Origin of the sequence: Blautia wexlerae DSM 19850 (assembly GCF_025148125.1) — a bacterium.
Classification (GTDB): domain Bacteria; phylum Bacillota; class Clostridia; order Lachnospirales; family Lachnospiraceae; genus Blautia_A; species Blautia_A wexlerae.
In genome coordinates this window covers 1,427,844-1,658,529 of the sequence record NZ_CP102267.1, presented here as the reverse complement: position 1 = coordinate 1,658,529, position 230,686 = coordinate 1,427,844, and the positions used below count along the sequence as shown (strand labels likewise).

General features: G+C 41.8%; 214 protein-coding genes, 1 tRNA gene, 5 pseudogenes, 1 riboswitch and 1 other annotated feature (2 of these 222 only partly in view). Of the genes and pseudogenes, 42 read left to right on the top strand and 178 right to left on the bottom strand.

The features are described from left to right. The 5 genes in view from NQ550_RS07670 to NQ550_RS07650 are tightly spaced (at most 14 nt apart) and all read right to left on the bottom strand, a layout consistent with a single transcriptional unit that may run on beyond the window. Positions 1–355 carry the 5' portion of an ABC transporter ATP-binding protein gene (locus NQ550_RS07670; RefSeq protein WP_025576908.1) on the bottom strand. Its footprint begins 1,382 nt before the window's first position, so the window shows 355 of its 1,737 coding nt (coding positions 1–355); it begins with the start codon at positions 353–355; the stop codon falls past the left edge of the window. 14 nt (positions 356–369) lie between these two features. Next, positions 370–2,115, bottom strand: a complete 1,746-nt coding sequence (locus NQ550_RS07665; protein ID WP_025576909.1) for an ABC transporter ATP-binding protein — start codon at positions 2,113–2,115, stop codon at positions 370–372. Continuing rightward, positions 2,112–3,584, bottom strand: coding sequence for an ABC transporter ATP-binding protein (locus tag NQ550_RS07660; RefSeq protein WP_025576910.1), 1,473 nt, complete (start codon positions 3,582–3,584; stop codon positions 2,112–2,114). Before NQ550_RS07660 ends, NQ550_RS07665 begins: the two co-directional genes overlap by 4 nt. Positions 3,585–3,598: 14 nt before the next feature. Further along, on the bottom strand, positions 3,599–4,339 hold the full coding sequence (locus NQ550_RS07655; protein WP_025576911.1) for an energy-coupling factor transporter transmembrane component T: 741 nt from the start codon (positions 4,337–4,339) through the stop codon (positions 3,599–3,601). After that, entirely contained in the window at positions 4,339–4,923 is a 585-nt protein-coding gene (locus tag NQ550_RS07650) for an MptD family putative ECF transporter S component (RefSeq protein ID WP_022379910.1), read from the bottom strand. Before NQ550_RS07650 ends, NQ550_RS07655 begins: the two co-directional genes overlap by 1 nt. A 202-nt stretch (positions 4,924–5,125) precedes the next feature. Here NQ550_RS07650 and NQ550_RS07645 point away from each other — a divergent pair, with 202 nt between their 5' ends. After that, positions 5,126–6,115 (top strand): helix-turn-helix domain-containing protein, encoded by a 990-nt coding sequence (locus NQ550_RS07645; protein WP_025576912.1) that lies wholly within the window; start codon positions 5,126–5,128, stop codon positions 6,113–6,115. Between the two features lie 105 nt (positions 6,116–6,220). Here the strand turns inward: NQ550_RS07645 and NQ550_RS07640 are convergent, their stop codons facing one another. From NQ550_RS07640 to NQ550_RS07590, 11 genes are all read right to left on the bottom strand, one after another. Next, positions 6,221–6,820 carry a HEPN domain-containing protein gene (locus NQ550_RS07640; protein ID WP_025576913.1) on the bottom strand — a complete coding sequence of 200 codons (600 nt, stop codon included), beginning with the start codon at positions 6,818–6,820 and terminating at the stop codon, positions 6,221–6,223. Between the two features lie 207 nt (positions 6,821–7,027). Beyond that, a complete protein-coding gene (locus NQ550_RS07635; RefSeq protein WP_330366222.1) occupies positions 7,028–7,549 on the bottom strand; it encodes a HEPN domain-containing protein in 522 nt (173 codons plus the stop codon). After that, on the bottom strand, positions 7,539–7,880 hold the full coding sequence (locus tag NQ550_RS07630; protein ID WP_025576915.1) for a nucleotidyltransferase domain-containing protein: 342 nt from the start codon (positions 7,878–7,880) through the stop codon (positions 7,539–7,541). The genes NQ550_RS07635 and NQ550_RS07630 overlap by 11 nt, the downstream gene beginning before the upstream one ends. 567 nt (positions 7,881–8,447) lie before the next feature. Next, positions 8,448–9,659 carry a threonine ammonia-lyase gene (gene ilvA / locus NQ550_RS07625; protein WP_008704690.1) on the bottom strand — a complete coding sequence of 404 codons (1,212 nt, stop codon included), beginning with the start codon at positions 9,657–9,659 and terminating at the stop codon, positions 8,448–8,450. Between the two features lie 74 nt (positions 9,660–9,733). Next, positions 9,734–10,690, bottom strand: a complete 957-nt coding sequence (gene ftsY / locus NQ550_RS07620; RefSeq protein WP_025576916.1) for a signal recognition particle-docking protein FtsY — start codon at positions 10,688–10,690, stop codon at positions 9,734–9,736. Between the two features lie 15 nt (positions 10,691–10,705). Beyond that, the gene (gene smc / locus NQ550_RS07615; protein WP_025576917.1) at positions 10,706–14,266 is read right to left on the bottom strand and encodes a chromosome segregation protein SMC; all 3,561 of its coding nucleotides are present in this window, start codon (positions 14,264–14,266) and stop codon (positions 10,706–10,708) included. 11 nt (positions 14,267–14,277) lie between these two features. Next, complete coding sequence (gene rnc / locus NQ550_RS07610; protein ID WP_008704699.1) at positions 14,278–14,961, bottom strand: ribonuclease III; 684 nt, start codon at positions 14,959–14,961, stop codon at positions 14,278–14,280. 124 nt (positions 14,962–15,085) lie between these two features. Next, the gene (gene acpP / locus NQ550_RS07605; RefSeq protein ID WP_020993747.1) at positions 15,086–15,313 is read right to left on the bottom strand and encodes an acyl carrier protein; all 228 of its coding nucleotides are present in this window, start codon (positions 15,311–15,313) and stop codon (positions 15,086–15,088) included. A gap of 31 nt (positions 15,314–15,344) precedes the next feature. Next, a complete protein-coding gene (plsX, locus tag NQ550_RS07600; protein WP_020993746.1) occupies positions 15,345–16,382 on the bottom strand; it encodes a phosphate acyltransferase PlsX in 1,038 nt (345 codons plus the stop codon). 175 nt (positions 16,383–16,557) lie between these two features. Then, positions 16,558–18,375, bottom strand: coding sequence for an ABC-F family ATP-binding cassette domain-containing protein (locus NQ550_RS07595; RefSeq protein ID WP_025576918.1), 1,818 nt, complete (start codon positions 18,373–18,375; stop codon positions 16,558–16,560). Positions 18,376–18,585: 210 nt separating this feature from the next. Continuing rightward, positions 18,586–19,398, bottom strand: coding sequence for a hypothetical protein (locus NQ550_RS07590; protein ID WP_025576919.1), 813 nt, complete (start codon positions 19,396–19,398; stop codon positions 18,586–18,588). A 248-nt stretch (positions 19,399–19,646) separates the two neighbouring features. On the opposite strand from NQ550_RS07590, the gene NQ550_RS07585 reads away from it, so the two are divergent. Beyond that, positions 19,647–20,369 (top strand): LytR/AlgR family response regulator transcription factor, encoded by a 723-nt coding sequence (locus NQ550_RS07585; protein WP_008704705.1) that lies wholly within the window; start codon positions 19,647–19,649, stop codon positions 20,367–20,369. 44 nt (positions 20,370–20,413) lie between these two features. On the opposite strand, the gene NQ550_RS07580 is transcribed toward NQ550_RS07585, so the two are convergent. The 7 genes from NQ550_RS07580 to pta all read right to left on the bottom strand — a co-directional run bounded on the left by NQ550_RS07580 (position 20,414) and on the right by pta (position 29,731). Beyond that, a complete protein-coding gene (locus NQ550_RS07580; RefSeq protein ID WP_025576920.1) occupies positions 20,414–22,318 on the bottom strand; it encodes a sensor histidine kinase in 1,905 nt (634 codons plus the stop codon). Positions 22,319–22,370: 52 nt separating this feature from the next. Beyond that, a complete protein-coding gene (locus NQ550_RS07575; RefSeq protein ID WP_025576921.1) occupies positions 22,371–24,587 on the bottom strand; it encodes a hypothetical protein in 2,217 nt (738 codons plus the stop codon). A 152-nt stretch (positions 24,588–24,739) separates the two neighbouring features. Continuing rightward, complete coding sequence (locus tag NQ550_RS07570; protein WP_025576922.1) at positions 24,740–26,092, bottom strand: MATE family efflux transporter; 1,353 nt, start codon at positions 26,090–26,092, stop codon at positions 24,740–24,742. A 217-nt stretch (positions 26,093–26,309) separates the two neighbouring features. Beyond that, a complete protein-coding gene (gene rpmF / locus NQ550_RS07565) occupies positions 26,310–26,492 on the bottom strand; it encodes a 50S ribosomal protein L32 (protein WP_008704709.1) in 183 nt (60 codons plus the stop codon). Positions 26,493–26,496: 4 nt separating this feature from the next. Beyond that, complete coding sequence (locus NQ550_RS07560) at positions 26,497–27,024, bottom strand: YceD family protein (protein WP_008704711.1); 528 nt, start codon at positions 27,022–27,024, stop codon at positions 26,497–26,499. 274 nt (positions 27,025–27,298) lie between these two features. Continuing rightward, positions 27,299–28,489 carry an acetate/propionate family kinase gene (locus tag NQ550_RS07555; protein ID WP_025576923.1) on the bottom strand — a complete coding sequence of 397 codons (1,191 nt, stop codon included), beginning with the start codon at positions 28,487–28,489 and terminating at the stop codon, positions 27,299–27,301. A 231-nt stretch (positions 28,490–28,720) separates the two neighbouring features. After that, entirely contained in the window at positions 28,721–29,731 is a 1,011-nt protein-coding gene (gene pta / locus NQ550_RS07550; protein ID WP_025576924.1) for a phosphate acetyltransferase, read from the bottom strand. 251 nt (positions 29,732–29,982) lie between these two features. Here pta and NQ550_RS07545 point away from each other — a divergent pair, with 251 nt between their 5' ends. Beyond that, on the top strand, positions 29,983–31,350 hold the full coding sequence (locus NQ550_RS07545; RefSeq protein WP_025576925.1) for a tRNA(Met) cytidine acetate ligase: 1,368 nt from the start codon (positions 29,983–29,985) through the stop codon (positions 31,348–31,350). A gap of 80 nt (positions 31,351–31,430) precedes the next feature. Then, a complete protein-coding gene (locus tag NQ550_RS07540; RefSeq protein WP_025576926.1) occupies positions 31,431–32,219 on the top strand; it encodes a DUF2238 domain-containing protein in 789 nt (262 codons plus the stop codon). 9 nt (positions 32,220–32,228) lie between these two features. On the opposite strand, the gene NQ550_RS07535 is transcribed toward NQ550_RS07540, so the two are convergent. After that, positions 32,229–32,642 (bottom strand): potassium channel family protein, encoded by a 414-nt coding sequence (locus NQ550_RS07535; protein WP_008704717.1) that lies wholly within the window; start codon positions 32,640–32,642, stop codon positions 32,229–32,231. Between the two features lie 94 nt (positions 32,643–32,736). Here NQ550_RS07535 and NQ550_RS07530 point away from each other — a divergent pair, with 94 nt between their 5' ends. Next, positions 32,737–33,273 carry an HdeD family acid-resistance protein gene (locus NQ550_RS07530; protein ID WP_025576927.1) on the top strand — a complete coding sequence of 179 codons (537 nt, stop codon included), beginning with the start codon at positions 32,737–32,739 and terminating at the stop codon, positions 33,271–33,273. Positions 33,274–33,291: 18 nt separating this feature from the next. Then, entirely contained in the window at positions 33,292–34,566 is a 1,275-nt protein-coding gene (locus NQ550_RS07525; RefSeq protein ID WP_025576928.1) for a chloride channel protein, read from the top strand. A gap of 119 nt (positions 34,567–34,685) precedes the next feature. On the opposite strand, the gene NQ550_RS07520 is transcribed toward NQ550_RS07525, so the two are convergent. The 3 genes from NQ550_RS07520 to NQ550_RS07510 form a co-directional block, all read right to left on the bottom strand. Continuing rightward, on the bottom strand, positions 34,686–35,480 hold the full coding sequence (locus NQ550_RS07520) for an ABC transporter ATP-binding protein (RefSeq protein ID WP_022380585.1): 795 nt from the start codon (positions 35,478–35,480) through the stop codon (positions 34,686–34,688). Between the two features lie 3 nt (positions 35,481–35,483). Continuing rightward, complete coding sequence (locus NQ550_RS07515) at positions 35,484–36,410, bottom strand: ABC transporter permease (protein WP_008704724.1); 927 nt, start codon at positions 36,408–36,410, stop codon at positions 35,484–35,486. Positions 36,411–36,582: 172 nt separating this feature from the next. Then, positions 36,583–37,605 carry an ABC transporter substrate-binding protein gene (locus NQ550_RS07510; protein ID WP_008704725.1) on the bottom strand — a complete coding sequence of 341 codons (1,023 nt, stop codon included), beginning with the start codon at positions 37,603–37,605 and terminating at the stop codon, positions 36,583–36,585. 244 nt (positions 37,606–37,849) lie between these two features. Beyond that, positions 37,850–38,101: a binding site (T-box leader), on the bottom strand. 767 nt (positions 38,102–38,868) lie between these two features. Between NQ550_RS07510 and NQ550_RS07505 the strand changes: the two genes are divergently transcribed. Then, a complete protein-coding gene (locus NQ550_RS07505; RefSeq protein ID WP_025576930.1) occupies positions 38,869–39,960 on the top strand; it encodes a pyridoxal phosphate-dependent aminotransferase in 1,092 nt (363 codons plus the stop codon). A gap of 291 nt (positions 39,961–40,251) precedes the next feature. Here NQ550_RS07505 and NQ550_RS07500 read toward each other — a convergent pair whose 3' ends face one another. From NQ550_RS07500 to NQ550_RS23040, 15 genes are all read right to left on the bottom strand, one after another. Next, a complete protein-coding gene (locus tag NQ550_RS07500) occupies positions 40,252–41,616 on the bottom strand; it encodes a PFL family protein (protein WP_025576931.1) in 1,365 nt (454 codons plus the stop codon). Positions 41,617–41,705: 89 nt separating this feature from the next. Beyond that, positions 41,706–41,978 carry an ACT domain-containing protein gene (locus NQ550_RS07495; RefSeq protein ID WP_008704728.1) on the bottom strand — a complete coding sequence of 91 codons (273 nt, stop codon included), beginning with the start codon at positions 41,976–41,978 and terminating at the stop codon, positions 41,706–41,708. Positions 41,979–41,994: 16 nt separating this feature from the next. After that, positions 41,995–42,789: an MBL fold metallo-hydrolase gene (locus NQ550_RS07490; RefSeq protein WP_008704729.1), complete on the bottom strand. Its 795-nt coding sequence runs from the start codon at positions 42,787–42,789 to the stop codon at positions 41,995–41,997. After that, complete coding sequence (gene coaE / locus NQ550_RS07485; protein ID WP_306797798.1) at positions 42,776–43,378, bottom strand: dephospho-CoA kinase; 603 nt, start codon at positions 43,376–43,378, stop codon at positions 42,776–42,778. The genes NQ550_RS07490 and coaE overlap by 14 nt, the downstream gene beginning before the upstream one ends. Then, positions 43,378–46,131 carry a DNA polymerase I gene (polA, locus tag NQ550_RS07480; protein ID WP_025576933.1) on the bottom strand — a complete coding sequence of 918 codons (2,754 nt, stop codon included), beginning with the start codon at positions 46,129–46,131 and terminating at the stop codon, positions 43,378–43,380. Before polA ends, coaE begins: the two co-directional genes overlap by 1 nt. A 17-nt stretch (positions 46,132–46,148) precedes the next feature. Further along, on the bottom strand, positions 46,149–46,496 hold the full coding sequence (locus tag NQ550_RS07475; RefSeq protein WP_029676784.1) for a zf-HC2 domain-containing protein: 348 nt from the start codon (positions 46,494–46,496) through the stop codon (positions 46,149–46,151). 213 nt (positions 46,497–46,709) lie between these two features. Next, a complete protein-coding gene (gene ftsH / locus NQ550_RS07470; protein ID WP_025576935.1) occupies positions 46,710–48,665 on the bottom strand; it encodes an ATP-dependent zinc metalloprotease FtsH in 1,956 nt (651 codons plus the stop codon). A gap of 171 nt (positions 48,666–48,836) precedes the next feature. Further along, positions 48,837–48,919: transfer RNA gene (locus tag NQ550_RS07465), tRNA-Leu, on the bottom strand. 64 nt (positions 48,920–48,983) lie between these two features. Then, positions 48,984–50,048 (bottom strand): leucine-rich repeat domain-containing protein, encoded by a 1,065-nt coding sequence (locus NQ550_RS07460; RefSeq protein ID WP_025576936.1) that lies wholly within the window; start codon positions 50,046–50,048, stop codon positions 48,984–48,986. A 296-nt stretch (positions 50,049–50,344) separates the two neighbouring features. Then, positions 50,345–51,874 carry a glycerophosphodiester phosphodiesterase family protein gene (locus NQ550_RS07455; RefSeq protein ID WP_081703152.1) on the bottom strand — a complete coding sequence of 510 codons (1,530 nt, stop codon included), beginning with the start codon at positions 51,872–51,874 and terminating at the stop codon, positions 50,345–50,347. Then, on the bottom strand, positions 51,864–52,079 hold the full coding sequence (locus NQ550_RS07450; RefSeq protein ID WP_020993737.1) for a hypothetical protein: 216 nt from the start codon (positions 52,077–52,079) through the stop codon (positions 51,864–51,866). The genes NQ550_RS07455 and NQ550_RS07450 overlap by 11 nt, the downstream gene beginning before the upstream one ends. Before the next feature lie 187 nt (positions 52,080–52,266). Beyond that, a complete protein-coding gene (locus NQ550_RS07445; RefSeq protein ID WP_008704744.1) occupies positions 52,267–53,547 on the bottom strand; it encodes a diaminopimelate decarboxylase in 1,281 nt (426 codons plus the stop codon). A 17-nt stretch (positions 53,548–53,564) separates the two neighbouring features. Then, on the bottom strand, positions 53,565–54,443 hold the full coding sequence (locus NQ550_RS07440; protein ID WP_025576938.1) for an acyltransferase family protein: 879 nt from the start codon (positions 54,441–54,443) through the stop codon (positions 53,565–53,567). Between the two features lie 114 nt (positions 54,444–54,557). Further along, positions 54,558–55,499, bottom strand: a complete 942-nt coding sequence (locus NQ550_RS07435) for a magnesium transporter CorA family protein (protein ID WP_025576939.1) — start codon at positions 55,497–55,499, stop codon at positions 54,558–54,560. 239 nt (positions 55,500–55,738) lie between these two features. After that, the gene (locus NQ550_RS23040) at positions 55,739–55,915 is read right to left on the bottom strand and encodes a DUF6783 domain-containing protein (protein ID WP_465221265.1); all 177 of its coding nucleotides are present in this window, start codon (positions 55,913–55,915) and stop codon (positions 55,739–55,741) included. On the opposite strand from NQ550_RS23040, the gene aroC reads away from it, so the two are divergent. Then, positions 55,859–57,010: a chorismate synthase gene (gene aroC, locus NQ550_RS07430; protein WP_416386859.1), complete on the top strand. Its 1,152-nt coding sequence runs from the start codon at positions 55,859–55,861 to the stop codon at positions 57,008–57,010. The genes NQ550_RS23040 and aroC overlap by 57 nt on opposite strands. Positions 57,011–57,121: 111 nt before the next feature. Here aroC and NQ550_RS07425 read toward each other — a convergent pair whose 3' ends face one another. From NQ550_RS07425 to NQ550_RS07390, 8 genes are all read right to left on the bottom strand, one after another. Next, the gene (locus NQ550_RS07425; RefSeq protein WP_008704751.1) at positions 57,122–58,189 is read right to left on the bottom strand and encodes a lactonase family protein; all 1,068 of its coding nucleotides are present in this window, start codon (positions 58,187–58,189) and stop codon (positions 57,122–57,124) included. Between the two features lie 294 nt (positions 58,190–58,483). Continuing rightward, positions 58,484–59,761 (bottom strand): glutamate-1-semialdehyde 2,1-aminomutase, encoded by a 1,278-nt coding sequence (hemL, locus tag NQ550_RS07420; RefSeq protein ID WP_008704752.1) that lies wholly within the window; start codon positions 59,759–59,761, stop codon positions 58,484–58,486. Next, on the bottom strand, positions 59,761–60,744 hold the full coding sequence (hemB, locus tag NQ550_RS07415) for a porphobilinogen synthase (RefSeq protein WP_008704753.1): 984 nt from the start codon (positions 60,742–60,744) through the stop codon (positions 59,761–59,763). Before hemB ends, hemL begins: the two co-directional genes overlap by 1 nt. Positions 60,745–60,804: 60 nt before the next feature. Continuing rightward, positions 60,805–62,310: a uroporphyrinogen-III C-methyltransferase gene (gene cobA, locus NQ550_RS07410; RefSeq protein ID WP_008704754.1), complete on the bottom strand. Its 1,506-nt coding sequence runs from the start codon at positions 62,308–62,310 to the stop codon at positions 60,805–60,807. 48 nt (positions 62,311–62,358) lie between these two features. Next, positions 62,359–63,279: a hydroxymethylbilane synthase gene (hemC, locus tag NQ550_RS07405; protein WP_330366253.1), complete on the bottom strand. Its 921-nt coding sequence runs from the start codon at positions 63,277–63,279 to the stop codon at positions 62,359–62,361. Further along, positions 63,257–63,754, bottom strand: a complete 498-nt coding sequence (locus tag NQ550_RS07400; RefSeq protein WP_022381476.1) for a precorrin-2 dehydrogenase/sirohydrochlorin ferrochelatase family protein — start codon at positions 63,752–63,754, stop codon at positions 63,257–63,259. The genes hemC and NQ550_RS07400 overlap by 23 nt, the downstream gene beginning before the upstream one ends. Beyond that, a complete protein-coding gene (gene hemA / locus NQ550_RS07395) occupies positions 63,744–64,973 on the bottom strand; it encodes a glutamyl-tRNA reductase (RefSeq protein WP_025576942.1) in 1,230 nt (409 codons plus the stop codon). Before hemA ends, NQ550_RS07400 begins: the two co-directional genes overlap by 11 nt. Before the next feature lie 373 nt (positions 64,974–65,346). Continuing rightward, complete coding sequence (locus tag NQ550_RS07390) at positions 65,347–67,047, bottom strand: AAA family ATPase (RefSeq protein WP_025576943.1); 1,701 nt, start codon at positions 67,045–67,047, stop codon at positions 65,347–65,349. Between the two features lie 207 nt (positions 67,048–67,254). Here NQ550_RS07390 and NQ550_RS07385 point away from each other — a divergent pair, with 207 nt between their 5' ends. Further along, positions 67,255–68,070, top strand: a complete 816-nt coding sequence (locus NQ550_RS07385; RefSeq protein ID WP_025576944.1) for a hypothetical protein — start codon at positions 67,255–67,257, stop codon at positions 68,068–68,070. A 64-nt stretch (positions 68,071–68,134) separates the two neighbouring features. Here NQ550_RS07385 and NQ550_RS07380 read toward each other — a convergent pair whose 3' ends face one another. From NQ550_RS07380 to NQ550_RS07340, 9 genes are all read right to left on the bottom strand, one after another. Further along, the gene (locus tag NQ550_RS07380) at positions 68,135–68,839 is read right to left on the bottom strand and encodes a response regulator (protein WP_025576945.1); all 705 of its coding nucleotides are present in this window, start codon (positions 68,837–68,839) and stop codon (positions 68,135–68,137) included. Continuing rightward, positions 68,832–70,397, bottom strand: coding sequence for an ATP-binding protein (locus tag NQ550_RS07375; RefSeq protein ID WP_025576946.1), 1,566 nt, complete (start codon positions 70,395–70,397; stop codon positions 68,832–68,834). Before NQ550_RS07375 ends, NQ550_RS07380 begins: the two co-directional genes overlap by 8 nt. Before the next feature lie 72 nt (positions 70,398–70,469). Then, on the bottom strand, positions 70,470–71,117 hold the full coding sequence (locus NQ550_RS07370) for a potassium channel family protein (protein WP_022381472.1): 648 nt from the start codon (positions 71,115–71,117) through the stop codon (positions 70,470–70,472). 19 nt (positions 71,118–71,136) lie between these two features. Continuing rightward, positions 71,137–72,474: a TrkH family potassium uptake protein gene (locus NQ550_RS07365; RefSeq protein WP_025576947.1), complete on the bottom strand. Its 1,338-nt coding sequence runs from the start codon at positions 72,472–72,474 to the stop codon at positions 71,137–71,139. A gap of 312 nt (positions 72,475–72,786) precedes the next feature. After that, positions 72,787–73,815 (bottom strand): SdpI family protein, encoded by a 1,029-nt coding sequence (locus tag NQ550_RS07360; RefSeq protein WP_025576948.1) that lies wholly within the window; start codon positions 73,813–73,815, stop codon positions 72,787–72,789. Continuing rightward, on the bottom strand, positions 73,799–74,104 hold the full coding sequence (locus NQ550_RS07355) for an autorepressor SdpR family transcription factor (protein WP_196801867.1): 306 nt from the start codon (positions 74,102–74,104) through the stop codon (positions 73,799–73,801). The genes NQ550_RS07360 and NQ550_RS07355 overlap by 17 nt, the downstream gene beginning before the upstream one ends. A 272-nt stretch (positions 74,105–74,376) precedes the next feature. Continuing rightward, entirely contained in the window at positions 74,377–74,982 is a 606-nt protein-coding gene (locus NQ550_RS07350; RefSeq protein ID WP_008704792.1) for a TIGR04100 family radical SAM protein, read from the bottom strand. A gap of 44 nt (positions 74,983–75,026) precedes the next feature. Then, a complete protein-coding gene (locus NQ550_RS07345; RefSeq protein WP_025576949.1) occupies positions 75,027–75,563 on the bottom strand; it encodes a TIGR04002 family protein in 537 nt (178 codons plus the stop codon). Between the two features lie 66 nt (positions 75,564–75,629). Beyond that, entirely contained in the window at positions 75,630–76,499 is an 870-nt protein-coding gene (locus NQ550_RS07340; protein ID WP_025576950.1) for a pyridoxamine kinase, read from the bottom strand. Positions 76,500–76,662: 163 nt separating this feature from the next. Between NQ550_RS07340 and pdxR the strand changes: the two genes are divergently transcribed. Then, positions 76,663–77,988, top strand: a complete 1,326-nt coding sequence (pdxR, locus tag NQ550_RS07335; RefSeq protein ID WP_029676788.1) for a MocR-like pyridoxine biosynthesis transcription factor PdxR — start codon at positions 76,663–76,665, stop codon at positions 77,986–77,988. Here pdxR and NQ550_RS07330 read toward each other — a convergent pair whose 3' ends face one another. The 11 genes from NQ550_RS07330 to NQ550_RS07280 all read right to left on the bottom strand — a co-directional run bounded on the left by NQ550_RS07330 (position 77,989) and on the right by NQ550_RS07280 (position 91,689). Then, positions 77,989–78,633, bottom strand: a complete 645-nt coding sequence (locus NQ550_RS07330; RefSeq protein WP_008704797.1) for a precorrin-8X methylmutase — start codon at positions 78,631–78,633, stop codon at positions 77,989–77,991. 93 nt (positions 78,634–78,726) lie between these two features. Further along, positions 78,727–80,235 carry a cobyric acid synthase gene (locus tag NQ550_RS07325; RefSeq protein WP_025576952.1) on the bottom strand — a complete coding sequence of 503 codons (1,509 nt, stop codon included), beginning with the start codon at positions 80,233–80,235 and terminating at the stop codon, positions 78,727–78,729. 32 nt (positions 80,236–80,267) lie between these two features. Next, a complete protein-coding gene (locus tag NQ550_RS07320) occupies positions 80,268–81,311 on the bottom strand; it encodes a pyridoxal phosphate-dependent aminotransferase (RefSeq protein WP_025576953.1) in 1,044 nt (347 codons plus the stop codon). Positions 81,312–81,378: 67 nt separating this feature from the next. After that, entirely contained in the window at positions 81,379–82,356 is a 978-nt protein-coding gene (gene cbiB / locus NQ550_RS07315) for an adenosylcobinamide-phosphate synthase CbiB (RefSeq protein WP_025576954.1), read from the bottom strand. A gap of 100 nt (positions 82,357–82,456) precedes the next feature. Next, positions 82,457–83,851: a cobyrinate a,c-diamide synthase gene (locus NQ550_RS07310; protein WP_025576955.1), complete on the bottom strand. Its 1,395-nt coding sequence runs from the start codon at positions 83,849–83,851 to the stop codon at positions 82,457–82,459. Positions 83,852–84,025: 174 nt separating this feature from the next. Then, positions 84,026–86,077 (bottom strand): precorrin-6A reductase, encoded by a 2,052-nt coding sequence (gene cobK, locus NQ550_RS07305; protein WP_025576956.1) that lies wholly within the window; start codon positions 86,075–86,077, stop codon positions 84,026–84,028. Continuing rightward, the gene (gene cobJ / locus NQ550_RS07300) at positions 86,070–86,801 is read right to left on the bottom strand and encodes a precorrin-3B C(17)-methyltransferase (protein WP_022381463.1); all 732 of its coding nucleotides are present in this window, start codon (positions 86,799–86,801) and stop codon (positions 86,070–86,072) included. The genes cobK and cobJ overlap by 8 nt, the downstream gene beginning before the upstream one ends. After that, positions 86,794–87,915, bottom strand: a complete 1,122-nt coding sequence (locus NQ550_RS07295) for a cobalt-precorrin 5A hydrolase (protein WP_025576957.1) — start codon at positions 87,913–87,915, stop codon at positions 86,794–86,796. Before NQ550_RS07295 ends, cobJ begins: the two co-directional genes overlap by 8 nt. A 73-nt stretch (positions 87,916–87,988) precedes the next feature. Next, positions 87,989–88,765, bottom strand: coding sequence for a precorrin-4 C(11)-methyltransferase (gene cobM, locus NQ550_RS07290; protein ID WP_019161254.1), 777 nt, complete (start codon positions 88,763–88,765; stop codon positions 87,989–87,991). 98 nt (positions 88,766–88,863) lie between these two features. Further along, the gene (cbiD, locus tag NQ550_RS07285; RefSeq protein ID WP_025576958.1) at positions 88,864–90,024 is read right to left on the bottom strand and encodes a cobalt-precorrin-5B (C(1))-methyltransferase CbiD; all 1,161 of its coding nucleotides are present in this window, start codon (positions 90,022–90,024) and stop codon (positions 88,864–88,866) included. Between the two features lie 321 nt (positions 90,025–90,345). Then, positions 90,346–91,689, bottom strand: a complete 1,344-nt coding sequence (locus NQ550_RS07280) for an MATE family efflux transporter (RefSeq protein ID WP_025576959.1) — start codon at positions 91,687–91,689, stop codon at positions 90,346–90,348. A gap of 219 nt (positions 91,690–91,908) precedes the next feature. Between NQ550_RS07280 and NQ550_RS07275 the strand changes: the two genes are divergently transcribed. After that, positions 91,909–92,808 carry an RluA family pseudouridine synthase gene (locus tag NQ550_RS07275; RefSeq protein ID WP_025576960.1) on the top strand — a complete coding sequence of 300 codons (900 nt, stop codon included), beginning with the start codon at positions 91,909–91,911 and terminating at the stop codon, positions 92,806–92,808. Positions 92,809–92,901: 93 nt separating this feature from the next. On the opposite strand, the gene NQ550_RS07270 is transcribed toward NQ550_RS07275, so the two are convergent. Further along, complete coding sequence (locus tag NQ550_RS07270) at positions 92,902–93,666, bottom strand: type III pantothenate kinase (RefSeq protein ID WP_025576961.1); 765 nt, start codon at positions 93,664–93,666, stop codon at positions 92,902–92,904. A 37-nt stretch (positions 93,667–93,703) separates the two neighbouring features. Next, positions 93,704–94,912 carry a bifunctional phosphopantothenoylcysteine decarboxylase/phosphopantothenate--cysteine ligase CoaBC gene (gene coaBC, locus NQ550_RS07265; RefSeq protein ID WP_025576962.1) on the bottom strand — a complete coding sequence of 403 codons (1,209 nt, stop codon included), beginning with the start codon at positions 94,910–94,912 and terminating at the stop codon, positions 93,704–93,706. A gap of 467 nt (positions 94,913–95,379) precedes the next feature. On the opposite strand from coaBC, the gene mnmM reads away from it, so the two are divergent. After that, positions 95,380–95,943 carry a tRNA 5-(aminomethyl)-2-thiouridylate-methyltransferase MnmM gene (mnmM, locus tag NQ550_RS07260; RefSeq protein ID WP_025576963.1) on the top strand — a complete coding sequence of 188 codons (564 nt, stop codon included), beginning with the start codon at positions 95,380–95,382 and terminating at the stop codon, positions 95,941–95,943. A 130-nt stretch (positions 95,944–96,073) separates the two neighbouring features. Here mnmM and NQ550_RS07255 read toward each other — a convergent pair whose 3' ends face one another. Then, on the bottom strand, positions 96,074–96,892 hold the full coding sequence (locus NQ550_RS07255; protein WP_022381454.1) for a peptidylprolyl isomerase: 819 nt from the start codon (positions 96,890–96,892) through the stop codon (positions 96,074–96,076). Between the two features lie 246 nt (positions 96,893–97,138). On the opposite strand from NQ550_RS07255, the gene NQ550_RS07250 reads away from it, so the two are divergent. Beyond that, a complete protein-coding gene (locus NQ550_RS07250; RefSeq protein ID WP_008704822.1) occupies positions 97,139–97,618 on the top strand; it encodes an S-ribosylhomocysteine lyase in 480 nt (159 codons plus the stop codon). Between the two features lie 218 nt (positions 97,619–97,836). On the opposite strand, the gene NQ550_RS07245 is transcribed toward NQ550_RS07250, so the two are convergent. Then, positions 97,837–98,319, bottom strand: coding sequence for an SH3 domain-containing protein (locus NQ550_RS07245; RefSeq protein WP_025576964.1), 483 nt, complete (start codon positions 98,317–98,319; stop codon positions 97,837–97,839). A gap of 200 nt (positions 98,320–98,519) precedes the next feature. After that, complete coding sequence (locus NQ550_RS07240; protein ID WP_025576965.1) at positions 98,520–99,515, bottom strand: XdhC family protein; 996 nt, start codon at positions 99,513–99,515, stop codon at positions 98,520–98,522. Positions 99,516–99,597: 82 nt separating this feature from the next. On the opposite strand from NQ550_RS07240, the gene NQ550_RS07235 reads away from it, so the two are divergent. After that, positions 99,598–100,809 carry a dicarboxylate/amino acid:cation symporter gene (locus tag NQ550_RS07235; protein WP_025576966.1) on the top strand — a complete coding sequence of 404 codons (1,212 nt, stop codon included), beginning with the start codon at positions 99,598–99,600 and terminating at the stop codon, positions 100,807–100,809. A gap of 57 nt (positions 100,810–100,866) precedes the next feature. Here NQ550_RS07235 and yedF read toward each other — a convergent pair whose 3' ends face one another. Both yedF and hydA read right to left on the bottom strand, forming a co-directional pair. Beyond that, positions 100,867–101,481 carry a sulfurtransferase-like selenium metabolism protein YedF gene (gene yedF, locus NQ550_RS07230; RefSeq protein WP_022381449.1) on the bottom strand — a complete coding sequence of 205 codons (615 nt, stop codon included), beginning with the start codon at positions 101,479–101,481 and terminating at the stop codon, positions 100,867–100,869. A 29-nt stretch (positions 101,482–101,510) separates the two neighbouring features. Beyond that, positions 101,511–102,881 carry a dihydropyrimidinase gene (gene hydA / locus NQ550_RS07225; protein WP_025576967.1) on the bottom strand — a complete coding sequence of 457 codons (1,371 nt, stop codon included), beginning with the start codon at positions 102,879–102,881 and terminating at the stop codon, positions 101,511–101,513. A 365-nt stretch (positions 102,882–103,246) separates the two neighbouring features. Here hydA and NQ550_RS07220 point away from each other — a divergent pair, with 365 nt between their 5' ends. From NQ550_RS07220 to NQ550_RS07210, 3 genes are all read left to right on the top strand, one after another. Beyond that, positions 103,247–103,879, top strand: coding sequence for a helix-turn-helix transcriptional regulator (locus NQ550_RS07220; protein WP_025576968.1), 633 nt, complete (start codon positions 103,247–103,249; stop codon positions 103,877–103,879). Between the two features lie 330 nt (positions 103,880–104,209). Further along, positions 104,210–105,478: a sensor histidine kinase gene (locus NQ550_RS07215; RefSeq protein ID WP_025576969.1), complete on the top strand. Its 1,269-nt coding sequence runs from the start codon at positions 104,210–104,212 to the stop codon at positions 105,476–105,478. Positions 105,479–105,547: 69 nt separating this feature from the next. Then, a complete protein-coding gene (locus NQ550_RS07210; RefSeq protein WP_025576970.1) occupies positions 105,548–106,264 on the top strand; it encodes a LytR/AlgR family response regulator transcription factor in 717 nt (238 codons plus the stop codon). Between the two features lie 92 nt (positions 106,265–106,356). Here NQ550_RS07210 and NQ550_RS07205 read toward each other — a convergent pair whose 3' ends face one another. Continuing rightward, positions 106,357–106,542 carry a hypothetical protein gene (locus NQ550_RS07205; protein WP_008704840.1) on the bottom strand — a complete coding sequence of 62 codons (186 nt, stop codon included), beginning with the start codon at positions 106,540–106,542 and terminating at the stop codon, positions 106,357–106,359. Positions 106,543–106,904: 362 nt separating this feature from the next. Between NQ550_RS07205 and NQ550_RS07200 the strand changes: the two genes are divergently transcribed. Next, positions 106,905–107,432, top strand: coding sequence for a hypothetical protein (locus NQ550_RS07200; RefSeq protein ID WP_173681139.1), 528 nt, complete (start codon positions 106,905–106,907; stop codon positions 107,430–107,432). A gap of 281 nt (positions 107,433–107,713) precedes the next feature. Here the strand turns inward: NQ550_RS07200 and ilvC are convergent, their stop codons facing one another. The 3 genes from ilvC to NQ550_RS07185 form a co-directional block, all read right to left on the bottom strand. Then, positions 107,714–108,733: a ketol-acid reductoisomerase gene (gene ilvC / locus NQ550_RS07195; protein WP_008704844.1), complete on the bottom strand. Its 1,020-nt coding sequence runs from the start codon at positions 108,731–108,733 to the stop codon at positions 107,714–107,716. A 128-nt stretch (positions 108,734–108,861) separates the two neighbouring features. Further along, a complete protein-coding gene (ilvN, locus tag NQ550_RS07190; protein WP_008704845.1) occupies positions 108,862–109,359 on the bottom strand; it encodes an acetolactate synthase small subunit in 498 nt (165 codons plus the stop codon). A 228-nt stretch (positions 109,360–109,587) separates the two neighbouring features. Then, on the bottom strand, positions 109,588–110,640 hold the full coding sequence (locus NQ550_RS07185; RefSeq protein WP_020993720.1) for a tyrosine-protein phosphatase: 1,053 nt from the start codon (positions 110,638–110,640) through the stop codon (positions 109,588–109,590). Between the two features lie 396 nt (positions 110,641–111,036). On the opposite strand from NQ550_RS07185, the gene NQ550_RS07180 reads away from it, so the two are divergent. Beyond that, on the top strand, positions 111,037–111,981 hold the full coding sequence (locus tag NQ550_RS07180; protein WP_025580981.1) for an AEC family transporter: 945 nt from the start codon (positions 111,037–111,039) through the stop codon (positions 111,979–111,981). Positions 111,982–111,998: 17 nt separating this feature from the next. Here NQ550_RS07180 and NQ550_RS07175 read toward each other — a convergent pair whose 3' ends face one another. The 23 genes from NQ550_RS07175 to NQ550_RS07065 form a co-directional block, all read right to left on the bottom strand. Next, a complete protein-coding gene (locus NQ550_RS07175) occupies positions 111,999–112,808 on the bottom strand; it encodes an HAD family hydrolase (protein ID WP_025580980.1) in 810 nt (269 codons plus the stop codon). A 53-nt stretch (positions 112,809–112,861) separates the two neighbouring features. Then, positions 112,862–114,130, bottom strand: a complete 1,269-nt coding sequence (locus NQ550_RS07170) for a M18 family aminopeptidase (RefSeq protein ID WP_025580979.1) — start codon at positions 114,128–114,130, stop codon at positions 112,862–112,864. 290 nt (positions 114,131–114,420) lie between these two features. Then, positions 114,421–114,747, bottom strand: coding sequence for a cupin domain-containing protein (locus NQ550_RS07165; protein ID WP_008704853.1), 327 nt, complete (start codon positions 114,745–114,747; stop codon positions 114,421–114,423). A gap of 136 nt (positions 114,748–114,883) precedes the next feature. Beyond that, positions 114,884–115,774, bottom strand: a complete 891-nt coding sequence (gene folK, locus NQ550_RS07160; protein ID WP_330671127.1) for a 2-amino-4-hydroxy-6-hydroxymethyldihydropteridine diphosphokinase — start codon at positions 115,772–115,774, stop codon at positions 114,884–114,886. A gap of 18 nt (positions 115,775–115,792) precedes the next feature. Continuing rightward, positions 115,793–116,602, bottom strand: coding sequence for a dihydropteroate synthase (gene folP, locus NQ550_RS07155; protein ID WP_025580976.1), 810 nt, complete (start codon positions 116,600–116,602; stop codon positions 115,793–115,795). 39 nt (positions 116,603–116,641) lie between these two features. Beyond that, the gene (locus tag NQ550_RS07150) at positions 116,642–117,139 is read right to left on the bottom strand and encodes an HD domain-containing protein (protein WP_242833693.1); all 498 of its coding nucleotides are present in this window, start codon (positions 117,137–117,139) and stop codon (positions 116,642–116,644) included. After that, on the bottom strand, positions 117,136–117,693 hold the full coding sequence (gene folE, locus NQ550_RS07145; RefSeq protein WP_022381439.1) for a GTP cyclohydrolase I FolE: 558 nt from the start codon (positions 117,691–117,693) through the stop codon (positions 117,136–117,138). Before folE ends, NQ550_RS07150 begins: the two co-directional genes overlap by 4 nt. Before the next feature lie 293 nt (positions 117,694–117,986). Continuing rightward, a riboswitch (THF riboswitch) is annotated at positions 117,987–118,083 on the bottom strand. Between the two features lie 116 nt (positions 118,084–118,199). After that, the gene (locus NQ550_RS07140) at positions 118,200–118,613 is read right to left on the bottom strand and encodes a hypothetical protein (RefSeq protein WP_025580974.1); all 414 of its coding nucleotides are present in this window, start codon (positions 118,611–118,613) and stop codon (positions 118,200–118,202) included. Positions 118,614–118,628: 15 nt separating this feature from the next. Further along, complete coding sequence (locus NQ550_RS07135; RefSeq protein WP_025580973.1) at positions 118,629–120,158, bottom strand: Y-family DNA polymerase; 1,530 nt, start codon at positions 120,156–120,158, stop codon at positions 118,629–118,631. A 36-nt stretch (positions 120,159–120,194) separates the two neighbouring features. Next, positions 120,195–120,650 carry a YaiI/YqxD family protein gene (locus NQ550_RS07130; RefSeq protein ID WP_025580972.1) on the bottom strand — a complete coding sequence of 152 codons (456 nt, stop codon included), beginning with the start codon at positions 120,648–120,650 and terminating at the stop codon, positions 120,195–120,197. Between the two features lie 13 nt (positions 120,651–120,663). Beyond that, positions 120,664–121,032, bottom strand: coding sequence for a VOC family protein (locus NQ550_RS07125; RefSeq protein ID WP_025580971.1), 369 nt, complete (start codon positions 121,030–121,032; stop codon positions 120,664–120,666). Positions 121,033–121,058: 26 nt separating this feature from the next. Continuing rightward, positions 121,059–121,469: a peptide deformylase gene (locus NQ550_RS07120; protein WP_025580970.1), complete on the bottom strand. Its 411-nt coding sequence runs from the start codon at positions 121,467–121,469 to the stop codon at positions 121,059–121,061. Positions 121,470–121,850: 381 nt separating this feature from the next. Then, a complete protein-coding gene (locus tag NQ550_RS07115; protein ID WP_259839632.1) occupies positions 121,851–123,179 on the bottom strand; it encodes an IS200/IS605 family accessory protein TnpB-related protein in 1,329 nt (442 codons plus the stop codon). Between the two features lie 49 nt (positions 123,180–123,228). Further along, a complete protein-coding gene (locus NQ550_RS07110) occupies positions 123,229–123,483 on the bottom strand; it encodes a hypothetical protein (RefSeq protein ID WP_025581070.1) in 255 nt (84 codons plus the stop codon). A gap of 22 nt (positions 123,484–123,505) precedes the next feature. Beyond that, positions 123,506–123,856, bottom strand: coding sequence for an HIRAN domain-containing protein (locus NQ550_RS07105; RefSeq protein WP_025581069.1), 351 nt, complete (start codon positions 123,854–123,856; stop codon positions 123,506–123,508). 301 nt (positions 123,857–124,157) lie between these two features. Beyond that, entirely contained in the window at positions 124,158–124,373 is a 216-nt protein-coding gene (locus NQ550_RS07100; RefSeq protein WP_025581068.1) for a hypothetical protein, read from the bottom strand. A gap of 29 nt (positions 124,374–124,402) precedes the next feature. Continuing rightward, positions 124,403–124,807: a (deoxy)nucleoside triphosphate pyrophosphohydrolase gene (locus NQ550_RS07095; RefSeq protein WP_025581067.1), complete on the bottom strand. Its 405-nt coding sequence runs from the start codon at positions 124,805–124,807 to the stop codon at positions 124,403–124,405. A 21-nt stretch (positions 124,808–124,828) separates the two neighbouring features. Continuing rightward, positions 124,829–126,787: a DUF3427 domain-containing protein gene (locus NQ550_RS07090; protein ID WP_259839630.1), complete on the bottom strand. Its 1,959-nt coding sequence runs from the start codon at positions 126,785–126,787 to the stop codon at positions 124,829–124,831. A gap of 155 nt (positions 126,788–126,942) precedes the next feature. After that, entirely contained in the window at positions 126,943–128,658 is a 1,716-nt protein-coding gene (locus NQ550_RS07085; RefSeq protein WP_025581065.1) for a DEAD/DEAH box helicase family protein, read from the bottom strand. A gap of 12 nt (positions 128,659–128,670) precedes the next feature. Beyond that, positions 128,671–128,877, bottom strand: coding sequence for a hypothetical protein (locus NQ550_RS07080; protein ID WP_029677280.1), 207 nt, complete (start codon positions 128,875–128,877; stop codon positions 128,671–128,673). Next, a complete protein-coding gene (locus NQ550_RS07075) occupies positions 128,867–129,883 on the bottom strand; it encodes a hypothetical protein (protein ID WP_025581063.1) in 1,017 nt (338 codons plus the stop codon). Before NQ550_RS07075 ends, NQ550_RS07080 begins: the two co-directional genes overlap by 11 nt. A 55-nt stretch (positions 129,884–129,938) precedes the next feature. Then, complete coding sequence (locus tag NQ550_RS07070; RefSeq protein WP_025581062.1) at positions 129,939–130,151, bottom strand: helix-turn-helix domain-containing protein; 213 nt, start codon at positions 130,149–130,151, stop codon at positions 129,939–129,941. Positions 130,152–130,272: 121 nt separating this feature from the next. Continuing rightward, positions 130,273–130,872, bottom strand: a complete 600-nt coding sequence (locus NQ550_RS07065) for a DUF4368 domain-containing protein (RefSeq protein WP_025581061.1) — start codon at positions 130,870–130,872, stop codon at positions 130,273–130,275. A gap of 205 nt (positions 130,873–131,077) precedes the next feature. Between NQ550_RS07065 and NQ550_RS07060 the strand changes: the two genes are divergently transcribed. Together NQ550_RS07060 and NQ550_RS07055 are read left to right on the top strand one after the other, a co-directional pair. After that, positions 131,078–132,649, top strand: coding sequence for a Mu transposase domain-containing protein (locus tag NQ550_RS07060; protein WP_259839624.1), 1,572 nt, complete (start codon positions 131,078–131,080; stop codon positions 132,647–132,649). Continuing rightward, a complete protein-coding gene (locus NQ550_RS07055) occupies positions 132,646–133,410 on the top strand; it encodes an ATP-binding protein (protein ID WP_055057942.1) in 765 nt (254 codons plus the stop codon). The genes NQ550_RS07060 and NQ550_RS07055 overlap by 4 nt, the downstream gene beginning before the upstream one ends. A gap of 111 nt (positions 133,411–133,521) precedes the next feature. Here NQ550_RS07055 and NQ550_RS07050 read toward each other — a convergent pair whose 3' ends face one another. The 21 genes and pseudogenes from NQ550_RS07050 to NQ550_RS06950 form a co-directional block, all read right to left on the bottom strand. After that, the gene (locus tag NQ550_RS07050; RefSeq protein ID WP_044996828.1) at positions 133,522–134,370 is read right to left on the bottom strand and encodes an abortive infection family protein; all 849 of its coding nucleotides are present in this window, start codon (positions 134,368–134,370) and stop codon (positions 133,522–133,524) included. Positions 134,371–134,395: 25 nt separating this feature from the next. Further along, the gene (locus tag NQ550_RS07045; protein WP_259839620.1) at positions 134,396–135,859 is read right to left on the bottom strand and encodes a toll/interleukin-1 receptor domain-containing protein; all 1,464 of its coding nucleotides are present in this window, start codon (positions 135,857–135,859) and stop codon (positions 134,396–134,398) included. 5 nt (positions 135,860–135,864) lie between these two features. Next, positions 135,865–136,308, bottom strand: a complete 444-nt coding sequence (locus NQ550_RS07040; RefSeq protein ID WP_025580757.1) for a very short patch repair endonuclease — start codon at positions 136,306–136,308, stop codon at positions 135,865–135,867. Between the two features lie 63 nt (positions 136,309–136,371). Then, positions 136,372–137,598 carry an LlaJI family restriction endonuclease gene (locus NQ550_RS07035; protein WP_025580759.1) on the bottom strand — a complete coding sequence of 409 codons (1,227 nt, stop codon included), beginning with the start codon at positions 137,596–137,598 and terminating at the stop codon, positions 136,372–136,374. After that, positions 137,588–139,072: an AAA family ATPase gene (locus tag NQ550_RS07030; RefSeq protein WP_025580760.1), complete on the bottom strand. Its 1,485-nt coding sequence runs from the start codon at positions 139,070–139,072 to the stop codon at positions 137,588–137,590. Before NQ550_RS07030 ends, NQ550_RS07035 begins: the two co-directional genes overlap by 11 nt. Further along, positions 139,072–140,322 (bottom strand): DNA cytosine methyltransferase, encoded by a 1,251-nt coding sequence (locus tag NQ550_RS07025; RefSeq protein ID WP_025580761.1) that lies wholly within the window; start codon positions 140,320–140,322, stop codon positions 139,072–139,074. Before NQ550_RS07025 ends, NQ550_RS07030 begins: the two co-directional genes overlap by 1 nt. Continuing rightward, entirely contained in the window at positions 140,312–141,394 is a 1,083-nt protein-coding gene (locus tag NQ550_RS07020; protein WP_025580762.1) for a DNA cytosine methyltransferase, read from the bottom strand. The genes NQ550_RS07025 and NQ550_RS07020 overlap by 11 nt, the downstream gene beginning before the upstream one ends. A 23-nt stretch (positions 141,395–141,417) precedes the next feature. After that, positions 141,418–141,573 carry a helix-turn-helix domain-containing protein gene (locus tag NQ550_RS07015; RefSeq protein ID WP_326929082.1) on the bottom strand — a complete coding sequence of 52 codons (156 nt, stop codon included), beginning with the start codon at positions 141,571–141,573 and terminating at the stop codon, positions 141,418–141,420. A gap of 432 nt (positions 141,574–142,005) precedes the next feature. Next, the gene (locus NQ550_RS07010) at positions 142,006–142,278 is read right to left on the bottom strand and encodes a hypothetical protein (RefSeq protein ID WP_025580764.1); all 273 of its coding nucleotides are present in this window, start codon (positions 142,276–142,278) and stop codon (positions 142,006–142,008) included. Next, the gene (locus tag NQ550_RS07005; protein ID WP_025580766.1) at positions 142,271–143,179 is read right to left on the bottom strand and encodes a ParB/RepB/Spo0J family partition protein; all 909 of its coding nucleotides are present in this window, start codon (positions 143,177–143,179) and stop codon (positions 142,271–142,273) included. Before NQ550_RS07005 ends, NQ550_RS07010 begins: the two co-directional genes overlap by 8 nt. After that, a complete protein-coding gene (locus tag NQ550_RS07000) occupies positions 143,169–143,867 on the bottom strand; it encodes a ParA family protein (protein ID WP_242833674.1) in 699 nt (232 codons plus the stop codon). The genes NQ550_RS07005 and NQ550_RS07000 overlap by 11 nt, the downstream gene beginning before the upstream one ends. Then, positions 143,842–143,952 (bottom strand): ParA family protein, encoded by a 111-nt coding sequence (locus NQ550_RS22490; protein WP_259840235.1) that lies wholly within the window; start codon positions 143,950–143,952, stop codon positions 143,842–143,844. The genes NQ550_RS07000 and NQ550_RS22490 overlap by 26 nt, the downstream gene beginning before the upstream one ends. A 29-nt stretch (positions 143,953–143,981) precedes the next feature. Then, on the bottom strand, positions 143,982–144,302 hold the full coding sequence (locus NQ550_RS06990) for a SymE family type I addiction module toxin (protein WP_025580767.1): 321 nt from the start codon (positions 144,300–144,302) through the stop codon (positions 143,982–143,984). Positions 144,303–144,550: 248 nt separating this feature from the next. Beyond that, positions 144,551–145,696: pseudogene (locus tag NQ550_RS06985) on the bottom strand (phospholipase D-like domain-containing protein); the annotation flags it as partial. A 463-nt stretch (positions 145,697–146,159) separates the two neighbouring features. Continuing rightward, a complete protein-coding gene (locus NQ550_RS06980) occupies positions 146,160–146,522 on the bottom strand; it encodes a YccF domain-containing protein (protein ID WP_008704887.1) in 363 nt (120 codons plus the stop codon). A 69-nt stretch (positions 146,523–146,591) separates the two neighbouring features. Continuing rightward, positions 146,592–146,948: a VOC family protein gene (locus tag NQ550_RS06975; RefSeq protein WP_020993711.1), complete on the bottom strand. Its 357-nt coding sequence runs from the start codon at positions 146,946–146,948 to the stop codon at positions 146,592–146,594. Between the two features lie 42 nt (positions 146,949–146,990). Next, positions 146,991–147,128, bottom strand: a complete 138-nt coding sequence (locus tag NQ550_RS06970) for an SDR family oxidoreductase (protein ID WP_330366528.1) — start codon at positions 147,126–147,128, stop codon at positions 146,991–146,993. 24 nt (positions 147,129–147,152) lie between these two features. Next, a pseudogene (locus NQ550_RS06965) lies at positions 147,153–147,374 on the bottom strand (GNAT family N-acetyltransferase); the annotation flags it as partial. Positions 147,375–147,547: 173 nt separating this feature from the next. Beyond that, positions 147,548–148,876: an IS200/IS605 family accessory protein TnpB-related protein gene (locus NQ550_RS06960; protein ID WP_259839604.1), complete on the bottom strand. Its 1,329-nt coding sequence runs from the start codon at positions 148,874–148,876 to the stop codon at positions 147,548–147,550. Between the two features lie 30 nt (positions 148,877–148,906). Then, a complete protein-coding gene (gene tnpA / locus NQ550_RS06955; RefSeq protein WP_118611099.1) occupies positions 148,907–149,350 on the bottom strand; it encodes an IS200/IS605 family transposase in 444 nt (147 codons plus the stop codon). Positions 149,351–149,573: 223 nt separating this feature from the next. Further along, positions 149,574–149,933: a helix-turn-helix domain-containing protein gene (locus NQ550_RS06950; protein ID WP_025581321.1), complete on the bottom strand. Its 360-nt coding sequence runs from the start codon at positions 149,931–149,933 to the stop codon at positions 149,574–149,576. 140 nt (positions 149,934–150,073) lie between these two features. On the opposite strand from NQ550_RS06950, the gene NQ550_RS06945 reads away from it, so the two are divergent. After that, positions 150,074–151,270 carry an ATP-binding protein gene (locus NQ550_RS06945; RefSeq protein ID WP_025581322.1) on the top strand — a complete coding sequence of 399 codons (1,197 nt, stop codon included), beginning with the start codon at positions 150,074–150,076 and terminating at the stop codon, positions 151,268–151,270. Between the two features lie 173 nt (positions 151,271–151,443). Further along, positions 151,444–151,617 (top strand): hypothetical protein, encoded by a 174-nt coding sequence (locus NQ550_RS06935; protein ID WP_008704896.1) that lies wholly within the window; start codon positions 151,444–151,446, stop codon positions 151,615–151,617. Positions 151,618–152,006: 389 nt separating this feature from the next. On the opposite strand, the gene NQ550_RS06930 is transcribed toward NQ550_RS06935, so the two are convergent. From NQ550_RS06930 to NQ550_RS06865, 14 genes and pseudogenes are all read right to left on the bottom strand, one after another. Further along, positions 152,007–153,221 (bottom strand): LL-diaminopimelate aminotransferase, encoded by a 1,215-nt coding sequence (locus tag NQ550_RS06930; protein WP_025579469.1) that lies wholly within the window; start codon positions 153,219–153,221, stop codon positions 152,007–152,009. Positions 153,222–153,470: 249 nt separating this feature from the next. Then, the gene (gene gatB / locus NQ550_RS06925) at positions 153,471–154,913 is read right to left on the bottom strand and encodes an Asp-tRNA(Asn)/Glu-tRNA(Gln) amidotransferase subunit GatB (protein ID WP_025579467.1); all 1,443 of its coding nucleotides are present in this window, start codon (positions 154,911–154,913) and stop codon (positions 153,471–153,473) included. Next, positions 154,910–156,379, bottom strand: coding sequence for an Asp-tRNA(Asn)/Glu-tRNA(Gln) amidotransferase subunit GatA (gatA, locus tag NQ550_RS06920; protein ID WP_008704899.1), 1,470 nt, complete (start codon positions 156,377–156,379; stop codon positions 154,910–154,912). Before gatA ends, gatB begins: the two co-directional genes overlap by 4 nt. An 11-nt stretch (positions 156,380–156,390) precedes the next feature. Beyond that, positions 156,391–156,684, bottom strand: coding sequence for an Asp-tRNA(Asn)/Glu-tRNA(Gln) amidotransferase subunit GatC (gene gatC, locus NQ550_RS06915; protein ID WP_008704901.1), 294 nt, complete (start codon positions 156,682–156,684; stop codon positions 156,391–156,393). Between the two features lie 59 nt (positions 156,685–156,743). Next, positions 156,744–158,075, bottom strand: coding sequence for an aspartate--tRNA(Asn) ligase (gene aspS, locus NQ550_RS06910; protein ID WP_022380269.1), 1,332 nt, complete (start codon positions 158,073–158,075; stop codon positions 156,744–156,746). A 397-nt stretch (positions 158,076–158,472) separates the two neighbouring features. Then, on the bottom strand, positions 158,473–159,027 hold the full coding sequence (locus NQ550_RS06905; RefSeq protein ID WP_025579464.1) for an ANTAR domain-containing response regulator: 555 nt from the start codon (positions 159,025–159,027) through the stop codon (positions 158,473–158,475). A gap of 248 nt (positions 159,028–159,275) precedes the next feature. Continuing rightward, positions 159,276–160,598: a glutamine synthetase family protein gene (locus NQ550_RS06900; RefSeq protein WP_008704905.1), complete on the bottom strand. Its 1,323-nt coding sequence runs from the start codon at positions 160,596–160,598 to the stop codon at positions 159,276–159,278. Between the two features lie 293 nt (positions 160,599–160,891). Beyond that, the gene (locus tag NQ550_RS06895) at positions 160,892–161,254 is read right to left on the bottom strand and encodes a type II toxin-antitoxin system HicB family antitoxin (RefSeq protein WP_008704906.1); all 363 of its coding nucleotides are present in this window, start codon (positions 161,252–161,254) and stop codon (positions 160,892–160,894) included. Further along, complete coding sequence (locus NQ550_RS06890) at positions 161,238–161,495, bottom strand: type II toxin-antitoxin system HicA family toxin (RefSeq protein ID WP_025579462.1); 258 nt, start codon at positions 161,493–161,495, stop codon at positions 161,238–161,240. The genes NQ550_RS06895 and NQ550_RS06890 overlap by 17 nt, the downstream gene beginning before the upstream one ends. A gap of 314 nt (positions 161,496–161,809) precedes the next feature. Next, positions 161,810–162,982 carry a hypothetical protein gene (locus tag NQ550_RS06885; protein WP_025579460.1) on the bottom strand — a complete coding sequence of 391 codons (1,173 nt, stop codon included), beginning with the start codon at positions 162,980–162,982 and terminating at the stop codon, positions 161,810–161,812. 3 nt (positions 162,983–162,985) lie between these two features. Then, the gene (locus NQ550_RS06880; RefSeq protein WP_025579458.1) at positions 162,986–163,681 is read right to left on the bottom strand and encodes an ATP-binding cassette domain-containing protein; all 696 of its coding nucleotides are present in this window, start codon (positions 163,679–163,681) and stop codon (positions 162,986–162,988) included. Beyond that, positions 163,678–164,523 carry a MerR family transcriptional regulator gene (locus NQ550_RS06875; RefSeq protein ID WP_025579456.1) on the bottom strand — a complete coding sequence of 282 codons (846 nt, stop codon included), beginning with the start codon at positions 164,521–164,523 and terminating at the stop codon, positions 163,678–163,680. The genes NQ550_RS06880 and NQ550_RS06875 overlap by 4 nt, the downstream gene beginning before the upstream one ends. Before the next feature lie 93 nt (positions 164,524–164,616). Then, positions 164,617–164,796, bottom strand: coding sequence for a TnpV protein (locus NQ550_RS06870; protein WP_330366480.1), 180 nt, complete (start codon positions 164,794–164,796; stop codon positions 164,617–164,619). A 53-nt stretch (positions 164,797–164,849) separates the two neighbouring features. Continuing rightward, positions 164,850–165,131, bottom strand: a pseudogene (locus tag NQ550_RS06865) (site-specific integrase); the annotation flags it as partial. Between NQ550_RS06865 and NQ550_RS06860 the strand changes: the two are divergent. Next, a pseudogene (locus NQ550_RS06860) lies at positions 165,124–165,570 on the top strand (helix-turn-helix domain-containing protein); the annotation flags it as partial. The pseudogenes NQ550_RS06865 and NQ550_RS06860 overlap by 8 nt on opposite strands. 261 nt (positions 165,571–165,831) lie before the next feature. On the opposite strand, the gene NQ550_RS06855 reads toward NQ550_RS06860, so the two are convergent. The 5 genes from NQ550_RS06855 to purF all read right to left on the bottom strand — a co-directional run bounded on the left by NQ550_RS06855 (position 165,832) and on the right by purF (position 175,925). Then, positions 165,832–167,316 carry a glutamate synthase subunit beta gene (locus NQ550_RS06855; protein WP_025579452.1) on the bottom strand — a complete coding sequence of 495 codons (1,485 nt, stop codon included), beginning with the start codon at positions 167,314–167,316 and terminating at the stop codon, positions 165,832–165,834. A 121-nt stretch (positions 167,317–167,437) separates the two neighbouring features. Further along, the gene (gltB, locus tag NQ550_RS06850; RefSeq protein ID WP_025579451.1) at positions 167,438–171,991 is read right to left on the bottom strand and encodes a glutamate synthase large subunit; all 4,554 of its coding nucleotides are present in this window, start codon (positions 171,989–171,991) and stop codon (positions 167,438–167,440) included. A 16-nt stretch (positions 171,992–172,007) separates the two neighbouring features. Next, positions 172,008–173,633, bottom strand: coding sequence for a CTP synthase (locus tag NQ550_RS06845; RefSeq protein ID WP_025579449.1), 1,626 nt, complete (start codon positions 173,631–173,633; stop codon positions 172,008–172,010). A 373-nt stretch (positions 173,634–174,006) separates the two neighbouring features. Continuing rightward, positions 174,007–174,234 (bottom strand): HPr family phosphocarrier protein, encoded by a 228-nt coding sequence (locus tag NQ550_RS06840; RefSeq protein WP_020993699.1) that lies wholly within the window; start codon positions 174,232–174,234, stop codon positions 174,007–174,009. A gap of 269 nt (positions 174,235–174,503) precedes the next feature. Further along, positions 174,504–175,925: an amidophosphoribosyltransferase gene (gene purF / locus NQ550_RS06835; protein ID WP_025579447.1), complete on the bottom strand. Its 1,422-nt coding sequence runs from the start codon at positions 175,923–175,925 to the stop codon at positions 174,504–174,506. 416 nt (positions 175,926–176,341) lie between these two features. On the opposite strand from purF, the gene NQ550_RS06830 reads away from it, so the two are divergent. Further along, positions 176,342–178,441: a glutamine synthetase III family protein gene (locus NQ550_RS06830; protein ID WP_025579446.1), complete on the top strand. Its 2,100-nt coding sequence runs from the start codon at positions 176,342–176,344 to the stop codon at positions 178,439–178,441. Between the two features lie 298 nt (positions 178,442–178,739). Then, entirely contained in the window at positions 178,740–180,452 is a 1,713-nt protein-coding gene (locus NQ550_RS06825) for an ammonium transporter (RefSeq protein WP_025579445.1), read from the top strand. 182 nt (positions 180,453–180,634) lie between these two features. Here the strand turns inward: NQ550_RS06825 and NQ550_RS06820 are convergent, their stop codons facing one another. From NQ550_RS06820 to NQ550_RS06795, 6 genes are all read right to left on the bottom strand, one after another. Continuing rightward, positions 180,635–180,781 carry a hypothetical protein gene (locus NQ550_RS06820; RefSeq protein WP_155513483.1) on the bottom strand — a complete coding sequence of 49 codons (147 nt, stop codon included), beginning with the start codon at positions 180,779–180,781 and terminating at the stop codon, positions 180,635–180,637. A 9-nt stretch (positions 180,782–180,790) separates the two neighbouring features. Then, on the bottom strand, positions 180,791–180,997 hold the full coding sequence (locus tag NQ550_RS06815) for a hypothetical protein (RefSeq protein ID WP_025579443.1): 207 nt from the start codon (positions 180,995–180,997) through the stop codon (positions 180,791–180,793). Positions 180,998–181,202: 205 nt separating this feature from the next. Then, on the bottom strand, positions 181,203–181,526 hold the full coding sequence (locus NQ550_RS06810; RefSeq protein ID WP_025579441.1) for an SH3 domain-containing protein: 324 nt from the start codon (positions 181,524–181,526) through the stop codon (positions 181,203–181,205). Positions 181,527–181,562: 36 nt separating this feature from the next. Further along, a complete protein-coding gene (locus NQ550_RS06805; protein ID WP_008704932.1) occupies positions 181,563–181,946 on the bottom strand; it encodes a hypothetical protein in 384 nt (127 codons plus the stop codon). A 214-nt stretch (positions 181,947–182,160) separates the two neighbouring features. Next, positions 182,161–182,745 (bottom strand): accessory gene regulator ArgB-like protein, encoded by a 585-nt coding sequence (locus tag NQ550_RS06800; protein ID WP_022381202.1) that lies wholly within the window; start codon positions 182,743–182,745, stop codon positions 182,161–182,163. Further along, a complete protein-coding gene (locus tag NQ550_RS06795; RefSeq protein ID WP_008704934.1) occupies positions 182,745–182,894 on the bottom strand; it encodes a cyclic lactone autoinducer peptide in 150 nt (49 codons plus the stop codon). The genes NQ550_RS06800 and NQ550_RS06795 overlap by 1 nt, the downstream gene beginning before the upstream one ends. Before the next feature lie 295 nt (positions 182,895–183,189). Here NQ550_RS06795 and NQ550_RS06790 point away from each other — a divergent pair, with 295 nt between their 5' ends. The 5 genes from NQ550_RS06790 to NQ550_RS06770 all read left to right on the top strand — a co-directional run bounded on the left by NQ550_RS06790 (position 183,190) and on the right by NQ550_RS06770 (position 186,626). After that, positions 183,190–183,519 (top strand): helix-turn-helix domain-containing protein, encoded by a 330-nt coding sequence (locus NQ550_RS06790; protein ID WP_029677046.1) that lies wholly within the window; start codon positions 183,190–183,192, stop codon positions 183,517–183,519. Positions 183,520–183,610: 91 nt separating this feature from the next. Then, the gene (locus NQ550_RS06785) at positions 183,611–184,318 is read left to right on the top strand and encodes a LytR/AlgR family response regulator transcription factor (protein WP_022381201.1); all 708 of its coding nucleotides are present in this window, start codon (positions 183,611–183,613) and stop codon (positions 184,316–184,318) included. A 6-nt stretch (positions 184,319–184,324) separates the two neighbouring features. Continuing rightward, complete coding sequence (locus tag NQ550_RS06780) at positions 184,325–185,623, top strand: sensor histidine kinase (RefSeq protein WP_022381200.1); 1,299 nt, start codon at positions 184,325–184,327, stop codon at positions 185,621–185,623. Between the two features lie 135 nt (positions 185,624–185,758). Further along, positions 185,759–186,034, top strand: coding sequence for a hypothetical protein (locus NQ550_RS06775; protein WP_044996557.1), 276 nt, complete (start codon positions 185,759–185,761; stop codon positions 186,032–186,034). A gap of 79 nt (positions 186,035–186,113) precedes the next feature. After that, positions 186,114–186,626: a flavin reductase family protein gene (locus NQ550_RS06770; protein WP_055057567.1), complete on the top strand. Its 513-nt coding sequence runs from the start codon at positions 186,114–186,116 to the stop codon at positions 186,624–186,626. Here NQ550_RS06770 and NQ550_RS06765 read toward each other — a convergent pair. The 4 genes from NQ550_RS06765 to tnpA (NQ550_RS06750) all read right to left on the bottom strand — a co-directional run bounded on the left by NQ550_RS06765 (position 186,535) and on the right by tnpA (NQ550_RS06750) (position 189,321). Next, on the bottom strand, positions 186,535–187,188 hold the full coding sequence (locus NQ550_RS06765; RefSeq protein ID WP_008704940.1) for a trimeric intracellular cation channel family protein: 654 nt from the start codon (positions 187,186–187,188) through the stop codon (positions 186,535–186,537). The two genes, NQ550_RS06770 and NQ550_RS06765, sit on opposite strands and share 92 nt — an antisense overlap. Next, positions 187,167–187,364 (bottom strand): hypothetical protein, encoded by a 198-nt coding sequence (locus NQ550_RS06760; RefSeq protein WP_044952002.1) that lies wholly within the window; start codon positions 187,362–187,364, stop codon positions 187,167–187,169. The genes NQ550_RS06765 and NQ550_RS06760 overlap by 22 nt, the downstream gene beginning before the upstream one ends. A 271-nt stretch (positions 187,365–187,635) precedes the next feature. Beyond that, positions 187,636–188,892, bottom strand: a complete 1,257-nt coding sequence (locus NQ550_RS06755; RefSeq protein ID WP_226852892.1) for an RNA-guided endonuclease InsQ/TnpB family protein — start codon at positions 188,890–188,892, stop codon at positions 187,636–187,638. A gap of 18 nt (positions 188,893–188,910) precedes the next feature. Then, a complete protein-coding gene (gene tnpA / locus NQ550_RS06750; protein ID WP_008704942.1) occupies positions 188,911–189,321 on the bottom strand; it encodes an IS200/IS605 family transposase in 411 nt (136 codons plus the stop codon). A 454-nt stretch (positions 189,322–189,775) separates the two neighbouring features. Here tnpA (NQ550_RS06750) and NQ550_RS06745 point away from each other — a divergent pair, with 454 nt between their 5' ends. After that, positions 189,776–190,981 (top strand): IS110 family RNA-guided transposase, encoded by a 1,206-nt coding sequence (locus NQ550_RS06745; protein WP_172678354.1) that lies wholly within the window; start codon positions 189,776–189,778, stop codon positions 190,979–190,981. Positions 190,982–191,169: 188 nt separating this feature from the next. On the opposite strand, the gene NQ550_RS06740 is transcribed toward NQ550_RS06745, so the two are convergent. After that, positions 191,170–192,675, bottom strand: coding sequence for a hypothetical protein (locus NQ550_RS06740; RefSeq protein ID WP_118248146.1), 1,506 nt, complete (start codon positions 192,673–192,675; stop codon positions 191,170–191,172). A 363-nt stretch (positions 192,676–193,038) separates the two neighbouring features. Between NQ550_RS06740 and NQ550_RS23035 the strand changes: the two are divergent. Then, positions 193,039–193,292: pseudogene (locus tag NQ550_RS23035) on the top strand (IS110 family RNA-guided transposase); the annotation flags it as partial. A gap of 278 nt (positions 193,293–193,570) precedes the next feature. Here NQ550_RS23035 and NQ550_RS06735 read toward each other — a convergent pair. The 5 genes from NQ550_RS06735 to NQ550_RS06715 form a co-directional block, all read right to left on the bottom strand. Next, positions 193,571–195,079, bottom strand: coding sequence for a hypothetical protein (locus NQ550_RS06735; RefSeq protein ID WP_020993692.1), 1,509 nt, complete (start codon positions 195,077–195,079; stop codon positions 193,571–193,573). Between the two features lie 190 nt (positions 195,080–195,269). Next, complete coding sequence (locus NQ550_RS06730) at positions 195,270–197,060, bottom strand: hypothetical protein (RefSeq protein ID WP_025577261.1); 1,791 nt, start codon at positions 197,058–197,060, stop codon at positions 195,270–195,272. 110 nt (positions 197,061–197,170) lie between these two features. Further along, positions 197,171–197,371 (bottom strand): BhlA/UviB family holin-like peptide, encoded by a 201-nt coding sequence (locus tag NQ550_RS22480; protein ID WP_242833523.1) that lies wholly within the window; start codon positions 197,369–197,371, stop codon positions 197,171–197,173. A 480-nt stretch (positions 197,372–197,851) separates the two neighbouring features. Next, a complete protein-coding gene (locus tag NQ550_RS06720) occupies positions 197,852–198,862 on the bottom strand; it encodes a GGGtGRT protein (protein ID WP_008707497.1) in 1,011 nt (336 codons plus the stop codon). Positions 198,863–198,880: 18 nt separating this feature from the next. Continuing rightward, positions 198,881–199,573 (bottom strand): iron-sulfur cluster assembly scaffold protein, encoded by a 693-nt coding sequence (locus tag NQ550_RS06715; protein ID WP_008707498.1) that lies wholly within the window; start codon positions 199,571–199,573, stop codon positions 198,881–198,883. Positions 199,574–199,825: 252 nt separating this feature from the next. On the opposite strand from NQ550_RS06715, the gene NQ550_RS06710 reads away from it, so the two are divergent. Continuing rightward, positions 199,826–200,566, top strand: coding sequence for a TraX family protein (locus tag NQ550_RS06710; RefSeq protein WP_025577254.1), 741 nt, complete (start codon positions 199,826–199,828; stop codon positions 200,564–200,566). A 176-nt stretch (positions 200,567–200,742) separates the two neighbouring features. Here the strand turns inward: NQ550_RS06710 and NQ550_RS06705 are convergent, their stop codons facing one another. The 11 genes from NQ550_RS06705 to NQ550_RS06655 all read right to left on the bottom strand — a co-directional run bounded on the left by NQ550_RS06705 (position 200,743) and on the right by NQ550_RS06655 (position 212,354). Continuing rightward, entirely contained in the window at positions 200,743–201,411 is a 669-nt protein-coding gene (locus tag NQ550_RS06705) for an LbetaH domain-containing protein (protein WP_025577253.1), read from the bottom strand. A 62-nt stretch (positions 201,412–201,473) separates the two neighbouring features. After that, positions 201,474–203,654, bottom strand: a complete 2,181-nt coding sequence (locus NQ550_RS06700) for a DNA topoisomerase (protein ID WP_025577250.1) — start codon at positions 203,652–203,654, stop codon at positions 201,474–201,476. A gap of 1 nt (position 203,655) precedes the next feature. Then, positions 203,656–204,411, bottom strand: a complete 756-nt coding sequence (locus tag NQ550_RS06695) for a formate/nitrite transporter family protein (RefSeq protein WP_008707502.1) — start codon at positions 204,409–204,411, stop codon at positions 203,656–203,658. A 249-nt stretch (positions 204,412–204,660) separates the two neighbouring features. Continuing rightward, a complete protein-coding gene (selD, locus tag NQ550_RS06690; protein ID WP_008707503.1) occupies positions 204,661–205,698 on the bottom strand; it encodes a selenide, water dikinase SelD in 1,038 nt (345 codons plus the stop codon). 246 nt (positions 205,699–205,944) lie between these two features. After that, positions 205,945–206,181, bottom strand: a complete 237-nt coding sequence (locus tag NQ550_RS06685; RefSeq protein WP_008707504.1) for a putative Se/S carrier protein — start codon at positions 206,179–206,181, stop codon at positions 205,945–205,947. A 64-nt stretch (positions 206,182–206,245) separates the two neighbouring features. Then, positions 206,246–207,331 (bottom strand): aspartate-semialdehyde dehydrogenase, encoded by a 1,086-nt coding sequence (asd, locus tag NQ550_RS06680; RefSeq protein WP_008707510.1) that lies wholly within the window; start codon positions 207,329–207,331, stop codon positions 206,246–206,248. Positions 207,332–207,468: 137 nt separating this feature from the next. Beyond that, a complete protein-coding gene (gene argH, locus NQ550_RS06675; protein WP_008707514.1) occupies positions 207,469–208,848 on the bottom strand; it encodes an argininosuccinate lyase in 1,380 nt (459 codons plus the stop codon). Positions 208,849–209,008: 160 nt separating this feature from the next. Then, positions 209,009–209,623, bottom strand: a complete 615-nt coding sequence (locus NQ550_RS06670) for an epoxyqueuosine reductase QueH (protein ID WP_044996139.1) — start codon at positions 209,621–209,623, stop codon at positions 209,009–209,011. Positions 209,624–209,692: 69 nt separating this feature from the next. Then, complete coding sequence (locus NQ550_RS06665) at positions 209,693–210,607, bottom strand: phosphatidylserine decarboxylase (RefSeq protein WP_025577244.1); 915 nt, start codon at positions 210,605–210,607, stop codon at positions 209,693–209,695. 83 nt (positions 210,608–210,690) lie between these two features. Further along, positions 210,691–211,311: a CDP-alcohol phosphatidyltransferase family protein gene (locus NQ550_RS06660; RefSeq protein WP_025577243.1), complete on the bottom strand. Its 621-nt coding sequence runs from the start codon at positions 211,309–211,311 to the stop codon at positions 210,691–210,693. Between the two features lie 11 nt (positions 211,312–211,322). Next, entirely contained in the window at positions 211,323–212,354 is a 1,032-nt protein-coding gene (locus NQ550_RS06655; protein ID WP_025577240.1) for a lysylphosphatidylglycerol synthase transmembrane domain-containing protein, read from the bottom strand. 263 nt (positions 212,355–212,617) lie between these two features. Between NQ550_RS06655 and NQ550_RS06650 the strand changes: the two genes are divergently transcribed. Together NQ550_RS06650 and NQ550_RS06645 are read left to right on the top strand one after the other, a co-directional pair. After that, the gene (locus NQ550_RS06650) at positions 212,618–213,385 is read left to right on the top strand and encodes an ABC transporter ATP-binding protein (RefSeq protein WP_025577238.1); all 768 of its coding nucleotides are present in this window, start codon (positions 212,618–212,620) and stop codon (positions 213,383–213,385) included. Beyond that, the gene (locus NQ550_RS06645; RefSeq protein WP_020993690.1) at positions 213,378–214,169 is read left to right on the top strand and encodes an ABC transporter permease; all 792 of its coding nucleotides are present in this window, start codon (positions 213,378–213,380) and stop codon (positions 214,167–214,169) included. Before NQ550_RS06650 ends, NQ550_RS06645 begins: the two co-directional genes overlap by 8 nt. Before the next feature lie 245 nt (positions 214,170–214,414). Here the strand turns inward: NQ550_RS06645 and NQ550_RS06640 are convergent, their stop codons facing one another. Then, entirely contained in the window at positions 214,415–215,650 is a 1,236-nt protein-coding gene (locus NQ550_RS06640) for an O-acetylhomoserine aminocarboxypropyltransferase/cysteine synthase family protein (protein ID WP_025577236.1), read from the bottom strand. 459 nt (positions 215,651–216,109) lie between these two features. Here NQ550_RS06640 and NQ550_RS06635 point away from each other — a divergent pair, with 459 nt between their 5' ends. Continuing rightward, positions 216,110–217,810, top strand: coding sequence for a hypothetical protein (locus tag NQ550_RS06635; protein WP_025577234.1), 1,701 nt, complete (start codon positions 216,110–216,112; stop codon positions 217,808–217,810). Between the two features lie 23 nt (positions 217,811–217,833). Here the strand turns inward: NQ550_RS06635 and NQ550_RS06630 are convergent, their stop codons facing one another. The 4 genes from NQ550_RS06630 to NQ550_RS06615 form a co-directional block, all read right to left on the bottom strand. Continuing rightward, positions 217,834–219,171 (bottom strand): MATE family efflux transporter, encoded by a 1,338-nt coding sequence (locus NQ550_RS06630; protein ID WP_025577232.1) that lies wholly within the window; start codon positions 219,169–219,171, stop codon positions 217,834–217,836. 150 nt (positions 219,172–219,321) lie between these two features. Beyond that, positions 219,322–220,062, bottom strand: a complete 741-nt coding sequence (locus NQ550_RS06625; RefSeq protein WP_008707524.1) for a hypothetical protein — start codon at positions 220,060–220,062, stop codon at positions 219,322–219,324. A gap of 231 nt (positions 220,063–220,293) precedes the next feature. Further along, the gene (locus tag NQ550_RS06620) at positions 220,294–221,316 is read right to left on the bottom strand and encodes an acyltransferase (RefSeq protein WP_025577229.1); all 1,023 of its coding nucleotides are present in this window, start codon (positions 221,314–221,316) and stop codon (positions 220,294–220,296) included. A 149-nt stretch (positions 221,317–221,465) separates the two neighbouring features. Further along, positions 221,466–222,221, bottom strand: a complete 756-nt coding sequence (locus tag NQ550_RS06615; RefSeq protein WP_020993689.1) for a DUF3825 domain-containing protein — start codon at positions 222,219–222,221, stop codon at positions 221,466–221,468. A gap of 413 nt (positions 222,222–222,634) precedes the next feature. Here NQ550_RS06615 and NQ550_RS06610 point away from each other — a divergent pair, with 413 nt between their 5' ends. From NQ550_RS06610 to rfbD, 4 genes are all read left to right on the top strand, one after another. Continuing rightward, positions 222,635–223,816 carry a MerR family transcriptional regulator gene (locus NQ550_RS06610; RefSeq protein WP_008707529.1) on the top strand — a complete coding sequence of 394 codons (1,182 nt, stop codon included), beginning with the start codon at positions 222,635–222,637 and terminating at the stop codon, positions 223,814–223,816. A gap of 218 nt (positions 223,817–224,034) precedes the next feature. Continuing rightward, positions 224,035–224,931 (top strand): glucose-1-phosphate thymidylyltransferase RfbA, encoded by an 897-nt coding sequence (gene rfbA, locus NQ550_RS06605; protein WP_022380581.1) that lies wholly within the window; start codon positions 224,035–224,037, stop codon positions 224,929–224,931. A 176-nt stretch (positions 224,932–225,107) separates the two neighbouring features. Then, positions 225,108–226,136, top strand: coding sequence for a dTDP-glucose 4,6-dehydratase (gene rfbB / locus NQ550_RS06600; protein ID WP_025577226.1), 1,029 nt, complete (start codon positions 225,108–225,110; stop codon positions 226,134–226,136). A 3-nt stretch (positions 226,137–226,139) separates the two neighbouring features. Beyond that, on the top strand, positions 226,140–227,081 hold the full coding sequence (rfbD, locus tag NQ550_RS06595; protein WP_025577224.1) for a dTDP-4-dehydrorhamnose reductase: 942 nt from the start codon (positions 226,140–226,142) through the stop codon (positions 227,079–227,081). A gap of 60 nt (positions 227,082–227,141) precedes the next feature. Here rfbD and NQ550_RS06590 read toward each other — a convergent pair whose 3' ends face one another. Further along, positions 227,142–229,109: a TRAP transporter permease gene (locus NQ550_RS06590; RefSeq protein WP_025577222.1), complete on the bottom strand. Its 1,968-nt coding sequence runs from the start codon at positions 229,107–229,109 to the stop codon at positions 227,142–227,144. A 5-nt stretch (positions 229,110–229,114) separates the two neighbouring features. Further along, a complete protein-coding gene (locus NQ550_RS06585; RefSeq protein ID WP_025577220.1) occupies positions 229,115–230,116 on the bottom strand; it encodes a TAXI family TRAP transporter solute-binding subunit in 1,002 nt (333 codons plus the stop codon). Positions 230,117–230,267: 151 nt separating this feature from the next. Here NQ550_RS06585 and NQ550_RS06580 point away from each other — a divergent pair, with 151 nt between their 5' ends. Beyond that, on the top strand, positions 230,268–230,686 hold the 5' portion of the coding sequence (locus NQ550_RS06580; RefSeq protein ID WP_008707544.1) for a cytidylate kinase-like family protein. It continues 208 nt past the right edge of the window; 419 of the gene's 627 nt are visible here — the first part of the coding sequence; it begins with the start codon at positions 230,268–230,270; its stop codon lies beyond the right edge, outside the window.

The following is a 230,686-nucleotide window of genomic DNA, read 5'->3' as shown; positions in this document are numbered from 1 at the left end:
CGGTAATATTCCCGATACTATTCTTGTTGAAGTAGCCCATCGGGATGTAGCGCAGCCGATCTCCGATGTGGATACGCTTTTCCGCCACCATGCAATAGCCGGTTTCCGTCTGCTCCATCGTGGAAAAATAGGTCGTGATGATACGCCCAATGAGGGAAACGGCCATAATTCCCAGCGAAATGCAGATAAACTTTCCGTCCCGGTTGTCAGATACTACCGCGCCGATCACTACAAAGAGGGCGGCAAACTGCATGGCTGAAAACAGCCCGGACAGGAATGAGAATAACAGGGATTTTTTTAGAAGCCCCTTTTTGCTGCCTGCAAAAGCAAAGATTTTTTTCAATGTTCCATACATCTGACAACACCCCCTTACATCTGGTCTTTCGCGCCGATGTGCGCCTGCCACATATCCCGGTAGAGGGGGCAGGTTTCCAGCAGCTTCTCATGCGTACCCTGTGCGTGGATGGTTCCATCCTTCACCACAACGATGTTATCTGCGCCAACAATGGTAGACAGCCGGTGTGCGATCACAATCAGGGTCTTGCCGACAGTTAAAGTGGAAATGGCTTTCTGCACCAGCGCCTCATTCTCTGGGTCGATATAGGCAGTTGCCTCATCCAAAATGACAACCGGCGCATTTTTCAGCATGGCGCGGGCGATGGCAATCCGCTGGCGTTCACCGCCGGAAAGATGGGAACCGGCGCTGCCGACAACCGTATCATAGCCATTATCCAGCTTGCGGATAAAGGCGTCGCAGCCGCTTTGTTTGGCTGCTTGCTCCACCTCTGCGTCCGTGGCACTGGGGCTTCCCATGCGGATATTCTCCCGGATACTGCGGTTAAACAGGTAGTTATCCTGAGATACATAGGAAATCTGGTCTGCAATTTCAGACAGCGGCATATCCTTCAGCTCATGGCCGCCGAGGGTAATGCTGCCGGATGTAACATCCCAATACCCGGCAATCAGCTTCGCCACCGTAGATTTGCCGGAGCCGGACGGCCCTACAAGGGCGGTCATGGTTCCGGGGTGGATGGCGAGATTCACATCATGCAAAACCTCTGTTGTCCCGTCATAGGAAAACGACACAGACCTAAGAGAAATGCCGGTATCTTCCAGCTTGATCGGCGTTTCTTTATGGTTCAGTTCTTCGGCGTTCAGAAGCTGGCTGATTTCTTCCACATTTGTCCCCAGTACGGCCAAATCGTCCGTAAAGGTAAAGGCCGCAATAATCGGCCCGATCAGCCCCAGCGAGAAAATCACAATGGACAGGAAGGTGGAAAGCTCCAGACTGCCGGAGAGCCAGAACGCGAAGCCGCAGGGCAGCACGCAGATCAGCACTGAGGGCAGGATGGCGTTGTAGGCGCTCATGATTTTCTGGTTTTCACGCATCCAGTCCACATAATAGTTGGCGTTATAATTCACCGCGTCAGAATATTTTTTGTAGGAACCGGCGGATTGGCTGAACGCCTTTACCACCTCAATCCCGCCGATGTATTCTACAATGGCGTTTGCCATCTGCTTTCCCGCTTTAACCGCGCCCTCCCATTTGACGGGATAATTCTTCATACCGGCGGACATGACAGCAAGGCCCACCACCAACGTAACAAGGGACAGGAGCGCCATGCGCCAGTCCATAACGAACAGATATACGACAATCACCAAAGGCACCAGCACATTTGCGGTCATTTCCGGGAGCAGGTGTGCGAAGGTCGATTCCATGCCTTCAACCCGGTCAACAATCGTCGTTTTGTACTGGCCGGACGGAGTGTCTAAAATCGTCCCCATCGGGACGCGGGCCAGCTTTGCGGTGATATTCTCTCGCAGATCGCGCAGCGTGTAATAGGTCGCCGTGTGGGAAATCGTTGTAGAAAGACTGGAAAACAGCACTTTCCCAAAGTAGCCGCACAATGCAATAATGCCAGCGGTCACATAGCGGGAAAAATTCTGTTCCCCAGACAACATCATTGTGACAATATGCGCCACGCAGAAATAGGGCACCATCTGGCAGGCCACGCCTAATACTGCAAGGATAATACTGCCGATGAATTTTCCATGATAAAGTTTGCCCCATCCCCATAAGACGCCTATGGGCGACTCTTTCTTTTCTTCTTTCACTTTACAGATACCCCCTTTATGAAATAGTTTCTAATTTTTTCAAGTCCATCCGCATCCATTGGAAATTGGTCGATGATAGAACCATCTTCAAAATGGACAATATCCGTACAACAGTCTAATATCAACTCAAGGTCATGAGTAATGACATACACGGTAATACCCGTGTCCCTGACTTGTCGCAGGACATTTGCAACCTCTTTCATGTGCTTATAATCAAGGCCGCTGGTCGGTTCATCAAAAAATAAAATAGAGCGTTTAGACGCGATTGCTGAGGCAATCGCTACCCGCTGTTTCTGACCGCCGGAGAGGGACATAGGGTGTCTGTCTTTGAAATCTGTCAAATCTAACTCGGCAAGGATTTTTTCTGCCTGCTCCTCGCTTTCGTCCTCCATGCTGATTAAAACCTCATCTAACACCGTTTCCGTAAAAAGCTGATGATTGACTTCCTGCATTACCATATAGCAGGTATTCAACCTGTCTTTGGGACGGTAGGCTTTTCCATTCCATATAACTTCGCCGCACCGCTTTTCCAAACCGCAAAAGCACCGGGAGAAAGTCGATTTTCCAGCTCCATTATTTCCAATAATCGCTACAATACGGTTCGCCGGAATTTTGCTTTCATGAATGTGAAGCGTTTCCGGCTCGTTTCTGTAGGCAAAACAGAAATTGCGAAGCTGCATTTGTTCTCCGATTTGCGGTGATATTTCGGGCGGTAGCAAATCTTCAAGAATAAAGGTGCGAAGTCCCATATCGGCTCTTTGCTGCTCTGTAAGTTGCTCAAACTCTGCCGCAGAGTAATCCCTTTCCACTTGTCCGGCAGTAATATAAATAAAGCGATCCGCAAGGCCTCGCAGGTAGTAAAGCCGATGTTCTGACACGATAATTGTTTTTCCCTGCGACTTCCAAAATGCAAGTATGGATCTCAAATCGAGAATAGAAGAAGCATCGAGGTTAGATGATGGTTCATCCATAACAAGTACATCAGGCTCCATAATCGACACCCCGGCACAGGCGATTTTCTGTTTTTCTCCCCCGGAGAGGTGAAAAATATTGCGCCCCATCAGTTTCTCCAAATGAAAATCCTGGACGGTTTTTTCTAATCGTTCTCGAATACTTCGCTCTGGCTGGCCGAGATTTTCACATCCGAATGTAATTTCACTGGTCGTGTCCACATTAAAAAATTGAGAGCGTGGATTTTGAAATACGCTACCAACTGTTTTTGCAGTATCATAAAGGGGCTGCTCCGAAATCTTTGCCTTATTCACCCAAACATTTCCGCTCATTTTGCCCTCATAGTAGTGAGGGATCAGGCCGTTAATCAGGCGGGTAATTGTTGTTTTCCCACAGCCGCTTTCGCCGCAAAGTACAATAAATTGTCCATCCTCTATGTTCAGGTTTATATCCTGAACACCACCGGCACTCTCGCTTTCTTCTCCATAAGAGAAGGTCACATGGTCAATCCGTATCACAGGCTCACCCCCTTTCAAAAGACAAGTTGTTTCTGAAGCAGAAATACAATAAAACAGAGGATACAGAATAGGGCGGCAACTACATCTTGAAAATGAAAACCAATTTGGCATACATTTGTGCGTCTAACAGGGGCACCCAGCCCCCGTGTCAACGCAGCAGCAGAAAGTTCGTCACCAATCTTTACAACGGATACCATCAAAGGAACCAGCCTGTATTCCACCATCAGCAAAGGATGTCTCCCACCGAAGCGGATACCCCGCATTTTCATGGCATCCCGGATTGCCTGATATTCTTCGCTGATTGTAGGGAAAAAGCGAAAAATCACAGACATGGGGATGACGATTTTTTCTGTGATGTGCATACGCTCCATAGCGCCGATAAACTCGCTGACGGAAGTCGAGGAGATCAGCCATGCACCAGTCATGATGCCAGGCGCAAACCGTGTCATAATGGATGTAACTGCCATCACAATGAAAGAAAGCAAGCCGCTTAAATATACAAGGGCAATCCGTTCCAATGCAAAGCAGGCTACATAGAGCAGTAAATATTTTCCGGCTGTTTTAAAGCGATGTTCTGATAAAATCAGTACAAAAGGGACAAGACTTAAACAGGGCTTGACAATGTTCATAATCCCCTCATTGCTGGTGCTGAACATCAGAGTTGTAATCGTCAACAACAACAGAAGCTTTGTACGAGGGTCAAGCAATATCCCTTTTCTATTTTCAGTCGTCGCAGAGAATGATACCCCGTCCATTACACAATTCCCGCTTTAACAAAATGTTTTTTCAGAAGCGCCTTACCTAACAGGCCGCCAAAAATTGCAAAGACAAAAATTCCGGCAATTACCAGAACAATGCTCCACATGGGCATGACAGCCATCACCTGGTCAGCGTATTCCTCACCGAAGCTGGCCGCAAAACTGGTCCAGGAGTCCTCTACCATAAAATACATCGGAATGTATGTACCAACCATCCAAAGACTGAATACCGCATAACCAATCAGGCTCTTTTTAGCACTTTTATAACCGCCGGATTTCAAAATCAAATCTCCCAGAACGCCAAAGATCAGACCCATTGGTACACCCCAGAAACCCATGCCGGTCAGGCCCATCAGTAAACCGCTCAAAATCCCCATAATCGTAACCATGCCGAATTTTTTTACTCTTGTCAGGAACAGCATGAAGGGGATACCTGTAATCAAAGACCACAAGGCACCGAGGATTGGCAAAAAGATAGGCACAAACCCAATAGGAATGGCGACACAACAACCAATCACAAAGTAGAGAACGGTGAACAGACCCAGGTTAATCAGATCCTTTGCTTGTAACTTGTTGTTCATAACGAATACCTCCATTCATTTGTTGGTTAGCAAACTCTAACCTCTTTCTAAGATAACACAGTTAGTCATGCCTCTCTACAACCAATTAGCTTTTTAGCTCCAAACAGCAACGAGTTTTTCTGTTGACTGACTCCTTTTCCAAACCTATAATATAATTAAAAACAAATGTAAGAAGTGCGATAATTGAGTGATAGGAGCTAAAATGAAGATTGATGATATTATAAGAAAATGTATTGAAATTCCTGGTATTTCAATAAAACGCAGTGATTTCAGCGCAGAACTACTTATGAAAACCAAAGATGGAAAAGGATCGATGACTTTTTTCCCGCTTTTCTCCGGGCTTACTATTGCTTATATCTTCGTAAATTCTCCTACATGGGTAGCACCCAATTTCTGTGAAGATAGCTCCATTGAAAAAGGTCCATTACTTCTAAACTATTGTGTAACCGGGCGTTGTGAGATTGTCTTGAATAACGAAAACTTTGTGTATGTGAAAGATAGAGAAATTTCTCTCACAGAGCGTTTCGCACAAAAACAATATGTCTATCCTCGCCGTATCTATGAAGGAATGGAACTTTTCGTTGATACTGATACGCTGACATCAGAAAGTGCATGGATAAAAAAAGAGTTCGGCATTGACTTTCACAAAATCATTGAACTTTTTTGCCCTGATGGTAATACCTATATTTCGACGGTTGCTCCTGAAGTCGAGGAAATATTGACGAAACTTTGGGGACTTTTGGATATTGCACCCCCATTTTCAATTTCTCAAATGAAGGTCTATGCTCTGGCATTATTTTCGCTGATGCAAAACCTTAACGATATTCCCCCATCACAAGCCTGCACATTCTTTACTGAAACGCAGGTAGATATCGCAAAACGTGTTGAAAAAATTATTACTTCTGATTTACGTCAACATCATCCAGCATGGGAATTAGCAGCGCAATTTTCTGTTAGTGAAACTAGCTTAAAAAATTATTTTCGAGGAGTTTTTGGTCAGAACATATCTTTTTATCTGCGTGAATGTAGAATGAAACGAGCTGCGGAATTACTTGTATCTACTACACTCTCTGTTGCAGAAATAGCAGAACAGGTCGGTTACATGAATCAAAGTAAATTTGCATTGGTTTTTAAAAAACGATTTTCTATGTCACCGTTAGAATATAGGCGATATAGAAATTTAAATTCATAAATGCCGATATAATTTCATAATAATATGATGAGTTGCTCGACAAATGGGTAACTCATCATATTAGAATATTACTTATTTATGTGTTGGCAATTAGCCGTAAATTCTTTACTTATATAATAATTTATCCATTTCTAATACACAAGCTTTTATAGTATCGACATATTCTAATAACTTACCTTTCCTTAAATATTTTTCACTATATATATTGTGCGCAACATCTCCCCTCGTAGAAATAATATCACCCAAAGATTTAAATGGAAATGCCGTATCATCAATCTCATTTTCACTAATTCCAAAATAATTTTTAAATAACTGTTGTATATTCTGTACTTTTGGTGTATTTAATTTCTTAATATCATAATATATTAATTTTCTATAATATTCTTTCCAATCATCGTAAAATAAAATTGGCGAAATATCATTTTTTTCTTTTTTCACAGCATCTGAAATAGTTTTCTTTGCTTCCATGGGCAATTTTTTAGGCTGATATATTTTTCTTGTTATGAAATTCCCCGTTTCGTAAGTAACAGATTCTACATATACTTCAAAAGATGAACATAAAAAAATCAATCCAGCCCTAGTCAAATGATCAAGGCTCTTTTTTCCTCTTCCTGAGTTTCTTTCCAATTCATGATTATATGTTTCAATTAATTTATTCACCTGATTAAGATTTTTTTGGAATGTTTTATACGCTTTTGATGGCATACTATCCTCCTCACTACATTTTCTTTATCATAATTTTTTAAATCTAACTTTCTTTATATTCAGCAACACGTTTCTACCGCAAAAAGACCAGAACCATATTATTATGATCCCAGTCCTTTTTCTAATTAATCTTCATAATGGCCTCTACAGGTGATGGTCCAAAGAAATCCATTCCCATTTATGTTGTAAGACAACCAACTTACATCATCAGTCTGTCTCGTTCAGCTCATGTTCCTGCCCATTGCCTGCTGATAACTGAGCAATTCCTCTGTCTATCATATCCAGGTATTCCGCATTTCGAACAGTTTTTTCAGACTCTTTCTTCCATCTTGCCTGTACATATTCTTCTACACGTGATACCAACTCTTTTGCTGTCTGGATCTGTTCCTCAGCCTCTTCTCTTGTCGCTATATAGAAATCATCATAATCACTGGCATGACGGATTTCTTCTGATTCAACAATTTTCTTTCCAAGCTTTCTCGGAAAAATCTCCGTTTTTACATAATTCTTATTGAAATTCGCCAGAGCATCTTTATGTCTTTTATACGCATTGCCATCCAACGCATGCACAGCTGATATTGCATGGTAAATCCCATAATATGCCCGGTTATTTGCTCCACGGAATTCTTTAGCTGCCAAAAGGATTTCAGCTGCTTTGATGTCACTTTTAGAGGTTTCAATACGATACAATACCAAATCTTTCTGCGTTCCCTTTTCATTAGGCTGCATCAAACAGTTTCACCCCTTCTTTCTTTACATTCGCATAAAATGGGTATACATCAACCCAGTTCTGGAAATGCTGTTGGCTTTTTGCTATCGGTTTAATATCAAGGTCATGATCCATATTGAAATCAAAAGTTTCTCCTGACAATTCATGGCGATACTGTTTAATATCTATGTCTGACAAGTCCAGGAGAATCATTATATCTATATCAGAATCTGCCTTATAATCTCCCCTTGCATAGGATCCATATAAAATTACTGTCTTTAAATGACTTCCATATATCTTCCGTAATATTTCGGTATACTGATCCAACAATATTTTTATTGTTACCGGCATAATGTTTTCTCCTTTCCTGCTTCGATACTTTTTTCTTTATTATAACCGAACCACCATATCTTTTCTACTGCTTTCTCACACTGTAAATTCATATTTTTCCCGCATTTGTCACAAGATTGTCACAGACTCCTGCCAATATGCCCGGAAAAGCGCGTATTTACGGCATTCTTTCAAAATTAATATCAAGCATCTTCTCTTGACAAAGTTAATTTATAGCAATTCCATAAATTACCGCTAAATATCCAGCGAAGAAAAACAGTTTGTTTCGTGTGCATTTGCAGGGATCTTAGATATTCTTAGCTGGCAGAAATCTGCGTTATGAGCCGGCTGCATCACTGTCTGAGCGAAGTTTGCAACGGAGCGAGTTTGATAAGACGGCTCATGCTTTTAGCAGATTTATGGCAGCTTAGAATATCTTAGATCCCGAAACCGCACACGAAACAAACTGTTTTTCTGCGCGTCCCTTTGAGACCTCTAATATAAGTTACAAAAAGCCCTGATATCCATATACTGAACACCAGGGCTCCCATTTCATTTATTTACATGGCAGATGCTACTCTGAGACAATCACAGACTTGGGCGGATCACCTTTGGTCTGCATCCTGCATCTTCGAGAGCTTTAACAATCTCATTCTTATGATCTGTACCAAAAGCCTCCAATGTGATCTTAAGTTCCACTGCCGCATTTCTGTTCGTGCTTACAAACTGGTTATGATCCAGCTTGATAACATTGCCCTGTGCTCTGGCGATCACGCTTGCCACACGTACCAGTTCGCCCGGCTTATCCGGAATGAGCACAGATACTGTGAAGATTCTGTCTCTCTGGATCAGACCATGCTGAACAACAGAAGACATGGTAATAACATCCATGTTTCCACCGCTTAAGATAGAAACAATCTTCTTTCCCTTCACATCCAGATGACGAAGCGCTGCCACTGTCAGAAGACCGGAATTCTCTACGATCATCTTATGGTTCTCAACCATGTCAAGGAAAGCAACAATCAGTTCATCATCCTCGATAGTGATGATATCGTCCAGATTCTTCTGGATATACGGGAAGATTTTCTTTCCGGGTGTCTGTACGGCAGTACCGTCAGCAATCGTATTTACGTGCGGAAGAGTCACAACCTCACCCTTCTTCAGAGAAGCCTTCATGCAGGCAGCCCCTGCCGGTTCCACACCAATGACTTTGATATGTGGATTTAACAGCTTCGCAAGTGTGGAAACACCTGTTGCAAGTCCGCCTCCACCGATTGGAACCAGAATATAATCAACAAGCGGAAGCTCCTGAACGATCTCCATTGCAATGGTACCCTGCCCTGTGGCAACTGCCGGATCATCGAAAGGATGGATAAAGGTATATCCCTCTTTCTCAGCAAGTTCCAGTGCATGTGCACATGCCTCATCATATACATCACCATGCAGGATAACCTCTGCACCGTAACTCTTTGTTCTCTCAACCTTGATCAGCGGAGTTGTGGTAGGCATAACGATCACTGCCTTCACACCATATTTATGCGCAGCATAGGCAACACCCTGTGCATGATTTCCGGCGGATGCTGTGATCAGACCTTTATTTCTCTCTTCATCGGAAAGAGTGCTGATCTTATAATAGGCACCACGAACCTTATATGCACCTGTACGCTGCATATTTTCCGGTTTTAAATAAACCTTATTTCCTGTAAGTTCACTGAAATAGCTGCTCTTGATCAGCTTTGTTTCCTGTGTGACCTGTTTTACGATCTCTGATGCCTGTTCAAAACTCTCTAAAGTAAGCATTGTTTTTTCCTCCATTTTGTCCTAAATGTACTCCCAGAATCTTTTTGTACTTGATTTGACTCCGAAAGTACATCCTAATCTTGAGCGTCCGGGTTTTCTTTATGGTCTACATCAAACAACGCATTTACAAATGCATCTGCATCGAATTTCTGAAGATCGTCAATACTTTCTCCTACGCCAATGTACTTCACCGGAATATCCAGTTCAGACTGGATGGCAACTGCAATACCTCCCTTGGCAGTTCCGTCCAGCTTGGTAAGGATAATACCGCTGACATTTGCGACCTCCGCAAATTGTCTCGCCTGTGCAAGGGCATTCTGTCCGGTGGTACCATCCAGCACTACCAGTGTCTCCAGATATGCATCCGGATACTCCCTCTCCAGGATCCTGTAAATCTTGCGGAGTTCTTCCATAAGGTTCTTTTTATTATGAAGACGTCCTGCTGTATCGCAGAGAAGTACGTCTGCATTTCTTGCTTTGGCTGCTGCCACCGCATCATAGATAACAGATGCAGGATCTGCTCCTGCCTGTCCGCCGATGATCTCCACACCTGCGCGGTTCGCCCACTCAGTAAGCTGCTCTCCTGCTGCTGCGCGGAAAGTATCGGCTGCTGCAAGGATAACCTTCTTGCCCTGGTCTTTTAATTTTCCTGCAAGCTTTCCTACTGAAGTGGTTTTTCCGACACCATTGACACCGATCACCAAAACTACGGATCTGCGGTTCTCAAATTCATACTCTGTGCTGTCCACACGCATCTGATCCTTGATCTCATTGATCAGAAGCTGTTTACATTCCATCGGTTCCTTAATATGACGTTCGGAAACCTCTTTCTTTAAATTCTCAATAATAGAAGTGGTCGCATTGATCCCGATATCACCCATGATCAGAATCTCTTCCAGCTCTTCATAAAAATCTTCATCAATACTGGAAAAACCACTGAAAATACTGTCAAATCCGGCCACGATATTGTCTCTGGTCTTTGCCAGTCCACTGACTAATCGTTTAAAAAAACCTTTCTTTTCTTCTGCCATGTGAAACTCCTCCTGTTACTGGGTAAGCTGATTCTCCACCAGATCGACGGAAACCAGTGTGGATACCCCTTTTTCCTGCATGGTAATACCATAAAGCCGGTCTGCGGCATTCATAGTTCCACGTCTATGGGTTATTATAATAAATTGTGTGTTTTTCGTCAACTTCTGTAAATATCCGGCAAATCGCCCAACATTGGAATCGTCCAGCGCTGCCTCGATCTCATCCAGCAGACAGAACGGTGACGGCTTCAGATTCTGGATCGCGAAAAGAAGTGCGATAGCTGTCAGAGCTTTTTCCCCACCGGAAAGCTGCATCATATTCTGCAGTTTCTTTCCCGGCGGCTGGGAAATGATCTTAATTCCTGCCTCCAGGATATCTGCCTCTTCATCCAGCTCCAGAGTTCCTTTTCCGCCTCCGAACAATTCCTTAAATGCCTTGTCAAATTCCTTCTGGATCTCGCCGAATTTCTCAGAAAACTGTTTCCGCATTCCCTCATCCAGCTCCTGAATGATCTGTTCCAGAGTTTTCTCCGCTGTGACCAAATCCTCATACTGGCCGGACAGAAAGGTGTGTCTTTCCAGAAGTTCCTTATAATCCTCAATAGCATTTACATTTACAGGTCCCAGCTTTCTGATATCATCTTTAATCTGAGCTGCCTGTCGCTTCATCTGCGAAAGATCAGTAAGTTCCTCTTTTCTGTAGGAAACAGCATTATTGGGAGTAATCTCATACTCGGACCACATATAGGCAATCCGCTCTTCCCTGTTCTCCTCCAGCTTGTCCATCTGTCCCTGCAGACGGTAACATTCCTTATCCAGAAGTCCGATCTGACCGGACAGATAATCTCTTTTCTCAAAAAAATCTTTATGCTGAGAAGTTCTGCTCTCTTTCTCCTTCTGCAGATTTTTCAGCTGCATCTGTGCCTGTTCTTCATGAAGGACAGACTCTTCCGACTCTTTTTTTAGCTGGGTGATCATCTCCTGCTTCTTTTCCATCTCTTCACTGCTGTGAGCAAGAGACTGATAAATATCCTCTTTCTCAGTCATAAAAGCTGTGATTTCTGCTTTCAGACGGCTCAGGTTTTCCTGGTCAAATTTCTCTTTCTGTTCAAGAGCGGATGACTGAAGACGGATTTCTTCTAACTCCCGGGTGATTTTCTTCTCTTCTTCTTTCCATTCATCCAGTTCTGACTGCTTTGCCTCAATAAAACTCTCCAGTTCTTTCTCATCCTGCTTTGAATTCTCCAGTTCCCTGGAAATCCGGTCATGATCCTGCCGGATTTCCATGACCTGGCGTTTGATCTCTGCCTGATCTCTGTTGATCTGCGCATATCCGCTTCGGATCTCCTCAGCTTTCTTTTCCTGCTGTTTGATATTCATTCTGGCAGTATTCTGTTCTATATATTTCTGACGGAGTCTTTCCTGAAATCCTGCAATGGCATCACGAAGCCTGTTTCTCTGATTTTTATTTTCCTCAACAGCATTCTGCATTTCGGTCAGATTCTGCTTCAGCTGATTTACTTTTGTTTCCAGTTCCTCTATTTCACGCCGTCTTCCAAGCAGATTGCTGTTGTTTCTGAAGGCACCGCCGGTCATGGAACCTCCCGGGCTTAAGGATTCACCCTCTGTTGTGACCATTCTCAGACTGTGTCTGTATTTTTTTCCTATTGCAATGGCATGATCAATGTTATCAACTACCAGCACTCTTCCAAGAAGGAATTTCGTGATCTGCTGATACTGAGAAGCTACGGACACCAGTTCGCTGGCAATCCCCACAACGCCCGGCTCTTTCAGTGCTTCTTTCGGTGTAAACTCACCTCTGGGACTTATGCTGCTCATGGGAAGAAAGGTCGCACGTCCATAACGATTCTTTTTCAGAAATTCGATCATGGTTTTGGCAGTCTGCTCATTATCTGTAACAATATTCTGAATGCTCCCACCAAGAGCTGTCTCGATAGCGATCTCATAATCTTTGTTTACCTGGATCAGATCTGCGACAACACCCTGGATTCCCGGAACACGTTCTTTTTGTTCCATAACTCTCCGGATACTGTTTCCGTATCCATCATAGCGCTCCGCGATATTTCTGAGAGAATCCAGCCGGGATGCCTCTCTGTGATAGGCTGTCTGTTCTGCTTCCAGCTTTGTGTTCTGTTCCTTCAGCTTTTCCTGAATCTTCATCACACTCAGATTCAGATGTTCACATTCCTCATTGGCATTTTCAATCTGGGATGTAATCTCATCATACTGTTTCCGGGCTGTAGTCAGAATGGTCTGCTGCTCTTCCTCTTCACTCTTCAGTCTGAGAATACGCTGGCTGATCTCTGCCTTACGGATTTCTGCCTGTTCCATCATTGCATCAAATCTCTGGGCTTTACCCTTGACATTGGCGCGGCTGTTCAGAATTTCAATGATCTCATTTTTGCCATTCTCCACTTCGAGAGTACAGGCTTCCATATTCTCCTGTGCTGTCCTTAATTTCTCTTCTTCCTCAGAAAGTTTCTTACGGACAGCCTTTAACTGTGCATAAATATCCGTTTTTTCTTCTTCAAGTTTCTTCTTTGAATCTGTTCTTACTGAAAGTTCAGCCTCAATAGTCTGGATACGTCCCTTATAATGCTCTTCATTCTGTGCCCCTGCCAGTATCTGCTCATTTAATACATTGATCTGGCCTTCCAGCTGCTGTTTACGGATTGCCTGCTCCTGGCCGGAAATGCGAAGTGCATCCATTTTGGAATTTAAATCTTCCAACTCCTGTTCCAGACGTTCATATTCCACCTTGGTCCGGTCATAGGAACTCTGGGTATCCTTCAGCTGATTCTGCGCAATTATGTTCTTCTCTTCCAGTTCCTTGAGTTCTTTGGCTGCAGCAGCATACTCCATCAGGAACATATTCACATCCAGTTCCTTAAGAGTCTCTCTTTTGGAAAGATAAACTCTTGCTGTCTCTGACTGTTTCTCCAGTGGTTCCAGCTGTCTGGTAAGCTCCGAGAGGATATCTGTCACTCTGACCAGGTTCTGGCGTTCTTCCTCCAGTTTTTTGATCGTGGTATTCTTTCTTCTCTTAAATTTAACAATACCTGCTGCCTCATCAAAAAGCTCTCTTCTCTCTTCCGGTTTACCGCTTAGGATCCTGTCGATCTGTCCCTGTCCGATAATGGAATATCCTTCTTTACCGATACCTGTATCATAAAACATCTCATTGATATCTTTCAGTCTGCAGGCACTTCCGTTGATCTTATATTCACTCTCTCCTGAACGGTAAAGCCTTCTGGTAACCGTAACCTCGTTAAAATCAACCGGAAGCTTATGGTCTGAATTATCCAGTGTGATCGCCACCGATGCATAACCCAGGGGTTTTCTTGTCTCTGTACCGGAGAAAATAACATCCTGCATATTTCCTCCTCGCAGAGATCTGGCACTCTGTTCACCCAGCACCCATCTCACCGCATCACCGACATTGCTCTTTCCACTTCCGTTCGGACCTACAATACCGGTGATCCCGTTATGAAATTCAAAATTGATCTTCTGGGCGAAAGACTTAAATCCCTGTACCTCTATATTCTTTAAATACATAATTCTCCTGTTTATTTTCTGAGTACACGAATCGCCTGGTATGCTGCGGCCTGTTCTGCTGCTTTCTTTGTATGACCGCTTCCCTGTCCCATCACTTTTCCGTTTACTCTTGCCTCCACAGTAAAGTTTTTGTTATGATCCGGGCCTTCTTCTTTTGTCAGAATATATTCCACCGGCTGTGTTCCGTTTTCCTGCACGATTTCCTGCAGGATGGTCTTGCTATCATAAAAGAGCTGTTTGTGTTCAATATCATTCAGGATAAAATTCAGCACAAACTCCTTTGCATTAGCAAAACCACCATCCAGATAGATAGCTCCCAGTAAAGCCTCTGTTGCATCAGAGACGATAGAATCCCTGTTTCTTCCGCCTGTCATATCCTCGCCCTTTCCAAGCAACAGAAACTGCGGCAGTCCGAATTCTCTTGCACAATAGGCAAGGCTTGGCTCACACACCAGGCTGGCTCTCTTCTTTGTCAGCTCTCCCTCCGGTATCTGGGTAAATCTTGCATACAGATAATCACTGCTGATCAGCTCCAGCACAGCATCTCCCAGAAACTCCAGTCTCTCATTGCTGCCCAGCTTCCCCAGCTTCTTCTCATTTGCATAGGAACTGTGAGTCAGTGCCTGTGTAAGATAATGTTTATTTTTAAAATGATATCCTATGATTTCTTCTAATTCTTCTGTCTTTCTATTCATTCCTCTAACCCTCTCCATATGCGCAGGGCTGTCATCTGACAACCCTGCGACATCATTTTTGCAACTGCTCAGTGCGCCTGTATTATGCTCCTGTCAAATTTCAGACTGCCGGACAGTTACATTTTTATTTAATTGTCCGAATTGCTTCAACAGCATCACCAACTGTCTGAATCTGTTCGACAGATTCATTATCCAGCTCAATGTCATACTCCTCTTCAATCCCCATAATAATCTGAAAAATATCAAGAGAGTCTGCACCAAGATCATCTACAAATGTAGTGTCTTCTGTGATCGAATCTGCATCAATATTCAGAACCTCTGCTATGATAGCTTTTATTTTCTCCAGTTCCATCTTCAACCCTCCTTCCTGTTCCTGTCCTGCTCTATTCTGCTCCGGACTTCAGTACTTCCTGATCCTCCAGGATACGCTCTGCGATCTTCTCGTTGATCTTCTCCTGTTTAAACTGTACACACTGGAAAATACCATGTTTGATCTCAATGGCTTTGGCACTTCCATGCGTCTTTACCACAAGTCCTTTAAGCCCCAGAAGCGGTGCTCCGCCATATTCCGTTGCATCAAAGGATTTCAGAGTTTCTTTCAGTGCAGGCTTTACCAGAAGTGCACCGATCTTACTTCTTGTGCTGGTCATCATTCCTTCTTTGATCTTCTGGACCAGGGCAGAACCAACTCCCTCATATAATTTAAGGATCACATTTCCCACAAATGCTTCGCATACGACCACATCCGCATATCCTGCCGGGATATCTCTGGCTTCTATACTTCCGATGAAATTAATGCTTTTGCATTCTTTCAGAAGGGGGAAAGTTTCTTTTACAAGTGCATTTCCCTTCTCCTCTTCCGCCCCGTTATTTACAATGGCAACTTTTGGATTTTTAATACCGACTACGTTCTCCATATAAATAGAGCCCATCTTCGCAAACTGCACCAGATGCGATGGACGTGCATCCACATTGGCACCACAGTCGATCAGAAGGGAAACACCCTTCGTGGTAGGGATCAACGGTGCAAGAGGCGGCCTCTCCACACCTTTACTTCTGCCTACCAGTACCTGTCCGCCAACAAGAACAGCTCCTGTACTTCCTGATGAAACAAAGGCATCTGCCTCCTGTTTCTTAACCATATTCAAACCTACTACGATTGATGAATCTTTTTTCTTACGGATCGCAAAAACAGGGGGTTCTGCTGTCTCGATCACCTGGGATGCATTGACAACCTGAATCTGGTTCTTCGGATATCCGGAATATTTCGCCAGTTCCTTATCTATCACTTCCTGTTTTCCTGTAAGAATTACTTTTATGTCCTGTCTCTCTGTTACAGCTTCCACTGCAGCTCTGACAGGTTCTGCCGGGGCATTATCCCCGCCCATTGCGTCCACTACAACTCTGACCTGTTCTGCCATATTTTTATATCTCCTGTTCACTTACTGTTCACTTACAGATGTCAGAATCAAAAGATATTTTCTGTTACTGACCCGGCATCCGCAAATTGCCCCGCTGCAAAGCAGCTCCTGCAATCTTCCATAATCTGTATCATACTAAAGAACCCTCTGCAAAGTCAATAGCATCTGAAAAAAATCACTTTTCACTTTTTTGTGCCTCGATTCGCTCCGCCAGATCATTCAGATAAACCCACCTGTCCATCTTCTCATCCAGATCTGCCTGTGCCTTCTCCTTCTGCTCCATGATCTCACGAAGCTTCACAGAATTGGTGGCATTGGCCTCCATATCCTTATCCAGCTTCTCCAGCAGTTCCTCCAGCGTTGCAATATCATCATCGATAGTTTCAAATTCCCTCTGCTCTTTATAGGTAAATTTCAGCTTCTGGGGACGATTCTGCTTCCAGTCTGCCTGAGCCGACTTCTTCTTTTCCGCACCAACTGCAATGCTCTGTCCTTCAGATACTGCCCCGCCTTTTCTCGCCAGCGCCTCTGTATAATCCGTATATCCGCCCTCATACTGGGTCAGATGTCCATTCCCCTCAAAAGCAAAAATCCTGTCCACAATATTATCCAGAAAATACCTGTCATGAGACACTGCGATCACAATCCCTGCAAAAGAATCCAGATAATCCTCCAGAATGGTCAGTGTAGGAATATCCAGATCATTACTTGGCTCATCCAGAAGAAGCACATTCGGCGCCTCCATCAGAACCTTCAGCAGATACAGACGCCTCTTCTCACCACCTGACAATTTGGCAATGGGTGCATACTGCATGGCAGAATCAAAGAGAAACCTCTCCAGCATCATTGTTGCGGAAATCTTCCCGTCTCTGGTCGGAATATACTCTGCCACGTCGCGGATATAATCGATCACACGCTGATTGGTATCCATATCCGGCACTTCCTGTGCAAAATACCCTATGCGGATGGTTTCTCCAATTTCCACTTCTCCTGCATCCGGCTGTACCATCCCATCAATAATCTTGATCAAAGTTGACTTTCCGCATCCATTGGGGCCGATAATTCCCAGACGCTGATTGCGCAGCACAATATAATTAAAATCATCCAGGATCTTCTTCTCACCAAAACTCTTGCTGATATGGTGAAGTTCGATTGTCTTCTTTCCCATACGTGTCTCAACAGAATCCAGCTCCACATTCGCATCACGCACCGGAGCCTTTCCGTTCTTCAGTGCCTCCAGGCGTTCCAGACGTGCCCGCTGCTTGGTACTTCTGGCTCTGCATCCACGCTTTGCCCACTCCAGTTCCATGCGGAGTACGCTCTGTCTCTTCCTCTCACTGGCAAGCTCCATCTCCTCACGCTCTGCCTTCAGTTCCAGAAACTTCGAGTAATTAGCCTCATAAGCATAAAGGCCGCCATGGGAAATCTCCAGAATCTTATTAGTAACCCTGTCGAGGAAATATCTGTCATGAGTAACCATAATCACAACGCCCTTAAAACTTCTCAGAAAGTCCTCCAGCCAGGTCACCATCTCATTATCCAGATGGTTGGTAGGCTCGTCCAGAAGCAGCACATCACAGGGATTCACCAGAGTCCTTGCCAGTGCCACCCTTTTCTTCTGTCCCCCGGATAAATGATCGATCTTCTCCTCATGGTCTGTAATTCCCAGCTTATTCAGAACATTCCTTGCCTCGCTCTCAGTACTCCAGTCTTTCTGCCACTTTCCTTCTGCCACATAATCCAGGACAGAAGCTCCCTGCGGAAACTCCGGCATCTGCGGAAGATACGTGATTCTCAGGCCATTTTGAGTGATCACCTGCCCCTCATCCGGCTCCTCCAGACCGCCGATGATCTTCAGAATCGTAGACTTCCCAGTCCCATTAATCCCGATGATCCCAATCTTATCTCCCTGATGCACCCCGTAGGAAACATCATCCAGCACCACCTTCTCACCAAACACCTTGGAAACATGCTCTATATTCAGAATATTCATAAATTCAAACCTCTCTCGTAATTTTCGCTTCCTGTCTGTTTCTGCTCATCTGTAACACTTCCACAAAAACTATAGAATTCGCTCCTCATTATACCATCTTCCCAGCCATTCTAAAACCCCCGGCACAGAAAAAACACTCCCCTCCGAATAAATCTATCCGAAGAGGAGTATCCTCAAAATCACATATTTTTGTTCCTGAAAAAGAATTGCTTAGTTCATCTCAGTTCCATTCTCAACTGCATACTTCAGTCCCTGCACAGCAACCGCCAGCGTAGCTTCCTCTACAGTAGCGCTTCCAAGATCACCCATATCCAGTGTCAGTGTATCATCATCATTCACTGCCACGCCAAAAGTAAGTGCCATCTCAGAAACTTCATCAGTAATCGTCACAGTACCATTCTCTTCATCAAAAGTACCTTCACCAACAAAGCTTACATAGTTATCATCCTGATCGATCACAAGTACTGAGCAGAAAGTTCCATCATCATTAGCTGCATAAATAAAAGTCTCACCCGCTTCTGTTTCGCCGGAATAACACTCTGTCAGGATATCACCCATATCCTGATAAGTCTGATTGTAATCCGACTCATCACCGTCTGCCTCATAAGGCTCCAGGGTTGCAGTCAGGTCCAGACTGTCCGGATCATAAAGTTCCAGAAGATTCTCTTCCTCATTTGCCTGCACCAGATAAGTTACCATATTTTCATCATCATACGTGCCGTCGTCATTTGCGAACTGCATTACCAGAGCTGTATATTCTCCGTCTGAACTCAGGGCATATACACCAAGAACATCCTGCTCTTCATCCTTCCACTGACCAAAAAACGAATTATCTTTGTAGAATCCGTAGATATCTCCTGCGCTGTCCTTCCAGAGTCCTAACATTGCCTCTGATACATCCGCGACATCTCCGTCATCTGCTGCTTCTTCTGTAGTCTCCTCTGCTGCCCATACCGGAACAACCATAGAGCTTACCATTGCAGCAGCACAAAGACCTGCCATTATTTTTTTCCAGTTTTTCATATTTTTTTACCATCCTTTCTTAAAATGTGTGTACATATTTCTAAACTGAATTTCTATGTTCTTACTATAAAAAATTTCAGTCTTATTTTCAAGATACATGGGATTAAATGACATTTTTCATGAAATATGGAAAAATGAATAAATACTTATGGTATTACTTGCTTTCAGTAAGGAATCCGTACTTGAATAACTCATGAAAATACGCTAAAATACAAATTATGTTTAAGTTAATTTAGGAGGTACTCCTTTTGAATATTGCAATCCTTGACGATTCAAAGGAAGATCTGCGTCAGGTAAAATCTGTCATTTCTTCTTATTATGAATCCCAGAACACATCCGCAGACATCCATTTGTATTCCAGCGCAGAAGCTTTTTTTACTAAATACATACCCGGATTTTACGACCTGATCATTATGGATATTTATATGGGCAGTATGACCGGTATGGATGCAGCCAGAAAGCTCCGCGAAGCCAGGGATACAGCTGCTCTGATTTTTATTTCAAGCAGTGATTCCTTTGCTGTGGAAAGCTATGATGTACAGGCATCCTACTATCTGCTGAAGCCCTTTGACCCGGAGAAGCTTTGCCGGATCCTCTCAACAATCCAGTTCAGGCAGTCGCAGAATTCCAGATATATAGAGCTGATTTCCGACCGTACCCCTGTAAAGATCCCTGTCAGGAGCATCCTGTACGTGGATACCTACCGCAATGCAGTTCAGGTACATACCACAGATGCAGGCATTATACGCTCCTACATAACCTTCCAGAAATTCGAAGAGCTTCTGGAGGGAATGAAATGTTTTCTCTCCTGTTACAGAGGCTGTATCGTAAATATGGATCACATCGAGAAATCCACAGATGAAGGCTTTGTTATGGACAATCAGGAGCTTGTTACTGTACGCAAGCGTGGCTCCAACGCAATAAAAAAAGCATATCTGGAATACTTATTCTCTTCAGACTCTGATAAATAAGTATTTCCGATATGCCTCTTCCCCTCCGGGCAGTAACTATTTATTTACTGTACTGTTTTCACCGGCAGAAAGATATTTACTTTAAAAATACCCTCTTCTGTATTAAAAACTACATATCCGCCCATTCGTTGTACCACTTCTGCCACAGACGCTGTTCCGATTCCAAAGCCTTCATGCTTTGTTGAATAAAAAACTTTTTCCCTTCGCTGGATTCCATTGGAATATGGATTTGAAATCTCTATCAGAAGCTTCCTGTTCTTAACCTTTGTAAGCATCTTTACATAAGGCTTATTTTCCGGCAGCAGATCTTTTACTGCATCTACGGCATTTTCCAGAAGATTTCCATATATTTTGCACAGATCTGTATCTGAAATGCCAATATTCTGTGGCAGCATCATATCACATTCAAAAGGAATCCCTTTCTTCCTCAGTTCTCCTGCATAAAAATGGATCACTGCATCTACGGCCATGTTTCTGCAATAACAGATTAGCTTTTCCTCTTCTGTTATAACGGATGCATACTCCTGCAGATATTCCATCATCTCCTGATATTTTCCCTGCTGGGTGTAAGACATGATGGTGCGCAGATGGTGTCTCATATCATGGCGCATCCTGCTGATCTCATCCATCTTTTCTGTAAGTTCCTCATAATTCTGTTTCTGTATCTGCAGTTTCTGTTCCATCTGACGGCTGTATTCTCCATAGGTAAGCTGAAATCTGTAAGCATTGGCAAGCTCCATCCACAGAGTCAGTCCCACACTGGCTACAAGCACTGCTGCACCAATTTCCATAAACCACCCGCCAATGATCGGCTCATATAATCTCCATATCCGGTCTGCTGCCAGAGACGCTGCATAAACAACAATTCCCACTAAAAGTACATTACTGTACTTCTGTTTTATCTCCTTTACACTTCTGAAAAGCAGATAACCGGCTGCTGCCCACTTCAAAATCTCTGTAAGCTTAGAGATCAGATACAGCCCTGTTGCAGACTGGGCTCTGCTGCACAGCATTTCTGCCACAAAAACCATCACTCCGGCTACTGCGGCCACACCTGCAAGAATTTCCGGAATCCTTTCCTCACCTCCCAGGATCTTCTGTTGTACCAGCATAACACCGGCAAACATCAGATAATAGAACAATGCCTCCATTCCATAACAAGGCTGTACTTTTACTGCAACAAAGGAATGCAGGATCGGATAAGAACCATATCCCAGCACACAGATACAAAGCAGGGCAAAAAGTCCAAACTCCACTTTTTTAGTTCGCATATACATATACACTGAAAAAATCAGGACAAAAAATGTAAAAGCCATAAATACCACAGCAATCATAAGCGACAACCCGCGGATAATATTCACTTTAAAAGGAGAAGCCAAAACCGGCACATACTGAATTCCCGATGACACCGAATGTTTGTCTGTCACTGCGATCACAATCTCTGCAGTTCCTTTTCCCTCAAAGGTAAATACCCTGTTCTGAATCTGCTCCTGGTAATTGTCCGGATCCGGATTTCCCATCTGCCCCATCAATTCCCCATTAATATACAGCTTGTAAGCAGAAAAAATCTCTGTCAGGCCAATAGCATATTGTTTTTCTTTTTCAGGAAGCACCAGGGTCATCCGATAGGTACCACTTCCAAAAGGAGATTTATTTTTGTCGCCCAGGTCCATTCCACCGTACTCGCCAATGGAAACATAACGGCTGTAGTAGTCCTCCTTCTGTTCCTTTATTTCCTGCGGTGTCAGCAATACATCCGGATAATATTCCCATTCCCTGGCAAGATAATGCACAGAATCATCATCAGGCACATAGAGGATTCCCTGAATGGCCTGGTCCCCCCTGGCCGTATATTTGTTATCAAAGCGGTAAAACAGAAAGAATATGCCCATAGTCAATGCAAATACAGTTGCTATAAGTAGTAATGAATATTTCCAGTTCTTCTTCATTGCTGACACCTCCTTCTGTTTTCGGGTGCTTTTTTTGCTTTTCCTCTGTCCCTTATCTGCGTTTTTTACAAAATACAAAAATAGCAGCAAATGCCATGATACATACTGCCAGTAATGTAGGTATTATCATCAGAAGCTGCCTGCCGGAAGCTTCTGTTTTCTGTTCTGTTTTCTCTTCCGGCACCGACTCTTCTTCTGTAAATCCTGTATCTTCTCCATCTGAAACAGCTTCCACACTGTCCTCATCCGTCTGATCTCCCATACTTTCTGATTCTCCATCTATGAGGAAATAGTCTCCCGTCTGGCTGATTTCCATACGGAGAACATTTTGCTTTTCCTGATAATTCACTGCATATTGATTTCCCTGCACATCCTCCGCTTTTACTGTTTCAGGTAACTGGATTCCGCCAAACACAGATGTCTGAAATTCCACCACTGTTCCCGGAACTTCTGTTACCTCCTCACCTCTGACAAAAATCCGCAGAGAAAATGCAGTTTCTGACGTTTTCTCGATTCTTATCTGGATTTCATCCTCTGCATTGATCTTCCATCCGTTCACTGTATCCGGAGAAAATGTTACAGAGATTCCCTGTTTCTCAAACCTTGCACTTCCATTCTGTTGGATCATAAGAAGCATTCTCTTTCCACTGACTGCAGTAATGGTGTCGGTGCTTAACTCTGTCACGGAATTCTCTGTATCCGATATTTCAGCAGATTTTGCATCAGAAGCTTTGTTACTGCTGCTATTCTGTCCGTCTGTATTATTGTCTGTTCCGTAAGAGTCACCATAATGATATCCGGCACTTCCCGTATTCAGATTCTCTTTCTTTTCTTCCTGTACTACTTCTGACGAAGCAGGTGCTTTCTGCACAATGTCAGGAAGATCTTTTTCCTCTCTGTCCGAAAAATTTCGCTCATGCCAGTATTCATTGACAATAAACGCATCATTATAGGAAAAAGAATAAATTCCTGTGCTCCCTTTCTCATAGACAGCACAGATCTGGTAGTTCTGTCCTTTCTTTAATATCTCTCTGTAATAAATCTGAATTCCATCAGAAGTCACTTCCACCAAGTCATCATCAATTTTCCGGTAATTTCCCTCATTCTCAGAGAGGTAAACCTGTATGTTCCGGCGTTCCTCTGCAGAAAATCCATCCAGCAGCACCGGAAATTCCAACAGATCTACAGCCGGCATGCTGTAGGTATTTATCTGTGGTTCTCCTTTTTTCTGTACAGAAAGATATGCATATGCCTCTGGCAGCGTCAGGCTGTCAGCTACTTCATATCCCTCTGGGATCACAAATGACCCGGTTACCTTGTACACGCCTTGTTTTTTTGTATTTACCTGGCTCAGATCCCAGGAGGATTCCAAAATCAGCTCCGGATTCTCCGCTGTATTTTCAAATGTTTCTGCAGTGCTGACACGCAGTCTGACATTCTCCTTCAATTCTTTCTCAATCTGCTTCAGGCTTCCCCCCGTTTTTACTGCATAGGCAGCACATCTGCTGAGATATTTCTCATCTCCGGTATCATAAGAGCAGATGATCTTTCCAGGCTTCTCTGTGTTTCCAAGCAAACTGTGCTGATAACCGTAAATTTTAAGACTGCCGTCTTTTTGGTATTGAAACCGCAGAGTATTGGTCTGCTTCCTTCCATTATCATAGGTTACCAACAGAGAATAGGTATTGCCCACAACCATACTCTGGTTAGATACATACAGGCCCTCCTCTTCACAGAGAGCAAAGCCCTCCTCAGTGAGGTTGATCCACTGTCCGCTTTCTTTCTTCAGATAAGCTTCCATGGAGTCAAAATTTTCCTGCTTCAACCAGGGAAATATATAGATTCCTGCCGCAGTCAGCCTGTAATATATATTAATATCCGGTTTGTCCGGGTACTGCACAGAAACAGTTGTCTGTACCTGCAGACTTTCACTCTCATCAAAAGCATACTCAGGCGGAAGCTTCAGTACACCTTTCATTGTGTAAACGCCTGCCAGTTTCATATTTACAGACGAAACATCCCAGAACACTGGAATATGCAGTGTATCTGTGTCTGTATAAACTGTATAGAAAACCCGAGACAGTTTCTCAGTAATCAGTTCGCTGCTTTTATTTATTTCTACAGCTACTGCAGGAATATCCTTCGGTACGATCACATCATTTACCCGGATCACCGCGCCCCATACTGTGGTATTTTTTTTCATTCCCCATATGCCAGTCAGGCACAGAGTTATCATTAAAATCAGAACTGTTATTTTCTGTTTTCTCATGCTTTTTTCATACTTTCATTTTACATTACTACTCGATCCGTTATCTTTATTCTCAATTTCCTTTGTTCTTAGCTTACCTTATCTGGTGAATTTCGGCAACAGACATAGGATAAACTGCATTATTTCATGAAAAATGGTGTACCGAAAAATGATTAATTCTCCTTTTTCTTTCCTGGAAATTTCATAAAATAATATACAATAAACAATACTGCCGTAATGCTCCATGAAACCGGATAACTGAGCATGATCGTATTAATTCCCGGGTACATCTGTCCGGCTGTAAAAAGCCACAGGATTCTCAGGGAACACACACCGCCGCAGGTAAGGAGCATAGGCACCAGAACCTTCCCGGTACCCCTCAGTGCCCCGGACAGAATCCCTATGATCACATAAATGAAATAGGACGGCAGTAAAAAACGACTCATATGAACACCATGGACGATCACTGCACTGTCTGTGGTAAACAGACGATAAATCCAGGGAGCAAATGAATACATCAAAATGATCATCACCGCAGAACTGACCATACTCATGACCATGCAGACACTCACACTCTTTCGCATACGGTGATATTTGCCGGCTCCGAAATTCTGTCCCACAAAGGTAGTAATGGAAATTGCGAACGCATTGATCACCATCCAGAAAATAGCATCGATTTTCCCAAGAGTTCCCCATGCCGCCACTGTGTCAGTTCCCAGATTATTTACAAATACCTGTATCACAATATTGGAAATATTATACATTACAGATTCCAGACCTGCCGGAATACCGATTCTCAGAACTGAAAACAGCATTCTTCTGTCAAAACGGATCTGATTGATCTTCAGCACATATATCTCTCTGGTTTTCAGAAGCATTACTGTTACGATCAGCGCACTGATTACCTGAGAAGTAACTGTAGCAACAGCTACTCCTGTCACACCCATGCCAAACGCAACCACAAACAGCAGATCAAGAATAATGTTCAGCACACAGGTAATGATCAGAACATACAGTGGTCTTTTGGAGTCTCCTACTGCACGCAGGATGGCGGCCCCCATATTATAAACCAGGTTAAAAACCATTCCGCCAAAATAAATATGAAGATACACTGCAGAGTCCTCTACCACATCTGCAGGTGTCTTCATAAGCATTAATGCAGGTCTGGTCAGAAAAATCCCCACTACAGTAAGAACAATTCCCGCTGCAATGGAGAATGCGAATGCTGTATGCAGTGCCTTACTCAGATTCTTCTTATCTTTTGCCCCATAAAACTGCGAAATCACAACTGCCGCCCCTGAGGAAAGCCCTACAAAAAAGCCAACGATCAGATTGGCGATCTGACTGGCAGAACCTCCAACTGCAGCAAGTGCCTGTTTTCCTACGAAACGGCCGACAACAATAGTATCTGCCGTATTATAAATCTGCTGAAAAAATGTTCCAAATACAATAGGAAAGAAAAATAACAGCAGCTGTTTCCAGATCACACCTTCTGTGATCTGATTTACCTTCTCCTTCTCATTCATTACTTTTTCCTCATCCATTATAATGTTCAGATGTATCTATCTTTATATGGATCATCTGCAGTTACTGTCCACGCTGCCCGGCAAACCGTTTCGCGCTACACAGAATTTTATAGCAATTCCGGAACATTACAGAGTAATTTCCTATAACATAAAATAATACACAAAAAAGCAGGCATCCCAAACGGGAGAACCTGCCATACTTTGCAACCATTAAAAATTAGTCTTCAACTTTAATGATTTCCTTTTTGTTGTAGCTTCCGCAAGCTTTGCATACTCTGTGTGGCATCATCAGTTCGCCACATTTGCTGCATTTTACAAGGTTCGGAGCGCTCATTTTCCAGTTTGCTCTTCTCTTATCGCGTCTTGCTTTGGAAGATTTATTCTTCGGACAGATGGACATTATGTTACACCTCCTTAAATTTACTAAATATATCACTGATAGCTGCCATACGGGGATCCTTAGGTTCCTCGACGCATCCACAGGGACCGTCATTGAGGTTTTTCCCGCACTGGCTACAGATTCCTTTGCAGTCTTCTCTACATAAAACCTTCAAAGGCCAGCTCATCAGTACCTCAAGATAGACCAGCTGGTCCACATCCAGGTCCATACCTGTGAGATAAGAACTTTCGTCCAGATCATTCACACGGTCTTCATCCGTAAGCTTCATATCAAGTTTTCGCTCAATCTCCAAAGGAATCTCTGTTGAAACCTCTTCCAGACATCTGTCACAGGGAATACCTACGGTAATCTTACCCGTTCCTCTGATCTCAAGATTTCTGTCACCTGTATTCGTGATCGTAAGCTCTATGGGTTCTTTTGCAAGTACCGGAAAGCTTCCTGATTGAAAGGTGATCGTATCCATTCCAAACTCTGCAGTCTTCTGAATACGCATTCCTTCACTGGATGAAATATCTGATAAATGTATCTGCATACTTTTCTCCTATCCACACTTGTTTTATTATACATACCGCCTCTGCTTTTGTCAACGATAAATTAGAAAAATTTCACATTTTGTCAAGTAATATTCCTTTACGAAGTATTTTATCATCCGGCGGCATTATTATCAGGTAATTTCCACATGCCTTACGGGCACAAAGAAGGGTGCTCCTGACAGATGCACCCTTCCCTTCTATATAAATATAACTTTTATCCAGTTATATTTCTCTCGTTTGGACACAAAACAGACACTTTATTATCTGTGAAAATTAAACCAGAGCTACTGTCTCTCTGCAGATTGCAAGTTCTTCGTTTGTAGGAATTACAGCAACTTTAACTTTGGAATCCGGTGTAGAGATAACGATCTCTTCTCCGCGAACTCCGTTAGCTTCTTTGTCAAGTGTAACTCCAAGGTATCCAAGATAGCTTACAACTTTCTCACGTACAGGAATAGCATTCTCGCCGATACCTGCTGTAAATACGATGGCATCTACACCGTTCATAGCTGCAACATATCCGCCAACGAATTTAGCGATACCATAGCAGAGAACATCGATTGCGTTAGCTGCATCTTCGTTTCCGCTCTGAGCTGCATCGTTCAGGTCACGGAAGTCACTGGATAATCCGCCGGATAATCCAAGAAGACCGGATTTCTTATTAAGAACGTTCATCATACCTGCGATATCAAGGTTTTCTTTCTTAGCGATGAATTCCATGATAGCCGGGTCGATGTTACCGGAACGTGTTCCCATAACAACACCTTCAAGTGGAGTAAGACCCATTGTTGTGTCTACACACTGTCCGTTTACTACAGCACTGATGGAAGAACCGTTTCCAAGGTGGCAGACGATAACTTTGGAGTTGTCTTTGTCAAGACCAAGGAATTCAACAGCACGTTTGGAAACAAAGCTGTGGGATGTTCCGTGGAAACCATATCTTCTTACTTTGTAGTTCTTGTAATATTCGATCGGAAGACCATAGAGATATGCTTTTGCAGGCATTGTCTGATGGAAAGCTGTATCGAATACTGCTACCTGAGGTACACCCGGCATAAGCTCGGAGCATACACGGATACCGATCAGGTTTGCAGGGTTATGAAGTGGTGCAAGGTCATTGCATTCTTCTACTGCTGAGATTACTTCATCTGTGATCACTACAGATTTGGCAAATTTCTCACCACCATGTACAACACGATGTCCAACAGCATTTACTTCTTTCAGGCTTCCGATTGCGCCTGTTTTATCATTTGTGAGGGCATCCAGTACCATCTGGATTGCTTCTTTATGTGTAGGCATTGCAGCTTCTGTGATCTCTTTGTCACAGCCTGTTTTCTGATATACTAATCTTCCATCGATACCGATTCTTTCGCAGAGACCTTTTGCAAGAACTGCTTCTGAATCAGAGTTGATCAGCTGATATTTAAGGGATGAACTTCCACAGTTGATTACTAATACGTTCATTTTCATATTCTGCCGGCAACAAATTTCGAATACTGTCCATAATCCTGACACAAGTCTTCGAATATTTCTGTCAGCTTTTCCTTTCATATTATAATATTATTCTCATCATTTCTAGGGAAATATGAGTAATGATATCAAAGGCATCAGAATCAGAAATATCTCCTCCGATGCCTTTAACATTATGTAGTCAATGAAATAATTCTCAGTCCGTTTTACGGTCTGACTGAAATCTTATTTGTTGTCGTCAGCCTGGCACTGTACTGCTGTGATAGCTACCACACCAACGATATCGTCTGCAGAGCATCCACGGGACAGGTCATTTACAGGTTTAGCGATACCCTGGGTTACAGGTCCGTAAGCTTCTGCTTTTGCAAGACGCTGTACAAGTTTGTATCCGATGTTACCTGCATCAAGGTCTGGGAATACAAGTACGTTAGCTTTACCTGCAACTTCGCTTCCAGGAGCTTTAGAAGCGCCTACGCTTGGAACGATAGCTGCATCAAGCTGGAATTCTCCGTCAAGTGCAAGTTCCGGATTCTGCTCTTTTGCGATCTTTGTAGCTTCTACAACTTTATCTACGTCAGCATGTTTTGCACTGCCTTTAGTGGAGTGTGAAAGCATTGCAACGATTGGTTTCTCCTTAACAAGAAGTTCAAAGGATTCTGCAGAAGATGCTGCGATTGCTGCAAGCTCTTCTGAAGTCGGGTTCTGGTTCAGACCGGAATCAGCAAATACAAATGCGCCGTTTGCGCCATATTCGCAGTTCGGAACTACCATTAAGAAGAATGCAGATACAAGTTTTGTACCTGGTTTTGTTTTCAGGATCTGAAGACATGGTCTTAATGTATCAGCTGTAGAGTGACATGCACCGGATACCATACCGTCTGCATCGCCCATTTTTACCATCATTACACCATAGTACAGATACTGGTTAAGAAGAATCTCTTTAGCCTGATCCGGTGTCATGCCTTTTTTCTGTCTTAATTCTACTAACTTGTCAATGTATCCCTGTGTTTTCTCTGATGTAGCAGGATCTACGATCTGTGCGCCGGAAATATCATATCCGTCTTCAGCTGCACTCTTTTTAACAGCTTCTTCGTTACCAACAAGGATAACCTTTGCAATTCCTTCTTTTAAAATTTTCTCTGTAGCTGCCAGAGTTCTCTTATCCTCTGTCTCCGGAAGTACGATTGTTTTTACGTTTGCTTTTGCTCTCTCTTTGAGTGTGTCAATAAATCCCATGATTAAAATGGCTCCTTTCATATAGCAGTTCTGATATCACAATATCTGTATACCAGATGTCATTACCATTCACCGAATATATACAGTAAACAGTAATCTGTTTTCTGCGCTGTCTTCATTATACCTCCTGAAGCCTTGTATTTCAAGCATCTGAATGGTAGAATATGACATAAAAAAGTATTTTTTAAGATGCAATATGGTTAAAAAAGAGAACTCTACAAAATTTCAGGAAGGAGCATCTGTGTAAATTTATGAAAACAGCAGGAATTATTGCAGAATATAATCCTTTTCACAAAGGACATGAATATCAAATCAGGTATACAAAGGAAAGGTTAAAAGCAGACTACGTTATCGTTGCCATGAGCGGAGATTATGTGCAGCGCGGCACTCCTGCTCTCATCTCCAAACACGCACGTGCAGAAATGGCTCTGCGGTGTGGTGCTGACCTTGTACTTGAAATGCCGGTATCCATCTCTACAGCAAGTGCAGAAGCCTTTGCAATGGGGGGTGTTTCCCTGTTAGACAGCCTTGGTATTGTTGATATGCTCTGCTTTGGAAGTGAATCCGGGGAGATCAGCGCACTGAAAGAACTGGCTGAGATCCTTGTAGAAGAACCTGAAGAATATAAAAAGCTGCTGAAAAGCTTTTTAAGCGAAGGGCTGACTTTTCCGGCTGCCAGAAGCCAGGCACTGACAGAATATTTTAAGAATCCGCGCAACTTCAATGGTGACGATTTTGACGGAGTCCTTACTCCTCTGTTAAATGAAGTTACACAGATTCTGAATACACCGAATAATATTCTGGGGATCGAATACTGCAAGGCACTTCTCCGCCTGAACAGCCAGATCCGCCCTGTTACCATCCGCAGGGAAGGAATGGGGTATCATGAAACCACTGTCCCTGAAGGAGATTTAGCAAGCTCCTCCCCTGATTTACACTCATCTACTGATTCCTTTGCATCTGCAACTGCTATACGCAGTCTTATTCAGAATCTGGAAGGTGACCATTCAGAGGCAATCTCAGACATAAATAATCCAGTCAGGAATCCGGATACCAAAACTGCCAATATATTATCATCCCAGATTCCACCAGATGCTTTTTACGTTTTCAAAAAGGTGCTGGACTCCGGTGAATTTCTCACAGAAAATTCTCTGGACTCTATTCTTTCTTACTGCCTTATGAAAGAAAATGTAGAAAGCCTTTCTTCCTATATGGATGTTTCCGAGGATCTCGCCCGGCGGATCATAAATCAACAGAATCTTCTGTTGTCCTTTTCCCAGTCTGTATCTGTTTTAAAAACCAGAGAACTGACTCAGACAAGGATACAGAGGGCATTGCTTCATATTATATTAAATATCCATACTGCACCAGCACAGATTCCCTTTGCCCGGGTTCTTGGTTTCCGCAAAGAAAGCAGCGAACTGCTAAGCCGGATCAAGCAGCACAGCCGAATTCCTCTTATCACCAAGCTTGCGGACGCCCAAAATCTTTTGGACAGTGAAGGTAATCAGATTTTATCTGAAACTGTTTTTTCTTCCAATTTATATGAAAAACTTCTGTGTCTGAAAACCGGCAGAAAATTCTGCCACGAGTCCCAGAAACAGCTTATTATCCTATAATTCTTGTTGTTTGGATGCACTTATGTTAAAATACAAACAGTGAGGATAAGGATATAAAATAAGGAAGGAGGAAAAGAAAAATGAAAGCTAATTCAGGTTTGAAAAAGAACAGAACAAAGATTCAGATGGTACTTACCGCCCTGGTAATCTTATCTGTTGTACGTCAGTTTTTCCTGGGAAATTACCACAATATGTTTCTGGGAATCTTGACATTGATCCTTTTTATGGTTCCCCAGTTTCTGGACAGGAAACTGAACGTCACAATACCACCGGGACTGGAAACAGTGATTCTGATCTTTATCTTTTCAGCAGAAATTCTTGGCGAAATCAATGCCTTTTATGTAAAAATCCCTATCTGGGATACCATTTTACATACTACTAACGGTTTTCTGATGGCTGCCATCGGATTTGCACTGATTGATCTTTTTAACCGCAGCGACAGGTTTTCCATTAAAATGTCACCGTATTTTGTAGCTTTTTTTGCATTCTGTTTTTCAATGACTGTTGGTGTTATGTGGGAATTCTTTGAATTCAGCATGGACTGGTTTTTTGGAATGGATATGCAGAAGGACTGGATCGTACCGGCCATCAACTCTGTGAAGCTGAATCCTACCGGTGCAAATGTTCCGATCCATGTAGATGTTCAGTCCCTGGCCGTTAACGGCGAGACCTGGAATCTGGGAGGCTATCTTGATATTGGTATTGTTGATACCATGAAAGATTTGATCGTAAACTTTATCGGCGCAGTCGTATTTTCTATCATCGGTATTCTGTATCTGCGAAACCGCGGAAAAGGAAAGCTGGCAGCTTCTCTGATCCCGCAGGTACGCAGCAAGCAGGAAGAAGAACTTTCTTCCAAAGATCAGTAAGATCCACAGCTACCGAAACTGGCGCACTTTTCTGGAAATATTCTCCAGCTCTTCTCTGGAAAGCTCAGGAAGTCTTTCCAGCTGATCCATAAACATGGCAAGTGTCTCTTTTCGCTGCAATTCCACCATCTGGGTGTAGAAATTAACCACTACCCCGGTGGCAATGGCAACTACAAAAAGCGAATAGATCGTCAGAAGAACGGAACACATTTTTCCAATAAAAGTAACCGCAACCACATCGCCAAATCCGGCAGTGGAGATCACCGCATAGCAATACCACAGTGCATCTCCGTATCGGTTAATGTCCGGTTCAACCAGCTGGATCACTGCTGCGATAGCAAAAATAAACACAATAAAACCAATGATAATTTTATCTGCGCGAGTCCGTTTTAAAACACTGCCTAATACTTTAATTCTTTTCATGCACTTGTCCTCCAATGAAATAATATACTGCCTGAAATTAATTGAAGTATAGTATAAAACGGTTTCACTTGCAATATGAGAGGAGCTTAACAGTATGAAAGATAATAAAGCACTAAAATACCTCACTTTGATCACCGGAGTTTTAACATTGTTATTAGGAGTCTACACTCTTGTAAGACCAATGAGAACTTTTCTTGCAATCGGATGGATCCTGGGAATCCTTCTGTTTGTAAATGGTATTGAACTTGTAATCCTTTCTTTATCCAAAGAAAAGAAAGAAATCGGAGCATGTATTCTCGGTGTTCTGGAAGGACTTGCGGGTATTATCTTATTATTCAGCGGCATTCAGCGGTTCATCACAGACGTAATGGCAGCTTATATGGTCGGTGCAATCATTCTGATCTACGGTATTTTCCAGATTGCCGCCGGCACAAAGGTATATAAAACATCTAAAGGAAAAGGTATCCTGAGTATTGTGTGCGGTGTTTTATCCGTAATTGTCAGCATCATTTCATTTACCCATCCTGTACTTACCATGATCTCTGCAGGATATATGATCGCATTTTCTGTTTTAATGCAGGGTATCAACATGATCGTACTTGGAATTAATTTCGGAAAGGCAGAAAGTTGACAAAAAGGTTATGGCTATATGAATAACACAAAAAGCCCCAAAAACGTATCTTTAAAAAATCAGCTTGAATTGTGGCTGTTCTGTGCACTCATTGGTGCTGTTGCCGGTGCACTGGTATGGATCCTGCTGAAAATAATGGCAGTCGGAACTGAATTTCTATGGAAATGGCTTCCCGGAAAAACCTCTGTTCCCTATTATACGATTCTTATCTGTGTAGCCGGTGCGGCAATTATCGGTATTTTCCGAAAAATATTCGGAGACTATCCCGAAAATCTTGAAACCGTTATGGAAAAAGTCAGAGCAGAAAAAAGATACGAATACAAAAACATGCTTGTAATGATGGTGGCAGCACTGCTGCCATTACTCATAGGAAGCAGTGTAGGTCCCGAAGCCGGACTTACCGGTATTATCGTAGGTTTATGCTACTGGGCCGGAGACAACCTTAAGTTTGCCAAACAGAATACCAGAAATTATTCGCAGATTGGTGCCGCAGTCTCCATGAGTATGCTGTTTCACGCACCTCTGTTCGGTATTTTCGAAGTAGAAGAAAACTCTGAAGAAGACCTTGCAGCCTTAACAAAGGGTTCCAAATTATTTATTTACGGAATCGCGCTGGCTGCAGGCACTGGTATTTATGCAGGTTTATCTGCACTTTTTGGTGCAGGGCTTTCCGGATTTCCATCCTTTGATATGGTGGAAATCCAGAGAAAAGACTATCTGCTTATGATTCTGTATATTTTGTGCGGTCTTATCCTGGCATACTTCTATCAGGCAACACACAAGCTGACCGGAAATATTTCCAACAGATTCCCGGCAGTTGTAAAAGAGATTTTTGCAGGTTTATGCCTTGGAATCGCAGGTTCATTCTTACCTGCACTTATGTTTTCCGGAGAAGAACAGATGGGAACACTTATGAAAACCTATACCTCTTATCTGCCGCTGGCACTTATTGGCATTGCGTTTTTTAAGCTCCTGCTGACAAATCTGTGTATTCAGTTCGGTTTAAAGGGAGGACATTTCTTCCCTGTCATCTTTGCCGGAGTATGTATGGGATACGGCGTGGCAATGTTGACCTGCGGGCCAGACGGGGGACATGTGGTATTTGGAGCTGCAATCGTTACTGCATCACTTCTGGGTGGAATTATGAAAAAGCCACTGGCAGTAACCATGCTTCTCTTCCTCTGCTTCCCGGTTAAAATGTTTATCTGGATATTCATCGCAGCAGCGGTTGGGAGCAAACTTATCACACTCAAACCAGAGCAGGAACCTTCTGCAAATTACAGCAAGCAATAGAGTCGCTACCAGACAAAAAGAACCATTATATCAGAAAACATGGCTGTATGCTTCAGGCAACAACTATAGCTTCTGTATATAATGGTTCTTTCATTTACAATTATATGTTATTTTTATAATTACTTTTCTCCGGAAAGAAGAATACGGTCATTATCCAGCATCTTACCGGCACCTGTCTTAAACTTCTCCAGAAGACCTTCCACTGTCAGGCCTTTCTTTTCTTCTTCATGGATATCCAGCACAATATCTCCGGAATCCATCATCAGAATACGATTCCCCAGATCAAGGGCCGACTGCATATTGTGAGTGATCATCAGACAGGTAAGCTGATGTTCCTCTACAATTCGTTTCGTAAGATTCAGCACCTTCTCTGCTGTGCCCGGGTCAAGGGCTGCTGTATGCTCATCCAGAAGCAGAAGCTTGGGCGGATTCATGGTTGCCATGAGAAGTGTCAGCGCCTGTCTCTGTCCGCCGGAAAGAAGTCCTACCGGCTGAGTCATACGCTTCTCAAGTCCGATATCCAGAAGCTTCAGTTCTTCATGGAATCGTTCTTTCTCCTGTCTGGACACATGGGAAAGCCATCCGCCTTTCCCTGCTGCAAGTGCCAGATTCTCTTCTATAGTCATTCCAGGTGCAGTTCCCCTCATAGGATCCTGATACAGGCGACCGATGGTCTTTGCACGTACATGCTGGGGCATAAAAGTAATGTCCTGTCCATCCAGCATGATCACACCGGAATCTGTAAGAAAATCTCCACAGATCGCATTAAACAGAGTGGATTTACCAGCTCCATTGGAACCGATGATCGTTGCAAAATCGCCCTTCTCCAGATTCAGGGATAAATCTCTGATGGCCTGTTTCTCGTTTACCGTACCCGGATTAAAAGTCTTGGAAATATGTTCAATCTTCAGCATAAATCACTGTACTCCCTTCCTGTGAGTCATTCTTCTCTTAATCTGCGGCCACTGTTTTTTCAAATATGGACCTGAAATAGCCAGCACAACGATCACAGAAGATACCAGTTTCAGCATAAATGCCGGCATATTGAATCTCAGTGCGACGGTATATACCAGACGGAAAATAAAAGATCCAAGTACCATGCCAACAGCTCTCACGAAAATTCCACCTCTGCCAAGAATCGTACCACCGATCAGCAGGGAAGCCAGCGCGATGGTAACCATTCCCTGTCCGATATTGATATCTACAGATTTCTGTGACTGAGACAGAAGACATCCGGAAAGTGCTGTGAAGGAATTGGCAACACAGAGACCTACAATCGTAGTAAATACCGGATTAATAGATGAGGATTTTACCATATCTGCATTATTTCCTGTTGCCCTGATTGCCAGACCAAGTCTTGTCCTTAAGAAAAATACAAGGAAGACAATCACAATGGCTACTGCAATGAAAGCAACTACAATATCTCCTCTTCCTTTCAGCGGTGTACTTTTCAATGTTTCTTTCATCATGGAAAATACCGTCTCTGTTCTGTTCATATTGATCAGGGAGGAACCTCCCATCACTGCAATATTCACAGAATAAAGAGCCGTATTAACGATAATTCCTGCAAGAAGACTGTCAACACCCAGCTTTGTCTGAAGTATGGCTGTCACAAAGCCCGAGCATATACCTGCAGCCATAGCTGCAAAAATTGATAAAAAAGGATGTCCGCTGACTGCCACTGCTGCTCCCACTGCTGCTCCCAGTGTGAAACAGCCATCAGTGGAAAGGTCACAGACATTCAGCATGGAATAACTGAGAAACAGGGCAAGAACTGTCAATGAACAGATCAGGCCAAGTTTCAGTGCGGTCTCTCCAAGAGAGAGTATAGTCGCAATAGTCACGATGATTTCCTCCAGTTTGTATTTATTTTATTACATTCAATGAACAGCAACAGAAAATATCTGCTGCTGTTCATTTTAATTCAGAAAATATATCAGTCTTTTCAACCGGCACAATGGATTCCATAAACCCAGAACTTCTGAATTTATTCAAAATGCTGTCCGAATATCCTTATTATTTCTCTACATCATCAAAACTCTCTGCTGTAACGATCTCATTTACCTGTGTGCATAACGGCTCGAAATCTTTTTTAACAGTTTCAAGATCAAGTCCCAGTCCCTCGCAGGTTTCTGTGTTTACTGTTGCAGTACCATTATCAAAAGTTTCAACAGATGTTGTTGCAGGATCTGCATCATTCATAAGGATGTCTGCGATCATATCTGCTGTCTTCTGTCCAAGGTTTGCATAATCAACACCGTATCCGACAAATGCACCGTTTAGTGCAAAGGAGTCAGCTCCTGTATACTGTGGGATACCTGCATCAATGAATTTCTCATAGATAGAAAGCTCTGCTGTCATAATTGTGTTGTCAGTTGGTGTGAATACTGCATCTACGCCATCTGCCACCAGTGCATCTGCTGCAAGCTGTACCTCATCTGTTGTGGTACCTGTACGCTCTACATATTCGATGCCTTCTTTATCCAGATAATCCTTGGCTTCCTGGATGGCTGTTGTAGAAGAATCCTGTCCGATATCGTATAAAAGTCCGATTTTCTTTACATCCGGGTTCACTGCCTGGATCAGTTTCATGATGGATGCTGTATCCAGATAATCGCTTGTACCTGTAATGTTTGCTCCAGGTGCATCCAGATCCTCTACAAGGCCGCTTCCTACAGGATCAGACACTGCGGAAAATACAACCGGTGTATCGGTTCCTTCTGTTGCGGACTGCATACGCATTGCTACAGGTGTTGCAATACCTACCATCAAATCTACATTATCAGCCTGAAAATCAGAAATGATCTGTTCCATAACATTGGCATCTGCATTACAGTTATCATAGGACACATCAAAATTTACGTCTTTTTCCTTGCCGATTTCTTCCAGACGGGACTGGATGTTGTCTACGATCTGATTCAAGGAAGCGTCATCTACATAATTGCAGATACCGATCTTGAAATCCTGTGCCATAACCGGTGATGCCATCATCATAGTTGCCATTGCTGTTGCTGCGATTGCTAATACTCTTTTTTTCATAGTCTTTTTTCCTCTCTCTACATCTTATTTAGCAGTTCATGGTTTTTTAACTGCCATAGTCTCAGGGATGTTTGCCAATCCCTTGTCACTGTCTGTGAGAAAGAACTCCCCGGATTCCTCTTTTTCCCGGATGTGTCAACTGCTGTGATACCCACCTGCCATCAGCAGATTTTCCTGCATTACAGGGGGTGCCATATAACAGATTCTCTTTATATATAAAAAAATCCGCCACAAGCTATCTGTTGCTTGAGACGGTAATAAGAATCTTATTATCGCGGTACCACTCAAATTGACGAATTGTCCACTTTCTCATGTACAAACATACACTCCTGATTTATAACGGGTTCGGTTCCCGTCGGTGCCTACTCTCACGCTTATCAAGATTTCGGACCGCCCTCGAAAGGCCATTCAACAATCAGTTTCATACGGCTTCCCACCAATTGCCGTTCTCTGGAATGATTCTTGGTTGTTTACTCTTCTTTCTCATCGGTTTTGATGTGTTTACTTTACCACGCTAATGCAGATATGTCAAGAGGTTTATTTTTTATTTTTTTCCATTAATTTTTTCAAAAGGGACGCGAAGGAATGGGAAGGGATTTCGGGCTTAGTTTCGGAACCATGTAATTCTAAGGCATTTGGGAAGTTGCTAAAAACATTCAAAAAAATCTCAAACTCGCTTCGCTCAGACAGTGAGATTTTTTTGAATAACGCAGCTTCCCAAATACCAAGAATTACTATGAACCCTCAAATGCGCCCGAAATCCCTTCCCATTCCTTCGCTGTGTACTGACAAATTGACATATATTCCATTTTCGACAGCATGCCGAATTGCTTGCTTTCTGCACCACCGCAGGAGACTTATTTAATCGAATCAAGTAAATCCCCTGCGGTGGTTGCGAAAAGCAATAAGCAGTGGGTGGGAACTTGCCTTCTGTTAAATGCCTGCTGAAATGATATTGGGACCTATATGTTACTGTTCACACACCACTATCCCGCGAGGTGTTTTGGCATGAATATGCCAAAATCCCGAGACATACAAGCCAAAATTCCATTGCCGCAGGCAATCTGGAATGAATTTTGGCTAAGTTACTGTGAACGGAGCGAACAGTAACACCTGTATATTTCAGGATAGCAATATGTAAACAGTGATGTTTACAGAACGATATGATAAGTGTTAAAATAATGTTCAGAAAAGATCTGTGATCTGCTATGTAGTGATTTTAAGTTTATATAGATTAGATTATATAGAAATGAGGGATATTATATGTCAACAGCAAAAATGGTTTTTCATGGGAGTGATATTGAGAAAATATGTGAGGTCTATCAGCTTAAGTCTGAGGAAATTGTGAAGTTTGGGGCTAATGTAAATCCGCTGGGGCTTTCTGAGCATGTAAAGGAACAGCTTGCAGGACGGCTGGATATCCTGTCTTCTTATCCAGACAGAAATTATACTTCACTTCGCAGCACAATTTCAGAATATTGTAATATTCCTGCTGAATTCATCCTTCCCGGAAATGGTTCCAGCGAACTGATCGCACTGCTGATACAGCAACGAAATCCAAAGCATACCCTTATCCTGGGTCCGACCTATTCAGAATACTCCAGGGAACTCTCCTTCTCCGGAAGCACTCAGGAATACTACCACCTGCGCGAAGAGGATAACTTTGTTCTCGATGTAGATGACTTTTGCCGGACTCTGGATGGAAAATACGATTTTCTCATCCTCTGCAACCCAAATAATCCTACCTCATCTGCAATTAACATAAATGACCTGCGCAGAATCGTTTCCTTCTGCAATGAGCGGAACATTTTCGTGATGATCGACGAAACTTATGTAGAATTTGCCCCGGATATCAATGAGATCACTGCTGTCAGCCTTACCAGAGAATTCACGAACCTTATGATTCTGCGCGGCGTATCAAAATTCTACGCAGCCCCAGGTATGCGTCTTGGCTACGGAATCACCGGGAACCTGGAATTTCTCAAAAAAATGAAAGAAAAACAGGTACCATGGTCTCTCAACAGTCTGGGAGCCCTGGCCGGCGAGCTGATGCTCCAGGATAAAACCTACATCCGCCAGACCCGGGACCTCATTCTCTCAGAACGCACCCGCCTGCTCAAAGCACTGGAGAATATCCCCACTTACAAAACCTACCCGGCCTACGCCAACTTTCTCCTCCTGAAAATCCAGAAGCCCGGCCTGACCTCCCGGGACGTCTTCGACGCCTGCATCCGTCAGGGTCTCATGATCCGTGACTGCTCCTCCTTCGAATGCCTGGACGGCGAATACATCCGCTTCTGCATCATGCACCCCGAAGACAACACCCGACTCCTCAATATTCTGGAATCTCTTTAATTGCTATAGTTAAAACCAGATACCAGCGGAGCGGAAAATATTTTGTCTGGGGTGCATTTGCAGCTTAGTTTTCAGAAATCTGCGTTATGAGCTGGCTGCATCACTGTCTGAGCGAAGTTTGCAACGGAGCGAGTTTGACAAGACGGCTCATGCTTTTAGCAGATTTATGGAAACTTAGAATATCTTAGGCTCCGAAACCGCACCCCAGACAAAATATTTTCCGCTCCGCGTCCCTCTTGAACATAAAAAGAGCCAGAAACTCCCCTTTTCCGAAGTTTCTGGCCTTTTTTATCAGTTTTTAAAGCTATGGATCGGTGCCGGAATCCTTCCGCCACGCTGCACAAACGCATCACAGGAGAACTGGTTCACCGGCATGATCGGTGCATAACCAAGCAGTCCACCGAACTCAACCACTTCGCCAACCCCCTTACCAATTACCGGGATCAGACGAACCGCCGTAGTCTTCTGGTTCACCATACCAATTGCAGACTCATCCGCAATAATACCCGCAATCGTAGAAGCCTTCGTATCTCCGGGAATTGCAATCATATCAAGACCTACAGAACATACACAAGTCATAGCTTCCAGCTTCTCAAGAGTCAGTGCCCCTGCATTCACCGCATCGATCATACCCTGATCCTCGCTGACCGGAATAAATGCACCACTCAAACCACCAACTGCTGTAGAAGCCATAACTCCACCCTTCTTAACCTGGTCATTTAACAGAGCAAGCGCTGCTGTTGTGCCCGGTGCACCTGCATGCTCCAGACCAATCTCCTCAAGGATCTCAGCAACACTGTCACCAATTGCAGGAGTAGGAGCCAGAGACAGATCCACGATGCCAAACTTAACACCAAGGCGTCTGGAAGCCTCCTGTGCTACCAGCTGACCAACACGTGTTACCTTGAAGGCAGTACGCTTGATCATCTCACAAAGAGTTTCAAAATCCTTACCTCTTACCTGTTCCAGCGCAGTCTTAACAACGCCAGGTCCGCTGACACCAACGTTAATGATAGTGTCTGCTTCTGTCACACCATGGAAAGCGCCTGCCATAAACGGGTTATCATCCGGTGCATTACAGAATACAACCAGCTTCGCACATCCCAGGGAATCCTGATCTTTGGTAGCTTTCGCTGTTTCCAGAACGATCTCACCCATCAGCTTAACAGCATCCATATTGATACCTGTACGTGTAGATCCAACATTTACAGAACTGCAGACACGCTCTGTCTTCGCCATAGCCTGTGGGATAGATTCGATCAGAAGTCTCTCAGCAAGAGTCATTCCCTTGCTTACCAGTGCAGAATAACCGCCGATAAAGTTTACGCCTACCACCTTGGCAGCCTTATCCAGAGTTTCTGCAATAGTTACAAAATCTTCCTTTGTCTTACATGCAGCTCCGCCAATCAATGCGATCGGAGTTACGGAAATTCTTTTATTTACGATCGGAATTCCATATTCACCGGAAATAGCCTCACCTGTAGATACCAGATCCTTTGCACAGGTTGTGATCTTTTTATAGATTTTCTCATTTAAAACAGCAAGATCACTGTCAATACAGTCCAGAAGGCTGATACCCATAGTAATGGTACGCACATCCAGATTCTCCTGCTCGATCATTTTATTCGTTTCATTTACTTCAAAAATATTGATCATTTTGTTTTTCTCCCTTGTATGTTCTCTCAGCATTTTTCAGGCAATCTGATACAGGAAAGTCCCTCAGTGGCTTACCTGCTTAGATTTTCTCAGATTCTGTGCATTACATTGAAGATATCTTCATGCTGGCAGCGGATTACTACACCGATCTTATCTCCAAGGGCTTCCAGTTCTTTGGCAAGAACTCCGTTGTCTTTCTCACATTTGCTGGCATCTGTTACCATCATCATGTTGAAATATCCCTGTACGATGGTCTGGGAGATATCAAGAATGTTTACATTATTGTCTGCAAGATAAGTACAAACCTTTGCAATAATTCCTACGGTATCGTTTCCTACTACTGTGATGATTGTCTTTTTCATAAGTTCTTTGTCCTTTCTACACTGTAATTACTTCTGATATGCAATCCCTCTGTGCCACCTGAATTCTGAAATCACGCGACTTATAAGGGTTGTCACCTAAGGTTACTTCTGAACAGACGGTTTCATACGCCAGTTCCTCATAGTTATTTTCCCTGCTCAGATGTCCAAGGAAAATCCCTTTCATATTGTCATGTAGCAGCCTGCATAAAAGCCTGCCTGCATTCTCATTGGAAAGATGTCCCCTGTCTCCAAGGATTCTCTGTTTCAGATAATAGGGATATTTTCCAACCTGCAGCATACGGATGTCATGATTTGCTTCCAGAAGAAGCGCATCCAGATTCTGCAGATTACCGACTATGTACTCATTATATTTTCCAAGGTCTGTAGCAATCCCCACAGAATGCTCTCCACACTCTACCCGGTATCCTACGGGCTGTGCAGCATCATGAGGGATCGTAAAAGGATTCACTGTCAGATCATTAATCTCAAAAGGCTCATCTTCGTGTATCTCACGAAAAATCCCTTCCGGCATTTTTCCAAGATTCATGTGAGATAAAGCTTCCACAGTTCCTTCTGTCGCATAAACCGGTATCTGATGTTTCCTTGCGATCACGCCCAGACCTTTGATATGATCCGAATGTTCATGTGTAATCAAGATACCATCAATATCTTTTCCTGTCAATTCCAGAGAATTCAATCCCTGTTCTACCCTTTTTCCGCTGATGCCTACATCCACCAGAAGATGGGTATTATCTGAGCCCACATAAATACAGTTTCCGCTGCTTCCGCTGGCAATGCTACAAAGTCTCATATTTTCTGATTCCTTCCTCAATCTGCCGTCTGGTCTGTGCAAAATCTCCGTTATTTACCACAACATAGTCTGCATTTTCCCGAAAAAAAGTCTCCGGTGCCTGACTGGCAATGATACTGACTGATTTCTCTCTTGTATAACCGCGGTTCTCCATCAGTCTCCTGATACGGATCTCTTCATCCGTATGAATATACCATATCGTATCGCAAAACTCCTGATAATGATCTTCCAGAAGGAGTGCAGCTTCCACCACACATATCTTCTGTCCCTGCTGTTTCTTTACAGCTAACTGCTCTCTGATGTACTGTTTCACAGCCGGATGGATGATCTGGTTTAATTTCTCCAGAAGCTCTGGATGTGAAAATACTACATCCGAAACCTGTCTGCGGTCAATAGTTTTATCATTTTTTATGATTTGTCTTCCAAATAGTGCAATCACCGGTTCATAACAGGACTGCCCCGGCTCCATCACCAGATGCCCGATCTCATCTGCTTTCATCACATATGCCTGATACTTTTCTTCAAGAAAATCAAGCACTGTACTTTTTCCGGCACCCACTCCGCCGGTAATTCCTATTGTTATCATCATCACTTCGCCTCATACCAGTTATTACCCTGATGCATATCGACTTCCAGTTCTACGGAAAGCTTTGCGGCACCTTTCATCTCTTCTTCAAGAATAGCAGAAACCTGCGGGATTTCCTCTTTACAGGTCTCTATCAGAAGTTCATCGTGTACCTGAAGTACAAGACGGGATTTAAGATTCTCATCCTTTAATCGTCTGTACACACGGTTCATTGCAATTTTAATGATATCCGCTGCAGTTCCCTGTATTGGAGAGTTCATGGCTACTCGCTCCCCAAAAGACCTCTGCATAAAATTACCGGATTTCAGTTCCGGGATCGGCCTGCGTCTGCCAAACATGGTAGTCACATATCCTTTTTCTTTTCCCTCTTCCACCAGTCCGTCAAGAAATCCTTTGATCTTTGGATAAGTTTCAAAATATCTTTCAATATATTCTGCTGCTTCTTTTCGTGTGATACTTAAATCCTGGCTGAGCCCAAAGGAACTGATCCCATAAACGATTCCAAAATTTACTGCCTTGGCATTTCTCCTCTGCAGATCTGTCACCTCATTAAAGGGCACATGGAATACCTCTGATGCTGTATGTCTGTGGATATCCTGGGCTTCTTTATATGCCTGGATCAGTTTCTCATCCCCTGACATATGCGCCAGAACGCGAAGCTCGATCTGGGAATAGTCCGCATCCAGAAATACATATCCCTCTTCCGGAACAAATACCTTACGGATCAGTCTTCCAAGCTCCATTCTTACAGGGATATTCTGAAGATTCGGCTCTGTGCTGCTGATCCTTCCTGTTGCTGTAATTGTCTGGTTAAAGGTAGAATGAATCCTGCCGTCCTCTGCGATCTCACCAACAAGCCCGTCTGCATAAGTAGATTTCAGTTTCGCAAGCTGACGGTACTCCAGAATATCCTTTACAATGGGATACTCCGGTGCAAGCTTTTCCAGAATATCTGCCGCTGTGGAATAACCTGTCTTTGTTTTCTTTCCACCCTTAAGGCCAAGCTTTTCAAACAGGATCACTCCCATCTGTTTCGGAGAATTGATATTAAACTCTTCCCCTGCCTGCTGCCAGATCTGCTTCTCCAGTTCTCCAATACGTACACTTAGTTTCTCACCGTAGCTTTTCAGTTCTTCACTCTTCACGCTGATTCCCCATTTTTCCATGGAATCAAGAGTAAAGATCAGCGGAAGCTCAATCTGTGTATATACATTCCACATACCTGTATCACGCAGTGCTTCACACATGGGTTTCCGGCAGGCAAGTGCTGTATAGGCCATGTAGCAGGCCCATGCTGCAAGCCCCTCTGCACTCTCCTCCCATGCTTTTTCCACTGTTTTCTTTCCAAGAAGTTCCTCTCTTGCAGGCAGGATACGACCATTCAGATATTCCTTTGCCATATCATCGTAAGTATAGGAGGATTTCAGAGGATTCAGCAGATATGCAGCCACACCTGCATCAAATACAGCCATCGGATCATCAGATTTTATATGCTTGAGTAATGCCTTTACATCCAATGCACATACACATTTTTTATCATATTTCAGAGTACCGTCTGTATTGACATCAGATATCTCATTTTCCGGATCCTTCTTCACATCATCTGTATTAGATTTCATAATATTCTCTGTGTTGGATTCAGATACTTTATGAAGGAGCCCTTCCAATTTTCCGCAGAGATAACCTTCTGTGATCATCCCTTCTACAGGAATATAATAAATTTCCTCTTCATTCAGCGCAAGTCCTGCACCAAATACCCTGCCATTCTCTGTAACCAGAGAAACACCCGCTGTCTTTCCTGCTTCCGCTTTCGCAAACAGCGCTTCACAGCCTGCCAGGTCTGCACATGTGAAAAACTCCTGTTCCAGCGTATCTTCCTGTACTGCCGCAGAGTCAAAACGGTTAAGCAGATTCTTAAATTCCAGCTGTCTGCAGAGAAGGAAAGCTTCTTTTGTATAAAGATTTCCCAGTTTTGCCTTTTCATACGAAAACTCTATGGGACTGTCCGTACAAATCGTAGCCAGAGCCTTGCTCATCTGCGCCATATCATAATGTTCTCTCATTGATTCCCTGGCTCTGTTTGGCTTCAGCTCTTCCAGATGTTCATGAGCATTCTCAATACTTCCATACTCCACAATAATCTTTGTGGCAGTCTTCTCACCTACTCCCGGGATTCCCGGAATATTGTCAGCACTGTCACCCATCAGAGCCTTTAACTCAATGATCTGAGGAGGTGTCACTTGATATTTCTCGATCACCTGCTGTGCATGATAATCCTCTATGGTGGTCTTGCCCCTTACAGTCTTTGGCAAACGGATCATAACCTTATCTGTCGCAAGCTGAAGCAGATCTCTGTCACCGGAAAGGATTGTCGCATCCATTCCTGCCGCTTCGCTTTTCCTGGCCAGAGTTCCCAGAATATCATCCGCTTCGTAGCCTTCTTTTGTCACAACATTCACACCCATTGCAGTAAGCATTTCTTTAATCAGCGGTACCTGCTCTCTCAGTTCTTCAGGCATGGGTTTACGTGTTCCCTTGTATGCTTCAAACATCTTATGGCGGAAAGTCGGTGCCTTCAGGTCAAATGCCACTGTCAGATACTGAGGCTTCTCTTCCTCGATCGTCCGAAGAAGGATATTCAGGAAACCATATACTGCCCCTGTGTGTTTTCCTTCTGAATTTGTAAGATCCGGCAGACCATAAAAAGCTCTGTTCAGAATACTGTGTCCATCAATCAGTAATATTTTTTCGCTCATAAAATCCTCCAGTGTCTTTATAGAATGTAATTTGTCTCCATCATTACAAAAATCAATATTGCCGCAATCGTAGCGATCAGAAGGCATATACTTACTCCAAACATCAGCCAACTGGCTTTCTTCTTGCGGATATATCTTCTGGATTTCCGGATATCCTGTTCTAGCAGTTTTTTGAAATCCAGAACCGAATCGCTACTGTCATCATCAAGCTGCTGTGTTACCTCATGTACAATAAAATATGTTTCCAGTTCATCATAACAGGAAGAACAATTCTGTACATGATCGAGAAACTCTTCCAGTTCATTTAGTGGAAGATCATGTTTAATATAACTACTCACCATTCCTTCTGCAGTTCGACAATCCATCTTCATTCCCTTCTTTCTTCCAAAAAACATCCAGGATGCTGCGTTCACTATTACGAATTATAACCGAACCGGAGTTAATTGGCAAGGAAAAGCAGCAGAAGCTCAAATCGCCTCTGCTGCTTTCATTGCTGTTCACTCAGTTTTCAGTGACATAACCAAATTTCCGGATTGCCTGCGGCAATGGACTTTTGGCTTGTATATCTTGAGAAAATATCACTTCTGCAAATTCACTTTCCCGGAAGATGTATCTGCATCAGCTTCTGTACTGTTTTCGGATTCTGCATTGTTCTCAGACTTTGTATTACTTTCAGATTCTGCCACTACAGTTGGAGCCTGTACAGGTGCATTCAGGATCTTCATAAATTCCTCACCTGTAATTGTCTCATGCTCATATAGATATTTTGCAAGTTCATGAAGCTTTCCGATATTGTCCTGAAGGATTTTCAGTGCTTTCTGGTGTTCCATCCTGACAAGCTCCACAACCTTCTTATCCAGAAGAGTCTGTGTCTCAAAAGAACAGCTTAAGCTGGAGTCTCCGCCCAGATACTGATTTGTCACATTCTCCATGGCAACCATATCGAAGTCTTCACTCATACCATATCTGGAGATCATTGCTCTTGCAAGCTTAGTCGCCTGTTCGATATCATTGGATGCTCCGGTTGTAATAGAGTGGAAGATCAGTTCCTCAGCGGCACGACCGCCTGTAAAGGTCGCTATCTTATTTGCAAGTTCTTCCTTTGTCATCAGATAATGATCTCCGTCATCCACCTGCATGGTATATCCGAGTGCTCCTGATGTACGCGGAATAATAGTGATCTTGTGGACCGGTGCAGATTCGGTCTGCTTTGCTGCAACCAGCGCATGTCCGATTTCATGATAAGCAACTATCAGTTTTTCTTTATTGGAAAGAACTCTGTTCTTCTTCTGATATCCTGCGATAACTACCTCGATACTCTCCTCAAAATCTGCCTGAGTGGCAAATTTTCTGCCGTCACGTACTGCACGAAGTGCTGCTTCATTGACAATATTTGCAAGTTCTGCACCGGAAGCTCCGGCTGCAGCTTTCGCAATCTCATCAAAACGTACGGAATCTGCGATCTTAATCTTCTTTGCATGGACTTTAAGGATTTCCTCACGTCCTTTTAAATCCGGAAGTTCAACAGGAATACGTCTGTCAAAACGTCCGGGACGAAGAAGTGCGGGATCAAGGGAATCCGGTCTGTTGGTTGCCGCAAGGATCACAACACCTTTGGAGCCGTCAAAACCATCCATCTCTGTAAGCAGCTGGTTCAGAGTCTGCTCGCGCTCATCATTACCGCCTGTAAATCCGGCACCATCACGTTTCTTTCCAATTGTGTCGATTTCATCGATAAATACAATACATGGAGCTTTCTCATTCGCCTGTTTGAAAAGATCACGCACCTTGGCAGCGCCCATACCAACAAACATTTCCACGAATTCAGAACCGGAAATGGAGAAGAACGGAACTTCCGCTTCACCGGCTACCGCTTTTGCAAGAAGTGTTTTACCTGTACCCGGAGGGCCTACAAGAAGGGCTCCTTTCGGCATAGATGCACCGATTTCTCTGTATTTCTGCGGGTTATGAAGATAATCTACGATTTCTGTCAGAAGATCCTTGGCTTCGTCCTCTCCCGCTACATCTGAGAATTTGATTCCCGTAGATGATTTCACATATACTTTCGCATTACTCTTTCCAAATGACATTGCCCCACCGGGACCTCCGCCCATGGAACTCATCATCTTCTTGCTGAGCCACCTTCCAAGAAGGATAAAGATGGCAATCGGCAGTACATATCCTGCGATCAGACTGATCCAGATAGATGTCTGCTGTGGTGCTGCTGCACCGAACTTGACATTTGCATCATGCAAACGGTCTACAAGGTCAGGATCATTCATCTTGACAGTTCTGAAATAACCCTCCTGTCCGTCACTCTCTGCTACATAATAAATATAATCATCCTGAATTTCTACTGTCTTAACGTAATCCTTCTCTACCCCTGTCAGGAAAGTACTGTAATCAGTCGTCTGTACCTTTCGTCCCTCAATTGCAGGAAGTAACAGCACATTCAGAAGAATGATAATAACTGCCGCAATGATATAATATACATAAAGCGGTTTTCTGCCAGGCTTTTTATTATCAAGGTTCATTGGCTTTTCCTCCATTTCGTTTTGTTATGATGTACCATATCACTTATTCATCTCTTTTTCAAGAAAAGCGAGATAAATTTCATAAAGATTTTAGAATTATCTGAACTGTTCAATACGGCAAATAAAAAAAAGCGAAAACCTTCATAAACAAAGGCTCCGCTTACTTTTTAATGCCGGCAGTGGGACTTGAACCCACACGTGGTTGCCCACAACAGATTTTGAGTCTGCCTCGTCTGCCATTCCGACATGCCGGCATTGAAACGAGTATTATCATATCACGTTTTTGTCGAAATGGCAAGGGCATTTTTGAGTTTTTTTTTAATATTTCACAAACCTCGTTTTAGAATACACACTGCTTGCCTTGATCAGTTTCTGATATCTGGCAAACAGCTTCTCAGGAAGTCTGATAGTTACGGTTTTGTTGACCGCAAAAGCTTTTTTTCCAACATAGTTCAGTGCTGTACTGTTGATCCTGATCACTTTGACCGCCGGGCACTGGTAAAAAACTCTGGCATCTATATGTCTGACACTGGCAGGAAGTATGAAATTTCGCAGTTTTGTACACTGTGCAAATGCGTTGCTGCCAATTCTTTTTACTCTGCTGCCAAATCTTATGTTCCGCAGATTCGGGCACTGGCTGAACGCATATTTTCCAATCGTTATTACATTATTTCCAAAAATAACATCTGTAATTTCTTTGTTCCCGCTGAAGGCATTCTTGTCAATTGTAGTTACTTTATAAACTTTATCATTGATCACAACTGTAGCCGGAATTTGTATCACATTATATTCCGCAGCAAGACCTGTAACGCTTACTTCTCTTTCATTTAAAATCTTATAGCCAATTCCACCTATCAGGTACTTATAGCTTCCATCCTGTTCAGTTAACGGAGCTGCATTGAACTGATATCTCACAGGTTGTACAATATCGTTTTTCTCCCATATACCTCCTGTATATTCTTCTCTCTGGAAAAAGATATATATATTGTATGCACGTTCCACCTTTGTATAAATACCCTTTGCAGAACCGATTTCCCATTTCCTGTGAATATCGCTTTCCTGCGGTTTGAGAGAAAGACTCCAGTATAATGGTGTCCATCTGGCATCTCCCTCAACAGGATTCGTATTCTGCGTTCCGGCACCGGTCACATTAAATTTATAGTAAGTGTTGGGATAGAAAACCAGAGGTTTGTCAAGTCCTTCAACGACACTGTCATTTGCACTTATCCCTTTGCTTTCATCTGTGTCTGTTGAAGTTTCCTCTCCGGCTGCCAAGATGAAATTCTGTGTATCTGCTCCATCCTGAAATTCCGCTGCACCGGTCGTACTGACCGGAACTGCTGCCAGAACACCTGCCAGCACCATAGCTGCTATTTTTTTCATTACTCTCTCCTCCTCTTTTTCAGCAGTATATAAAATATATACAACTGTTCAGTCCTTTCTTATAGCAATAGTGAACTGTTAAATACTTACGACATTTGTGTTACTGTTCTGCTTACAATTTATATCTACATCTTGTATTTTACTTATTTTTCTGCTAAATGTCTACCTTGATTTTCTGCTAATCCTGTCGTATTTTTGTTACTGTTCACTCCGTTCTCAGTAACTTAGCCAAAATTCATTCCAGATTGCCTACGGCAATAGAATTTTGGCTTGTATGTCTCGGGATTTTGGCATATTCATGCCAAAACACCTCGCGGGATAGTGCTATGTGAATAGTAACGCATTTTTACTTCATCTGTATTCCACTTCTCATACGTGATATAATCCGCACCCATTTTCCTGAAAATGTCTACCATATCTTCATTCCGGCAAAGCCATACGGATATGCGGATTCCATTCTGATGAGCATTGTTGATATCATTCATACTGATATTTTTATACTCTGCACTTATGTCCAGATCATATTTCTTACACTGCTGTATCATAGAAGCATTCACGCGCACTGTACGAATCCACTGCAATTTCCCTGTAAATCCCATCTCACGCAGTTTACCAAGTGTTTCTATGCGAAAACAGATGAGTACCGGCTCTTTCTGTGATTCAGTCAGAAGCTGCATGAACAAATTCATGGCTTCTTCCGTACGGATTGACTTTATTTCAATCACCGGCGTCACAGAGTACTTATTGCAGCATGCAATATACTGTTCCAGTGTAGGAATAAGATTATCCGGATACTGCGAAGCATTTCTTCCATTTATAATCGGATACTGCTTTATCTCCTCATAAGTCATCTCTGAAATAAGCCTGTCCTCCCCGCACATCCGCAGCAAAGAATCATCATGAGAGACAACCAGAACTCCATCTGCGGTCTCTCTCACATCTGTCTCCACAAACTCCGCCCCATTGCGTCCTGCCATCTCAAAGGCAGGCACGGAATTCTCAGGTGCTTCTGTCTGTTCACCTCTGTGCAAAATATAATGAGTAACTCCATCCAGGGGTTTCCGGAACTTTTCCTCATCTTCCGGTGCAGGTGTGATTTTCGGAGTTGGCGTGACCGTTACCGTCGGCTCCGGGGTCACAGATGGTGCTGGTTCATCCGGCGTCAGTGTAGGCGTAATTTCCGGAGTTTCTGACGCTGCCGGCAGGACGATCACTTCTATCTCTGATACATATCTGTCAGTACCATAAGAAACACTGGTGATTTTGACATTTCCCGCCTTTTTTGCAGTAACTTTTCCTTTCTTTGATACAGTTGCCACCGTTTTATCAGAAGAAGTATAAGTCAGCCTTTTTCCATACTTCTGCGGCTCCAGAATAATTGTCTTTCCTGCCGTTACTTTCACCTGTTTTTTGTATTTCTTAAAAAGAACTGTTTCCGTTTTATTACAGACAAAAACCTCGCAGTTTACTTTCAGTCCACTCATCTGTGCTGTGATCGTTGCATGTCCGGGCTTTAAACCATATATCCTGCCATTTATAACCTTTACACATTTTGAGTTACTGCTGGTCCATTTAAACTTCTTTGGACTCACTTTTGTATCATGATTCAGGATCTTTACTGTATAAGTGGCACCGGTCTTTACAACCACCTCAGATTTATGCACTCGATATTCGTCTGCTGCATAAGTATTATCTGCCACAGATATTATACTGGTAAAACCTGTAATTATAAGCACAATAGCAAATATGACAGACCTTACAGTCTGCATGCCTGTTCTTTTGTCTCTGTATTCTTTTTTCTTATCTCCCATTATTCTATCTCTCATCTCTCATATGCCATTCCTGATCTGCTGCTTTTATTTCCGGTATGTTCTTAAACACTTCACAATTCTGATCACATTCGTCTCTGATGCAGGGACAGACCATCTTTACTTTTTTAAAATGTCCGGGAACACCCTCATATTGTACACTCCACAGACCATTGTAATGCAGCTGTTTACACATTCCTGTTTCATATTCATATTTAATCATACGTCTACCTCCGAACAGACAAAATTTTTACAGTACATTCTTCTGAAACCACTGTTTCTCCATACAAAACGAAAGGCACTAACCTTCCAGCATCATGCACAGATCAGTACCTTTCTTTTTGTGTATTTTTATGTCCTATCTGCCCCGTCAATACCACAGGACAGTAAATTACAGAATAATCACAGCATTATTCCATATCTTCCAGTAATTTCTCATAAATCGGGAAGCAGTCAAATGTTGCGAAATAATCCTTCGGTGTCTCGGCACGGCGGATCATCTCGAAACTTCCATCTTCATGGAGAAGGATCTCAGAAGATTTCAGTTTACCATTGTAGTTATATCCCATGGCAAAACCATGAGCTCCTGTATCATGGATCACAAGAAGATCTCCCATATCAACCTTCGGAAGATAGCGGTCAATTGCAAACTTATCATTGTTTTCGCAGAGAGAACCTGTCACATCATACATATGATCACATGGCTGGTCTTCTTTTCCCATAACAGTGATATGATGGTATGCGCCATACATTGCCGGACGCATCAGGTTTACAGCACACGCATCCACACCAATATATTCTTTATGAGTATGCTTCTCATGGATTGCCTTAGTTACCAAGCAGCCATACGGTCCCATCATGAAACGTCCCATCTCTGTATAGATTGCAACATCACCCATTCCGGCCGGAACAAGTACTTCTTCGTATACTTTGCGGACACCCTCACCGATCTCTCTGATATCATTCGGAGTCTGATCTGGTTTGTAAGCGATTCCAACACCACCGGAAAGGTTGATAAACTTCACATGAGCACCTGTCTCCTTCTGAAGTTTCACTGCCATTTCAAACATCTCTTTCGCCAACATCGGATAATACTCATTTGTCACAGTATTGCTTGCAAGGAATGCATGGATACCGAATTCCTCGGCACCTTTTTCCTTCAGGATCTTAAATGCTTCAAAAATCTGCTCTGTTGTCATACCATATTTGGCATCTCCGGGGTTGTCCATAATATCGTTGCTGATCTTAAACACTCCGCCCGGATTATAACGACAGCTGATCACCTTCGGAATATATCCTACGGCTCTTTCTACGCTCTCGATATGTGTGATATCATCAAGATTGATGATCCCGCCGATTTCATTTGCATATTTGAATTCTTCTTCCGGTGTATCATTGGAAGAAAACATGATATCTCCCTCTTTGCATCCGATTGCTTTGGACATCATCAGCTCTGTCATGGAAGAACAGTCACAGCCACAGCCATACTCCTGAAGGATCTGGATCAGAAATGGATTTGGAGTTGCCTTCACAGCAAAGAATTCTTTGAAGCCCTTATTCCATGCAAATGCTTCTTTCACTGCCTTTGCATTCTCGCGGATACCTTTTTCATCATAAAGATGGAAAGGTGTAGGAAACTGCGCAGTGATTTCCTGAAGTTTATCCAGGGTGACAAATGGTACTTTTTTCATAATAATCTTTTCTCCTCTTACTTCTTGTGTATATGTGTATATAAATGATCCTGACAATACTCGTAGTTTCCGTTACATTTAGAACAGAAACGGAATTCCAGATTCGGATCATCTTTCTCTGTACGGCCACAGACTGCACATTTGTGCTTCGTCACTTCCCCTGACTTGCTGCCACCCGGGAAGGGAACGGTCTTACTTTCTCCCATTGCTCTCTTAAACTGATTTCTGCGATGGATTTCCTTCGGATTGTATCTGTTAAGATTTCTTGTACCAAGGAAGAAAATGATAAAGTTCAGTAAGGATGCGATGATTGGCAGTGCCATAAACCATGCTCCTCCCATAAAATATCTGACAATATCATATACCACAAGAGCAGCATATACAATCGCCATCCACTTCATCTTGATCGGGATTACAAAGTACAGTAAAACCTTCATATCCGGATATGTCAGCGCATATGCCAGAAAAATAGATAAACTGATATAATACGTTGAAAACTGTGATCCGTTCAGATAAGCATCTAACACTCCACCTGTGATAAAATACAAAATAAACGCAGAAATTACTGTAAAAATCATTCCAGATAAAATATATACAGTAAATCTGAATGATCCCCATGTACGTTCCAGCGATGCACTGATCGGATAATAAAAGAACAATATCGCAATCATAAACCATAAAGCAGATGACGTACTCGGCGGATAAATAATCCATGTAACAAGTCTCCATATCTGACCATGCAGGATTTCAGAGACATTCAAACTCAACATGGAAAGAGCCCCCGGATTAATATACATCAATGCATATCCCAGTACATAACTTACAATAATATAAATCGTAAGATTCTCAATCCCGCGATTTCCAAATTTTCGTTCCAGTTTGTCAATAAATTTCATAAATCTCCTTTTCTCACAAAATGCTATTCGTTCTTTCGTTACAGCGGATATCCACAATCTGCTTTCTCTGCGTAATTCTGCACCGAATAGCTGCCTCTCAGTTCAGACACAAAATCAGAAAAACTTCTTCTTGGAAAGAAATATCGCTGCAATAATACTTGCCACTACAGAAAGGATGATAACGATAAGAAATCCCCATGGTGTCCTGGAAAACGGCATTCCTGCAGCACTCAGGTTCATACCATACGCACTGAAAACAATAGTCGGAATACTCATAACAATGGTAATAACAGCCAGAACCTTCATGACAATGTTCAGGTTATTGGAAATAACTGACGCAAAAGTTCCCATCATACTGCTGAGGATACCACTGTAAATATTAGCCATCTCGATGGCCTGCTTATTCTCAATGATAACATCCTCCAGCAGCTCTGTATCCTCCGGATATTTCTTGATACTCTCCACCTTCAGAAGTTTCTCCAGAACCATCTCATTGGAACGCAGAGATGTGGTAAAGTATACCAGTGATTTCTCCAGTTCCAGAAGTTCCATCAATTCCTGATTTCTTGTAGACAGATGAAGTTTCTCCTCAATCTGCTCGCTCTTCTTATCTATAATACGCAGATATCTCAGATACATGCTGGCATTACGGTACAAAATCTGCAGAATAAATCTGGTTTTCATATAGGTAAAAAAGTTTCTTACCCTGCCTTCCATAAATCTTGTCAGAACCTGTGTGTCTTCCAGACATACAGTAAAGATCATCTTCTGAGTCACGATAATACCAAGAGGAATGGTCACATACCAGTCCTTCTCGTTACGTTCTTCAATCGCAGGTACATCTGCAAGGATAAGGGTATAATTGTCCTCCACTTCTATACGGGAACGCTCTTCCTCATCCAAAGGTGCGCGCAAATCGTCCACCTCTATCCCAAACTGCTCGGAAATTTCAAAAATTTCTGTTGCCGTAGGATTCGTCAGTGCAATCCAACAGCCCTCCTGTGGTTCCTGTATTTCATGGATAGCGCCATCGATTGTCTTAAAAATCCTTACCACGATCCACACTTCCCTTCTTTTTCTCGATTTCCCCTCAATAGATTGTTACTGTTTACTCTGTTCTCAGTAACAATAAATCTGCAACTATTCAGAGTTTCTGCAAGAGATTACTGAACAGTTACGTTTACTCTTTATTTTCACAAAGACTCAAACATCATTATAATTTGAACATGAATTTTTGTCAATTCTAATGCTTTCGGTTTACAAAACTTTTACACTTCGCTATAATAAAGTAGTATTTATTTATAAAAGTCCCGTAAAGTGGGGGCGTACAGATTGTGGGAATGATTTTCCAAACACGCTCTAACTACGGCAACTGAATTCAGGTGAAATATCCCGCAAAGTGGGGCGTGCAGATTGTGGGAATGATTTTCCAGACACGCTCTAATACAATAACAGGAAAGGATACAAATCATATGAGCCAGTCATCATTTGGAAATAAATTTAAGGTAACCACCTGGGGGGAATCCCACGGAAAAGCTCTCGGAGCTGTGATAGACGGATGCCCGGCAGGCCTTCCTCTCTGTGAAGAGGACATTCAGAAATTCCTCGACAGAAGAAAACCCGGACAGAGCAGATACACCACCGCTCGTAAAGAGGGAGATCTGGTAGAAATCCTCTCAGGTGTCTTTGAGGGCAAAACCACTGGAACTCCAATTTCTCTGATGGTAAGAAATACAGATCAGCGCTCCAGAGACTACGGAAATATCGCATACTCCTATCGTCCCGGACATGCAGACTATACTTTTGACCAAAAATACGGATTCCGCGACTACAGAGGCGGCGGACGTTCTTCAGGGCGGGAAACCATCGGAAGAGTTGCAGCAGGTGCCATTGCTTCTAAAATATTAGGAGAACTTGGCATTTCAATCTGCACCTATACCAGATCTATCGGACCTGTTGAAATTGCTTCTTTTAATAAAGAAGAAATCCATCAGAATGCATTTTATATGCCGGACGCACAGGCAGCAGTGAAGGCCGGTAAATATCTGGAAGAATGTATGAAGAATCAGGACAGTGCAGGCGGCGTGATCGAATGTCGTATTACCGGAACACCTGCCGGACTTGGCGAGCCTGTCTTTGACAAGCTCAGTGCTCTTCTTGCCCACGCCCTGATGTCCATCGGTGCAGTCAAGGCTGTTGAAATCGGTGACGGCATTGCAGTGACTTCCTCAAACGGTTCCACTGACAATGATGGATTCACAGTCAAAGACGGTGAAGTCATCAAAACCTCCAACCACGCAGGCGGAATCATGGGAGGAATCAGTGACGGCAGTGAAATCATACTTCGTGCCCATATCAAGCCAACCCCATCCATCAGCCAGCCGCAGCAGACCGTAACCAAAGATAAAGAACCTCTTTCTCTGGAAATCCATGGCCGACATGATCCGGTCATTGTCCCAAGAGCAGTGGTTGTGGTAGAATCTATGGCAGCAATCACACTGGCGGATGCGCTCTTTGTCAATATGAGTTCCCAGATGGATAAGGTTCGGGATTTTTATCGGAAATAATTCCAATTAATCCACGCAAAAATACCTTCACTTGAATCCTGAGCTGATCTCAGTTTCAAATGAAGGTATTTTATTATCTGCCTATATTGCTGATTCTATGTAACGAATCTGTTATTCTTCCGGAACCGGCCAGATTCTGATACAGTTTGGCTCTGTAATCTTAATCGGCTTACCGTTCATCACAATAATATTCTTCTCATAATCCACTGTAAAAGTAGTCAGTGTATTACTTGCATGATTAGCCAGCACCAGATGCTTATCATCCGGTAAAAGTACCAGATCTTTCGGATATTCACCACTGATCGGAAGTGTAAACTTCCTTGTCAGCATACCAGTCTCCTCATCACGCTCAAACATGGAAACTGTATCCTCACCTGCTGTTGTACAGAAAAGATGCTTGCCATCATTTGCAAGAGAAAGACCGGACGCTGCATTATGTGTATCATGAACATCCTTCTTCGCACTTGTCTCAATCGTCTGGATCAGTTCAAACGCCGGAACCTTACCGCTTCCATCATATTTGTAAGCCCTGATCTCATTACTGAGTTCAAAGAGAATATAAGCAAACTTACCATCATCGCTAAAACGAATGATACGCGGGCCGCTCTCTCTCGGACATCTCAGGATGTCTACCAGTTCCAGCTTATTGCGCAATTTGTTGACACGGTAAATCTTCACCTGATCAATTCCGTTATCTACTGCACAGAGATATTTATTATCCGGAGTCGGACGAACACAGTTCACATGGGGACGGAAGTTACGCTCTGCAACACTTCCGAGTCCTGTATGGAATACGCCATCCATCAGGCTTCCAAGTCTGCCGTCCTTATGAGTATGTACAACAGTCACCTTACCGTCATGATATCCGGCAACATAAAGATACTTACCGTCAACATCTGTAGAAAGGAAACAGCCTCTCATTCCATCAATATTTACACTGTTGATACGTGACAGATCACCATTTTTATCACGTTTAAATACTGCAACACCCTCATCCTCGATAGAATAAAGATACTTACCATTCTTTGAAACAGCCATGTGGGATGCATTACTTACTTCAACACTGCTGCGTTCTGTAAGAGTGCCATTCTCAACATCAACATCATAAACATGGATTCCCTGTCTGGAAGAGCCATGTGTATAAGAACCCACATAAGCTACATATTTCTTTTCACTCATAATGCTTTTTTCCTCCTGCTGTCCTGAAGTTTATTTATCATCGCTCACTCTGTTCCCGTCTGCTGTCAGCGAGCAATAATATTTTCGTCCCGATATTGCCGGACGATGTCATACGATAAGGTGATTATAGCACATTTTCCTAATCAGAACAAGATTACGGAACTCAGTTTTATGTATTTTTTCCAGTTCATGGGTTACTGTCGTTACTGTTCACATACAAGCCAAAATTCTATTGCCGCAGGCAATCTGGAATGAATTTGGGCTAAGTTCTATACCGGATAAGCGCTCTGCTGTTTATTTGGTAAAATAATTTCTGACAGCCTCCAGTGTCTGGTCTATGATCTCATCTGTATGGGCAACAGATAAAAACATTGCCTCAAACTGTGACGGAGCCATATGGATTCCCTGCGCAAGCATTCCCTTGAAATATTCAGAGAAAGCTTTTGTATCTGAAGATTTGGCTGATGTATAATCCACAACCTCCTGCTCTGTAAAGAACAGGCTTCCCAGGGAAGATACGTAATTGATATGGTAAGGCAGATTTTTCTCTGCCAGGATTTTCTCCATACCGCCATAGAGACGTTTTCCTTTTTCCTCCAGATCTTTATAGATTCCCTGGTGTTCATAGAGATATTTTAACTGTGTCAGTCCTGCTGCCATTGCAATAGGATTTCCGCTTAAGGTACCGGCCTGGTAAACCTTTCCCACAGGGGAAACCAGTTCCATAATCTCTCTGCGTCCGCCGTATGCGCCTACCGGCATACCTGCACCGATGATCTTACCATAGGTAACCAGATCAGGGGTCACGCCAAAATATTCTGCAGCACCGCCAAAAGCCAGACGGAAACCAGTGATAACCTCGTCAAAGATCAGAAGGGCGCCGTACTCATCGCAGAGCTTTCTCAGACCTTCCAGGAACCCCTTTTTCGGGGGAACCACACCCATATTTGCGCCTACAGCTTCCACGATAACAGCAGCAGTCTGTCCGTCAGCCTGCTCCATCAGTGCACGTACACTGTCCAGATCATTATAAACAGCAGTCATGGTATCCTCTGTGCATCCCTTAGGAACACCGGCACTGTCCGGAACACCGCTTGTCATCACACCGGAGCCTGCACTTACCAGCATGGCATCACTGTGTCCATGATAGCATCCTGCAAATTTAATGACCTTATTCTTTCCTGTAAATCCTCTGGCAACACGGACTGCACTCATAACAGCCTCTGTACCGGAATTTACCATACGCACCATATCCACATGTGGAATATGGTCACAGATGAACTCAGCCATCTCCACTTCGATTGCAGTTGCGCATCCGAAGCTGAGGCCCTTTTCACACGCCTTCAGCACACTTTCTTTTACTTCCGGAAAATTATGGCCCAGGATCATCGGTCCCCAGGAATCGATATAATCCACATATTCTTTTCCATCAACATCATAAATATGGCATCCGTCTGCACGGTCGATAAATCTCGGTGCAATACCGATAGCACCGTAGGCACGTACAGGACTGTTTACTCCTCCCGGAATTACCTTTACCGCTCTGTCAAATAATTCTTCTGATAAACCCATCAGCCGATTCTCCCTTCATCCATGCATTTTGCAAGTTCTTTTGCATAATAAGTAAGATAGATCTGGGCACCTGCACGGTATGCACTGACTGCCATCTCACACATAATACGTTCTTCATCGATCCATCCCATCTTTGCAGCTGCTTTCACCATTGCATATTCACCGCTTACACTGTATGTTGCAACCGGCACATTTACAGCCTTTGATACCTCAGAGACCATATCCAGATAAGACATGGCAGGTTTTACCATAATGATATCTGCGCCCTCTTCCACATCCGTAAGAGCTTCCTTCATTCCTTCTCTTCTGTTATGGAAATCCATCTGGTAGCTCTTTCTGTCACCAAAAGACGGTGCAGAACCTGCTGCATCACGGAATGGTCCGTAGAAAGCAGATGCATATTTTACTGCATAGGACATGATCGGTGCTCCATAATGTCCGTTCGCATCAAGAGCCTCACGGATAGCACGTACACGTCCGTCCATCATATCAGAGGGAGCTACCATATCTGCGCCTGCCTCTACATGGGAAACAGCTGTCTTAGCCAGTAATTCCAGTGTTGCATCATTATTTACATCATGACCGCAGAGCACTCCGCAGTGTCCGTGTGAAGTGTACTCACACATACATACATCTGTGATATAGTACATGTCCGGGAACTGTTTCTTTGCTTCTCTCAGGGCCTTCTGTACGATTCCGTTGGGGTCGTACGCACCGCTTCCCACCTCATCCTTATGATCCGGGATACCGAACAGCATAATGCTGTTTACTCCTGCATTCTGCAGACGTTCCAGTTCAAAAGGAAGACGGTCTACACTGTAGCGGAACTGTCCTTCCATAGAAGGGATCTCTTCTTCGATTCCTGTTCCCTCTTTTACAAATAAGGGATAGATAAGGGAAGACTTGTCCATTCTTGTCTCTCTTACCATTTTTCTTAAATTTTCACTGCCTCTTAATCTTCTTGGTCTCTGAATTAAGTCCATGTCTTTTTGCTCCTTTTATCAACAATTCTCATAACTGTTCCATTTTTTGCAGAATAGTTATCAGTTTTCCTGTTTCATCTCTTCCACAAGCTCTATGAGACTTTCGATGGTAGCCTTCTTTGCCATGCGGGTCTGCATACCATAAGCATCTGCTGCAGCTTTGGTCTGTTTTCCGATACAGGCAGCTTTTACCTTCGTATAGTCCAGTCCCTTTGTGCCTTCCACAAAGCCCTTTACAGTGGATGCACTGGTAAATACTACACAGTCCACACTTCCTGTCTCCAGTTCTTTCTTCTCATCGATCAGTCTGCTCTTCTCATAACGAGTAGTGTAGGTTGCAATATCATCCACCTGTGCCCCTGTCTGCTCCAGCAATTCTGTCAGCTTTTTATTTCCGGCTTCGGCTCTTGGGATCAGGATTTTTTCATTTCCCTGAAGTTCTTTTGCAAGCTCTGCTCCAAGAGTATCTCCGTCATACACATCTGGCACAAAATCAGCCAGCAGGTGATGCTCTTTCAGCTTTTTCTTCGTTCCTTCACCGATCACTGCGATCTTCGCCTGTCCCAGGCTGCGCACATCCATCTCTTTTCTGTCCATCTCGTCAAAAAAGATCTCCACACCTGCAGGGCTTGTAAAAATGATCCACTGATAAGTATCCAGTTTCTCAAATGCCTCATACAGTCTGCCATTATCCTCAACAGGTACTGTACAGATAGACGGCAGCTCCAGAACCTCGGCACCTTTCTGACGGAGAAGATCTGCTGTCTTTGAAATATGCTGTCTTGGTCTTGTGACCAGAACCTTCCAGCCTGCCAGAGGAAGCTTCTCATACCAGGCAAATTTGTCAGCCAAAGAACATACCTTTCCCACAACAATAATGGCAGGTGTCTCTATCCCCTGTCTGTCCACCTCTTCCTTGAGGGTACCTACAGTAGCAACCACCCGCTTCTGTCCTGCTGTTGTTCCTTTCTGAAGAACTGCTGCCGGCATATCCGGATCCATTCCACCTGCAAGAAGCCCTTTGCAGATATCCTCCAGTGCTGCAATTCCCATTAGAAACACCAGTGTTCCCTTTGTCCGGGTCAGTGCTTTAAAATCTATATCATACTCCTGCCCTGCGCGTTTATGTCCTGTAATAATATGTAAGGACGAACAGAAATCCCTGTGTGTCACAGGAATCCCATTATAAGCAGGAACAGAAATGGGAGATGTCACTCCGGGTATAATCTCATAAGGGATTCCATTCTCAGAAAGAAGTTCCAGTTCCTCCCCGCCTCTTCCAAAGAGAAAGGGATCTCCACCTTTAAGTCTTACTACTTTATTTCCTTTTTCAGCTTCTTCCAGAAGAACCTTATTAATATCCTCCTGCACCATTGTATGGTGATTTGCTCTTTTACCTACATTAATCAGTCTGGCATGCTCCGGGATCTTTGCCAGAACCCCTTCGCCTACCAGACTGTCATATACTACCACATCTGCCTGCTGCAGAACCGCTGCGCCCTTTAATGTAAAAAGCCCGATATCACCCGGTCCCGCACCAACCAGCCAAACCTTGCCAGCTGCCATGTTTCTTCTCCTTTTTGCGTCACAAGAATTTTCTTTTTATAAATTTTTTTATCTTCCCTCACAGTCAGATTTCAATTGCTTTGCAAGTGCAATTCCCAGCTTCTCTCCATCCTCTGCTGCACCTCTGATCTGACCTGTAAGCCACTTTCCTGTAGCTTCACTGTAATATAAACCGCGGATAAAGATCTCATCTCCGTCCACCTCTGCAAATGCAGCTACAGGCGAAGAACATCCTCCGTCCAGATATTTTACATATGCGCGCTCTGCAGCTCCTGCAAGCCAGGCATCCCTGTCACAGTATCCGTCCAGATACCCATAATCCTCACCTTTGCGTCCCTGCACAGCCAGAATCCCCTGACCTGCTGAAGGAATCATCTCATCCGGTGTAAAATATCTGCTGATCCTGCTTTCCAGTCCCAGTCGTTTCAGGCCTGCCGCTGCCAGGATCAGCCCGGAATACTCTCCTTCATCCAGCTTGCGAAGCCTTGTCTGCAGATTTCCACGGATACTCTTTACCTCCATCTCAGGATACAGCTTCTCTAACTGAAGAGTTCTCCTTAAGCTGGAACATCCCAGAGGTTTATCCGGATCCAGCTCCGCCACTCCCTCAGGAAGCACCAGTACATCTCTTGGATCCTCACGCTTTGAAAAGGCCAGAAGCGGAAGCTCTTTTGGAACCTCCATAGGCATATCCTTAAGACTGTGTACAGACAGATTGCTTTTACCATCCAGCAATGCCCTGTCCAGTTCTTTTACAAACAGTCCTTTTCCGCCCACCTTATCCAGGGTACGATCCAGAATAATATCTCCTGTCGTTTTCATAGTCAGGATATTTACTGTTATTTCAGAGCCGGCATTTTCTTCACGGTTTTTCTGTTCTATGTAGCTTTTTACCATCTCACTCTGGAGAACTGCCAGCTTACTCTCTCTACTTCCAATGATCACCTCAGTCATCATTTTCCTCCTCATTATCATCTTCCTGCGCAACTCTCTCCAGGGCATTCTGAATCTCTTCTCTTATCCTGCGCGCTTTTTTGTGGTCCAGACCACTGGCTGTGATTCCCACCACCAGTCCCTCTTCCATATAAATTCCCGGGAAATAAAAATCGCACTGCTCCCTGTCACTGGCTACATTAACATAAACGCCTTCCTGCCTGCAGATCCTGTGGATCTCATCATTTAACTTTCTGTCATTGGTAGCTGCGATCACCATATATGCCATCGCAAAGTCTGTACGCTTCACCGGACGTGTGATCAGCTCTACATAGCCGGCTTTGCCAAGCTCCATCATCTCCATGGTGACCTTCGGAGCAATGACTCTGATATTTCTGGTGAATGATAAAAGGGTTTTCACTCGACGGGTTGCAATGTTTCCGCCGCCTACAACCACGATATTCTTATCTGATAAGTCTATAAACATTGGAAAATACGGCTTATTCTTCATATATTTTCTCCAGTCCTGCCACACACTCAAGGAAAATCTCCTGATTCAGACTGTCACGCAGACCAAAGATCAGTTTATTTACTACTTTTCCTGCTGCCGTATCCACTGCATGGACCAGATTCTGCCTGTCATCCTCTTCCATAGGTGTTTTCTTTAATATCTTTGCAATCCTTAAATTCAGGTCATTGACTGCCTCATCTTTAATATCCTGAATTCTTGGGATCAGGTCTCTTCCATCCAGCCATTGGAAAAATTCATCCATCTGCTCTCTTACGATCGCGCCTGCTGCCTCCAGATTTTCCTGAAGTTCTGCAGGAACTTCCTCTATACGGAAGCTGTCCATGTCATAAAGTGTGACCCCCTGGAGCTTTCCAACAGATGGCTCTATATCTCTGGGAACTGCCAGATCGATCAGAATCAGGTCATCCTTTGTCCTGATTCCCTGGAATAATTCTTCTCTCAATGTGAAATTCGGGCTTGCAGTTGCACTCACTACAAGGTCACACTGCGGCACATACTCCATTCTGTCACCGTAATTAATGCGCTTACAGCCCAGCGGAATATTCACAACTCCGCTTCTGTACTGACGGATGGTCACTGTCACATCTGCACCTGCCTCCTGCAAAGCCTGAGCAGCCACCTTACCCATCTCACCGTTACCGATGACCATACAGGTCTTATCCCTGAGAGAATACCCTTTCTCTGCCAGAAATCCGATGGCCTGATGGATCACTGACGGATTTCCATGGGAAAAAGGAACCTCTGTCTTAATCCTCTTTCCTGCTGTGGCAGCCATTCTGAACAGAACCTCCAAAACACCATCTGCCGCAAAATTCTCTCTTGCCAGATTCAGGGCATCCTTCACCTGTGTAAGGATCTGATCCTCCCCTATGATCTGTGATTTCAGACCACTGGTAAGATAAAAAAGATGCTCAACTGCCTCCTGATCCTTACGCTCTACAAAATATTGTCTGTAAGAATCCTCAGTAATTCCCTTTATCCTGCAGAGGCAGTCATAAAGACAGACATCCACCTCATCATCCACACTTGCCCAGACCTCCAGGCGGTTACAGGTGGACAGGATCACGCATCCATATATTCCATTTTGATTCTTTATTTTTTCCATTGCTTCACCGGCATTTTTCTTTGTAAATGCAAATTTCGCACGAATATCCACCGGTGCCATATTATGGTCAATTCCAATCATGGAAATACTCATAACTTCTAACTCTCCTTTGTATTTCACCATTCCTCATTCATTTCATATCAAATCAAATATCCCACTGGCAACAGGGTATTTGATTTGATATGAAATCGGGACAGCTAAAAAGCACTGTCAGAAATATCATAATCATTTCCTGTTAAGATGTCAATTGCAAATACGGAAAAAGCTCAGCATTAGAGTAAAGGATGTTACTGTTCACATACCACTATCCCGAGACATACAAGCCAAAATTCCATTGCCACAGGCAATCTGGAATGAATTTTGGCTAAGTTACTGTGAGCGGAGTGAACAGTAACTAAAGGATAACGTGACAAGACCTCATTACCGTTCGTTCTGCATCCGGTAATGAGGTCTGAATATTCTGTATTCACTGTTTGTCTATTCTCATCAGCACCTTACATTTCTTTCTGTAACAGGCGATTCCATATTTTATGATTGTATGAATCCCTTCCTGCTCTAACGCCTCAGTATATCTGATATCTATAATCTGCTGAAGTGCTTTTTCGCACTCTCCCTGAAGATTTCCGTCATCTGCATATTTTACTTCGATCACAATTCCCACATCTTCATCTTCTATACGGATCAGAATATCCCCGAATCCGTCTCCTGATTCCCGATTTGACATTACTGACCAGTTCTCTTTGAATCCCAGAATACCAAGCAGCAATCCATGATAGAAATTTTCTTTCGTTGGTTTCCGGGCAAAGGTATCTCTTATGCTGATCGTTTTTTTCATATATTCTGTAAAAATCAACTCTACTTTTTCCGGATTTTGGTTCAGCAGTGCATCACACAAATCGCTGACTGTTTTTCCATCGTCCTTTACATTTTCTTTGAACATTTTCAAAATATGGTTGGTGATAATATTTCGGATCTCTCTGTTGGGAATAACCAGATTATATCTGTTACCACTGGGTTCCCCTCTCTGTGTCAGATATCCGGTCATAAAAAGTGTGCTCCACAGATTGTCTATGGAAGAATATAATTCCTTATAGGTAAGCTCAAAATTAATTTCTTTCTGGACAATCCCTCCATTTACCAGCTGTTCCAGCTCCATTCTGGTCAGCTTCTGTGGTTTTCCCACACTGTCAATGAAATGACTGATCACACTGTTTCCACTTGTATTCGCCCAGTAATTCTTCGGTTCCAGCCCGGGATCTGCCAGATGATCGCTGCAGAAATTGATCACATCCCATGGACAATAAACATCCACATTTCCAAACCGGTAGCCGTCATACCACTCTTTCACTGTCTCATAATATTTTTCCTGTCCATAATACCGGAGGAGTTCCCTTACTTCCGCATCTGTAAATCCAAATGTTTCATCAAAGCTCTTATCTGTAATGGAATAAACCTTAAAGTTGTTAAGACCTGTAAAAATGCTTTCTTTTGCAATCCGCAGGCATCCTGTCAGCACTGCGAATTTCAGACTGTTGTTGGTTTTTAATGCGTTCTCAAATAAATTACGGATCAGCAATACCATTTCATCATAATAGCCATTTTCATTTGCCTTTGCCAGAGGTACGTCATACTCATCGATCAGAACAATTACTTTGCTGCCATAGTGCTTTTCCAGCAATTCTGTCAGCTCACGGATACTGTACACCAGAGAATCGTTTGTCATTTCTTTTTTCTTTAACTGTGTCAGCAATTCGTGATCTGTCTCATCAAGCTCTGTGCTGTCTGAAAGTACGGATAGCCTGCGGGCTTCTTCATTGATTGTTTTTATGAGAAATCTGCGGGCTTCCTCATATGTGGCACCATTGATTCCCTTCAGACTGACAGAAACCACCGGAAATTTCCCCTGATATTCCTCACATAATTCCTGATTATCTGAAATCCTCAGCCCATCAAACAAAGTCTTATCTTTTCCAATCTCAAAAAAACTCTGGAGCATACTCATATTCAGGGATTTTCCGAAACGTCTCGGACGGGTAAACAGGTTTACTTCACCCCATCTTGTAAGCAACTGTTCAATCAGTCGTGTCTTATCTATATAATAGAAATCTTCCTGCCGCAATTTTTCAAAATTCTCAATTCCAATTGGAAGTTTTTTTAATCCTGCCATCTTATATCCCCTTCCATTTATAAAGCATACCTTATTATTGTTATCCGTCTTATTACTTTTCATAATAGCATGAATCCTACTGTAATTCCAGAAAATAATGCAACCTGTTACTATCGCAAGTGACAGTGGCAAGCGAAGTAAAATATGTAATAATATGATTGAGATACTTGCAGAAAATATTAACAGAAATGGAGGGTGATGAAAATTATGAAGATATTGAAGAAAGCAGGAGGGATTCTCCTTGTAATAATCGGAATATTCTTTTTTGTATCTGCTTTAAAGATGATCTTTGTGGATAACCCCAAAACAAAAGCAGCTCTGAAAGACGCAGTTTACGTTGATGCAGCAGATACGATCGACCCGGAAAACGATGGAAAGACAGTCATTGTATGCGGCACATTTGAGCTGACTGAACCGGCACATGATGATGAGCTTGGACTGGACTTTGACAGCATCCGCATTTCAAGTTCAAAACAGACAATGAAATTAACAAAATCTTCTTCCAAAAAGAAGGAGGCAATGACTGACGACGAAAAGAAATATGGCGTTCTGGAATGGAATTCATCTTTCAGCAGCATGCCGGTATCAGGCCAGGGGAAAATTGGAAATTATGCACTTTCGCAGGATTTTATTGATGATATTATGCTGACCAAAACCTGGGAAGATTACGACAAGGCAGCATTATCATCTGCCGGTTATACATATGTACCGGATAACACCTATACACAGAAGCATTTTATAGAACCATCGAACCAGACGACACGTTCACATAAAGAATATGATGTTCGTTATTATTATTCTGCTGCTGATTTCGAAACAGGGCAAACCGTAACTGCTATCGGCATACAGGACGGACAGACTCTCAAATCCGCACCCGGAATCACAGAGAATCTGATGAAAAATAAACTTGACCGCGATGAAGTGATCAAACAGGGCGGCACCCCAGGTGTAGGAGCCCAGATCTTTTCAGTTGTTTCCTCATTGCTGTTAATATTGGGAGGGTTCCTTCTTATTATATTATGAGAAATAAATCTATAGCAATCCTCTTAAATGCATTATTTACGAGGATTGCTATAAAAAGAGGATATTACTTTTCAATTCTAAGCATGCGATATCCAATGCCAATATGTGTCTGGATGTATTGCACTCCATTTTTCTCAGGCTCCAGTTTTTTTCGCAATGTTGCCATAAAAACTCTAAGAGAAGCAACGTCATTATCCGAACATCGTCCCCAAATCTGCTGGGTAATATAGGTATGTGTCAATACCTTTCCCACATTGCGGGACAAAAGGCAGAGCAGCTTATATTCTATAGGTGTCAGATGCAATTCCTCTCCCTTCAGATATGTACAGCCTGCCGTATAGTCTATCTTTAATCCACCATTCTCAAAAACAGAGCTTTCTATCTGCTCTCCGCTCTGCATAACCGCAAGTCTCCTCTGGGTGACACGGATACGCGCAAGTAATTCCTCAACAGAGAACGGTTTCGTAATATAATCATCCGCTCCTGCATCCAGCGCCTCTATTTTATCTGTGTCCTCACTTCTGGCGCTGATCACAATAATCGGCATATTCGACCAGGTACGGATTTTTTTTATCACTTCTACCCCTTCCATATCAGGAAGCCCCAGATCCAGAAGAACAATATCCGGATTGTGGGACGAAGCTTCCAGAATGGCTGAAAATCCGTTTTCTGCAGCCAGATATTTATAGTCATGTGTTTTTAATGTAGTAACGATCAGATTGCGTATGGGTCTGTCATCCTCAACCACCAGAATTAATGTTTTATTCATTTAATGTCACCTCGCTTAAGGGTAAAGTAAAAGTAAAATTGCATCCATGAGGATCATGATCTGTCAAAACCAGGGTTCCTTCATGTGCTTCTATAATAGAGTGGCAAAGTGCCAGTCCAAGTCCCAGACTTCGGTGACTATCCGCAACTGTTGTTTTCCCTGTATAAAACATCTCAAAAATATGTGTTTTCATTTCTTCCGGAATTCCCGGGCCATTATCTTCCACACTTATCTGCGCTTTTCCATCTGTTTTCGTTCCCCGAATGCAGATCACAGAACCCGGTGGTGTATATTTTATTGCATTGTCAACTAAATTTACCAGAACCTGCATAATAAGGCGTACATCCATACGTGCAAGAACAAGTTCTTCGCAGTCTGTCACAATTTTATAATCATCATGTTTCCGGCTGATATGCCTCAGGGATTCTGCAATCACCTCATCCAGAAGCTGGTCTGTAAATTTAAATTTCAGTCTTCCGTCATTCAGTCTGGTAATGGAAAGCAGATTCTCCACAACTCCGATCAGCCATTCAGAATCATCATAGATATCGCTATAAATCTGATGTTTTGTAGCTTCGTCCAGACGGTCGCTATTGCCAAGCAGCATATCTGCATTACCGGAAATGGAGCAAAGCGGCGTACGAAGATCATGCGAAATCGCCCGAAGAAGATCTGCCCGCAACTGTTCATTTTTGGCCATAACTGCATTTTTTTCTTTTTCTAATGCATTTTTCGCATTTTCCATTGCAAGCGCACATTCATTTATTACAGACAACAGGATACTGTATTCAAAAGTATCCAGTGTTTCTTTTTGCAATGGTATCCCGATCACACCGTAAACATTATCCCCGCTCCGGATTGCCAGATATAAACATTTAGCCTGAGGAAAATGGTGTGTGGACGCACCGGCATGCTGTCTGTTTTCACAGACCCATCTGGCTATCTGCTGCTCTTCTGGTATCAAAAAATCTTCTGTGTCCTCTTTTTCCCCGGAAAAAAGCTTTCCCTCTGATAAAGTTCCGTTTTCTACTACATATGCTGTAATATTGCGGTTTAATAAACGGAGAAGCTGTGTACAGGTGACATCAAGAATCTCTGTTTTCCCTTTTGCATTTTGCAGCAGACGGTCTGTATCGAACAGAATCTGTGTACGAAAAGCAAGCTGTGTAGACAGCTTTGCATGTGTTTTCAGCTTTGCTGCAAGTGCTCCCGTAAGTACGGATGAAATAAGCATTATGAAAAATGTCACCGGATAACCCACCGCATAGGTTTTAAAAGACATCCTTGGTTCTGTCAGAAAAAAACAAAATAAAAATACACTTAAGAAAGAGCCTGCCACACTGCAAAGATAGCCATCTGTCACAATCGAAGTAATCAAAACCCCCAGAATATATATGGTTACAATATTCGTATCCGTAAAATTCAGTTTCTGAAACAACAGACCAATTAAGGTGCATACCACAAATATAAATACCGTCAGAAAATAATCCTTTGCAGACGGTTTTTCCATAGACCATGTAAATGACCGTTTCTGATGATTCACATTTTTTAAACTCATCCTGTCCCCCACCTTTTTTACTGTTTTGAAAATTATATCATGGGGCTGTGTTGTGGTCAAAAGTCTTTTTTACTATATGCGGAAGCACTTCTGAAGAGCTCTGTATTCTCCCAGCACCAGCAATTTACTATTCTCTTCCAAATACGTATCCGGAGAAATTGCAATATTAAATTCTCCTTCATTTTTTACTGCCAGAATATTAATATTGTAACGCTTTCTGATATCCAGTCCGCCTACAGTTTTTCCAGTCCATTCCTCTGGCACTTCTACCTCAAAAATCGCATGGGAAGCATCCACCTCCATATAATCAAGGATATGATCATCTGTGTAACGGATAGATGCCCATTTTGCAACCTGCTTTTCCGGATAAACCACCTTATCTGCACCATTGCGTAAAAGAAATTTTTCATGGACATCACGTTCAGCTCTGGATATTACCAGTTTTGCTCCCAGTTCTTTCAGAAGGGAAGTTGTCTCAAGAGAATTCTGAAAGCTTCCTCCAATAGTCACAAAACAGATATCGTAGTTTCCAATTCCAAGGGATTGTAAAAATTCAGCATTGGTACTGTCCCCGATCTGGGCGTTAGTCACAAACGGAAGCACTTTGTCCACCCTTTCTTCCTTCCAGTCAACTGCCATAATTTCATGCCCAAGCTGATTCAGCTGCATGGCAATATGTCTTCCAAATCTTCCAAGTCCAATAATTAATACATTCTTCATAATATTACTTTTCTCCTTCTCATCCAACTGTAATTTTCTCCAGAGGAAGCTTTGCATTTCCCTTGTTTCTTCCTGATAATACTGCATAAATCAGGGTCAGGCCGCCTACACGTCCCAGATACATCAATATGATCAGCACAACTTGTGAAAAAACATGAAGTCCCGGTGTGACTCCCAAGGTCAGACCTACCGTGCCCACAGCTGAAGCTGCTTCATACAGACAATCCAAAAGGGGAAGACCTTCGTATACGCTGATTGCAACACCTCCACAAAAGAATAATGTAAAATAGAGCATAGCTATTGTGGCTGCATTTTTTATCACATGATACTCCAGTCTCCGTCCAAAAGCCCCTGCATTTTCCTGACTGCGAAACGTTGCAATTGCATTTAAAATCAGTACCGTAAAAGTAGTTGTTTTCATTCCTCCTGCTGTAGAACCCGGCGAACCACCGATCAACATTAACAGTATCATAACCGCTTTTGATGCCTCGCTCATCTCTGAAATGTCTATGGTATTAAAGCCGGCAGTTCTTGTAGTTACCGATTGAAACATGGCAGCTAACAGGCGTTCTCCTGCAGGCAGGTTTTTCAGATCACAGGCAAAGAAAAAAACTGCCGGAAAAATAATCAGGCATACAGTAGTCATAAGAATAATCTTGCTTTGCATGCGGTAACGTTTAAAATTCATTTTATTCCTATAAATATCATCCCAGGTAAGAAAACCAATTCCCCCTGTGATGATCAGCAGCATAATTACCACATTTATAAGGATATTTCCGGAATAGCCCGTCAGAGACGGAAAAGCATTATCTGCTGTTCCCAGAATGTCAAATCCTGCATTACAAAAAGCAGAAACAGAATGAAAGGCTGCCATCCAGATTCCCTTTAAGCCATAATCCGATACAAAAACCGGCAACAATAACATAGCTCCTGCTGCTTCAATCAAAAAAGTCCCCTTTAAAATGAACCTTGTCAATCTGACGATTCCTCCAACTTTAGGTGCTGAAATTGCATCCTGCATTGTACTTCTTTGCATGAGAGATATTTTTTTCCCTGAAAGAAGCGAAACCGCTGCCGCTACGGTTACTACTCCAAATCCACCTATTTGTATAAGCGCAAGAATAACCGTCTGTCCGAACACAGACCAGTAACTTCCGCTGTCCTTTACTACAAGCCCTGTAACGCATACTGCCGAAGTGGCTGTAAAAAGCGCCTCATGAAATGGCGTCGGCATTTTCTCCAAAGATGAAACCGGAAGCATCAGCAAAATACTTCCCAAAAGAATCACACCTGCAAATCCCAGAATAATCAGCTGAAAAGACGTCAGATGTTTTTTCTTACACATTTTTTCCGGCATAAATAATCATAACTCCTTACTAATGATTCTATAGCAATATCTTCATAATGCGTTTTATTATATACAATTGCTTTCAAAGATAGTATAAAAGTCTATGATTCCGTATTAAGATTGTATAAAGACAGTCAACACTTTTACACAAGACGTATCAGCATATGGCATAATCTTATTGATGTAGAACTGTCTGTTTATCATAGAAATCACCTTCATGGTTCCATGATACCCGCAATCGCATCAAAAAATAACAGGTATTGTGATTTATAACCGCAATACCTGTTATTTTGCTACTTGTCTGATTCGATTAAACACACACTAATTCATCTGACATTTCTCTCTGAGAGTGTCATAAATTTTCTTTGTTTCTGATTCATCTGCGCCATTTACCACCAATATTTTTCCGCCTATATCCATAACTACATATGAGTGGCAGGATGCATGGGTGTAGCGGATATAATCTCCATAAATATCATTTCTGAAATTTCCCATACCATACTTCAGGTTTCCCATACCATTTGTTCTGCGATCATTCCCATTTTGAAATAAATTTTCTTTGTATGAGATACTGTCAATCTGCTCATAATCCACTGTATAATCACTCCATCCCTGTACCTCAACAGTAAAATCATTATCATGGAAACTGATATCAATACCACCCCAGAACAAAGTCCATATAGTAAATATTACGACAAAAACTGATACGATTACATATATCACGATTGTCTTCTTGTTATACTGGATTTTTAATTTTTCTCCGGCTTCCATTTTTTTCTTATAAAAAAGATAAGAATAAAGAATGCTGACAATTGCAGCAGCCATAATGCTCACAATATACAAAACCAAAGCAGCAATGCTTTCTCCAAAAAGGCCGCAAAGCATACATAAGACACCTGATGCCACCCATAATTTTCCACTGAATCTATGAGTTGCACTCCAGTTTTCTTCATCCTGCAATGTCCATACAACCCTGATTCCTATGGTGTTATTCTGTTTCACCTTTGGCAAATAATTTCCTATGATCATAAACAGTAATCCTGTTCCAAAGTAAATTACTGCCATAAACAGATTCTCACTATCCGCATCCATACTGATCAGTCTTGCCATACCATTATAGATTAACGCGGTAACAGGTATCATCCATATGACCATCCCTATAACCTTGCTGCTCTGCTGTCTGTTCCTGTTGTCATAAAAGATGATTGTCACCAGTATACAATCTGTCACTACAAAAAACACGTTTATCCATATGCTCTGCGCCATCGTAAAACCCACCAAAATTCCTGCAAGCATTACCAGTACAGAACAGATCAATGTACCTTTATATTTTTTAATCATTTCCTTCATAATCCGATACCCCCTTTAAGTCTGTGATCCACAACATAACATCCTCCAATACAGAAGTATTTAGTTCGTAATAAATAAATTTTCCTTCCCTTTTGCTCCTGATCAGATCAGCATCCTTTAATATTGCCAGATGTCTGGATATAGACGCCCCAGTCACTGAAAAATGTTCACATATCTCTCCTGCTGAAAGCCGTCCGCCCTTTAACAAATTTAGAATCTCACGTCGTATTGGATCTGCCAGTGCTTTCAATGTATCCTGTAATCCCAATAGTTCATCACAGCCTTTCATTTAACATTTAACCTAATTGTTAAATATAACATAGTATAAAGAATATCATATGTCAAGTGCACTCTCTTATTGCTTATTACTTATTACTTATTACTTTTTGCAATTTTCGAAGAAGGGGACTTCATCCTGCCCGGAAGGCTTTTTATGTTATAGGAACATTACGGAATAATTTCCTATAACATAAAAAATAAGCAGCCACGCACGGTAAGGTGCATGACTGCTGTAGTTTTCAGACAAATTTAAAAGCAAAAGCAGAAATTTTCTATTCTGTATCACGGTGAATATTTTCTTACTCTTAACGGAATCCCATTCTGAGCAGCCAGGATTTTACTCTGCTCTACTTTTTCCTCGCCAATCACATCTACAACTGTGAAGCGTACATCATCAAGATACTGCTTGCAGTCTCTTGCAAATTTCAGCATGGCGTCAAAGGACTTCTCGCCGTATGCTGGACGGACTACTTCATTGTAGGAAGCTGCATCCGGCATATTCAGGCTGATGGATATACTGTCTACAGCCTGACAGATTTCTTCTGCAGTAGAACGTTTGTGAATCAGATCAGATAAGCCGTTGGTATTCAGCCTGATCCGGAATGGGTATCTTTCCCTGATATATTTGCTTACTGCTATAAGGTTCTCAAGAGCCATGGTCGGTTCTCCGTATCCGCAGAAAACCACTTCATTACAGTCTGAAAAATCAAACTCATCAATGGCTTTGTAAATCTCTTCCAATGCAGGTTCATGTTCAAACCAGAGATTGGATGCCTCACCGATGGCATCCTCTGTATTTCGGATGCAGAAAGTGCATCTGCATGGACATTTATTGGTGATGTTAAAATATACCTGGTTTTTATATCTGTATATGATATCTGTTGTCATTTTATATTTTCCTCATTTTAAACTCAGTTATTTTATTTTTCGTATTATTTCGCAATATTCGTCTTAAATCCGATTTTATCAAGTGCAGTACCAATGATCACAAACATAATGGCACTTCCACCTGACTGTACAATACTTCCGCTGACAGAGGTAAAGAAGGATGCTGTAAATCCAAACATAATTCCTTCTGCAATATAGTATCCTGTTGCTGAGATGGCGAATGCAAGGAATAATGCAACTACATTTTTCTTTGTGACCAGCTTTGTTCCTTTAGAAGAAAACGGAAGACAGATCAGCATTTTGATAATTATGGTTGCAGGCGCCCATACAGGTGCTGTCAGAAGATCTGCCAGGCCACCTCCGATCGCTCCTGCCGCACATGCGTAAGGTAGTGGCAGAAATGCTGCTGCCAGATAGATCATCGTGTCGCCCAGATGTACATATCCTCCGTTCACCCCTACCGGAATGTGGAAAATATAAGCTGTCATTAAAGTAGTCAATGCTGCCATTACCGCTGTGGCTGTGATCCTTTTCACTGTATCGGCCGTTTTGATGTTTTCTTTTGCTGTTAATTCAGACATAATATGGTCCCTCCTGTTATATATTTTACTTAACTATCCGGCATTTGGTATCTATGATTTCCTGTTTTATATCTGTGTCAGTATCCCCAGATATTTTTCAAAGCAGACTCCGTCATTTCTGTCAGTTCCTTCTTCCACTGCATCGTGAATAGCTCCTCCCAGAAATTCAACAGCCTTCTCCACACATGCTTTCATGGGAATCCCTCTCACCATTCCCGCACTCAGTACAGATGCCAGAAGATCTCCTGTTCCGGAATAACTGCCGCCCTCTTTTACAGAAAAACACCAGTCTGCTTTTTCTTTCTCCAGAACCAGATTTCCCATTCGTGCTCTGCCGTCACTGCCGGACACCTCTACTCCTGTGATCACAATTGCTTCCAGCCCAAAACGCTGAGTCAGTTCTCTGCCGGATGTTTCTATTTCCTTAAGCAACTGTGTTTCTTCCATATCAGAAAGTGCTTTCATTCTTTCTTTCATCCCCTCTTCTCCATACAGAAGAAGAAGTGCCTCTGTCAGGTTCGGCGTAATCACTGTAGCTTCTCTGACCAGAGTCCGCATTTTTTCACAGAGAGTCTCTGAATAGGTTTTGTATGTTTCCCCTCTGTCTCCCATAACCGGATCAACCAGGATATGTGTTCCCTCTGTGCAGAACATATCTACAAATTTCAGAATCAGATCCACCTGTCTGGCGTCTCCCAGAAATCCTGTATAAACACCATCCGGTGTAAATCCCGTTTTTTTCCACTCATCCATGATCAGCTCCATCCGGTCTGTATAATCATCCCAGAAATAAGATCCATATCCTGTCTGATTACTCAATATTGCGGTGGGCAGCGGACAAGCCTGGACTCCCATGGCGGAAATTACAGGAATCGCTGCTGTAAGAGAGCATTTCCCCAGACCGGACAGATCATGAATTACTGCAATTTTTTTCAATTTTTTATTCCTCTTGCTTTCTTTTATGCTTTGTATTAATATAGCATCACAGTGGATATATGAATATAGCCAGATTTAATGTTTTTTTAAGGGTCAGTTTATTTTTAACCCTATAGCAATTCAAGAATGCCATCAGCATGTTTGAAGGATCGGAGTTTTACATATGGAATTGATTTTAGATAAGAATAAAAAAAAGGAGCACCTGTATCTGGAGGTGTTCCACTATTACAGGGAGCTGATCATGGAGAAAAAGCTCCTGCCCGGAAGCAGGATGCCCTCCCTTCGAAAATGTTCACAGGAGCTGAAGCTGAGCCGCACTACCATTGAAAATGCCTATCTGCAGCTGGCTGCGGAGGGATATATTATCTCCAAAGCCCAGAGCGGATACTATGTGACAGATATAGCTGACAGGCAACACTCAACTGTCAGAAAAACAGAGAAACATGCTCAGACACCTTGCCGGTTTGATTTTGCTTCTTCAGGAGTAGATCGGGAGAGTTTCCGTTTTGACCTTTGGAGACGTTATATCAAAAGCGCTCTTCGCCAGGATGAAAGATTACTGTCTTATGGAGAACCTCAGGGTGAGGCTGACCTGAGAGATACACTTGCCGATTATGTGAGAGAACGTAGAAACGTGCTATGTAGTGGGGAGGATATTGTGATCGGTGCAGGTATTCAGAGTCTTTTGCACATCCTCTGCCCGCTCCTTGAGCAACGTCGGACTGTTTCTTTTCCCAATCCTTCTTTTGTACAGGGAAGCACTGTGTTTCATGACTATGGGTTTCAGATAGATTACAGGAATAAGGACTGTGATATTATTTATGTTTCTCCTGCACATATGACAAAATGGGGTGATATTATGCCTGTTTCCAGACGCCTGGAGCTGGTGAATTACTCTGCTGCACATGGCAGTCTGGTCATTGAGGATGATTTTGAAAATGAATTTGTGTATCTGCAGAAGCCGACCCCTTCTCTTTTTGGTCTGGCAGGCGGTCAGAATGTGGTGTATCTGGGAACCTTTTCCAGACTTCTGCTGCCCTCCATCCGTATCAGTTTTATGGTCCTGCCTCCGGAGCTGTCTGCACTGTACAGAAAAAAAGCAGACCAATATAATCAGACAGCATCAAAGGCAGAGCAGATTGCTCTGTGCCAATTTATCCGGGATGGTCACCTGGCAGCACAGACCCGTAAGCTGAAACGTCTGTATTCTGTAAAGCTGAAAGCACTCCGCAGTGCTGTGCGGGAAGTATTTGGAAAAGATTCCCAGATCCAGACCGGAGCCGCAGGTACCAGCCTGGCCCTGACTCTGTCCACAACTCTTACCTGGCAGGAGCTTCAAAAAAAGGCACAGACCAATGGTCTGCGCCTGCAGCTTCTGAGAGAGGCTCCCGGTAAGATTACCCTGATCCTCTCCTGCTCCTCCATGCCTGTAGCAGATTTCGTCCCGGCATGCAAGCTGTTAAAGGATATCAGTCAGATACAAAATTAATTAGTATCCTCTGTTATTATCAATCATATAAAGCAATGCATTACAGATACATGCGGCAACATTGCTTCCGCCCTTTCTTCCTCTGGCTACAATATAAGGTACGTCTGCCTGCATGATCAGTTCCTTGGACTGAACCACGTTTACAAAGCCTACCGGCACACCGATGATCAGCTCAGGATCCAGCTTGCCATCCTCAATCAGTTCATAGAGACGTACCAGCGCAGTGGGGGCATTTCCGATGGCAAAGATCAGCTTCTTTCCCATGGCAGCAGCCTTATCCATGCTGGCTGTAGCTCTTGTGGTTCCGTTGGCTTTGGCTGTGGCAGCTACGTCCTCGTCAGAGATAAAGCAGAATACTTCTCCGCCGTAACGGGAAAGGACTCTCTTGTTGATCCCGGACTCTGCCATGTGTGTATCTGTCACAATGCAGGCACCGTCTTTGATAGCAGCAATTGCTTTCTCAACTGCATTCTCAGAGAAACAGAGATTCTCTGCATAATCAAAGTCTGCGCTTGTGTGAATACATCTTTTTACGATCAGCTCTGTTCCGGGAACCAGCTTTTTATCTCCAAGTTCCTCCGTGATGATCTCAAAGCTGCGTTTCTCTATATCCATTGGTTTTACATTTTCCAGTTCTACTTTCATTCCTTATCTCCCAAATTCCATAAATTCCCGTATACAATAGTTACATCTATCACTCATTGGCTTATCTAGTATGGCTCACCATACAGTTCCGGATCAGATTCCCTGCTCCAGAATTTCATAGATTTTCTTCATATCCAGATGCTTCCTCAGTTCTGCTGCCAGGATATCATACTGGGTTTCTTTAAATGCTGCAAAATCGATTCCTGTCATCTGAGATACATCAATTCCCTTTTTCTCACCCAGAACACGTACAACAGCCTCTGCCACATCTTCCCTGTCAAAAACTCCATGGACATAGGTTCCGCAGACATTTTTACAATATGCACCGTCTTCCTTACACTCTCCTGATACCTGATCTTCAATGGATACACTGTGTCCGGCTTCACCTTTTAACACAGTTTCTCCCATATGGATCTCGTAACCCTCCAGTTCTGCGCCGGAAAGTGCCTGCAGTTCTCCCTCCAGTTCCAGGAATCTGCCGGAAACTCTGGTTCTGGTTTTCTTTTCTGCAAAAACAGTATCCATAGGAAGCAGTCCCATTCCCTTGATGGTTCCTCCGGCTTCCACATGATGAGGGTCACTTAAGGTCTCACCCAGCATCTGATAACCGCCACAGATTCCAAAGATGATCTTACCCTTTGCAGCTTCCTTCAAAACTGCAGCTTCCAGACCATTAGCCCGCATCCACAGCAGATCTTCCATTGTATTTTTTGTTCCTGGAAGGATGATCATATCCGGATTTTTCAGTTCACTGACATGCTGTACATATCTCAAGGAAACTCCCGGGATACTTTCCAGTGGATTAAAATCTGTGAAATTGGAGATCCTTGGCACCCGGATCACTGCAATATCAATAAGATCCACTTCCTGTTTTCTGTCAAATCTTTCTGTGAGGCTGTCCTCATCCTCCACCTGAATATCCAGATACGGAGCCACTCCCACTACAGGGATATGGCTTCTCTCCTCCAGCATCTGCACTCCCGGATCAAGGATGGTCTTGTCGCCGCGGAATTTGTTGATAATCAGACCCTTTACCATCTCTCTTTCATCCGCTTCCAGAAGCTCCACTGTACCGATCAACTGTGCAAAAACACCACCTCTGTCAATATCTCCCACCAGAAGCACCGGTGCCTTTGCCATCTTTGCCATTCCCATATTTACGATATCTTCTGTTTTCAGATTAATCTCCGCCGGGCTTCCGGCCCCCTCGATCACAATGATATCATTTTCTGATGCCAGTTTATCATAGGCCTTCATAATGTCAGGCACCAGCTTTTTCTTATATTTAAAATAATCTCTGGCACTCATGGTTCCCAGGACTTCTCCGTTTACGATCACCTGGGAGCCTACATCATTGGTAGGCTTCAGAAGAATGGGGTTCATCAGCACAGAAGGCTTAATTCCGGCTGCTTCCGCCTGCATCACCTGAGCTCTGCCCATCTCCAGCCCCTCTTCTGTAATAAAAGAGTTCAGTGCCATATTCTGGGATTTAAAGGGTGCCACCCTGTATCCATCCTGTTTAAAAATCCTGCAAAGCCCTGCTGCCAGAAGGCTTTTTCCTGCATTGGACATTGTCCCCTGCACCATAATCGCTTTTGCCATTTTTTGTTTCCCCTTTTCTCCTGTATAAATACTTATGAAAGCACTTCTTCCAGTACCTCTATCAGCTTTTCATTCTGTTCATGCAGCTTCACTGCCACACGGTAATATCCTTTTTTCAGCCCCAGATAGTTACTGCAATCCCGGATCAGGATCCCCTTTGCAACACATCTTTCAAAGAGATCCTCAGGTCCGTAAAAGAATATATAATTTGCTTCAGAAGGATATACCGTCAGCCCAACCTGTCTCATCTTTTCCTTCATCCATGCAGATTCCCTGAAAATGATCTGCTGTCCTGCTTCCACATATTCTGATTCCTTCAATGCTGCCATTCCTGCCTGCTGTGCCATGGTAGACACATTCCAGGGCTGAGTGACTGCCTCCATCCGGTCAAGTACTTCCCCGTCCGAACAGAATCCATAGCCCAGACGCACACCGGGGATCGCATATCTTTTGGTAAATGCCTTAAGAATAAAAAGTCCCGGATATTTTGCCAGTTTTTCTTTCAGCGTATGTTTCTCCGGATCTTTTACAAAATCCAGGAAGCACTCATCTACTACCATAAATATTCCCTGTATGACACAGGTTTCCAGGATTTCTTCCAGAAGGTCCTGAGGTATGGTGATCCCTGTAGGATTATTGGGATTACACAGGAAAATAATATCCGGCTTTTCCCTTTTCAGAACATCCGGATAATCTTTCTGTATACAGAAATCATTTTCCTCTTTCAGATAATATCTGCTGATCTCACAGCCAACACTGACCAGTGCCTGTTCATACTCCGCAAAGGTAGGAGCAGGAAGAAGGGCCTTCTTTGGATTCAATGCCCTGCTGAGGGAAAAAATAAGGTCTGCGGCTCCATTCCCGCAGATCAGATATTCTTTTTTTGTATGTTCATAATCTGCGATTGCCTCTTTCAGAGGTCCGCATCCTACACGGGGATAATCACTCAGGTCCTCTACACTGTCTATGATCGCCTGCTTTACACTCTGCGGTGTTCCCAGAGGGTTACAGTTTGCAGAGAAATCCAGACAGTGATCATATTTATAAACATCACCGCCATGTATATGTTTTGTCATCAGTTGTCTCCTGTCTTACTATACATGTTTTATATTAATAACTATTCAGCAATCCACGTTACCGGAATTATAAAAAGAAACAATATCGCACTGCGCTTCCGATCAGAAGAAATATCACAGCCCCCAGAATCGCTGTTGCATAAAGCAGGTGATTGGAACGTCTGATATCCTCCACCTCCACAGGGCGGATTCCATCTCCTATGGTTGGTTTCTCATAAAGCTTTCCGAAATAGTAAGCATTGCCTGCAAGCTGTATGTCCAGCGCACCTGCCATTGCGGCCTCTGTCTGTGCAGAATTGGGGCTGGCATGATTTCTTCTGTCTCTGCGGTAGATCTTGGCTGCATTTTTCCCATCCATTTTTACAAATGCAGAGGCTGCCACCATCAGCCATCCTGAAAGTCTGGCTGGAATATAATTGGCCACATCATCCAGCTTTGCTGCACAGCGGCCGAAATACAGATATTTATCATTCTTATAACCCAGCATAGAATCCATGGTATTGATTCCCTTGTAAAGAAACATCAGCCACACTCCGCCGATTGCCATATAAAGCATCGGTGCTATGACACCGTCAGAAGCATTCTCTGCCACAGTCTCTACTGCCGCCTTTGTAACCCCCTCCTCTGTCAGCGACTGGGTATCACGACCTACGATCATAGATACTGCATAACGGGCTTCATCCAAAGTTCCGTTTTTCAGTCTGTCATAGACTTTCATGCTCTCTGTTTTCAGAGATTTCGTTGCCAGAAGCTGATAACACCAGAAGGTTTCCAGTGCAAATCCCGCCCATACTGAGATTCCATAGAGAATATGCAGCATCAAAAATGGGATTCCACCGCTTAACAGACAGACAAGGATCACTTCCACTGTACCTGCAGCCAGTTCGCCCTTATCTGTTTTCGGAAAAATCTTCCGAAGTATTTTTTCCAGAAATGCGATCAGATTTCCGATCAGACATACCGGATGATACAGCCATCTGGGATCTCCTATCATAAGATCAAGTATGAAGCCTGCTGCAAGGGCAGGCATACTGTAATATAACATAATTATAAAACTCCTTGATGCCTTCCGGATGTTTCAATATTTCTGAAACGCCCGGAATTCGGTAATTTACTACTATTTTACCACCTCTAAATCCAGCTCATTATTCTTTTGAATTATGATATTCCAGACATTTCATGAGAAAAGCCCTGGGAATCTGGGGATTTCCATAATAATAGATATGAGGATATCCTGCCAGCAGGTTACTACTGCTGTGCATACAGTCCCAGCCTCTTTTACTTAAAGGCTTCGCTGCATGGAAATCACTTCCACAGTTCTCTGAATCAAAATAGTGGAATTCATGGGCCGGAATCTCACCAATCTCCTCTGCACTTCTACCAAAAACAGGTTTCCCGGCGGTTAATGTGATATATCCAAATCTGGTCAGTCTGGGAGTGCGGAAACATTTTCCGGGAATCACTCCGCAGGTTTTCCGGAACACTCCATTCATATCCTCCATCTGCTCATGAAGATACATAAAGCCTCCGCATTCTGCCATACATGGCACGCCCTGTTTAACTGCCTGTGCAATCTCCTCTTTCATGGATGCATTGCGTTCCAGTGCCTCTCCATTTAATTCCGGATAACCGCCATAGAGAAGAATCCCATCCAGATTTGCAGGAAGATGTTCATCATGAATTGGCGAGAAATCAACCAGCTCTGCCCCCATTTCCTGAAGGAGACGAAAATTGTCTTCATAAAAGAAACAAAAGGCTTCATCCTTTGCCACTCCGATACGCAGCTTCTGTGGCAGACAATATCCATATGTCCTGTCTTTCTGTATCAGAGATTCCGGCACTTGCAGATCCTCTGCATTTTTGGCAAGTGCAAGGATCCTGTCGATCTCCAGTGTGTCTTCCAATATTCCGGCCAGCTTCTGCAAACGTTCCTTCAGATCAGAAATCTCCTCAGGAAGCACAAGACCCAGATGACGGCTCTCGATCACACAGTCCTCTACCTTTGGCACATATCCAAGAACCTCCACCTCAAGCTGTTCTTCCACCAGCTTCTTCATTCTGGGATAAAGCATGGGAGACATCTGGTTAAAGATCACGCCTTTGATATGGCTTTTCTCTTTGTACTCCATAAAACCTTTGATATAAGCTGCCAGGGAAATACTCATTCCTCTGCTGTTTACCACAAGGATGACCGGAGTATCTGTGGTATCTGCCAGGTCATAGGCGCTTGCTTTCGTGGATATTCCACCCACGCCGTCATAATAGCCCATAACACCTTCCATCACTGCAATATCGCAGTCTGCTGCATTTTTTCCAAGCAGGTATCGGGTAGTCTCGGCATCTGTAAAAAAGGTATCCAGATTACGGGATTTCGTCCCGATGACCCTGGAATGAAACATGGGATCTATATAATCCGGTCCGCATTTAAAAGATGCCACTTTCATTTTTCGATTGACCAGTGTCTGCAGAAGTCCGCAGGTGATCAGTGTTTTGCCACTGCCGCTGGCTCCTGCTGCAAGAAGTATTCTTGGAATATTCATCCCTGTTCTCCTCTGTTTCTGGTTACTGTTCACTCCGTTTCCAGTGTAGTGCGTGAACAGTAACCTGTTTCTGTCCTATATTTTTTCAACAATTTCAGGGCATTCCAATCTATTAACTGTTAATCTGTATTTCCTTAACTGTTAATTTGTAATCCCTGATATCTGCATCATTTGTTATTTCCCGGGATTCTGAAGTGTAATAATATAAATAGGATTCTCGCCCATCATCATATGATAACGTCCGATTGCCTTTGAACGTGCCGCACTTAACTGCACGATTTCATTTTCTTCAAATCCAAACTCTTTCGCTGTTTCCAATGCTTCAGACACAGTTTCAAGAGTGATACAGTTGATCACGATCCGGACCTGAGGGTTCTTTTCAACCAGCAGCTTCACGATCTCTTTCAGATTTCCTGACGAGCCTCCGATAAAAGCATGGGTTGGTGCCGGAAGATCTTTCAGAGCCTCCGGTGCAAGTCCTTCCACGATCTCCAGATTATCCGCTGCAAATTTCAACTTATTCCGGTGGATCAGTTCAACTGCATCTTCCTTTTTCTCGATTGCCCATACCTGCCCCTGATGAGCACGAAGTGCCATCTCTATTGACAGTGAGCCTGTTCCTGCGCCCACATCATAGCAGACGGAATCAGCAGTCAGTCGCAGTTTGGAAAGGGATACCGTACGCACCTCTTCCTTTGTCATAGGCGCTTTGCCTCTGATAAATTCTTCATCTCTGATCCCATGCGTCTCCAGGCGTGTTCCTGCATTTTCATTTACTGCACAGATGACAGACAAAGGATCACCCTTATATTCTGTCAGTTCGCTGGCTGGTTTTACAAAAATCTTCTCATTTTCATAAGACAGATTCTCTCCCACATAAAGGAGCACATCACCCATCCCGTATTTTACCAGTTTCTCTGCCAGAACTGCTACACCGTCTGAGGTTCCAAGTATGGAAAATACTTTCTCCGCATAACAGATATGTGAGATAAGATTACATCCTCTTCCATGTGCACTGACGATTTTGGCATCATCCCAGGACAATCCTATTTGGGACATAAAATATACAACTGAGGAAATCCCGCACTGAATCTCTATCTCTGTATTATTTTGTGCTGAACTATCCCGTTCTTCCTCACTCTTCTCTGATCCGTTCTTTCTCTGTACTCTCAGATCCGCACTGTCCTGACACAGTACTTCCAGAAGTTTTCTGGCCCCGCTGTAGAAGCCCACATCTCCGGAAAGGACGATTACAATATTGTCATACTCCGGGTGTGCATCAATATAATCCCTGATCTCCTGGCTTCTGTATTCCACGAACACATCCTGTCCCGGACGTTTCACAGAATCCACCATCCTCCTGGCACCGATCAGAAGATCCGCCTGATCCAGGCTGTTCTTACCCTGGACAGTGAGAAGTTTTTGACTTCCCATTCCAATTCCCAGCAATGTAATATGCGGTCTGTGGGCTAAGCTGAAATGTTCTGTAAGAAATCTCTTACATTCTCTCACAGACATGCCTTCCTCCTTCAGAGGACGCCCGATGATCACAGGAACTGCATCACATTCCAGGGCAGCATCAATCTTATCCTGAAATCCCCCTGCTTTTCCTGTATCCTTTGTGACCAGATATCTGCAGTCATACTGTCTGAGCATTGCAGCATTCAGCTCTCTGGAAAAAGGCCCCTGCATTCCTATCAGATGTTTTCCCTCAAATCCCAGCTCTGCACAGGCTTTCATCACATTGGGCAGAGAAAGGACTCTTGCATAAAGACGGTTCTGATAATCCTTCATGCCTGTGAAACCGGCCAGTTCCTTGCTTCCTGTTGTCAGCAATACATTTCCCTGTGTCTGATCCAGATAATCTGTAGCAGCCTGAACACTGTCCACATATACTGCCCTGTCCTCATGTTCCCCAGCCTCTCTCAACACCCTGTAATATGCTGTCTGCGTATTTTCACAGGCTGTCCTGATATTTACAGTCACCTCAGCAGCATAAGGATGGGTAGCATCCAGCACCATTTCCGGTTTCTCCTGTAAAAAGACCTCTTCCATGTCCGCTGCATCCAGTCTTCCGGTCTGAACAGTGAGAAATTCATTTTCTGTAAGAGATTTGCTGCCATATTCTGTGGCAACAAATCCCTTTGTCTCTATCTTATGATCTGCCAGAAACCGGCAGATCTCGTATCCTTCTGTTGTTCCCGCAAAAACAAGAACTTTATACATTCCTATATCCCCTCGGTGTTACCATCTTATTGTTGATTTCCTTTGTCTGAGAATTACCGATAAATACTGTAGTAAACATATCCACCTGTGTATCTCTCAGTTCTTTTAATGTCATTACATGAGCTTCCTCGCCGTCTCTTGCGATATTGGAAACTGTTCCGCAGATGGTATCCGGTGATTTGTATTTCATCATCAGATCACAGGCTTTCTGCAGGTAATCATGACGTTTTTTACTTGACGGATTGTAAAGGCATACAACAAAATCTGCCTGAGCTGCTGCCAGAAGTCTTGCCTCTATCTTTTCCCATGGTGTGAGAAGGTCACTTAAGCTGATCAGACAGAAGTCATGGATCAGAGGTGCACCCAGAACAGCAGCTCCGCCTGTTGCAGCTGTCACACCCGGAATGATCTCCAGTTCTGTTTCCGGATAATTGACACCAACCTCATACATCAGACCTGCCATACCGTAAACTCCTGCATCACCGCTGCAGATCATGGAAACAGTCTTGCCTTTTTTTGCCTCTTCAAAGGCAAGGACACAGCGGTCCACTTCCTTTTTCATTGGTGTAGTCATAAATTCTTTTCCCGGAAAATATTCCTTCACCAGGTCTACATATACGGTATATCCGATGATCGCATCACTTTCATTCATGGCGCGGATCGCTTTTCCTGTCATCTGGTCATAAGCTCCCGGTCCGATTCCGATTACATATATTTTACTCAAAATGTATCCTCCATTCTCTGGCAGCCACTGCTGTGGTCACACCATTTTCTCCTGTTTTTCTCTGCAGCAGCCTGCCATTTCCACTGGCAAGGACTGCACTTCTCTCACAGACATTGTCCACACCTGTGATCTTTTTTACAAAAGGTGAGGGAGTAAATTCTCCAGGCACCTGTTTTAATTCTTCTTCTGTATAAGTCACAAAAGGAATCTGCCAGTCCTGTGACAATGACAGGATTCCCTTTTCTTCTTTCTTCAGATCAATGCTTGAGATCTGCTCAAATGCTTCTTTATGAAATCCGGATCTGTCCAGCACCTTCTGCGCTGCCTCTGCGATTCCACGGGCATCCTTGTCTTTCCTGCAGCCCATACCCAGAGTCAGACATTTCGGAACTACCTGTGTGGTAGAAATAAAAGGATTACAGGAAGTATGTACAGTAACCGCAACTCCGCAGTCTATATTCGTACAGTCTGTCCCTGTTCCATTAAAATCAGAGCTTTTCTGTGTTTCCTCTTCTGATCTGTCATCCATACTGTTGACAGGATTCCCATATTCGTCACACCGGGCCAGCCCCTCCGGCAGTTCGCCGTCCGTCGGAAACTCACTGTAAAATCCAACTTTCTTTCCTGCCAGAAGTGCAGCAGAGACTTCCTTTGCTGCTTTCATGTTAAAGATATTGCAATTGTTTTTCTTTGCAAAAACATCTACTGCAAAACGGTGATGCAGGTCTGTGGCTGTTGTGACCACTGGTATTGCTTCCAGAATTTCTGCTGTTTTTAGCGCCAGTTCATTGGCACCGCCCAGATGTCCTGACAGAAGGGAAATGACAAACTTTCCACACTCATCTACGACCAGCACCGCAGGGTCTGACTTCTTTGACGCTACATAAGGCGCAATGCTGCGGACGGCAATTCCGGTGGCACCGATAAAGATCAGTGCATCTGAATCAGAAAATTTCTCTCCTGCCCATGCAGAGGTACTGATCTGAATAGAATCCGGAAGATATTTACTTTTTTTATCCAGTTCTGCTGTCATACCGGCAGCTTCCAGCCCCCTGCATAATCGTTCTCCGGACTGCTGACCGGTAAGACTGAAGCATATAAGTGCAATCTTCACTGTTATATTCCTTCTCTTTCTCCTGTTTACAGTAATCTCATAAACGATAGCAATTCCTTAAGGTTACCAGATTCTATGAGTGATGTGTTTTTGATTTCACAGCTTCACGAAATTCTGTGGTAAACTCCGGATCATACAACTTGGAACGGTCATAGTGTGCTGCTGCAACTGTATCTCCAATGATCATCAGAGCTGTTTTTGTAATATTATTTTCTGCAGCCGTTTTTGCCAGTGTTCCCACTGTGCAGACGAAGGTCTTCTGTTCCGGCCAGGTTGCCTTATATACAATGGCTGCTGGTGTATCTGCTGTATAACCGCCTTCAATAAGACGTCTGCTCAGTTCTTCCAGCATTCCTGTACTTAAGAATACAACCATAGTTGCCTGATGAGCCGCAAATGACTGAATGCTTTCCTTGGACGGAACCGGAGTTCTGCCTTCCATTCGTGTAATGATCACACTCTGGGAAATGTCCGGCAAAGTATATTCCAGATTCAGGGCACTTGCAGCACCGCAGAATGCACTGACACCCGGACAGTAATCATAAGCGATATTTTTCTCATCCAGAATATCCATCTGTTCACGGATTGCACCGTAAATACATGGATCTCCGGTATGAAGGCGGACAGTTGTCTTTCCCTCTGCTTCCGCCTTCTCGATCACATGGATCACTTCCTCCAGTGTCATTTTTGCACTGTTGTGGATAGTGCAGATGTCCTTTGTATATTCCAGAAGCTTTGGATTTACCAGTGATCCTGCATAGATCACCACATCTGCTTCCTCCAGATACTGTTTTCCTCTTACTGTGATAAGATCCGGTGCTCCCGGACCTGCTCCTACGAAATGTACCATAATCTATCATTCTCCTTTTTATAAATTTATTTCAACTGTTCAATACTTTCACAGTTGTGAGTCAAAATCCATTAAAAATCGCCTTTGCGATAGGATCTTTACTGTGCCTCATCATTCTGTGCATTGATCAGCTTTATCAGCTTCTCTGCATCTGCAGTCTGCCCCAGATACCCATAAGTATTATTAAAGATCACTGCCCCCAAAAGGATCTGCTCATAGGATCTGTGATTTAAATAAAACTGGATCCTGTCCAGGATCTCTTTCATGGTCTTCTGAAGTATCTGATATTTTTCCAGAATGTCTATTGCTTCATCTGTAGTAGATGCATTCAGGATTTCCTTTGCACACTCCAACGATGCTCCTGCCCGGATCGCATTGGATGCCAGCACTTCCATCCTGGCATCTGCACTGTGGGAATGAGTATTCATGATCCCTGCTGCAACTTTTACAAACTTTCCGATATGGGCGATGAAAAGGATTCCCTTAACTCCCATATCAATTGCCATGTCGATTGTCTCACCTACATAATTGCTGCATTTGATATTTTTTTCATAAGGGAGATCCATATGCTCCCGCAGATAATCTGCCCCGTAATTTCCCGGTGTTACCAGAAGATATTCTTCCCCCTGAGAAAAATGCTGCTTCATCTCTACATTGATACTCTGTACAAGAGCAGCTTCGCTCATAGGTTCTACAATCCCGGAAGTTCCCAGAATGGAGATTCCTCCCACAATTCCCAGACGTGGATTAAAGGTTTTCTTTGCAATTTCCACACCTTCAGGAACGGAGATGATGATTTTCAGACCACCCTCATAATCATATTTCTCAGCGATTTCTGTGGCTTCACGCAAAATCATGGCCTTTGGCACAGGATTAATAGCTGCTTCCCCGATTTTCTGGGAAAGTCCGGCTTTTGTTACCCTTCCCACACCAACACCTCCGTCGAGGATGATTCCCGGTTCTTTTGTTTTCTGCACCGTGGCATAAACCAGTATTCCGTTTGTAGTATCCGGATCATCTCCTGCATCCTTCTGAATTGCACAGGTCACCTGATTTCCTTCAATCCGGATGTCTTTCAGTTCCAGTGTAAGCAGGATTCCCTTAGGAGTCATCAAGGTGACAGCCTTCTGCATGACACCACCCAGCAGGATCTCTGCAGCACCCTTACATGCAGCTGCTGCGCAGGAGCCTGTTGTATAGCCAAACCTCATTTTTTTATTGCCACGTATCACGTAGTAATCTTCCAGTCCGTTTTTCATGATATCTCCTTTGCTGCATTGTTGTCACATCCTGTCTGCAGATTACTATAATGTCATTTATATAACATCTACATAAAAAGGAGGGATTTCTGTGTGCAACAAAATCCCTCCTGAAAGTTCTTTTCCCGAAATATCCTCTGGTTGCCGCAGATCATATTTCCTCTCTACAATGAAAAGCAGACAGTATCTGGCTGTTACAGTAACGGACTTGCGCAGGAATTTCACCTGACTTCCTGTAATGCTTTTCCAGAATTATTTCCGAGAATCATTATATAATTTTGAGCAGTAAAAGTCAACGCATTTCATGGCTATACCACCTTGTTATACTACCTTATGCTTCAGCCATTTCCTACTGTGGAAGCGAAGAGAAAATACGATTCCCCGCACTGTCCAGTCAGTAAACATTCCAATCCATACAGCCATTGGGCCGAAGCCTCTGAAACGGATCAGATATACACAAAGGCAAAAACGGAATGTCCACATAGTGATACAGGATGTGATCATGGAAAATTTTACATCTCCGGCTGCTCTAAGGCCATAAGCAGGGATAAATGCCAGGGTCCATACAATAGGTTTGACAACCGTTATCCAGGATATCATATGGAAACACATTCTTGCACTTTCCGGTTCCATACCACCCAGCTTTGTGACCGGAATGGTTAAGGCAAACACCAAAAGACAGCTTGCAACAACAATGATTTCTGCAAGAACACTTAATTTCTTAATATAGTAAACTGCCTCATCCTTTCTGCCCGCTCCCAGACACTGTCCTACTACAGTCATCAGACCGATTCCTACACCGATAGCTGCAATACCGTTAAGGTTCTCAAGGATATTCGTCATTGCCTGAGCTGCAATGGCTACCGTCCCCAGTGTAGATACGGAAGACTGTATTGCCAGCTTTCCAAGCTGAAACATGCTGTTCTCTATGCCGGACGGGATTCCCAGAGCCAGAACTCTTCTGATCATTTTTCCATCCGGACGGATCTGTCTGTAATTTCTGACTACAATAGGCTGTCTGTCCATACGAAGCTGCCAGAGTACTACTACAGCACAGAAGACTCTGGATGCAAGAGTTGCGATGGCAGCTCCTGCCACTCCCATATTGAATCCCCAGATCAGCGCCGCATTTCCGCCGATATTAATCACATTTGAAATAACCGATACTGTCATTGGCCCTCTGGTATTTCCCTGGGACCGGAATATGGATGCTCCCGCATCATAAAGTGCTATAAATGGGAAGGATAATGCCGTATAGAAGAAATACACCTGAGAGGCAGTCATAACATCTGATTCTACTTTTCCGAATATCAGTTTTAACAGCGGCACACGAAACAGCAAGCACAGAGCAGTCACTGCTACGGATATGGCAGTAATGATAAATAATACCTGTCTTGCTGATTTATTTGCCATTTCATGATTTTTCTGACCTATGTACTGTGAACAGAGGATTGCACCGCCTGCTGCCAGCGCTGAGAACGCCTGGATCACCAATACATTGATGGAATCCACCAGAGATACTGCGGATATTGCGGCAGAGCCTACATTGCTGACCATCATGGTATCCACAGTTCCCATCAGGGAATTCAGTACCTGTTCAAAAATAACCGGTATCAACAGGGTTCGAAGCATTTTGTTCGTGAAAATATGTTGCTGTTCTTTCATCTTTTTCCACCTGAATCTATTTTCTTTTTTTGATTATACGCTTAATTTTCTGTGATGCAATAGAATAAAATGTATTTTTTAAGCATTCTTATGAAATCTGACAGTTGTTCTTGTTATATTCTTCAAAATCTGATACAGTAAATCTGGCAAAAATAAGGCAGGGCATATCAGCCCCGCAATTCTTAAATCTTATACAAATCAAGAAAGCAGACAGATCATATGCAAAGAATCCTTAAATATATTATCTCCGAAAATACAACTCCGGTCACGATTCTGGACTTTCTAAAAAAAGAGGGGTTTTCCCGCCACATATTAAGCTCAATGAAGAACACTCCCAACACCATCATTCTCAATGGTGAACGTGGTTTCGGACGATCAGTGCTTAAACCGCAGGATCATCTGATCGTCACTGTTCCTGAAACCGAATCAGGAGAAAACATTATCCGTACAAAGATGGATTTGAATATCATTTATGAAGATGAGGATATCCTTGTGATAAACAAGCCTGCAGATATGCCTGTGCACCCTTCTGCGGGAAATTATGAAAATACTCTGGCAAATGGAATCGCCTGGTATTTTGCAGAAAAAGGAGAGGATTTTGTTTACCGCTGTATCAACCGGCTGGACCGGGATACCACCGGTGCTCTGATCCTTGCCAAAAATCCCCTCAGCGCAGCGATTCTGTCAGTTCAGATGAAAAAACGTCAGATTCTCAGGACTTATCTCGCACTTGTAGACGGGCTTCTTCCTGACTCCGGAACGATCAACGCTCCTATCGCACGAATGGAAGGCTCCGTGATCACCAGAGAAGTAAATTTCGGAACCGGGGAGTCTGCAATAACTCATTATGAACGGCTGGCGGCAGGAAAAGAATATTCTCTGGCCGAACTTCATCTGGAAACAGGACGCACACACCAGATCCGTGTGCATATGAAATATATCGGGCATCCTCTGCCCGGAGATTATTTATACAATCCTGATTACCGTCGGATAAACCGCCAGCCCCTCCATTCTTATCAGCTGGAGTTTACTCATCCGACAACCGGAAAGGTCATGCTTTTTACTGCTCCGCTTCCCATTGATTTCATTTCTGCCTTTGATAGCAATCCTCTAAAATAATGTATTTATAGCAATTCCATAAATTACTGCAAACAAAACAGTTCATCAGCTTTTTGTCTGATGAACTGTTTTGATATGAATGCATATACATTCTTACTTATTTTTCTCATAAATAATCAGAAGACCTCTCAGAAGAAGTTCCTCGTCCAGAATGATTTCTCTCTTACAATGAGGAACGATTTTCTTTGCCAGACCACCGGTTGCCACTACAGTTGCCTTCTCCCCCAGTTCCTCTTCGATCCTGTCAATAATTCCATCCAGAGCTGCTGCATTGCTGTAAAGAACCCCGCTCTTCATACATTCGATCGTGTTTTTCCCGATCACATGTCTTGGCGCATCAATACTGATTCCGCTGAGCTGGGAAGCCCTCGCAGTAAGTGCATCCAGGGAAACCCCTACACCCGGAAGAATCATTCCGCCTACATACTGCTTCTTACTGTTGACAACAGACGCTGTGGTTGCAGTTCCCATATCGATAAGGATCAACGGCACCGGATAACCGGCAATTCCTGCCACTGCATCAGCAACCTGATCTGCGCCAAGCTGTCCCGGATTATCCATCATAATATTCAGTCCTGTCTTTACACCGGGTCCGAGAACAATTGCATTTTTCTTAAGAATTTTCTCTGCGGCAAGTTTCACAATATTTGTGATCTGCGGCACTACAGAAGAAATAATACAGCCCTCAATCTCTGTTTTTTTTATATGATAGATATCAAGAACATTCTTTAAATCCACCGCATATTCCAGTTCCGTCTTTGTACGGTTAGTAGAAAGGCGTTCTATAAAATATGTTTTCAGGTCATCAATACATCCAACTACAATGTTGGTGTTTCCAACGTCAATTGCTAAAATCATAATTATTTATCTCCAATTTCTTAATCGTCCTGTTCCCTTAACAGACAGAATCCTGCATCAGCGAAAAGATTTTATCCAGGATCCTAAAAGCTGCGTCTTCTTTACTCATAAGCGGAAGAGAGATTTCCTCATCCTGTGTGATCAATGTCAGTACATTGGTATCTCCCTGAAATCCGGCGCCCTCCACTTTCACATTGTTGGCAGCCACCATATCCAGATTTTTCTTTGCCAGCTTGGCTCTGGAATTGTCGATCACATTCTGTGTCTCCATGGAAAATCCGCAGAGAAACTGTCCATGCCGTTTGTGTTCCCCAAGAAACTTCAGGATATCATCTGTTCTTTCCAGTTCTATGGACATCTGTCCGTCACTTTTCTTAACTTTTTCTTCACTGATTCTGGCAGGGCGGTAATCTGCCACAGCAGCAGCTTTAATAATGATGTCCTGTTCGTTGCTGACAGAAGTTACAGCTTCATACATGTCTCTTGCAGTCACAACAGGTATCAGATTTACAAACATGGGAGGTTCAATTGAAGTACGTCCGCTGACCAGCGTGACATCTGCACCTCGGAGCATGGCAGCTTTCGCAATAGCATAGCCCATTTTTCCTGAAGAATGATTGGTAAGATAACGAACAGGATCAACAGATTCCTGTGTAGGACCTGCAGTTACAAGGATTTTCTTTCCTTTCAGATCTTTCTCACAGGCAGCTTCGCGCTCAATATAGGCAAGTAATGTCTCAGGTTCCGGCATTTTTCCCGCTCCTGTGTCACCACATGCCAGATATCCACACGCCGGAGCGATTACTTCATATCCGTAATGCTCCAGAATCTTTAAATTATCCTGTACTACAGGATTCTCAAACATATTGGTATTCATGGCCGGGGAAATGAATTTTTTACATTTGCATGCCATGATCGTGGTAGTAAGCATGTCATCTGCGATCCCATGTGCCAGTTTACCGATCACATTGGCACTTGCCGGTGCGATCATCACCGCATCTGCTTTCTTTGCAATCGATACATGCTCTACCTGAAACTGAAAATTCCGGTCAAAGGTATCCACCAGACATTTATTTCCTGTGAGAGTTTCAAAAGTGATCGGATTGATAAAATTCGTGGCATTCTCTGTCATCAGCACATGAACATCTGCATGGCGTTTCTTCAGCGCGCTTGCCAGATATGCAATCTTATACGCCGCAATGCTGCCTGTCACTCCCAGTAATACTGTTTTTCCTTCCAGTGTCATTTTCCTTTACCTCTTTCTCCGAACCATATTATATTATATTATTTCTGGCTGTTTCTACGTCTTTATACTTACATGTCAAAATCTATCATAATTCATCTTTGATAACAGGATTCTGACTTTTACAATTCTATTTATTATAGACTAATTATTATCAAAAATGCAATAAGTGATTTGTTTTATTTGCGAAACAATCTGGAATGAATTTTGGCTTGTATGTCTCGGGATTTTGGCATATTCATGCCAAAACACCTCGCGGGATAGTGGTGTGTGAACAGTAACGGTGAACCTCAGCAAGATTACACTTAACCGTTGTTTATAAAGATTTCCTGCATTATAATAATAATCAGTCAGATATCCATAATTTGCGCTGGACTCTACCTGACTTAACTGACAGACCGGATTATTATAATATACTGATATCAACATATAAATCCGGTGTATGACTTTGTGGAGGAATATAGGAATATATGAAGAATTATCAGATCACGCAATGGTGCGCAGCTTTTATCAGACAGCAGGTACAGGAAGGAGACTTCTGTATTGATGCTACAATGGGAAACGGAAATGATACACTTCTGCTTTCGCAGCTATGCGGAGAATCAGGAAAGGTTCTTGCCTTTGATATTCAGGAGCAGGCACTGACTGCAACCCAAAAGAGACTGAACGCCGGACATGTTCCGGAAAATTACAGACTGCTTCTGGAATCTCACGCAAATATGGCAGAATATGCCACACCAGACAGTGTAAGCTGCATTGTATTTAATTTTGGTTATCTTCCCGGTGGAGATCATTCACTTGCAACCAGAGGTGAAACCAGCATTCAGGCGCTGACTCAGGCTTTAACACTTCTGAAAAAAGGCGGGATGATTTCTCTTTGTATCTACAGTGGTGGCGATTCCGGATTTGAAGAGAGGGATCAGATCCTTGACTGGCTGAAAAATCTTGATTCCCATCAATACCTGGTAATCAAAAGCGATTACTACAACCGCCCCAACAATCCGCCAATCCCGGTACTGGTAATCAAAAATTAATCCGTAATTGTTCCCTTCTTAAACCAAACAGCAGGAAAGATTTTTTTCATATCTTCCCTGCTGTTTTTTGCTGTGCCTTTTTTCAATTTTTGTTCTGTTTTTCGGACACTTGCTTTATTTTCTGTTTTACTTAATCTGTAATGGTAATCTTCTCAATAACCGGCTGCTGATCTGACGGGATTGTTCCATTGTCGTCTGTCGGTTTTGCATCCTCGCAGATCTTATCAACAATATCCATGCCTTCTGTCACATGGCCAAATCCTGCATAATCTCCGTCCAGGAATGTACTGTCTGCCTGAACAATAAAGAACTGCGAGCTTGCGCTGTCCGGATCACTGGCTCTTGCCATGGAAATAGTCCCTCTTGTGTGGGAAATATCATTGTCTACTCCATTGTTGCTGAACTCACCCTTAATATTCTCTTTTGATCCACCTGTTCCGTCTCCGTTGGGATCACCACCCTGGATCATGAATCCATCCATGATACGGTGGAATGTCAGTCCGTCATAAAAACCTTCCTGTGCGAGTTTCACGAAATTTGTCACTGTGATCGGTGCTGTATCTGCATCCAGTTCCACATCAATCGTACCGTAATCCTTTACTTCAATCTCTGCGTGATGAATTCCTGTCAGTTCTTTGGAAGTATCCAAAAGCACACTGGTTGTACTGCTGTCTGAAGAATCTTTATTTTCAGAATCTGTATCAGCAGAATCACTCTTTTCATCAGAACCATCAGAAAATCCGGCTTTTTCTGCCTCTTCTTCACTTGCTACATTATCACTGTCAGAAGAAGCAGCTTTTGTCTCCGTCTCTTCCTGAGAAGAAGTCTCCTCTTTCGCTGTTTCCTCTGTTTTTGTACTCTCTTCTGTTTTATCACTGCTGCCACATCCTGCCAGTAAACCTGCTGACATAGCTGTAACACAAAGTGCTGCCAGTAATTTTCTTTTCATTTTCCTTTACCTCCGAAATCATTTACAACAATCTGATTATAACCTATCTCAGAAAAAAAACAACTCTTTTCACAAAATGTTCAAATTGTGAATGTTTCCTGTGTTTCCTGTGTTTACTTCTTTCTGATTGCCTGTTAAAATGTATATGGCTGTTCAGTTCTGTACCTTCCCTTTTTGCAGTGAAACCGGAACAACAGACTGATGAACAGTCAGAATATATCTGCAAAAGAAAGCGAGGAATCCAAAATGGAAAAAATAACAAGTTTTACCATTGACCATATCAAATTACAGCCTGGAATTTATGTTTCACGTAAGGATCCGGTTGGCGGCAGTATGATCACTACCTTCGATATCCGTATGACTTCTCCTAACGAAGAACCTGTGATGAATACCGCTGAGCTTCACACGATCGAGCATCTGGCAGCAACATTCCTGAGAAATCATAAAGAGTTCGGCTCTAAAATGATCTACTGGGGACCGATGGGATGCCGTACAGGCAATTATCTTCTTTTAAATGGAGATTATGAGTCCAAGGATATCGTTCCGCTTATGATCGAGACTTTTGAATTTATACGTGATTTTGAAGGTGAAGTTCCGGGAGCATCTGCAAAAGACTGCGGAAATTATCTGGATATGAATCTGCCTATGGCAAAATATCTGGCAGGAAAATTTCTGGATGAAGTTCTTTATGATATCAAGCCGGACAGACTTATTTATCCACAGTAACATTCTACAGTATTACAGCAATCCTCATAAACAACACACCGAAAAAGATTTCTATCGTATTTTTCAGACAAAAAAAGCAGAAGCTGACAGGTCATTATCCCCTGCAGCTTCTGCTTTTACTTATACATTTTTGTCAACATTTTTCCAAAAAAGCCTTTATTGTACCTCTCATAGAAATATATTCAAAGAGGACTGATACAAATTTTTATATCATCAGATTATTCTGCACTTTCATCATAAGACGTATCTGCTGATGTATCTGCTGCAGTCTCACCTGCGTCTGCTGCCGGAGCTGTTGTTGTCACAAAATCTCCGCTTGCATAACAGGTCTGTCCATTATAATCCACACGAATCCATCCATTCTCGCATACACCTGTACTGTTCAGCTGAGTTCCGGCTGCCACACTTGAAATCAGATCTGCATCTGAACTTGCATCAGAACGAAGATTTAATTCTGATGACGCATAATAGGTACCGGATTTCACTTCTACTTTTACACCACTGGCTGTCTGCTCTGCTGCCGGCGTTGGTGTTGCTTCCGGTGTTGGTGTTGCCTCTGAAGCCTCAGGAGTAGGTGTGACTTCCGGTGTTGGTGTTACTTTAACGATCATAACGCTGGAATCAATAGTAGGATCAAATCCGCATCCCTGAGCAGCAAATGCAAGTCCCAGTACAAGAACCAGCCAAAGTGATTTCTTCATAAGTAGTTTCCTCCTTTATCAAACACGCTTCTGTCCCCTCGTGTTTTCTGTGTTCGCTTTATGTATTAATATACACGATTCTTACAGATAATTCAAGTATGCGTTTTGTCCTGCTTTGTCTGCTTTCTTCCATTTGCGCGGAATTGCTGCAGGGTTACTGTTCACTCCGTTCTCAGTAACGCTGTAGGTTCTGTGTTTATCTACAACAATTCATAAAGGACTTCCACCTCGCCGCCACAGATCATTCCCAGATTCGCACCGCCCTGGTTAGACAGATTATATTTTCTGATTTCACCATGCTGCGCTTCTGGCGCATATTTCAAAGCCTGAAATTCTACATTTCCGCCTCCGATGCTTCCATATGAATTCCCGTCTTTATCAATAAACATTTTACTTCCTGTCCCTCTTGGAGAAGAACCACTCTTGGATATGATCGTGATCATAATTCCATTTTCTTTTTTCCTGACAGCATCCTCCACAGCTCCATCAATATAAGAAACATCATACCTGTTCTTTTCCTGAACGATCTCCGCAGCAATACTTACAGCAATCTCTGCCGGCATATGTCCTCCGATCGGCAATCCAATCGGTGCATGGATACTGTTGAGCTGTTCTTCGCTGAAACCTTCTCCGAGTAATTTTTCTCTGGTCAGTTTTACCTTATTTTTACTGCCGATCATTCCCAGATAAGTATAAGGGCGTCTCAGGATCTGTCTGGCACAGGCACTGTCTCCGAGATGACCTCTTGTCACGATCACATAATAAGCATTTTCATAGGCCGGTATTTTGTCTGAAAGTTTATCATAGCTGCCTTTGATCAGCCGATCGGCATCCGGAAATCTCTCTGAAGTCACAAAATCTTCTCTGTCATCCATAACAGTCACATGAAATCCCAACATTTTTCCGATTTTTGCAACAGGCTGCGAAACATGTCCGCCTCCAAAAATGATAAGCTGCGGATTTTTCACATAAATTTCCACAAAGAAATCTACATCTCCCATATGAATAACTTTTGTCTCCTGGCACTCCGCCAGATCAGCTTCATATTTTTTCCAGAAATCTGCTGTATTTTCATCGGATGATAAACAATGGTTTTCTTTTATCAGACATTTTTCGCCCTTATGATTCCCGTTTAAAACCATTGCTGTTTTTACTTTTCCTGTTTCTTCCAAAATTTGATAAATTTTTCTGTACATAACTCTCTCCTGTTTCGATATAAAATACCTTTTGACCATGACATCATTATATATTATAATTGACAGAAAAAGGGGGATTATTATGAAAAAAAACTTTTTTCTACACAGTCTGCCCTTCAGACTGCTTGTCGGCGTGGCTTTTGGAATCTGTATCGGACTTCTTCTTAATATAATAGATGAATCTGCCATTACGACTGCAGTACTGAATGTGGTTGTAACATCGAAGTATATTCTTGGTCAGCTGATCAGCTTTTCTGTTCCGCTGATCATCATTGGATTTATCGCACCATCTATTACCAGACTCGGAAACAATGCTTCCAGAATGTTAGGTGTTGCAGTCAGTATTGCCTATGCTTCCTCACTGGGAGCTGCTTTATTCTCTGCATTATCCGGATACCTGCTGATCCCACATTTGTCCTTCAGCTCCACTGCCAGTCATCTCAAAGCTTTGCCGGATGTAGTTTTTGAACTTTCCATTCCACAGATAATGCCTGTCATGAGTGCACTTGTACTGGCCATTATGCTGGGACTTGCATCTGCATGGACAAAAGCCAGTCTGATTTCTTCTTTTCTTGAAGAATTCCAGAAGATCATACTGGCTATTGTATCAAGAGTCATTATTCCGATTCTCCCATACTTCATCGGACTGACTTTCTGTTCACTGGCATACGAAGGAACAATCACCAGACAGCTTCCTGTATTCCTTCAGGTAATCGTCATTGTTCTGATCGGACATTTTATCTGGATAGCTCTTCTATATATACTTGCAGGAATTTATTCCAGAGAAAATCCTCTGAAAGTTGTGAAACATTATGGTCCCGCCTACCTCACAGCCATAGGTACCATGTCATCTGCTGCCACACTGCCGGTCGCCCTCCAATGCGCACACAGGGCAAAACCTCTCCGAAAGGATCTGGTAGATTTTGGTATTCCGCTGTTTGCCAATATTCATCTCTGTGGTTCTGTCCTCACAGAAGTATTCTTCTGTATGGCAATCTCCAAAATTCTTTATGGTGCAGTTCCTGCGCCGGGGGCCATGGCTCTTTTCTGTGTCCTGCTTGGAATTTTTGCCATTGGTGCTCCGGGTGTACCGGGAGGCACTGTTATGGCATCTCTCGGTATTATCACCGGTATCCTGAAATTCGGCGATTCTGCTACAGCTCTGATGCTGACTATCTTTGCCCTTCAGGACAGTTTTGGGACAGCCTGTAACGTAACAGGCGATGGTGCCCTGACTCTGATTCTTACCGGATATGCCAGATACCACAATATCAGAGAACAGAAATTGCAATAAAAGTTCAAAATACCATCATATCTGTCTTTTTTCTCAGATATGATGGCCTTCATTTTCTTACGGACGAATCACCTTATCTGCACCTGTCATACGCTCTGCAATCGTATACATATCGGTAACTTTTCCAACCATCAGTTTCTCCATCAGTCCATAATGCTTCAGGCAGGTACCGCAGGTCAGGATTTCCACGCCCTCTTCTTCCATCTTTTTCAGATCTTCCAAACTTTCAGAGTCTTCTGTTGTAAGTTTTGCACCTCCATTATAGAAAAGGATTGTATCCGGATGTGTTTCCATCTGAGAAAGGGCATAGATAAATCCTTTGATCAAAATCTTTCCCAGTTCATCATCACCATTTCCCATAACATTTGAGGAGATTACCGCTACCGTCACTTTTTTATGCGGTGCTTCGCAGACAAATTCCTCTTCTTCCAAGGTACCACCTGTCTGTTCAGTCTTTACTGCCATCTTCACCTGATACTTTTTGTCTCCCAGTTTTTCAGATACAAACGTACAGCCTGTTTTATTTGCAAGTCTGCTCAGATTATTCACTGCGGTTTCATTATCGATCAGAATTTCAATCTCATCACCGACTGCCGCATTATCAATAACCTTCTTTGTCATCACTACCGGAATCGGGCACTGTTTTCCCATTGCATTTACTTCATGTTTCATTTTCTGTCACCTCTTGTTATTCTTTATATTCACTGCTTATTACCGCGTTTAATATATTTTCCTGTTTTCTCCAGAATTACTTTTCCATCCTGCACCACATGAGCTCCTCTTAAATATACGCTGTCAATATCTCCATGAAGCTTAAATCCCTCATATGGATTATTATCCGTATGATACAGATGTGTCTTTGCAGAGATAACGCTTTCCTTCTCAGGATCAAATACAACAATATCTGCATCACTTCCCTCACGTATCACGCCCTTATTGGGATACACTCCGTAAAGTTTAGCTGCATTCTCACTTAACAGACGGCACATCTGTTCCTGCGTGATCCTGCCTGTGCGTACACCGTATGTATAAAGCAGAGTTCCTCTCGTCTGTACTCCCGGCAGCCCTCCCGGAATCTTCGTGAAATCATCTTTACCAAGAGCTTTCTGCTCCATTGTAAAGCTGCACTGGTCAGTTGCAACCGTCTGGATCTGATCATTCGCCAGTGCTTTCCACAGGCAGTCCTGATCTGCTTTCTTACGGATTGGAGGTGCACACACGTATTTGGCACCTTCAAAATCCGGTTTTGAATATACACTGTCATCCAGAAGCAGATACTGCGGACAGGTTTCCGCATATACCTTTTGTCCGTTCATTCTGGCACGCATCACTTCTTCAAATGCTTTCCGGTTTGTAAGATGTACTACCATTACAGGAGCATCTGCTGCATCTGCGATCACAAGAAGGCGGTGAACTGCCTCTGCCTCCATAATATCCGGACGCACCAACGGGTGATTCTCAGGTCCCAGACGTCCCTCTTTTTTGGCTTCTGCGATCAACGCATCGATTGCCCCTGCATTCTCACAATGTACCCCTGCAAAACATCCGTATTCATTTAATTTCTTAATAATCTTATAAAGGTCACCGTCATCTACGATCATTGCCGGATAAGTCATGTAAAGCTTAAAACTGGTAATCCCTTCATTGATCATATCCTGTATTTCTCTCTCAGTTTCCTCATTCCATTCCACAACAGACATATGGAAAGAATAATCACAGGAACATTTCCCATCTGCTTTCTTATGCCACTTCTCAAGGCCTTCCTTCAGCGTATGACCACCTTTATCCTGAGACGCATAATCGATCACCAGAGTTGTTCCTCCTGCAATGGCAGCTCTTGTTCCTGTTTCAAAATCATCTGCCGTCACTGTTCCTGCCACTTCCAGGTCAAAATGTGTATGTCCGTCTATAAATCCCGGAAAAAGCAGCTTACCGTTTACATCAACTACCTGTGCATCCTCTGCTTCCAGATTCCGGCCTACTTTTACAATCTTCTCTCCATCTATAAGAACATCTTCTATAACAGACATATCCCCCGCTACTACTGTACCATTCTTCAGTAAAGTTTTCACTGTTTCTGACACCCCTTTCTTTATTATAAGTTAGGGACAAAAAGTATTTTACCCCTAACTTATCGCAATTCTCATGTTTAAAATATACCACGATTCCTATATCACTTCAATGATTTATGATTATAATCACAAATTTTTTAAGGTATTCACATTTATTTTTTTTAGGCTCTTTTTATTTCCTTTTTTTTATGATAGAATATAAAAAATGTGCAGTTTCCATGTGTCTGCACTGAACGTTTTGACGGATAAATTTATCCGCTTTACTACATGCTCATAATCGAATGACTGTTACTGCTCAGACTATAGAAGCCCCGCCCGATTCGGTTATGATCCGTTTAAAAGTTATATTAATAGGAGGAAATCAAATGGGACGACTTACTGTGTTAAAACAAATCGCTACTGATCTTGCTTCCCAGTTCGGACCTGACTGTGAAGTGGTAATCCATGATCTGAAAACTTCGGAGCCGGAACATTCCATCGTCTACATCGTAAATGGTCATGTTACAAACAGAGATATCGGAGACGGACCATCCAATGCTGTTTTTGATGCGATCCGCAATCAGGAAAAAGGAGCAACCCCCGAAGACCATACCGGTTATCTGATGAAAACAGCAGACGGCAAGATCCTGAAGTGCAGCACTTCCTACATTCATGATGACGATGGTACCCTTCATTATGTTTTCGGAATCAATTATGACATTACCAAGCTTACTATGATCGAATCTGCCCTTCATTCTCTTGTCACTCCGGAAAATAAGGAAGAGAAGCCCAAAGAGATCACTCATAATGTCAATGATCTTCTTGATCATCTGATCGAAGAATCTGTAGCTCTGGTAGGCAAACCTGTTCCTTTAATGAATAAGGAGGATAAGGTTACTGCTATTCAGTTCTTAAATGATGCAGGTGCTTTCCTTATTACCAAATCCGGAGATAAGGTTGCAAATTATTTCGGAATCTCCAAATATACATTGTACAGTTATATTGATGTAAATAAGTAAAAACAGGAAAGAATGATATAAAAACAGACCTGCATGGTACTTCTCCATCAGGTCTGTTTTTCTTCTGTTTTTCTTTTTTCATCTAGCGCCGGTATATCGTTAAATATGTTCTCTCTTTCATCTCCTTCCTCGTATGTTTTTTCGATATTCCTTTATAGACTGATTATAACACAGAACAACAGCATTTTTTCTCTTTCACGCGAACAGTAATTATATGGCGTGAATGGTATGGAAAAAGGTTGTCTTTAAATTTGAAATCTTTTATACTTGATATATATACAACATTTTGATGATAAATTTTATCAATCCTTATCAGACGGAGGTGCTGTTATGTCTGAACAGATTTTATCTACTGTTCATGGTGTCACTACCATGCTCTTTGGAATTTACTGTTCTGCATTTTTTCTTGGGATCAAACCGATCAGAAAAAATATCCTGACTATGTTTCTGTTATTTTTAGGGCAGGGACTGTTATATGTAATTGATCTGGCATTATTTGGGGAAACTCTTGCAAATATGTCCTATCCTCTGATCGTACATTTTCCATTGGTTTTATTCCTCTCCGTTCATTATAAGTATCCTCTGATTTCTTCCGCTGTTTCTGTCTTTTCTGCCTATCTGTGTTGCCAGATAAGCAACTGGACCGGATTATTCGCTTTGGCAATAACAGGATTACAGTGGTGTTATTATTCTGTGCGGATCTTAACAACAACCTTAACTTTTGTCCTTCTTTATCGATATGTATTTCGATCTACAAAAACAATTTTTACAAAGAATGCACGTGAGCTTTCCATCATCGGTTTCCTGCCATTTGTATATTACGTTTTTGATTATGCTTCCACCAAGTTTTCAACTTTACTTTATTCCGGAAATAAAGCAGTTGTTGAGTTCATGGGATTTGCATTCTGCATTGCCTACCTGGTATTTCTCATCATCTACTTTCAGGAATATGAGAATAAACAGGAGATAACGCAATACAGCAATCTTCGTGAAATGCAGCTTCAATCCATGCAAAACGAAATTGAACAGGTAAAGATCAGCAGCCAGAGACTGGCGATCCTGCGGCATGATATGCGCCACCATCTGAGTATTATTCTGACCCAGCTGCAAAACGGACATCCGGATAAAGCACAGGAATACATCCATGAAATTAATTCTGCATATGACGATACGATCATCGCCGCCTATTCCGGAAATGAAATGCTGAACTCTGTGCTTTCCATTTATCATTCCCGTTTCACAGACAGAGGATTGTCTCTTATATGCAATGTTTCTACAGGAAAAGAACTTCCATGCTCCGATCTGTCCCTCTGTACAATCCTGTCCAATGCGCTGGAAAACTCCATGCATGCACTGGAGCAGCTGGAATCACCTTCAAAATGGGCCCGGCTTACTCTTTCACAGAAAAAGAATCACATTCTGTTCCAACTGGAAAATCCCGTAGAAAAAATTCCGGCATTTGTAGATGGAGTTCCGGTTTCTACCAGAAACGGGCATGGAATCGGTGTCAGGAGTATTATTTATTATGTGGAACAATTGCATGGACAATGTCATTTTTCTATCGTGGACCATTGCTTTGTCCTGCGAATTATCATCTGACACAGGATTTCCACTGCCGGATACAATACATAACATTTATTCACTCACAGAAAGGTTTTGATAAAAATTATGAATATTGCAATTTGTGATGATGAAATACTCTTTACCCGGGAATTAAGTTCACTTCTGACTCACTGGGCGGAAAAAAATGATTTTTCACTTACCCTGTATCCATATTCCAACGGTGATGATCTGTTAACAGCTCTCCGGACAATTCCGGTAGATCTGATCTTTCTCGACATCATCATGCCATTATTAAACGGCATAGATACAGCAAGAGAAATACGCAGCATGGGACTGACTGTTCCTGTGATTTTTTTGACTTCTTCCAGAGAATTTGCCCTGGATTCCTATGATGTAAAAGCTTTTCATTATCTTTTAAAACCAGTAAATACTCTGAAACTTTTTTCTGTTATGGATGATTTTTTTAAAACTTATCATGTTCCGGCGAAAATTTTCGTCGCACATACTGCAGACGGATTCTGCTCAATTACGCTCAATGATGTAGATTATCTGGAAGCTCAGAATAAACAGGTTCTGGTCTGCCTTTCAAATGGAACTACTTTAAAAATCCGCGAATTATTTGCAAAGTGTGAAGGGGTCTTTACTCCGGCAAAAGGATTCTTTAAATGTCACCGAAGCTATATTGTAAACCTGTCGCACATAAAACAGTTCACAAGAACTATGGTCACTACCGGCATTTCCTCTGTCCCTATTTCCAGAAATAACTATTCTGCATTCAAAGATGCCTATTTTTCATATATGTTTGATTCTAACTCCGGTTAATCCGATAATTACAGCATTTGCGGGTTACTATCCCCTCCGTTCTCAGCAATACATTTCGCAGTTCACTGCTTTTCGTACACCCTCACATATTCTTATCGTTCCATTTCATGTGCCTGTTTGTAGATTTCACAGGCAGCATAATTCACACATCTGTCATGTGCACAATCCATAAATGTGAGGGTTCTTTTATCTCCTTCCATCGTATATTCGCAGCAGACAGTCTGCCCTCCATTACATGTTCTGCAAAATCCCGAAATAAACTCTTCTTCTATCTCCATTTTATCCTCCTCAATTTTCCTTATGTCTCATTATCGTTCCGAGAAACAAAAATACAGGCAACAATATATTCGTTACTGTTCACAAATATTTTTATTTATTCGTCCGTTTTTTGTTGCATTTTACAACAAACAGATTTATAATCAGTATAACATAGAAATGTGCGGAAACACTATAACAAACATAAAATAATCGTAACTGTTCAGTACCTTCACAGTTACGAGTCAAAATCCATTAAAAATCGCCTTCGGCGATGGGATTTTGACTTGTATGTCTCGGGATTTTGGCATGTTCATGCCAAAACACCTCGCGGGATAGTAGACTGCTGAATAGTTACAAATAATCAAAAAAGAGGGAAAATGTCATGAACAAAGAACTTTATGATGAGGCAATACGCTCCAATATCCTGTCACGCAAACTAATCGAACAGTTGATGGAAAGTATGAATTACAGTAGTATCTCTTTTATCAACTGGACTGTAGAGGTACTAAAGATTATTAAAACTCGTCTGGAACGCGGAGATAAAATCACAGACGAAGTATCCGGAATCACTTATGATATAAAATCTTTCCGAAATTTTGTAAGCACCAATTTTTCTTCCTATATTACAAGTCAGGTCTTCGATGCTCCTGATAAGGCAGAGAAAGTATATTTTTCTCTGGAAGCCACCGAAGACGGACATGCCTACAATATGGTTATGGCAAGTTCATCAAAGAACAAAACATATAAGTGGATTTCCAGTCTCAGCGAACGCTTTTCATTAGTGGAGATGATCGCTACCGGAATTGTATATCTTAAAGATAACAGGACAGATACATATCAGCCATTTATTTCCGGAAATGGTAAGTACTGCAGATATGACGTAAAAAAAGGACAGATTGTCGAATTATAAAATGCTGAGATTGATTTGCATCTTGTTATATTATGCATAATCTTAAGAATTGCATAATACAGAACAAACAACCATCATTGAGTCAGTACATACAAGAAAGAATCCTGCTTGCAGGATTCTCCGCCTGTGGCGGGTCGCTTCAGCGACATAATTCCTCTCCGTCGCAGTGCGATCCTGCCCGGAGGGCTTTTTTATGTTATAGGAACATTACGGAGTAATTTCCTATAACATAAAAAATCCCCTGCCATTCAGCAGGGGATTTTAATTTAATCATATTCAGATTAGTTGTTGATGAGTTTGTCTTCACCATTCCAGCTGTAAAGTTTACGGATTTCTTCGCCAACTTTCTCAGACTGATGCTCAGAAGCTTTCTTTCTCATAGCTTTGAAGTGAACCTGTGCACCTGCATCAGACATATCAAGTAAGAAGTCTTTTGCAAATGTACCATCCTGGATATCAGAAAGAATTTTCTTCATAGCTTTCTTTGTATCTTCTGTGATGATCTTAGGTCCTGTGATGTAATCACCATATTCAGCAGTGTTGGAGATAGAATATCTCATTCCTGCGAATCCTGACTGATAAATCAGGTCTACGATCAGTTTCATTTCATGAATACATTCAAAGTATGCATTTCTTGGATCATAACCAGCTTCAACAAGTGTTTCGAAACCAGCCTGCATAAGTGCGCAAACACCACCGCAAAGTACAGCCTGCTCACCAAAGAGGTCTGTCTCTGTCTCTACACGGAATGTAGTTTCAAGAAGACCAGCTCTTGCTCCGCCGATTCCAAGACCATATGCCAGTGCAAGATCCTGAGCTTTTCCTGTGTAATCCTGCTCTACAGCGATAAGACAAGGTGTTCCTTTTCCAGCCTGATACTCACTTCTTACTGTATGACCAGGTGCTTTAGGAGCGATCATTGTAACATCAACATTCTTTGGTGGTTTGATGCATCCGAAATGGATATTGAAACCATGAGCAAACATTAACATGTTGCCTTCTTCAAGGTTTGGCTCGATGGATTCTTTGTAAAGTTTAGCCTGTAATTCATCATTGATAAGAATCATGATGATATCTGCCTGTTTAGCTGCTTCAGCTGCTGTATATACCTTAAAGCCCTGCTCTTCAGCTCTCTTCCAGGATTTGCTGCCTTCATAAAGACCGATAATGACATCACATCCGGAATCCTTTAAGTTCAGAGCATGTGCATGTCCCTGGCTTCCGTATCCAATAATTGCAATTTTTTTACCATCCAGTAAGCTTAAATTACAATCTTCCTGATAAAAAATCTTGTTAGCCATTTTATTTTCCTCCTGCTAATCGTAAAAAAATTTATCGTTAAGGGATGCTCCCCTAGCAAACTATATATGTACTGTTTCTGAGACATTCTTCCATTTCCTGCATTCCGAAAAGCCTTCCGGTCTTTTCATCAGAAATAGGTTACATCCTGCGAACCTCTTGATAAACCGGTCATTCCTGTACGTGCAAGTTCGAGAATCTCGTAATCGCCCATCAGCTCAAGAAATGCCTCCAGTTTATTATGGTTACCTGTCATCTCCAGTATCATGGAATCCACACTTACGTCTGCGACTTTCGCATGGAAAACATCCGCTATGGAAATGAGTCCCTGTCTCTGCTCCGGTTTCGCAGCCACCTTGATCATCATTAATTCATGGCATACGCTGTTGTCCGGCTCCAGGATCTTAATATCTCTTACATCTACAAGCTTGGCAAGCTGATTCGTGATCTGCTCCAGAATCAGTTCATCCCCGCTGCACACAACGGTAATTCTGGAAAAACGCTCGTCCGCTGTTACACCTCCGGTAATGCTGTCGATGTTATAGCCTCTGCGGCTGAATAATCCAGATACTCTGGTTGTTACACCTGCAGTATTATCTACTAACAGGGATAATACTCTCTTCTGCATGTCCCACCTGCTTTCAACGTGTACATTTTCACCACGTTAATATAATAAATAGCTCGTATGGTTACCATTATATCAATAATCGTGATTTTGTCAATAAATTTTTCGCACAAAAACAAATGTCTTTCTGTGACGTTACTGTTCACTTCGTTCCCAGCAACACGCTTCGCGGGATATTACCAGTGAACAGTAACTCTATGATAACTTTTGTAAAAACATCAAATCAACTGCCTATATCAGATATTTATTTCTGAACTCTTCGATCATTTTCGGTTTCAGATAAAATACGGTCTGGAAAAACTTTTCCATAGAACCATAAGTCTTTTTCACTGTTTCAAAAACAGCAGCCAAATACTCCTCTTTTACATTATATATAATTGGAAGCTTCTCGGTCATTTTCTCATCTGCCTCCGGCCAGGTCTGTACAAGTCTCTGCATATATACCAGTTTGGGCTCCATATAACGGTTTGTGCGCAGATAGTCTTCATATATCACATCTTCCTCCACCCCCAGCAGACTGAGCAGAAAAGCAGTCCCGATCCCTGTACGATCCTTTCCAGTTCCGCAATGCCACAAAACAGCACCTTTTTCCTGCCTGAAAAGAATATCGATAAACTTCGCATACTGTTTCAACACCAGCTGATCCATGCATAAATTCCTGTACTGTCTGATCATATATTCTTCCATATCATCCGGGAGTCCTGCAAGCATTTTCACAAACTGTTCTCTGTTGCTGATAACCTGCACATCCTCATCCACAACCGGTACATGGTAGTATTCTACTTCTGCTATAATAGTATCCGGTTTACATTTTCTCTCTTCTGCCGAACGCAGGTCGATCACCGTCTTCAGATTGTATTCTTCTCTGAGTCTGTTCTTATCGCTCTCTGAAATGTGATAAAGTTCCCCGCTTCTCAGAAGCCTCCTCGGCAGGATGTGTCTGTCATCAGCTGTAACGATCGCACCCAGATCTCTGGTATTCGGCAGACTATGAAGAGATATCCTGCCGCCCTTCGGGAAACCTGTTGCCATATCCGGGTTTAATATCTTAAGAATGCGGATACACTCATGGATCTCTTTTTCTGTCATATCGAACTTGTATCTCTTCTTACGTCTGGTAACAATTACAAGATAATTTACACTCAGCTGTCTGTCATCACCTTCATCTGCTCCCTCTTTTCGCATATATGCCCATACAATGTCTTTACATGGAAGATTGTTTATCATCATATGTCTGGTAAAAACCAGAAATCCATCTTCTATCCTTATCTTTCCATATTTCATGATCCACCACTCCACTGTCTGCAATTTTATTACTGTTCACTCTGCTCTTAGAGCGTGTCTGAAAAATCATTCCCGCAATCTGCAAGGCATACTGAACAGCAACCATTTTTTTCAGAATAACACAGAAATCGGAATTTGACAATTCCTGTCAAACGTTTATAATCATGGTGTTATTGTGATAGTTACTGTTCACACACCACCGTCCCGCGAGGTGTTTTGGCATGAATATGCCAAAATCCCGAGACATACAAGCCAAAATTCCATTGCCGCAGGCAATCTGGAATGAATTTTGGCTACGTTACTGTGAACGGAGTGAACAGTAACTTGTGATATAGCAGTCACCTTATGAACCGTACTTTTTGTACAGAAATCATTTTTTTGAAAGGATTTATGAAAATGGAGAATCTTATTTTCTGTCTTAATGCTACAATCCCGATTTTTCTCACCCTGATGCTCGGGCTCTTTTTTCGGAAGATCGGACTCTTTGATGACACCTTTGTCAGCCGTCTGAATAAGTTCGTATTTAATGCAGCTCTGCCTGCGCTTTTGTTTCTGGATATTGCAAAGTCAGATTTCTACAGTGTGTGGAATACGAAATTTGTATTGTTCTGCTTCTTTGTCACACTGATCAGTATCGGAATTTCCACAGGACTTTCCTATCTGCTGAAACCGCGAAATATCCAGGGTGAATTTATCCAGGCTTCTTACCGGAGCAGCGCTGCGATCCTTGGAATTGCAATTATCCAGAATCTTTACGGAAACGCAGGAATGGCACCGCTTATGATCATCGGAAGTGTGCCGCTTTATAATGTGATGGCAGTTATAACACTGTCACTGTTCGCTCCCGGCGGCGGTAAACTTGATACCGCAAAGCTTATCCGAACCCTGAAAGGAATCGCCACGAACCCTATTATCCTTGGTATCCTGACAGGTATGGTGTGGTCACTGCTTCATCTGCCAATGCCAACAATTCTGAATACTGCCGTAGATAATCTCGGAAAAACAGCGACTCCTCTTGGGCTGATGGCCATGGGTGGCGCACTGAAATTCGGCAAGGCATTCGCAAGACCGAAGCCACTGATCGCATGTACCTTTCTGAAGCTTGTGGGATATGAAGCTGTATTTCTTCCACTGGCTGTGCTTCTGGGATTTTCCCATGATATGCTGGTTGCGATCATTATCATGCTTGGTTCTGCCACTACTGTAAGCTGTTATATCATGGCCAAAAACATGAAGTATGACGGCGATTTTACTTCCGGTGTGGTTATGACTACCACTCTATTAAGCTCCTTTACCATGACAATCTGGCTCTATATATGCAAAAGCCTGGGACTCATCTGATCCCAGGTTTTTTGTGTTTATATCAGCTTCAGATATTCCAGTCCGTTTCTGATTCCATAATGGAACATATCCTGTGTAATATGATCAGCCAGAGCTTTTATTTTCTCCGAACCATTTCCCATGGCAACCTTCACCGCCGCATATTCAAACATGGCGAGATCATTATTGCTGTCTCCAAACACGATCGTATCCTCCCATGGAATATCAAAGAGTCTGCACACTGCCGAGATCCCCACTGCCTTGTTAAAGCCCTTTGGGACAAGTTCAATGGTGGTTCCCGCAATCCCTGAACCACTCTCATGACGGATAATGTCATAATACTCACTCAGTTCCCTGCAGGCAGCTTCTGCATCACAGCCCTTTATCATTTTGGCACTGATCTTATTAATGCGCATACAATCTTCATTTCCCCTGATGGGACGCCATTTAGATCCTAAAGATTCTGTGATCAGATCCGTATACCAGTTCACATCTGTATTATATTCATCCTTATCATAATACATGAAATCTGCACCTTCCATAACCGGGACCAGACCATATCTGCGCAGGATTTCCACTGACTTTTTTGCAACTTCCGGGGGCATCTCTTTATTAAAAAGACGTTCTCCATCCTTTTCAATGGTAGCCCCGCAGGCACTGATCATACCGGTAAACGGAAGCTCTTCCAGATACCAGGAAACAAAGGCCCTGCTCCTGCCTGTGCAAAGCCATGCGTCATGACCGTTTTCTCTTAATTTCTTCAATGCCTCCTTTGTGCTCTGGGGTACACCCTTTTCCATATCGCAGAGTGTTCCGTCTGCATCAAAAAACACTGCTTTTCTGTTCACTTTCTTATCTCCTGATTTTTATATTTACGTTTATCTGCCAGTGTGCCGACAAGCTATGCAAAAAATACTGTCGCTGCCTTAACCAGGCTCTCTGTATCTTTCGCACCTGTTGTTTCATATACAGAGTGCATGGCAAGCTGTGCCAGACCGATATCCACTGTTTTCACAGGAACCTGGGTATTGGAAATATTTCCCAGCGTGGATCCGCCTGCCATATCCGAACGGTTCACAAAGGTCTGGTACGGCACCTTTGCCCTGTCACAGATATCCTTGAAAATTGCAGCGGACACTCCATCTGTACAATATTTCTGGTTTGCATTGTACTTGATCACGATTCCCCCGTTCAGCACCGGACGGTTTACCGGATCTGTCTTATCCGTATAGTTTGGATGGAGAGCATGGGCATTATCTGCAGAAATCATAAAACTGTCTGCAAGTGCCATATAATATTCCTCCTGGGTACGTCCCAGTCCCATATTGATCCGCATCAGAGTATCCTTCAGGAAAGCAGAAGCAGCGCCCTGTCTTGTACTGCTTCCCACTTCTTCATTATCCAGCACACAATGTACAGAAATGCTTTCTTCACGATTTCCCTGCAGGAATCCCTCCATAGAAGAGAATGCACACTGCAAATCATCCAGTCTGGGTGCAGAGACAAATTCCTCATTTACTCCCCACAGAGTACCCGGAGTTCTGTCATAAAGAAACAGATCATGTCCCAGAATATCTTCTGTCTTTACTTCTGCGGCCTCAGCCACAGTTTCCATAAATCTGCCCTTTCCTTCCTTATCGCTGAAAAGAGGCAGCATATCCTTCTGCACATTATATTTATATCCGTCATTTACTTCCCTGTTCATATGAATGGCAAGATTAGGAAGAACCAGCAAATCTCTGTCCACAGTCACCATCTTCTCTCTGATTTTTCCATCCTGACGGACGATCAGCCTTCCTGCCACTGACAGAGGTCTGTCAAACCACGGAGACAGAATCATTCCACCGTAACGCTCCACATTCAGTTTGATATAAGCATTCTCCACCTCTATCTCAGGATTCTCCTTGATCTTAAGGGAAGGGGAATCACTGTGGCTTGCCATAATATGAAACTTCCACACAGGCTTCTGCGGAATGGAAAAAGCTATGATCGCAGAATGATTTCTGGTCACATAATAATTTCCGCCTTTTTTAAGCTTCCAGTGATCCTCCTCTTTCAATTCTTCAAAGCCTTCTTTGTCAAGCCTTTTGGTCATCTCCGTCACTGCCTGAAATGCAGTGGGGCTTTTCTCTATGAATTTCAGTAACTTCTTTGCTGTTTTTCTGTACATAGTTTGATTCTCCATTTGAATGATTAATCAAGCGGATATTCGCAATCCGCTTCGCTACTTGCTCATAATCGAATAACTGCTTCGCAGTTTATCAGAAGGAGCTTGCACTCCTCCTGATACAAGCAAGTCCCCACCCACTGCTTATTACTTTTCGCAATTGAAGCAGGGGACTTACTTAATTCGGCTAAAATGCTACCTGATTTATACTGTTTCTTATTATAATCAGTCTGTCCTGGTAATAAAAACAGCAGTCATTATTTCCATAAGAAATATGTGCTGCTGCTTTTATATCAGTCTTTAATGATCAGAGCCATAAAAACCAGATCTGTATTTCCTGTATTTGCAAGTGCATGTCCATGATTGTCCGGTGTGAATGTAATATCTCCGGCTTTTACCGGACGATAGGTACCGTTGTCATTGTATTCGCCCTGTCCCTGTAAAATATAATAGGTTTCACTTTCTCCATGATGTTCATGATATCCCAGTGAACATCCCGGCTCCAGAGTTACCTGTGCATACAGTCCACATTTACCATTCAACTGTTCTGCATCAAGGATTTCTTTGATGATTACGTGACCATTTCCACCTGCCATGTGTTCTTCGCGTCTGATTTTCATAATTTTTTGCCCTCCTGTAGATGTTTTCTCTTTTATAGAATTTCCATTGAATATATCATAGCACTGTTTGTAAAAAATGGCAAAGTAAATATCAATGGAACATTCAAAAAAATATCGTTACTGGTTACTGTTCACTTTATTTTGCAGTATTTTCAGATTTGTTCAGAAGGCTGTCCAGAAGCTGCGAAATGGTCTGATTTAACACAGGATGTCGCAGATACGGAGCAATCTGATTCATTGGTACAAGAACAAAATCGCGGTTGTGCAGATCAATATGAGGAATATGAAGATCTGGCATATCAATGATTTCCTGATCATAAAACAGGATATCCAGATCCAGTGTTCTCGGTCCCCAGTGGATGATACGTTCTCTGTTTGCCTCCTGTTCTAACTGATGCAGTCGCACAAGCAATTCCTCAGGAGTAAGAAGTGTCCGCATTTTCAGGACTCCATTTAAAAATTCATCCTGATCAGTAACTCCGTAAGGTTCTGTGATAAGATAATCGGAAATTGCCTCTACACGGCATCCTTTTGTCTCTGCCAGACCACGGATTCCATTGTCTATATACATCTTTTTATCACCCATATTAGAGCCAAAAGCAATGTAAGCAGTATGCCACTTCCGCGTGATTTCCACAGATACGGTTTTCAGAGGAAGACCAACCGGTGCCCAGGGCTTTTCGATCTTCAGAGTGATTTTTTCAAGTCCGGAAAGAGAGCAAAGAAGCATTTCTGCAAGATTCTCTGCAAGAGATTCCAGAAGTTTATAAGTATGTTTTCTGGTGAAATCAGTAATCATATGGCTGACTTCGCCATAGTTTATGGAGGCAGACAACTCATCAGTTAATCCCGCCAGACGTGTTCTGGTAAAAAGCGTGGCAGAAATAACAAATTTCTGTCCCAGAACATTTTCCTCGGGATATACACCATGGTTTGCAAAAATCTCCAACTCTTTAATTTCTATTTTATCTAATCTGGTCTCATCCATAACAGCAAATCCTTTCTGTATGTTGTTTATATTTACCATCTGTTTTGTGCCAGTAATTTATCTGCGTCCCAGGATTGCTTCTGTCATCTGGATCACACGCTTGTTTTCTTTAACATCGTGGACACGAACAAAAGAGCATCCCTTCATTACGCCAATTACACTGGTAGCCAAAGTCCCCTCCATGCGCTGATCTACAGGAAGATCCAACGCCAGTCCAATCATGGATTTGCGTGATGTACCAAGGAGAACCGGAAATCCCAGATTCTGAAAAAGCTCCAGGTGATTCATTGCTTCCAGATTCATTTCAAATGTTTTTCCAAAACCAATTCCCGGGTCAAGCATGATTTTTTCATCTTTAATGCCAGCCTGTCTTGCAAGATTGACACATTCCTGTGTTTCGGCGAGCATATCAATGAGAAAGTTTTGATATTCTGTATTAGATTTGTTGTGCATCAGACAACAGGCCACATCATATTTTGCGATCACAGCTGCCATTTTCGGATCATATTTTAATCCCCAGATATCGTTAACCAGGTCAGCTCCTGCCTGGATAGAGCTTTCAGCAACACTGCTCTTAAAAGTATCTACAGAAACAGGAATGTCAAAATGTTTTTTGACCGCTTCAATAACAGGAAGAACTCTCTGCGCTTCCTCATCAGCACTGACAGGTGTATGACCGGGACGTGTAGATTCGCCTCCGATATCAATAATATCTGCACCATCAGCAATCATTGCCTCTGTATGTTTCAAAGCTTCATCCATATGATTCCATTTGCCACCGTCAGAAAAGGAATCAGGGGTAACATTTAGAATTCCCATTATGTAAGTATGATTCTTAGTATCAAAAAAACGGTTTCCAATTTTCATGAGCAGAGCCCATCCTTTCTTTTATGCTTATGAAGAAGATCAGTATTCAATTTTCATATTTTTTTTATCATCAGACCAATAGCATTCAGAAGCAGCGGAACATAAAAAACAATTTCTGGACTGCTTATCCGCTTTATAAAGAAGTGCTGCCAGCGTACTGCGGGAATCTCCTTTTCGGTGATGTCCAATGGAAGACAGAATCAGTTCTTTTTCCTGTTCTGTAAAGTGCAGATCTGTCAGAATTTCCCGTGCGATTTCTACTCCTGCAATATCATGGGGAATGTTGTACTGATATTGCTGTGCACGTCCGATATCATGAAGAAGTGCTGCTGCATAGATAAGCTCTTTGGGCAGCTCCAGATGTTCCTCCAGTGCATAAATGTACATCAACCGTGCAACATCCAGAAAATGTTCAGGGGTATGACGGCAGAAGATCCGTTCACTCTCAAGTTCCTGTATTTTTTTATAATGTTCCTGATAAACCAGGTGCCTCCAGATCTGATTGACACGATCCATATCTGAAAAATTGTTATTCATCCTTTTACCATAGAAAGGAACATTTTCTGCAGTTCCTTATCTTCTGTAAACGCACCACGGGTTACAGTAGTGATCGTTTTGCTACCTGGTTTTTTTATTCCGCGCATGGTCATACAGGTATGTTCCGCTTCCAGCATTACCATAATTCCTTTTGGATCCAGAGTACGCTCCAAAGCATCTGCGATCTGAACGGTAAGCCGTTCCTGGATCTGTGGTCTTCTGGAATAAACCTCTACTGTACGTGCCAGTTTGCTCAAACCGGTAACTTTGCCGTTGGGGATGTATGCAAGATGAGCTTTTCCATAAAAAGGCATCAGATGATGCTCACACATGGAGTAAAATGTGATGTCTTTTTCCAACACGATTTCATTATTTTCTACAGGAAACTGCTTTAACAGATGCTGGTCCGCTTCATGACCAAGACCTCCGTAAATTTCTTCACACATGCGGGCAATCCTGTCAGGAGTATCAATCAGACCTTCCCGTGTGATATCTTCACCGATACCTTCCAGAAGCAGACGGACTGCCTGCTCAATTTTCGCTTTGTCAACCATTAAAAAATAACCTCCTTTGTATTTTTGAAATGGAGATTATCCTTTTGACCAAAGTCAAGCGGATATTCGCAATCCGCTTTGCTACTTGCTCATAACCGAATAGCTGCTCCGCAGTTTATCAGAAGGAGCTTGCACTCCTCCTGATACAAGCAAGTCCCCACCCACTGCTTATTGCTTTTCGCAATTGAAGCAGGGGACTTACTTGATTCGGTTAAAAAGGATATCTCCAATTGTGATAGAATGTATGTCGAAAACATTCCCTAACACAATATGAGATATCCTCTTATATTGTTTGCAACGGGTGCGGATAATATACCGTAAGACGCACTTTTCGTTTCAGTGACAACTCCCCATTCACCGAACACTTGACGCATAAAATCCTATTTTGCATATCATTCATTTCGGTATTCAGTATACCATGTAATACGATAATAGAAAAGGTTTTTTCTGACTTTTCAGAATAATTTTTTCTGTTTTCACTTTTCCCAGTGAAACATTTTTCGCATTTACCACTCTTCACATTTAATATCACTTATCTGTTCGATTGGAATGACCGTTTGATCTGTCATGATCATGGTATGCTCATATTCATCTACCTTTTTTACAATACCAGAATACGTAACATAGGATCCGCCGGCTTTTTTTGCATCGGGAATAAAATAAGTTATCGATACATTCTGTTCTATACCGATATTATTTCTGATTATATTGATTTTTTCATTCAGCTGAGCAATCACTTCCTCGCTCAGTTCCAATCTTTCATCGGTTAATCTTGCTGTTTCTTTTATCGCAGCATCATGCCCGGTCAGAGCCGCAAAAGGAGCAAATTGTGCTGCCCGATCCCGAAGTGGCATTTGCGGATGATTCTTAGAGACTGGATGTGGCAAATTGATGATATCTTCATAAGAATTATTTTTCATCCTTTTCCAACTCCTTTACGCCTTATGTCCGCCAATTTGTTCATTTCTGTCCCTGGCGGTTGCACCTTCCTGAAGATTCATTCCCTTCAGTACAGCGTTTTTTCCAAATTTCTTCTTGATACTGAGCATTGCCTCCTGCATACGTTTCTCACGATCCAACGCATCCTCTTCCTCTTCCTGCTTTTTCCTTTGTGCCTCATAATCCGTAAAAAGATCCAGCTGCTCATACAATTCTTCTCTCTCTACAGAGCTTTCATCCACAAGCCTGTTCGCTGTGATATTAATTCTTCTGATAAGCAGGTTTCTGTCAACAATCCCGTCATATAGTTCTATTACTGCATCCGTTATCAGTTTTGTTGAGGAAGTCTGCCGTTTCAGATTGGTCGTTCCATGTGCGTGTTTCGGAATTCTTCTTCCATAACGGTCGATCGTAACCTCTCCATGATACTGCTTTTTCCTGTCGGCATTGTTCAGATTCTCAATATCATAACCAACTGTCAGCACGATCTGATCTGTGACAAGCTTCTTATCCACCAAATCCAAAACCATCTGGTCCGTCATCTCTTTGACGACTAATTTTGCTTTTTCAAAGTCATAAGGACAATGAAGTACCTGCCCGGAACAAACACTGTTCGTTTCCGGTTTGTAAGCCTTGACCATTTTCATTGTACAGGGCTCATATCCCCAGGCATGATCGATCAGCAGCTCTGCATTAACGCCAAACAGTTTATATAGCAGATCTTCGTTATATAATTCATTCTCTTTTCCGATGGAACATCTGGCAATATCACCCATCGTATAAAGGCCATATTCTTCCAACTTCTTTGCATATCCCTTTCCGACTCTCCAGAAATCAGTAAGAGGTCTGTGGCTCCAGAGTTTCCTTCGGTATGACATTTCATCCAGTTCTGCAATTCGTACACCATCTTTATCTGCTTTAATGTGCTTCGCCACGATATCCATCGCAATCTTACACAGATACATATTCGTTCCAATTCCGGCAGTTGCCGTTATACCTGTCGTTTTCAGCACATCCTGTATCATGGTCATTGCAAGTTCCCTTGCTGTCATATTATAAGTATGCAGATAATCCGTTACATCCATAAATACTTCGTCAATCGAATACGGGAAAATATCTTCCGGTGCAATATATTTCAGATAAATGCTGTAAATTCTGGTGCTGTATTCCAGATAAAGAGCCATCCGGGGAGGCGCAACAATATAATCAATCTCCAGTGCAGGATTGGTATCTAATTCTGTACTGTCATCAGAAGAACCAATAAATGTTCTGTTCGGTGCTTTCCACCTGCGAGCGCTGTTGGCTTCTTTTACTTTTTGAACAACCTCAAATAAACGAGCCCTTCCGGGTATCCCATAACACTTTAAAGCTGGAGATACCGCAAGACAGATAGTTTTTTCTGTTCTGCTTTTATCCGCAACCACAAGATTAGTCCTCAAAGGATCTCTATTTCGCTCTTTACATTCCACAGACGCATAGAATGACTTAAGATCGATTGCAATATAGGTTCTTTCCTTTTCCGTCATTCTGCACCTCCCAATTCTCCTGTGTTCCGTTTGTGATTATTTCTCCTTATCCATTGCCATATGTATCATTTTTTCAAAAGACGCTCTGAAATGCTCATCATCTTCTGCTGTTCGTTTTCGTGGTCCTTTTAAGTGATTCTTTCCGGATGCCCTTCGTGCCTTCTTATTCAGATGCCGCTCCATAAGCATCTGGTCAATATTCTCATTGGTATACCATTTCCCGGATTGATGAATCGCATATGCGCCCTTTCCAAGAGCCATTGCCGCCACTCCATAATCCTGCGATACAACAACATCGCCTTTATGACAAATGCTGATCAGTTTATAATCCACTGCATCTGCTCCGGCTCCAACTACGATCACTTCACTGTAATCAGATGATAACACATGATTGGCATCACACAACAACGTTACCGGAAGATTGTGCTCTTTTGCAGCTCTTTCAACAATACCGACTACCGGACAGGCATCTGCATCAACAAAAATCTGCATATTTTCTCCTACTTTAATTATACCTGAATGGAGTGCGAACCTCAATGAGATTACCACTGGGATCATACAGCCTTACAAGTTTCTGGCCACCTGCAAGTTCTGTCAATTCTGTGGCATATCGAACGGAATACTTACCAGATTCATATTTTGCAATCAATCCATCTATATCAAATTCCTCGAAATACAGTTCCATCATGTTATTGAATGGCGTAGAAGTCTCATCCAGCGTCTTCCCCCATAGACCGGCATCCTGCAAAACAAGTCCCTCCGATAAGATCACATTACCTTCATTCTTAAGAATCACTTGCAGTCCAAATACGTCCCTATAAAACTTTATGGATTTTTCTATATCATCCACCACGATCAATACATTTTTCAGCATATCCGTCACCTCGCAATCCACTTTGGTTATATAATTTTTCCGAACAAATGATCAATCTCATGCTGGCAGATCTGCGCCGTCCATCCAGACAGTTTCTGGCGCTGTTTTTTCCAGTTGAAGTCATAATACTCTACTTCAATTTCCTGGTATCTGGTCGTCTTACGAACACCATCCAGGGACAGACAGCCTTCTTCTGTCTCATACATATCATGCTTTGAAACAATCACCGGGTTAAACATAACAACATCTATAAATCCCATATTCACAATGATGATATTCTTCCTTACACCAATCATATTTGCAGCCATACCAACGCACCGTTCCCGGTTCGCCTGCAGTGTGTCCTGCAGATCCTTCCCAATCTGGATATCTGCTTTTGCAGCTGGCTTGGATGGCTGACCTAAAAAGAAAATGTCTCTTACAATTTGCTTTACCATTTATTTTCTCCTGTATTTAATTTCTAATTCTTATTTATCCTGACCGGAAATCTTTCTCATCGGCTCAAGATTAATTTTACAGCATCAATCAGATCCTCACTGAATCCTTCAAGCTCATTCATCGTTATTACCTTATCTCTGACAAAATACGCAATATCTACCGACTTACGAAGTTTGATCAAAACACCTGGATGTTTCTTATCCTGTTTTATTCTCTTGTGAACCTCACATGACTGAAGTCACGTGCTTCCAGACGCTTTAGGCGCCAGACTGAATATCGGCGGATACGCCTGTAACTTAGGTGCGCAGTTATGCGTATTTCCCATGCCGGATATGGCTGGTTCCCACATTACAGGTAGTCCGCTGTATATCTGCCTGTATCTATGCTGCTTTTAAAAATTCCATTTCTGAATGGAGTTTCCTCAGATCTGCATAGACACATGAGGTTCTACGCTTTACAGAAGGGACTTTTGCCTCCAGTAAAGACCTTTCCGTTGCCGGAAGGGGTTTTAAAAGTTCCCTTATAAAGTATCTCGCCCCTATATTACAGGATGCTGACAGGTCACAATGATATCGTTTTCCTGTCTGGAAAGTACAGAGGCTATGATTTTCCCAGTCACGTGTTACCACCCCGGAACCATCATAAGCCAGTCTGCTGGTATTCCATGCACAGATTCTGGATACCCGCATCCCTTTCCTGTGTGCCTGATGTTCACAACACTTCTGGATATCTCTTTTTCTCCACAGGTGCAGTTTCTGCTTTTTCTTTCCCGATATCTTCCCCTGCATCTCCAGATACTCGAACACGATCACATCTGCATGGTTTTCTTCCGCATATCTTACAATCGCACCTGCAATCTTTTTGCCCAGTTCTGTATTCAGACGTTTCGTATATGCCCATCTTCCCTGTGTCTGCGCAGAACCATGTTCCCTCTGGAATCTGCGGATCCGTCCCAATGTACGGTACATCCGGTCTTTTTCACTGGGATGATCGATAAATTTTCTTCCCAGGACAGTTCCGTCTGCCCGCATGATGGTACAGACTGCATCGGTATTGATCCCTAAGTCCACACTGCAGATGATCTGTTCTTTCACAGGTGTTTTGGTAAGTGTTACTTCTTCTGTATAGGAAAAACGCAAAAAGTATTTCCGGTGTCTCTTTTCCAGAGTCGGGGCAGATGCCTTTTTCCCTGACCAGCATTTTCTCAGATATTCCATATCCGTATGATCCAGACGTACACAGGACCATTTCCAGTCATGACCATCATAGAGTTTCAGGTATGCTTCGTCTTTCCCTTCCGCGCCTTCACGATACAGGACATCACGGTAGAAGACCGGCATGGCGTGATTTTCATATACAAGCTTTGGTTTCCCGCTCTTTCCGTCGGTCTTTTCCCATAGATCCAGCCGTGTTTTATAAGAGGATACTGTCCCCAGTGCATGCCGGATGGCAGATCTGCGCAGATAGGAAGGCATCTTTGGGAACCGGATATCAAAATCAAAACAGGCATGGTTTTTCTTCGTAGTATGTACCAGATGTTCTGCAGCATTAAAACGCCTCTTTGCATCCGGGATTTCTGCTAATTCTTCCCATACCTGCACATAAATCCCAATCAGATAGCTGACAGCAGAACGGTAGATCTCCAGTGTCTGGCGGATCGGGATATTCTGTTCTCGTAATTCTACACCATAACTGGATATTATCTGCATTTTTATTTTTCCCTGATAACTATTTTCTCAGATTCTGTTGTTTTTTCTACTACCCATGGATATATTTTAGCACATATAGCGCTAAAAATAAACATATGTTTTCCTTTGGGTAAAAAATTTGCGCGTCTAACTCATCATAATCCAACCCGGCATCCGCAAAAATATCGCTCTTATCATCGTCATCAAATATATTTTTTTCATTGTTCTTCATCATTTCGTCCATGAACTGAAACTGTGCAGCACGTTCCCAGCTATCCAATTTTCCATCTCTGTTAAAATCAAACATCTTATCAAATCCAAACATGATTTTCCTCCCTCAGGATTCCTTATTCTTCAATTTCCACTTCCGATTTCTTAACCTTCTTTTGGTTATCCAGAAGGCTCTTTTTACTGATGCTGCAGATTGTTCCGTGATTTGTGACAAGCACTACTTTTACTTTTGCCTTCTTTCCAATTTTGTCATAAATTCTTCCGGCACTCATGGAATCACCGATTACTGTATAAGAGCTATTTGCCACATATCCAATCTTTCCCAGACCTTCGTAAGTTACTTTAATTGCTTCCTTGTCATACTCATTGTCTGGTTCTTTTTCTAAGCAGATCTTCGTTCCTTTTTTTAGAAATTCTTTTCCGAAATAGTGCTTTGTTCCTGTCAATGTGAAATAGACCTTGCTCATGTTCCTTCCTCCTTCTCAATCTTCCATAAACTCGAAATATTCCTGTTCACTGGCAAATAAAATGTATCTGCCTTCTACATATCCCATATATCCGTTGCTTGTGTCACAACCTTTCATCTGCCAGTCCCCCTTGGTTTCTTTTTCTAATGTTATCAGTTTACACCAAATGGCTGTGCAAAAATCCCGACAACCACTACTGTTCAGAAATTAGCTGAACCAAAAAACCAATGGTGCAGACTGATAACAGTCAAAACCATTGGTTTTCTTTATCCAAATATATTCTCTGGTTCTTCTACAATTTTTATTTTACTTTTTCCAACTTGTTATTTGCATCAAAGCAAACCTTGTCCCCTTCATTGATGTTACATTCATAGAGCATAGCATCCTCTGCTTTTATCTTTATTTCTTCGTCTGAAGAATTCGTAAGCGTCACTATTGCCATGACTGGCATTCCTTTCGGTCGCTCTTCACAACCGAAGTCCAGGTCTTCATCAATTCGTTTTACTGTGTATATCATAGCAATTCCTCTGAAAATAATGTTAAAAATCAGTTCTCCATGTTCCTTCGAATTTTCTCTATCAAAGTGACATCTGCCGGTAGCCAGGCAACGCTGTCCAGTTGATCCTTCGTAAGCCATTTTGCGGCTTCCGCTTCTTTCAGTTCCAGGTGACCGGCTGTGACCTCTGCCCAGAAGCAGTCCATGAAAAGGTGAAAAGTGGGATAGTCATACTCTATAGTGTCAATCAAACCCCCTACCTTAATTTCTGTATCCAGTTCTTCCATGATTTCTCGCTTTAATGCTTCCTGAGGTGTTCCACCTGCTTCGATTTTTCCTCCAGGAAACTCCCAGCCACCTTTCGGCTCACCGTAACCACGAGCCGTTGCAAAAATTTTATTCTTTTCTTTCATATTGTCACAGATAACTGCTGCAACTACTTTTATTGTCTTCATTTGTTTCGTACCTCAAATCATTTATGCTGTAATATTTGACTGTAAATACCGTAATAAATCTTCTCTCACCGGATGCTGCATTTTCATCGTTACTTTCGTGATCGGTTGCATACGTCCGCGATTATCTTCTTTCCGGGCATTTCTGGCTTCCACCACAGTGAATTGTCCCATGTAATAAAAGCTTGTTTCCGCATCTGACTTTTTCACAAGCAAGTGCTTTCTTTCAGCTTCAAGTACATCTTTCATATATGAACTATCCAAGCCTTTCCCAATCTGAGAGTCCCACTTAAAAATCAGATCATCCGCAAAAGCATCCGCATAATCAGGTTTTCCATCTACATAGTTTTTTTCATCCTGACTTTCTTCTTTGTGATATGTAATAAAAATGAAAACATCATCTTCAATTCTTTTCATACCATACATAATAGAGGACAAATCCTTGCCACAGTTCATAAGAAGGCTTACATCTCTTCTGGAATATTTTTCGTATAATACAAACGGACTATCCACAATTCGCCCCGGAAAATACTTATCCTTATATCTGGCAATACCGACTTTTATAGTATCTTCCACCTGTGTGTAGAACTGAATATGCGCAAGTCTTTCTGTATAACTTTGCAGTCTTCGGATCATTCCTGATTGATCATTTTCCAGAATATCAATCTGGCGAAATTTCTGATATTCTGCTTCTTTACTCACGAAATGTCCTTGCAGCACCTGAATTGCTTCATTTACCTGTGATGTACTGATTTTAATTCCATAGGTCTTTTGATATTCTTTTATAAAATCTGCAACCCCTATATGATCTCTGTAAAGCAATTGACTTAATATTGCAAGCTCATCAGGGCGTACTCCTGAGAGAATCGTTTTGGACAAATACTCCAGTGTTAATTTCTCCTGTTCGCTTAGACTATTCTTGTATTTATCCTTTTCCATTGCCTGCATAAAGGCATAATATGTTTTATATTCTCTAACAATTACCAGTGGATCAATTTCCTGATTTTCATAGAAATCATACAGAAGTGGAACCCGTCCTAACCGATTCTTCAGAGAAACATAGCTTTCTTTGATCAGAGTTTTCATCCCTTTGATTTTATCGATGGACTTAAATATCTTATCTTTGGAAATCTCATCAAAATGAACAGTTGAAGCCCCTGGTATTGTACTATTTCCACTGATTACATATTTACGGATTACATCAGCGTTATAAGAACGGTCTCCTGATAAAGCTACCGGAATCATAAAGTTATTATTATAATTTCCAATAAAATCCAAAATAACAACATATTCTTTCCCTGGTGCCTTTCTAAGTCCTCGTCCCAACTGCTGAATAAATACAATGGGAGACTGCGTTGGTCTAAGCATAATGACTTGATTCACCTCAACGATATCCACACCTTCATTTAATATATCTCGCGAAAAAATATAATCCAAGGGCTGCATTTCTTCCGTTGCATCTGCTTCATCCATTGCCAGTCTCTCGAATGCTTCCTGCCGTTTTTCTTCATTATCAGCACCACTAAGAGCAATTGTACGGTATCCCAGAGCATTAAACTTTCTTGATAATTCTTCACACTCCTTAACACGACTGCAAAAAATAAGTCCCCTTACACGATCGCCACTGTAGCCATAATATTCCGACTGTTCGATCACATGCCTCACTCTCTCATCACTGGTAAGCTGATTGAATTCCTCATCTGTCAACTTCGCAGCCTGCAATGTTTTATCATCCAGGGAAATAACCTCAATGATACCAAAATAATGAAACGGACAAAGAAGATTATCTTCCATTGCCTGCTGTAGACGGATTTCATGAGCGATTTGATAATGGAAAATCTCATATATATTTTTGCCTTCCTGATTATCATCTCTTTTATCCGGTGTCGCAGTCATACCCAAAAACAGTTTCGGATTGAAATAATTAATGACCTTGGTGTAAATATTGTTAGAACTGTGGTGAGCCTCATCAGTGTATGTCAAGATAGGTCTAAAAGATTTTTCTGCCATATTTTAGATGGCAGAAAAAATTATCCCCTCACGTTAATATTTCATCTAACAACTCAGCATATTCATGATTTAAAGAAACCATCATCAATTTATACCACATTTCCCGAGTATACTTACCACCCTATTCTCTATATCTTCATTGTTCCAAGCATTTCTTTTAACATGTGTTGCACATCAATAACATACTCTATGCAGTTTTTGGCAGATGTAATTGTCAATTTGTCTCTATGGGCAGACGGATTTCTATAATCCAAACGCACTTTTTCTATAAAGTGATAATCTTTTTCTATCTCACGTTCGGCATTGCGTCTATCTGATGACTTAAACAAACTACGTGTTGCATAATCTAAGAAATCTAGCCTTGTTCCGTTATGCCCTCTTGAATAACCAATTATATTACCATCATTATCATAATCTCTTTTATATCCTACTATTGGAACCACAGAGCCAAGAGTAAACTCTCCATCTGGTATTATTTCATCAGTAACTTGCCCGTGTACTCTCTGTCTTAAAACATGAGGCCACTGAGACACCCCTATATATTTTCTATTCAAGAAATCTTTATATTTATCAAAGAATCGTTTTGTTGTTTCCACTTCCAGTGCTTTTGTAACTAAAAGACATACCCCAGAATAATCCATAGAATTCTTGTCTGGCATCTTTATCATACTGTCGTAATTGCTCTTTGCTGTTATTAGAAAAGTTTTACTCTTCTCATCAAGTTTATCCCATACTTCTTGGGTTAATTCCCCCACAAGATATTCTTTATAGTATATATTATCCGAAACAGCTATAACGTTTCTGGTAAGTTCTCCAACAATTTCTGCAACTTTATCTTGAAGTTTCTTTAATGCAATTTCCTTTACATCTTCGTCAGTGCTTTTAAGTTCCTCAACTAATGATTCTCGAATCTTTTGTATCTGCTCAAATGATTGTTCAATCACCTCATGAGATATTCCAATACTACTAAAAGCTGTTTTCATAAATGAAATCATTTGATCCTGTTGTGCGATACGAGAATCTTTTTCAATTAACTGTTCTTGATACTCTTTCTCACGTGCCTCCAAATCCTCGATTTTCTTGTCTCGCTCATCCGCCTGCAATAAGGCTTTTAGCCTTTCTATTTCCGCGGCCTGGGTTTTAATAGTCTGCTGATCTCGCATCTGCTTAAAAGCTTTCATATATGCTTGAAGCCTATTTACCCTATTCTGAGTCTCATTTCGCTCTTCTTCTGCTTTAACACGTTCCGTAGTCAACCAATCAGATACAACAGAAATTTCATTCTTTATGAAAGATGTTTCTGTTTCATCAGCATATCTAATGTCTCTGATATCAAGTAGGTCTTTTGTCTCATATACGCAAACAACGGGTGTGATGCGCTCTGCATATGCCATTAGTCTCTTGGCCTGCATAGAGTCAACCACTTGATTTTTCTCAACAATCTCTTGTCCTGGTTCGAAAAACGAAACCGTGACTACGTTGCTATTTTTGATTTTATTAGAGATTTGTTTTCTATCATATACAGCTAAATCATGAAGCAGACAATACTTATATTTTTGATTTTGATCATGTAAAAATTCATTAATTGTTACACAATATATTTTATTAGATTTACCTAATTTTGCTATTTCGACTTTTGTCTGCTCACAATTCGCTCGATAGCGAAACACTATCATACAGCTCTCAGAATAACGTTTTATAATTTCATCTGCCAAAAATATGGACGTTATGCTTTTTCCTAAACCAACTGTCATGGCAACGCTAATTCTCTTTGCGCCAGACTCTATTTTATTAAATATATTTTCTATACATTCACGCTGATATGCCCTTAAACATACATCCATAACTGCTCCCTCTTATATCTTACCCTTTGGATCAATTTTTCCTTTAGTGATAATTGCAAGTGCTATACTTCCTGCAGTGGCAACAACACACAATGCTCCTTTTCCGAAGTTCTTAGCCTTTTGCGCCTGTTCATTTCTACAATTTTCACAATACTTATGTTTATATCCTTCCGGTAAAGGTCTTTGACACTTCTTGTTTTTACACTTCTTATCCATCATCTTCTGCTCCTTCTTCAATTAGATTCTGTTCTTGATTACATGGCAATGCCTGAATTCTCTTTTCAATATCTGGCAATGTCCTTGACCAATAATTCTCTGGAGATGGGTCAATTAGATCTAATCTCTCTACAAGTCCAGGAACCGCAAGATAAGTCTTCTGAACAAACTCTCCATAATAAGCTAAACTTCTTCTTGCAGCTGAATCTTCTCCAAGTTCCTGATATGCAATAGCTTCTGCAAGAGATACCATATTTACGGCACATAAGCTTTCTCGAATTTCATTCATCCTAGAATTAATTTTCTCGGGTGTTGCTCCACCAATAATTTTCCCAAAGAAAGATTCAGGCTGATCCGTAATAAATCCAACATTTGTCTTTTGACTAAGCATTAAAAGATTTCTGCTATCCTCCGCATCTGAAGCAATTTGTATCAAGGCCATTGCTCTAAGTTCAGGATTCTTTATTTCCATAGCCTGAAGTAATTTCTGTTGGCAGCTATACGCAGTAGCAAGACGGTCATATTCTTGTCCCATACGGACTTCTTCTACAGCAAGTTGAACAATCTGTATCTGCTCTGCAATCTGAGCCATCTGCATTTGAGTGGCATAATTTGTCATTGCTTGTGTAACTTCCGGAGCCATCTTTACATTTTTTAATGGTATAGTTGCTACAATTTTCTTAGTCTCTGGATTAACAAGGTTGGCCATAAGTGATCCATCCTTTTTTGTCATTAATTTCAGCGCACCTTTGGCAATCTGCTGTTTTTGTTCATCCGTAAGAACCGCCTGAAGAGTAACATCTGGAATATTTGCTTTTACCAAATTCACAATTGCTGGAGCCGAGTATAGCATCTGCTCAATTTTCTTGAATGTAGCTTTTGCATCCTTCAATAGTGGCTTTGCCACATCTGGAACTGTTGAAAACTGTTCAACAATTTCACCACTATATTCTGATGTATCAACAACCTCGATATCGTCCAGTGTTATATAAATCACTTCATCATCCATTTCAAAATAGTCCTTTCTTATTATTTTCTATAATAGGACATGTTTTTTTCGCATATTACCCTTCCCGCTTCACATACATAATCTCGATATCATATCCAAGTGATTCCATCATCTGCACAAAGGTCTTATTCACAACACCATCAGTCCTTTTGATGATACGGTTCACGTAGGCTTTTGTGGTATCAATATCCTCTGCAATCTGCACCTGAGTCTTGCCCTGCTCTATACACTTTGTCTTTACATCCAGTTCGATATTATTTCTTACCATAGTAGCCGTCCTCATAATTACTATCGGTTATCTTTTTCATATAATTTATAGTACATCAAAATCCTTAATTTTTCAATCAAAAAAGAAGCCAGTCAGACTCATCATCCAACCGGCTCCCGTCTTAAATCCCTATGAATTTTCTCACTTCATCCTTGAATTTCCAAACAATCTCCACATGCTCTGGATCCGTTACAACAACCTTCGCAATCAGTTCCTGCACCATTGCCTGTGTCAGTTCATCCGCTCCGGAATACTTCTTCATCACACTAAGTGTCTGAGATAAGCTGTCATCCTTCACAGTTTCCGCTGCCTTAAGCTTCTGCTCCAATTCTGCTATATCAGCTTCAATCTTTTCAGCAAGTCTGCCAAGGTCTGCTCTTCTTCTCTGGTACACATCCTTATCTAGCTGACCTGCCATAAACTGATCCACATTTGCAAATCTGTCCGACTCACATTTTTCCTTATCTTGCTGCAGTCTGGCAAGCTTTTCAGCCAGAAGCAAATTATCCTGTCTGCTGACATTATTCTGCTTGTCCAGCTTCATCTTAAATGCATCCGTCATATCGAGCAGCTGCCTTACCACAAACCAAACAACTGCACTCAGTTCATCTTCAATAACATACCTCTTGCAGCATCCGTCTTCTCCAACCTGCTCTTTAGCATGTGGACATCCAAAATACTTATAATTCTCACCACGGAAGGAATATGTTTTGTACGACATTGCTCTTCCACAAGTACCGCACTTTACTTTGCGATACAAAGGATAAGTTTTGGGTGCAAATTCTGCTCGAACGGTACGCCTATTCTGAAATCGGCGGTACATTCATTCTGATTTAGCGGTACGCGTTTTCTGCTCAAAGCGGTACGTTTTTCCTTTATTATTGTGATGTAACTATTATTCATCACAGTGCAAAGGAGAAACTATTATGCACGACTACAATACTATTCTTGGAGTCATAGAACTTCGGCTCAGTAAAGTCAGTTATGACTCTGTACAAAAACGTTACCGGATCGAACGGAGCGGGATTGCATTAATCATGAACCGCTACAAAGATTCAGGCTTATCATTGGATAATCTTCGGCAAATGCCAGCCTCAAAGGTGGTTGATCTCATCTATCCAAAAGAAAACCTTCGACATAAGGATATTCCACTGCCTGATTTTGAAAAAATACATGAGCAGATGATCCAAATGGGAAAACATGCTGACTTGAGTTTTCTATGGATTGATTATAAAAAAGAGCATCCCAACGGTTACCAGCTCGCTCAGTTTTATAAGCTGTATCGTGATTTTATGGTAGATGCTTATGGTACTTCAAAAACATCTATGCCTGTGGAACGGATCCCTGGTGAAAAGATGTATATTGACTGGGTAGGCGACCAGCCGGAACTGCTATTGGACACAACAACTGGCGAACTTCGGAAAGTTCACATTTTTACAACTACACTTGGTTTTAGCAGCCTTGTTTATGCAGAGATCTTTCCGGATGAAAAACTTCCACATTTTATTACCGGTACAGTACATGCACTGTCTTATTATGGGGCAGTTCCTAAATATCTTGTCCCGGACAATCTAAGAACAGCTGTTACCAGGCATAGTAAAGATGAACTTGTGCTGCAGTCAGCTTTTTCAGATCTGGAAACTTTTTATGATACGATCGTTCTGCCGCCGCCACCAAGGAAACCGAAAGGCAAACCAACAGTTGAAAATCATGTGCGTTTCTTGGAGACGCATCTGGTAGAAGAGTTAAAGAAAGATACTTATATCTCTCTGGAAGCTCTGAATGCTGCGGTCAAAAAGATCGTAGCGGACATCAACCAGCGTCCTTTCCAGAAAAAATCTGACATTCGGAAATCCCGCATGAATGGATTTGAAAAGTACGACAAACCGCGTATGAACCAGCTTCCAGGCGAAAGTTATACACTTTGTGATTATAAATACTTTCTTAAAGTTCCAGATAATTACCACCTTGAGTATGATGCCCACTACTATTCTGTATTGTATACCTATAAAGGGAAGCCTGCAATTCTTAAGGCTACAATGACGGAGATACGGATCTGTGATGAGTATAACCGGCTGATCTGCCGCCATCCAAGATCTTACCGTGATTTTCCTCTTTACATTACAGATGACAATCACATGCCTCCAGAACACCTGTATTACAAAGAAGTGAATGCACATGACGGAGCTTATTACAGACGATGGGCATCTGTTTATGGAGAATCTATGGTAACTCTTATTGACAGGATACTCCGCAGTTCCAAGCATGAGGAACAGGCATACAACAGCTGTGCCGGTGTACTCCATTCCTGTAAAGATGTTCCTCACAGGCTGGTTCAGGAGGCTGCTGAGAAATGCGTAGAAGCCAATGCTTGCAAGTATTCTTATTTCAAGAAAGTACTTAGCATGGTTCAGAATAATCATTCCAGTAGTGCTATAAACGGAACCGGAAAACTTCCTTCCCATACAAACATCCGTGGAAAGGAGGCATACAAATGAGTTCATCCCATGACATTACATTAACACCTCAGGAACAGGCTCTGATCATGCGTCTGAAGAGTTTCCGTGTTCCAGAAATGGCACATATCCTGGAAGAACAGTTGAAAGATCCCAATGCAGATCTGAACACTTTTATGGAACGCATAGCATCAATGATTGATGCAGAGTGGCAGGCACGGGCAGATAAACGCTTTAATCGTCTGATGAAAGAAGCACATCTGCGATACCCGGCGGCGGATCTTGACGAAACTATTTACCGTCCAGAACGTCAGCTTGATACCCAGACAATAGAGCGACTGAGTACCTGCCATTGGATAGAGGAAGGAAAGAATCTCATTGTAACAGGATCTTCCGCCAGTGGAAAAACTTATCTAATCAATGCTTTTTGTGTAACTGCAATGAAGCAGTCTAAGAGTGTAAAGTATATAAAAGCGAACACTCTTATGAGCGAAATGGAACAGGCACGTATCAAATCCACAAATCTGGATTACCTGAATAAGCTGACCAAGCTGGATCTTCTTGTGATCGATGATTTTGGCCTTATGGATCTCGATCTTGATAAATGCCGGGATCTTTTTGAAGTCCTTGACACCAGGGATGGAAGGAAATCAACTGTAGTCATCTCACAGTTTCCAGTCAGTACATGGTTTGATATGTTTGCCGATAACACCTACGCCGATGCGTGTCTTACACGAATCACGGATAAGCACCATACGTATCGTCTGGAGATGAACGGTATAAATATGCGTGAAACAGAATGATGTAATCTAGCGGTACTTCGTACCGTTAAAAATGGAATAGCCGTTCCGCAGTAGCGGAACTGGCGTTCCGTTTAAGCGTAATTTGCATCTAACTGTAGGTGGATTTATCATTTAAATTATTTTTTGCCCTGTTTGCTTTTGATTTTCATATGTACTCCAAACAAAGTCAACAAATGTAATACTACTACCAACTGCCAGTTTTGCATGTCTTTCCTCAAGCCCCTTAAAAGATGCACTTTTTCCATGCCCACTTCCAAAAGGATTCCTTATTTCTGCCAGTTTTGATGGAATAGACCTCAAATTTCCTAATATGGCTTTTATCGCATCTGCTCCTTGATCTGTTGATTGTATATTTGACGGTAATAAATTTAATGCATCCAATGTTTTATTTGTAAGCTGTGGAACATCATCTGTCTTGCTCCATGGAATTCCCATCTCTTCTAAAATTGTCTTGCAACAACTTTCAATTAATTCTTTCGCTATACCTATAGCATTTGTAGGATTTGTTGCTTGCATAGATACCATTAGCTCAATTTGTTGGGTCATATATTCACTTGAAAACTTCCTTTTCAAATTATCCGCTGTTTGAGTTATAACTGAAGAAGTACTCTCTATTTTTTCTACAATACCTTTACATTTCTGATAAATTCTTGCATAACGCTCATCATATCTGTTATAGCAAGAGAAATCCTCATAGTCTTTATCATATTCATGTTGCATATTGTCTTCATAATAATGAAATAAATCTAACAGCAATTTTTCTCTTTCATTATATGTAGCACTATTCAAATATGCAATTAAGGATTTTCCCTTCGAAAGACCATATTTATTACACAACGCAACACCAATACTATTTGTTGTAAAAACATCAAAATCCGCTGTGGAGAAATTTAGGACATAACCATTCCTGTTAAAAAGCATTAAAAATATTCCCTCTTCTTTTTTTGTAATTTCTGACATTTAATCCCTCACTTTATAATGTATATCAACTTAAAGTTCCAATATCCTCAATTTTAATACAATTTAATATAACCGGTGCAGCTCCCCATCCATCTGAATATCCCATTTGAGAATCATATACACATTTACTTATTTTTTCTTTCAATTTCTCGATACAATCCACTCCAAATAGTACTTTCATTTTTTCACAATATCTACGAGACTTCATTTTTTCCCATTCTAACCTTTCGTTCTGCACATAAACATAACATGTTGGAAACCAGCAAGTCCTATACCATGCTTGTTCATTTTCAACCAAATCATATGCATTGCAAACCTGATACAAAAATAGATCAGCTTCTGCAATTGCTTCTGCCGTATATATTGGAAGTTTTTCTCTTTGGTTACAAATTACATCTCCCACCAAAGTGTATTTATTTTTCATTTCAGACATTGGTTTATAACGATCTTCGATAACAACACTATGATGTCTGAATGTCGTGTAATTAGCTTGCTTAATCGCTCCACCAAAAAGATTATTCTCCAAAAAGTATGTATATGTTATTAATACATTTATAGCTGCATAATCTTTAACATGCCGTAAATAGGCAATAACACAAATAAACAATTCCCACAAAAGAGTTTTATATACATCCAAATCATCCCCATAAGCAGAATTTGCCTGAGGATCAAATGTTTTTATGCAAGACAACTTATTATATAAATATTCGAATGCTTCTGCCAATACCTCCGCATAGTTATCCTCTGTTTCAGCAACGGCTTCTACAAAATCCAAATATATATCACGTAACGGTTTCGTATTTAAAAAATTATTGAAAACTTCTTCTGGCTTCACTCCACATATATAATAAGACTTCAATGCTTCAATATAAGCCTCCTGAAATCTCGCTATACAATTTCTCCTTTTTACTGGTGTATTACTTCCCCGGATCTGACGGATCAAATCCTTTACAGGAAAAAAATTGGTCTTTTCCTCTTCTAACCATTCTGGTTTCTTTCCCAATCGAGGCTTCACAAATTGAGGTTTTTCATATATATTTCGAAGAAGTTTCTCATATTCCTCTTCATATTTTTCCGGATCAGAAAGGTCAATATATATTCTAGTTTTTATATAAGTTGGCACGTATTCCTTTCCTTCTTCGTCTCTCTCTGCAATGATCGGGATAAACTTTTCCTGTCTTGCATTTCCATACACTTCACTGGAAATAATTACTGTTTCATCTCCTACCCCTCCAGTACGGTCATTTGCTTTTTGTGCATATGCTTTATCGCAAATTATAAGTACTTTTGTAATACTAGGATCATCAACACATCTTTCCATAAATTTATATTTATCATTGCCCTCTTTCAAATCCCATTTATCGAGAACAACATCCACTCCATGAGAAACCAATCTATTGGCAAGATCCATCACAAGTGTATCACGACTCCATGAATATGATATAAATATTTTCGGAATTTTATCGTCCTGCAATCTTAACACCTCCATCTTTGTTATAAAATTTCTTCTGCCATTTTAACTTCAAATATTGTTTCTTCTATTACTTTAATACATTCGTTTGTATATTTTTTTATGTCATTCCCCCAGAATCGAATCACAGTCCATCCCATAAATAAAAGCTTCTTGTTAACCTCATCATCGTGCTTTCGGTTTTTAGATATTTTACTAATCCAAAAGTCCCCGTTCTTTCCTTTTTCCAAACGTGGTTTTAAAACTTCCCAATCTTTACCATGAAAAAATTCCCCGTCACAAAAAATGGCAATTTTATATTTCGTTAAAACAATATCAGGTTTTCCAGGAAGATTCTTATAATTTTTTCGATATCTATACCCTTTATTCCACAACGCTTTCCTTAGTTGCACTTCAATCGCTGTATCTTTAGAGTGAATATTCTGCATATTTCTTCGCCGTTGTTCTGGTGTAAGTACATCTGTCATGCATATCTCCTCACAAAACCACAATCAAATCTAAATAAAAATCACAAATATCATTTGTATATATCACACCGGACAATAATTTTCTATAACTTCCGCAAGTCGTGTTATCTCTGTTTGATTTTGTCGGTTGTCAAGATTCATAAGATATTTTATGTCCAATAAAATACCTACAACGTTTTCATATTTCTTCGCTCCAGACTTCCAGTCACTAGTTGCTGTCCCTATACAGTGAATTGGTTTATTTGTTGAAAATGTCTTACCTCTTGAATCATATGGCATCAAAAATGCATTATATACAATCGGTCGTCTACCATTTATAACAAATTTTTCTGACTCGGCAATATATTCCCCATATGTTATCTGTTTATTTATTGATGTTGATTCTGGTAAATGTCTAGGTATTCCAGACCACCCATATTTGTAGTATTTTGCATCAAGCACATAAATTTTTCCGCCATATAACATAATACTATCAGGTTCAAGAAATGCATTGTCATGGTCATTTTTATCCAAAAGATTCCACGTAGTTTTTGGAAAATACTCAGCTTTTTCGACAATACCAAATACACTATCAATCATATTTTCCCAAATATATTCAAAACGATATGTACCATACCTAAATTCCTTTTGTGAATCATCATTTAATTGTTTTAGTAAAACTAACATATTGTTAAAAAGCTGTTTATTCTGATCTTTGAACGTATTCTGCAATTTATTAATAACTACAGAAATCATCATCTTAATTGTTAATTTCGGCTTCGGTTTTGACGGAACAAATGATGTAAAAAGCCATCCCAGTTTTTCAAAACTTTCATATACACAATACTTGTGTACAATGGTTATTAATTCGTTCTCATTTATAGCATTTTTTTTAACAACAAAATCCAAATAATATACTTCATCATCCTGTATCACTGGCTTTTGTGTCTTAATAGTTTTTCCCCAATTTATTTTGCCTCTTTTTGCAACTTTATGATCTGTTTCACGTTCTTTGTAATACCCATGTTCAAAGAAATCTTTTATAATATATAAATACGCTTGTACTGGAAACTCTATAGTATCATTTTCCTGACCATCGTATAATTTAGATTCTCTTTTATCAGAATATTTTGCCAGAATACTCATTAAAGATAGAATGTCTTTCCTTAGATTTTTTTCGTCATCACTTAAATGATATCCCAGTGGAAAATCTACTTCATAGTAATCATCTTTTTTCAAAATGCCTACAAATACATCATTCTCAATATTTGTATTAACATGGCATCTATTAAAAAGTGTACTATTGTTCATTGACATCCTCTCCTTTTAATTCTAACATTTTTTGATAAACTGTGTATTTTAATACCCGTTTTAAAATATCTGTATTTGACATAGACTCGTCTCTAAACGCATCAATAACATTATCCAACGAATACATTGTCTCATTAAAGTATGCATATCTATCCATTTTAAACGCATCATCCCATAAATATTTAAGCACTTTCTCTGGAAACTTATCTTTAGATAACTCATTTAGCCGTGCAAAATACGCACCTAAACGTTTATCTTCTGAACTTCCAGTTTCTTCATTATATCGTATAATTTCTTCATTTGTAATAAATGCGAAACTTCCCCAAGAAATCGTACTACCCTCAATAACATTTTCTGCATGAACAGCTTTTTTTACATCATTTTTAATCAAATGCATCTCCCAACGTCTCTGAAACGCCGTATCCAATGTAAACACATTCTGATCAGATGTATTCATAGATGCTAATACTGTAAAATTTGATGGAATTGAAATATTATGAGTCTCATCTCCATACACAATTGTTGCAATATCATAATTAGAAATGTGATATTTTCCTGATCCATCCTCATTTCTGTCAAGAAGTTGAAAAATATCACCAAATATTGCAGGTGCATTTCCTCTATTAATTTCTTCTATAACCAGAAAATACATATTATAAGGGTCTTCGACTGCTTTTTTAAGCATCTTTGTAAATGGTCCTGGTACAAATACATATTTTAATTTGTCATCAATAACCCTTGGAAGTATTTGTCCTGTAAAATCAGAATATGTATAATCAGGGTGGAATACAACTCTCTCAGATCGCTCTTGTACAATTAATTTATCAATCTCATAACTTTTCCCCGCTCCAGGCACACCATAAAAGAGTATATTTTGTCCATTAGTCACCCGCTGTTGTTCTCTACAATCTGTCTCAATATTAGTCATTTCAGTATCCCAAAAATACGGTCTATTATCATATTTTTCCAGATAATCTAAAAGTGACTCTTTTTGAATTACTGAAATAAAAGTACCTAAATTATTCTGTATTCTTTCAAATTGCTTAGACGGTATATAATGATTGGGAATAATAATCTGGTTGCCAGATCCTACCGTACTTCTATCCCCACCTTCTGTTCCGGACAAACGTTCTATAGATTTCTCATTGCATTCCAAACTAAATACATAATCAACATATTTTTCAACCTGATCATTTACTCCAAGACAAAAATATTTGTACTTATTCTTCAAAGCATATTCCCAAGCAATCGCACGCTCATGCGGACCGCTATCTCTGGTATCAAAATAATTTTTTGTATTATCCTGTTTATGTACTAATGGATATGTGAAAATAACAATTTTTTCCTCATTCGGAAGTTCTAATACAAACCCTCTATTTTTCGTATTATCAATAATCTGTTTTTGCATTCCTCTTTCTGATATTTGCAAATATCTATCAAGAGTCGCGCAAGCTTGATTTGCTGTATATGGCATCACAATTCTCCTTTGTCATCATACTCCTTCAATAAATCGTACACTGCCTCCGCACAACACTTTGCAAATTTTGGAGGCACAGCGTTACCAATCATTTTATATGTTTCCATATTACTTCCATAAAATATATAATCATCGTCAAACGTCTGGAGTCTAGCAGCTTCTCTTACTGTTAAAGTTCTACATTGTGTTGAATCTGGATGGATGTGTCGTAATCCGTCTTTATATAGATGTGCAGGAATTAAATTACTTGGAGTATCCCATCTGATAACATGATACTTATGTACATTAGATGTTCTTCCCGTCATTTTTGTATATAAACTTTTTAAAGCCTTTATAGAAATATACTCGTTTCGTCCTGATTCAATATCTTCTGTTAAAAGTTTAAATATCTTAATATCTCTTTCACTTTGCCATCTTGCAATATGATTAGTCACAAAGGGTTCCGGCATTGAATGAGATATTCTCTTTCCATTATATTTTTCTTCCTTTTCTAATGGATACAGTTTGGGAAGATCTCCAATCGCTTCTCTTACTGTCATTTTACTTTCAACCCTATACTTTGGCAAATAATCTGTATAAAATTTTCCAACCATATCTGCACATTTTTTTTCTCCAAAATACTCTTTACTCACTCCTACAATAATAATACGTTTCCTGTTTTGAGGTACACCGTATTCTGTGAAATCAATAATCGCCTGATGCAAATCAGGAAGTGTATAATACCCGGCTGCATCAAAGCTATCCTGAATTTCTTCAATAATAGGACGATCACCCGGTCGCGCACTTAACATGCCCGGTACGTTTTCAAACACAAACAATTTTGGTCTATATCTTTTTACCACCTTAAGATAGCTTTCAAAAAGATAATTTCTATAATCATTTTTCATTCCATGCTCGTCTCGAACTCTTCCTGCAATAGAATATGCTTGACATGGCGGACCCCCTATAATTACATCCAAATCCATATTTTTTCCTATAAGTGCATCTAATCCGGCGGAACTGCCATAGTTTTCATCATTCCATCCATAAAACAATTCATTTGTTCTTTGAATATCAAATTGCAAAACCCTATCATCTGCGTTTTTATAATTCCATTTATCTTTTAGTCTTTTTCTCAAATTCATGCAAGGAGCTTTTTCCCATTCAACAGCCGCTAAAGTTTCATATTTACCTGACTGTTCAAATCCATCCATTAATCCTCCACATCCAGCAAATAAATCAATGGATCTTATTTTTTTATTCTTCATCCGAGTTACTCTCCCCCACAATATCTAAAATTGCTTTTCCTAATGCCTGTCCAAGTAACGGTGGTACTGCATTACCAACCTGTCTGCTTTGCTGTGTTTTCGTTCCTGTAAAAATAAAATCATCTGGAAAAGACTGCATCCTTGCGCTTTCTCGCACTGTAGGAATACGGTTATATTCATAATGGAACAAATTTCTATGCCCTGTATCAACAGTTCTTGCCGGCGCATTACCATTTAATCTGGTCCATGCCATATGAAATTTTCTGCTTTCGCCCCATCCAGCCGGTAAATCTTTATAATTACCGCCTTCTGGCACAAGTGCAATAGTATCTTTAACCATCTGAGTATGATTAGTTCCTAAATGATTATACAAAACCGTACAATTACCACGCATCAATTTCTGATATTCTGTTAACGGTTCCTGTGAATATTCAGATATATCGGATCCTATATCATTTTTTAATTCTGGTAAATCACTCACGGCATCTCGACATGTTCTATAAGTTTCTGGTGTAAACATAATTTTAGGAAATTCAGGTTCTCCAATATCTTTTCTAATACCCATGAAAATAAGACGCTTTCTAATTTGTGGAACACCGTAATCTGCTGCACAAAGAATCTTACATTCAATGTTATATCCCATATCTCTAAAACGTTTTAAAATTTCTTCTTTAATCTGTCCTTTATACAATGTTGCCATTCCAGGAACATTTTCAATAATAAAGGCTTTTGGCTGATACTGCTTAACCATTTCAATCACTGCAAGATACAATTTATTTCTTTTATCATCAAAATCTCTCGGTCCAGTTAATGAAAATCCTTGACATGGTGGTCCTGCAATTATCACATCAATCTTTCGTTCTCCTGCAATTTCTTTTATTTGTTCAAATGTATCTTGCAAAGATAAGTCTGCATTTAATGCCACTGCACCATTATGATTTTTCACAAAAGTATTCAACGCCGCCTGATCATTATCTACACCTACAATAATATTAAAACCTGCATCCATGAATCCTTTTGAAAGTCCACCACATCCAGCAAATAAATCTATTGCATTTAAATTCTTATTCATATATAACTTTTTATTCTCCTAATCTATTTTTTTACAAATTCACATACATCGGAAATGTCACATTCTAACTTCTCACACAATTTCATTAAAACTTCCATACTTACTGGCTGATTTTTACTTAACTTTGCCAGAGTATTAGTACCTATGCCTGTCAATTCTCTTAATTCACTTTTTTTCATTCCCTTGTCTATCATTTGTTTCCATAGCTTATTATAATTCACTTCCATTTTTAATCCTTTAACTCTCCACTCAATACGAACATCCGTGCGCCTTTTGTATTATACCAGCTTGCATAAAATATTGCAATATTGAAATATTTTTTGTATATTTTGAAACATTTATAAATCATACTTTTCCAAGAGCAAGTGCAAACATAATACCAATACAATAACTGCCAATGTCACTAAACAACAGCATTCAATTTTCGCAAAGAAGAACTTGTTATATAACTTCAATTTCAACTAGACAAAACAAATTCCAAAAATTACCACCATATATAATAAACTATCATTAACAAAACAATTATATTACTTTAACATCAACCAGAAATCATACACTAAATTCTATTATGAAATATACAAAATACTTCTTCCTTTACATATAAAATAGGATCAAACTCTGCGTCCTCCCATCTGCCACTTATCATGTCTCTTAATACTCCGTACAGCCTGCTGTAGTGCGCTGCTACGGCCATGCTGATGATAAGGATGTGAGACTTTATGTTTATGAAATATCACACAGGATCCCGGCAATGGATACTCCGGATTATGTATATACCATATATGCCTTGTATTCCGGGACATGATGGTCACATCCCGGTCATCCATATAAATAATCTCAAAATACCCTGGATCCAGACATTCAAGGTCTTCCCTGTTAAACACCTGCTGCCTCCTTCCCAAAATACCCTTCCAGTGCCTTCTCCATGATCTCCTGCACTGTTCCGACATCCATCTGCGCAAAATATTTCTCATACAATTCCACTGGTAATTTCACAGATATACTCTGTACCTTCTTCTGTTCTTCCCCTGCCAGAACACTCTCAACTCGCTCTTTCGTAATCCCCTTCCCCATCTTACGCAGTTCCTCGGCCTGTTTTGGCTTTAATTTCTTTCCCTCAGATTCCACCACCTGATGGATCAGCTCCTGCATCTTCACATTCAGATAAGACAAATTAACTGCCGTCACCATTGCCAGCGTCCCCTTATCTACTGCATCCTTAAATTCCGGAATCAACCGGTCCAGCCGCATGTATCTGGCAATATTCCTTCCCGTCATTCCATATTCCTCACCAAGTCCATCACGGCTTTTCTGTGACTTGTGGACATCATGTCCACAGGTTCTCTTTCTGGACTTGTGGACATCGTGTCCACAGGTTTCTTCCAGAGCCTCGATTTCCTGCCGGATATCATTTCGTTTCCCCTGACTGCTTATCTTCTCATAACGTGCCACCAGCACTGCCGCCTTCTCTGATGGAAGCAGTTCCGCAAAAGATCTCTGCAACAGGTTTGTCTCGATCACATATACATAAGCATCCTCATCAGACAGATCCGTCTTCACTATCGCCGGTACCTCTGTCAATCCTGCTATCTTTGCCGCGTTAGTTCTGTTATGCCCTGCAAGCATCTCATACAGCCGAAATGGATGGTCATAAAACGGATGTATTTCCTCAACAGGAATAGAAACAATCCCGTTCACAGGCACTGGCATATCCTTCATTGGATCCTCAGCAAGAAGATCCAGTGCGTCCTGAAATACCTTTCTTTTTGGTACATTAGCTTTCATCCCTGTCCACCTCCTCAGCCAAATCCTGATACGCCCTGCAAACCTTCGTTTCTGGTGCATACTCCAGAAGCGGTCTGCTATAATAAATTGATTCTCCCACCTTTACTGTATTAGGTATGATGCTCTTAAAAATTCGAATCTGTCTATCAAAAGTTTCCGTCAGCTGTTCTGTAATAACCTTGCAGAGATTTGTTCTGGCATCACACATAGTCAACAGGATCCCTGCAATCTGCAGGCGGCCATTCAGTCTGCTTCTGACCTTACTCACTGTCCGAATAAAATCCTGCAATCCCATCATTGCCAGAAGCTGTGGATTAACTGCAATAATCACCTCATCAGCCGCCGTCAGTGCGCTAATCGTCAATGTACCAAGCGATGGACAGGTATCTACAATAATATAGTCATACAGCCCTCTCAGCGATTCCAGAATGCCGGCCAGCATCTTCTCTGAACCCATCTCCATCCGCAGCTTACTATCCACTGCTGAAAGCATCATGGATGACGGAATAAAGTCCACACCATTTCTGCTCCGAATAAACTCTGATGGATCCGGCATTTCCTCATCTTCCAGCCGATTCATCATCAGATGCCCGATTGTCACCGCCACAGCCGCAGGATCTTCTACTCCGAAACAAGTTGTCAGATTCGCCTGACTGTCAAAATCAACAGCCAGAACTTTCTTCCCCAACTTTCTTCCCCCTCCCAGCCAATGAATAAGCCAGATTCCATGAGCTGGCAGTCTTGCCAACTCCCCCTTTAAATGATCCACACATCAAAATTTTTCCCATATCATAATCTCCTCTCACACTTTTCTTCCATAACAACCTTCACACTGCTCAGCCACATATCTTGCAGTGATTTCTGCTTTTTCATTCTGATATCTGATTTCCAGTTTCTTAATCTCCGTTTCCATAAATGCCGACTTTGCTTCCTGCTCCTGTACCTTATTCATATCAGGCGTAATAATCAGCTGACCATTCTCACATTTCACCTGCACATAATCCCCAGGATGAAATCCCAGTTCTTCCAGCCATTTTCCTTTCAAAGTAATTGTCGGAACTGTCTCATATTTATAACCGCTCTGCCCACGAACTTTCATATTTCTTACATTTTTCATTGCCATAAAATATTTCCTCCTGAACCAAGAATGAATTTGCAAAGACCGGAATCGGTCTTTAGATGTGACTGACTGATGCAGGATCGGGAGCCACCCGCCCCATTGCTAAAGGAATAAAAAAAGACTGACCAGTCTGCTGTGATCTCTCACCCAAAACTGATTCAGTCCTACCCAAATCTCAGCCATATTTAATTTTCTTCAACCGATCCTTCCCATCGGCTTTGTTATAACTATAGGTATCTCATACATGTTTTGAATAGGACTCTGGCCGCTGAACCCCTTGATTTACGGGCACTTTTACGACCTGACATCATTATCACACATTCCCCTGTCGCTGCAGAAACCAGATTACGATAATGTCCGTATACTTCTCGTTCTGCAGCAAGATTATCCAAAATTTCCTGCTGATATGCATATGGTCGAATCGAAACCTGAAGACTACGTTTTGACTTTCTATCAAATGCAGCCCTCGTTAATTCTTTTTTCAGCTTTTCATGACAGTCTGGGTTTTCAGGGTCAAAGATTTCAAAAGAGGCATCATTCCAGTAACTCTCAAAGGAAACCGAAAACTTTTTCACAATATCAAATGACTCTTTCTCAGTCACCTTCACATTCCACTCCAATCCCCCAGTCAAAGCTGGATTTGAAAGATTTGATGAGCCAATATATGCAGTTGAAAATCCAGTATCTCTTTTAAACAAATAAGATTTTGCATGCATACGTGCATGATTCGTTTCATAATTAATCTTCACTTCCGTATTTGGAAGCTCTGCAAGAGTAACAATCGCTTTATAATCTGTAGCCTGTGTGTAAGTCGTTGCAATCACACGTAAACGAACACCCTCTCGTTTCGTGAATGCAGTCAATTCCACAAGAAGTGGACGTATTGCACTCCACTTAATAAATGAAACCAAAAGATCAATAGAATCAGAGGACAAGATTTCTTTCTTCAATTCCGAAAGCATACTTGGCTCATTTTTAGATCCTGTAAACAAGGCATTCTCTACAATTGACGTTTCCGGATGCACAGCTTTGATTGTATTAATGCTTCTTGCTGAATTCATTTTTTCATATAATGAGGTCAATACTTCTCCTTTTTCAAGAATGATATTATCCTCAAATTCAGGTTCATTCGTATGCTCTACTATTTCCTGAACGATTTCATTACATAAGCGAATTTGTGCCAGTAACGATTCATTTTCTTTAGATGACGGGAAACTGTCTCTTAAGTATTGCAAAGCCTGATTTATGACATATGATATGTATATGGTAAGAATACGTCTTGCATCCTCTCCATCAAGCTTTTCTAATTCTATATCATATTTTTCACGATCAAGCTGCTGCAGTTCTTTATTTATTCTCGTATTAACAATCTGTTCGTATATCCCATTTTTTAACATTAAACCCATCTCCTTGTTATGTATCATTCCTATTTACAACAATGTAAGTCAGAATATACTGTTATTATTAATTATACTACACAGACTCATAATTCGGTGGGAAAACTTTCCGGAAGTAATTCTTCGAAATACATATAATTATAAGGAAAATTCATAATGCTTTCTTCCACTCTTCTGTTCGTGGCTCTGCTGTTTTCTTGTTTCTACTTCAATCTGCTTTGCAGCAAGTGCTTGTAATACACTTGTCATAAATAAGATTCTGGAATTTCAGCTTGTTCTAACAATTTTTCGCTTTGATAGGCATTCTTCGTAAATCCAATATGTTAAATAAAACGCCAGTAGAATACTCCACTGACGCCTTACAAATACTATTGTTTTTTCTTATTATGTATTAATAACTTTACTTATGATTCCCAATAGCATTTGAATCATTCTCTCAAATGACTCCTTAAATTTTTGTATTCTACCCTATCACACTGGCACCAAATGGCATGAAAGAAAGTCTTGCCATCTTGAAAAACTGCTTTCCAAACGGAATTCCAACTATCGTAATACACCATATACAACCAACTATCAGATTTCCAAGCGCCATTTCCCAACCAAAAAATACAATCCATATGAGATTTACCAAGAATGAAAACATACCATTTCCATACACGATTTCTTTTCCAAACGGCCAGAATGCCAACGTTGCAAATTTAAAGCATTGCAGGCCTACCGGAATTCCAATAATTGTAATACACCATATGCATCCTGCAAAAACCCATGCCAGTCCACCCAGCAATCCTCCAAATATAAACCAAAGGATATTACCTATAGTTCTCATGATAACACATCCCCCTTAAAGTCCTCTGAACATCTGATCAACATGATTTCTACGATTTCTCAACCAGCTTTACGGCAGAATCTCAAGCCAGTATCCATCTGGATCTACAATGAAATAGATTCCCATCGCTTCATTTTCGAAGCAAATGCACCCCATCTCTTCGTGCTTCTTGTGCGCTGCCTCATAATCCTCTGCCTTGAATGCCAAGTGGAATTCGCATTCACCCAGATTATACGGCTGTGGATGATCTTTAAGCCAGGTAAGTTCCAACTCAAAATCACTTACATCGTTGCTCAGATACACAATAATAAAATCATCTGTAGTCTTTCTTCTCACTTCGTGCAGATCAAGGGCCTCGTTGTAAAATTTAATAGATCGGTCCAGGTCTGATACATTGTAGTTTTCGTGAATCATCTTAAATTTCATAGTTCTTCTCCTTTTGTATATTCTGTGTTTCTAATACGTGACTTAGATGTCAAATCTCCACCCACAATCGCCATGATAAATCATTTGTTTTGTCATACCACCGTCAATACAGATGTTTTCACCTGTGATAAAGCCCGCTTTTTCAGAGCAAAGAAACAGTACCATATTGGCAATATCCATGGGAATTCTCCCCAAAATCGCTTTCTATTTCTGCTGCCACAACATTGGATATTCTTTTTCACCAGTAGCACCATCGAATCCTTCGCATTGGATATTAAACTCTTCTCTTTGGTAAAAAGAGAGAGCTCTGGTATTTTTCTGGTATACGTTTAATCGCAATCTAACTTTTTTATTCTTGATATAATCTAATAAAAGTTTACCTATACCACATGACTGCATTTCATCAGAAACAAAAATACCGTGAATTAAAAACTTTATCCTCACACGACTGAAGTCGCGTGCTTCCAGACGCTTTAGGCGTCAGACTAAATATCGGCGGATACGCCTGTAACTTAGGTCAGCGCAGTTATGCGCATTTTTCCATGCCAGATATGGCAGGTTCCCACATTGCAGGTAGTCCGCTGTATATCTGCCTGCATTTATGCTGCCTTTAAGATTTCCATTTGTAAATGAAGTTCTTTCAGATCTGCATAAACACATGAGGTTCTACGCTTTACCGGAAGGACTTTTGCCTCCAGCAAAGACCTTTCCGTTACCGGAAGGGGTTTTAAAAGTTCTCTGATAAAATATCTTGCTCCGATATTATACGATGCCGACAGGTCACAGTTATATTTTTTTCCTGTCTGGAATACACACAGGCTGTGATTTTTCGAGTCACGGGACACACTTCCGGAACCATCGTATGCAAGCCTGCTCGTATTCCATGCGCAGACTCTGGATACCCGCATTCCTTTTCTGTGTGCCTGATGCTCACAGCGTTTCTGGATATCCCGTTTTCTCCACAGATGCAGTTTCTGTTTTTTCTTTCCGGATATCTTTCCCTGCATTTCCAGATACTCGAATACGATCACATCTGCATGGTTCTCTTCTGCATTTTTTACGATCGCACCTGCAATTTTTCTTCCCAGCTCTATGTTCAGGCGTTTCGTATATGCCCATCTTCCCCGTGACTGCGCAGAGCCGTGTTCCCTCTGGAATCTTCGGATCCGGCCCAGTGTGCGGTACATCCGGTCTTTTTCACTGGGATGATTGATAAATTTTCTCCCCAGGACAGTTCCGTCTGCCCGCATAATAGTACAGACCGCATCGGTATTGATTCCCAAGTCCACACTACAGATGATCTGTTCTTTTACCGGTGTTTTCGTAAGTGTCACTTCTTCCGTATAAGAAAAACGCAGGAAATATTTATGGTGTCTTTTCTCCAGTGTCGGGGCTGATGCCTTTTTCCCCGACCAGTTCTTGCGCAGATATTCCATATCTGTGTGATTTAAATGCACACAAAACCATTTCCAATCATGGCCATCATACAGTTTCAGGTATGCTTCGTCTTTTCCTTCTTTTTCCTCTCTGTACATGACATCACGATAAAAAACAGGCATGGCATGATTCTCATACGCCAGTCTGGGTTTCCCTGCTTTTTCTCCTGACTTTTCCCACAGATCCATCCGTGTTTCGTAAGAAGATACACTTCCCAATGCATGCTGGATTGCGGCTCGCCTCAGGTAGGACGGCATCTTCGGAAAGCGAAGATCAAAATCAAAGCGTGCAGGATTCTTTTTTGTAGTATGCACCAGATGCTCTGCGGCATTAAACCGCCTTTTTGCATCAGGGATCTCTGCCAGTTCTTCCCACACCTGCTCATATATTTCTGTCAGGTAACTGACCGCAGACCGGTAGATTTCCAGTGTCTGGCGGACCGGGATATTCTGTTTTCGTAATTCTACGCCATAGCTGGATACGGTCTGCATCTCTTTTCCTCCAACAAATCATTTCTTCTGTCAGGCTTTTTTCTTTTCTTTTTCCTTTTGTCCTTCGATGTAGGCAAGCACCTGGTCTCTGCTCCTGTCACTGACCGTTATGGCACAGTAAGACGGATTCCACAGATGCCCACCCCACAGTTCCTTTTTTAACTCCGGATGCGCAAGAAACATCTGGCGTGCAAGATTTCCTTTCATGATCTTGATCATATCTGAAATATAAAACTGAGGTTTACAGTCCACAAGCAGATGGATATGATCCGGCATCACCTCCATTGCCAGGATCTGAAATTTATATTCTTCTGCAAGATTCTGTAACATTTCTTTGCATTCTGTATCGATTCCGTTTTTTAAAACCTTTTTTCTGTATTTTGTACACCAGACAAGATGATACTGCAAGGAATAGACATATCCCCTACCATATGAAAGTTTGTTTTTATCTATATTAAATATATCTTTTCCCATATAAATATTATACCATATGTATTGGTTTATGTAAACATTTGTTCTGTTGTTTTGTAAAAAAATTTGCGCGTCTAACTCATCACTGGAAGTAACGAGAATGCGACGCGCAGTTATTCAATTTAAGTTATTCTGAATACCCCCTCTGTCAAGCTCTGTAAAGCTCTGAAAGTTAGCTGGTTGTTTGCTCCAGCTAATAATTAAGGAACATGAAAAGGATGCCATATTATTGCATGCTCCTTTCCAAATCTCTTTGTTCCATCCAGTCCTCAAATTCATCCCGACGAATCCTAACCCGACTGCCAACTTTTATTACCGTAAACTTTCCTTTATCCGCCCATTTGTTGATCATGCTTCTGCTGACCTTTGCCAGATAGGAAGCTTCATCAAAAGTAAGATACTTTATATTTCCATTGCTTCCCCGTATTCCGGTTTGTGATAATTTCTTCCGCCGGAAATTAGCCAGAGCAATATTCTGTTCCTGTGCAAGTTCTTCATAATGCTCAGAGCATGTTTTACAGTGGTCAAAAGCAAATTTTTTTACTTTTTTTCTGAAATTAAGTAAAGAATCGGGTTGCCTATACATAGTTTTCACTTTCAAAAAATAAAAAAATTTGTGTTTTTGAAAGCGACATCTTGCATATACTATTAGCAGACAGTATACTAAGTACAACAAAGCGGTTTCGAAAAATGAAAAAATTTCAATTTTTGAAAGTGGGTGACTAAATGAAAACAATCACGAGAGCAAAATATCTCGATAGAATCATTGAACTGAATGGCACTCCTGACATCAAGATCATCACGGGTATTCGTCGATCTGGTAAGTCTAAACTGATGCAGGCATATATTGCGTATCTGAAAAACAACTTTGAAAACATCAATATTATCTTCATTGACTTCATGGATTTAGCATATGAAGAAATCAAGGAATACCATGCCTTACACTCCTATGTGGAAGAACATTATCAGGAAGGCAAAACGAACTACCTGTTTGTAGACGAGGTTCAGATGTGTCCCAAGTTTGAGCTGGCAATCAACAGCCTGTATTCTAAGGGAAAATACGACATCTATGTAACAGGCTCTAATGCTTTCCTGTTGAGTGCGGATCTGGCAACTCTGTTTACCGGACGCTATATTGAAATTCATATGTTTCCTTTCAGCTTCCAGGAATATTGCCAATATTATGATGATATCAGTGACAAAGATAAGCTCTTTGATGAGTACTCTATCAAGGGCGGTTTAGCAGGTTCCTATGCTTATAGAACCGAAAAAGACAGAACAAACTATATCAAAGAGGTCTACGAAACTATTGTTACAAGGGATTTGGTACAGAAATATAATCTCCCTGACACTTTGGTTTTACAACGTCTGAGCGAGTTCCTTATGGATAATATCAGCAACCTGACTTCTCCTAATAAGATCAGTCAGCTACTGACAGCAAATGAAACTCCAACCAATCATGTAACCGTCGGCAAATACATTAAGTATTTGTGCAATGCTTTTGTATTTTATGATATTAAGAGATACGACATCCGAGGTAAGAAATACCTTGAAAGCTCTGAAAAGTTCTATTTGTGTGACAGCGGTATTCGATATGCAATACTGGGGAGCAGAAATATGGATTATGGCAGAGTATATGAAAACATCGTATGCATCGAGCTTCTTCGCCGTGGATATGATGTTTATGTCGGCAAGCTTTATCAGAAGGAAATCGACTTTGTTGCTCAGAGAGGTAGCGAGAAGTTTTATATTCAGGTCAGCGACAACATTTCCGGGCAGGAAACATTTGAGAGAGAATGCTCTCCTCTGCTTCAGATTCGAGATGCTTATCCGAAAATGATTATTGCCAGAACCAAACATCCCCAATATAGCTATGAAGGAATCCAAATTCACGATATAGCCGATTGGTTACTACAAGAATAAATAAGGCGAAATATCTCCGTCATTCTCTTTTGAAATGTTGGATACTTTGCAATAATACAGTAACCATAGATACTGATTCCTTCGGCACTAGCTTCTGCAGCCTTCACAGATACCGGAATCACGCTCTCAAATATCGGAATACTGGTTCCGTATTGTTCCAAGAGATCAATAACATGAAACCAGATATTGAGGAACTGCGCAGAAAATATATGGATAATCCACCTGAAGGCATGACGTCCATGGACATTCGCCGTATGAGCGAGGATGAACTTCTGGATATGGATTATTTCCTAAATGAGGATGAATTGGATGATTATTTTGGCGAAGAAGGTTTCTACATCTTTTAATACCAGTAGGTAGTGTAAAATAGTTTATGTTTTTGGTAAAAAATAACTCCTTTTTGGTAAGAATTCAGATATGACAATTCTTATCGAAAAGGAGTATTTTTTATGGCAGTTGCAAAGGAACAAATTCGACAGATTATCTCAGAAAACAACATTAATACTTAAATAGTAATCAAATTCCATATATATTTTTATAAAATAGAAACGACAGGTCCGAAACCCTTGATTTTCAAGGATTTTCGTCCTGCCGTTTTTCATTTTCATAGTCAAGTGGATAAAATCATCCGCTTCGCTACGCAGCTCTACACCGAATAACTGCTCCGCAGGGAACTTACTTGATTCGGTTAAATTTTGCGAAATTATAATCCCACTCGTTCCTATCAGGAAGCTGCTTACAGATTCTTAATTCGTTCAATTGCTTCCAGTGTATTCTCATGTGTTCCAAACGCAGTGAGACGGAAGAATCCCTCACCATGAGCACCAAATCCTGAGCCTGGAGTTCCTACAATGTTGGCTTTTTCAAGGAGATAGTCAAAGAACTCCCAGGAAGTCATCTTATCAGGTGTTTTCAGCCAGATATACGGAGCGTTTACGCCACCGGATACGGAATAGCCTGCTGATGCCAGACCTTCGTAGATGGCTTTGGCGTTGCTCATATAGTAGCCTACCTGTTCTTTCAGCTGTGCTTTTCCTTCAGGAGAGTATACCGCCTCTCCTGCACGCTGTACGATATATGGCGCACCATTAAATTTTGTGCCATGACGTCTTGCCCAGAGACTGTGGAGATCTACACCGTCACGAACCAGATCCTTTGGTACAACTGTAAAGCCGAGACGGACACCTGTGAAACCTGCATTTTTGGAGAAGCTGCGCAGTTCGATGGCGCAGGTTCTTGCTCCTTCGCACTCATAGATGCTGTGCGGTACATCTTCTTCGGAGATGTATGCTTCGTATGCTGCATCATAGATAATTACAGAACCGTTTTTATTTGCATAGTCTACCCATTCCTGAAGCTGCGGTTTGGTAATCGCACCACCGGTCGGGTTGTTCGGGAAGCAAAGGTAGATAAGATCCGGTACTTCTTCCGGGAATTCCGGAAGGAAGCCGTTGGATGCTGTACATGGCATATAGATTACGTTATCAAAGTTGCCACGTTCTTTGTTGTATTCTCCTGTACGGCCTGCCATTACGTTTGTATCTACATATACTGGGTATACAGGGTCGCACACTGCAATCTTATTATCCAGTCCGAATATTTCCTGGATATTTCCGGAATCGCTCTTTGCACCGTCAGATACAAAGATTTCGTCTGCTTCAATGTCACAGCCTCTGTCTTTGTAGTCATTCTTTGCAATGGCAGATCTTAAAAATTCATAACCAAGATCAGGTGCATAACCATGAAATGTAGCTGCATCACCCATTTCATCTACAGATTTATGAAGTGCCTCAATGATCGCCGGAGCCAGAGGCTGGGTTACATCACCGATTCCCAGTGAGATCACGTTTGCCTGTGGGTTAGCTTCTTTATATGCTTTTACTTTTTTTCCAATTGTGGAAAACAGATAGCTTCCCGGTAATTTCAGATAGTTGTGGTTTACTGTTACCATGTTTGATTTCCTCCCTGGCATGTTTCGCAGTTTTTATATACCTGTCTACAGCAGGCTGCTGCTTTGCCTTTCCATTTCTATTTGTGTCTTTTCTTCAAATATGTTTTATTCGAATTTTATTATACTTAATTATTTAATAATGTAAAGTCTCAAAGTTTTTTTGAGAATAATTTTTAATATTAACGCTACTGTTCACTGGTAATATATTAACATTTTTTACCCCGGGCATAATGTCCGGGGTGATTTATTTTATTTGCGCTTCTCTACTTCTTTCATTAGTGTCTCGCGGACGCTTGCAGGATTTGCCTTGCCTTTCATCTCTTTCATGATCTGACCTACAAAGAAGCCCATGACTTTATCTTTACCTCCCAGAAGTTCTGAAAGTGGTCCTGGGTTAGCATCCAGGATCCTGTTGATGATTTCTTCCAGAAGTCCTGTGTCTTCTACAATCTTCAGACCATGTTCCTCAATGTAGGCTACAGGATCAATGTCTTCCTCAAAGACTTTCTCAAAGACTTTTTTGGCATTCTGAGGGCTGACTTCGGATTTTTCTACCATTACCAGAAGATCTGCAAGATGCTTCGGTGAGAAAGATACCTGTTCCGGATCCATAGCTTTATCTTTCGTCAGACGGAGTACCTCACCCATAAACCAGTTTGCTGTCTTCTTTGCATTTCCGTAGATTGCTGCTGTTTCTTCAAAAAGACCTGCAAGATGGCGGGATTCTGTAAGGATTCCCGCATCGTATGCCGGAAGTCCGTACTCTTCCTGATAACGGGCCTGTTTCACTTCGCGAAGCTCCGGCTGTTCTGCTTTGATCTTTTCAATCCATGCATCAGAAATATGGATTGGAGGCAGATCTGGATCAGGGAAATATCTGTAGTCTTTGGCATCTTCCTTGGAACGCATGGCGTAAGAATATTCTTTATTGTCATCCCAACGGCGTGTTTCCTGTGTAACTGCCTTGCCTTCTTCAATCAGTTCAATCTGACGTTCTCTTTCGCCTTCGATTGCTCTGGCAATGGCTTTGAAAGAGTTCAGGTTCTTCATCTCTGTTCTGGTACCGAATTGTTCTGCACCTACCTCACGGACAGAAAGGTTAACGTCTGCACGCATGGAGCCTTCCTGAAGTTTACAGTCTGATACACCCAGATACTGCATCATACAACGGAGTTTTTCAAGATAGGCGATTACTTCCTCGGAGCTTCTCATATCCGGTTCGGATACGATCTCGATCAGTGGAACACCGCTTCGGTTGTAGTCTACCAGTGAGCAATCTTCCCATTCATCATGAATCAGTTTACCAGCATCCTCTTCCATATGCATTTCGTGGATACGGATTTTCTTTTTGCCTGCGGAGGTTTCGATCTCTACCCATCCGTCGTGGCAGATTGGCAGATATAACTGGGAAATCTGATAGTTCTGTGGGTTGTCCGGATAGAAATAGTTCTTACGGTCAAATTTGCAGTACTGATGGATCTGGCAGTTTGCTGCAAGACCTGCTTTCAGGGCAAACTCTACTACTTTCTTATTTAATACAGGCAGGGAACCCGGCATACCTGTGCAGACCGGGCATGTATGTGTATTGGGTGCTCCTCCGAATTCAGTGGAGCATCCGCAGAAAATTTTTGTTTTTGTTGCAAGTTCTACATGGACTTCAAGTCCTATGACTGTTTCGTACTGTTTCATTATCTGGTGCCTCCTTCTCCTGGCACGGCAAAGGAGCCGCGGCTGGTTTCATAGGCGTGTGCTGCACGCAGGATTTTCTTTTCCATGAAGCAGTCCCCGATCATCTGGATACCGATTGGGAGACCTTTGCTGTCTTTTCCGCATGGAACTGTAATTCCCGGAAGACCGCAGAGATTGACTGCTACTGTGTAGATATCTCCAAGATACATGGCAAGGGGATCTTTTAAGCTTTCACCGATCTTCGGTGCTGTAAATGGAGATGCAGGTGCAAGGAGCACATCATATTTGCCAAATGCCTGGTCAAATTCTTTCTTGATCAGGGCTTTTGTGCGGAGTGCCTTCAGATAGTATGCATCATAATAACCGGAGCTTAACACGAAGGAACCAAGCATGATACGGCGTTTTACTTCCTCACCGAAACCTGCTGTTCTGGTCTTTTTGTACATGTCGTGAAGACCTTCATATTCTGCTGCACGGAAACCGTACTTCACTCCATCGAAACGTTCCAGGTTGGAACTTGCTTCTGCACTGGCGATAATATAATAAGCCGGAATCATGTATTCCATGGTTTTGATAGAGAAGAATTCTACTTCTGCTCCCAGTTCTTTCAGCGTATCAAGAACACCCATAAAAGATGCTTTTACTTCCGGATCAAGTCCCTCTGCCAGATATTCTTCAGGAACTCCGAATTTCATCCCCTTGATATCTCCTGTCAGTTCTTTGGAGAACTGAAGATCTTCTCTTTTCATGGATGTGCTGTCTTTTGTATCATGTCCTGCGATGATCTCCAGAAGAGCTGCACAGTCAGATACGTCTTTTCCTACAGGTCCGATCTGATCCAGGGAAGACGCATAAGCTACAAGACCGTAACGGGATACTGTTCCATAGGTTGGTTTAATTCCGGTTACACCACAGTAGGAACTTGGCTGACGAATAGATCCACCTGTATCTGAACCAAGTGCCAGATAAGTTTCTCCTGCTGCCACTGCTGCACAGGAACCACCTGAAGAACCGCCTGGTACATGTTCCAGATTCCATGGGTTTCTGGTGATGCCGTAAGCGGAGGTCTCTGTTGTACTTCCCATGGCAAATTCATCCATGTTTGTTTTTCCGATAATGACCAGTCCGGCTTTTTCCAGACGGTCAATGACTTCTGCATTATACTGAGGCACAAAATTCTCAAGAATCTTTGATGCACAGGTAGTTTTCTTTCCGTTAATACAGATATTATCTTTGATCGCGATCGGTACGCCTGCAAGAGGACTGGTATAAGTACCGTCCTCGATGCCTTTCTGTACTTCTTCTGCACGTTTGTATGCTTCTTCTTTATATGTGTCAAGATAAGCGTGTACTTCTGAATCCTGTTTCTCAATCTGTTCAAAAACAGTTTTTACTCCATCCAGGACGCTGACCTGACGCTGTTTTATTTTTTCCCCCAGCTGCAAGGCTGTTAATTTCTCCAACTCCATTGTCCTGTCTCCTATCCTATGGTTTTCGGAACCTGATACTGTCCTTCTTTTGCTTTCGGTGCATTTGCCAGCATTGCTTCTTTGTTGTCTCCGTTTGTGACAACGTCCTCACGAAATACGTTTTCGTCCTGGAAAATATGGGACATAGGCTCTACTTCCGATGTATCCAGTTCATCCAGTTTCTCTACATAATCAAGCATTTTCTGCATTTCGGCTTTGGCTTTTTCCTTTTCTTCTTCCGAGAGGGAAAGTTTAGCGAGGATGCAGACGTTTTCCATTGTTTCATCATCTATGATCTTTGCCATGATTTTCTCCTTATATATACTGCCTGTAACATTCTATATTGCTTTTATTTCCGACTTATTTACGGTTCCAGACGGTTCATATCTCGCGGGAAGAGACAGGTTTCACGAACATTCTCTTCACCGATAAGCTGCATGGTCAGACGTTCCAGACCGATTCCCAGTCCACCGTGAGGCGGCATACCATGTTTGAAGGTATCCAGATACTGTTCCATGCCTTCCTGCGTCATACCTCTGTCTTCAATTTTCTGTACCAGCATGTTGTAATCATGGATACGCTGTCCGCCTGTTGTGATCTCAAGGCCTTTGAATAACAGGTCAAAGCTTAAGGTAAATCTTGCGTCTTCCGGATCATCCATTGCATAGAATGGACGTTTCTTTGACGGATAATGTGTGACAAATACGAAATCTGAGCCATATTCTTCTTTGAAATACTGTCCGATCAATGCTTCTTCTTCCGGCTCCAGATCGAATGGATTTCTGATCTTACGGTTATATTTCTGTGATACCAGTTCCTTGGCTACATCGAAACGGACTGCCGGGATTTTGGATACATCCGGGATCTCAAGCTTCAAAATCTGTACTTCTTTTGCATATTCTGTTTTCAGAAGGTTCATGGCATACTGGAGGAATCCTGTTTCCATTGCCATAATTTCTTCGAAGCTGTCAATATATCCCATCTCGAAGTCCAGACTGGTGTATTCATTTAAATGACGTTTTGTATTATGTTTCTCAGCCCGGAATACAGGGCCTGTCTCAAATACTCTGTCAAATACGCCAACCATCATCTGCTTGTAGAACTGTGGGCTCTGCGCAAGTACTGCAGGTTTGTGGAAGTAGCTAAATTTGAAAAGGTTTGCCCCACCCTCTGCTCCTCTGGCTCCGATCTTCGGAGTATGGATTTCTGTGAATCCCTGTCCGTAAAGATAATCACGGAATGCTTTTGTCAGTGCCTCCTGAATTTTAAATTTGGAACGCTCCTGAATATTTCTCAGGGAAATCGGTCTGTAGTTTAATTTTGCTTCCAGGGAAGTGTTCAGTTTCCATTTGTCGATTGCCATTGGAAGTGGCTCTGCCGGTGTTGATAAAATATCAATATGACGAATACGAAGCTCTCTTCCGTGGGGTGCTCTCTCCTCTTCATGCAGGATTCCTTTCACCCTGATCGTCATTGCTTCCTTCAATTCATGAATGGAAACATTTGCCATTTCATTTTCATAGACTGTCTGGAATAAGCCTTCCCTTCTTCTAAGAATGATAAATGCCACATCACCCATATTACGGATGCTGTGAACAGCGCCTTCGATTACGGCTTCCTGGTTCAGGAGATTATTACCTACGAGTTCCTCCCAGGTATTGATTTCTTTTTTCCATGTTCCATCCATAAATTCCATTTCCTCATCCTCCATTTCTTCATTTCTGAAAACCTTTGTGATATGTCCGATGGAGTCTGTCTTCAAAAATCAGTCTGCGCAGATGCAAATGACTTTATCATTCTTTTACTCCTTGAATATCAAAAAGGCGTAATCAGAAAATCCGGGGATAGTTGTCCCCTGGACTCTCTGATTACGCCTTTGTAATCATTCTTCCTGTCATTATCTATTTTATGTTTGTTTGTGTTCTTTCTATATATAATATAATGTTAGGGTTAAAATGTATTTTGCCTCTAACTTGATATGAACAAAAATATATTCTGTATATTACCACATATTCTGTCAAAATAATATCGTCATTTTTTACAAAATTTTCCTTATTATTTTCGGATATTTTATTTAGAACGTGTTTGAAAAATCAGATTTCATCATACATCAGCATGAGTAACATCTGTGCAGTTTCTACCATGTTGGTTCCTGAATCCATGCTGCATTTCTGAATATGTCTGTACGCTTCGTCTTCTGTCATCTGGTTTTTTTCCATCAGAAGACGTTTAGCATTCGAGATATAATTCTGTTCTTTTTCTGATCTGGGCTTTGGTTTCTTTTTTTCTTTTTTGATCCGGCGTTCCAGATGATAGAGCATGTCATTGACCGTATCTATCAGTACGCTTGCTTTCATCGGCATCTGTACAGTGCTGACGGAATTCGGTGCTTCATCTATAATACGCTGAGAAGCCAGAAGCAACATTTCAAAATACTGTGGCAGGTTATCGAGAGCGTCTTTATAATAGGCATCTGTCAGCTTATACCCACATATCAGAACACCACTGTCAAGCTCTGAGATACTGGCCAGCGCATTAGAGACAGAGCTGCAGACAGAGGCTACTGTGAGCCCATGTCTGTTAAGTATTGTGCGGATTTTCTTTGCGTCTTCAATTTTCGGTAACGCAATCACAATGCTGCTGCTCATAACTCTGCCACTCCTATTTCTGTTACAGCCTGAGTTTCCGTCCACTGCTTATTGCTTTTTGCAACCTCTGCAGGGGACTTGTTTGATTTTGATCAAGCGGATGTTCGCAATCCGCTTCGCTACTTGCTCATAACCGAATAACTGCTTCGCAGTTTATCAGAAGAAGCTTCGCTCCTCCTGATACAAACAAGTCCCCACCCACTGCTTATTGCCTTTTACAATTTCTACAGGGGACTTGTTTGATTCGGTTAAATTCTGTATAAGTATTCCTCGATTTCCCAGGCTGAAATTTCTCTTGTATAGCGAAGCCATTCTTTTTTCTTGGCTGCTGCGTATTCTTTACAAAATTCTGTTCCAAGTACTTCTTTGATCCAGTCACTCTGTTCGAAGTAATCAATTGCTTCGTTCAAATTTCCCGGAAGATTTTCAATCTTCATTGTTTTCTGATCTGTTTCGGATAACTCTCTGCTGGAGGACTTAGTCGGATAAATCTTCTTATTGATTCCATCCAGTCCTGCTGCCAGACATACTGCAAATACCAGATACGGATTTGCTGCTGCATCCGGACTTCTCAGTTCGATCCTTGTCTCCATACCTCTGGATCCCGGAATTCTTACCAGTGAATTCTGGTTGTTCTTTGTCCATGTCAGTTCTGTCGGTGCTTCATAGCCCGGAACCAGACGTTTGTAGGAATTTACGATAGGATTGGTGATCAGTGCCATCTCTTTGCTGTGAGCCAGAAGACCTCCTACGAAGTAATAAGCTTCTTCGCTTAATTCCTGTGGATTTCCCGGATTGACGAATACATTTCTTCCATCTTTAAATAAGGAGAAATGAATGTGCATTCCGGAGCCGTTTACTTCTGCCCTTGGTTTCGGCATAAACGTCGCATGAAGTCCATGGCGTTTGGCAATGGTACGGACCGTCATCTTAAATGACATGATCCGGTCTGCAATCGTACGGACTTCACCGTATTTGAAATCTACTTCGTGCTGTGCAGGAGCAGTTTCATGGTGAGAAGATTCTACCTCAATCCCCATGTCTTCCAGATTTAATACAATATCACGTCTTGCGTTTTCACCCAGATCCACAGGACTGACATCCAGATATCCGGCCTTTTCATGTGTTACAGTAGTCGGAACTCCGTTATCATCTGTATGAAAAAGGAAAAACTCACATTCCGGATCTACCAGACAGGTGTATCCCTCCTTCTTTGCCTCCCGGGCGGTTTTCTTCAGGATATATCTCGGACTTCTCTCATGAGGGGTTCCGTCCGGACAATAGATATCGCATAACAGTCTGGCAACTTTGCCCTGCTGTGGTCTCCATGGGAGAATTGCAAAGGTGTCAAGATCCGGTCTTAAGTACATATCCGGTTCGGATTCTCCTGCGATTCCTGCGATAAAGGAACCATCTACGATACATCGGTTATCCAGTGCGCGGGGAAGTTCCCGGGCAGTTATGGCGATGTTTTTCAGCGTTCCGAACATATCTGTGAACTGGAGACGGATAAATTCCACGTCTTCCTCCTCAGCCATCTGTAATATTTCTTCTCTGGTATAATTCCCCATTTTCATTCACTCCTTGTCAGCATAGTTTCTGCTGTTTTTGCTTTCTTAATGATTCTTCGATACAGTTTTGTCCTGTCTGGAAGTTTTATAGATTCTTCTTATAATGATATAAAAAATGGCGCACTTTCTACAGTTACTTTTCTATAGAAAGAACGCCTTTGTTCATGTAGGCAATTATAACAACATGCTTATTTTTTGTCAACTGCTTATTTTTCGTTAATAAATCATCGACTCTTTCCATGTTACTGTGCGCTCCGATCTCGACAACACACTTTGTAGCTTACTTATAATCGCTATTTTGAGAATACCGCATCATTCCTTGAAAGAAGATATACGCAATACTGATTCATACTGATTCCCTCTCTCTGAGAATGTTCTGCCAGTAGTCTATGCAGGCTTCTTGGAATTCTCAGTTTAAACTGTCCGGAATAATCTTCAAGGCTATCCGGCTCATGGATTTCTACTCCTTCTTCTAATGCAGCTTCAAGCCATGCTTTTTTTGCATCCAGGGCATTTGAAATTGCACTTTCCACTGTTTCTCCGCAGGTAATGCAACCAGGGAGATCCGGATACGAAACTACGAATCCTCCTTCGGTTTTATCTTCTACAACTTCCATACGATAGGACATTGACATATAATCATTCAGCGTCTTCATGATTCTTCGCCTCACTTTCTACTATTTCCCTTACCATTTCTACATATACTTTCTTTATCGGCTCATGTTTTGGTATTGTAATAGGCATACATCCAGACTTTCTAAATGTATAATGACTGCTTCCACTTCTCGGAACATTCATTTCATATCCATAACTTTCCAATACTTTTCGCAATTCATCAAATCGAAGATCTTTTGATAAATTACATATACGTGTTATCAGTTTATCCCATTTTGACATTCTTATATCTCCTATTTACATTATATGTGGTATCGTATATGGTGTCAATCAATTTTTCTATGCCAAATTTGAAAAGGTTTCCGTATTCTCCGAAAGAAAAATACGCAAAATACAAATTCAAAAATACTGTCTTTTGTACTTAATCATAAAGGGAAATGGATGAGCCGAATGGTTCAAAAATTATTTTAGATATGTAGATATGCAAATTTAATGTAACAAAAGTATTATTTGCTGTGGATAATAGCAATATGTTCCGACTCAAATTATAAGCGGTTTTGCTTAGAAAATCAATAATCTTATTGTTAAAAAAACATCTACCATACTCTCATAGATAACAATGACAAAATATAAAATGGAAGTATATATAGTAACCTTTGCAGCCGGTTCTTTGCTGTATATATTATAATACTCTGAATCGGCATCCATATCCAAAGGAGAATACTAAATAATTCAAATTTATACGCTATCCAATAACAGAGCATCGGGAGTAACAACAAGAACATTCCAATAACTGACTTGCATTGTAATTTTTCTTTTAAAGAATATCTGAGCGGAAATCCTTTTTTAACTAAACGTAATTCATTTTGCACATTATAGCTGACAACATTCTGTCCTAATATCAATATAGAAAACAATAATACATACTCAATATATTTTCCCTCTATCTGCGATAATAACATTGTGATTAAAACAATCGCAAAATACTGATACATAATCTGTTTCTTTCTTCTAATAACACTAACCACCTCATAAACCATCAAAAAACGGTAGCGGTTGCCATAATATTTCTTCATCAGTCCCTTCATTTCTCTCTGATTATTTTGGAAAAACACTTCATCCTGTGTTTGCAAGACTGTATCATATTCCCTATTCAAAAAACCATATAACATCTGATTATATTGTTGAAAGAACGGGATAATTGCTTGATAGCTAAAATAAGGATATAAAATGAAATATAATCCGTAAATGATCAATAGTACACTGGCAACAAATACACTTCTATTAAAAAAGCAAATCATTACTACTGCTAACATACATATATTCGTAATATCCCGATATTTATATTGCGTCGATAAAACCGTATGCATATTGACGATTGGGTTACAGATCATAACCACAATAAACTGTCTCAAAACTATTCCCTCCATTGGGAAAGCCCAAAATAAAATCAACGCAACACACAACGTCAGTACCGTGCTTTTTCCTATCTTCTTCACTCGCCAAATATATGTTTTTTCTATTTTCCAAATATAAGTTTCAGGAAAAATACGCATTCTTGGTATTGTTCCAAACAAATTCATAAACAAGAAGCAGAGAATACCATACGGTATAAAAACAGCAATATCCATTCCATGGGTTGTCTGAATCATAGATTGTAATATAAGAATACATGGCACAATAGCAATCAGTATAAGATAAGCACCTATATTTCGTTTAATCATTCTAACTGCAAATTTGAATCTCTGTTTCAAAAGCAACTGATACATACTTTATTCCCCTTCAGATAAAATCTTTGCGATTTTCTCTCTATCAACTTCCTCCGTATTGATTTCTCTAATTTGTCCGTTATGTAACAAAAGACACTTGTCACAAACATTTTGTAAACACTCTATATCATGGCTTGAAATAATGTAAATTCCTTTTTCTTTCTTGTGAAACTCTACTATTACATTTTCTAAAAGTTTCATTTGGACAGGATCAAGCCCTGAGAATGGTTCATCAAAAATAGTAATTTTTTCTTCTTGTATCATTGCACAAGCATTATTTAGTCGTTGCATTGTACCTTTTGAAAGTTCTGACGGAGAATAGTTCTCATACTTTTTTAATCCCAACCCATCTAAAATCCTCTCGATTTTATCAAATGCCTCTTGCTTTTTTATCTTTCTACTCGAAGCAATTAAAAGAAGATTTTCATATATTGTCAGCTCATTAAAAAAACTTGGTTGATCCATTGCATAGGCAACCGGCATATCAAGATAATCAACCTTGTTCATTTTTTCTCCGTCGATAGAAATTACTCCCGTATAATTTTTATCATAATTCGAAAGTATATTCAAAAGGGTAGTCTTTCCAGCTCCATTTCTTCCAACAAGTCCATAAATACAAGTATTTTCAAATGTATAGTTTAAGTTCGAAAAAACGACTGTTTCACCATATTTTTTAGTTAAATTTGAAATCTGAATCATAAAATTTCTTTTCCTCTCAAATCCATTTTCGTCAATCCGACTACTAACAATCCCATAAAGACTGCCGTGTTCACAAATAAAAGTACAACAACACTTTTTACCACTCCGAAAGTAAAAAGTATTGAGAAAACTTCTACTGACAATACAATAAAACACATATAATTTGTCAAATACTCTGTTATAATTTCTCCATAATAATTATTCATCTGTAATTTGGCATAGATAAAAGGTTTTAATAAATAACGGATTATAATACAAATAACCGGACAAATAAAAATCCAATTTTTATTCACCAAAGATGTTGCCACACCTTTACTCCATTGTACCGGAATTTCTGTCGGCAGCTTAGAATAAGACAATGTCCCAATAATCAAGCATAGTACGGTAATCGTTATCCAAGTAAGCATACTTCCCCATATATACAAAAAGCTAGCTGAATCCAGTTTGAAAACAATTTGATTATCTTTCCAATAATCCTGCAACTCTGTTACATATTGTTCTACCTGTAATTTTTCATAACTAATACTTTCTTCACCCAACATTTTTTCGCACATGCGTTTTGCCTTATTCAAATCAGTAATCTGACTATTTAATATTTCATTCTGCCTCTCAAGCGTTTCCTGCAATGTTACTTTTCCAGATATAATGCTTCGTATATCCTCAATAGAAATTCCTAATGTACGCAGATATGCAATCTTCTTTATATTTTCCACATCATTTTCTGAATAATCTCTATAACCATTACTTTCGTTTCTTGAAGGCTCAATGAGTTTTTCCTTTTCATAAAAACGAACATTAGAACGGGATAAACCTGTTCGTTCTTCTACGTCTTTTATTTTCATGTTATGCACTCCTTTCAAGCAACTCTATTTTATCTTAAGAATAAGCTATAAACAAGGTTTACAGTCAAGCATTTATCCAAAATCTCTTCTCTTTTAGTTATAAATCAATTCAGCATTCACAACCTCTCTTGCTCTACTCCAAATATTATTCATTTCTACTACCCAAGCCACCTGATCAGTTGCTTTAAGTTGTTCGGTAATACCTTCACTCTCTGCCATCTGCTCTACAATCCTTTCAAAGTGTTTCTGTGCCTGTTCTTCTATATCAGCCAAATAATCATTCAACCTTCCACTTGTAAGCAGATTCAGATATACACCTCTACGATATTCTTTGTGACCGTAAAGATTCGGTCTTTCTTCTTCAATCCGTAAAGCATCTGCAAATATTCCTGCATTTCTTCACAGAGGAACTTCGGCATTTTGATCACACGGTTACTTTTCTTTGTTTTCGGTGTGGTAATCACATCTTCGCCGTGTAATCGCTGATAGGACTTATTGATTCTGACCGTTTCTTTCTCAAAATTGAAGTCAGCGGCGGTCAGTGCCAACAATTCTCCCTCACGGATACCGCACCAGTAGAGCATTTCAAAAACGTAAAAGGAAACAGGAACAAGAAAACCGAAAGCGGAACTTATTGCTGCACTGGCACAGACTTTGGATGTTTCCCCTCATGCCCTCGATGTGCCTGACATTGACAGCTATATCGGACTGATACACACTTTATTTACCCTTGAAGATTTGTACGGTCTAACAGTCAGTGAATCAGACGAAGATATCTGCCTGAAAGTCGATACTTTCAAAGGCAAGGACGCTCACGAACTCTGGAAAATGCTGTATGCCTGGAAAGAGCAGGCTGACAAGCTATCTTCTGAAGAAATCAGCAAGGACAAATACGATGAGTGGCGTTACCACTACCCGGAATTTGATACTACGCAAACATGGGCAAAAGTTCCGTCACAGAAACTTAGCAACGCTCTGGTCGGAATATTCCAAGACCGACTCAAACCAGATAAATATGGATTTATTTGTTGCACAACCACCTATTAATCATTCTCTAACCCTAAAACCACTGGATTACGAGAATAATTGCTCTTATACAACCGTTATCAATTTGTTATCAAAAGACTTTTAAAAATGCTGCAAACCCGTATAAACGCTGGGTTTACTAAGTATTTTTGTTTATTCAAACTAAACTACAATTATTGTAATACCCGAAACACCCGAAAATCATTTCAAAAAACAAAGGTGCTACTTCCTGACGTCTTTTTCCGTCAGACAATAGCACCTTTCTCATATTTTATCTTATTTTTACAGATAGGAATATCCCATCAGTGATTCATCCACTGCTTTCGCAGCTTCTCTGCCTTCACGTATTGCCCATACTACCAGGGACTGGCCTCTGTGCATGTCTCCTGCTGTGAAGACTTTGTCTACGGAGGTCTGATACTGCTCTGGTTTTGTATCTACATTGGTTCTTCCATTGATGGCTACCTTAAATGCGTCTGTTACATATTTCTCACTGCCAAGGAATCCGGCTGCGATAAGGACTACATCTACAGGGATGACTTCTTCGCTTCCTTCTACAGGAACCATCATCATACGTCCTGTCTTTGGATCTTTTTCACTCTTTAATTTTGTGAGCTTTGCCTGGCAGACATTTCCGTTTTTATCTTTGATAAATTCTGTAACCGTAGTCTGGTATACTCGTGGATCATGTCCGAATACTGCGATAGCTTCTTCCTGGCCATAGTCTGTTTTGAGGACTCTCGGCCACTGCGGCCATGGGTTGGATGGTGTTCTTTCCACTGGCGGCTTGGGCATCATCTCTAACTGGATCACAGATTTGGCACCCAGACGGATAGATGTTCCTACGCAGTCATTTCCTGTATCACCGCCACCGATGACCAGAACATTTTTGCCTTTTGCAAGTTCATATGGAACTTTGGCAAAGTCAGAATCCAGAAGAGCTTTTGTTACCTGTCCCAGAAAATCTACTGCGAAGTAGATTCCTTTTGCATCACGTCCCGGAACTTTAATGTCTCGTGGATTGGATGCTCCGCAGGCAAGGATGACGCGGTCGAACTGTTTCAGAAGTTCTTCTGCTTTGATGTCCTTTCCTACGTTTACATTTGTAACAAATTTCACTCCCTCTTCTTCCATAAGATGGATTCTTCTGTCAACAACAGCTTTGTCCAACTTCATGTTAGGAATACCGTAACGGAGAAGTCCGCCTACACGGTCTTTTCTTTCAAATACAGTTACACTGTGGCCTCGTCTGTTTAACTGTTGGGCTGCTGCCAGTCCGGACGGACCGCTTCCAATGACTGCAATAGACTTGCCTGTACGTACTTCCGGAATCTGCGGGGTTACCCATCCGTTCTCATAGGCTGTCTCAATGATCGCACGTTCGTTTTCTTTGGTGGATACCGGTTCTCCGTTTATATTACAGGTGCAGGCTGCTTCGCAGAGTGCAGGGCAGACACGTGAAGTAAATTCCGGGAAGCTATGTGTCTTGCTCAGTCTTAAGAATGCCTGTTTCCAGTTGCCTGTATAAACCAGATCGTTTGTCTCAGGTACAAGGTTGTGCAGAGGGCAGCCGGATGCCATACCGCCGATCATCATACCTGACTGGCAGAATGGGACACCGCATGCCATGCAGCGTGCGCCCTGAAGTTTCTGTTTCTCTTTATTTAATGGGGTCCTGAATTCTTTGAAGTTTGCGATGCGGACCTTTGGCGGCAGAACTTTTGCCGTCTCTCTCTCATATTCTAAAAATCCTGTTGGTTTGCCCATGATTTCCTCCTCTTCGCCGCACTTGCTGCGGCAATAATGGTATGGCCCACGCCACCTTTTTATTTATTCTAAAAGATGACGGGGCAACATTGATAAGTTCACACGATATATTCAATTATTATCAATGTTTAGCGCCAATACTTTCATAGAACGCTTCCATCTGTGCCTGCTGACTGTTCAGACCTTTTTCTTCCAGTTTTGCACTTAAAGTGATCATCTTCTTGTACTCATTCGGAATGAGTTTCTTAAAGTGCGGCAGATAATAATCAAAGTCAGCCAGAACTTTCGCACCGAGTTTGGAACCTGTTGCTTCTACATGAGCTTCAATCAGGTCGCGAAGTTCTTTTTTGTCATATTTGTTTTCCACTTTTTCGATGGAAATCATGGCTTTGTTCAGATTCTTGTAAAGAACATTATCCACATCCAGTACATATGCGATACCGCCGCTCATACCTGCTGCAAAGTTCTTGCCAGTCTTACCAAGTACGACTACGCGGCCACCTGTCATATATTCACAGCCGTGCTCTCCTACACCTTCTACAACTGCGGATGCACCGGAGTTACGGACTGCGAAACGCTCACCTGCAACACCATTGATAAATGCAGTACCACTGGTTGCACCGTAGAGGGCAACATTACCTACAATAATATTCTCTTCTGCTTTGTATGCAGCTTTCTCCGGAACCCTCAGGATCAGTTTACCACCGGAAAGTCCTTTTCCGAAGTAGTCATTACTGTCACCGGTCAGTTCCAGTGTAAGTCCTTTGGGGATAAATGCACCGAAGCTCTGTCCGCCGGCACCGTTGCAGTGTACAGTGATGGTGTCATCTGCAAGTCCGTTTTTATTCTTTCTGGTAATCTCTGCACCAAGGATGGTTCCGAATGTACGGTCAATGTTTGTCAGATTTACAGAAAGCTCTGTTTTCTGACCTTTATTGATTGCATTTGCACATTTCTTAACCAGAACTTTTTCATCCATGGTTTTTTCCAGTTCGAAATTATATACAGCCTTCGGGTCAAAGGTAACTTTCTGATCTTTGCCTGCAAATGGATTGTTCAGGATTGCACTTAAATCTACTTTACCCTGATGTGGTTCCGCTACATTGTCTGTCTGAACCAGAAGATCTGTACGTCCAACCATTTCGCTGACTGTACGGAATCCCAGTTTAGACATATACTCTCTTAATTCCTGTGCGATAAAGCGCATGAAATTCTCTACATATTCCGGTTTTCCTTTAAATCTCTTGCGGAGTTCCGGATTCTGTGTTGCCACACCTACCGGGCAGGTATCCAGGTTACATACACGCATCATTACACAGCCCATGGTTACAAGAGGAGCTGTTGCGAAACCGAATTCCTCTGCACCCATCAATGCTGCGATTGCAACGTCACGGCCACTCATAAGCTTACCGTCAGTCTCAATGCGTACACGATTTCTCAGACCATTTTTGAGCAGTGTCTGATGCGTTTCTGCAAGTCCCAGTTCCCATGGAAGTCCTGCATTGTGGATAGAACTTCTTGGAGCTGCACCTGTACCTCCGTCATAACCGGAGATCAGAATTGTCTGCGCACCTGCTTTGGCAACACCTGCTGCAACTGTGCCCACGCCTGCTTCAGATACCAGTTTAACAGAAATATCTGCATATTTATTTGCATTCTTAAGGTCATAGATTAACTGTGCCAGGTCCTCGATAGAATAGATATCGTGGTGCGGTGGCGGGGAGATCAGGCTGACACCCGGTGTAGAATGACGGGTTTTGGCAATCCATGGATATACCTTCTTTGCAGGAAGATGTCCGCCTTCACCAGGTTTTGCACCCTGTGCCATCTTGATCTGGATTTCTCTTGCAGATACAAGATAACGGCTGGTTACACCGAAACGTCCGCTGGCAACCTGTTTGATTGCGGAGCATCTGTCATCGCTGCTTCCTGCAGAATCCAGTCTCTCGTCACTTTCACCGCCCTCACCTGTATTGGATTTTCCATGGAGGTGGTTCATGGCGATTGCCAGTGTCTCATGTGCTTCCTGTGAAATGGAACCATAGGACATGGCACCTGTCTTAAATCGTTTTACGATATCATCTACACTTTCTACTTCTTCAAGCGGAACCGGTGTCTCGGCAAACTTAAAGTCCAGAAGACCTCTTAAGTTTCCGTGGTTTTCTTTATCTACCAGATCTGTGTACTGTTTGAACAGATCGTAGCTTCCTGTCCATGTGGACTGCTGCAGAAGATGGATAGTCTGAGGATTGTAACGATGTTCCTCTCCCTGGCTTCTCATCTTGTGTGCGCCTACGCTGTCCAGAGTCAGGTCTGTAGGAAGTCCTAATGGGTCAAATGCTTCTGAGTGAAGTTTCTCTACATTCTCTTCGATGTCTTCCAGTGTGATTCCGCCCACACGGCTGACTGTACCTGTAAAGTATTTCTCGATCACATCAGAAGAGATACCAATTGCCTCAAAAATCTGAGATCCCTGATAGGACTGAATGGTGGAAATACCCATCTTGGAAGCAATCTTTACAATTCCGCTGATAACTGCATGGTTGTAATCATCTACTGCTGCATAGTAATCTTTGTCCAGCATATGGCTGTCGATCAGCTCATGGATTGTCTCAAGGGCAAGGTATGGGTTGATAGCGCTTGCACCATAACCAAGTAAAGTTGCGAAATGATGTACTTCTCTCGGTTCTCCGGATTCCAGAATGATGGCAAGAGAGGTACTCTTCTTTGTTTTTACAAGGTGCTGATGAACTGCGGATACTGCCAGAAGTGACGGAATCGGCATATGGTTTTCATCTACTCCTCTGTCTGAAAGAACAAGGATATTTGCACCCTCACGGAATGCTTTATCTACTTCTACGAAAAGACGGTCAATGGCTCTCTCAAGCTTGGTGCTCTTATAATATAAGGTAGAAACAACTGCTGTCTTGAAGCCCTCATGTTTGAAGCTCTTGATCTTCATCATGTCTGTATTTGTCAAAATCGGGTTATTAATCTTTAATACCTGACAGTTTTCCGGTTTCTGCTCCAGCAGGTTTCCGTCTTTACCTACATAAACACTTGTGCTGGTAACGATTTCCTCACGGATCGCATCGATCGGAGGGTTGGTAACCTGTGCAAAGAGCTGTTTAAAGTAGTCAAATAATGGTCTGTTCTGTTTGGAAAATACTGCAAGCGGGGTATCCACACCCATGGCACCGATGCTCTCTGCTCCGTTTAACGCCATGTTTCTGATGGAAGTGCGGTACTGCTCATAAGTATAGCCGAATGCTTTCTGCAGACGTGCTCTCTGCTCAGGTGTGTATTCTTCCGGTCTTTCGTTAGGAATCTTGATGTCTTTTAACTGTACCAGATGACTGTCCAGCCATTCACCGTATGGCTGCATTTTTGCATAACCCTCTTTCAGTTCATTGTCATCAATTACTTTTCCCTTTACAGTATCTACAAGAAGCATTTTTCCAGGATGGAGACGCTCTTTTAATACGATTTTCTCTTCCGGAATTGGCAGAACACCCACTTCTGAGGAAAGGATCATGTAACCATCGGAAGTAATATAATATCTGGATGGACGGAGACCGTTTCTGTCAAGGACAGCTCCCATCACATCACCGTCTGAGAAGAGGATAGATGCAGGTCCGTCCCATGGCTCCATCATGGTTGCATAGTACTGGTAGAAATCACGCTTTGCCTGGGAAATGGTATCATTGTTTGCCCATGGTTCAGGGATTGTGATCATCACTGCAAGGGGCAGTTCCATGCCGCTCATTACCAGGAATTCCAGTGTATTGTCAAGCATTGCAGAGTCGGAACCATTTCTGTTTACAACAGGGAGCACTTTATGAAGCTGTCCCTCCAGATATGGGGATTCCATGTTTTCTTCTCTTGCAAGCATCTTATCTGCGTTGCCGCGGATGGTGTTGATCTCACCGTTGTGTACCATGAAACGGTTAGGATGTGCTCTCTCCCAGCTTGGGTTTGTGTTGGTACTGAAACGGGAGTGTACCATAGCGATAGCAGATTCATAATCCGGGCTCTGGAGGTCTTCGAAGAAAGTACGAAGCTGTCCAACCAGGAACATACCTTTGTAAACGATGGTACGGCTGCTCATGGATACTACGTAAGTGTTGTCATTACTCTGTTCAAACTCACGTCTTGCAATATAGAGCATACGATCAAACGGAAGTCCCTTCTCTACATCTTCCGGTTTCTTGATAAATGCCTGCATAATACATGGCATACATTCTCTTGCTTTGTGGCCAAGTACCTCCGGAAATACCGGAACCTGACGCCATCCGAGAAGTTTCAGACCTTCTTTCTCAAGAATGATCTCAAACATCTTCTTTGCCTGTGCGCGTTTGATCTCGTGCTGCGGGAAGAAAAACTGTGCGATGCCATATTCTCTCTCATCGCCAATCTCAAATCCCTCTTTCTTACAGGCTTTCTTGAAAAATTTATGGGAAATCTGGAGAAGGATACCTACACCGTCACCAGTTTTGCCTTCTGCATCCTTACCTGCGCGGTGTTCCAGATGTTCTACGATCTTTAATGCATTTGCAACAGTATCGTGGGTTTTCTTGCCTTTGATATTGACAACTGCTCCGATACCACAGTTGTCATGCTCAAATTCAGACCGGTACAGACCTTGCTGTTGCTGCTGTTCTCTCACTTCTTTCATAATCTCCTCATCCTTTCTATTTCTGCTGCTGTTCTTCGCTTATTTTCTTATCGACGGCCGCCTGGATGAATCCTCTGAATAAAGGATGTGCATGGTTCGGGCGGGATTTGAATTCCGGATGGGCCTGAGTTCCTACATAGAACGGGTGCCCTGCGATCTCGATCATCTCTACGATATGATTATCAGGGGAAGTTCCTACGATATTCATTCCCTTCTCCTGAAGTTCTTTACGGAATGCATTGTTTACTTCATAACGATGTCTGTGGCGCTCATGGATTTCTTTTTTGCCAAAGAGTTCATAGGATCTGGAATCTTCTGCAAGAATACATGGATAGCTTCCAAGTCTTAAGGTTCCACCGATATCTTCGATATCTTCCTGATCCGGCATTAATGCAATTACCGGATGCTTTGTCTCCGGATTCAATTCAATACTGTTTGCATCTTCGTATCCAAGTACATGACGGGCGAATTCTACAATTGCCATCTGCATTCCCAGACAGATTCCAAGATATGGAATCTTATGTACTCTTGCATACTGTGCTGCCAGGATCATTCCTTCTGTACCTCTGTTTCCGAAACCACCCGGAACCAGAATACCATCTACATTGTGAAGCTGCTGATCCAGATTCTTCTCTGTCAGTTCTTCGGAATCGATCCAGTCAAGCTCTACCTTGGCTCTGCAGGAAATTCCGCCATGTTTCAGTGCCTCTACTACACTGAGATATGCATCATGAAGCTGTGTATATTTTCCTACAATTGCGATCTTTACTGTTTTATTCGGATTTCTCAGACTTTCTACCATTTCCTCCCAGTCACTTAAATCCGGTTTTCTGTTTTCCAGACGGAGACTTGAAAGAACTACATCTGCAAGCTTCTCTCTTTCCATTGCAAGAGGAGCTTCATATAAATATTCTACATCCAGGTTCTGAAGTACATGTGATACAGGTACATTGCAGAATAAAGCGATTTTTTCTTTAATGTCCTCTGTCAGCTCATGTTCACTTCTGCACACCAGTACATCCGGCTGGATTCCCATTCCCTGAAGTTCCTTTACGCTTGCCTGTGTGGGTTTGGTTTTCAGTTCTTCAGATGCTTTTAAATAAGGAATTAATGTTACGTGGATCAGGATTGCATTGTCATGTCCCACATTGAGCTGGAACTGACGGATTGCTTCCAGGAACGGTTGGCTTTCAATATCACCGACTGTTCCTCCCACCTCGATAATGGCAATCTTGTTTTCCTCCGGTGATTTGGCGCGGTAGAAACGACTCTTAATCTCATTTGTAATATGAGGAATTACCTGTACGGTACCCCCGCCGAAATCCCCGTGACGTTCTTTCTGAAGAACAGACCAGTAAACCTTACCGGTTGTCACATTGGAATTTTTATCAAGACTCTCATCAATGAATCTCTCATAATGTCCCAGATCCAGGTCTGTCTCTGTACCATCGTCTGTTACAAAAACTTCTCCGTGCTGAATCGGGTTCATGGTTCCGGGGTCGATATTGATATAAGGATCAAACTTCTGCATGGTTACCTGGTATCCTCTCGCTTTCAGAAGACGCCCCAGAGATGCAGCTGTGATTCCCTTTCCAAGACCGGAAACAACTCCTCCTGTAACAAATACGTATTTCACTGCCATTTTGATTTCCTCCTCCATCATCCTTTGTTAATAAAAAAGCGTCAGATGCAGCTATCAGAGGGCACTTGACCCATCTGGTATTCTGCATCTGACGCCTTTGTCAGATCATCATATCTTCTATAATAATATGTTCAATTGGCTTTCTTTAAAAATATGCTATACTATAAAACATTTTTTTTCGTTTGTCAATAATGAATTTCCCGTTTTTAAGCAAAAACAAATCAAATAAGTTCCTTCTGATAAACTATGAAGCAGTTATATTTTATGGAATTACTCTGAACACAGTCATAATACAGAAAAAACGAATCTGTAAAAATTCATCTTCCAGACCCGTCTTCTCTGCGATAATTATTCGGTTATAAAAATGTAAAATTTATGCAACTGCAAATTTCTTCAATGTACGATCAAATTCCCGGCTCTCCCCGTGGCAGTCTACTGTCAGTTCTCTGGTCAGATCCAGACTAAGTACACCAAGGATTGATTTGGCATCAATTAAAAATCTGTTGTAATAAACATCAATATCAAAATCACATCTGCTTGCAGCATTCACAAATTCCTGCACCTCTTCAGTTGCATTTAACTTGATTTTACTCTGTGACATCGTGATCACCCTTTCTGAAAACATTCTTTGTTTTTTTCTATCAGACGCCCATATTATGTTCCACATTTCAGAATTTGTCAAGTTTTTAAATTTATCCAATTTTCATAAAGCGCAGGGGTTCTATTGTGCATTTTGTTCGTTTATATATGTTTCCGCAGCATTGTTTTATACATTATGTATGGTTTTATTCTATATTGGTTTTACCATTATGTGAGATTGATTCCATATATCATCGACAGGTTTCTGCATTTTTTATGAATTTTTGCGACTTAACACTTCACAATATCTGCAAACTCCGCATTTCTATAATCCGGAATCTCCATCGGATAATTTCCATCGAAGCATGCCTTACATAAGGGCAGGCCGCCCGCCATTCCTTCCAGATAATCTGTCTGCATGTAGCCAAGAGAATCTGCTCCGATCATTTTACAGATTTCCTCTGTGCTGTGGCTGGCTGCAATGAGCTGATCATTTGACGGCACATCCGTTCCGAAATAGCATGGATGTAAAAATGGCGGTGAACTGATACGTACGTGCACTTCCTTTGCTCCCGCCTCTTTTAACATATGGATCAGGTTTGCAATGGTTGTTCCACGAACAATAGAATCATCCACCAGAACAATCCTCTTATCTTTTACAACAGATTCCAGCACACTCAGTTTCAGATGAACACTGGACTCACGTTCTTCCTGAGTCGGTTTGATAAATGTTCTTCCAATATAGCTGTTTTTATAGAACGCAAATGCAAACGGGATTCCTGATGCTTCGGAGTATCCCTTTGCAGCAGGGAGTCCGGACTCCGGTACACCTGTTACAAGATCTGCCTCTACAGGATAAGACTTGGCAAGAGATTTACCGCCGCGGATTCTGGCATCATAGACCTTCACCCCATCAATGGTACTGTCAAGTCTTGCAAAATATATATACTCAAACACACAATGCGCGCGTTTTGCAGCAACAGACGCAAGCTCTTTATTTGACTTCAGTCCGTCTTTTGTGATCGTAAGAATCTCACCCGGCTCAATGTCACGGATAAATTCCGCACTTACAGATGTCAGAGCACAGCTCTCAGAAGCAATAACATAAGCATTTCCTCTTTTACCGAGACACAATGGTTTCAGTCCATATGGGTCGCGGACTGCGATCAGTTTTCTCGGGCTCATAACTACCAGACCATATGCACCTTTGATCTTCTTTGCAGTCTTTAGCACTGCCTCTTCTACTGTTTTAGAATGCACACGTTCTCTTGCGATATGGAACGCAATAACCTCTGAATCTGTAGTTGTATGGAAAATCGCTCCATTCTGGATCAGTTCCCATTTCAGTTCCGGTGTATTAACCAGATTTCCGTTATGTGCAAGTGCAAGAGTTCCCTTTACATAAGACAAAACAAGGGGCTGTGCATTCTCTGCAACAGAAGCTCCTGTTGTGGAATATCTTACATGACCAATACCAATATCCCCCTCATATTTACGGACAACATCCTGTCTGAGAACTTCACTTACAAGTCCCAGATCCTTATGAAACTTCACATTTCCACGCTCTCCCTTAGTATCAGAAACTGCAAGTCCGCAGGATTCCTGTCCTCTGTGCTGCAGGGAAGTCAGTCCATAATATATGGACGGAACTACATTGCCGCCATCCAGATCATAAATTCCAAAGACGCCGCACTCTTCTTTTATTCCAGCCATCTGATTTCCTCCGATCGTATTCTCTTGTCTGACTTTAACTTTACTTTCAAAACTCGCTGACATTGTTTTCTTATGTTTGGCGGGTTCCAAAATCAAATTATAATAATAGAAACAAATTTGTCAACCTATCCTTTTTTTGTCATATCTCAAAAATTTTTTCTAAATTTTTTCAAAAAAAGTGCTTGACATCTGTTTTCATTTCGTTTATAGTACAGCACATAAAGCAAAGGCGCTTTGGAAAGATCTACAGAGATCTCATCCAGGGCGCCTTTTTCGTTTTATAAAACTTTCGTTTCATAGAAAATGTTCGATGAGGAATTTTCTATGAGACGAAAACCGCAGGCAGTCACAATGGTGATCTGCAGCGGCACTACACATATTCAGAAAATATTGCAAACCGAAAGGAGAGTACCTATATGGCACAGAATATCCCTGAACTGTACGGCAGCCTGGTCTTCAACGACAAAGTAATGAGAAGTAAACTGCCAAAAGACATGTACAAAGCATTAAAGAAAACAATCGAGAGCGGTACACACCTTGAACTTGATGTTGCCAACTCCGTTGCTGTTGCAATGAAAGAATGGGCTATCGAGAACGGCGCCACTCATTATACTCACTGGTTCCAGCCAATGACAAACGTAACTGCAGAGAAACATGACAGTTTCATTTCTCCTACAGGAGATGGTCAGGTGATCATGGATTTCTCAGGTAAAGAACTTGTAAAAGGTGAGCCGGATGCTTCCAGTTTCCCGTCAGGCGGTCTTCGTGCCACATTCGAGGCAAGAGGATATACAGCATGGGATCCGACATCACCGGCATTCATCAAAGACGGAACTCTTTACATTCCTACAGCATTCTGCTCCTACAGCGGAGAAGCTCTTGATAAAAAGACTCCTCTCCTTCGTTCCATGCAGACACTTGATAAAGAAGCTACAAACCTTCTCCATATAATAGGAAATAAAGATGTCAAACACGTAAATACAACTGTAGGTCCTGAACAGGAATACTTCCTGGTAGACAAGGAATTATACAAACAGAGAAAAGACCTTGTATTCTGCGGACGCACACTGATCGGTGCTCCTGCTCCTAAGGGCCAGGAAATGGAAGATCATTACTTCGGTGCTCTGAAACCTCGTGTCGCAGCTTATATGCATGACCTGGATGTAGAGCTCTGGAAACTTGGTATTCCTGCCAAAACAAAACATAACGAAGTTGCTCCTGCACAGCACGAGCTGGCTCCTGTATTCGATACAACAAACGTTGCGGTTGACCACAACCAGTTAACAATGGAAGTAATGAAGAAAGTTGCCGACAAGCACGGACTTGTATGCCTTCTTCACGAGAAACCATTTGAGGGAATCAACGGAAGTGGTAAACACAACAACTGGTCTATGATTACAGATACCGGTGTAAATATCCTTGATCCGGGAAAAACACCTGCTGAAAATACACAGTTCCTGATTTTCCTGACAGCTGTTATCAAAGCAGTTGATGAATACGCAGATGTACTTCGTATTTCTGTAGCAAGTGCAGGAAATGATCACCGTCTTGGTGCAAACGAGGCTCCGCCTGCTGTTGTATCCGTATTCCTCGGTGATGAACTGACAGAAGTATTAAAATCTATCGAAAATGACGAATATTTTGCAGGAAGCCGCGCAGTCCAGATGGATATCGGTGCAAAAGTACTTCCACATTTCGTAAAAGACAATACAGACAGAAACCGTACTTCACCATTCGCATTTACAGGTAACAAATTCGAATTCCGTATGCTTGGTTCCGAAGCTTCTGTTGCAAACCCGAACATTATTTTAAACACTGCTGTTGCTGAGTGTGTTCACCAGTTTGCAGAACAGTTAAAGGATGTACCGGAAGACAAGATGGAGGATGCAATCCACGAACTGATCAAGAAGACAATTATTGATCATAAACGTGTTATCTTTAACGGAAACGGTTATACAGACGAATGGATCGAAGAAGCTGAGAAACGAGGTCTCTTTAACCTGAAATCTACACCAGATGCTCTTCCTCAGTGGATCGCAGATAAAAATATTGAACTCTTTACCAAATATCATATCTTCACAAAAGAAGAAATTGAATCCCGTTATGAGATCTGGCTGGAATCCTATTCCAAGATTCTTAACATTGAGTCCAATACTATGGTTGAAATGGTACAGAAGGATTTCCTTCCATCTGTATTCGCGTATATCGACAAAGTTGCAGCTACTGCTGTTGCTAAAAAATCAGTTGTTTCAGATGTCAGCACAGCTTCTGAAGGAAAACTGATCAAAGAGCTGTCACAGCTTGCTGATGAGATTTCCACAGGTCTTGAGACCTTAAAAGCAGATACTGCCAAAGCGCTTGCTACAGAAGATCCTCTGGCTAATGCAAAAGCATACCAGACAGTTGTTCTTTCTGATATGGATGAACTCAGAAAGTCTGTAGATGCAGCAGAAACTCTGATTCCGGATGCACTGCTTCCATATCCTACATATGACAAGCTTCTGTTTTCCGTTTAATTAACAGGTAATAACAGGGGAATATCTTTATGAACTCTACTTCATAATTCATTATCGATTTCCTCATCCATTAATCACACGATATTTTGATGTTCCCCTGTTTTACATATAATTTTGATTTTAAACTGCATTGCATACAGTCATACGAAATGTCTTTTCTATTACATCAGTTATGCAATACACTATAAATATGGATTTTATATTCGCAAAAGCGCGATGAACTGGCTACATTTCCAGGCATCGCGCTTTTTGCATTTTATAAAATATGAGGAAATTTTTATGAGGGAGGAATATTATTATGGAATTTTCCGCAGTAAACACAATATGGGTGCTGGTCGGCGCCGCGCTGGTCTTCTTTATGCAGGCCGGATTCGCAATGGTAGAAACAGGCTTCACACGAGCCAAAAACGCAGGTAACATTATTATGAAAAACCTGATGGACTTCTGTATCGGAACCCCGGTCTTCTGGCTGGTCGGCTTCGGTCTGATGTTTGGTGCAGGTAATGGATTTATCGGAAAGATCGGTGGTATTGCCACAGAAGCACACTATGGTTCAGGAATGCTTCCTGACGGAGTTCCTTTCTGGGCATTCTTAATCTTCCAGACAGTATTCTGTGCAACATCCGCAACAATTGTTTCCGGTGCAATGGCAGAACGTACCAAGTTCCTTTCCTATTGCATCTACAGCCTTATGATCAGTCTTGTTGTATATCCGGTATCCGGACACTGGATCTGGGGCGGTGGATTTATCAGCCAGATGGGATTCCACGATTTCGCAGGTTCCTGTGCAGTACATATGGTAGGTGGTGTGGCAGCTCTGATCGGTGCCATCATCCTTGGACCTCGTATCGGTAAATATACAAAGGACGGCAAATCAAAGGCTATCCCGGGACACAACCTTACAGTTGGCGCTTTAGGTGTATTTATCCTCTGGTTCTGCTGGTTCGGATTTAACGGTGCTTCCACAGTAAGTATGGAAGGCGATGCAATCGTAAGTGCCGGTAAAATCTTCGTTACTACTAACCTTTCAGCAGCTGTTGCAACTGTAACTGTTATGATCATCACATGGGTACGTTACAAAAAACCGGATGTTTCCATGTCTCTGAACGGTTCTCTTGCAGGACTTGTAGCAATTACAGCAGGATGCGACACAGTTTCTCCTACATCCGCAGCAATCATCGGTATTGCTTCCGGTTTTATCGTAGTATTTGGTATTGAATTTATTGATAAGGTTCTGAAAATCGATGATCCTGTTGGTGCTGTCGGTGTTCATGGTTTAAACGGTGCTTTCGGTACCCTTGCAGTTGGTCTCTTCTCCGACGGTTCAGGCACAGACTGGAAAGGACTTCTTACAGGCGGCGGCTTCCACGGATTTGGTGTTCAGTTCACAGGTATGATCATCACAATCGCATGGGTTGTTGTTACTATGACAATTATCTTCCAGGTAATCAAACATACAATCGGACTTCGTGTTTCAGCTGAAGAAGAGATCGCAGGTCTTGACTCCAAAGAACATGGTCTTGCAAGTGCTTATGACGGTTTCGCAATGGCTGGTGTTCCGACTCCTATGGGAACTTCCATAAAAGCTCCTGTTGTCACAGCCAGACCTTCTGCTCCTGCTGAATCAGTTCCTGAACTTCCGAAAGAAGGCGTTCATAAGCTTACAAAAGTTGTTATCATCACCCGTCAGAATAAGCTTGATGAATTTATGCAGGCAATGAATGAGATCGGTGTTACAGGTATCACTATTACGAACGTTCTCGGATGCGGTGTACAGAAAGGTGCTCCATCCTACTATCGTGGTGTTGAGATGGAAATGAATCTTCTTCCTAAGGTCAAAATTGAGATTGTTGTAAGTCTCGTACCTGTACAGAAAGTTATCGAAACTGCCAAGGCAGTCCTCCATACCGGTCAGATTGGTGATGGTAAAGTATTTGTATATGACATTGAAAATGTCGTTAAGATCCGTACAGGCGAAGAAGGTTATCTCGCACTGCAGGATACAAAGTAAATTATTTATCAACAATCAGGTAATATTAATAAGAGACATCAGCGTATTGATTGCTGGTGTCTCTTATTTTAATCTTTCTTTCTAACAATTCCAATGGCGTTAAAAAACAGGCAGTATATTTCATGTAAATATCATAGCCACGATATCGGAAGCCTATTGTATTATATCTGGTAGGAAGTGTGTCAAGTGCAAGAACCGCTTTTTAATCTTTTGGGAAAAATCCTCTGCATACTCCCGGTATTTAAATTGCTGAAGGATATATTTCTTTTTTCCTTCACATCCAGCTTGCCGCTCTGGGCAATTACAACTTTGTATTTTCTTTTTTCCATCCGTACCCCTTATATTGCATCAATTTCTGCCCATGCTTCTTCCACTATCTGCACTCTGTCACTTTCCATATCATCAATGGCTTCATCCAGCCTTGACAAAAGAACATCCATTGCATCATTGATTGTATAAGTTGGTTCATGGGATTTTGTTGCCTGTGCCAATGCCATAACCATCACCCTTTCTTGAAATAGCACTTTTGTTTCTATTTTTATCATACCACGAACCACCGGAAATATCTATATATTTTAAATTTGTCTTTATAACCCAAACACAGAATACTGTTTTTGGGACGTTTTTTAGAATTTGTCCATTTGTAGTTTCAATTAAAAAAGTAAATAAAAGTGCTGCCGCACCAAACTTTTCAGTGCGGCAGCCCATACAGCTATTTACCTATGCCTCGTTTATATTAAATGTTTTTCCTTAAAGCTCCCGAAGGTAATCGGCACTAACATAACGGTAAATGCCGCCAAGAGAAATTTTGGCCCACCCATTACTGATAGAATATACATATACTTTTGTGCCATAATTCAATGTGCCTACTATTGTATATTGTGTTCCAGGGCCTGATCTGATATTTACATCCGACCCTGTGCACTTGTAATATCCCGGTACGCTTCTCGTGACAGAGTTTGTTTCAATTCCTGTATTTTCCGCAGCAAGCACCGGCATTGCAAATGAACTTGTCAAAAGAATTGCACTTATGACCAAACACACTACAAATGAGTTTTTTCTCATATACTTCATAATCTTTTCCTCCCATAATTTTTTTACACCATATCATCATCCTTGAGAACCTGGACGTGCTTTACTATAAGGTTCCTGCGTAGTTCCAACCACGACCCCATCTTTATTCAGTATATTACCTGTTTTGGGATCTATATGAGAACCGGCTGGTGGCGTCCATTTTCCCGACTCATTCACTGTACCAAGCGCATCTTCCAATTCCTTTTTCGTTCGGGGCGTTTTCAGTTCTGGCGTTGGTGCCGAGCTGCCGTCTGCATTGTCTGTATTGTCAGTACTCTCAATAGTTTCTTCTTGAACAAATGATTCTCCTGAAGTCCTGTTATTTTTAGACGTATCTCCATTATCTTTATCACTGCAGCCTGTACATAACACCATTATTACAAACAACAAGCTAAAAACAACTTCTTTCTTATGTGTCATTTTAATCTTTTACCTCCATTATGCCCGTTTAACTACTCCGAACCGAACTACTCAATTTAAAGTGATAGAATTCTATCATTGTCCCATTGGAATCCACTCCCTTTCAATGAACAAACTGAATTAACTGTAAATAAAGAACTTTGATCAAATCAATGACAAACTTTATTATCTTTATTTTTGCCATGATTTCAACCCCTTTTGCACCAAACGACATTTACAGTCTGTTTTTGGTCGATTTACACATTTTCTTTACGATACAAGGTACTTGTAAGCCTGCTGTCAGTAATATCCCAACAGAAAAACAGATTGTATAGATGTACTTTCCCAGCAAAAATAAAGCTATATCTAACAGCCCAAACAGTATCACGAAGAACACTGTTGTTTTTTTATATGTCCTTTTCTCGTTAGTATCAAGTCTTCTGTTTTCACTGTCTATTGGACTAAATGTAATCAGGCTCACAGACGCAATAACTGTAGCTATTGCCAACTTCAAATCACATTGCACATGCATTGATAACATTATGCACAGAAACAATAGAAAACCAGATCCAAGAATACAAGTGTGCAAATTTTTTGCATGATAACCACCACTAAATTTTCTCAGAACCACAAACGGAAAAATAAGAGCAACTCCGTGTTTTACGCTTCCCAAGCCAAAGCCAATAACTCCTGCAAGGATAAGTGGTGATACCAATAGAAAAAAACTATATAATGCATACTTGTAAAGTTCCTTATCCGCCTCGTTTATCGCATTACACCGGATCATCCAATTTACTACTGTATCTGTACATTTTTCCATTACTTGTTTCTCCTGTAGTTCATTAATTCTTTCGGTGCCTTAGGCTGATACATGATAAGACAAGAAGCTGTGTTAGCTTCTGTCCGTAACACAACATCTAATGCTGCTTTCATTCCTTTTGCAACCGATTTAGTTACCTCTTTCTTCATAATGACCTCTCTCCTTTCCACTAAAATTTGTCATTGATTTTCACATAAGCAATCATATACCACTTTAATCAAATAAACGACCCCTTTGGAATGAACGGAATGATTCTTTACAATATTGGATAATTTCCCTCTTTTCTACGAAAAATAATATGTGATACAGAATTATTTATATATAAATATCAGTTTGTTTAATATATTGCAGAATAGTTCTTTGTTACATTCTTCTTTTTATTTAGTTCTATTGGTAAAATTCTACTGAAAGAAGGTGGGATAAATAGAATTTCAATATGAAGGTATGGGAAACCGCATCAAAATACGCAAAAAAGAATTACGGATAAAACAGGCAGAACTTGCCGAAAGATTAAATATATCCAATAACCATATGTCATCAATCGAAAACGGAAGGCAAAAACCAAGTCTGGATATTTTCATTCAGATTTGTAATTTACTCAATGTTACACCTGACTACCTTCTGCTCGGCAGTATGCACGCTTATAATATTCCACAGGATATTATTGATAAACTACGGTTATGTAATCAATCCGACATAGAGCTTGCCGGAGACTTTATCGAACTGCTTGTAAAACGAAATAACAAAGCAACACATAATGAACCAAAATTGTAATTAAATTGTCTTTTCATACGCATTTTTTGCATTTGGAAATTCTATGTGATAAGATGTACACATACATCTATTTAGAAAGTCAGGTGAAAAAATGCGTATTTTAATTTGTGATGATGACACTCTGATCATTGAACAATTGAAGAAGTATATCGAATCCTACTTTGAGTCCAACCATTTAAAATGTCCTGAATTAGTTTCTTTTACCAGTGGTGAAGCTTTGTTAACTGACAAAGGTGAAAAGGATATTGTTTTTCTGGATATCGAAATGCCTGGCATGAATGGAATCTATGTTGGGAATGAATTAAAAAAAGCAAATAGAAATGTGATCGTTTTTGTTGTCACCTCTTATTCTGAATATTTGGATGAAGCAATGCGTTTTCATGTATTCCGTTACCTTTCCAAACCTCTAGATAAGCAGCGTTTTTTCCGAAATCTGAAGGATGCCTTAGCTTATTACAATTCCATTACACTCAAAATTCCTGTGGAAACAAAACAGGCGGTATATTCGTTTCCTGCTTCGCAGATTATTGCCATAGAAGCTCAGGGGCGAAAAGTAATTGTACATACTGCCCGTCAGGACTTTGACTCTATTCATAATATGAATTACTGGTTGGAAAAGCTTCCCCAAAACAGTTTTTTTCAGACACACCGGAGCTTTATTGTTAACTTCGAACATATTGTGGACTTTGATCACTCCACCGTACATTTATCAAATCCTCAGATTACCGCTTACCTGACACGCAGGAAATACAGTTCCTTCAGAAATGCATATCTACTATATCTGGAAAGCATGAGGTGAAAATAAATGGAATATATTATTTTACTTATTTTTAGTTTTTTTACAGAAGCGGTTATCTTATGGCAGTACGCCGCCAGCCTTTTTTCCCCTTCTCATAGCGGTAAAAAGAGACTGACTCTATTAAGTGTTCTTTATGTACTGTTGTTTTTTCTTTCCCTGCTTGGGCAAACATGGCTGAATATTATCAGTTTTTTTGTGATAAACACTGTTTTCCTCTATATAATGTTTAACCTCAAGTTATTATTGGCACTCTTCCATTCCGCTATACTTACAGCGATTATGGGAATATCTGAACTTGCAGTTTTGGGGATGATATCAAGATTCTTTCCCCATTTTCTCTTAGAAGCAAGTGTCGGACTTGTTTTTTATACCGTATTTAGCAAAATTACCTTTTTTGCAGTCGTTTACTTGTTAAGTTGGCTCTTCAAGGGGAACAAAGCAGCTCAAGAACCGTACGGTCACTCCGAAATTCTCTTGATGTTCATCCCGCTTTCCTCTATTCTTATGATGTTTACTCTTCTTTCTATTGGTGAAACAACCGCATATGCCCCACCGGTTGATTTTCTAGTAACAATCTGTGCCGTTTTTCTGTTGCTGGTCAACCTACTTGTATTTGGAATCAACCAATATAACGCAAAAAGATCACAGGAATATGCCGATTTGCAGTTACTGCTCCAGAAAGAATCCGATTCTGTTGAATACTATGAAATGATGCTTGCACAAAACGAGAACCAGAGCATTTTGATCCACGATATAAAGAAACATCTTCAATCAATCAGATTACTGAACGAAAAAAATGATTCCGATAAAATAAATGACTATATACAACAACTCATGGAATCTTCCGACTTAAAGGAAACCACAAAACTCTGTGATCATGAAATGCTAAACTCCATTCTGTGCCGCTATCAGCGCCACTGCAATGATAAGCACATTATTTTTCACACTGACATCAGAAGCGGCACGGTACAACATATATATCCGCGCGATTTGACTTCTTTATTCTGTAACTTATTGGAGAATGCAGTGGAATCAGCAGAGAATATTCCAGACTCTTTTATTGAGCTCACCGTACAAAAGAAAGAAAATTCACCCTTTCTTATTATCATACTCATCAACTCCTGCCAAAATACCCCTGTATATAATCCAGAGGGACTTCCTATATCCCATAAATCAGACAATGGCAGACATGGATTCGGAATCAAAAGCATTAAAAAAGTCGTAAAACAGTACCATGGAAATTTGCAAATGTATTATGATAATGATTCCGGTACCTTCCATACAATCCTAACCTTAAAGCAGTAAATATTAAAATCTGGCAATCGCAATTTTATACGATTGCCTTTTTACATATTTCAGCATGCATTGATGTTGTTTTATATCACTATAAATGAGCAAGTTCGTGATTTTGCATAAAAGAAAGAGATCTTTTCCTGTTATGTGTGTCGATGGCCGATCGAGATATTTTTCAGGCAATGTAAAAACCGTCTGGCACTGGATACATACCAGATCCGTTTCTCAAAGGAAATACAGAGATACTGGCTGCTGATGTCACTGGCACATTGTATTTGTGTCACAGGAACTGGCAAATATCGATCTTTTCAAGATGGATATCATCGAATCTGTAGTGCCGTTCATCAGGAAAAGTATCAGTATCTATTCCTATGTGCAAAAGCAAGTGATGATTTTGAAGCATTTATGAAATTAGCAGGATAATTTTGTGCATTTTTTCAAACTTGCTCATTTATAGCAGGATATATTATCCTGTCAATTGAATCTGAAAGGGGCTGTTGTAATGAGAAAAAAATTAAATATTACAGAAGGCATTTTTCCTATGCCTGTATTGATGGTTGCAACCTATAATGAAGACGGAAGCATCAATGTAATGAACGCTGCCTGGGGTACGATGCAGGAACGTGACACAGTTGCATTGAACCTTACCGAGACCCATAAAACCGTACAGAATATCAAAGCACGCGGTGCATTTACCGTCAGCATCGCGGATGCCGCACATGTAACAGAAGCTGACTATTTCGGTGTAGAATCCGGTAATCGCGAGCCTGATAAATTTGCCCGCAGCCGTCTGACCGCCACAAAATCTGAAACTGTAGATGCTCCGATTATCAATAATTTTCCTCCTCGAACGAAAAGACAGTCAGACAAACTCAGCCTGACTGCGCTAAATATTACCTGTCTGATTTTATACGGTATCCTTCCTATTCATGTGGTGACAGCCTGGGCAGATTCCAGCGGTAATGTGCTGCCAGATATCGGATCAGCACCACTACAATTGATGATACTACCATAGCCTGTACATTTCCCACAAATCGATTCATATATACGCATACAACTGCACCAATGATGGAGGCACAGGCATAGATATGTTTTACAAAAATATACGGCGGTACACTCGCCATCATATCTCTAAGCAGACCGCCGCCTACTCCCGTAATGGTTCCAAGAAATACAAGCAGGAACACATTGTCCATATATCCCTGGCGGATTCCTGTATTTACTCCTACTACTGTAAAAATCCCAAGCCCGACAGAGTCCATTGCCAGCATGATTTTATCGTAGGTCTCACGCCTGTGCCCCTGAAGCAATTCTCTCTTGAAATAAAAAATAAAGAAAACAATGCAGGAAGCAAGCACTGACACCAGTGCATATACAGGATTGGTAAATACAGCCGGAGGGATGATCCCCAGAACAATATCCCTGATCATTCCTCCGCCTACTGCTGTTGCAACTCCCAGAACGCTCACGCCGAAAATATCCATATTCCGTTCAACGCCCACCATCGCTCCGGAAGCAGCAAACGCCACTGAACCGGCCATTTCCATAACAAATGTTACAATTGACTGATAATCCATATTTGTTTTTTAACTCCCCATCCTATCTTTCTTTTATAATCCCAGAAAACAATGCAACTAATGCACTCCTGCAAAGCACGAAAGACAGGAAAATGCTGAACTGTCTTAATTGCATTATTTTCTGGAATTGCTATAAAAATATCAGTAAATCTCCGTTCATCACTTAATGTTTTCATAATTGAAGCAGGAGATTCCACTGAATTATCCAAGATAAAAAGTCGATTTTTTGAACGTCACGTGAAAGAGTCTTTACTCTCAATCAGTATCAGAAAATCGACTATTTATTCCATTTCATATAGATAAACTTATATACTTCGCGAACACCTTCAGCATAGTATAGTAAGTGAATTACTCGGCAACTGAGTTACCAGAGCATCTGAATTAAGGCGGGATACCGCCTTTTTTTCAGGGTGCATCCATGACACCACTACTGTTTGCTCTTTAGAGCTATACAGCTACTTTTATTATTTCCGGTGTTTTCAGTCCGGTTACGGACAGTTCTTTTTTTACTCCGGATACGGAGTGATATTTTCTCAGGATATTATATGCGCCTACGGCATCTGCGTTATAGGTTCTGTTTCCATCTCTGTACAACCCTCTCTCTTTCCGTTTGGACGGCTCTGCATATCTTTTCCCCACTTTCGGTGACAGCGGACTGCACTGGCTGGTATAACTTTCTTCCTGTTTTATAAAACGGATCCCATATCTTTTCAGCTTATATTCCAGCATGATGTAGATCCTGTTATACGGCAGGCTGTGGAACTTCTGGTTTGTCCTGTGTCCCAGGTCTTTTTCTCTCCGGATATTCCGGATATCCCCTGCAACGACACAGGTGATCCCCTGTTCCCGGCAGTATTCTGCAAGATACCTTGTGACCTTGTGCAGATAATCCGTTACTGAATCATGTTTTCTCTTATATAACTTCCTGATATGTTTTGATGTAGCCAGATACTTTACTCCCTTTCCGGACTGCTGCCCATACCACTGGGCCTGCACCCTTGCGATCTCTTTATGGAAATATCTTTCCAGTGCAAGGTACTTCCTGCCCAAGATAAACGTCTTACCGTTCCCGGAATCATAACACGTCATAAGATTATGGAGTCCCAGATCAATGGACAGTTCATGTCCGTTCTGTGGAAGTTCTTCCTGGCCAGAAACCTCATAAACAACAATAATTTTACAGTTTCCCTTCTCCGGCGGATAGATCCGCAGCTGTTTGATCTGATCCATGCCCCTGAAAATCTTATTTTCAAGGTAAAGAAAGTTTTCATGGATCTGATACGTTTCTTCCATATATTTTTTTAATGCCTTTGGAAGGGACAGGCGGACTCTGCCCGTATCCCGCTCATGCACGATCCCCATCTGCATATAGGTAATGGGGATACTTTCCTGCTTAAACCGCGGCGGTCTGGGAGTCTCGATCCCCCCGGATCTTTTCAGGGCATAAAAAGACTTCCATGCCTTGTCCAGCAGCTTGCAGACTTCCTGGGCCGTCTGGGACGGGAGCTGTTTATACCACAGATCCTCTTTATGGGCTTTTTTCTGATAATACCAGTCCGGATGCTGCTCTATCCCAGTTTCTTTGTAATGCTGACGCTCGTAATTACAGACATTCCAGAGCTTGGATGCTGCATAGCACATATGCCCGATGAGGTTCGCATATTCCCGGCTGACCTTTATGGATGTTTTCTTTGACAGCAGCATTTCCTCTCCTCCATAGTATCAGTACGCTTTGCTCTGATGTTCGATGTACCTGCGGATATTTTCTTCCGATACAGATCCGACCATTTCCACATAATAGGAATGGTTCCACAGCTCCCCTTTCCAAAGCTGGTTTCTTATTTCCGGAAAACGTTCGAAAAGTTTCCTGCCGGAGATCCCCTTCAGGTATTTCATGATCGCAGTTATGGATAATTTCGGAGGGGCTGACACAAAACAGTGTACATGGTCTCCTTCCCCACATTCAAACAGATGGACCGTAAAGCCCTTATCTTCTGCGATCTCCTGCACCAGTTTCTGCAGATATGCCTCGACCTCCGCACTTAATATCTTCCGCCGGTATTTTACCGACCATACCATATGGTAATTAATATTGCACACACAAGTGCGATAATGTATAAGATTTTCTTTCATACATATATGATACCATGATATCAAAAATTTCGCAATAAAATATCGAACATATTTTCTTTTTTATGATGCTGGATACAGCTTTTTATAGGGAGAAATTGAATGAAAACCGTTTTGTTGTTTTTATTTATTATGAGTGCAGATATGCACAGTTTGCGCTTTCATCTACTACAATATATTTATGGTTAATATCCCTTACAGCCAGTAAGGAATTATCCATCTTGTTGCTTAAGCTGTTAAAATGTATGGAGCAATCGGTATATCGTCTTATTCATCTTGGACTTCGCGTCCGTTGCCGAGACTGATAACCAGCTCCTCATTTGCAGCGTTCGTTTTATGCAGGTTGAACTGCCTTCGGTACGTTCGTGTCACACCACAGTAGATGGAATAGGCAATGAGTAAAACTGGTCTTTATCCATTGCATAATCTGATTTTAAGGAGTGACAAATTTATGAATATGAATGCAGTAGGTATTGATGTTTCCAAAGGAAAAAGCATGGTTGCTATCCTTCGTTCTTATGGTGAGATCATTTCAAAACCATTTGAAGTCAAACACACAGTCAGTGGGATTCGCTCTCTCATTGAGCAGATCCAATCCATTGATGGCGAATCTCGTATTGTCATGGAACACACCGGTCGTTATTACGAACCTCTTGTCCGTGAACTTTCGAAAGCTGACCTTTTTGTATCTGCCATAAATCCCAAACTCATCAAAGATTTTGGAGACAACTCTCTCCGCAAAGTAAAGTCCGATAAAGCGGATGCAGTAAAAATTGCACGCTATACTCTTGACAGTTGGACGGAACTCAGACAGTATAGTCTCATGGATGAAATTCGTAATCAACTGAAAACCATGAACCGCCAGTTTGATTTTTACATGAAACACAAAACCGCTATGAAAAATAATCTAATCAGCATCCTTGACCAAACTTATCCGGGAGCTAACACTTATTTTGACAGCCCTGCCCGTGAGGATGGAAGTCAAAAATGGGTTGACTTTTCAGCCACCTACTGGCATGTGGATTGTGTTCGTAAACTCTCTCTAAACGCCTTTATCGACCACTATCAAAAGTGGTGTAAACGCAGGAAGTACAACTTCAGCCGTTCAAAAGCTGTTGAAATCTATGAAGCATCTAAGGAGCTTGTTTCTATACTTCCAAAAGACGATCTGACAAAGTTAATCATCAAACAGGCTGTAGAACAATTAAATACGGCTTCACAGACTGTGGAACAGCTTCGTACCATGATGAATGAGGCTGCTTCTAAACTGCCGGAATACCCTGTTGTCATGGCTATGAAAGGTGTAGGTAAATCGCTTGGTCCACAGCTTATGGCAGAGATTGGTGATGTCTCCCGATTTACCCACAAAGGAGCCATTACAGCCTTTGCAGGCGTTGATCCCGGTGTAAATGAATCCGGTTCATATGAGCAGAAAAGCGTTCCTGCTTCCAAGCGCGGTTCCAGTACTCTTCGTAAGACTCTGTTTCAAGTCATGGATGTTCTCATCAAAACAAAGCCACAGGATGATCCTGTCTACTTGTTTATGGATAAGAAACGAGCACAAGGAAAGCCTTATTACGTCTACATGACAGCCGGTGCGAATAAGTTTCTTCGCATCTACTATGGTCGAGTGAAAGAATATCTGTCTTCACTCCCAGAATAAATATCTCGTCAATACCTTTATTTTAGACCAGCGAATATCGGTGGTCTTATTTTAATGTTCAAAATCTTGCAAAAATTTTTGCCTGAAATCATCAATTTGCTATTGACTTTTTATTTGCAGGCTCGGTAATTGAATTGCCGAGGATTCCCGCTTATTATCCTAAACAAGGGGCAGTTGTCTGTTTCTTTTTATTTTACCCTGATTCTTCTTCCCCAGGATACCCAGTCTCCGTAAGCTTTCCTTCCGTTAATTTTGACCCATGGGCGGACTTTCAGAGTATAGGTTCCGGGCTTCACGCCTGTAATCCTTGTATAGGTTGTCCGATTGTTCCGTTTATATACGGTGGTTCCGCCTGTAGATCTCAGCTCCATATCTGCTCTTGCAAATCCTTTTGGTACGCCAACTGTTACAGACACAGCTCCTTTACTTGTTTTTACAGTTTTAATCTTCACCCTCTCTGTGGGAATTCCGTTCTTTACTACTACTTTTACTGGATAACTCCATGCCCCAAACCTTTTCCCAGACACTTTTCCATCATAATAATCCCTGTTGTACGCATGGATTCCCAGATAATACGTCCCGTTTTTTACATTTGTAAAGGTGATGGTCTTTGCATCCTGATTCTTCGCCACCTTCACATAATTCTCAGGTTTGTCACCCCAGCTTTTCTTTGTCAGAACCGCATCGAAACCTTCGCTGTTTGCGCAGTCATAAGCCACTGCCTTAATAGTTGACCCCTGTACTTTCACATCTTTTATCGTTGCTCCTTCCGGATAAGGCGGTGCAATATGAGGACAATTCTGGGAAATTATATAAGATAATTCTATTCCTCCTGTGATGGAAACCTTAAAAATATCAGTAGCTACCTGTTCTTCCTTTTTCGGACGAAGATAAACCGTTGTACCTTCTCCGGGCATAATAACCCCCGTTTCATAATCATCAAGGTACGCCCAGAAATGTTCCGTATTCTCAAAATCAACCGTAACAGGATTTTTTCCATTGTTATATATCCATATACTGCGTTTTGGACACATAAACATATCCGGATCCGGATCTGTATTATCCCACCAGTCGTATTCTTCAGGGGTAATTGTGAGAAATCTCGTACCGCTATTCGGTCTGCAGTTCACCTCATAATCCTGATCAGATGCGCCGCGAATAAGAACCCGTATCCTACACTTCGCCTGAATGCCTTCTTCTGTTTCCATGACAAAGGTTTCTTCATGAATTCCCGGAGAAAGATTTTTCTTTACATAAATATCCGCTGCAACAGCTTCTCCGGGCTTAACCTTATTCCCAACTTCCATTGGAAACCTTCCCTGAAACGGATAATCAAACGGCTCAAGTGTAAAATCATTCAATTCTGAGATAGATTTGATATGCCAAGCCTCTGTGCCTGTATTTTTTATCTCCAGCCTTTCCCACCCCCAACCACTGCCGTTTACTCCAGTCTGTCCCAAATCAAGGATTTCACTAGAAACTGTCGCCTCATATTTCTCATATCTCATTTCACTGTCTGAATCCACAGTATCCTCGAAAATAGCTGAAGCTTCCGATACATCGCCTTCCTGCTCTGTGGTTTCCGAAATAAATGTTTCCTCTCCAGCAGAAAAATCGGCTGCCAATACCGGCTGACCGGTAACGATCACAGCAGAAAGAAACAGCGATAAAAATGTTTTGCCTCTCCTTCTCATAATACTTTGCCTTCTTTCCATCATTATACCTCGTTATCATGTTACGTTTATGTTAACAATTGTATCATATATGTAATATTTTTTCAACAATCTTTTTTATTTAACATATTTAACTATGCAGAAAAAGCGGCTTGAAAAGCCGCTTTTTTCTACCTTTGCAGGAACCCAATCTCTGTAAAGATAAGTTTCGTTATTTAAATTCAATGGAAGAAAATCTGTAGATGTAGATTTCTTTTGCATTGTGCGTTTTATTCCAAGCTTCAATAAGCAGTTTTCGTGTTTCATCATGCAACATAATAATCACCTCTTGACTCTATCATAGACCTGTTGTCAAGAATGTGCAGTATTTTTTGGGAGTGCTATAAGAAACATCCTGAATTTACAGACCGTTACCGTCGCATCAAAGCACGCCGTGGTCACAAGAAAGCCGTCATTGCTGCCGTATGATCCTGACCGCTATCTGGCACATACTCACAGATTTAAAGCCATATACACCGGAAGGTTTTCTTGACTCCCGTCCTGTGAATAAAGAAAAAGTGTTAACTACTTCACAGGCACTTAATCTGCTTAAGCAAAGAGGTTATTTTATCAAAGACGATCCTTTGTCAGTTTCCTGATTAGGTGTTGCGTTTATATTCAATTTTTCAGCCACCTAAAGATGGCTTATTTGTGATGTCAAAATTTATTCTCTATCCACTATCCCTTTGTTTCAAACTTTCAGTTTCCTATTATGTAATCAGTCCGTCTTTTTTGTCCGTTCTGTTTTTTTCTTCTGCTGTCTGGTAGCTCTCTTTCTGTTTTTCAGGTTTTGTAAAGTCAACTTTACAGAATTTACTTTTCTCTTTCTCAAACCAATTTAAACTTTTCTAAACAAGGGGCAGTTGCCTGTTTCTTTTTATTTTACCCTGATTCTTCTTCCCCAGGATACCCAGTCTCCGTAAGCTTTCCTTCCGTTAGTTTTGGCCCATGGGCGGACTCTCAGAGTATAGGTTCCGGGCTTCACGCCTGTAATCCTTGTATAGGTTGTCCGATTGTTCCGTTTATATACGGTGGTTCCGCCTGTAGATCTCAGTTCCATATCTGCTCTTGCAAATCCTTTTGGTACGCCAACTGTTACAGCCACAGCTCCTTTACCTGTTTTTACAGTTTTAATCTTCACCCTCTCTGTGGGAATTCCGTTCTTTACTACTACTTTTACTGGATAACTCCATGCCCCAAACCTTTTCCCAGACACTTTTCCATCATAATAATCCCTGTTGTACGCATGGATTCCCAGATAATACGTCCCGTTTTTTACATTTGTAAAGGTGATGGTCTTTGCATCCTGATACCTCGCCACCTTCACATAATTCTCAGGTTTGTCAACCCAGCTTTTCTTTGTCAGAACCGCATCGAAACCTTCGCTGTTTGCGCAGTCATAAGCCACTGCCTTAATAGTTGACCCCTGTACTTTCACATCTTTTATCGTTGCTCCTTCCGGATAAGGCGGTGCAATATGAGGACAATTCTGGGAAATTATATAAGATAATTCTATTCCTCCTGTGATGGAAACCTTAAAAATATCAGTAGCTACCTGTTCTTCTGCTTTCGGAAAAACCTGAATTATCGTATTTTCCCCCGGCATAACAACTCCCGTGTCTTCGTCAATATAGAACCATGCCCTGAAATGTTCCGTATCCTCAAAATCAACTGTGACAGGTTTTTGCCCATTGTTGCATATTGTAATCAACCGTGATGGGCACATCAACATATCCGGCTCTGGTTCTACATCATCCCATGAATCGTACTCTTCCTGAGTAATTGTGAGAAATCTCGTACCACTATTTGGTACACAGTTAACCTCGTAATCCTCCTCTGATTCCCCACGAACGAGAACCCGTATCCTGCACTCTGCCTGAATTCCTTCTTCTGTTTCCATGACAAAAGTTTCTTCATGAATCCCCTGAGAAAGATTTGGCTTTACATAAATATCCACTGCAACAGCTTCTCCGGGCTTAACCTTATTCCCAACTTTCATCGGAAGTCTTCCCTCATATAATAATGGATGCTCTAAATGTTCAAGTCTAAAATCATTCAATTCTGAAATGGATTTGATCTGCCAGCTCTCTGTACCTGTATTTTTTATCTCTAGCCTTTCCCAACCGCCGCCGTTTACTCCAGTCTGTCCCAAATCAAGGATTTCACTAGAAACTGTCGCCTCATATTTCTCATATCTCATTTCACTGTCTGAATCCACAGTATCCTCGAAAATAGCTGAAGCTTCCGATACATCGCCTTCCTGCTCTGTGGTTTCCGAAATAAATGTTTCCTCTCCAGCAGAAAAATCGGCTGCCAATACCGGCTGACCGGTAACGATCACAGCAGAAAGAAACAGCGATAAAAATGTTTTGCCTCTCCTTCTCATAATACTTTGCCTTCTTTCCATCATTATACCTCGTTATCATGTTACGTTTATGTTAACAATTGTATCATATATGTAATATTTTTTCAACAATCTTTTTTATTTAACATATTTAACTATGCAGAAAAAGCGGCTTGAAAAGCCGCTTTTTTCTACCTTTGCAGGAACCCAATCTCTGTAAAGATAAGTTTCGTTATTTAAATTCAATGGAAGAAAATCTGTAGATGTAGTCTTCCCCCGGATGTTTACCATTATCGCCCGCAATCGGACTGTTCGCATTAACCGACACAATCATATTGTTTGTATTTCTGTCAATCGCTACGGATTCCATTTCAAAACTAAAGAACTTTGATTCATCCAGTTCATTGTTAAAGGCAAAATCCGGAATTAAAACAGGATATTTCTTGCCATCTTTAAATTTCATTGTTTTAGTTCTGCTCATATCAATGTGTAGTACCCTGCTTCCACTGGTTTGCACATCACCATTAGGAAAATATTCCAGTTTTTTCGTCGTAACAATAAATAATCCGTATTTGTCACTGTAATTGATTCCCTGAAGCACTTCATAACCGGTATTCATAAAATATTTTGTTTGATCAACCACAACTTTTCCTGCTGAGAAGTGTACAATACACAGTTTATATATTTTTTTATCTTCTTCACCCTCTGCACCGGTTTCGGTAAGAAGAATAAACTGATTGCCTTTGTAATGGCTGATTGCGTTTGTCCGGTTTTCCCAGGTATACCTATTATAGGGCCATTCTTCAGATGTACTGCCCATAGTAAGCTTCACAACCGAATATTCACCTTTTCCATTAGGTTCCGCACAGGTAACATACAATTCATGATTGTATATATCCATTCCATTGGCATGATACAGACATCTTTTCTCTCCCGGTACTACCTTATTAGCCAGTCTTTTTACGCCCTTCGTACTGCTTGTGTAATCCTCAAATTCCCAAATGGCTGCTGCGCACTTACTCGGTTCTTTATATTCTCCATTTGTACCGGCTTTTATACCATACAACTTTTGAGTTCTGTCATCCCCATCAAATGCTAACGCGCCAAAATTTGTCGTTTTAATATTTCCTATTTCCTTATTGTCTACTTTCATTCCCTTGGCAAGAGCGCAGTTAAAACTATAAGTACCTTTTTCATAAGTAATTCCATTCAGGACAGAAAAACGGTCCTCTGCTTTCCCGGTTCCTGTAATTACATTTGCAGCCAGTACAAGATGACCTGCTTTCATACAAATAGATTCCAGATTATACTGCTTATACCCTTTCATCTCAACATTAATAACTCCGTCTGGAATATATGAATTCACATTACTTCTGTAATCCACATGTACAATTCTGTTTCTTCCGGCAGACAATTCATCATTTGTCAGAATAAACAGACCGTAGTCTAAATGGTAATAAATATCCTGGATACGGCTTGTATATCCATATCCTCTGTTTGTAACCTTAAATTCATGAACTACTTCATAACTATTAGAACTCTCCAATCTCAGTTTTTTTACAATCAGAGTATCGTTATCTGCATCGTTGGAGCCTCGTGCAAGAATGAAAAATTCATTTGCCGCACCTGTATGTGCAATTCCAAGCGCTCCATACTGAAATTCACTTACAATATCAAACTCCTTAATAACATTACCGGCAGTATCCATTTTTACAATCTTTGTAGTATTTCCATATCCCGCTGTATCTTCAGCAAGCATAAATAATTCTGTGCCGATTTTGCTAAGCCCTAATGCAAAATATCCCAAACCGGTTTTAACTGCCACAGCCTGTGCATCTGCGTTTGAATAATCCGGTGTTTTATATAAGGTTGTTACCTTTCCGCTTGTTTTCACACTGTACATAGTGTCTCCGCTGATTGTAATTCCCGCTACATTCGTCGCAGCTCCTGCATCCACAATTTTTGCTCCTGCTGTAGGTGTCGCTGAAATAACAAGTGTTTTTCCATTAAATGTTCCTGGCATATAAAATATCCTCCTTCTGTTTTTTGCAGACCCTTATAGTTTTATTGGTCTGTTTCATAAGCGCTTACATAAAATAAAAACCCGTTTTCTCTATTTTCGGAAACTACTTTTTATATTTTTTTATTGATTTCTTTTGTATCTGCCATAATGTACTCTTTTACCTCTGTAATATCCCTCTCGATAACACTTAATACATTAAATTTTTCTGTTAATGCTGACAGTAATTCCTGATACTGTTTTTCCCGCTCTTCCTGTCTTGCCGAAAATCTTTCATTTGATTTCACAATGTAGATCAAAAGAAATACTGCCAATACTGCCCATATCCCTTGAGATAATGCAGCATCCGCTGGGCGTTTTAACAAGGTCGTTGCCGCACTGCACCTTCGTTCCGAACATCGGCCGCACGATCCCCGAACAACATTCATTACGATGGCGAAAAAAGCGGGCGTAGATGAGTACGTTGTGAAACGTCTTGCCGGTCACAAGATCACAGACGTAACCGAGGCGGTCTATACAATCCGTGATATTGAGTGACTCAGAGATGAGATAGAAAAAATGCCGTAACCCTTGTGGTTGCGGCATTTCTTTTCCTGTGATCGGCTCTTCTTTTTGTTTCCTTCGCTCTGTTGCCTACTTGTTACCTACCTGTTTGCCTATCTTGCCATTTTCAAGGCTTCTCACCGTGTCTCAAATTACTTTCTCATTTTTTGATCTAAACTAAGAAAAGTACCGCAGCCCTTGGAACTACGGTACTTTCTAGGTTTGTTGACTCTTTGATTAAAAAGGTTTGATTAGAACTTTCCAGCCTTAGCAGCTTCCTCAATGGAAACAGCTACTGCAACTGTCATACCAACCATCGGGTTGTTACCAGCGCCGATGAGACCCATCATCTCTACGTGAGCCGGTACAGAAGAAGAACCAGCGAACTGTGCATCAGAGTGCATACGTCCTAATGTATCTGTCATACCGTAGGAAGCTGGACCTGCTGCCATGTTGTCCGGGTGAAGTGTACGTCCTGTACCACCACCGGAAGCAACTGAGAAGTATTTCTTACCTGCTTCAAGACGTTCTTTCTTGTATGTACCTGCAACCGGATGCTGGAAACGTGTCGGGTTTGTGGAGTTACCTGTGATAGAAACGTCAACGTCTTCTTTCCACATGATAGCAACACCTTCCGGAACGCTGTTAGCGCCGTAGCAGTTAACTTTTGCACGAAGTCCTTCAGAGTATGCTTTTCTGAATACTTCTTTAACTTCGTTCTTGTATGGATCGTATTCTGTCTCTACATATGTAAAGCCGTTGATACGGGAAATGATCTGAGCAGCATCTTTTCCAAGACCGTTCAGGATAACACGTAATGGTTTCTGACGAACTTTGTTAGCTTTCTCAGCGATACCGATAGCACCTTCAGCTGCTGCGAAGGACTCATGTCCAGCCAGGAAGCAGAAGCACTCTGTTTCTTCTTCAAGAAGCATCTTGCCAAGGTTACCATGTCCAAGACCTACTTTACGTGTATCAGCAACGGATCCAGGAATACAGAATGCCTGAAGACCTTCTCCGATAGCTGCTGCTGCGTCTGCTGCTTTCTTACATCCTTTTTTGATTGCGATTGCAGCACCTACTGTATATGCCCAGCAAGCGTTCTCGAAACAGATTGGCTGAATGCCTTTGATCTGATCGTATACATTAAGACCTGCGTCTTTTGTGATTTTCTCAGCTTCTTCGATAGAAGCAATGCCATAGCTGTTTAAAACAGAATTGATCTTGTCAATTCGTCTCTCATATGATTCAAATAAAGCCATTTCCTGTTACCTCCTAAATTATTCTTTTCTTGGGTCGATAATTTTAACAGCGTCTGCAACACGGCCGTACTGACCTTTTGCTTTTTCCCATGCAGTATTCGGGTCATCGCCTTTTTTGATGAAATCAGTCATTTTTCCAAGGCTTACGAACTGATATCCGATGATCTCATCATCTGCATCAAGAGCAATACCTGTTACATAACCTTCTGCCATTTCAAGGTAACGAGGTCCTTTTTTCAGAGTTCCATACATTGTACCAACCTGAGAGCGAAGTCCTTTACCAAGGTCTTCAAGTCCAGCACCTACTGGAAGTCCTTCTTCTGAGAATGCAGACTGTGTACGTCCGTAAACGATCTGAAGGAAAAGTTCTCTCATAGCTGTGTTAATCGCATCACAAACTAAGTCAGTGTTCAGTGCCTCCATAACTGTAAGTCCCGGAAGAATCTCGGAAGCCATAGCTGCAGAGTGAGTCATACCTGAACATCCGATAGTCTCAACCAGTGCTTCCTGGATGATACCCTCTTTAACATTTAATGTAAGCTTGCAGGCACCCTGCTGTGGTGCACACCAGCCAACACCGTGTGTAAGACCGGAAATATCTTTGACTTCTTTTGCCTGTACCCATTTAGCTTCTTCTGGGATTGGAGCGGCGCCATGATGAACGCCCTGTGCAACTGGGCACATTTCTTCTACTTCGCGTGAATAAATCATTGTAAAACTCCTTTCAAGTATAGATTAACTTCATGTTGTTATACTCTCCGCTGTACAGAACTGCTGAATGAACTGCACAGGGTAAAACTCTGATGTCTGCTGAATGACTTCAGAGGAGTATGCCTAACAACCTAGTGTTATTTTCTCACAAAAGTGCTGATTCGTCCAGTCATAAATTGTAAAATTTTTAACCATCTTTGATTTTTTTGTGGTAAAATAGTTCTAATTTCTATTAATGAAGGGATTTCTATTATGACAACAAAGTTACCTGCTTCCTTTCTCCCTGCAAAATTTCAGGTTCTGAGCGGAAGCGCTTTAAAATTAATCGCTATCATCCTGATGCTGATTGACCATACAGGCTTAATGATCCTGTATAATTATCCTGCCACAACCGCAACCCTTTTCAGTTTCGGCGGCGTGGATTACAGCTGGTATCGGATTTTCCGGGATATCGGCAGGGCCGCTTTTCCAATTTTCTGTTTTCTGTTAGTGGAAGGATTTCTGCATACACATAACCGTAAGAAATATGGCCTGAATCTGTTTCTATTTGCATGTATCTCTGAGATCCCATGGAACTTCATGTTTACCAACACCTGGAGATATGAAAAACAGAATGTATTTTTCACCCTGTTTCTGGGATACCTGGCATTCTGTGCCCTGGAATACTTCTGGGATAATCAGAGAATGCAGCTTGTCTGCGTACTGGCACTGCTGACTGTCTCTGTGTTTCTGAAGGCAGATTACGGATGGCGGGGATTTGTATTCCTGCTGATCATGTACTGGTTCCGCAACGATAAAACCGCCCAGGCGATCATCGGAAGCTGCTGGCTTTACTATGAATGGAAAGCCTGCTTTGCTTTTCTTTCCATTAATATGTACAATGGTGAACGTGGATTTGTAAAAGGAAAATTTCTGAAATATGTTTTTTACTGGTTTTATCCGGTGCACATTACCATTCTGGTAATCCTGAGAAAACTTTTATTTCATATGTAATATCAGTTACAACAGATATCTTCCGTATCTGACAGACAAAAAATATAAAAGGGCAGGCTGTATGACTGAAATAATATCCTTCATACAACCTGCCTCTTCTATCCTTTGAATTATCTTCTAAAAATACCTTGTCAAACGGATATTCGCAATCCCCTTCGCTACTTGATTCGGTTAAATCATTTCTTTTCTGCAACTTCTGTTTTTGACTTATAAATGTGATTTGCAGGTACACAGCCTCTTACTGAGGAAAGTGGATAAATATTGCAGCAGCGTCCGATCACAGTTCCGGGATTTAATACAGAACCGCAGCCCACTTCTACGTTATCTCCAAGCATTGCGCCGAATTTCTTCAGACCTGTTTCAATCTTCTCGTCACCGTCTTTTACAACTACCAGTTTCTTGTCAGATTTTACATTGGAACAGATGGAACCTGCGCCCATATGGGATTTGTAGCCGAGAACTGCATCGCCTACATAATTGTAGTGCGGAACCTGTACCTTGTTGAAAAGTACCGCATTCTTTAATTCCGTAGAATTACCTACTACTGCACCCTCACCTATAATTGCTTTTCCGCGTATAAATGCACAGTGGCGTACTTCTGCTTCTTTACCTATGATGACCGGACCGTTGATGCAGGCTGTAGGTGCTACTTTGGCACTCTTGGCGATCCATACATCTTCTGACGGGTGGTCGTATTCTTCTTCACTTAAGGTCTGTCCCAGTTTCAGAATGAAATCTCCGATCTCCGGTAATACTTCCCATGGATATGTTTTTCCTTCAAATAAATCCTTTGCGATTGTTTCGTTCAGATCCAGAAGGTTTGCAATTGTAAAATCTTTTAACATAATATTTTCCTCTTTTCTCTCGCTATGATGACATGTTTTCTTTTATCTGTCACAAATACACACTACTTTGAAGCAGACGGCTTTCTGCAGGTACGTGATCGTCCCGCTGCGGACGTTGATCTGCCTGTTGTTTTCGCACTGTTTTTTTCAAATGAATCCTTATAATTCACTGCTGCAACATCAAAGAACTGTCTCAGATATGGCTGGATATTGCTGTCCTCCACCTGTCTGGTGCGAAGGCGCACAAAATGTTCCAGCTTATCCATATATTCCTGTTCTGTAATACTGCCCTCTGCCACATAATTCAGTCCTTTTTCCCAGCTTGCAGTCAGTTCCGGGTTCAGAAGCTGTCTGATGGAGCAGTTTACCACATCAAAGATCATCTCTCCAAGAAGGGTTGGAGTGATCACCTGGGTTTTCTTATTGAGTGCCAGATATTTGATATTGCACAGTTTCTTAAGAATTTCCGCTCTGGTGGCACTGGTTCCGATTCCGCAGCTTTTAATCTGGGCACGAAGCTCTTCGTCCTCGATCAGCTGACCTGCATTCTCCATTGCAAGAATCATAGAACCGGAATTATAACGCTTTGGCGGCGATGTCTCGCCCTCTTTGATACTCAGGCTGTCCACAGAGAGTATATCACCTTTTTTCAGGTTCTGCAATGCGGCAAGAAGTCTGGTATCACATGCCATATCCTCAGCCGAATCATCAGCTTTGTTCCCGCCGTTTTTTCCTGTATCCGGATCTTCCTCTTCACTTCCCTCATTGCCGGCTGCGCCGGCTCTGTTCACACTGCTCATGGCATCTGCTGCTTTTCGCTTCGCAAAAGAATTTGTGGCAACTTTTAAGTACCCTTCATCCAGCAGTACTTTAAATGAAGAAAAGAAGCTTTCATTCTGAATTTTTGTCACAAGACTGATCTTCTGATATACTGCAGGAGGATAAAAAATACATACAAACCTTCTGACAATGGTCTCATATACACGCTGCGCAGTAAGAGAAACACTTCTCAATGCGTTTAAGCCCTGGCCTGTGGGTACGATTGCATAATGGTCTGTGATCTGCTTATCATTAACATATCTGGTCTTTGCCAGATTTTTGTAATTTCCCTGTTCAATAATGTGCTGTGCGATCTCTGCTGTATGTTCATAATTACGCAGCCCGGAGATATTCTTATAAATCTCCTTTGCTGCCGCAGTAGACAACACACGGGCATCTGTTCTGGGATAAGTGACCAGTTTCTTTTCATACAGTTCCTGTACGATTTTTAATGTCTCATCCGGGCTGATCTTGAACAGCTTGGAGCACACATTCTGAAGCTCCGCCAGGTTAAATAAAAGCGGCGGATTCCTGTTCTCTTTTTTCCGCTCGATTTTCTCTACTGTACATTGCAGTGGCTGACTCACAGACAGCTCCTGTATCAGTTTTTCAGCATAGGCTTTCTCTTTAAATCCGTTCTCTTTATACAGATAAGGAGTCTGGAAATAGCTGCTGCCTTCCACAGCTCTCCACTCTCCCTCAAAGTTTTCTCCCTCAAGGGCAATGCTGCTGAGTACGCGGTAAAACGGAGTTTTCACAAATGCACGGATCTCGCGCTCTCTTCGCACTACCATTCCAAGTACACAGGTCATAACCCGTCCTACGGAAATGGCCTGATATTTCGTATTTAAATAATTTGACACACTGTTTCCATAACGCAGTGTCAGTACACGGGAAAAATTAATTCCCATGAGATAGTCTTCTTTTGCTCGAAGATAGGCTGAAGCAGAAAGATTGTCATATGCTGACAGATCCTTTGCCTCTCTGATTCCTCTCATGATCTCTTCTTCTGTCTGAGAGTCAATCCAGACTCTCTTTTCTTTTTTTCCATGAACACCTGCCATCTGTGCCACCAGACGGTAGATGTATTCTCCCTCGCGTCCGGAGTCGGTACACACGTAAATGGTGTCCACATCCTCACGGTTAAGCAGTCCTTTGACAATCTCAAACTGCTTCTGCACTCCGGGGATCACTTCATATTTAAATTCGCGCGGCAAAAAAGGCAGGGTATCTAAACTCCACCTTTTATATTTGATATCATATTTTTCCGGGTAGCTCATGGTGACCAGGTGTCCCACACACCAGGTCACCACGCTGTCCTGAGATTCCAGGTAGCCATCCCGTCTTTGTCCGTTGATTTTCAAAGCTTTTGCGAATTCCTGCGCCACACTGGGCTTTTCGGCTATGTATAAAGCTTTTGACATATTATTTATCTGCACTCATCTTTCTGAGCGGCCATGCCAGCAACAGGGCACCGCCCACCATATTTCCTAAAGTTACTACTACCATGCTCTTTACCATGGCTCCAAGGGATAATCCAGGTACCAGGCAGTATGCGGTAACAAAGATTCCCATATTTGCGATGCAGTGCTCAAATCCGCTTACAACGAATCCTGAGATACACATAACGATCATCAGGAATCTTCCTGCATCACTCTTTAATTTCATACCACAAAGCACGCCAAGACAGACGAAGAAGTTACAGAGCACTGCTCTGAAGAACATCTGTCCGAGCGGAATACTCAGTTTATTTCCAATGAATCCCGCAAAATAGTCTGCTGTTCCGGATGCTCCTGCACCTACAAACAACAATGCTAAAATTGCACATCCGACAAAGTTTCCAAGGTAGCTTACGCCCCATACCTTACCGGCCTCTTTCCAGCTTACCTGTTTATCATAGGCTCCGAACGCCATTACCATATTATTTCCTGTAAAAAGCTCGCCGCCTACGAAGCTGATCAGAAGCACTGCAATGGAGAATACTAATGCCCCCACAAATTTTCCCCATTCAGGCATGGTCTTGGAGAATACGTTTCCAACTACATTACTGTAGATCATAGCCACATCAATAAAAAATCCCGCCATGACCGCACGTATAAAGTACTTGAAAAAATTGGTATTCACCAGGTTACTCTTGGCTTTCGCCGCGTTTGACACTTTCTGTACATCTTCGTAATTCATAACTACACCTCCGCAATGTATTTTATTGAGAACATTATATCACCTGAATATCTGTTTCACAACCGAAATCGTCAAACAATTCAAGAATATTCATCAGATTTGTAATTATGTTCCATTATATTCGAAGATTTTTATAGCAATTCCATATACTAATGCAATCGAGACAGTTCGGCAGAATACAAAGGACAAGAAAGATATCTGCAGACATGCTGACGCAGGAGAAAATGTCTGAAAGTAAAGCTGATTTTTTTATTCAAATACAACTGCTTTATCCTGCAATTCTGTTACATATCCGATAACACCGCCGAAGATATCCATACCTGCAAGCTCTTCTGCAAGGGCATCGGCTTCTTCTGCCGGTACTGCAAGCAGAAGTCCGCCGGATGTCTGCGGATCAAATACCAGATCCTCCATCCAGAGTTCCTTAATCTCACTTCGTACTTCATCGCCTGCGAAGTCACGATTTCTGTATGCACCTTCAGGAATCAGCCCCATCTGTGCATACTCTTCAACACCCTCAATGATCGGAAGTTTCTCAGACTGGATCACCAGGGTTTTCCGGCTGCCTTTTGCCATTTCCAGACTGTGACCTGCAAGACTGAATCCTGTTACGTCGGTGCAGCTGTGGATCGTGTATTTAGATGCAATCTCTGCTGCATATTTGTTCAGCTTCGCCATGATTTTCTGAACTCTCTCAATTTCTTCCTGAGACGCCATTTCTGCCTTAATGGCAGTGTTAAGGATTCCACAGCCCAGCGGTTTGGTAAGAATAAGGATGTCTCCTTCTTCTGCGCCGTAATTTTTCCACATTTTGTCCGGATGCACATAACCAGTTACACAGAGTCCGTATTTCGGTTCTTTATCATTGATAGTATGCCCGCCTGCAAGGACTGCTCCGGCTTCCATGACCTTATCTGCACCGCCGCGCAGAATCTGCTCCAGTACTTCCGGACCAAGGCAGTTTGGAAATGCTACCACATTTAATGCCAGTTTCGGAACACCGCCCATTGCATAGACATCACTCAGTGCATTGGCTGCTGCGATCTGCCCGTACATATACGGATCATCCACTACTGGCGGAAAAAAGTCTACTGTATGGATCATTGCCAGTTCATCATTAATCTTGTATACTGCTGCATCATCTGATGTCTCCGGACCTACCAGAAGCATCGGATCTGTAAATTTCGGAAGTTTGCCTACTACCTGTGCCAGAACCTTCGGGCCAATCTTAGCACCGCATCCGGCTGCACTGGCAAGCTGTGTAAGACGCACTTCATTTTTTTTCATTTCATTTCCCATAAGTCAGTTCACCCCAATTGATCTCCATATTCAGAATCTCCTCGTAACTGTTCAATACTTTCGTTACTGTAAACGGAGTGAACAGTAACGTACTTTCACAGCCGACAGACTGCCGAATAGTTACATATCTTCTATAACAAGAGATTCAGTGCTATCATTGTATCATGTTTTCACATATCCGTCAAAATGTGAACCGTTTACCATATATCAGGTGTTCCTATAAATCTTTCCATTTTACGCAAGAATCCTATAAATCTTTTCATATTCCAGATCCTGTTCCTTCATATAGGAAGCTGTTTCTTCTTCGTTCTGTTCCCCACATTTCCACGCAAGGCCGCAGGAAGCTGATATTTCTCTTGGCACAGGGATCAGTCTGCCTGTAAATTTGTTTTTCTTACATTCCCTTTCCATGGCAATTGCCTGAGTGGTAGTTTCAAAAGTCACCACTGTTGTCAGAACTTTTTCTTTCATAATCCGTCGTGTCCTCATAAAAAGAGGCACCGTTACCGGCACCTCTTTTATTATTTTCTATAAATTATTTCGCCTGGATATATCCTTTTGCTTTTAAGGTTTCAGCACAGAGAACTGCTCCGCCTGCTGCACCTCTGACTGTATTGTGGGAAAGTCCTACGAATTTCCAGTCATATACGGTGTCTTCACGAAGACGTCCTACAGATACGCCCATGCCATGTTCGAAGTTTACATCCTCTGTAACCTGCGGACGGTTGTCCTCTTCCAGATACTGGATGAACTGCTTCGGAGCACTTGGAAGTTCTAATTCCTGTGGAAGTCCCTTGAACTCTACTAATGCTTTGATAAGCTGCTCCTTAGTAGGGTTCTTACGGAATTTAACGAATACAGCTGCTGTATGTCCGTTCAGTACCGGTACACGGATACACTGGCATGTGATAACCGGTTCTGTAGCAGGTTTGATTACACCGTCTTCTACTTTACCCCAGATTCTTAATGGCTCTTTCTCGCTCTTCTCTTCCTCGCCACCGATGTATGGGATGATGTTTCCAACCATTTCCGGCCAGTCCTTAAATGTCTTACCTGCTCCGGAGATTGCCTGATATGTAGTAGCAACTACTTCATATGGCTCGAACTCTTTCCATGCAGTTAATACAGGAGCATAACTCTGGATAGAACAGTTTGGTTTAACAGCGATAAATCCGCGTGTTGTTCCAAGACGTTTCTTCTGGGATTCGATTACATCGAAGTGTTCCGGATTGATTTCCGGCACTACCATCGGTACATCCGGTGTCCATCTGTGAGCACTGTTGTTGGAAACAACCGGTGTCTCTGTCTTAGCATATTCTTCTTCGATCTTCTTGATCTCTTCTTTTGACATATCTACAGCAGAGAATACGAAATCAACTGTTGCAGCAACCTTCTCTACTTCGTTTACGTTCATAACAACAAGATTCTTGACACCCTCCGGCATTGGAGTATCCATTTTCCATCTTCCGCCAACTGCCTCTTCGTATGTCTTTCCTGCACTTCTCGGACTTGCAGCTACAGTTACAACTTCAAACCATGGATGATTCTCAAGCAGAGAGATAAATCTCTGACCTACCATACCTGTAGCACCTAAAATACCGACTCTAAGCTTTTCACTCATAATATCTTTCTCCTCTTTATCTTCTGCCCGCGTCTCTACCCTTTCGCGGACATTTTTATCCAGGTGTCCTTATATTGCGTACATCTGTCTTTCTTGTACATACTATAACAAACCAAAATAAATTGCAAGCATTTTTTTTAATTTTCTTCCAGATATTTTTTGTTCTCAGCGATCACTTTCTCCATCACGTCAGGTCCCGGTGCACCGATGGTCATACGTTTTTCCACACAGGTTTTCATACTGATTGCTTCGTAAATATCGTTCTCGAATACCGGGCTGATGGCTTTATATTCTTCAAGAGGAAGTTCATCCAGAGAAATCCCTTTATCAATACAGGTAAGCACCAGACGGCCTACAATGCCGTGTGCATCGCGGAAAGGTACTCCATGATTTACCAGATAATCGGCTGCATCTGTAGCATTTGTAAAGCCATTCTTTGCACTTGCTTCCATATTCTGTTTGTTGAACTGCATAGTAGAGATCATGCCTGTAAAGAGGGCAAGACATCCTTTTACAGTGTCAATGGCATCAAATGTAAGTTCTTTGTCTTCCTGCATATCTTTGTTGTATGCAAGAGGGATTCCCTTCATGGTTGTAAGGATAGATGTTAATGCTCCGTATACACGACCTGTTTTTCCTCTTACAAGTTCTGCGATATCCGGGTTCTTTTTCTGAGGCATGATACTGCTGCCTGTGCTGTAGGCATCGTCTATCTCTACGAAGCGGTATTCATTGGAGTTCCACATAATGATTTCTTCGCAGAAACGGCTCATGTGCATCATAATTGTGGAGAATGCGGACAGAAGCTCAATCACATAGTCTCTGTCTGATACAGAGTCCATGCTGTTTCTGGTCGGGCCGTCGAAACCGAGAAGCTGTGCTGTATATTCTCTGTCAAGTGGGTAGGTGGTTCCTGCCAGTGCACCTGCACCCAGAGGGCAGGTGTTCATTCTCTTACGGATATCTGCAAGTCTGCTTCTGTCACGTACAAACATTTCAAAGTATGCACCTACGTGGTGAGCCAGTGTGACCGGCTGCGCTTTCTGGAGGTGTGTGAAGCCTGGCATGTATGTGTGGACATTCTCTTCCATGATCTTCTGAAGTGCTTCGAGAAGTTTCTTTACCAGTTCGTCTGTCTCGTCAATCTCATCTCTTACATAGAGTTTCATGTCAAGGGCTACCTGGTCGTTACGGCTTCTTCCTGTGTGAAGTTTCTTGCCTGCATCACCGATTCTGTCGATAAGGTTTGCTTCTACAAAGCTGTGGATATCTTCATATTCGGATGTGATCTCGAGTTTGCCGGATCTTACATCTGCAAGGATTCCGTCAAGACCTGCTTCGATCTGATCTTTTTCTTCTGCTGTCAGGATTCCCTGTCTGGCGAGCATTGCTACGTGTGCTTTGCTGCCTCTGATGTCCTGCTCATAGAATTTCTGGTCAAAAGAGATGGATGCATTGAAGTTATATACAAGTTTGTCTGTTTCTTTTGTGAAACGTCCGCCCCAAAGCTGTGCCATTGTGTTATTCCTCGTTTCTTCTTTATTTTTGGTATTATTGCTTTTACGTGTTAGTGTAACATATTTTTTCAGTATTGCAAAGTAGTTAGTTTGGAATCATTCAAAAGGTACGTGAAGAAAAAGAAGGTGTGTTGAGGCTTAGTTTCGGAACCCTGTAATTCTAAGGCATTCGGGAATAGACGCAACCGCAGTAGTTCTGACGGTAGAGGTCGTATTCGTGGGATAGTTCGATGGAACGTTTGTAGCCGTTTTTTTTCTTGAAGTCGGATGGGAGGTGTTGGACGTGGTAGATTTCTGCCAGTTCTTCACCGATTTCGTTGATCTTGGCTGCGTTTTTCAGAGGGCTGATGGAAAGGGTGGTGGTAAAATAGTCATAGCCGCCCTCTTCTGCCAGTTTTGCTGCTTCTTCCATGCGGAGACGGTAGCATTTGAAGCAGCGTTCGCCACCTTCGGGTACGTCTTCGAGGCCTTTTGCCATCTGGAAGAATTCCTGCGGGTCGTAGTGACCCTCTATCAGTTTGACAGGGTGTTCAAATTCCATGGAGTTTACAAGACGGGTAATTTCATGGACTCGTTTGCGATATTCTTCTTCCGGGTAGATGTTTGGGTTGTAGTAGAATACTGTGATGTTGAAATATTTCGACAGGTATTCCAGTACGTAACTGCTGCAGGGTGCACAGCAGCTGTGGAGAAACAGGCTTGGGATCTTGTTATCTTTTTGCGCCTGATCTATAAGTTTTTCCAGTTCTTTCTGATAGTTTCGTTTATTCAACAGTATTATTATATCCTTTCTGCATCTTCACAAATGCTTTTTATTATCTTTTAATAAAATGCGAATACCTGTTCAGGTATTCTCTATTGTGCCTTCGTAATGATTCTTTGTATTTTTTAACTTCCTGCACTCTCCTATTCGTTCGCCCATTTTTACGATAGTCTCATATCCCTCTTCTGTATTCTCGATCAGATCATAGTCAATACGGACTTTTCCCGGCTGGATGAGGAGGATTATTGTGGAACCTCCGAATTCGAAGTTGCCTTTTTCCTGGCCTTTCTTTACTGTGGCAGGATTTTTATGGAGATTTGTGATTTTTCCTACCATCATGGCGCCTACTTCCATCATGAGGATGGTTCCGAATTGTTTTGTTTTCAGCAGAGTGTATTCTCTGGCGTTTTCTTTGTAGATGGGATATACATCGTTTGCTGCAGGATTCACTGTGTGGAAAACGCCGGGCAGAGTTACATTCGCGGATTTTCTTCCATCTGCCACATAGCAGTAATGATGATAGTCATCTACTGTCAGTCTGAAAATCAACGCATAGCCGCCTGTGTATCTCTCAGCAATTGCCTTATTCTTCAGAAGCTGTCCTGCTGTATATTCTGTATCTTTGATGCTGAAACGTGAGTCTGAGCTGATCCTGTGTACGGAAAGTTTTCCGTCACAGGGGCTGATCAGGATGTTTTCGCGCATATCGATCGGGCGTTCTTCTTTTCGGATGCGCCTTATAAAGAAGTCATTCCATGAAGAGAAGTTCTGTTTTTCGTAAATGCTCAGGTCAATCTTGTTGTTTTTTACAAAATCCGGTACAAATCTGGCAGAAAGTCTGGTGTTAAGCAGGACTCCCGCTGCCTTTGACACGAAAGGTCTGATCAGGAGTTTCAGGCAGAGTCTGCCACCCCGGTCATTATATAAATGCCGTAGGAATTTATCCTGCTCATTCTCTTCAATCGTGATATTTCCTTTTCTGTCAATATACTTCATTCGTATCTTCCCTCCATAAAAGTATAACCGCAGCCTCCCCATTTCCCGGGAACCGCTGCGGCCAGTCAACAGTTATATTTATTTTATATCAAACGGAACATCTTCGCAAGTGCAAGTGCCACGACTGCAACCAGCAGGATACGTACCGGATTCTGAGGTTTTTTTACCTTGATATCCAGAATAAAAAGCAGTCCCACGATAATCACTGCAATATGTATCACGATCAGGAAATAGAGTCCGCAATATCTTCTCATCAGATAAAGGAACGGCAGGATGATCGCCATGGATGTGATCGGAAGCCCCTGATAATACTGTCTGTTCTCAGAAGTCTCATTCTGTCTCTTTGTTTCTGAAACATTAAAATATGCAAGGCGGATGACAGATGCCACACTGTAAAAAATAAGCGCCCCAATCCCCGCCGGTGTATTCACACCCAGACAGTAACAGATCATTACCGGAAAAATACCAAAGCAGACCACATCACATAAGGAATCGATCTGAATCCCGAAATTCTTCTCATCATCCGTACGGTTCTTCTTTGTTCTGGCTATCTTTCCGTCAAACATATCACACAGTCCGGAAAGTGCCAGACAGAAAATCGCAACCTTAAAATCCCCCTCCAGAGCCCTGCTAATTCCAAATACGGAAATTCCCAGGCTTATATAAGTCAATATTACCGTATAATCATAAATTCCTAAAAACATATTTTCTCCCCCTACTTTTCTTCTTGTTCTTTTCTTCCTATTATGAAATACGCCACGCAGGTCATCACTGCACTGATAAGCATCTGTGCATAATAGGAAATTCCTCTGCTGAGCAGCATTGCAGGAAGTAATGCTTCTCCGAAAACCGGTGCAAACATCACCAGATAAAGAGACTCACTGATTCCCATTCCTCCGGGTAAAGGCAGCATATCAACAGAGACAGATATGACAGACTGCAAAATCGTAAGGGTTATGATGGAATATCCATGAAATCCCAGCGAACGGTATACCCAGTATGTAACTGTAAATAACAAAATCCTCTGCGCCATAGTGATCAGTAACACTTTCAGGATCACCAGCTTGTGACTTGCCCAGAAAGCCGCAGTTTCATGATACTGATCCATAGACGCTTCCAGTTTCTCAAGCCGGGTTGCCTTTGGCTTAAGGAAACGGAAATGTTCAATAAGTTTCAGTCCTTTTACCATAATCCACTTCGCCAATCCAGGGGCAAATACAAGGATCATCATGAAAGTAACACAGAAAATATTCAGGCCTACGCCCAAGTAAAACACCCACATGTACTGACCAAGATATCCTTCCAGAAAGCCTCTGCCAAAAATCCAGATTACAATTCCGATCACTACCAGAACCGCTTTATAAGTAATCGTGACAATCATCAGGACCAGCGTAGTGACAGGAATCGGAAGTTTGTCCTTTTTCATAAAATAAATCTGCATTGGCTGTCCGCCGGATGCAGACGGTGTGATACAGCTGAAAAAGAATCCCACAAAAGAATACAGAGCACAATGCCCCATCTTTACTTTTGCTCCGAGAGTCCGCATCATATAGAAGATAATTACAGACTCGCCAAGTATGAACAGTACCACACAAACCACGCTGATCAGTAAGTAAACCGGATCTGCCTGCCGTACTGTATGAATAATCTCTCCCAGATCCTCTCCCTTAAATACCATATATACGGTAATGGAAAATATAAGGATCAGAAAAATGGTGTTAAATATTGCTTTCTTTTTGTTTCTCATTTGCTTACACTTTCTTATACAGTTTTTTACAGCATTCGTCTGATTTCTATACCCGATTCATGCATGTCGCAGTGTCTGATATATGTATATTTCTGATATGAAACACATAGTAAACAGTAACGTATTCCTTACAGAACATTTGCCCTCAAATACTATAGCAGCAAAAATACTATAGTTCATCTATTATATCATACCCTGACATTTCTGCATATCATAAATTATGAAAATATTCGTTACTATTCACCGAATATGGAGGTATCTGTATGAAACCACTGCTGGATATTACAGATGTCAGTCTCTCCTACCACAGTTTATCAGGGGAAACCCCTGCCCTTTCTCATATATCCTTTCAACTGATGCCAGGTGAATTTCTCGCCATCGTCGGGCCGTCAGGCTGTGGAAAGTCCACGCTGCTGAATCTGATCTGTGGTCTGCTCCGGCCGGAACAGGGACAGATTCTTCTGGACGGCACGCCGGTAACTTCCGGTGACTGCCGTATCGGATATATGCTGCAAAAGGATCATCTGCTGGAGTGGCGGACAATTTATAAAAATGTTCTTCTCGGACTGGAAATCCGCAGGGAACTCACTGCCGAAAAACTTGCTTATGTAAATCAGCTTCTCTCAGATTACGGTTTGGACAAATTCCGCTCTGCACATCCGTCCGAATTGTCCGGAGGAATGCGCCAGAGAGCTGCACTGATCCGTACTCTGGCATTAAAGCCGGAACTTCTTCTGCTGGATGAACCGTTCTCTGCACTCGACTCTCAAACCAGACTCAGCGTAAGTGATGATATCGGCAAAATCCTGCGTCAGGAAAAAAAGACTGCAATTCTTGTCACCCATGATATTTCAGAAGCGATCAGCATGGCAGACCGGGTTATCATTCTTTCTCCAAGGCCTGCCATTATTCGTAAGATTGTGCCAATTTGTTTTGATCTGGAGAACCGTACTCCTATGGCTTCCAGAAATGCGCCTGAATTTAAATCTTATTTCAATCTTATCTGGAAGGAGCTAAATCATGATGTCTGAAATCTCATATCATCAGCAACAGTATATCCGACATCAGAAAAGAGAAAAGAAACTTGTTCTTTTTTTGCGGATATTTATTCTTCTTTTCTTTCTGGTGTTGTGGGAAATCTCCGCCAGGACCGGGCTGATCGATTCTTTTATCTTCAGCAGTCCGGTAATGATCTGGCACAGCTTCTGCAGTATGTGCAGAGACGGCTCTATTTTTCCCCATCTCTCTGTTACAATTACGGAAACACTGGTCAGTTTTCTGTTCGTTGTTGTTCTGGGTGCAGGGATGGCAGTTCTGCTGTGGACCTGTCCCAGACTTGCGAAGATCACAGAGCCTTATCTCGTAGTACTGAACAGCCTTCCGAAATCTGCTCTGGCACCTTTGCTTATTGTATGGCTTGGTGCCAACGAACGGACGATTATTGTCTGCGGTATGTCGGTTGCTATCTTTGGTTCGATTTTGAATCTGTATACAGGTTTTGGCGAAGCTGACCCGGAAAAACTGAAGCTGATTGAGACGCTGGGCGGTGGGAAGAAAGAAAAGCTTATGAAGATTATTCTTCCGTCTTCTGTGCCGTTACTGCTCAGTGTTATGAAAGTTAATATTGGTCTGTGTCTGGTTGGTGTTATCATAGGCGAATTTATCGGTGCCAGAAAAGGGCTTGGCTACCTGATCATCTATTCCAGCCAGACCTTTAAGCTTACCTGGGTACTGATGTCCATTATCATTCTGTGCATCATCGCTATTATCCTGTACGGACTCCTCGGACTGATTGAAAAACGCGCACGCAGATAGTTGTTAATTTTTAACCGCTATTTTTTATAACGAAACGGTTTCGGAAACAGATTCAATATCTGAAAAAATTTTGCTGCAAAAAGAAGCCCGGAAGATCATCGAGTTCCACTTAACTGGACACTCCTGAACTTCCGGGGCTTCTCTTGTCTCTGACTGTCTGTCAGTTATTCTGTTTTTAAACCAGCGCCTCTGTCCGGTTACTATCATGTTCCGACCAAAGCGCCTGATAATGTGTATATTATGAATTATTCTTCTCCAAGGCTCTCCACTGCCTCTGTGAAATCCTGTATCAAATCTTTTATATCTTCGATACCCACACTGATACGGATTGTGTCGTCGTACACTCCAGCCTCTTCCATTGCCTCCGGCGTACTGTGGATATAAATTGTAGACGCCGGATGAATCACCAGAGTTCTCACATCACCAATATTGGTTGCAATCTTTACATATTTCAGATGATTGATCAGCTTATATGCCCGTTCTTTGGAACCTGCACGGATAGTCAGAATCGCTCCACCCTTTCCACTAAGCTGTTTTTCTGCCAGTTCATGATATGGACTGGACTCCAGCAGCGGATAGTTGACAGATACACCTTCCAGCTTCTCCAGTGCCTGGGCAAGCCGGAAAGCGTTATTACAGACCCGCTCCATACGAAGACCAAGTGTCTCCATTCCGATAATATTCAGATAAGCGTTCATCGGAGCCAGACAGCCGCCCATGTTTCGCCAGATTCCGTTTCTCAGTTTCACAAGATAAGCAAACTTTCCGTATTTCTTATATTCCTTCATTCCCGGATAACGTTCCGGACTCCAGGAAAAGTTTCCGCTGTCAATGATAATTCCACTGATGGCATCTCCACTTCCATTTATATATTTAGAAGTAGAATGCACCACTACATCCGCACCGTACTGAATCGGATTAAGCAGATAAGGAGTCGAAGTTGTGCTGTCTACGATCAGCGGCACTCCTTTTCCATGAAGAAAATCTGCTGTTTCCCGGACATCCATTACATTCAGTGCTGGATTTCCTACTATTTCGCCAAACACTGCTCTGGTCTTATCTGTAAGAAACGGCTCGATCAGCGCCTTCTCTACCCTCGGTATAAAATGTACTTTGATTCCGAATGCCTCCAGATCATGAAGCAGATCCAGTGTACCTCCGAACAATGCACTTCCTGCGATTACCTCATCCCCTGCCTGCAGGATATTAAGTAATGATAATGTAACCGCTGACATTCCGGAGGAACAGGCTACACCTCCAATCCCGCCTTCTAATTCATTTACTCTTCGCTCAAACGCATCTACTGTCGGATTCGCAATCCTGGTATATGCAAATCCCGGTGCCCGATTCTGGAATACTTTTTCCAACTGTTCTGAAGATTCATATGCAAAAGCATTTGCCAGGCTGATAGGCGGCACTGTTGAACCATTCGCATAATTGTCTACTGCTTTTCCGTGTAATAATTTAGTCTGAAATTCCATGAGCATATTCCCCTTGTAAAATATAATAATCTCCGGACTAACGGTATGTTTTCTGTGATATATCGTTTCCCTGTTTTTAGCAATTTCATAGTGTTTCGATATGAATAGTAGTATATATTTTTCACATAAATCTGTCAATAAATTTTCTTATATCAATTATTTATATACACATATAGTTTTTTTCTATATTTTGTTATTTTTCTATAGAAATAATTTAGTCTAAAATCAACATCTTTTTCCATATTGTCGAAAAAACATAGCTTTTTCTATCTTTATCTGGTAAAATTGATATATAGCAATCCTCTAAAATAATGCATCTTAATATAGAGCGTATTTGAAAAATCATTTACAAGGACTGCTATAGATTATTATTTCAGTCAAACGACATATCTGAAAATGAATGTCCTGAAATGTAATTCCACTACATAAGATTCATAACAGAACAGAAGGAGGCCCTTTATGAAAACAAGGAAAAAATGGTTAAGAAAAACAACCGCTATCTGTACTGCAGCACTTCTTGGTACTGCTGCAATTCCATCTACAGCATTTGCAGCAGACAGTTACGCTTCCATTGAAAAAGATGCATGGGCAAAAAAGGTCACAGAAATGGCATCTTCTTACGCTACATCTATAGAGGAAAGCCAGTCTCTGATGTCAGGAATGCAGAGTGACATGATTCTGAAATTTGAAGATTCCGGACGCTCACTGCTGGGGTTTGTCGCACCATTTGATGTCTCCTGGCTGGACAATATCACACTTTCCAATGATATTTCTTTTACAGAAGGAAAAGAAGGTATTCTGATGAAGGTCCTTCTTAATGATAATGAAATCTGTACTCTGGAATATTATCTTGATCCGGACAGCCAGGATATTTATATGCGCATCCCTGAACTCTCTGATAAATATTTCAAGACCAATCTGAAAGAAGCCGCAGACCAGCAGGCTGCCAATATTGAAAATGATCTTGAAGAATTAACCCCTGATGATTCAGATGCAGATATTCCGACAGACAATTTCGCTTCCGCTTACTCTGACAGTCTCAGCCTGACTGTTTCCATGATGTCTGATCTGTCAGCAGCAGCTCCAGAAGCTTCTGTAGTAGAAACACTTCTGGATAAATACGGATCTATGCTTTTTGACAATGTAACAGAAGGCGAAAGCAGTCAGGAAACTCTGACAGCAGGTGATATCAGTCAGGACTGTACAGTATATGAAGGCCAGATTTCAGCCGAAGACGCTGTAAAAACTGCAACTGCAATCCTGGAAGAAGCAAAATCAGACAGTGATATTGAGAACATCCTCGATACCTGGACAGAGAAACTCTCAAGTAACGAGGACCTGCACGAAAGCTTTACCAAAGCTGTAGAAGACGGTCTTGATTTTCTGAAAGATGCAGATACCGGTGATTCCGATGATTCTCATCTCAACACCAGAATCTGGGTTGATGAGACCGGCAGAATTGCAGGACGTAAAATTGAGTTTCAGGAAGGTGATAAAATAACTCCTGTTCTGAACTGGCAGATGACCAGGGACGGCTCAGACTTTGGCTATCTTCTCTCCATTGAAACAGATGATTCCGGCACACTCTCCCTGTCCGGATCCGGTCAGATTAATGGCGGTAAATTAAACGGAACCTATAAAATTTCTCAGGATGATACAGCCGCAGCTGTTATCGAAGTTAAAGACTACGACACCGAATCTGCAAAAGAAGGTTACTTAAACGGTAACTATACTATCACCTTCCCTGCTGATTCTTCAGAAGATACAGATTCTTCTCTTTCCATGCTCGAGAACTTTGCACTTGTATTAGATTTAAATTCAGCAAAAGATTCCGGTTCTGTTGCACTGTCCGTTGAAAGTGCAGGCAGTACTCTCGGAAGCTTCACTGTTACTTCCGGTACAGGCGAATCTGTTAAAATTCCGGATCTTACGGCTCTGGGCGATGTTTATGACGTAACCAATGAAGATGATATGAGTGCCTACGCAGCTACACTCGACCCCACTACACTTATGGACAACCTGTCCAATGCAGGCGTTCCGGACGAAGTCATCACTTATATTCTCAGCGGCATAGGCAATTCCGATGCCGAAGACGTTACTGACGAAAATGCCGCAGAGGCAGAGTCTGATGCTGATGCTGCCGAAGCAGGCGCAGCCTGACTTAGCAGCTTTATCACTATCGTCTACTGCAGCAGACGGTTCCAGTAATACTTTATCCCGATACCTACTACCACTGCTGTTATAAATTCACAGATCCAGAACGCATTCCACACAGCATCTGCCCCGGCAAAATAGCACAGCAGATAAGCTGCCGGAATGATCACTATAATATATCTTAATAACGAAATCACCAGGGACTGAGCACCTTTGCTCAGTCCTTCTAATGCACCGGAAGCTGTAACAGAGATGGCAGATGGGATAAACCCGATACTGATAATCTGTAATGCTGCAGTGCCAAATCTTACAGTTTCCGGGTTCTCAGTAAACATTCCCATCAATGTCTCTGATGCTGTAAAGCAGATGATCGTTCCTGCCAGCATGATCATACCATTCAGAAGCACAGAAATCCCAAAAAGTTTCTTTACCCTCTTTATTTCTCCTGCTCCGTAATTATATCCTATCAACGGGCGCATTCCCTGGACAATGCCGCTTGCAGGCAGATACAAAAAAGTCTGAAGCTTATAATAGATTCCCAGAACCACTACATAGCTTCCGGAAAAAGCCGATAATATCTGATTCAGGAAAGAGATCAGAACTGACGGCAGGGCAATATTCAGGATTGCGGGAATCCCTACCATATACAGCTTCCCGTCCAGGTTCCTGTTAAGTTCCAGATATTTCCTGCTGATCTCCACCGGAATACTACACTTCTTATATGCGATCAGATATACAATAACTGTAAATACCTGGCCAAGACCAGTTGCCAGTGCTGCACCTCTGATCCCCATTTCCGGAAAAATCCCCACTCCGAAAATCAGCAGCGGATCCAGGATAATATTGGAAATACAACCGATCATCAGGCTGATCATTGTCAGTTTCATTCTGCCCACAGCCTGAAAAATCTTTTCGAAGGACAGGCTGATCATGATCACTGTGGAAAATGCAAATGCAATGGTTGAATACTGCACACCAGATGAGATCACTTCCTGCTCTTTTGTAAACATACTGAGAAATACAGGCATAAACGGAATACAGATTACTGTAAAAATAATTCCATGGATAATATTAAAGAGCATACCATGGGTAGCTGCTATATTCGCATTTTTAATATTTTTTGCTCCCAGTTGAAAAGAAATCTGTGCATTGATTCCCACACCGAAACCAATGGCAACTGCATTAATAAAGTTCTGTACAGGAAATACCAGAGACAGAGCTGTCATCGCCTGCTCACTGATCTTTGCCACAAAAAAGCTGTCTACGATGTTGTACAGTGAATTCACCAGCATAGACAGTACCATAGGCATTGCCATAGATGCCAGAAGCGGCAGAATCGGTTTTTTCTTCATAAAAGTATTGTTCATTCTTTTTTCCTTTCTCTGTTTCATTGCAACAAAAAACGCCACACAATTATCTCTACATTGCTGTATGATAATCGTGCGGCGAAAAGAGTTCATGTTTGTCACAAGACTGAAAAATCCACACCAGTTTTGGTGTGATAAACATATCACAATTTATTTCCTGCTGTCAAGACTTTTTATCCATTTTACTGCGTTCTCCTGATTCGGTGCTGAATACGGCACTGCAATGCATACAGGATCGTAGATTACACCTAATTCCTGTTCAAGCTCACTGTCAGTAATGGAAATGTGCGTAGTATCTGTCTGCATTCCAAACTTCTCAAAAGCTTCCTCACCCATCAATTCCTTCAAATCTGCAAATGGCTCATTCTTCTTCAAAGTCTGATAAAGCTTCTCCGGCATAACCATAATATCAATGGAACCTGCCTGGATCTGTGCCACATAAGCCATCTGTGCATTATAATCAAATTCTGCCATTTCAGAGTCCGTAGTAAGATTCACGCCTATCTCTACTTTGCTATAGGGATCATCTTTGTACCCAAGTGTTTCTTTGATTTTCTGCTCAGGAGTTTCCGTATCATTTGCCATTGAATTTACCACTGTCATGGACAGAACTGTTTTTATTTTGGACTGTTCATAGTAATCCTTTATTCCGAATATAAGAGCAATCACTGCGATCACTCCGAAAATAGCCGGTTTATAATACATCCAGATATATTCCAGCTTTTTCTTTGGCCCCATTCCCTTTAATTTTTCTTTCTCAATCAGACGTCTTTCCTTCTTTGACAAATCCGATTCATTCTTAATCTCCGGATTCAGCACGCTTTCATCGTGCTCTTCTGCCTGTTCTGCTCTGTTCTTACTCTGGTTCTTGTCCTGATTTTTATCTGCCATTCTCTCTCCTTTGTATTTTCTGCATAATGGTTTTCGGTAACTGTTCAGCAGTCCGCCATTCTGCGAAACACCGGACGGTTACGTTCATAAGATTTACTGATTACTATATCACATTTTCCATTATGTGAACAGTTATAATTCCCGCGGTTCCTGAAGATAACGTTACTATGTTACTGTTCATTCCATTCTCAGTAACGCAGCCAAAATTCATTCCGGATTTTCATACCCTGACTATACATGATCATTCTGCAAAATATTTTGCCTTGCATACGCAGAGACCGCAGATATGCCAGAAACTGTCACCACTGTCAGCATATATACCAAAACCGGACGCAGCCAAAAATAAATCTGACAGTTGCTGACTCCCAGACCTTCTGAACATTTTTTCAGAAGGTCTGACATCGCCGGATGAAGAAGATAGATCAGGAACGCATATTTTCTTCCGGTTTCCACCAGTACAGAGGGAAAATTTATTTCCCTTCCATATAAAATAAGCCACAGAAACAGACAGATCACTGCAACACAATTTCCTGTGTAAATTTCTCCAGCCCCCCGGAAAGCATATTCCATCATGCTGAGTGCCACACCGAAACTCATCCCTGCTTTCAATCCCCATTGCATCCATTGCTCCAGACGTTTGCATACTATCTTATCCTGATATTCATGGATCATCTGACCTGTAAGGAAAAAGCTCATTCCTGTAAACAGAAAGTTTCTGTATTCCATAGTGTGATAAAATCTGTCAAAAAAGACACAAAACTCCGCTCTCCATAAAAGTATTGCCAGCAATACAGGTGCCATACAATATGCAGCCTTACGCATTCTCCATTTTTCAATCAGGAGAGCAAGCAGATAACAGTAAATTAATGCAGGAAGAAACCATAAATGTGCTCTTACCGGAGAAGTACTGTTGTACACGAAAAATTCCTTCAGATGCTCTGTACTCACAAGCCCTTTTATCCATGTCCATACTCTCTCCCCATTCCAGGCTTTCATAAAACATTCCCAGATAAAATAAAACACAACTGAAACTGCAAAAAGCTTCATGATATGCAGGATTTTAGACAATATTCTTTTTGAGGCATTGCAATTTTGATAATAACAGAAATACCCGGATACCATAAAGAAAAACGGCACCGCACATCTTGCCAGTACTTTTACAAGCTGCCCGGCCTGTCCCGGAAAGCTTACATGGATGCATACCACCAGGCACGCAGCAATGGCCTTTACAGCATCCAGACTTTTATTTCGCATTTGATTTCTCACCCACCTTTTTCTGTTGTTTCATCTATAGCAGCAGAATAATCCGTAAAAATATCTAACCTGACATCATTTCAGTCAGACAGATAAAATCATCCGCTTCGCTGCTATAATATATCAAAGCGAACCACACATGTCAAACCTCAGGCAGATACAGAAGTCATCAGCCAGCTTCGGTCCACCCTTGCAAGGAGCCTGGCATTATGATAGGCCATTCTGAGAGTCAGGCAGGTACGCCCCAGATATTTGCTTCCGTCCGAAGTTTTCATACACGCCAGTGCAAGGTCGGGTTTTCCCGGATGACGGAGACAGATTGGGAGCAGCAGCTGGATTGAGTGATTATAATACTGTGGAATTGCCGTCCTGTAATCTGCCTCAAGCATTCTTTTTGTCTGTTTCAGCGCGCCGTCAAACAACTGCATTTTCATGCTGCTGTCACGTACTTCCTTTGGAAGACGGGCAGCATTTTCCTCATCCCCGAAAATATGCTCGTACTGTGGGATTACCGGAAGTTTTGTATCAAACACAAGATCTGACGGATTTTCCACATAGCATGCCTTTTCCGGCAGACAGGTGATTCCTTCTTTTAACAAATAGTATTCTGTATAAAAGCCATCCAGAAACCAGGGCTGCCTGTCCGGGACCAGATTGGGAATAAAATACGCATATATCGGCTGATAATAGTAATTAAAGAGTCCTGTATTAAATATGGCATAATTCTTTTTCTCCCACACCTTCTGTTCTTCATAAAGGCGTTTAAATGTATGTTCCAGGTATCCTTTCAGAATTCCGTTATCATCTGTATCCGAAAAGCTCCACTTCTCCGGCACCATCCTTGCCAGATTCTGAATCTGCCGATTATAGTCTCCGCAATAAGTAAAATCAAATAAATTAATCATCAGGCTCCTCCTGTCCCTGCACCTTTCATATTGTCATTACTGTTCTCTCTTAATATTTATTGTATTTTGGAAAAAATATGGCAGAACTGCCAGATTATGATTTGTATGAAAATCAGTTTTGATTGTTATTATTTAACATACCATAATTTCTGTCAAAAGACAAGGATTAGCATCCTCCAAAAAATGTCAAAAATCACCATCTGACTTACAATTCAAAAGTTACTGTTCACACACCTCGCGGGATAGTGGTACATTCAGACAGTATATGATCCATCCGGTAATACCTGATGCTTGTAGCCTGCCGGTCAGCTGTGTTATACTCTACACATATCAGCAATACGCAAATGCAGGCTGAACAACTGTTTCTATCCGCATTTGCGGGCAAGACTATTTTTCTTAAAGAAGGTTTTACAATGAAAAAAGACGGCTACTACTCTTCCGGAGAATTTGCACGGATGGCACATGTAACACTCCGCACTATCCGCTATTATGACAAACAGAATATCCTCAAACCCTCCTATGTAACAGAATCCGGCGCACGTTTTTATACAGATGAGGATTTTGCAAGACTTTCCCAGATCCTGCTTCTGAAATATCTGGGTTTCTCCCTGGATGACATACGGGAAATGACCATTGACGACTCAGATTATCATTTTATGGAAAATTCCCTGAACATCCAGCTAAAGCTGGTACGTGACCGTATCGAACAAATGCAGCTGGTGGAAAAGGCAATCCAGGATACCACAGATGCGATCCGCTCCCATCATGCCATAGACTGGAATCAGATGCTTGACCTGATCCACCTGACAGGCATGGAGAAAAGCATGAAAAATCAATACCAGAACGCCTCCAACATTTCCTCACGCATTAATCTGCACAGCCTTTATTCCCAGAATAAACAGGGATGGTTTCCATGGGTTTATGAGCAGTGCCAGATTCATCCGGGGATGCGTATCCTTGAACTTGGATGCGGCGACGGTGTTCTGTGGACACAGAATATTTCCAGCCTCCCCGGTAAAGTTTCCGTTACACTTTCTGACCTTTCATCCGGAATGCTTCGTGATGCCAGACGTGCTATCGGACGCAAAGACAGTCGTTTTTCCTTCGAGGCATTTGACTGTGCAAGAATTCCTCATGAAGACAGAAGCTTTGATCTGGTCATTGCAAACCATGTGCTTTTTTACTGTGAAGATATCTCAGCTGTATGCAGCGAAATTCAACGTGTGCTCACTCCGGGCGGAAAACTGATCTGCAGTACCTATGGAAAAAAACACATGCAGGAAGTCAGCAGACTGGTCCGGGATTTTGACGACCGGATCGTTCTCTCCGCAGACAAACTCTATGAGCGTTTTGGCAGAGAAAACGGAGCAGATATCCTGGCACCGTATTTTTCCCGTATTTTCTGGGAAAGCTATAAGGACTCTCTTCTTGTCCCCGATGCAGAACCGCTGATTTCCTATATCCTCTCCTGCCATGGAAATCAGAATCAGTATCTTCTGGACAAATACAAAGATTTCCGGGGATTTGTATCGCGAAAGACAAAGGATGGGTTCTTTATTACCAAGGATGCCGGCATTTTTCTTTGTGAAAAATAACCAAAATTTAACTTTTTTGTAAAAAGTACTTGAAGGTGACCTAAGGTCACCTTTTATAATACAATCACCAGAGTCAGGATGATATCGTAACTCAGACTGACAATCAGAAACCCGTTGATCAGTACCGCAGTCGCCTGATATTTTGCTTATCATTTACACAGATAACTGACAGAATATCGCTCCGACCGCATACTGCCAAATAACAAAGGAGAATACACATGAAAGGTATTATTTTAGCAGGCGGTTCCGGCACACGCCTTTATCCGCTTACAATGGTAACATCCAAACAGCTTCTGCCAATCTATGATAAACCCATGATCTACTATCCCATGTCTGTACTGATGAATGCAGGGATCCGCGATATCCTGATCATCTCTACTCCACAGGATACTCCTCGTTTTGAGGAACTTCTTGGTGACGGACATCAGTTCGGTGTCCATCTCACCTATGCAGTACAGCCAAGTCCGGACGGACTTGCTCAGGCATTTATCATCGGCGAAGAATTTATCGGTGATGATACTGTTGCCATGGTTCTCGGCGATAATATCTTCGCAGGACATGGACTGAAGAAAAGACTGAAAGCTGCTGTAAAGAACGCAGAATCCGGCGAGGGTGCAACTGTTTTCGGATACTATGTAGATGATCCGGAGAGATTCGGTATTGTAGAATTTGACCATGAAGGCAAGGCTATCTCAATTGAAGAGAAACCTGAGCACCCGAAGAGCAACTACTGTGTCACAGGTTTATACTTCTATGACAATCGCGTCGTAGAGTATGCAAAAAATCTGAAACCAAGCGCCAGAGGCGAACTTGAGATCACAGACCTGAACCGCATCTATCTGGAAAAGGGCGAATTAAACGTAGAGCTTCTCGGACAGGGATTCACATGGCTGGATACAGGTACACACGAGAGCCTTGTGGAAGCCACCAACTTTGTAAAAACAATGGAAAGCCACCAGCACCGCAAAATCGGTTGCCTGGAAGAGATTGCATATCTCAATGGCTGGATTACAAAGGAAGATGTGCTGAAGGTTTATGAAATACTGAAGAAAAATCAGTATGGTCAGTACTTAAAAGACGTTCTGGACGGTAAATATCTGGATGTATTGCACTAACCGAAGCTTTTAGACCTGTACAACCGAATTCGCAGTCAAGTGAGTGATATATCAAATTTTCAAACAGTTATTTGATATATCACCCGCCATGCAGCAAGGCGGATAATTTTATCTGCCTGACTCTATAACAGAATCTTACAGATATTCATATTATATATTTTTTAAGGAGAATCACTATGAACATTATCGTAACCGGCGGTGCCGGATTTATCGGAAGCAACTTTATTTTTCACATGTTAAAAAAATACCCGGATTACCGCATCATCTGTCTGGACTGTCTGACCTATGCAGGAAACCTTTCCACTCTTGCACCTGTCATGGACAACCCAAATTTCCGTTTCGTAAAAGAAAGCATCACCGACCGCGAAGCAGTTTACAAACTTTTTGAGGAAGAACACCCTGATATGGTTGTAAACTTCGCTGCAGAGAGTCACGTTGACCGCTCCATCGAAAACCCGGAAGTTTTCCTTACCACAAATATTATCGGTACTGCTGTTCTCATGGATGCATGCCGCAAATACGGTATCAAACGTTATCATCAGGTATCTACTGATGAAGTTTACGGAGATCTTCCATTAGACAGACCTGACCTGTTCTTCACAGAGGAAACTCCGATCCATACAAGCAGCCCTTACAGCTCTTCCAAGGCTTCTGCAGACCTTCTGGTGCTGGCTTACCACAGAACCTACGGACTGCCTGTATCTATCAGCCGCTGCTCCAACAACTACGGACCATATCATTTCCCGGAAAAACTGATTCCGTTAATGATCGCCAATGCATTAAATGACAAACCACTTCCGGTATACGGAACAGGCGAAAACGTTCGTGACTGGCTCTATGTAGAAGATCATTGCCGTGCAATCGACCTGATCATCCACAAAGGACGTGTAGGCGAAGTTTATAATGTAGGTGGTCACAACGAAATGACAAACATTGATATCGTTAAGATCATCTGTAAAGAGCTTGGCAAACCGGAAAGTCTGATCACATATGTGGCAGACCGTAAAGGTCATGATATGCGCTATGCCATTGATCCGACCAAGATCCACAACGAACTTGGTTGGTTACCGGAAACAAAATTTGCAGACGGTATCAAGAAGACCATCAAATGGTATCTGGATAACAAAGAATGGTGGGAAACGATCATCTCCGGTGAATACCAGAACTACTATGAAAAAATGTACGCAAACCGCGGGGAGGCATAATTTATGAGAATTTTTGTAACAGGTGTAGGCGGTCAGCTTGGACATGATGTTATGAACGAACTTGCGAAACGCGGCTATGAAGGTGTGGGAAGCGACATTGCTCCTTCCTACAGCGGAATCGCTGATGGCACTGCAGTTACCACAATGCCTTATGTTCAGATGGATATCACTGACAAAGCTTCTGTAGAAAAAGTCATTAAAGAAGCAAATGTTGATGCTGTGATCCACTGTGCTGCATGGACAGCTGTAGATGCTGCCGAAGATGAAGAGAACCAGCCGAAGGTCCGTCTGGTAAATGTAACCGGAACTCAGAATATTGCTGATGTGTGCAAAGAGCTTGACATCAAGATGCTGTATCTGTCCACTGATTATGTATTCGATGGTCAGGGAACCACTCCATGGGAGCCTGACTGCAAGGACTATAAACCATTAAATGTCTATGGACAGACAAAGCTGGACGGTGAACTTGCCGTATCCGGCACAGTTGATAAGTTCTTTATCGTCCGTATTGCATGGGTATTCGGCAAAAACGGCAAGAACTTTATCAAAACCATGATCAACCTCGGAAAAACTCATGATACTCTCTCCGTAGTCAATGACCAGATCGGTACACCTACTTATACCTATGACCTGGCAAGACTTCTGGTAGATATGATCGAAACTGAAAAATACGGTTATTATCATGCAACCAATGAGGGCGGATATATCAGCTGGTATGATTTCACAAAAGAAATCTTCCGTCAGGCCGCTGCCATGGGACACCCGGAATATCTCCCGGAAAACATGACAGTCAACTCCGTCACAACTGCAGAGTATGGCGCTTCCAAAGCAGCCAGACCGTTTAACAGCCGCCTGGATAAGAGCAAACTGACAGCCAATGGTTTCACACCACTCCCCACCTGGCAGGATGCACTTGGACGGTATCTGAAAGAACTGGATTTCTAAATAAAAAAATCCGGCAGGACACCCAAATGACAGGTGTTTTGCCGGTTTTTTTATTCTTCTCTATGCAGTTTTCTTCTTCTGCGCTGTCTGCCATACGCAGCATCCCACGATCAGAAGTATTCCCACAACATCAGTCATCAGTGACGGATCGATCAGCATCAGTCCGCCTGCTGCCATTAAGACACGAACCGGTACAGACATTTTCACTGACAGGAAGCCTTCCAGTGAGGAGGACAATCCAAACACACCAATCAGTGAGGTGATAAAGATCTGAACAACCTTAAGTGGTGTGGTATCGATCAGCAGCATTGCCGGATTGAAGCAGAATACATAAGGTACGATAAATACTGCGATAGCCAGCTTGGAGGCTGTAAATGCAGTCTTCATCGGATTGGCCTTCGCTATGGCTGAACCTGCGTAGGCAGCCAGCGCTACCGGCGGTGTGATATCTGCAACAATACCAAAGTAAAATACAAAGAAATGAGCTGCCAGTGTAGGTACTCCCATACGTACCAGGATCGGAGCACAGGTTGCTGCCATGATACAGTAATTGGCAGTGGTAGGTACACCCATACCAAGTACGATACAGCACAGCATAGTCAGAAGCAGTGCAATGATCAGTTTTCCGTTTGCAACACTGATGATTCCGTTGATCAGGTCATTGGCAAGTCCTGTCATGGTGATGGAACCGGAAATGATTCCTGCAACACCGCAGGCTACTGCTACGGAGATAACGCCTCTTCCTCCTGCTTCCAGCGCATCAATACATTTGGTAACACTGATTCTGTTTTCTTTGTCAAAAAGACTTACGATAACAGAAAGAACGATTGCATAGCTGGCAGCCTTCTGCATGGTCATATAGTTTCCGGACACCCAGATTACCAGCATGACCAGAGGTAATAACAGATAGATTTTACGGATCAGAAGCTTAAATACCGGAAGTTTTTCCTTCGGAATTCCGGAAAGTCCTAATTTCTTTGCTTCCAGATGTACAGAAATAAAGATTCCTGTAAAGTACAACAATGCCGGCAGAATCGCCCTGACAATAATGTTGGAGTACGGTACACCCACAAAATCTGCCATAAGGAATGCGGCAGCTCCCATGATCGGAGGCATGATCTGTCCACCTGTGGAAGAAGCAGCTTCTACTGCTCCGGCAAATTCCGGTTTGTATCCTGTGTCCTTCATCATCGGGATTGTAACAGAACCGGTTGTTACTGTGTTACCTACAGAGGAACCGGATACCATTCCACAGAGCGCAGAACTGATAACCGCTACCTTTGCCGGTCCACCTGCATATTTTCCTGCAATGCAGTTAGCCAGCTGAATAAAGAAGTTGGAGATTCCTGTTCTCTCCAGAAACGCACCGAAAATAATAAATACCACAATATATTTAGAGCATACATTTACAGGTGTGGAGAAAATACCCTCTTTTGTGTAGAAAAGATTCCGCACCAGGAATTTCACTCTTCCCAAAAATGCCGGATTGGTAAGCCCTACAGCCAGTGCATAGATCAGGAAAAAACCTGCCACAAACAGGATCGGCAGGCCCACGCATCGTCTGGTAAGCTCGATCAGTGCAGCAATACCGATAATACCGATCACAATCTGATAAGGGGCAAATCTGGTACCCTGATTGATGATCTGATTTGCAGAAAAAGTAAAATACAGAAAAGCACCTGCGCCTGCGATCATAAAAATAATATCGCCAATCGGCATGTAGTTTTCTCTGATATCTCCTTTTTTCGCCGGATAGGTAAGAAATCCGATAAGAATAATCAGCCCCAGAAAAGAAGTCAGTCGGATTTCCTCCAGGAAGGTTGCAAATAAGGTAACATAGATACACCACAGAGAAAAGGCAACCAGCAGGCCGCGTACAGCCAGCTTATATTTGCCGGTCCACACACGAATATTGGATTCGCGGTCGTATTTCTTCATTACCGCATCTACATCTGCTGTGCTCATGTTCTCAGAACCAGCCTGCCCTTCCGGGGATGTGTTTGCTTTTTTTATCTTATTTTCTTTCATCCTGACTATTCCCCTTTCGTATCCACTGTAATTCCATGCTCTGCATAATAACGCGCCGCACCCTTATGGAAAGGAATGGTCATACCGGAAGTAGCGTTTTCCAGAGAAAGCTCCGCTCCTTTTGCATTCTCAGCAGAAATCTCGTCTGCATGGTCAAAAATTGCCGCAGTCATATCATAAACTGTATCCTCATCCAGAGATTCGGACACTACGATCGTCGCCTTGACTGTGATGGTTTCTACAGGCTCATCCTGTCCCGGATAGGTTCCTGCTGGAATCTGGTAGGATGTATAATATGGACAGTCACTCAAAATTGAATCCCTGATCGCGCCATCAATATTGATCATATAGACACCATTGGTAGTTGCAAGCTCTGTGATAGCTGTTGTAGGTGCACCTGCAACAATAAACGCAGCATCAATTTTTCCATCCTTCAAAGATTCCTTGCTGTCCTCAAAAGACAGATACTGGGGATGGATATCATCCAGGGTAATGCCGCCTGCATTTAAAACATCCAGAGCATTGAAATATACACCGGAGTTTGCCGCACCGATAGATACGCTCTTGCCCTTCAGATCTTCCACTGTCTTAATGTCAGGGTCCATGGTAAACAGCTGGACAGTCTCTGCATACAGGCCGCCCAGAGTCCTGAAATCATGGGTTGCACCGTCCTGTTCAAATGCTCTTACGCCCTCCCATGCATAGGCCATTACATCTGACTGGACAAATCCAAGCTGGAAATCTCCGTCCTGTACTGACTGCAGGTTCGCTTTGGAACCACCTGTAGAAACTGCTGTAACCTTTACATTTGTATTATTGGTAATATACTGGGCCAGTACACCACCGTAGGAATAATACGTTCCCGCCGTACCGCCGGTACCGAACGTCAAACGTTCTTTACTTTGTCCGCAGCCACTCAGAAGGCTGACTGCAAGTGCAAGAGTCAAAACAAGGCCAACAATCCTGCCAGCTTTTCTCCTGCCTCTGAAAAGCTCTTTGTTTCTCATAAATCCATCTCCTTCAGGTACATAATATTTTGAATTATAACATATTTTTTCAAAAAATGATAATCTTTATTGAATAATCTTACAAAAAACGTTACAATAAAGGAAAAACATGGATAACAAAATAAATAACAACCCAATGGAGGTATCTATTATGTCCGAAAGAAAATACCCTGTCATCACAATCAGCCGGGAGTTTGGTGCCGGGGGACACAGTATTGCAAGAGTAGTTTCAGAAAGGCTTGGTATCCCATATTACGATCGGGATTTTGCAAAACAGGCTGCTGCCAGAAGCGGATATTCCCAGGAGGATATTGATCGTGAGGGTGAAAATCTGAGCCGCAGCGCCAGACTTCTGGACAACATTCTGAATAACTCTGCAGGTTATTTCAGTTCCCATGATGCTATTTACCAGGCTCAGAAAGAGCTGATCCTTCAGTTCGCAGCAGAACAGGACTGTATTATTATCGGCCGCTGTTCCAATCTTATCCTGCGAAATGCCGGTATTCCCAGTCTGGATATTTTCCTTCATGCAGATGTGAATCTCCGCACAGAACATATTCAGAAATTAGG

Bases quoted from the DNA above. Each gene is read 5' to 3' on its own strand.
- NQ550_RS07655 (WP_025576911.1), bottom strand. From the start codon at position 4,339: ATGGACGGGGTATCATTCTCTGCGACGACTGAAAATAGAAAAGGGATA.
- NQ550_RS07650 (WP_022379910.1), bottom strand. From the start codon at position 4,923: ATGAACAACAAGTTACAAGCAAAGGATCTGATTAACCTGGGTCTGTTC.
- NQ550_RS07645 (WP_025576912.1), top strand. From the start codon at position 5,126: ATGAAGATTGATGATATTATAAGAAAATGTATTGAAATTCCTGGTATT.
- NQ550_RS07640 (WP_025576913.1), bottom strand. From the start codon at position 6,820: ATGCCATCAAAAGCGTATAAAACATTCCAAAAAAATCTTAATCAGGTG.
- NQ550_RS07635 (WP_330366222.1), bottom strand. From the start codon at position 7,549: ATGCAGCCTAATGAAAAGGGAACGCAGAAAGATTTGGTATTGTATCGT.
- NQ550_RS07630 (WP_025576915.1), bottom strand. From the start codon at position 7,880: ATGCCGGTAACAATAAAAATATTGTTGGATCAGTATACCGAAATATTA.
- ilvA (WP_008704690.1), bottom strand. From the start codon at position 9,659: ATGCTTACTTTAGAGAGTTTTGAACAGGCATCAGAGATCGTAAAACAG.
- ftsY (WP_025576916.1), bottom strand. From the start codon at position 10,690: ATGGCAGAAGAAAAGAAAGGTTTTTTTAAACGATTAGTCAGTGGACTG.
- smc (WP_025576917.1), bottom strand. From the start codon at position 14,266: ATGTATTTAAAGAATATAGAGGTACAGGGATTTAAGTCTTTCGCCCAG.
- rnc (WP_008704699.1), bottom strand. From the start codon at position 14,961: ATGAATAGAAAGACAGAAGAATTAGAAGAAATCATAGGATATCATTTT.
- acpP (WP_020993747.1), bottom strand. From the start codon at position 15,313: ATGGAACTGGAGAAAATAAAAGCTATCATAGCAGAGGTTCTGAATATT.
- plsX (WP_020993746.1), bottom strand. From the start codon at position 16,382: ATGGCAGAACAGGTCAGAGTTGTAGTGGACGCAATGGGCGGGGATAAT.
- NQ550_RS07595 (WP_025576918.1), bottom strand. From the start codon at position 18,375: ATGAATATTCTGAATATAGAGCATGTTTCCAAGGTGTTTGGTGAGAAG.
- NQ550_RS07590 (WP_025576919.1), bottom strand. From the start codon at position 19,398: ATGAAAAACTGGAAAAAAATAATGGCAGGTCTTTGTGCTGCTGCAATG.
- NQ550_RS07580 (WP_025576920.1), bottom strand. From the start codon at position 22,318: ATGAAGAAGAACTGGAAATATTCATTACTACTTATAGCAACTGTATTT.
- NQ550_RS07575 (WP_025576921.1), bottom strand. From the start codon at position 24,587: ATGAGAAAACAGAAAATAACAGTTCTGATTTTAATGATAACTCTGTGC.
- NQ550_RS07570 (WP_025576922.1), bottom strand. From the start codon at position 26,092: ATGAATGAGAAGGAGAAGGTAAATCAGATCACAGAAGGTGTGATCTGG.
- rpmF (WP_008704709.1), bottom strand. From the start codon at position 26,492: ATGTCCATCTGTCCGAAGAATAAATCTTCCAAAGCAAGACGCGATAAG.
- NQ550_RS07560 (WP_008704711.1), bottom strand. From the start codon at position 27,024: ATGCAGATACATTTATCAGATATTTCATCCAGTGAAGGAATGCGTATT.
- NQ550_RS07555 (WP_025576923.1), bottom strand. From the start codon at position 28,489: ATGAACGTATTAGTAATCAACTGTGGAAGTTCATCCCTTAAATATCAG.
- pta (WP_025576924.1), bottom strand. From the start codon at position 29,731: ATGGGATTTATTGACACACTCAAAGAGAGAGCAAAAGCAAACGTAAAA.
- NQ550_RS07545 (WP_025576925.1), top strand. From the start codon at position 29,983: ATGAAAACAGCAGGAATTATTGCAGAATATAATCCTTTTCACAAAGGA.
- NQ550_RS07540 (WP_025576926.1), top strand. From the start codon at position 31,431: ATGAAAGCTAATTCAGGTTTGAAAAAGAACAGAACAAAGATTCAGATG.
- NQ550_RS07535 (WP_008704717.1), bottom strand. From the start codon at position 32,642: ATGAAAAGAATTAAAGTATTAGGCAGTGTTTTAAAACGGACTCGCGCA.
- NQ550_RS07530 (WP_025576927.1), top strand. From the start codon at position 32,737: ATGAAAGATAATAAAGCACTAAAATACCTCACTTTGATCACCGGAGTT.
- NQ550_RS07525 (WP_025576928.1), top strand. From the start codon at position 33,292: ATGAATAACACAAAAAGCCCCAAAAACGTATCTTTAAAAAATCAGCTT.
- NQ550_RS07520 (WP_022380585.1), bottom strand. From the start codon at position 35,480: ATGCTGAAGATTGAACATATTTCCAAGACTTTTAATCCGGGTACGGTA.
- NQ550_RS07510 (WP_008704725.1), bottom strand. From the start codon at position 37,605: ATGAAAAAAAGAGTATTAGCAATCGCAGCAACAGCAATGGCAACTATG.
- NQ550_RS07505 (WP_025576930.1), top strand. From the start codon at position 38,869: ATGTCAACAGCAAAAATGGTTTTTCATGGGAGTGATATTGAGAAAATA.
- NQ550_RS07500 (WP_025576931.1), bottom strand. From the start codon at position 41,616: ATGATCAATATTTTTGAAGTAAATGAAACGAATAAAATGATCGAGCAG.
- NQ550_RS07495 (WP_008704728.1), bottom strand. From the start codon at position 41,978: ATGAAAAAGACAATCATCACAGTAGTAGGAAACGATACCGTAGGAATT.
- NQ550_RS07490 (WP_008704729.1), bottom strand. From the start codon at position 42,789: ATGAGACTTTGTAGCATTGCCAGCGGAAGCAGCGGAAACTGTATTTAT.
- coaE (WP_306797798.1), bottom strand. From the start codon at position 43,378: ATGATGATAACAATAGGAATTACCGGCGGAGTGGGTGCCGGAAAAAGT.
- polA (WP_025576933.1), bottom strand. From the start codon at position 46,131: ATGAGCGAAAAAATATTACTGATTGATGGACACAGTATTCTGAACAGA.
- NQ550_RS07475 (WP_029676784.1), bottom strand. From the start codon at position 46,496: ATGGATTGTCGAACTGCAGAAGGAATGGTGAGTAGTTATATTAAACAT.
- ftsH (WP_025576935.1), bottom strand. From the start codon at position 48,665: ATGAACCTTGATAATAAAAAGCCTGGCAGAAAACCGCTTTATGTATAT.
- NQ550_RS07460 (WP_025576936.1), bottom strand. From the start codon at position 50,048: ATGAAAAAAATAGCAGCTATGGTGCTGGCAGGTGTTCTGGCAGCAGTT.
- NQ550_RS07455 (WP_081703152.1), bottom strand. From the start codon at position 51,874: ATGAGAGATAGAATAATGGGAGATAAGAAAAAAGAATACAGAGACAAA.
- NQ550_RS07450 (WP_020993737.1), bottom strand. From the start codon at position 52,079: ATGATTAAATATGAATATGAAACAGGAATGTGTAAACAGCTGCATTAC.
- NQ550_RS07445 (WP_008704744.1), bottom strand. From the start codon at position 53,547: ATGAAAAAAGTACCATTTGTCACCCTGGATAAACTTCAGGAAATCACT.
- NQ550_RS07440 (WP_025576938.1), bottom strand. From the start codon at position 54,443: ATGAAATTTATTGACAAACTGGAACGAAAATTTGGAAATCGCGGGATT.
- NQ550_RS23040 (WP_465221265.1), bottom strand. From the start codon at position 55,915: ATGATTTGTATCCTTTCCTGTTATTGTATTAGAGCGTGTCTGGAAAAT.
- NQ550_RS07425 (WP_008704751.1), bottom strand. From the start codon at position 58,189: ATGAGTGAAAAGAAATATGTAGCTTATGTGGGTTCTTATACACATGGC.
- hemL (WP_008704752.1), bottom strand. From the start codon at position 59,761: ATGGGTTTATCAGAAGAATTATTTGACAGAGCGGTAAAGGTAATTCCG.
- hemB (WP_008704753.1), bottom strand. From the start codon at position 60,744: ATGGACTTAATTCAGAGACCAAGAAGATTAAGAGGCAGTGAAAATTTA.
- cobA (WP_008704754.1), bottom strand. From the start codon at position 62,310: ATGGCAGCTGGCAAGGTTTGGCTGGTTGGTGCGGGACCGGGTGATATC.
- hemC (WP_330366253.1), bottom strand. From the start codon at position 63,279: ATGAGGAGGAAAATGATGACTGAGGTGATCATTGGAAGTAGAGAGAGT.
- NQ550_RS07400 (WP_022381476.1), bottom strand. From the start codon at position 63,754: ATGAAGAATAAGCCGTATTTTCCAATGTTTATAGACTTATCAGATAAG.
- hemA (WP_025576942.1), bottom strand. From the start codon at position 64,973: ATGAGTATTTCCATGATTGGAATTGACCATAATATGGCACCGGTGGAT.
- NQ550_RS07390 (WP_025576943.1), bottom strand. From the start codon at position 67,047: ATGGCAGGATTAAAAAAACTTCCAATTGGAATTGAGAATTTTGAAAAA.
- NQ550_RS07385 (WP_025576944.1), top strand. From the start codon at position 67,255: ATGAAGATATTGAAGAAAGCAGGAGGGATTCTCCTTGTAATAATCGGA.
- NQ550_RS07380 (WP_025576945.1), bottom strand. From the start codon at position 68,839: ATGAATAAAACATTAATTCTGGTGGTTGAGGATGACAGACCCATACGC.
- NQ550_RS07375 (WP_025576946.1), bottom strand. From the start codon at position 70,397: ATGAGTTTAAAAAATGTGAATCATCAGAAACGGTCATTTACATGGTCT.
- NQ550_RS07370 (WP_022381472.1), bottom strand. From the start codon at position 71,117: ATGAAGAATGTATTAATTATTGGACTTGGAAGATTTGGAAGACATATT.
- NQ550_RS07365 (WP_025576947.1), bottom strand. From the start codon at position 72,474: ATGCCGGAAAAAATGTGTAAGAAAAAACATCTGACGTCTTTTCAGCTG.
- NQ550_RS07360 (WP_025576948.1), bottom strand. From the start codon at position 73,815: ATGAAGGAAATGATTAAAAAATATAAAGGTACATTGATCTGTTCTGTA.
- NQ550_RS07355 (WP_196801867.1), bottom strand. From the start codon at position 74,104: ATGAAAGGCTGTGATGAACTATTGGGATTACAGGATACATTGAAAGCA.
- NQ550_RS07350 (WP_008704792.1), bottom strand. From the start codon at position 74,982: ATGACAACAGATATCATATACAGATATAAAAACCAGGTATATTTTAAC.
- NQ550_RS07345 (WP_025576949.1), bottom strand. From the start codon at position 75,563: ATGTCTGAATTAACAGCAAAAGAAAACATCAAAACGGCCGATACAGTG.
- pdxR (WP_029676788.1), top strand. From the start codon at position 76,663: ATGGAATTGATTTTAGATAAGAATAAAAAAAAGGAGCACCTGTATCTG.
- NQ550_RS07330 (WP_008704797.1), bottom strand. From the start codon at position 78,633: ATGAAAGTAGAACTGGAAAATGTAAAACCAATGGATATAGAGAAACGC.
- NQ550_RS07325 (WP_025576952.1), bottom strand. From the start codon at position 80,235: ATGGCAAAAGCGATTATGGTGCAGGGGACAATGTCCAATGCAGGAAAA.
- NQ550_RS07320 (WP_025576953.1), bottom strand. From the start codon at position 81,311: ATGACAAAACATATACATGGCGGTGATGTTTATAAATATGATCACTGT.
- cbiB (WP_025576954.1), bottom strand. From the start codon at position 82,356: ATGTTATATTACAGTATGCCTGCCCTTGCAGCAGGCTTCATACTTGAT.
- NQ550_RS07310 (WP_025576955.1), bottom strand. From the start codon at position 83,851: ATGAATATTCCAAGAATACTTCTTGCAGCAGGAGCCAGCGGCAGTGGC.
- cobK (WP_025576956.1), bottom strand. From the start codon at position 86,077: ATGTATAAAGTTCTTGTTTTTGCGGGAACAACAGAAGGATACGAGATC.
- cobM (WP_019161254.1), bottom strand. From the start codon at position 88,765: ATGGTACATTTCGTAGGAGCAGGTCCGGGAGCACCGGATCTTATCACA.
- cbiD (WP_025576958.1), bottom strand. From the start codon at position 90,024: ATGAAAAACGGACTGGAAGATTACTACGTGATACGTGGCAATAAAAAA.
- NQ550_RS07280 (WP_025576959.1), bottom strand. From the start codon at position 91,689: ATGAAAGAACAGCAACATATTTTCACGAACAAAATGCTTCGAACCCTG.
- NQ550_RS07275 (WP_025576960.1), top strand. From the start codon at position 91,909: ATGCAAAGAATCCTTAAATATATTATCTCCGAAAATACAACTCCGGTC.
- NQ550_RS07270 (WP_025576961.1), bottom strand. From the start codon at position 93,666: ATGATTTTAGCAATTGACGTTGGAAACACCAACATTGTAGTTGGATGT.
- coaBC (WP_025576962.1), bottom strand. From the start codon at position 94,912: ATGACACTGGAAGGAAAAACAGTATTACTGGGAGTGACAGGCAGCATT.
- mnmM (WP_025576963.1), top strand. From the start codon at position 95,380: ATGAAGAATTATCAGATCACGCAATGGTGCGCAGCTTTTATCAGACAG.
- NQ550_RS07255 (WP_022381454.1), bottom strand. From the start codon at position 96,892: ATGAAAAGAAAATTACTGGCAGCACTTTGTGTTACAGCTATGTCAGCA.
- NQ550_RS07250 (WP_008704822.1), top strand. From the start codon at position 97,139: ATGGAAAAAATAACAAGTTTTACCATTGACCATATCAAATTACAGCCT.
- NQ550_RS07245 (WP_025576964.1), bottom strand. From the start codon at position 98,319: ATGAAGAAATCACTTTGGCTGGTTCTTGTACTGGGACTTGCATTTGCT.
- NQ550_RS07240 (WP_025576965.1), bottom strand. From the start codon at position 99,515: ATGTACAGAAAAATTTATCAAATTTTGGAAGAAACAGGAAAAGTAAAA.
- NQ550_RS07235 (WP_025576966.1), top strand. From the start codon at position 99,598: ATGAAAAAAAACTTTTTTCTACACAGTCTGCCCTTCAGACTGCTTGTC.
- yedF (WP_022381449.1), bottom strand. From the start codon at position 101,481: ATGAAACATGAAGTAAATGCAATGGGAAAACAGTGCCCGATTCCGGTA.
- NQ550_RS07220 (WP_025576968.1), top strand. From the start codon at position 103,247: ATGGGACGACTTACTGTGTTAAAACAAATCGCTACTGATCTTGCTTCC.
- NQ550_RS07215 (WP_025576969.1), top strand. From the start codon at position 104,210: ATGTCTGAACAGATTTTATCTACTGTTCATGGTGTCACTACCATGCTC.
- NQ550_RS07210 (WP_025576970.1), top strand. From the start codon at position 105,548: ATGAATATTGCAATTTGTGATGATGAAATACTCTTTACCCGGGAATTA.
- NQ550_RS07205 (WP_008704840.1), bottom strand. From the start codon at position 106,542: ATGGAGATAGAAGAAGAGTTTATTTCGGGATTTTGCAGAACATGTAAT.
- NQ550_RS07200 (WP_173681139.1), top strand. From the start codon at position 106,905: ATGAACAAAGAACTTTATGATGAGGCAATACGCTCCAATATCCTGTCA.
- ilvC (WP_008704844.1), bottom strand. From the start codon at position 108,733: ATGGCTAACAAGATTTTTTATCAGGAAGATTGTAATTTAAGCTTACTG.
- ilvN (WP_008704845.1), bottom strand. From the start codon at position 109,359: ATGCAGAAGAGAGTATTATCCCTGTTAGTAGATAATACTGCAGGTGTA.
- NQ550_RS07185 (WP_020993720.1), bottom strand. From the start codon at position 110,640: ATGAAATATGGAAAGATAAGGATAGAAGATGGATTTCTGGTTTTTACC.
- NQ550_RS07180 (WP_025580981.1), top strand. From the start codon at position 111,037: ATGGAGAATCTTATTTTCTGTCTTAATGCTACAATCCCGATTTTTCTC.
- NQ550_RS07170 (WP_025580979.1), bottom strand. From the start codon at position 114,130: ATGTACAGAAAAACAGCAAAGAAGTTACTGAAATTCATAGAGAAAAGC.
- NQ550_RS07165 (WP_008704853.1), bottom strand. From the start codon at position 114,747: ATGAAAATCAGACGCGAAGAACACATGGCAGGTGGAAATGGTCACGTA.
- folK (WP_330671127.1), bottom strand. From the start codon at position 115,774: ATGGTAAATATAAACAACATACAGAAAGGATTTGCTGTTATGGATGAG.
- folP (WP_025580976.1), bottom strand. From the start codon at position 116,602: ATGAAAATTGGAAACCGTTTTTTTGATACTAAGAATCATACTTACATA.
- NQ550_RS07150 (WP_242833693.1), bottom strand. From the start codon at position 117,139: ATGAATAACAATTTTTCAGATATGGATCGTGTCAATCAGATCTGGAGG.
- folE (WP_022381439.1), bottom strand. From the start codon at position 117,693: ATGGTTGACAAAGCGAAAATTGAGCAGGCAGTCCGTCTGCTTCTGGAA.
- NQ550_RS07140 (WP_025580974.1), bottom strand. From the start codon at position 118,613: ATGAAAAATAATTCTTATGAAGATATCATCAATTTGCCACATCCAGTC.
- NQ550_RS07135 (WP_025580973.1), bottom strand. From the start codon at position 120,158: ATGACGGAAAAGGAAAGAACCTATATTGCAATCGATCTTAAGTCATTC.
- NQ550_RS07130 (WP_025580972.1), bottom strand. From the start codon at position 120,650: ATGCAGATTTTTGTTGATGCAGATGCCTGTCCGGTAGTCGGTATTGTT.
- NQ550_RS07125 (WP_025580971.1), bottom strand. From the start codon at position 121,032: ATGCTGAAAAATGTATTGATCGTGGTGGATGATATAGAAAAATCCATA.
- NQ550_RS07120 (WP_025580970.1), bottom strand. From the start codon at position 121,469: ATGGTAAAGCAAATTGTAAGAGACATTTTCTTTTTAGGTCAGCCATCC.
- NQ550_RS07115 (WP_259839632.1), bottom strand. From the start codon at position 123,179: ATGCAGATAATATCCAGTTATGGTGTAGAATTACGAGAACAGAATATC.
- NQ550_RS07110 (WP_025581070.1), bottom strand. From the start codon at position 123,483: ATGTTTGGATTTGATAAGATGTTTGATTTTAACAGAGATGGAAAATTG.
- NQ550_RS07105 (WP_025581069.1), bottom strand. From the start codon at position 123,856: ATGAGCAAGGTCTATTTCACATTGACAGGAACAAAGCACTATTTCGGA.
- NQ550_RS07100 (WP_025581068.1), bottom strand. From the start codon at position 124,373: ATGATATACACAGTAAAACGAATTGATGAAGACCTGGACTTCGGTTGT.
- NQ550_RS07095 (WP_025581067.1), bottom strand. From the start codon at position 124,807: ATGAAGACAATAAAAGTAGTTGCAGCAGTTATCTGTGACAATATGAAA.
- NQ550_RS07085 (WP_025581065.1), bottom strand. From the start codon at position 128,658: ATGGATGTATGTTTAAGGGCATATCAGCGTGAATGTATAGAAAATATA.
- NQ550_RS07080 (WP_029677280.1), bottom strand. From the start codon at position 128,877: ATGATGGATAAGAAGTGTAAAAACAAGAAGTGTCAAAGACCTTTACCG.
- NQ550_RS07075 (WP_025581063.1), bottom strand. From the start codon at position 129,883: ATGGATGATGAAGTGATTTATATAACACTGGACGATATCGAGGTTGTT.
- NQ550_RS07070 (WP_025581062.1), bottom strand. From the start codon at position 130,151: ATGGTAAGAAATAATATCGAACTGGATGTAAAGACAAAGTGTATAGAG.
- NQ550_RS07065 (WP_025581061.1), bottom strand. From the start codon at position 130,872: ATGTCGTACAAAACATATTCCTTCCGTGGTGAGAATTATAAGTATTTT.
- NQ550_RS07060 (WP_259839624.1), top strand. From the start codon at position 131,078: ATGCACGACTACAATACTATTCTTGGAGTCATAGAACTTCGGCTCAGT.
- NQ550_RS07055 (WP_055057942.1), top strand. From the start codon at position 132,646: ATGAGTTCATCCCATGACATTACATTAACACCTCAGGAACAGGCTCTG.
- NQ550_RS07050 (WP_044996828.1), bottom strand. From the start codon at position 134,370: ATGTCAGAAATTACAAAAAAAGAAGAGGGAATATTTTTAATGCTTTTT.
- NQ550_RS07045 (WP_259839620.1), bottom strand. From the start codon at position 135,859: ATGGAGGTGTTAAGATTGCAGGACGATAAAATTCCGAAAATATTTATA.
- NQ550_RS07040 (WP_025580757.1), bottom strand. From the start codon at position 136,308: ATGACAGATGTACTTACACCAGAACAACGGCGAAGAAATATGCAGAAT.
- NQ550_RS07035 (WP_025580759.1), bottom strand. From the start codon at position 137,598: ATGAACAATAGTACACTTTTTAATAGATGCCATGTTAATACAAATATT.
- NQ550_RS07030 (WP_025580760.1), bottom strand. From the start codon at position 139,072: ATGCCATATACAGCAAATCAAGCTTGCGCGACTCTTGATAGATATTTG.
- NQ550_RS07025 (WP_025580761.1), bottom strand. From the start codon at position 140,322: ATGAAGAATAAAAAAATAAGATCCATTGATTTATTTGCTGGATGTGGA.
- NQ550_RS07020 (WP_025580762.1), bottom strand. From the start codon at position 141,394: ATGAATAAGAATTTAAATGCAATAGATTTATTTGCTGGATGTGGTGGA.
- NQ550_RS07015 (WP_326929082.1), bottom strand. From the start codon at position 141,573: ATGAAAAAAAGTGAATTAAGAGAATTGACAGGCATAGGTACTAATACT.
- NQ550_RS07005 (WP_025580766.1), bottom strand. From the start codon at position 143,179: ATGAAAGCTAATGTACCAAAAAGAAAGGTATTTCAGGACGCACTGGAT.
- NQ550_RS22490 (WP_259840235.1), bottom strand. From the start codon at position 143,952: ATGTGTGGATCATTTAAAGGGGGAGTTGGCAAGACTGCCAGCTCATGG.
- NQ550_RS06990 (WP_025580767.1), bottom strand. From the start codon at position 144,302: ATGGCAATGAAAAATGTAAGAAATATGAAAGTTCGTGGGCAGAGCGGT.
- NQ550_RS06980 (WP_008704887.1), bottom strand. From the start codon at position 146,522: ATGAGAACTATAGGTAATATCCTTTGGTTTATATTTGGAGGATTGCTG.
- NQ550_RS06975 (WP_020993711.1), bottom strand. From the start codon at position 146,948: ATGAAATTTAAGATGATTCACGAAAACTACAATGTATCAGACCTGGAC.
- NQ550_RS06970 (WP_330366528.1), bottom strand. From the start codon at position 147,128: ATGGATATTGCCAATATGGTACTGTTTCTTTGCTCTGAAAAAGCGGGC.
- NQ550_RS06960 (WP_259839604.1), bottom strand. From the start codon at position 148,876: ATGCAGACCGTATCCAGCTATGGCGTAGAATTACGAAAACAGAATATC.
- tnpA (WP_118611099.1), bottom strand. From the start codon at position 149,350: ATGGGAAAAGATATATTTAATATAGATAAAAACAAACTTTCATATGGT.
- NQ550_RS06950 (WP_025581321.1), bottom strand. From the start codon at position 149,933: ATGTATAGGCAACCCGATTCTTTACTTAATTTCAGAAAAAAAGTAAAA.
- NQ550_RS06945 (WP_025581322.1), top strand. From the start codon at position 150,074: ATGAAAACAATCACGAGAGCAAAATATCTCGATAGAATCATTGAACTG.
- NQ550_RS06935 (WP_008704896.1), top strand. From the start codon at position 151,444: ATGAAACCAGATATTGAGGAACTGCGCAGAAAATATATGGATAATCCA.
- NQ550_RS06930 (WP_025579469.1), bottom strand. From the start codon at position 153,221: ATGGTAACAGTAAACCACAACTATCTGAAATTACCGGGAAGCTATCTG.
- gatA (WP_008704899.1), bottom strand. From the start codon at position 156,379: ATGGAGTTGGAGAAATTAACAGCCTTGCAGCTGGGGGAAAAAATAAAA.
- gatC (WP_008704901.1), bottom strand. From the start codon at position 156,684: ATGGCAAAGATCATAGATGATGAAACAATGGAAAACGTCTGCATCCTC.
- aspS (WP_022380269.1), bottom strand. From the start codon at position 158,075: ATGGAATTTATGGATGGAACATGGAAAAAAGAAATCAATACCTGGGAG.
- NQ550_RS06905 (WP_025579464.1), bottom strand. From the start codon at position 159,027: ATGAGCAGCAGCATTGTGATTGCGTTACCGAAAATTGAAGACGCAAAG.
- NQ550_RS06900 (WP_008704905.1), bottom strand. From the start codon at position 160,598: ATGGGGAATTATACCAGAGAAGAAATATTACAGATGGCTGAGGAGGAA.
- NQ550_RS06895 (WP_008704906.1), bottom strand. From the start codon at position 161,254: ATGAAGACGCTGAATGATTATATGTCAATGTCCTATCGTATGGAAGTT.
- NQ550_RS06890 (WP_025579462.1), bottom strand. From the start codon at position 161,495: ATGTCAAAATGGGATAAACTGATAACACGTATATGTAATTTATCAAAA.
- NQ550_RS06885 (WP_025579460.1), bottom strand. From the start codon at position 162,982: ATGTATCAGTTGCTTTTGAAACAGAGATTCAAATTTGCAGTTAGAATG.
- NQ550_RS06880 (WP_025579458.1), bottom strand. From the start codon at position 163,681: ATGATTCAGATTTCAAATTTAACTAAAAAATATGGTGAAACAGTCGTT.
- NQ550_RS06875 (WP_025579456.1), bottom strand. From the start codon at position 164,523: ATGAAAATAAAAGACGTAGAAGAACGAACAGGTTTATCCCGTTCTAAT.
- NQ550_RS06855 (WP_025579452.1), bottom strand. From the start codon at position 167,316: ATGGGCAAACCAACAGGATTTTTAGAATATGAGAGAGAGACGGCAAAA.
- gltB (WP_025579451.1), bottom strand. From the start codon at position 171,991: ATGAAAGAAGTGAGAGAACAGCAGCAACAGCAAGGTCTGTACCGGTCT.
- NQ550_RS06845 (WP_025579449.1), bottom strand. From the start codon at position 173,633: ATGGCAGTGAAATACGTATTTGTTACAGGAGGAGTTGTTTCCGGTCTT.
- NQ550_RS06840 (WP_020993699.1), bottom strand. From the start codon at position 174,234: ATGTCACAGAGTAAAATCAAGTTAAATGCAACTGAAGAGGTGCAGGAA.
- purF (WP_025579447.1), bottom strand. From the start codon at position 175,925: ATGGCTGGAATAAAAGAAGAGTGCGGCGTCTTTGGAATTTATGATCTG.
- NQ550_RS06830 (WP_025579446.1), top strand. From the start codon at position 176,342: ATGGCACAGAATATCCCTGAACTGTACGGCAGCCTGGTCTTCAACGAC.
- NQ550_RS06825 (WP_025579445.1), top strand. From the start codon at position 178,740: ATGGAATTTTCCGCAGTAAACACAATATGGGTGCTGGTCGGCGCCGCG.
- NQ550_RS06820 (WP_155513483.1), bottom strand. From the start codon at position 180,781: ATGGAAAAAAGAAAATACAAAGTTGTAATTGCCCAGAGCGGCAAGCTG.
- NQ550_RS06815 (WP_025579443.1), bottom strand. From the start codon at position 180,997: ATGATAAAAATAGAAACAAAAGTGCTATTTCAAGAAAGGGTGATGGTT.
- NQ550_RS06810 (WP_025579441.1), bottom strand. From the start codon at position 181,526: ATGAAGTATATGAGAAAAAACTCATTTGTAGTGTGTTTGGTCATAAGT.
- NQ550_RS06805 (WP_008704932.1), bottom strand. From the start codon at position 181,946: ATGACACATAAGAAAGAAGTTGTTTTTAGCTTGTTGTTTGTAATAATG.
- NQ550_RS06800 (WP_022381202.1), bottom strand. From the start codon at position 182,745: ATGGAAAAATGTACAGATACAGTAGTAAATTGGATGATCCGGTGTAAT.
- NQ550_RS06795 (WP_008704934.1), bottom strand. From the start codon at position 182,894: ATGAAGAAAGAGGTAACTAAATCGGTTGCAAAAGGAATGAAAGCAGCA.
- NQ550_RS06790 (WP_029677046.1), top strand. From the start codon at position 183,190: ATGGGAAACCGCATCAAAATACGCAAAAAAGAATTACGGATAAAACAG.
- NQ550_RS06785 (WP_022381201.1), top strand. From the start codon at position 183,611: ATGCGTATTTTAATTTGTGATGATGACACTCTGATCATTGAACAATTG.
- NQ550_RS06780 (WP_022381200.1), top strand. From the start codon at position 184,325: ATGGAATATATTATTTTACTTATTTTTAGTTTTTTTACAGAAGCGGTT.
- NQ550_RS06770 (WP_055057567.1), top strand. From the start codon at position 186,114: ATGAGAAAAAAATTAAATATTACAGAAGGCATTTTTCCTATGCCTGTA.
- NQ550_RS06765 (WP_008704940.1), bottom strand. From the start codon at position 187,188: ATGGATTATCAGTCAATTGTAACATTTGTTATGGAAATGGCCGGTTCA.
- NQ550_RS06760 (WP_044952002.1), bottom strand. From the start codon at position 187,364: ATGAAAACATTAAGTGATGAACGGAGATTTACTGATATTTTTATAGCA.
- NQ550_RS06755 (WP_226852892.1), bottom strand. From the start codon at position 188,892: ATGCTGCTGTCAAAGAAAACATCCATAAAGGTCAGCCGGGAATATGCG.
- tnpA (WP_008704942.1), bottom strand. From the start codon at position 189,321: ATGAAAGAAAATCTTATACATTATCGCACTTGTGTGTGCAATATTAAT.
- NQ550_RS06745 (WP_172678354.1), top strand. From the start codon at position 189,776: ATGAATGCAGTAGGTATTGATGTTTCCAAAGGAAAAAGCATGGTTGCT.
- NQ550_RS06740 (WP_118248146.1), bottom strand. From the start codon at position 192,675: ATGAGAAGGAGAGGCAAAACATTTTTATCGCTGTTTCTTTCTGCTGTG.
- NQ550_RS06735 (WP_020993692.1), bottom strand. From the start codon at position 195,079: ATGAGAAGGAGAGGCAAAACATTTTTATCGCTGTTTCTTTCTGCTGTG.
- NQ550_RS06730 (WP_025577261.1), bottom strand. From the start codon at position 197,060: ATGCCAGGAACATTTAATGGAAAAACACTTGTTATTTCAGCGACACCT.
- NQ550_RS06720 (WP_008707497.1), bottom strand. From the start codon at position 198,862: ATGGCTTTATTTGAATCATATGAGAGACGAATTGACAAGATCAATTCT.
- NQ550_RS06715 (WP_008707498.1), bottom strand. From the start codon at position 199,573: ATGATTTATTCACGCGAAGTAGAAGAAATGTGCCCAGTTGCACAGGGC.
- NQ550_RS06710 (WP_025577254.1), top strand. From the start codon at position 199,826: ATGACAACAAAGTTACCTGCTTCCTTTCTCCCTGCAAAATTTCAGGTT.
- NQ550_RS06705 (WP_025577253.1), bottom strand. From the start codon at position 201,411: ATGTTAAAAGATTTTACAATTGCAAACCTTCTGGATCTGAACGAAACA.
- NQ550_RS06700 (WP_025577250.1), bottom strand. From the start codon at position 203,654: ATGTCAAAAGCTTTATACATAGCCGAAAAGCCCAGTGTGGCGCAGGAA.
- NQ550_RS06695 (WP_008707502.1), bottom strand. From the start codon at position 204,411: ATGAATTACGAAGATGTACAGAAAGTGTCAAACGCGGCGAAAGCCAAG.
- selD (WP_008707503.1), bottom strand. From the start codon at position 205,698: ATGAAAAAAAATGAAGTGCGTCTTACACAGCTTGCCAGTGCAGCCGGA.
- NQ550_RS06685 (WP_008707504.1), bottom strand. From the start codon at position 206,181: ATGAAAGAAAAAGTTCTGACAACAGTGGTGACTTTTGAAACTACCACT.
- asd (WP_008707510.1), bottom strand. From the start codon at position 207,331: ATGAGTGAAAAGCTTAGAGTCGGTATTTTAGGTGCTACAGGTATGGTA.
- argH (WP_008707514.1), bottom strand. From the start codon at position 208,848: ATGGCACAGCTTTGGGGCGGACGTTTCACAAAAGAAACAGACAAACTT.
- NQ550_RS06665 (WP_025577244.1), bottom strand. From the start codon at position 210,607: ATGAAGTATATTGACAGAAAAGGAAATATCACGATTGAAGAGAATGAG.
- NQ550_RS06660 (WP_025577243.1), bottom strand. From the start codon at position 211,311: ATGTTTTTAGGAATTTATGATTATACGGTAATATTGACTTATATAAGC.
- NQ550_RS06655 (WP_025577240.1), bottom strand. From the start codon at position 212,354: ATGAGAAACAAAAAGAAAGCAATATTTAACACCATTTTTCTGATCCTT.
- NQ550_RS06650 (WP_025577238.1), top strand. From the start codon at position 212,618: ATGAAACCACTGCTGGATATTACAGATGTCAGTCTCTCCTACCACAGT.
- NQ550_RS06645 (WP_020993690.1), top strand. From the start codon at position 213,378: ATGTCTGAAATCTCATATCATCAGCAACAGTATATCCGACATCAGAAA.
- NQ550_RS06640 (WP_025577236.1), bottom strand. From the start codon at position 215,650: ATGGAATTTCAGACTAAATTATTACACGGAAAAGCAGTAGACAATTAT.
- NQ550_RS06635 (WP_025577234.1), top strand. From the start codon at position 216,110: ATGAAAACAAGGAAAAAATGGTTAAGAAAAACAACCGCTATCTGTACT.
- NQ550_RS06630 (WP_025577232.1), bottom strand. From the start codon at position 219,171: ATGAACAATACTTTTATGAAGAAAAAACCGATTCTGCCGCTTCTGGCA.
- NQ550_RS06625 (WP_008707524.1), bottom strand. From the start codon at position 220,062: ATGGCAGATAAAAATCAGGACAAGAACCAGAGTAAGAACAGAGCAGAA.
- NQ550_RS06620 (WP_025577229.1), bottom strand. From the start codon at position 221,316: ATGCGAAATAAAAGTCTGGATGCTGTAAAGGCCATTGCTGCGTGCCTG.
- NQ550_RS06615 (WP_020993689.1), bottom strand. From the start codon at position 222,221: ATGATTAATTTATTTGATTTTACTTATTGCGGAGACTATAATCGGCAG.
- NQ550_RS06610 (WP_008707529.1), top strand. From the start codon at position 222,635: ATGAAAAAAGACGGCTACTACTCTTCCGGAGAATTTGCACGGATGGCA.
- rfbA (WP_022380581.1), top strand. From the start codon at position 224,035: ATGAAAGGTATTATTTTAGCAGGCGGTTCCGGCACACGCCTTTATCCG.
- rfbB (WP_025577226.1), top strand. From the start codon at position 225,108: ATGAACATTATCGTAACCGGCGGTGCCGGATTTATCGGAAGCAACTTT.
- rfbD (WP_025577224.1), top strand. From the start codon at position 226,140: ATGAGAATTTTTGTAACAGGTGTAGGCGGTCAGCTTGGACATGATGTT.
- NQ550_RS06590 (WP_025577222.1), bottom strand. From the start codon at position 229,109: ATGAAAGAAAATAAGATAAAAAAAGCAAACACATCCCCGGAAGGGCAG.
- NQ550_RS06585 (WP_025577220.1), bottom strand. From the start codon at position 230,116: ATGAGAAACAAAGAGCTTTTCAGAGGCAGGAGAAAAGCTGGCAGGATT.